The organism is Leptotrichia hongkongensis, from assembly GCF_007990635.1.
In the GTDB taxonomy this organism is placed as follows: Bacteria; Fusobacteriota; Fusobacteriia; order Fusobacteriales; family Leptotrichiaceae; genus Leptotrichia; species Leptotrichia hongkongensis.
This window is the reverse complement of record NZ_AP019846.1, coordinates 980,415-1,211,100: the sequence shown is the minus strand read 5'-3', so window position 1 is coordinate 1,211,100 and position 230,686 is coordinate 980,415. Positions and strand designations below refer to the sequence as shown.

Here is a 230,686-nt window from a genome sequence, read left to right as displayed (position 1 = left end):
AAACCATCAGTTTTCCAACTGAAATGTCAACTCCGTTAGTTCCCCAGTCACCAATTCCAAGGATTCCTTCTGCATCAGTAACAACAATTAAACGGATTTTTCTGTTGTCAGCAGCATTTCTTAAAATAGTTTCTATGTTTTCGGGCTCTTTTACTGACAAATAAGCCGCATTTTGAGGATTTACAAATAATTCACTGTAATTTTCTATGCTTTCTGCAATTACAGGATCATAAACAATTGGCATAAATTCAACTACGTGTTTGCTAAATAAATAATAAAATAATGTTCTGTTTGTATTAAAAATTTCCATTAAGAAATGTCTTTTTTCAATTAACTTGTCTTTTTTCAGAAATTGTCCATAAGTCTGTTTTGCCTGTTCATCTATAGTTTGAATATACGGTGGTAAAAGTCCTAATAATCCATATTCTTCTCTTTCCTTTTTTGTAAAAGCTGTACCTTTGTTAAGGAATGGATTGTTTAAAATTTCATAACCTAATTTCATAAATAATCACCTCTAAATAATATTTCAAATTTATTTTTGTAATAATCAGATAATCCAAGTATAACACTGAAATATTCGGAAATCAATTTGTTTATCCTGTTATTTAAATTATTTTTCTTGTCTGTTGTAAAATAATGTTAAGAATATATTGTAACAAATTAAAAAATTATGACAATTATGTATTAAAATATTAGTAAGGATAGAATATTAATGAAAAAATATTATAAAAATTGCATTGAATATGTCTTAAGAATTTTTGTTAAATGTCCGAAATCTATAATTTTGTGTCTTTAAGATTACATTTACCCTTTAGTTTATTTTTTATTTAAATCTAGTATGATTTTTAGTTTGGTATAAACTTAACAGTATATTTGCTAAATAAATACTAGAACAAAATTCTGTTTATAAACACATTCCGCTATTAATATATTCTGAATTATATTATAGTAAAACTTCTTTAAAAGCGAATTCAAAAGCTATGACTACTTAACTCAACTTCTCAATTTATATAATTTTAGCAGTTTCATTTTAAATAGGTTTGGGTGTATATTAAATTTTATTTTTTAAAGTATTTTTTTCAGTTTATTTTAAGGTTCGTATGATAGAATCAATTTGTAAATCAAAATTAGAGTAGGAGAGTGGAAAGTTATGAAAAAATTAATTCTAGTATCAATGTTGGCAATAGGAATGTCTGTATTTGCAGAAAAATTTACACCTTCAAATAAAACATTGGAAATTTCATTGAAGGAGGTGTTGGAAGGAGCAACTCCTAACGGTTATTACTGGATGGATGGAAGTTTTGATAACAACAAATATCCTGAAAGATATTCATTTTTTATAATGGAGGATAATAAAGGGAAAATAGATGAATTAGTCCAAGGCTATGAAATTGGTAAAAAAACAGGTGGAGAAATACAAGAAAAAATCTATGACGATATTGATGATGACAGTACAGTATACGGATCATATAAAATTTATTCAGCAGGGAAAAAAGGTGTATATTATGTAAATAATTACGTAGCCATGGATGGAAAAAAACACGCAAGATTGTATTTCGGATTTGATAAAAAACACAATACAGTAGTTGTACTTGATAAAAACTTAAATGTAATCGAAGTTCTACAAAGAGTAGCCGTAAATTAAAATCTTAAAATATAAAGTAAAAATTAGAGAGCAGTTCAATATAAAATTGCTCTTTTTTAATTTATTTACTAGTCTTGCCTGATTTTATATATTGTGTTATACTAATATTATTTATTGTATAGCAAGTTATTGAATTTTAAATGAATAATGAGTTGTTTGCTTGTGAAATAAAGCAAAAATTTAAAGTTGTAATAAATTTTATTACAAATATGCCTAAATAAAAAAGTATAAAAATGAAAGAAAAATAAAACTTAAACTAAAAATCAAAAACTGTCAAAAATAGAAGGAGTAACAGGAATTTATGAATAGAGAAAATATAGTGGAAAGAAGAAAGAAAGTGGTACTAGGAATGTCTGGCGGAGTTGATTCTTCCGTTGCAGCAATTTTACTTAAAGAACAGGGTTACGATGTAATCGGAGTTTTTATGAAGAATTGGGAAGAGAAGGATGAAAATGGAGTATGTATGGCAGAAGAAGATTATAAGGATGTGATTGCTGTGGCAGAGCAGCTCGAGATACCTTATTATTCGGTGAATTTTGTGAAGGAATATTGGGATAAGGTTTTTACGTATTTTTTAGATGAGTATAAAAAAGGAAGAACACCCAATCCAGATGTGATGTGTAATAAGGAAATCAAATTCCGTGCATTTCTGGACTATGCAATGAAACTTGGGGCTGATTATGTGGCGACAGGGCATTATGCGAGAATTATTCACGAAGAAAAAGATGGAAAAATCAAATCGACTATGTTAAGAGGAATTGATGATAATAAAGATCAGACATATTTTCTTTGTCAGTTAAGTCAGGAGCAGCTGGAAAAAGTTCTGTTTCCATTAGGAGAGTACGCAAAGCCACAGATTCGTGAAATAGCTGAAAAATATAACTTGGCAACAGCGAAGAAAAAAGACAGCACAGGAATCTGCTTTATTGGAGAACGTGATTTTAATAAATTTTTATCCCAATACTTGCCAGCAAAGGGTGGAAATATTGTAAATACTCAAGGAAAGGTATTAGGGCATCATAATGGACTTATGTATTACACAATCGGACAGAGAAAAGGAATTGGGATTGGAAATACAAAGGAAGGGACTGGGGAGCCTTGGTTTGTTGTGGATAAGGATTTACAAAAAAATGAATTGATAGTAACACAAGGTGATAATTCGGTACTTTATTCAAAAGGGTTAATTGCAACAGATTTTAATTTTATAAACGAAGTGCAGTTTCCGTTAGAATGTACTGTAAAATTTAGATATAGACAAAAGGATACAAAAGTTGTGATTAACAAACTTAATGAAAATGAATATGAAGTGATTTTTGATGAGCCGCAAAAGGCTGTAACGCTAGGACAAATTGTGGTTGCTTATGATGGTGAAGTCTGCCTTGGTGGAGGAATTATTGACAAAATTATAAAATAGTTTTTGACTTATAAAAAATATAAAAATTAAGAGGTGAATAAAATATGGCACTTGATGATGTTATGTGGACGTTTAGTAAGAAAATTTATGAAAGTACAGAAGAATTTAATAAGGATATAAAGGCATATTATGATCAAATGCGGGAATATATTGACAGAGAATGGAATCCTGATGAAGTAGCTGTTAACCATCCAGAAATTTATGTTGACTATGAGGCATGGATAAAAGGGAAAGAAGACTTGATGGAAAATGAAACGGCTGATGAAGAAGAATTATCGGAAGAATATGCAGATGATGGTTATTTTCAAGTTGATGTAAGAGCATTGTTAAAGGCTGATAATGGAAAATATTTTACAAATCTTGAATTAATAACAAAAGTTCATAATCAGCAGGCGAATAAAGAATTAGGAGATCATGTGTTTTTTGAAGGTATGGATTCGGATAATGATATAGATGGAATTCCTGTATTTTATGTAGCGTGTGGAAGTTAAGGAGGAAAATGGAAGAATTAATATTTTGCTTAAATGCGACAATGCCTGTCTTTTTACTTATGATACTTGGGTATGTCTTTAGGAAAATAGGTATTATAGATTTAGAATTTGCAGATAAGATGAACAAATTCGTATTTTTGGCACTTTTGCCTGTACTTTTGTTTAAAGAATTGTCGGTATCTGATTTTTCAGCAATCTGGGATTTCAAATATTTGATGTTCTGCTTTTTTGCAACATTTTTTTCAATAACGATAATGTGTATTATCTCACTTTTTCTGAAGGATAAGTCAATTCGCGGGGAATTTATTCAAGCTGGATTCAGAAGCAGTGCTGCCTTACTTGCTTATGCCTTTGTGCAGAATGTGTATGGAGAGGCTAAAATTGTGGCTCTTATGGTAATTGGAGCTGTCCCTTTGTACAATGTTGCTTCAGTTGTAATTTTGATGTTACTTAGTCCAGAACAGGGAAAATTAAATAGAGTAGTTTTAAAAAATACGTTAAAGGGAGTTATGAAGAATCCTTTAATACTTGGAATTTTGGCTGGAATGATTTGGGCATTGTTAAAAATTCCACAGCCAGTAATTATGAAAAAATCAATTTCAACATTTGCCTCAGCCGCAACTCCGCTTGGACTATTAGTATTAGGAGCAAGTTTTGATGTAAAGGAAGTTTTTTCAAAAATAAAGATTGTATTAGTTTCGTCTTCATTTAAGCTACTGATTCTTACAGCAATATTTTTACCAATAGCAATAAAATTTGGATTTAAGGACGAAAAATTAGTTGCAGTACTTGGAATGCTTGGAAGCCCAACGACACCAACTTCGTTTACGATGGCAAGAGGAATGGGTCATAATGGTGCTGTAACTTCGGGAACCGTTATGATCACTACAATTATGAGTATTTTTACATTAACAGGGTGGCTTTACATATTGAAGATTGCAGGATTAGTATAAATTTGTTAAATAAATAAAAATTTGGTATAATAATAGAGTATTGTAAAAATTATAAATTTTAAAAAATAAAACATTCTGGAGGAAAAATAATGAAACTGAAAAAATATGCAGTGATTGGAATAATGGCATTGCTAGTTATTGTGGGATGTGATAACAAGGGCAATGACAAAAATAATAAGGATAAAGTAAAAGTAACAAATGTGAAAAGGGATATTTCAACAGAGGAAATTGCAAAATATAATGAATATTCAAAATTAAGCGATGTACCAAATTCTGAAGAATGGAATACATTTTTTACGGAGATAAAAAAAGAGGAATTTCTTAATGAAACTGGAAATATAAAAAATATTTCGGAAGTGCCGACATTTACTGAAAATTTGGATAGTTCAATTAACCTGATTGGTGAATATATAAAAGAAATTACTGATGTAATGCAAAAAAGTCCCAAAATGGAAGCTATTGATAAAAATGCTGAAAATCTGATAAATTCATTGGTAGAGGAACAAAAGGTACTGACAGAAATTAACGATTATTTTGAAAAAGGTGATTATAAAGCTGATAAGCTGGCAAAAGTAGGAGAATTGAATGACAAGTATAAAGTTGTATTGCAAAATAGACAGGAAAATCACAAAATTTTTGCTAATTCATTACATGAAATTGCTCAAATAATCAATCAAAAAATGGAGAGCCAATTACAAAAAGATGGTAAAACAGCAAAATTAAATATTTTAAAATTTGTAAATTCAGTAAATGAATTTGGAAAAACAGCATTTGGAAAAAATAATCTAAACTTTGATGAAAATGAAATAAAAACACTAGAAGAAGCTAATAATAATGTGCAAAACACATATAAGGCAGTATCTGAAATAACATTAGAAAATGCTAAGAAAGAAAATATAAGTGAGGCAGATTTCAAAAAAATAAAGGAAAGTTCAAAAACGTTATCAGAAAACATGCAAAAAATGGTAATAGGCGTAAAAAATCAAAATATTCAGGATGTAGTAATGAGTGCAAGTAATATTTTGAGTGCAAAGACAGATTTAGAAAATGTGTTTAATGTTTTAATGGTACAAAAATAGAATTTATACTAAATTTAATTTAAATAATAAAACTGTTATTAGATAAAATAAGCTAATATTTAAATGAAAAAAATGTGGATAATTATAAAATAGGTGGGTATAATCGCTCACCTTGTATTTTTTATTCTGATTTTTTAGTATTTAACCATAAATGAAATATATTGAAATATATAAAAGTTATATATTATAATTATTGACAAAATATCGAAAAAAATGTTATTATTATAATATATTTAGAAATTAATTTGTAAATTTTAGTATATAAATGAAAGCAGGAGGCGGTAGAAATGAAAAAAATAATGTTGCTTATGATTTTTGCATTAAGTGTATTAATGTGCAGTGTTCAGAAGGATGAAAAAGAAGAAAAAGCCAATGCTAACGGTATTCCTAAGAAAATAGTGATTGGGCTTGATGATTCATTTGTTCCGATGGGATTTAAGAATGAAAAAGGAGAGATTGTGGGGTTTGATATTGATTTGGCTAGAGCGGTTGCTCAAAAGCTAGGTGCTGAAGTTGAATTTAAACCAATAAACTGGGATTCAAAGATACTAGATTTGAATGGTGGAAATATTGATTTAATTTGGAATGGACTTACTATAACAGAGGAAAGAAAAAAAGAGACTGAAATGTCAAAACCTTATTTTACAAGTCATCAGCTTATAGTGGTTAAAAAGGATTCAAGCATTAATGCAAAAGCTGATTTAACAGGAAAAAATGTTGGAAGCCAAACTGAAAGCAGCGGAGAAGAAGCTGTGAAAAAATCAGGTGAGGATAAAAAATTTAAGGAATTTAAAACTTATGCTCAATATGATCAGGCATTTATGGATCTTGATGCAGGAAGAGTTGATGCAATTGTAGCAGATGAAGTGTTGGCAAAATATACTAAAAAGACAAAAGAAACACAGGCTAAAAAAGATCTCTATAAAATTTTAAGAGAGAACTATGGAGAAGAAGAATATGGAATTGCCGCTAAAAAAGGAAACACAAAATTAATTGAAGCTATAAATAAAGCTATTGAAGAATTGAAAACAGACGGGACTTATCAAAAAATTTATTCAAAGTGGTTTAAAGATTAATAATGAATCAATCATTGTCAATATTTGTAGAATTATTAAAAACATTACCTAATGTTGCAATATTATATGTGTTTACAATCCTATTTTCCGTCCCGTTAGGAATTTTAGGAGCATTAGCATATACAGGGAAAAATAAGACAGTAAAATTTTTTATTTCAGTTTACACTTGGATATTTAGAGGAACTCCTTTAATGCTTCAGTTAATGGTGGTTTATTATGGAATACCGCTTATGAAAATTGGCGGATATAAAGTTGTGTTAGAGCCATATACGGCAGCAACTATCACTTTTATTATAAATTATGCGGCATATCTTGTGGAAATTATGAGAAGTGGAATAGAAAGTATCGATAAAGGACAGCATGAGGCTGCAAAAGTCCTTGGTTACAGTTACTGGCAAAAAATAATATATATTATTTTGCCACAGGCAATAAGAAGAGTACTGCCAACATTGGGAAATGAAGCAATTACGCTTATAAAGGATACTTCATTAATCTATGTTCTCGCTGTAACTGAAGTTATGAAGCGTACAAAGGAATTAGCAAACATTTACTATAATATTACGCCATATATTTGTGCAATTATCATTTATCTTGTATTAAGTTTTGCAGTTGATAGATTGTTTAAAAATATTGAGAAAAGAAATAAAGTCAGAATTTAAGAAATTTTAAAATTAAAGTGGACTAGGAGATAAAGAGTGAAAAATGAAAAAATAGTAGAAGTAAAAAATTTAAAAAAACAATATGGTGATAATATAATTTTAAAAGATATTAATTTATATATCAATAGAGGAGAAGTTGTCTCATTAATAGGGCCTTCTGGAAGTGGAAAATCGACAATTTTACGTTGTATTGTAGATTTAGAGTCGATAACATCAGGAGAGATTTTAATTGAGGGGAATAATCTGACAGATAAAAATGTAGATAAAAAAATTAAAAAGGAAATCCTGCTAAAAACAGGAATGGTTTTTCAAACTTTTAATTTATTTCCTCATCTGTCAGTTAGAAATAATATAGTAAAGACTTTAAAGCTAGTAAAAAAAATTGATACATCAGAAGCAGAAACTATTACAAAAAAAATGCTTGATTTAGTAGGATTATCAGATAAGATGAACAGTTTTCCAAATGAACTTTCAGGAGGTCAGAAACAGCGCGTGGCAATTGCAAGAGCATTAGCATTGCAGCCAGACATACTACTTTTTGATGAGCCAACCTCAGCACTTGATCCAGAACTTGTAAAAGAGGTACTGGATATAATTAGAAAATTGAAAGAGCAAAAGATAACGATGCTGATTGTAAGTCATGAAATGAACTTTGTTCGTGAAATTTCAGATAGGGTAGTAGTTATGGAAAAAGGTAAAATACTGGAAACAGGTACCTCGCAACAAATTTTTGAAAATCCATCTTCTCAAAGAGTAAAGGAATTTTTAAATACAAATAGTTAATCTAGGTTAATTTAAGGGTATCATAAGCATACCCTTTTATAATTTTATAAAATTTTTTGTAAATCCTAAATTTTTACTTGTATATACAATATAAAGATGATATAATATGAAAAAGTATTTAAAATAGTTAGTTGACTTTTAAAGGAATAAATAATATAATCTTTTTAACTATAGTAAAGTAAGAATAAGGTAAAACAAATGAAAAAGAGGTGAAATATGGACGGTTTTATTAAGATAAGGAATTTGGTAAAAAAATATAAACTTAATAATGGACAAGAATTGCTAGCTGTAAACGACGTAAGTCTTGACATTGAGCAAGGCGATATATATGGAATTATGGGGCTTAGTGGAGCTGGTAAGTCTACTCTTATAAGGCTTCTTAATAGGCTGGAAGAACCTACTTCTGGAGAAATTTTAGTAAGACATGAAATTATTGACAGAAAAAAGAAAAAAAGCCTTGGATATGAATATAAAAATATTCTAAAATTTAATACAAGACTTTTGAGAGAATATAGAAAAAAAACTGGTATGATTTTTCAGCATTTCAATTTGCTAAATTCAAAAAATGTTGCTGACAATATAGCTTTTCCGTTGCAAATTTCAGGATGGAAAAAAAGAGATATTAAAAAAAGAGTGGATGAACTGCTTGAAATTGTGGGGCTTTCAGATAAAAAGCTAAATTATCCCGAACAACTTTCAGGAGGACAGAAGCAACGTGTGGCGATAGCTAGGGCATTAGCAAACAATCCGCAATTACTGCTTTCAGATGAAGCAACATCAGCACTTGACCCAAGAACGACTAATTCTATTCTGGAACTGTTAAAGGATATAAATAAAAAGTTTGGAATAACTATAATTTTGATTACTCACCAAATGGAAGTTATAAAGAAGATTTGTAATAAAGCTGCAATTATGTCAGACGGACAAATTATTGAAAAAGGCGAGACAAAAGAGATTTTCCTAAATCCAAAAACAGAACTGGCAAAAGAATTTGTACAAAATATTTCACACGAAGAATTTAGAACAGAAGAAGAGATAAAGAGCCGTGAAGAAAATAATGGAAAATTGCGTCTAAGTCTTAAATATAACGAAGAACAGGTAAACGAATCATATATTACAAAAATTATTCGTAAATATGATGTTGAAATAAATATTCTAAGCGGATTTATTGATAAAGTAGGGGGTATTATTGTTGGAAATTTATTAATAGAAATTTCAGCAAATGAAGAGAAAGCAAAAGATATTATTGAATGGCTGAAAGAAAATAAAATAGATTCGGAGGTGGTATAATGGGAGTAAGATTTGACTGGATTAAATTTTTACAATTTCAAAATATGGCTGAACCCCTTTGGGAAACAATTTATATGGTATTTATTTCGACAATTATAGCATTAATTATCGGACTTCCAATTGGAATTCTACTTGTTACATCTGATGAAAAAGGTGTAAAGCCCAATAAAACAATTCATAAAATATTAGATATGATTATTGTAAATATTACAAGATCAATTCCATTTATAATCTTAATGGTTTTATTAATACCGCTTTCAAGGATGCTTGTTCATAAATCTTATGGAAGTGTTGCATTTATTGTTCCCCTTTCGCTAGGTTCTGCTCCATTTGTAGCAAGAATCATAGAAGGAGCGTTAAAGGAAGTAGATGATGGCCTTATTGAAGCTTCGAAATCTATGGGGGCAACAGTTTCTGAAATTATTTTTAAAGTGATGATACCAGAAGCACTTCCTGCACTTGTTCATGGCTTGACGTTAACATTAATCAGTCTGATTGGATATTCTGCGATGGCTGGGACAATCGGTGGTGGTGGACTTGGAAATGCTGCTGTAATTGACGGTTATCAAAGATCTAAGCCAGAAGTAATGTGGCAGGCGACAATTGTTATAATCGTACTTGTACAAATTATACAGTTTGTTGGTAACAGTATTGTAAAAGCTCTTATGAATAAGAGAAAAAGAACATAACATAATAAATTAAAATAATAATTTTGTAGGTTATACAAAAAGGGAGATGATTATATGAAAAAAATTTTGTTAGTTTTAGTAACAGCATTATTTTTAATAGCTTGTGGAAATTCAGAAAAATCTTCAAAAGATTCTGGAAAAATTGAAAAATTAAAAGTTGCTGCTACACCAATTCCTGCTGGAGAAATCTTAAAATTTGTAAAGGATGACTTAAAAAAGGAAGGAATAGAGCTTGAAATAGTAGAGTTTAATGACTATGTTCAACCAAATAAAGTGCTACAGTCAAAAGAAGTAGATGCTAATTTATTCCAGCATACTCCATATATGGAAAATTTTGGAAAGAAAAATGGATTTGAGATGACGGCAGTTGGAAAAATATATTTACCTACACTTGCACTTTATTCTAAAAAAATAAAAAATATTAACGAATTAAAAAATGGCGATACAATATTGTTGCCAAATGATCCGACAAATTTGGCTCGTTCATTAATTCTGCTTGATAAAGCTGGAATTATAAAATTAAATAATAACAAGAATGTGGATGCAACACTAAAAGATATTGTAAGCAATCCAAAAAATATAAAATTTGAAGAGCTTTCGGCAGAACAGCTTCCGCCAAGATTGCCTGAAGTTGCTGCTTCAATTGTAAATAGCAGTTTTGCATTAAATGCAGGATTGTCATATAAAGAAGATGGACTTGTAAAAGAAGATAAAGATTCACCTTATGCAAATGTTCTTGCAACATTGAAAGGAAATGAAAATGATCCTAGAATTCAGAAACTGTTAAAGGCATTACAAAGTGAAAAAGTAAAAAAATATATGGAAGAAAAATATAAAGATGTTATTATTCCGGTATTTTAGTAAAAGTTTGTAAAATAAATTATAAATAAAAAATTTTTGGAGGTATTTATGAAAAAAATATTATCATTATTATTAGCAACAGCACTATTTTTAGTAGCTTGCGGAAGTAAAGGAACAGAATCAAAAGGAGGAGCTCCATCAGGAAAAACTGAAAAATTAATTGTAGGTGCGACACCAGTTCCTCACGCTGAATTATTGAATTTGGTAAAGGATGACCTGAAAAAAGAAGGGATTGAACTTGAAATAGTTAAATTTAATGACTATGTTCAGCCAAATAAGGCACTTGCAGACAAAAGTATAGATGCAAACTTCTTCCAACATGTTCCATATATGAATGATTTTGGAAAGAAAAATAATATTGGATTGTCAGCAGTTGGAAATATTCATTTGGAGCCAATGGCATTATATTCTAAAAAAATAAAAAATATTAACGACTTAAAAAATGGAGATACTTTAATTATTCCTAATGATCCAACAAATGGAGGACGTTCATTAATTCTACTTGATAAAGCTGGAATTATAAAATTAAAAGATAATACAAAATTAGATGCTACACCAGCTGATATTGTTCAAAATCCAAAAAATATCAAAATTGAAACATTATCAAACGAACAAATTGCACCAAGATTATCAGAAGTTGCAGGAGCAATCATAAATTCAAACTTTGCAATTGATGCTGGAGTTACAAAAAATGAAATTATCTTGATTGAAGGTAAAGACTCGCCTTATGTAAACATTGTTACAGTATTAAAAGGAAATGAAAATGACGAGAGAGTTAAAAAATTAGTAAAAGCACTGCAAAGTGAAAAAGTTAAGAAATATATTGAAGAAAAATATGAAGGTAGAGTAATTCCTGCTTTCTAATATAAAAAATATTTTTGATAAAGATAGCCTTAGATTGTGTTTTAGGGCTATTTTTTATTATTGAATTTAAAAAAATAAAAAATATTGATTTTTTTATATAAATTTGTTGAAATAAATATGAGAAAAATGTATAATAGTACGCGACATTTTCAAAAATTTAGAAATATACTTAGACCTTTTAAAAATCGAACTGATAACTTAGGTTTAAGAGAAAAAGTCATAATTTTGGAGTTCGATTTTAAAATAATTTTAGTGTATACGAAAATGAAAGGAGAAATTTTCTTTTTATAAAGAAATGAAGAAAAATGAAAAAGTTACTTACAGTTTCGCTATTTTTAGCAAGTGTTAATTTAATTTATGCAGAGAATGAGCAAAATGCTGATACTAGAGAAATATCAGAAAAAATAATTCAAAATACTAAACCGGCAGCACAACCTGCACAAAAACAAGCAGGATTTTGGGATTTTTATGAAAAACAGCAGGCAAAGCTTTTGAAGGAAAACGATAAGGCATTATTTGATGAACTCAGCACGACTGTTAGAGCACAGGATGATTTTTATAGTTATGTAAATGAAAATTGGGAGAAAAAAACAAAAATTCCTTCGACAAAGCCAGCTTGGGGATCTTTTTATGAACTTAATGAAAAAAATCAAGATTTTTTACGTAATTTAATAAAGGAGCTAAAAAATAAAACATCACTTACTCCTGATGAAAAAAAGGTTGTAACCCTTTACGACAGTTTCTCTAATATGAAAAAAAGAAACGAGGAAGGATTAGCCCCTATTAAAAAAGATTTAGAAAAGATAAATGCAATACAAAATATTGAAGATTTGAAGAAATACAATGTAGAAGTTACAAAATTTGGAGGTTCTGAATTTTATGGATGGGGAGTAGGAACAGACCTTAATGATTCTAAAAATAATGCAATTTATTTAGGAAGTGCTGGACTAGGTTTGTCAAGAGATTATTATCAAAAAGATACTAAAGAAAATAAAGCGGTATTAGAAGAATATACTAAATATGTTAGTGATATGTTAAAATATTTAGGAGAAAGCAATACTCTTGAAAAAGCAAAAAAAATAGTTGCTTTTGAAAAAGAAATAGCAGGAACCTTGATGACAAATGAAGAACGTCATGACGTAAAAAAATACAATAATCCTTTAAAGGTAACGGATTTAGCTACTTTATCTAAAAATGTAGATTTAGCACAATATTTGAAGCAGCTTAATGTAAAAACTGATAAAGTAATAATAACAGAACTGAATTATTTTAAAAATTTGGATAAATTTGTAAATAATGAAAATATTAATGTAATTAAGGATTACATGAAATATAATTTAATTAGTTCTTCAGCTGGACTTTTAAATGATGCAATTAGTTTGAGAAATTTTGAATTTTTTGGTAAATATTTAAATGGACAAAAGGAAAGAGAAACACTTGAAAAAAGGGCATTAAACTTTACAAATGAAACTTTAGAAGAAATAATTGGTAAAATTTATATTCAAAGAAATTTCTCTCCAGAAGCTAAGAAAAATACTCAGCAAATGGTTGAATATATTAAAAAAGCTATGAAAAATAGAATTGAAAAACTAGATTGGATGAGTGCAGCAACTAAGAAAAAAGCGCTTGAAAAATTATCGAAAGTTACTGTCAAAATCGGATATCCTGACAAATGGAAAGATTATAGTAAAATGACAATCTCAAGCGAGGATTCTTTGTATGACCAAATGAAAAAAATTAGTGAATGGGGATATAATGAAGAAATGGCTAAAGTTGGTAAACCAGTAGATAAAACGGAATGGCATATGTCTCCGCAAACAATAAATGCTTATTATTCGCCAACAAGTAATGAAATAGTATTTCCAGCAGGAATATTACAGTATCCATTTTATGATTACAGTAGATTAGAAATGGCCAGCAATTTTGGAGCAATAGGATCAATTATTGGACACGAATTAACACATGCATTTGACGTATCAGGAGCAGAATATGATGGAGACGGGAATATAAAAAACTGGTGGACGACTGAAGATAAAATGAAGTTTGATATGGCTACGAAAAAACTGGAAAATCAATTTTCAAAATATACAGTTGGAGATGGAGTCTATGTTAATGGAAAATATACATTAACAGAAAATATTGCAGACTTAGGAGGATTAAACCTTGCTTATGATGCATTCCAATTATACCTTAAAGATCATCCAAATTCTACAAAAGCTTATTCAGACACTGTAAATAAATTATTCTTTTTAAGTTTTGCAAGAATGTGGAGACAAAAATCAACACTAGAATATTCAAAAAATCTAGCAAAAACTGATTCACATTCGCCAAATATTTTCCGTGTAAATGGGACTTTAGAAAATGTGGATGCCTTCCATAAAGTATTTGAAACAAAACCAGGAGATAAAATGTACAAAACACCGCAAGACAGAATAAAAATTTGGTAAAATGATATAATAATAAAACAAAAAACTATCTTGAATTTATCATCAGGATAGTTTTTTTCTTATAAAATTGTCAGAATAAACCATAGTTTACTATATTTTTAGATTTTTATTTAAAGGTATGATATGCTTATATTTTTAGGTTTTTAAAAGAGATTTATTTAATTATACATTTTTGAAAATATTAATTTATTTTAACACAACTATGTATTATCGGACGTATAATTTTATACAAGAATATAAAAATTATAGTAATTTTTGTTATATACTCGAACCTATTTAAAATTAAACTGATAGAAATTATATAATTTAGGGTTTAAGTAAAATAGTCATAATTTTTGAGTTCTGTTTTAAACTAGTTTTACTATATATTTGATAAATTTAGATATAGAATAAGCAATACGTAAATAAGATATTTATAAATTTACAAAATAATAAAAGGAAAAATATTTAAATTTGTGATATAATATTTACTGAAAAGAAAAATATTCTATAAATAACAAAACTAGATATAAATTAAAATTCTAGGAAATGGAGGAAATTGGAAAATGAAAAGAAAAACTATAAAAAATATTATTGAAATATCAGGAATTGGACTTCATAAGGGAGAAGAAATAAAATTAACTTTGAAACCTAGTGAAAATAATGATGAAAGAGGAATTATTTTTAAAAGAATAGATGTTAGTGGGAAAAATAATGTTATAAAGGTTGATTATAGAAATTTATTTGATTTGGAAAGAGGAACAAACATCAGGAATGAAGATGATGTGAAAGTTCATACAATTGAGCATTTTTTATCATCACTTTCAATCATAGGAGTAACAGATATTTTAGTTGAAATCTCAGGGAATGAATTACCTATTTTGGATGGAAGTTCAATTGGATTTGTTGAAAAATTGCTAGAAGCTGGAATTGTAGAGCTAAATGAGGAAATAGAGCCTGTTGTGATTACAGAACCTGTTATATTTTCAGATGAAAAGACGGGAAAATATGTGATGGCATTGCCTTATGATGGATTTAAAATATCTTATACGATTGATTTTAATCATAGTTTTTTGAAATCACAGTATTATGAGCTTGAAGTAAATTTAGAAAATTATATAGAAAATATTGCAAAATGTAGAACTTTTGCATTTGATTATGAAATAGATTTTCTTAAAAAGAATAACTTAGCACTAGGAGGAAGTTTGGAAAATGCTGTGGTAGTAGGTGCAGATGGTCCATTAAATCCAGAAGGATTGAGATATTCTGATGAGTTTGTAAGACATAAAATTCTTGATATAATTGGAGATTTATATGTTTTGGGAACGCCTATAAAGGCTCACATTATTGCAATAAAAGCTGGACACTATGTAAATTCGAGATTAACTGAGATGATTGCAAAAAAATATTTATAAAAAACATAAAAAACACTTGTAATTTCGATAAAAATCAAATATAATGTATATGTAAAATTTTATTGAAAATATTGAAATTAAATCAAATAAATTAAAAGCTTTAATAAAAATACTAAAAATTAATGATTTTTAGAATATTTGCTGGTTTGATTTTAAATAGAAATTTTGAAATAAATAAAAATATAAATTGGAGGAATAGAAAATATGGCATCAAATGAAACAATTATGAATATAGAGGATATTATGAAAATATTACCACATAGATATCCATTTTTACTCGTAGACAGAGTTATTGAAAAAAATGGTACAGATTCTTTGGTGGCAATAAAGAATGTTACAATGAATGAAGAGTTTTTCCAAGGACACTTTCCAGGAAAGCCAGTAATGCCGGGAGTTTTACAAATAGAAGCATTGGCACAGGCTGTAGGACTGTTAATGTTGGAACCGGGGAAAATACCTTTATTTATGTCAATTGACAAATGTAAATTTAGAAGAGCGGTTGTTCCAGGAGATCAATTAAGACTGGAAGTAGAAAAAATAAAAGTTAAAAGTAATGTAATAGTTGCACGTGGAAGATGTGTTGTTGACGGTACAGTTGTAAGTGAAGCTGACTTGAAATTTTCAGTACAGGATTTATAATTAGATAATACTCAAACTACTTTAAAATTAGATTTTTTAAATGAAACAAAACTGTTGTTTGGGTAGCATGAAAGTTATTTAGTTCGATTTTTTATAAGTTCTGTTTAATTTTAAAATTCGGATTTTAAGTAATTCAAAATAAAAGAATGAGGTATAATAATTATGAGTTTAAATATACATCCAACGGCAATTGTTGATCCAAATGCTAAACTTGGAGAAAATGTAAAGATAGGTCCTTATTCGATTATAGGGCCAGAAGTAATAATCGGAAATGGAACTATTGTAGAATCGCATGTTGTAATTGAAGGAGAAACGATAATTGGTGAAAATAATTATATTTTTTCTTTTGCTTCAATAGGTAAAGATCCGCAAGATTTGAAGTTTGGTGGAGAAAAAACTAGAGTTGTTATTGGAAATAACAATAAAATTCGTGAATTTGTTACAATTCACCGTGGAACTACTGATAAATATGAAACAAGAATTGGAAATAATACGCTTGTAATGGCCTATGTTCATATTGCTCACGATTGTATAATTGGAGATAACTGTGTACTGGCAAATGCTGCGACTTTTGCTGGACATGTTGAAGTGGAAGACTATGCGGTGGTAGGTGGACTTACTGCTGTGCATCAGTTTACAAGAGTTGGGCGGCACGCCATGATAGGTGGATGTTCGGCTGTAAATCAGGATGTTGTTCCATATATGCTATCTGAAGGGAATAAGGCAAGAGCTGTATATATCAATATTGTAGGACTTCAACGTAGAGGTTTTTCAGAAGAGCAGATAAAAAGGTTAAGAGAGTTGTATAAAATTATATTTAAGAAAAAGTTGAAACTGGAAGAAGCGCTTCAAATTGTTGAACGTGATTACGGACAATACGAAGAAGCACAAAATCTTGTTAATTTTATAAGAAAAAGTAAAAGAGGTATAACAAGATAAAAAATAAAAACTTAAAATGTAAAATTTCTCAAAATAATCTATATTTTATTTTGAGTTAATTTTTTAATATAGATATTTTTTAAGAGGAAAAAGTGATAATGGAAAAAGTAGGTTTGATTGCTGGAAATGGGAAATTACCTGAATTATTTTTGAATCAATGTATTTTGAAAGGGATTGAACCATTTTCAGTTTATCTATTTGAAAGTGTGGAAGAAAGTGTAAAAGAGCATAAAAATTCTGTGAAATACAGCGTTGCTCAAGTTGGGAAAATAATCTCATATTTTAAGAAAAACGGCATAAAGCATTTAATAATGCTTGGAAAAGTTGAAAAAAATTTGATATTTTCAAATTTAAAGTTTGACTTGACAGCAACTAAGATATTATTATCTACAAAAAATAAAAAAGATAAAAATATTTTAAAGGCAATAATTGATTACATTGAATCAGAAAATATCGAAGTTCTGCCTCAAAATTATCTAATGGACGAGTATATTGCAGGAAATGAAACATATACAAAAGTTTTACCAAGTAAAAATGAGGAAAAAACAATAGAAATCGGAATTGAAGCGGCAAGGATGCTTACCGACATTGATGCAGGACAAACAGTTGTTGTAAAAGATGAGTCGGTCATTGCTCTTGAAGGAGTGGAAGGTACTGATAAGGCAATTTTACGTGGTGGAGAACTAGCTGGAAAAAATTGTATTGTAGTGAAAATGGCAAGGCATCATCAGGATTATCGTATAGATATTCCAACAATTGGTCTGGAAACGATAAAAAAAGTTGTAGAAATTAATGGACGTGGTATTGTAATTGAAGCTGATAAAATGCTGTTTATTGATAAAGAGGAAGTTATAAAATTTGCAAACAAAAATAAAATTTTTATAAAAGGAATTAAGATTTAAAAGTTTCTTTGTAAAACTATTTTTTAAAATTAAACTCAAAAAAATTATAAATACTGGTATTTTATTTAGTTTTTATTGTTAAAATCTATTCAAATATCTATATTGTTGTCTGCAAAATATATAAAATAAATGTTTGAAAAATTTGTAAAGCAGTTTTAAGTAAGTAAATTAAAGAATATAAAAAAGGCTAAAAATGATAAATAATAAAAATGATATAATAAAAGAAAAAAACAATGATTTATCAATAGTAAAATCTCAAAAAAAGAAAAAAATCTTTATTTCCTGCGGTGAAATGTCTGGAGATTTACACGCTTCATACATTGTGGAAGAAATGCGAAAAAAAGATAAAAATGTTGAGTTTTTTGGTGTGGTTGGAGATAAATCGATAGAGGCTGGAGTTAAGGCAGTAAATCATATTAAAAATAATGATGTTATGGGATTTGTAGAGGCTTTGAAAAAGTACAGTTATTTTACGGAAAAAGCCCATGAATATTTAGAATTTATCAAAGAAAATGGAATAGAAACTGTTATTTTTGTTGATTTTGGAGGATTTAACCTGAAATTTTTGAGTTATTGAAAAAGAAAATTTTAGAAAAAGAACTGCAGAATTTGAGAATGGTTTATTATATTCCGCCTAAAGTATGGGCTTGGGGGAAAAAACGGATTGAAAAATTAAAGAAATTTGATGATGTTATTGTAATTTTTCCTTTTGAAAAGGCATATTATGATAATACTTTGAAAAAGAATGAATCAAAAGGACTCAAAGTAGAGTATTTTGGTAATCCATTTGTTGACAAATATGAATTTTCTGATAAGCTGGGAGAAAAAATATTGCTTCTTCCAGGAAGCAGACGACAGGAAATTGAGAAATTTTTGCCAGTAATTATGGAACTGGTTAGAAATGAAAAAGTTAAAAATGAGAAATTTTTGATGAAGCTGGCAAGCAAGAATCATATAAAATATATACGTGACTTTGAGAAAAAATACAAAATTGATGTTCATAAAATTCCAAATTTGGAAATAACTTTTGATGAAATAAAAAACATTCGTAAAGATTGTAAATATGCAATAGCGACTTCGGGAACAGTAACTTTTGAAGTATCACTTATGGGACTGCCTGTGATTGTAGTTTACAAAACATCTAAAATTAATGCTTTTATTGCAAGAAAGATAATCAAGATAAAATATATAACGCTTACTAATCTAAATGCAAACAAAGAGATTTTTAAAGAATTGCTACAGGAAGATTTTTCGGTGGAAAAGTTGCTTGAAGAAATGGAAATTACGGAAAAAAATAAGGAAAATGTTGTTTTAGAATTGAAAAAAGAGAGAGAAAAACTAGGTAATTTTGGAGTTTTGGAAAAAATTGCTGATTATTTGTTAGAAAATAGAGATTAACTTTACAAAAAGGAAAAAATATGGAAAAAAAACGTGAAGAACTGTTAAAAGGTTCTATTTTGAAATTATTTGTAAAATATTTCATACCAACACTTATTGGATCTGCGGCAGTTGTTTTGTATAATATTGTTGACAGGTTCTTTGTTGGAAAGATTAGTGAAAAAGCACTTGCTGGTGCGGGAATTGCTTTTTATATTGTTATGCTGATTATTGCCTTTTCAATGTTCATAGGAGTTGGAGCTGGAACTATCATTTCAATTCGGCTTGGACAGGGAAAAAAAGGGGAAGCTAAAAAAATATTGGGAAATGCAGTAACATTATTTACTATTTTAGGACTTGCACTGTATGTACTTTTAATATTGAATATTAACACAGTTTTACGATATTCAGGTGCTAATAATGAGACATTGCCATATGCAAGGGCTTATCTGGAAATAATATTACTAGCAATCTTGCCTTTGTTTTATTCATTTGGATTGACAAATGTGTTAAATGCGGCTGGAGCACCACGAGTTGCGATGTTTTCAATGCTGATTGGTGCAGTTGTAAATATTGCTTTGGATTATGTGGCTGTAATGATTATGCATACTGGAATTGAAGGAACTGCTTATGCAACATTGATTGGAAATGTGTTATCTGCGATATTTGTACTTTGGTTTCTGATTGCCGGGAAATTACCATTTAAAATTGATATGTTTGGATTTAAGCTGGAAGAAGAAAGTATTATTACAATAAAATTTTCAAAAATGAAATTAGATTCAAAAATAATAAAGGATATTTTTTCAATAGGAATGTCACCATTTTTGTTACAAGCTGCAAGTTCAGGAGTAGGACTTGTAACAAATAAAATTGTAGACACTTATGGCGGGACTTACGGTGTAGCAGTTATGACAATTATAAATTCATATTTACCAATTATGACGATGAGTGTTTATTCAGTTTCGCAGGCTGTTCAGCCAATAATTGGATTTAATTATGGTGCCCAAAATTTTACAAGAGTGAAAAAATCATTAATGACAGCTATAAATGCAGGAGTTATATTATCTTTTATATTTTGGGTAATTGTAATGCTTTTACCTAAAGAGCTAATTTTGTTCTTTAATGAAAAAAGTACGCCTGAAGCTTTGAGAGAGGGAGTAAAAGCCATTAGAATATATTTTTCACTTGTAGTAATTTCATCTTTTGGAATAACTGTACCAAACTATTTTCAAGCAACGGGACGTTCAAAATATTCAGTTATATTGAATTTACTAAGACAAGTTGTTATATTTCTGTTAGTTGTCATAATTTTTTCAAATATTTGGAAGTTAGACGGTGTATGGCTTGCACAGCCATTTACTGATTTGCTGTTTTTCTTGATATTGTTAATTTTCTTGTATAAGGAGAAAAAATTTTTTGATAAAATGATAGAAAATCAAAACCATCTACTGGAATATAAGGAAACAGATGAAGATGGAAATAGCGATAAATAATAAAATTTATTGAAATAAAGAGGGATTAAAAATGATTACGATTTTATTAATGGCACTGGCATATATTTTAGGAAGTGTGCCAAATGCACTTTGGATAGGAAAAGTGTTTAAAGGGATAGATATTCGTGAGCATGGGAGCAGGAATACCGGCTCAACAAATGCTGCACGTGTTTTGGGAGCGAAATTAGGTATTTTGACATTAATTTTAGATGTTTCTAAAGGATTAGTTCCAACATTGATAGCAATCTTATTAAAAGTTGATTTTTTTGAAAATTTGACAAAAATTTCAAATTTTGATTATGTACTAGTTGGAATCTGTGCAATTTTAGGTCATGTTTTTTCTATTTTTATGAATTTTAAAGGTGGGAAGGCTGTTGCAACGACACTTGGAGTATTTCTGATTTTAGTGCCAAAAGCGATATTGTTTGCTGCAATTGTATTTTTTGTGGTTTTTGCAATTTCAAAATACGTTTCATTATCTTCTATTTTAGCGGCTATATCACTTCCAATTTTTATATATTTTTTGTATCAGGAAATAATATATATTATTTTAGGAATTTTGATAGCAATCTTAATTGTAGTGAAACATAGAACTAATATCGAAAGATTAAAAAATGGTACAGAATCTAAATTTAGCCTAAAAAAATAAGAAGTAGGAAAGGAAGGGATAATAATGAAAAACATATTAGTCATTGGTGGTGGAAGCTGGGGGACATGTCTTTCAAAATTATTAGTAGAAAATGGACATAAAGTCTATTTATGGGAGCATAATGAAGAAGTAAGAAAAGTAATTCGTGATACAAAGGAAAATCCAAAATTTTTACCCAATATAAAATTACCAGACAGTCTTAATGTTGTGGATGATTATGCAGATGTTCTTGAAAATTCTCAAAAATATGGAAAAATTGACATTCTTTTATTAGCAACTCCTACGCAATTTTTAAGAAACATTTTAAAAAGATTGAAAAATTTCTTAAATTATAATATAATATTGGTAAATGTTGCAAAAGGGCTAGAAATTGCTACTAAAAAAAGAATTTCTGAAATAATAGATGAGGAGCTTGGAAACAAGCCGTATAATTATGTTCTGCTGGCAGGACCGACACACGCTGAAGAAGTGGCTCAAAAATTGCCATCTGCCATACTTTCTGTATCTGAAAATGAAGAAGCTGCCAAAACAGTACAAACTACATTTAGTAATCTTTATTTCAGAGTTTATACAGGAACAGACCTTATGGGTGCTGAACTTGCCGGAGCATTAAAGAACTGTCTTGCAATCGCAGCGGGAATTGCTGATGGAATGGGTTATGGAGATAATACGAAGGCTGCTCTAATAACTCGTGGAATTAATGAAATGTTTGAAATTGCAAAATATTACAAAGCCAATCCTAAAACATTTATGGGATTATCAGGGCTTGGAGATATTATTGTAACTTGTACAAGTAAACACAGTAGAAATAGATTTGTGGGAGAAAAACTGGGACAAGGTGAAAAAATTGAAGATATAGTTTCTCACATGAATATGGTGTCAGAAGGTGCAGAAACAATAAAGGCTCTTTATAAAATTATAAAGGAAAATAACCTGAAAGCACCAATTTTTACAGCACTTTATGAAGTAATATACGATGGGAAGCCAGTTTCAGAATTGGAATCTACATTTATGAGCAGAGATTTAAAATCAGAATTTTCAAATTAAAAAATTATATAAAAAATAAAACTGGAGTGAGGTAATGGAAGATAACAACTTAAACTTAATGTCGTTATATTTAAGTGATATTCAAAAATTTGATTTACTCTCAAAGGAGGAAGAATATGAACTGTTAAAACGAATTAGGGAAGATAATGACGAACAGGCAAGGCAATTGTTAATTTTATCAAATTTAAGACTGGTAATAAGTACAGCTAAAAAATCTCTTGGAAATGGGCTTCCTCTGATTGATTTAATTAGTGAAGGTAATATTGGACTAATAAAGGCTATAAATAAGTTTGATTATGAAAAAGGTCATAGGTTCAGCACATATGCAGTATGGTGGATAAAACAGTCGATAAAAAAGGCTATCATTAATATAGGACGTGATATAAGAATACCATCTTATAAGTACGAGCAATTGTCAAAAGTAAATAGAGTCATAAAAGATTATACTGCCATTCATGGTGAAGCTCCATCGACAGAATATATTGCGAAGGAAGTTGATTTGAAGGAAAGTAAGGTTATCTTGCTTTTAGGTGAATTTCAGGATATAATGTCATTAAATGAAACAATAGGAGATAACATTTATTTGGAAGATATCATTGGGAAAAATGATGATGTTGAGGATAAAATAATAAAAGAAGATCAGCTTATCGAAATGAAAGATTTACTTGAAAAAGTTTTGAATAAGCGTGAAAGAATGATTCTTGAATATCGTTATGGACTGTATGACAACAAGATTCATACATTAAAGGAAATTGGAGAACAAATGGGAATTACTCGTGAAAGAGTTAGACAAATAGAAAAAAAGGCTATAACAAAATTAAAAGAACATTTGGAAGAATATAAGGATATACTGTAAAGGAGAGTTAAGAGTATGTTACATATAATTGTAGATAGAAAATCATTATTAAAAGCTATAACTATAGTTGAAAATGCAGTAACTGAAAATAAGATAAGAGAAGTCCTTTCTGGAATTTATATTGAAACACACGAAGGAAAGGCAATTTTACGTGGAACAGATTTAGAGTTATCTATAAATACTGAAATAGAAGCTCAAATTGAAGAAGAAGGAAAAATTGTTATAAAACACAAATTAATCGAAGAATTTTTGAAACAAATTTCTGATGAAAAATTACATTGATTGAAGAAAACGGAAAATTAGTAATTAAAGCAAGTTCAACAAACACTGAATTTTCTTTATATGATTCAGAAAATTTCCCAGTTCAGTCAAAACTGGAAAATGGAGTTGAATATGTCTTTGAAAAAGAAAAGTTATTAAATGATATTGAAAATGTAAAAATTTCGGCTTCTCCAAACCCAGAAAATCTTGCTGTAAACTGTATTAGAATGGAAATAGAGGAAGACAAGTTAAAACTCATCTCATCTGATACATACAGATTGACATATATTGAGGAAAATTTGGATGATGCTCAGAAAGGGAAGGAAAATCTTAGTTTAAGTATTCCATTAAAAACAATAGATGGATTAATAAAAATTATGAAACTTATTGATGAGGAAAATATTACAGTGAAATCAGATGGTTCAAAAGTATTTTTCCAATTTTCAAATGTAGAAATATTAACTCGTACAATTGATTTACAATTTCCAGATTACAAATCAATTTTAAATAACTCACAACATAATAAAAAAATATTGCTAAATACAAAGGATTTTTTATCGGTGCTAAGAAGAACAGCTATATTTGTTAGGGATAACAAAGAAGCTAAAAATGGCGGAATATTTAATTTTGCCAATAACAAGCTATTGCTTACTGGAACAAGTGAAAATGCACAGATAAAAGAAGAAATTGTAACAATTCAGGAAGGTGGAGATTTAAAGATTTCATTAAACGTAAGATTTTTACTTGATTATATTTCCACAATTGAAGGGAAAGTAACTGTGCTGGAACTGTTAAATAATAAAAGTTCAGTAATTGTAAAAGATGAAGATAATGATAAGTCGCTGTACTTCACAATGCCATTGGCGCTTAGGGAAAGCTAGTTTCTTATTAACTAATGGAGGGTGGATTATGGATAAACAGTTGACTGCAACAGAAAAATTCAGTTGGTTATTAATTTCATTATTACCAGAATTATCTATAATTGTTTATTTAAAATTAAAAATGCAAGATGAAATTTTTAGCAATGTGATAACAGGATTAATTATTTTTGTTGTAATCACAATATTTAATATTCTTATATATATTGTCTTAAAAGTAGCATTAATGACTTACAGTTATTTAAAATTGAAAAAAATAAAAGAGGAAATACCTGATGAAGTGAAACAAAAAGATGTGCGGAATATCTTTTTGATAAAAATACTGTTAATGAATATTGTATTATTTTTTATTTATAATATCTATAGAATATTTGAATATAAGTGCTTTGTTATAAATAAACTAAAAAGAAAGGAGAATATGCAATGCCTATAAAAATACCAAATAACTTGCCGGCTGTAGATATTTTAGCAAAGGAGAACATCTTTGTAATGGATGAAAATAGAGCATTGTCGCAAGATATTCGTCCTTTAAAATTTATAATAATAAATTTAATGCCTACAAAAATAGAAACAGAAACACAATTACTAAGATTACTTAGTAATACCCCTTTACAAATGGAAGTTACATTCTTAAAAATGGCCTCTTATGTTTCAAAGAACGTATCGAAGGAACATATGTCAAATTTTTATAAAACTTTTAAGGATATAAAGAACGATTATTTTGATGGGTTGATTATAACAGGAGCACCAGTAGAAAATTTATCTTTTGAAGAAGTTATTTATTGGAAAGAATTGGCAGAAGTGATGGAATGGAGCAAGACACATGTATATTCAACAATGTGTATCTGTTGGGGAGCACAGGCAGCTCTTTATTATCATTATGGAATAAAGAAATATCCATTAAAAGAAAAACTTTTTGGGATTTACCCTTTGAAAATTGATATTCGTCATACAATGTTGCTGCGTGGATTTGATGAAGTGTTTAATATGCCACAGTCAAGACATACTGAAGTTCGTGCAGAAGATATAAAAAAAGTTGATGAATTGGAAATTATTGCATATTCTAAAGAGGCTGGGATTAGTATTGTCTGTAGTAGAGATAAGCGAAATATTTTTATTATGGGACATCTAGAATATGATAGAATGACACTTGCAAAAGAGTATGAAAGAGATATAAGATTAGGAAAAGATATAAAAATACCATTTAATTATTATCCAGATAATGATGTAAGTAAAAAACCAGTTTTTGTGTGGCGGGCTCATGCAAATTTATTGTTTTCTAATTGGATAAATCATCACGTTTATCAGGGAACACCTTATGATCTTACAACACTGAGAAATACATCTGACTCACAGATTTAATAAAAAATTATATAATAAAAAGCTGTTTAGTAAAGTTTGTTCTAATTTTTTAAAATAAGAGAGGCTTTACAAAACAGCTTTTTCATTTCCAGTTAATTAAATAATAGATTTAATACTAAACTCCGCTTAAATAAAGAAATAAATTTTTAAACAATACTAAAAAAATTAATAAAGTGAAACATTTTCAAGCAAATCTGAATCCATTATATCAAATGGCATAACCCAACCGCCACCATTGGAATCAAGATTAACTTCACGTCCAGTCTTTTCGCCAGCTTTTTTAAAGACTAAATATACAAACTGTGAACAATAGAGTCTTTTATCAAAATTTTTATGGAATGTTAATCCATAAGGTTTTGTTATAGTTTCATTTATTTCTTTGAATAGAACGGATTTAAATTTGTCGTCAATTCCTTTTAATCTAAAAATAGCCACTTTTCTATTTATATTTTGCCAGGCATATATTGGACTTTCACTATAGCCAGCAGAATATGATGGAAACTCAACAATTTTTTTGTGTTCATTTAAGACAGCCGCATGCCCCCACATTGAACGTAAAGTAGGTCTTTTTGATAATATGAGAATATCTCCAGGCTGTAATTTGTCAGCATTCGATATAACTTCCCGTGGAGAGTACCAGATATACTTATCTTCTGGTTTTGTTTTACATATAAGAGCAAGAGTAAATATTAAAAATAATAATAGTCTTTTTATATTTTCTTTTAAACAAATATTCATAAATTATAATCATTCCTTTCTATGTAATCAAATCTATACATTTAAAATTCTTTAAAACATGACTAAAATAATCCTGTAATTTAAAATAATATTCATGTCTAGTAATTAGCCTAATAGAAATTAATTTTCGTAAAAAAGGCTTATTTTAAAGATAGCTTACCTATATTATATAAAAAAAAAGAGAATTAGTCCAGTCTATTTTTTCAATAAAAAATATTTTTACATGATTTATTTATTGTAACAAAAAAATTAATTTTTTTTGAAAAAAATGTAAAAAATTGCTTGTATTTTTTCTAAGTTTATGATTTAATTAAAGCAGGGAAGTTAAATAAAATTATAATATTTTTAGAATAGGAGGAATGAATGCAAACTAATCCAGCTTTAGCTGAACGAAAGCAAAGGATTGATTCCAATATGTCCAAAATTAAGCATAAAATAGTAGTGATGAGTGGAAAGGGTGGAGTTGGAAAAACAACGACTGCTGTCAACTTAGCTTATGGATTATCATTACGAGGATATAAAGTTGGTATTCTAGATGCTGATTTACATGGACCCAATATTCCTATTATGTTCGGAAAAGAAGGAGTAAAGCTTTCAAAAATTTCTGAACCATTGGAAGTAATGGAGAATTTACATATATCGTCATTAAGTTTTTTTGTACCCGATAATTCTCCAGTTGTGTGGAAAGGTCCGCAAAAAATTACAGCGATAATGGAAATGCTGGAAGGAATTAAATGGGGAGAAATCGATTTTTTAATAGTTGATTTACCGCCTGGAACTGGTGATGAAACATTAGGGATTGCACAAAATATAGGGACAGACTCAAAAGCAATCATTGTTACAACACCACAAAAAGTTTCTTTGCTGGATTCTACAAGAGCAATAAATTTTGCAAAATTGATTAACTTGAATGTACTCGGTGTAATCGAAAATATGAGTGGTTTTATTTGCCCTGACTGTCAAAAGGAAGTGAATATCTTTAAAAAAGGCGGAGCCGAAAAAATGGCACAAGAGAAAAAAACAGACTTTCTAGGCTCAATACCATTAGATAGAAATATTGTGGAATCTAGTGATAATGGGTTACCATTTATTTCAAACGATTCTTTAGCGTCAAGAAAAATGAACGATATAATTACTAAAGTAATTAAAAAATTGGAACAAGAAGATGAAAAGTAAGAAAATAAATGTGAAAGGAGAAGTATTTTAAATATATTGTCATATTTCAATATATTTATTATGCGATAAAAAAATGAAAGTATTAGTATTTAATAAAAATGAAAAAACCAGAATGGTTGTAGGACAATTATTAAAAGAATTAAGTTTTAATGTCATATTGGCAGAAAATGAGGAACAAATGTTGGATGCCTTGAAGACAGAATCTCTTGATATTTCTTTTTTAGATATTACCTCAATTGAAGATTTTCCATTAGCAATAGAAAGAATAATAAGATATAAAAGACAAAGTTATATTCTAATGGCAATCGAACAAGATGACAGATACGCAAAAACAGAGGCCCTGTTAAAAGGAATAGATGACTACATATATAATGATTTCAGACTGGAAGAACTTTCAGCAAAATTCAGGGCAATAGTAAGAATCCTTAATAAACGTCTTACTGAAGATGAAATGGGAATATTAACAGCTTATGACTTGACATTAAATCCTGCAAACAGGGAAGTTAAACGTGATGGAAAAGAAATAGAATTGACAAATAAAGAGTTTCTATTACTGGAATATTTCCTTAGAAATAAAAATAGAGTGCTTACAAGAACAATGATTTCTGAAAAAATATGGGATATAGACTTTGTTTCAGAAAGTAATATTGTAGATGTGTATGTTAATTTTTTAAGATCAAAAATAGATAAAGGACACGAACAGAAGATTATTAAGACTGTAAGAAGTGTAGGATATATCATAAAAGAATAGTTATTTTAAATTGAATTTGTAAATTATTCTATTTTAATCTTTAAATTACTGAGTTTATTAAATAATTTTGAAAAAAATTATAAATTCTCAGTTTACATAAAATAGTGAAAAAATTAATTAACTAGTTCATAATTGTAATAATAACAAATTCATAAAAAATATAAATTTTTATTGATTTTATAAAAATAATGTGCTAAAATGTATCATAAAAATAGATTAGGAGTGATAAAAATGTTTAAACAAATAGAATTAACTTACAATTTTGACGCATTAGAGCCAAATATTGATGCAAAAACTATGGAAATACATTATGGAAAGCACCATGCAGCGTATACTAATAATTTAAATGATACATTGAAAAATAATGCACCACAATTTTTGGAAAAACCAATTGAGGAAATCTTAGCAAATTTAGATGTATTACCAGAAGAAATAAGAGGAGCTGTTAGAAATAATGGAGGTGGATATTATAACCATAACCTTTATTTTGAAATAATGGCACCTAATGCAGGTGGAGCACCTACTGGAGAATTAGCAGAAAAAATTAATGAAGCATTTGGAAGTTTTGAAGCATTTAAAGAAAAATTTGCACAAGCTGCAGCAACTAGATTTGGATCAGGATGGGCTTGGCTTGTTGTAAATAAAGATGGAAAATTAAAAGTAACTTCAACTGCAAATCAAGACAATCCATTAATGCCAGGAGCAACTCCTTGCGGATGTTCACAAGGAACTCCAATCTTAGGAATAGATGTATGGGAACATGCATATTATCTAAATTATCAAAATAGACGTCCAGATTATATTTCAGCATTTTTCAATGTTATAAACTGGGATGAAGTATCTAAAAAATACGAAGCTTTAAAATAAGCTAAAGTAATAAGTAAAGTTATAGATTGAATTGGAAATGTTGGTTATAATAATTCTAGTTCAATCTTTTTCTTATCTAAAAACCTTAAATAACAATAATTCTAATAAAAAAAGAGAGTAAGATTAAGTTATAGATTAGGCAATTTACTAATTTTTACTTTAATTTTTAAATCTCTTGACTATAATTTGGACAAGAGATATTTGTTTATAAAAGTTGACTGAAATTATTTAATCTGCTATACTTAACAAGGATAGATAAATATTAAAATAAAATTTTAAATAGGAGGAGATAATTATGGAAAGAGTAACAAAAGATATGAATATAATGGAAGCAGTTGAAAAATATCCAATTATTGCACAAGTACTTATGAGATATGGACTTGGATGTGTTGGGTGTATTATTTCAAGTGCAGAAACTTTGGGAGAAGGAATCGCTGTTCATGGATTAAATCCAGATATGATTATTGAAGAAGTAAATATGGTTCTTGAAAAACAAGAAGGATAACGAAGGTAAATAAAAATAGGTAATATATTAGTAAAAATACTATAAATTACCTATTTTTTTATTCTGTACTAAATTTTAAATTTTTTATTAAACTAATCTAATCAATTAAATTTGAAAAAATTTCTAATCTTTTACTTTAACATTAAAGAAATTTTCGTATAAAATTATATTATTAATATAAAACCATAAATAATATTTGTTAACAAAATTATTCCAACTAAAAATCTATTTATAAATTTAAAAATACTTTGGCTTCCAAAAGTGAAACTTAATGCTAGATTCAAAAGTGAATAAAATAAAAGCACTGTTGAAAAATTTGTTAAAAATAAAAATTTTTGAGTTTTTAATAACATTAAGGCTGGAGGTAATAAGTAACGGAATGAAGTAAAAAAGCTATATAATAATATCGTTAGTACTTCAAAAAGTAGTACAAGTACGGTTATTCTTTCTGCAAATTGCACTCGCTTCCCGTTTAGGAATAACAGAGATACAAGTGAATAAATTCGTACAAAAAGTAATAGTAATGTTAAAAATGTAAAGGCATTTATCATATCTAATTCTCCATATTTCATAGTTTTTATACATTTTATCATATTTAAGATAAATTCTCAAGATAAAATGAAAGAGTTAACTTTAGTTATTTTGTAATGTATTATAAATGTCATTAAAATCAAACTAAAAAACTATAATAAATGTTGTTCTCTTGCCATTTTTTCAAGTTCTCTTATTCTATCATCAGTAGAAGGGTGTGTGCTAAATAAATTTTTAAGATTTCCAAGGCCTGAAAATGGATTTATTATGAACATATGGGCTGTTGTAGGATCTTGTCTATTCATGGCGATATTGTGACTGTAACTCTCCAATTTTTGCAGTGCGTTACGTAAATATAATGGATTTCCTGAATATTCAGCTCCAGCTCTGTCTGCCATGTATTCTCTTTTTCTTGAAATAGACATTTGAATTATAGAAGCTGCTATTGGAGCTAAAAAAGAAAGAAGCATTGCAGTTCCAACATTATTTCTTCTTCTATTCCCATCTCTATTATTTCCGCTTGAAACATAAGGTAAAAATCTTGCAATATTGGCAATAGCTCCGGCAAAAGTGGCAGCAATTGTACTAACCAAAATATCACGATGCTTTATATGACCTAATTCGTGAGCCATAACTCCAGCCAGTTCATTGTCATCCATCATTTCTAGTAATCCAGCAGTACAGGCAACTGCGGCATTTTGAGGATTTCTTCCGGTTGCAAAGGCGTTTGGCTGACGTTCTGGAATTATATAAATTTTTGGCATTGGTAAATTGGCGTTTTTAGCTAATCTTTGTATCAATTGATACAATCTTGGATTATTTTCAGGAGTAACTTCCTGTCCATTATAAGCTCTTATAACCATTTTATCACTAAACCAGTAGCTATAAAAACTCATTCCCCCAGCAATCAGAAGTCCAATCAATGCCCCTTGCTGATTTCCCAATATACCACCAATTGCTACAAAGAGAAAAACTAATCCAAACATTAAAAAACCTGTTTTCATAGTATTTATAAACATAAGTATCTTTTTTCCTTTCTTTTAATTTATGCAAAAGTATTATATTATAAATTAATATTTTTTTCAATAATTATATTTATTTTATAAATATTTAATACAAATGGTGTATTTAAACAACGAATATATTAAAATTTTTTTCAACAAAGAATTAAAAATTAGTATTTCCAAATAATTGAAATATAATTTTTTTATCTTAATAAACTGGGGAAGTTTTTATTTGTCAGGATAAATCTTTCATGCAAGATAAGAATTTACGGCAATGAGCAATCCTGCAAAAAATAGTAAAACAGAAATTGTATTAGGGTTAAATATACAATTCAAAAATTTATAAAACATTTATTACTTAATCCAGGATTCATAGTATAAGAATAGAGTAAATTAAAGGTGTCAAATAAAAACTTTATAATAAAAAAATTTATATTCTCGCTATTTACATTTTCTAGATTTATGATATAATATGAGAAAATTTTAGATAGAGAAAAGAAAAATGGATATTGAAAGGGGAAATAATTTAAAAATGAGTGATAAAAATCAGACATTTGCTAGGTTTTCTATGATGGTTGGGGAAGAAGGGATTGAGAAATTGGGAAAATCTAGAGTTATAATTTTTGGAGTTGGCGGGGTTGGCTCTTATACTGTGGAGGCTTTGGTACGTGCAGGAGTTGGGCAAATTACTATGGTTGATTTTGATGAGATTTCGGAGTCGAATATTAATAGACAGCTGCATTCGCTTAGAAGCACAATCGGTAAGTCTAAGATTGATGTTATGAAAGACAGAATTTTGGACATTAATCCAGATTGTAAGGTTGAACTTGTAAAAAGATTAGTTTATGACGATGTAGATGAAGTTTTGGGAAATAACAAATATGATTTTGTTGTGGATGCTATCGATGTCATCGGGAGTAAAATTAATCTGATTGAATATTGTGTGAAAAATAACATAAATATTATTTCTTCAATGGGATTTGGGAACAAGATGCACCCTGAAATGATAGAAATTGCAAAAATAAAAAATACCTCTGTTTGTCCAATGGCAAGAACTATCAGAAGTATTTTGAAAAAGAAAGGGATTATAAATGTTCCAGTTGCATTTTCAAAAGAAATACCTGTACATCCAAATAAGTCAGAACTATTTAAGGAAGAAATGCCAACTGAATTTAGGGAAAATAATAAAATTCCGAGAAAAACTACGCCTGGAAGTAATTCGTTTGTCCCAGGAGCAGCTGGTCTTGTACTAGCTTCTTATGTAGTGAGAAAGTTATTGGAGTGGGATTAAATATAGGTAATGTTAAATATCTTAATTATTTAAATTATTTAACAACTTAGTTTTAATATTATAACTTTTAAAATAAATTATTAAGCAAGTTTGTACCTCTTAATAAATGTTTGAAAACAATTGAAATAGAAAAAGGAGTGAAATTGATTGGAAGAAAGAAAAGAAGCTGTATTAACAGTAAATGAAGAAAAAAAAATGAAGAAAAATGATTCTCCTAAATGGGAATCAGATAGCAAGAACCTATTGGTTAAAATATTAATTGTAATTGGATTGATTTTATGTATTTTTGGAATAATGGATAAAATCTTTGAACATACGATTTTTAACTTTTTTAAAAATTTAACAATGCCGTACTTGGAAAAAACTTATGAAGAATCTAAAAAGATGTTTTTAACATTGTCGCTTTTGAAAGGAACTACGGATATTATTGAAGGTAGTACGGTTAATGTCAGTATGATTGTCGGAATGGAAATTGAGATTGGAGACATTATTCAGCCTATTTACGATATGATAAATATTTTATGGAAAGTGTCACTTGCGAGCGTTGTTATACTGAAGCTGGAAACTATTTATTATGAAATTTTTAAAGTAAAATTAGCTACAATTTTGACGTTTATTTCATTAATCACAATTTTTCCATATACTATTTATAAAAACAAAGTTACAAGAATTTTTAGAAAGATTTCTAAATATTCGTTTTTCATATTACTTTATATTTACATAGTTTTACCAAGTGCGATATTTGTAAACTCGACAATTTCGAGCTATTTTGAAAAAGAATATAAAGAGCCTGCAATTGTTGAGCTAAATCAGGATTTAGGAAAGCTAAATAAAGTGAAAGACGAAATGCTTTCATTAGATCAATCAAAGAGTATTTTTAATATTCCAGGACAAATTGACAGTGCAAAAGTCAAGATTGATAATTTCTCAAAAGAAATAAATGTTATATCAAAAGACTTAGTTGAAAATACGCCAGTTATTATTGGAATAATTTTATTGACATCAATTGTATTGCCGTTATTAATAGCGATTTTGCTTTATGTAGTGACAAAGTCAATTGTTTTTGAGAAGATTGGTGGAGGTAGAAAGAATTGAAAGGAAATGCAATATTAAAAATTTTGATTGCACTTTTGTAGTAAAAAGGGTATAATTTAATTATTAAATAGTAGTTAAGGAGATGGTAATATGGAAAAAATAATAAATGTTGCTCAGTATATTTTCAATGAATATAAAAGAGTAACAGAAGAAATTATTGATGAAATGAAATTGCAAAAATTATTATATTTTTCACAGAGAGAAACATTTGCTATTTTAAATCAGCCTCTTTTTAACGAAGTATTTGAGGGGTGGAAGTATGGACCTGTTTCTAGGGAGGTTAGAACAGTTTTTACTGAAGATGGTATAAATGCACAAACAGAAGATATAAAAAGCGAAAGTAAATACATAATAAATAACATAATTCAAGAATACGGGGCATTAGCCTCGTGGAAATTAAGTGCATTGACACATAAAGAAACTTCATGGCTTAACTCACGAAAAGGACTTAAAAAGGAAGAAAATGGAAATGTGAAAATTAAAATGGAAGATATAAGAGAAGATGCAAAAAAAGTAAGACCTTATGATTATATGTGGGATATGTATTATGATGAATTTGAAGATTATAAAGTGATGGTTTAATGATAGGTAAAATAGTCAAATGTTTAACCCAATATTATGATATGAGATTACAAAGAAATTCCATTAAATCAAGACCTGCATTAGTACTAAAAAGTCCTGTTAATGATGATTATGTAGTCCTTCCTATCTCAAGTATTTCAAATAGAGCAAACGTAAATCCGATATACGATATAGAAATAGATCCAGTAAAATTTCCTAAAATAAATTTGACAAGATTGTCCTATGTTAGAACACACAGAATAGTTTCAATACCAAGACAGCAAATAGATACAAGTGTTATAATAGGAGATTTGAAATTAGATTACGAAGAGCCATTTTTAGAAATAGTGGAAAAAGTGGAGCAATTTCACAATGAAATTATGGAAGGACTTTTAGAATAGTGAAAGTATTTTAAGAATAAGAATCACAGTTATTAAGTTAGCTGTGATTTTTTTGTTGATTTATTTAAAATAACTTTACTAAAGTTAATAATTTTATAAATTTTTGTAGATATGGACAAAAAGTGTCCAACTTATTATGATATAATTCATTATAAATTGGAAAAGTCTTTTTTTGAGGTATAATTCTAAGGATATACAAATTATAAATAAAATGAAAATATTGATTCGCTAAATTTTATGGAAAGGTGAAAGATGGAAAAGTCAGTAAAAACAGAGAAGTTATTTAGGTTTATAGAAATTAAGGAAAAACTGGAAAAAGGGGAAATTTTAAAAAAGAAAAAATTGTCTGAGAAATATGGAGTTAGTGAAAAGAGTATTCAGCGTGATTTTGATACATTAAACAGTTATTATGCTGAAAAAAACCAAAGCAAGGTCGTATATAATTGGCAAAAAGAGGGCTATGAGCTGCAAAAAGATGTGAATATAAATGTATTTACTAATGAAGAAATATTGGCAATTAGTAAAATACTGCTGGAAAGTAGAGCATTTTGCAAGGAAGAATTAGAGATTCTTTTAAGGAAAATAGCAAATCAGGCAGCCAGTAACGACAGCTATAAGAGAATTGAAAAAATTATAAAAAATGAGAGATTTAACTATGTTCAATTACAACATGGAAAGCCTCTCCTTAAATCAATTTGGGATTTATCTAAATACATTACCGACAGAAAAATTATAGAAATTGAATATACATCTAACATTGGAAAAAAGAAATTTCATGCAGTAAAGCCACTTTCAATAATGTTTTCAGAATTTTACTTTTATCTAATTGTATTTATGGTAAATAAAGACGATGAGATACCAATTGTCTTTAGGATTGACAGAATAACGGAAGTTAGAAATACAAATAAAAAATTTGATATTCCATATAGTTCAAGATTTGAAGATGGGGAATTTAGAAAAAGAATACAATTTATGTATTCAGGAAAATTACATAGAGTAAAATTTGAATATACAGGGTTGAAAGAAGTAGTTCTGGATAGGTTGCCGACGGCAGAAATAAAGAAAGAGGAAAATTTGGGAAATAATATGAAAAAATATACGATTTGGGCTGAAATTTACGGAGAAGAAGGAATTAAAATGTGGCTTAGAAGCCAAGGAGATAGAGTTAAAATATTGGAAGATTAAATTTTAACAAGTATTTTGAATACACATTAGGTAAGGGAGATAGAAAAATGGTTAGTAAAACAATAACTTTTAATTACCGCTACGGAATAGACATATATTTTGCTAAAGAGGTTATGCAAAAAGCACGAGAATTTGAAAGTAAAATTGTAATTGAGTATGGTGGAAAAAAAATAAAAAACAAATCTCCATTGATGTTAAGCGGTTTTGGAATTAAAATGGGTTCAGAAATCACTATTTATGCAGATGGAGCTGACGAGGAAGAAGCATTGGAAATAGTATCAAATCTTTTAGGAATTATAGCTGAAGAAGATATATGCAAGCAGGAAATGGCAATTGTGGATGAACAGGAAGAACTGGAAAAAAACAAAAACAAAATTCCAAAAGAAATAGAAAAGGAATTAGAAAAAATTGTTGAAGAAGCCGCATCTAACAAAGATAATCTTACAATTGGAAAGAGAATAATGTGTAGCCGTAGAAATAATCGACCAGGTATTGGGGGATATATTATTCATCCATTTGATTTGATGGCAGGGCCTGACTTTGATATTAAAACTTCAATTGAAAGAATTTGGGATGTTATGGTTTATCGAATTGACAAGAAATTTAGAATTAATAATTCGATGTGGACAATAGTTCCTGCTATAAAAAAGAGAATTAAAGATATTATAGAAGAAGATGTGAAAAAAAATAATTTGGAAGAAAAATTAGCAGAATCAATGATTCCGTATGTGTATTTTAATGTTCCAGGTTCGATAATGTCTGAAGTAACAAGAAAACTTGGAAATGCATATATAGTTTCATTAAAGAATACACTTAAATATGAGGATTCTAGAAAAATAATTGTTCCTACGTATAAAGAGTTTTTGATGGAATTTGATAAAAATTTTAAAATGCCGAAGATAGAGTGGTGGTGATAATAAAAATTGGATTTTAAATAAAAAGTTTGTGATATTATTTAAAAATAAAAAACATAAATAACTATGAATCTGAATTTTTATTGAAACAAGTTAATAAAAAATTTGAAAAATATTTGAAATTAAGATATAATTGTGAATGTGTAAAAATTTTGAAAGAAATTAGTTGTTTAGTAGTCAGGAGGAAAAATAAAATGAAATTATTTTTAAAAGTTTAAAAATATCTAATAAAAGTAATAATCCAATATTCCAAGCGGAAGAACATTTAAAAGAAGTTATTTTGAAATTTTAAAATTCTTTGTTGGAAAATATAATAGAAATGATTATTTTAGTATGGAATATTTAAAATTATTAAGAAGTGAATTAACTAATAAAAGAATAAGAGTAAAAAGAAATTTTAGTAAACTAGAAATAAAAGATAAAATTAACAAACTTCACAAGTACCAAAATTATTTATTATGTGATATATATTGTATTTGTATGTTAACAAATTACAAATTTGAATTAGCAAAAGACTTACATTTCTATTTTAGAGAAAATAAATTAGAAAATTTTAAAAAATATTGTTTAGATACGAAATCTATTGAAAAAAGATTTAAATAAATTTAAAAATAGTAAAGAATATGTAGAAGAATTTATTAGAAACAAAGATTAACGAGTTAGCTAAAAAGAAAAAAGAAGTATTATTAACAGCAACGATGAGTGCGGGAAAATCAACACTTATAAATGCTTTAATAGGAAAAAAGGTAAGTAAGGTTACTAATGAAGCATGCACGGCTAAAATTCATTATTTTTATGATAAACCTTTTGAGGATAATAAAAATTATAAATATGACAAATCATTGAATTTAAATGCAACAGAAAATGAATTATTAGAAAATAATATAAAAAATCGAAAAAAATATTTATGTATCAACTTATTTTAGAATGTTAAAGAATGATGATTATAGTTATTGCTTAATTGATACTCCTGGTGTTAATTCTTCATTAAGAAGTAATGATAAGTCTATAACAGAAAAAAAAATAAAAGAAGAAGATTATGATATTTTATTATATGTATTAAATGCTGAAAATATGAGTAGTACAGATAATTTTAATCATCTGAATTATATTTTACAAAATAAAAAGAGTAATAATATTATTTTTGTAATTAATAAATTAGATAGCTTTAGGAAAGGAGAAGATTCCATTGAAGACAGTATTAAAAATGTTAAAAAGGAGTTATTAAAAGTAGGATTTGAGAATCCGATAATTTGTCCAATCTCCGCACATGCTGGTTTTTTAGCTAAACAGCATTTATATAGTGGAATTCAAGATGAAGATATGCTAGATGAATTATTAGAGTTAGAAAGAAAATTTAAAAAAGAATACTGGAATTTGTCAAAATATTATGATAATAACATAACTGAATTACAAAATAATAAATACGAAACCTTATTAATAAATTCAGGAATTAGATTATTAGAACAGAAAATATTGGAAATGTAGGTTTAAATTTTTAAAGAAAGGAAAGATAAATGGAAATAGCATTAGATATTTTTAGGAATTCTCAAATAATGCAGCGAAATTTAATATTTAGATATGAAAATAAAAGCAAAAGTCAGCAGATAATAGAAAATATAAAGAAGTTAATTTTTAAAACTACATACTCAAAAGAAAGTTTTGAATTTAGAAATATGTATTACAAAACATTGGAATACTTTAAAAATAAATATTCTACAGATATTTTTCAGAGAAAATCTTAGAAATGTATAAAATAAAATTATTAAAAAACAACGAGGATGAAAAAGAAATAGACATAACTAAATCATTTAGAAACAAAAGTTTTATGAAATTTAAATATTTCTTGTTATGTGATTGCTTGTATATCAATTCTTTTTATGAAAAAGAGAAGGCGCATGAAATTATTAAAGAGTTTGAAGAATTATATAAATTTCCTCAAAAATTTATGGATTTATATAACATTTTATATGAAAATGGAGAAATTATCCAAGAATTTAATGGGTTAAAAGATTATATAAAACTTTGGAAAGAAAATAATAATTTTAATAATCAAAAGAGAAAAAAGTATTAATTACAGCAACAATGAGTGCGGGAAAATCAACGCTTATAAATGCTTTAATAGGGAAAAAGATTAGTAAGGTAACAAATGAAGCTTGTACTGAAAAATTGCATTATATTTATAATAAACCTTATGAAGATGGAAATATTTATGAATTTGATAATGAACTTTCTTTAAATGCAACACAAGAAACATTATTAGAAAATGACAAGAATAATACCCAAGATAAAATACTGGTATCAAGTTATTTTAGAGGCTTTGATAAAAATAAAGTATGTTTTATAGATACTCCTGGAATAAATTCTTCATTGAGAAGCGATGATAAATCTATAACAGAAAAAAATTAAAAGAAAAAGATTATGATGTTTTATTATATGTGCTTAATGCTGAAAATATAAGCAGTACAGATAATTTTAATTATTTGAATTATATTTTTAGAAATAAGAAAGATAACAAAATTATTTTTGTAATCAATAAATTAGATAGTTTTAGGAAAGGAGAAGATTCTATTGAAGATACCATAATGAATGTGAATAAAGAATTAAAAAAAATAGGATTTAAAGATCCGATAGTTTGTCCAATTTCTGCACATGCTGGTTTTCTTGCAAAGCAAAAAATATTTGATGAAATACATAATGAAGATATGCTGGAAGATGTGGATGAATTAGCAAGAAAATTTAAAAAAGAATATTGGAATTTATCTAAATATTATAATTGTAAAATATCTGATGAAAAGATAGAAAATAATAAATATGAGATGCTGTTGAAAAATTCAGGTATAAAATTATTAGAAAGAAAAATATTAGAAATGTAAAAGTTTTTTAGAGAAAGGAAAAAGAAAAAAATGAAAAAGGTATACATCAAATATAACCCATATAAAGTAGAAACAGAAGTTATGTTGGAGGGGAAAGAATTAAAAGTATTAGATTTAACTGATAAAAGATTACAAGAATGGATTGAGGATTTTCCGAGAATTTTGTTTGAAGAATGTAATACGTTGGAAGAGGAATTTGAAATTACATTTAAAGGAACTAGTTTAGATTATGAAGATGTAGAGTTTGTTGTTGAAAATGCTAGAAGAGAAGGAATAGAAACAGAGAATGGAAAAGTGTTTCCAGAAAATGTGAGAATGCATGTAATACATGAAGCCGTACAGGAATTAGGCGATAAAGAAAAAGCAATTGAAGAAATATTTTATGATATTCAAAATGGACCTTTTCAAGAATTAAATGACAAATCTTTGAAGCATTCTTTTGAAATGGCATTAAGTGAAAAATTCCCAGTAAATGTAATAGCAACAATGAGTGCTGGAAAATCAACTTTAATAAATGCCTTATTAAGAAAAAAATTAATGCCTGCAAAACAGGAAGCGTGTACTGCAATAGTAACTGAAATTACAGATAAAGATAAAGATATATTTGAAGCTAGTATTTTTGATAAAAATAATATTCGTATTGAGAGCAATCCAAATTTAAAACTAGAGGATATGGAAAGATTTAATTCAGATTCAAGTGTTTCACGAATAGAAATAAATGGCGATATACCTTTTGTATCTTCGGATGATACTTCATTAGTATTAGTAGATACTCCAGGTCCAAATAATTCAAGAGATGCTGAACATCAGAGAATGACAATGAGAAATTTAAATGAAACATCAAAAACATTGGTATTATATGTCTTGAATGCAACTCAATTGGCAGTAAACGATGACAGCAATTTATTAGAAATGGTTGCTGACAGTATGAAAGTTGGTGGTAAACAATCTAAAGATAGATATATATTTGTTGTAAATAAATTGGATAACTTTAGAAAAGGAGAAGATGATGTTGAAAGTTCTATAGAAAAAGTAAAGAAATATCTTGAAGATAAGGGGATAAAAAATCCTAATGTTTATCCAGCTTCGGCTTTAACGGCATTAGATATAAGAACAATTTTAAAAAATCATAGAGTTGTAGGATATTCTGAAGATGAACTAGATGAATTGGATGATAATGTAAGAGATGTAATTAATAAAGTAAAAAAAATGAATAAAAATATAGAATTTCATTTAGAAAAATATGCACCAGCAACTCCTAGTATGAGAAACAAACTTAATAAACAAATAGAAGAAGCCAAAGAATTGAGTTCTAGTGAAGATAAAGAAGAAAAATCAGAAGGAATGAAGCGGGAAGCATTAATACATTCTGGGATAGTTTCTATTGAAGAAGCAATAAAACTTTATGTTGAAAAATATTCTAAAACAGCTAAAATAAAAAATATTTATGAAACATTTCATTCAAGACTGGAAAGTGCAAAGTCATTTGAAAATGTAAAACAAGAAATCTTATCAAATAGAGAAAAACAAGCTGAAATAACTAAAGCTATTGATGAGATACAGAATAAATTAAAAGATGCTGAAGGTGGTAAAAAATTCTTGGAAGAGGTAGAAAGTTTAAATGGTAATGAAATAAAAGAAAGTATCAGACCTATTTTTGAAAATGTTCAACAAGAAATTCAAAAAATAATATATGGACAACAAGGACAAGAATTTAGAGATTATCAAATTGAGTCAAAAACTAATGAATTTGAAACAAAAACTAAAAATTTAGACAATAAAGTACAAATAAAATTAGAAGAAACGGTAGAACAAAAAGTAAAAAATATGTATGATAAGTTAGTTAAAAGCTATAAAGATAAGTTAAAATCTTTATCAGAAGATATTAAAATTGCAAATATTGAAATAGATCCATTGGATTTCATTTCAGGAGATATAGATTCTATGAATGCAAATTTAATATTTGAAAGTATTGCTGAAGAAAAGAGTGTTGCTACTGGAAGAACTAAGACAGTAAAAAATCAGAAAAAGAGCGGTTTTTTTGGTTGGATTAAATTTTGGGAGCCTAGTTATGTTGAAGAAGAAATTTATGAAGAAATAAGATATGTTAAAGGCGAGGAATTTGCTAAAAGATATTTCAGTTCGCCAATTAATCATTTTTTTGAAATTTCAGAAGAAACAGAAAAATATATAGATGATACAATTACAAAGATTAAAAGAAACTTTAGAAAAGAAGCAGATAAATTAGATAGTAAATTAAATGAAAAATTAGAGGAATTAAAAGGATTTGCAAGCGAAAATAATAATTTGGAAAATATAATTAATGAAAATAATAGTAAGTTAGCTTGGTTAGAAAATATTCAAAATAGAGTAAATGGAATTTTAGAAATATAATAAGAAGGAGTGATAAAAATGATGTTGAGTTCAGAATTTTTAAAGGCAGTTAGTGAAAGAAATATTAATGGAGTAAGAACACAGATTTATACAAGTTTTACAGTATCGCCTAAATCAAATGAAGGTGAAGAAATGGTTAAATATGCAGAAGAAAATATAGGAAATGCTCTATATAAAGAACAGGATAATCAGAAATTAGATTTGAATGTAGCAAATTGGACAGAAGAATACTATAAACAACTTCTGAAAGACTTGATGTTCAATTTTTCAAGAGAAAGAATGAATTTGTTAAGAAAAGTTAGAAAGCATTTATTTGCTGGGAAAACGACAAATTCAGATAGAAGTAAAGCAAATAATGGAAATACTACTAATAAATCTTCCGTAAGATTCCAGAAAACAACTAATAATAGAAATAATTCAATAAATTATAAACAGACAGGTATGGTCGTAGCTGGAGTTGGAGGAGTATTATTATTAAGCGGACTTGTGGCAAAATCATTTGTTGTGGGTGCTGTTGGTGGTGCTGTATTGGTAGCAGGTGGAATAATTCTATTTAATGATAATAATTAAGGAGTGTAAAAAATGTATGACGATAAATTGCAAACAATAGCTAAAAATAATTATATACCTGAACAAAAATCTATTCAGGAGAATTTTAATAATGCCATTAAAATTGTAGATGATGTATTGTTAAAAAATTATCTGACAAAATTGGAAGATTTAGAAGTAGTTCCGTTTTCTTCCGAAAATGAAGATTTATTTGATACTATAAGATTTTTTAAAATTACTGAAATGATATATGAAAAAGACGAATATTCAACTTATAAGTTTGCAAGTGTGTATAATTCATTGATTTCTATGAAATGTGCTATATTCATTATAATAGATAGTGATGGAGAAAAAACTGATTTTTATATGGGAGTTAAATCATTAAATTCAAATTTCACTATAAATTCTTTAAGAGATACTTTAAAAAATGCGTTAAATGGGCAATTTCCTGGTATAAAGACAGAAAATTACACAAATAATAAAATGCAGAATGTTTTAGATAAAATTAAAATCAATAACATTTCTGCTGTTTCGTGTGTTGCAAATGATAAAATAGATGAAAAAAATAACGTTTCATTTGTGCAAGGACTAGAAAAATTGGCATTATCAATGCAAAATCAAAAATATACAGGAATAATAATTGCAAATGGAGTAGAACAAGGACAACTTGCAGAAATAAGAAAGAACTATGAAAATATCTATACCCAATTAATACCATTTTCAAAATCTCAAGTAAATTATTCTGTAAACGAGTCAATAAATGTTGCTAATGCTTTTACAACAGGAAAATCAGAAAGTAAAAGTTATACTACAAATTCATCTGAGACTTACGGAAAGACAACTTCGCAGAGTACATCAAAATCAGAAAGTTATACTGAAAAAGATGCTATTGGTAAAATTTCAGGCGTAACTTCAATGGCAGTAAGTACAGCAGGTTTATTGTTAGCTCCTATGACAGGAGGAGCTAGCTTGATAGGAGCTGGTGTACTTTCTATGGGAATAAATAGTTTAGGTGCTGGATTTGGAAAGACGCATACTAAAGGAACAACTACAACAGAATCTACTTCAGAAAATCATTCTTATACTTCTGGAACCAGTATGGGCGATACTTATGGAACGAATCAAAGTAATACTGAAACAAAAGGAATGCAACGAGGAAATTCTCAAAATATAACAATGAATATTGAAAATAAAAGTATTTCCAACATATTAGAAAAATTAGATATTCAATTTGAAAGAATAAAAGAATTTGAAAGTTTAGGATTATGGGAATGTGCGGCATATTTTGTTTCTGAAAATTCATATACTTCAGAAATTGCAGCTTCTACTTATAAGGCATTAATGAGTGGAACAAATACAGGAGTAGAAGTTTCTGCTGTAAATTCATGGAGTGATAAGGAAAAAGTTAATGAAATAAGAAAATATATAAAAAACTTTTATCATCCATTATTTTTATATAACAATATTTCCCAAATCGCAATACCAGTAACTCCAACTGTAACAGTTAGTGGTAATGAATTAGCTTTACATATTGGTTTCCCGAGAAAATCTGTTCCTGGATTTCCTGTTATTGAACATGTAGATTTTGCTAAAGAAGTTATGACATCAAATAATGAAAAAGTTTTTGGAAGTATAAATTTAGGAAATATTTACAATATGGGTACAGAAACAAAGACTAAGGTTAGATTAAATAGAGAAAGCCTTGCAATGCATACTTTCATCACAGGTTCAACAGGATCTGGTAAAAGTAATACAATATATGAAATATTGGATCAATTAGATATAGTTGGTATAAAATTTATGATAATTGAGCCAGCTAAAGGGGAATACAAAAATGTTTTTGGGAATAAAAATAACGTAACTGTATTGGGAACTAATCCTAATTTTAGTGAATTATTAAGAATTAATCCATTTAAATTTCCAAAATCTGTTCATGTATTAGAGCATGTGGATAGATTAATAGAAATATTTAATGTGTGCTGGCCAATGTATGCGGCAATGCCTGCTGTATTAAAAGATGCAGTTTTAAGTGCTTATGAAGATTGTGGATGGGATTTAGTGGAATCTGTAAATAGAATTTCGGATGAGTTATTCCCGACGTTTGCTGATTTAGAAAAAGAATTGTGGACTGTTATTGAAAATTCAGCATATTCTGAGGAATTAAAGGGGAATTACATCGGTTCATTAGTAACTAGAATTAAATCTTTAACTAATGGATTAAATGGTCAAATTTTTGCTTCGGATGAGATAGATAATAAAATATTATTTGATGAAAATGTTATAATTGATTTAAGCCGAATTGGTTCTTTAGAAACAAAATCACTTATTATGGGAATACTTGTGATGAGATTGAATGAATACAGAATGTCAGAAGCAACAGAAATGAATTCAAAACTAAAACATGTTACTGTTTTAGAAGAAGCTCACAATATACTAAAAAGAGTTTCAACTGAACAAAATTCAGAAAGTTCCAATGTTTCAGGAAAATCAGTAGAAATGCTATCAAATGCAATAGCGGAGATGCGAACTTATGGAGAAGGATTTATTATAGCTGATCAATCTCCTAATGCAGTTGATGTTTCAGCAATCAGAAATACAAATACAAAGATTATTATGAGATTACCTGATGAGGTTGATAGAAGATTGGCTGGTAAAGCTGCAGCCTTAAAAGATGAACAGTTAGATGAAATTGCAAAATTACCTAAAGGAGTTGCTGTAGTTTATCAAAATGATTGGATAGAGCCTGTATTGTGTAAAGTTAATAAATTTGAAGGAAAAGAAGAACTGTATAATTATACTCGAGAATATACAGAAAAGATTGATGAATGTAAATTAAAACAAGAATTATTGAAATTATTATTAAAAACTAAAGTTAATCAGGAAATTACGCCTAATATTGAGTATATAGACAACACTTTAACTAAGTCTAAATTATCAACAATACAGAAAATAGAGGTTTTAGAACTTTTAGATGAATACAGAAAAACTGAAAAATTAAAAATATGGAAAAACAATAATTTTGAAAAATTATCTAAAATGGTTACTAATTTAATTGTTGATAAGAATAATTTAAAAAATTAATTATTACAAGAAGTAATTTTGAAGATTTAAATAGGGAATTAGTAAATTTAATTGAAAGAAGTGTAAAAATCGAAGATAATGAATTAAAATTAGCTATTTCTCAAAGTTTAATGAAAGAATTTTCTTTAGAAGGTAAAGATGCCCTTGAAATATATTCTGTATGGAGAGAATTTGTTGTTACAGGAGGTAATATAAAATGATAGAATCTATGGTATTAAAATTGTCAGAAGCAGGGATTGAAAAGTCTTCTCTGGCAGAAATTGCAAAATCTGTAGAAAATAAAAATATGAATACGAGTGAATTGGATGAACCTATAGTTAAGGAAATAGGATTATCTAATGAAGAGAAAAATATTCTGAAAGAAAATGGTATGTCTGATTCTTTAATAGAAAATGCTATTAAAGATAAAAATGGAACAATTCAGTTAAAAACTTTAAATTCATGGCTTGAAGGAATAAAACATGACACTACACTAGTAGCCTATAACAAAAAAAGTATAGAAGTAGGTGGACTTAAAGTTGAAGGTGTTTTCCCAGAGTTTGAATCAGTATTTGATACTAAGTTGTCCAAAGAAAATTACAATGCAACAGATAAGAATCAATTTAAAGAGTGTAATTCAAAATTAAAAGAAACAGTTCAAAATGATGAAATATTAAGAAAAAACTTTAATGAACAACAACTTGAAATGATAGAAAATGGGGAAACACCAAGAGGATATACATGGCATCATAATGAAAAAATTGGAGAAATGCAACTAGTAAAAACAGATGTACATAATAAGACTGCACATACAGGTGGTAAAGCTATATGGGGTGGAGGACAAGAAAATAGATAAGGAGAGATTGAATATGAATAATATAAATTGGAAATATGTAATTCCCTTAGAAAATAAAGAGGAAATACAAGAAATAGAAAAAAAATACAGTGTTTTATTACCAAATGATTTGAAAGGATGTATAGAAAATAACAATGCTGGTTATCCTAATAAAAATATTTTTGATACTGAAGTATCGAAGGAGAAAATTTTTAAAGATTTAATATCATACAATAGAGAGGATGAAGAAAATATTTATCAATTTGAAGAGTTATTTCGTATGAATTTAATTCCTTTTGGTTTGGATCCATCAGGAAATGTTTTATGTTTAGATGATGATAAAAAAGTTATCCTATATTTACATGAAACACAAGAAAAAGAATTTGTAGCTGATAATTTTTCTGAATTTTTAAATAAATTATATTAACATGAAAAAATATTTTATTAAATTTCATTCTTGAAATACCTCTTTTAATCTGCTAAAATACATCTATAAACAAAAAATAATTTCAAAATTAAATATTTTCAATAGAAGGGAGATTTTGCAATACTTTGTATTTGCAATAGTGGGATTAGTATGAAGGATAAAATGAGTGTAAAAGTTATTGGAATTGGTGGGATGGGGATAAATTTTGTTAATTTTATGATAGCTTCAGGAGTAAGAAAGGTTGAATATATAACAATTGATACAGATAGTAAGAATTATGAGCGAAGTCATGCTGAAAAAAAGATTTTTTTAGATACCGGGGTTAAGGAATGCAGCAGAGAGCAGGCCGAGAGAGTGGCACTTCAATGTGAAAATCAATTTCGGGAATTGCTTAAGGGAACAGATATTCTATTTTTGACTGCAGGAGTTGGAGGGGCAACTGGAAGTGGAATAATGCCTGTTATTCTTGAAGTTGCAAAAAAATTGAGAATTTTTACTGTCAGTATTATCGCACGTCCATTTTATCTAGAAGGATTCGAGAATTTAAAGATTGCAAATACAGGTATTAAGAAGATTGAAAAACTTGCAGATAGCATGATTGTTGTTATGAATGAAAAGCTGTATAATTATGTTGGCAAAAATTCTCTTGAAACAGCCTATAAAAAAGCTAACTTTATTATAAAGGAAGGTATTGAGAGCATTGTAAATATTCTGACGGAAATTGGATTTATGAATATTGACTTTTTGGATGTAAAATCAGTTCTTCAAGATTCAAAGGATACCATTATTCGTGTTGGAGAAGCAAAAGGCGACAATGCTGTTGATAAGATAATTGAACAGATAAAGAAAAATAATTTATTTGAAGGGAAATTAGAGGATGCTAAAAGAGTTCTTATAAATTTTATTGCAGCAGAAGATGTTTCATTAGAATATATTAGGCAGATAACAGAAAGAATTTCAAATATTATAGAAGATAAAAATGTTAATTTGATATGGGGAGTTATATTTAATCAAAATTATAGAGATGTTGGGAAAATAAAGATAGTAGTGATATCAAGTGTATAATTGTTTTGTTTATAATCGTGAAATCATAATCTTTTATTAAATTTCTTGTAAGGAAATTAAGAATGATTATAATTTTTTTGAGAAACTATATAATTTATGGCACTAAACTCTATTTAATATCATTTCTATTTTCAAAAAATCTTAGTCTTAATTTAAAGAATAAAGAAAACTAATATAAAAATTAGGAAAAGCAGATATTAATTTTTAGCTTTTCCTATTATAATGTAAAATTCTATTTTTTAGTATGAATTGTAGTAAGAAGAATTATTTAAAACCCCCGATATAAATGCAGCGATGATAAATCCGTAAACAACAATACATATAACAATACTGACAATTATAAAGATAATGTATAATTTCAAGGCTTTAGATTGCTCATTAAAGTATTGTTTTAATTTGTTTTCATCTTTCATAAGTAGAGCTTCTTCTAAAGCATTTGCTGATTTAAGGAATTTTAGTGATATTATAATTGTTAGGATTCCAATAAAGAATGCAAATATTTGGAAAACTCCCACAATAATTCCTAATACTGAGAAAACTTTTATAACTGTTGCCATAAATTTCATATTTTTAGTAGTTAGTGCATCCAAAGTTAGTGTAATTGAATCATTTGTATTGCTGGAATTTGATTCAAAATTATTTGATCTGTTTTGTTCAATGCTTGAATTACCAATTACTTCATTTCTTATTTTATTTAATGACTCAACGTTATTAAAATGCCGTTCATTTTTTTCATTTTCAGATTTTTTTTCTTCGGCTAAGAAATCCTCGTCACTTTTTTTATTTTCTAAATCCATAAAAACCTCCATATTTTATATATTTTTTACATTCTAAGATACATTATAGCACAATATAATTCTTTTTCAAAATTAAAAAAAGTAATGACTTTTTCTTTATTATACATATTAATACATTTTGATGCAATAGTGACTAAGGAGTTAAATTGTAAAAAAATATATTAAACTTATTATTTTCTAATATTAAAATATATTAAATCAAAATAAATTGGAAATAAAAATAAGTGAAAAAATTTGAATTTATTACAAATAATAGCTATGATATTAAAGAACTAAATATAAAAAGTATGTAAATGTAATAATTTTAAATTTAATTAAAAAAAGTTAATAAAAAAGAAAGGAGAGTATGATATTTTATATAGTTAATTATATATTTATCATACAAGGTAAAAAGATGACAAATAATCTTAGAAATTTGCAAAAAGATTTACGTGCATTTGCAAAAAAAACAAAAGATTTTAAATACACAGATTCTGCATTGGTCACATTTTTAATGACAGGGGTAGTATCGATTACAAGTAATTTGTTTTCGCAAACTACAGATAAAAGCACAGAAAATCAAAAACAGGAGATTTCATCTTCAATAAAAAGTATACATCAAAAGGTTAAAGAAACACGAAGAGAGAATAGTAAATTATTAAAAAGTACGAATCTTGAACTGATTCAATTAATGGAGCAAGGAGATCATGTTGTTAAATCTCCTTGGAGCAGCTGGCAATATGGAATTAATTATTTTAATAATAATTGGAATGGAACTTACAAAGGAAGAGGAGATAAAAAAGAAAAATACCCTTATGAAGGTATATTTGAAAGAAGTTCTAATATTTATGAAAGGGCAATATCACCAGACAGTAGTAACTATGGTCTATTAGACAAAAATAGAAAAGCAAATTCTGCTTCAGGTTCAGCAAAAGGATATGGTATAGCCAGTGTAAAATCGGTAAAAGAGCCAATTATACCTTTTGAAGTACGTGCAGGAATACGTCCAAGAAATGTAAATAAATCACCAATTGTAATAGCGGCAAAAAGTGTGGTTACACCAACATTACCAGAAACAATTAGCTTTACACCACCAAAACCAGTTATTGGGTTGCCAGAATTGCCAGAATTACCAGCACCACCGACTTTTAATATACAGCTAGGTTCTTACTGTAATTATATGGCAGATTGTGGAAGTAGCGTAAATGGTGGAGCTTATAATTATGATTTTGATCTTAATGCTTTTTCGGTTTTAGCTAATGCTCCAGGTACTAAAGGAAGACTTAGAGATGGTTATCCGTCATTAAGACATTCTTGGAATAATACAGGAAGTGTTTTATTAAAATCATACTTTGATACAGAAACAAATTACAATTTAACAACTAATTTAACAGTTAATTCAGAAAATCCACTTAATGAAACTCAAAAACAATCTGAAAGAAATGCGGGAAGAGGATATAATGCACAAAATTTTTTAGTTGGTGGTTCTCGGGCAGCTACAATGGATAATGCACCAGCAAATACAGATGTTAAACTTGATAACAAAGCAACAGTTAATTTGGTTGGACCTTTGACAGTGGGATTTGAAGTTCAAACAGATACATATTACGGGCCAAATGGAAGTAAAAGAGAAATAGTTAATACAGGAACAATAACAGATGCTTCTGAAACGACGCTTGCAACTATTGGTGGATTAGCCAAAGGAGCTTCTGCACCGTTAACTCTTGCACCGTTACTAGGTGGGACAACTGTTGATATAAATAGAACTGCTGCTGGGTATACAGGATATAAAATTGGTATGATATTAACTTTTGAGAATGACGATAGAAGAGTTAATAGTAAATATGTTTTAACAAATAATGGAACAATTGATTTTGGTGGTGAAAAATCAATAGGAATTCAAATTTATGCTCCTGATTCACCTTCGCTTGTAGAAGTTACAAATGCAAATAAGATGAATATAGGCGGTACAGCGAGCTATGGTATGAAATGGTCTTCACGTGTAGCACCTAATAGTACGATGGAAAATACTGGAATACTTAATGTAAGTGGGGATGCAGGAGTTGATTCCAAGAATAATCCAGTAAATTCATTGTCATCAGGAATAGCAGTTATAGAAGATTCTAATTATAGCAATGCTACTTCAATAAGAGCATATCAAGGAAGAGTAAAAAATAATGGAATAATAAATGTTTCTGGTGGTAAAGGTAATACCGGTATGGTTTTGATTGCGAATGCTGCTGATGATATAACAAATGATGCAGCTGGAACAATTAATGTCAGCAGTACTGAAAAAAGACAAAATATAGCTATGAGAGTAGGTAAAGGGTCAGTATCAACAGATGCACCTGGAACACCTAAAGCAATAAATAATGGAACAATCACTTTAGATGGCGATTCATCAATAGGAATGGTTGGGGTAAATGCGGATGTTGTAAATAATGCAGGTAAAACAATAAGCGGTAATACGATTATCAATGGAATTGGAATGGCAACTAGTGGTGGACAGCTTAATAACTCAGGAAAAATTGAGTTGAAGGGAACAGGAACAGCAACTAATGTTGGTGTATATATGACTAAAGGAACTGGTAACCCATCGGGAACACTTGCTTCAACAAGTGATATTAGTGTAAAAGGTGATAATTCAACAGGTGTGTTGATTACAAATGGTACATTAAATTATGGTGGAACTACTACAGCTGAAGGAAATGGAGTTACAGGATTAGTTATTGGAGATAATTCAACTAATACTGCTGATGTAACAACGACATCCACAGGAACTGTAAAAGTAAATGATGGTGCAGGTGGTTCTGCTGGAGTGTATGAATATTTAGATGGCTCAGGAAATAAAGTTAAAAAGGGTTCTTATGGTATTGTTGCCGGTAAAAATTCAAAACTTTTAAGCAGCGGTACAAACAGTATAAATGTGGACGCTAATGTAAAAGAAGCAGAATCAATTGGGGTATATTCAGGTGAAAATGCCACACTGGAAGTTGGAGACCACACTGTAAAAGCATATGAGGGAGCAGTAAACTATGATGCTGATAAAGGTAAGATTACATTAAAAGGAACAGGAACAGCAACTACAGGGCAAAAATCATTACTATTCTATCTTGGTGAAGATGGTTCAGGAAAAGTTGCTATAGATGGAAAGATGAATGCGACTATTGAAGGTGGAACTACTCCTAATACCAGAGGAAATGCCTTTTATTATGTAGGAAATGGCGGTAACTTTGGAAAAACTCAAATTGAAGGATGGGCAAAAAATAATTTTGGAGATGGAACAAATACAACTTTAGGGAATCTTACGCTAGATATGAAGCAGGGGTCAAGACTATTTATTGCTCAAAATGTTGGAATGGACTTGTCTGATACAACAGGAGATGCTGTCTCAAAAGCTACAGGAGCACATATAAATGGAACTGACTATAAGACATTTATGCTATACTTAAGTAACCTTACAATTAATCAGGATGTAAACTTGGATGATGCCAACGATGCATTCAATCAGCTTGAAATTTCAAATTCGTCAATAACGAATGCAAATACTAAGACTATTACAGGAACACAGGCTAATCAGGTTGCAATGGCTCAGGAAAATAACAAGAGTCTGTATGCAAGAAATAAGGTTACATTATCAAATGAAGGAACAATTAATTTAAGTGGTGCAGGTTCTACTGGAATGTATGCTAAGTTTGGAGAACTATACAACAAAGCAACAGGAGTTATGACAATTGGTGATAAGTCAACAGCTATCTATGGAACTGAGGATTCATTGATTGAAAATGCAGGTAAAATTACAATAGGTTCTAATTCAACAGGATTGTATTCAGAAGGTTCTACAACACAGGCAATAAACAATCCAGGATTAATAGAATCAGCAGGAAATGATTCGGTTGCAATTTCTTACAAACCAGATGCGGCACTTTCTCCAGGGGTAATACTGGAAAATACAGGAAAAATCACTATGACAGGTGATAGAAATACAGCAATATATGCAACTGGAACACCAGGATATACAGCCAAGAACAGTGGAACAATAACATTGGGAGATTCAGCTTCAATTACTAGCCCTAACGTTGGACTTTACACTGAGCACAATACTGTAACACTTGAAAATACTGGAACAATAGATTCTGGAAATAATACAATTGGGATTTATGGATATAATGCAGAAAATTCAGGTAACTTGAAAATAGGAAATGCAGCAATTGGAATATATTCTCAAAGTGGAAATGTAAATTTGACAGGTGGAACAATAACAACAGGAACAGATGAAGCAGTTGGGGTTTACACAGTAGGAAGCGGACAGACTGTTACAAATAGTGGAACTGCATTTAATATAGGAAACAATTCATTTGGATTTGTAAATGTTGGGACAGGAAATGCAATAGATTCTAAAATTTCAAATGTAGGACTAGGAGATAAGAATGTATACGTTTATTCAAGTGATACATCAGGAACAGTAACAAATTCTACAAATATAACTTCTACAGGAGGACAAAATTACGGTATTTATTCAGCTGGAACAGTAACAAATAATGGAAATATTGATTTTTCAAATGGTTCGGGAAATGTGGCAGTTTACAGTATTAAAGGCGGAACTGCAACAAACAACGGAACAATCACAGTAGGAGAATCAGATATTTCAGCTGTTGACAGTAGCGGTAATCTGGCTCCTCTGTACTCAATAGGTATGGGTGCAGGATATGAAACAACTGATACAGGTAACATAATAAATAAAGGAACAATTAATGTAAACGGGAAACATAGTATCGGTATGTATGCAAGTGGTGCGGGAAGTACAGCGACAAATGACGGAAATATCGTGTTGAACGCAAGTAACACAACAGGTATCTATGCTGATAATGGAGCAACTGCAATAAACAATAACTCAATTACAACAGGTTCAGGGACTTACACAAATACAGTTGGAGTATATCTTGGAAAAAATTCAAAATTGATAAATAATAAAGGTGCGACTATCGACATAAATGCGAAAAACGGTGTGGGAGTTTACTTAAAAGGTGGAACAGTGGAAAACTATGGAACTATAAAAGTAAATGGAAGCACAAAAGATGAAGATACAATTTATGAATATACAGTGCCTGCAACAGGAAAGGGAGTAGGAGGAGTAAAAATTGATGCACCTGCGGGAGTCCCAACTGCTACAATTACTGTGAATGGAGTACCTCAAACACCAGTAGTTGTAAATACAATGGCAAAAAATCCAATATCTGTATCAGCTTCTAGCATTGGATTATATATAAATACTTCAGGGGTTAACTATACAAAATCAATAGACGGATTGCAAAATTTGACAAGTGAAGCAGATTTAATTATTGGATCTGAAGCTGCAGAATCAACAATTAGCAAATACATTTTAGTAAATGATCCTAACATAATAAATCCATATAGAATAGCAATGTTAAACAATCCAAATATCAAGTGGAATGTGTATTCGGGCTCAATAGGATGGATAGCGACTCCAACATTGGATTCAAACGGAGTAATAACAAGTCTATATATGGCTAAAATTCCGTACACAGAATGGACAGGAAGAGAGGAGTCACCAGTAAATAGCACTGATACATTTAACTTTGCTGACGGACTGGAACAAAGATATGGTGTGGAAGCCTTAGGTTCAAGAGAAAATCAATTATTCCAAAAATTAAATGGAATAGGAAATAACGAAGAAGTGTTGTTATATCAAGCTTTTGATGAAATGATGGGACACCAATACGGAAACCTTCAACAAAGAATTAACGCTACAGGAAACTTACTAGATAAAGAGTTAAATCACCTTCAAAGAGACTGGAGAAATCCATCTAAACAAAATAACAAAATCAAAGTATTTGGTATGAGAGATGAATACAGCACAGATACTGCAGGAATTATTGACTATACAAGTAATGTTACTGGAGTGGCTTATGTTCACGAAGATGAAAAAATTAAGATGGGTAACTCTGACGGATGGTATGCAGGGGTTGTAAATAACAGATTCAAATTCAAAGATATTGGTAAATCAAAAGAAAACCAAACTATGATTAAATTAGGGGTATTCAAAAAGATGTCACCTAGCAGCGATCATAACGGATCATTACAATGGACAATTGGTGGAGACGTGTTTGCAGGTATAAACGAAATGAAACGTAGATACCTTGTTGTAGACGATATATTTGAAGCTAAATCTAACTACAATTCTTATGGAGCGGCTTTAAAAACAGACTTAGGATATGACATAAGATTAAGCGAAAGAACACATTTCCGTCCTTATGGAGCATTGAAGATGGAATACGGAAGATTTAACAGCATCAAGGAAGACAGAGGGGAAATGAGACTAGAAGTTAAAGGAAACGATTACTTCTCTGTTAAACCAGAAGTAGGAATGGAATTCAAATTTATTCAACCACTAGCAGTAAGAACTAACTTATCAGTAGGATTGACTGCAGCTTATGAGAATGAACTAGGAAAAGTTGGAGATGTAAACAACAAAGGAAGAGTTAGATATACTTCAGCAGACTGGTTCGGAATCAGAGGAGAAAAAGACGATAGAAAAGGAAACGGTAAGTTTGACCTGAATATCGGAGTGGACAACACAAGATTCGGAGTAACAGTAAATGGAGGATATGACACTAAAGGTAAGAATGTAAGAGCAGGAATAGGATTCAGAGCTATTTACTAGGCCTATGTAATTTTGAAAAAATAATAGTTTTAGGTATAAAATACCCTAAAAAATTAAGAACAGCAGAATTTCGGTTTTGCTGTTTTTTTATTTAACTAAAGTTTAAACTAAATAAGTTATAATTTAAATAAAAGATTTATATAATGTTTTCATAAAAAAAGTTGTATTTTTTTAATTATCTGATATAATAGTACAGATATAAAATTTGATTAAAATATAATCGCAATTATAATAAATTTATAAAAAACAGATGTAATTTAATATTACATCTGAATTAAATAGATAAACTAAAATTAAAGAATTACGGCGATTTTATAATAACTATTTTAACTAAATATTTTTTGTTAGGAAGTAAATGCATAAAATTAATAAGAATATATTGTATAAAAATTACTGATTTCATAGAATTTCCTATAAAAATGATTTATTAACAAAAAAAGGAGAATAAAATGACTAATAATTTGAGAAAAATCAAACAAGATTTATGTTCTTTTGCTAAAAGGCACAAAGATTTTAAATACACAGATTCTGCACTATTTGTATTTTTACTCACAGGTCTTATTTCGGTTAAAAATATTTCATTTGCAAAATCAAAAGATTCAGAATTAGAATCTCAAAAAGGTAAAGTTTTAGATTTTACCAAAGAAATGAAGAAAAAAGTTAGTAAAACAAGAGAAGAAAATGATAAATTGTTAAAAAGCAGTAATTTAGAATTAATTCAACTAATGGAACAAGGAGATCATGTGATTAAATCACCTTGGAGCTCTTGGCAATATGGAATTAATTATTATTATGACAACTGGAGAGGTTCTTTTAAAGGTCTCGGAGATAAAAAAAAGAAATATCCTTATGAAGGAAAATTAAATAGAGGAAACTGGTGGGTAAATAATGTTTCACCAAATAGCAAGTCTTATTCTAGATTACCGATAAATTCAGGTAATGAAGATGCTGATCCGTCTTCATCGCTTAGCAATAGAAGGAATGGACTTGATTATGGACTAGTTGGGACAGTACCTGTACCAGATAGAGGACAACCTTTAATAATTGATCCATCAATAAATATAAATGCACCAACTTTGCCCAATTTAAATGTAAATCCTGCTACGGTAGCACCTCATATTAATTTTTCAATCCCACCTGTCACTACTGTAACATTTAAAGAAAAATCTTTGTCAAATATAAATCCTAACGTATTCAACCCTCCAGCGTTGAATGAAGTAGCAACAGGATTTGCTCAAGATATGCAAGGAGTCTCGTTTTTTTCTGAACCTAATACAATAATAAATAATGCAAATGCTGATGCAAATGCAAGCGGAACTACTGTATCTATTGTAGATGATGGTTTTAGTGTTAATAATTCATTTACATATAGTGGGCAAAAAGTAAATCAAGGAAGAAGTACGACTGCAACTGGAACGGTAGCAGGTACTTGGACATTTGATCAGTCTAATCCCAATCCTGCAATAACAAGTTATTCTGACGCAAGAGCAGGAAGTGTGGTAACCAATGCTCCTGCAGTCTACACTCAATATGGAGGTCTTACTTCGTATAGAACAGGGACTGCTTCATCTCCACAGACAGTATTTAGTTTTACTCAATATCAGCAAACTAATTCGGGAGCTTCAATAAAGCCAGGAGAGGCTTTAGAATCAACAGTATCTGGAAATTGGACTCTAATGAATAATACACAAAATCCGAGAAATAGAGGAGCAGGAGCAGCCTACAAACCTTTTACAAATACTATAAGATTTATGAGTATTAATGGAACCCATGTTGCTTCAAGTTATGATCCTATGATTGTAAATTTTAATGGTAATTTGAATTTATACGGAAGGTCAGCGGCAGATACTCTTTCTACAGGGAAACCTCATCTGACAATTGGAGTGGAAATGCAAGCTGCAAGTGCAAAAGAATCTATTTTCAATAATAATGGAGTATTTAATTTGGAAAGATCTTCTTCTAGACCAGCCGTAAATACTTCTGATGATGCATTGGGAGTTTATCTTATAGGTATGTCCGCAATGGTTGAAGATTATGCTCAATATCAGCCTATTAATTCGAATATAATATCAAATAGATATGCAGAGGTCACGTATAGACCTTGGGCTTCTGAAATGAATAATAAAGGTACAATAAATGTAAAAAGTGTTGACAGTATAGGGATAGATTTTTCAGAGTTTAATTTTGAACCTACTGCTGGAAGAATAAATGGAGGGGCGCTTAATACAGCAAAACAAGCTTCTTGGGGGAATAAAGGGTCGTTGAACACGTATGTTAGGGTAGGAGATATTAATGTTACAAGTGTAGACCCTGGGACTCCTAATGTAGTAAGAGGAAGCTATGGAATAAGAATTCCTAACATTTTTAATGGAGAAACTCCAGGGAAAACAGTAGACACTGATGCAATATATTATGATGAAACGATAATAAATGGAGATGGTGGAAAAATAACGCTTGAAGGAAGTCACAATGCCGGAATATCAATTTCAAAAATTATAGGTGGATCGGGATTTGGAACAGATACATATTCTGAACACACAATGAATCCTTCAACAGGACCATTTGCTTCGACGACTTATACTATAGGTACAGGAAATATGAGTGTTTATAACTATCAAACTGGTATAGGTTCTAATAATCCGTCTGCAATGGGTCAAGGTGGAGCTGGAACTGTACATGGAGTAACGGTTGCTAAAACATTAGATAATACAAATAGAACCGGAGATGATTTAATAGGTAATATATACAATTTAAACATATTGGTAGATGGAAAAGAAAATGTTGGTTTTCTAAGAAAATCAGATTATATGAAAGGAAGCTATTCAACAAGCGCTATTACTAAAGGAGAAGCAGACTTTAATATAAGAGATACCCATATTAACAGTATTGACTTTGCAAATACAGCAGATGGAGGTGTACTATTTAGGACAGATAGATACGGGATAAATGTTATTAGAAACCTTAATGTAAATCCTGGAAATGCATATATTGGAGATCCTGATCCTTTAGCACCAACAGATATTACAAAAAATACAAATAAAAGATTTAATATAGTAATGCTTGCAAATGGAACTATAAATCATACAGATGCTATTGTTCCAAAAGTAAAAAATACAGGAGATATAACTGTAAGTTCTGGAGGACAGAATGTTATTGGGCTTATGGCCTATAATGGCGGAAAAGCTGAAAGTGCTGGAAAAATAACAGTTACAAATTCTAATGATTCGATAGGAATAGCAATAAATGGTAAGAATAACAGCAATAAAATAAGTTATGGAACAAGTTCCAGCGATATAAGATTAAAAGGAACAAGAGTTGTAGGTATTTATAATAATGGTGCTAAATATGATATGACAGGTGGTAGCATTGCAGTGGAAGGTAAAGATTCAATGGGAATTTATGCTTCATCTGAGGGTACAACAAATGCAATAACTAAATTAAAAAATGGTTCGGTTTCCGTTGACGGAGATGGTGCAGTTGCACTTTATGCAAAAGGTGGTTCTGATATTGAACTAGATAATGCAACATTGAACGTAGCGGATAAAGGTTTATTATTTTATGGATCTGGAACTTCAAGCGATAAATCGCAACTTATTATGAGTGGTGCAAATAGCACAGCAACAATAGCCAATGGCGGAACTGCTTTTTATGTGAAAAATGCTTCTGGTAGCCCATTATCACAAATTATATCTTCTGCATCAACAAAAACTCTTAATTTAAATATGCAAAACGGCTCAACTCTTATAGTTGCAGAAGGAAATGGAGGAAATGTTGGCGGAGAGCTAGTGTCAAATCTTACATCAATAGGAACAGGTTCAATAACAGGATTGAATGTAATAGGTGCTTCTGGAACATATACTCCATATAAAGCAACTAGAGTTCCGTTAACAGTAGATATTAATTCTAATTTGGATAATGTCAATGATGCTTACTTAACATCAGAATTTTCTTCTTCAAGTATAACAAATAATTCTGTGATATCAGGAAGTGGAGCAATAACAGCTCCTGCTTCATTACGAGATAAAGCAAAATTAGGAATTGCACAGAAAAATAATACAGGATATCCTAGAAATGATGTAATCCTTACAAATAATGGAACAATAAATTTGACTGGTACAGGAATGGTAGGTATTGTTGGGGAATATGCTGAAATATATAATAATGGAACAATAAAAACTACAGGAACAGATTCAGTAGGTATTTTAGGTTCTAACGGAGCATTAGCGCAAAATAATTCTAGCGGAATAGTTGAAATTGGAAATGGTGGAACAGGAATTGCAGGAATTAATTATTTAGGAAGTACAGTTCCAGCAACAGGGACGAAAGAAATAGAAATTGTGAACAACGGAATTATAAAGTCTACGGGGACAAGTTCGGCTATAGGAATATTAGCTATTGATGACCAGGCCTTATCAGGCGCAGGGATACATAGAATAACGTTAGGAAATGGTTCAAATATTGATGTTTCAACATCTTCTGGACTAAGTGCATCAGACATTGGAGTCGGAGTATATTCTAAAATATCAAATAGTGCAGGAAGTGTAACTAAAGTTGGAACAATTATAGATAATGGCGCGGTAATTACATTAAACAAAAATGGTGTAGGATTTTATTCTGATGGTTCGGATATAACTGCGAATGGTGGTAGCATATCTACTATTAATGGACAAACAGGAAAAGGTATATTTACAAATAAAAATGTAAATACGTCAAAAACAATATTGCTATTAGGAGATAAATCAATAGGAATACACTCATATAGTACAATTTCTAATCCCAATAATATCATTAATAGCGGAAATATAACAGTTGGAGATTCAAGTGACAGAAATGATCCTAGTATGGCAATATATGCTCCTAATGCAGGAGTTATAAATCATCTAGGAAATATTAATGCTGGTACAAAATCTTTAGGAATATATTCTGAAAACGGAAATGTAACTTCTTTGGGGAATATAACAGTTGGAAATGAAGGCCTAGGAATATATAAGAAAAATGGAAATCTAAATATAACAGGAAATATAGTAACTGGAAACGATGCAGTTGGAGTTTATGGGGACAATAACGTAATAATTAATAATTCAGGAAATATAACGGTTGGAGACAGATCATTTGGGTTTGCGATACTAGATAATGGAGTAAACAATTTTACAGGTACATCAACATCGACTGCAAATATAGGATCTAAAAGTGTTTATGTGTATAAAGCAGGCCCTTTAGGAACTGTAACGAGTGAAACTTCAATTTTTTCTTCTGGATTTAATAGTACAGCATTTTACGCTGTTGATAATGCAGTTATAAATAATAATGGAGTTGTAGACTTTGGAAATAGCGTAGGAAGTGCAGGAGCATTTGCTTCAAATAATGGAATTGTTTATAATAATGGAACAATAACAGTAGGTAAATCTGAAATAACTTCCTCAAATCCTGCAAATAGATATTATGCATTAGGAATGGCTGCAAAAAATGGCGGGAAAATATATAATTATGGCACAATAAATGTAACAGGGGACTATGGGATAGGAATGTTTGCAGAAGATGCTGGCTCAAGAGCTGAAAATCACGGTACAATAAACTTGACTGCTTCAGGAGATCTAAAGGGTGCTTATGGAATGTATTTGAAAAATGGTGCTTATGGACTAAATACAGGTACTATTATTTCTGGAAGATATAATAATGATACAAATAAAGAATCTATAATTGGTGTTGCTGTTTTGGATGGCGCAACGCTTGAAAATAGAGGAACAATTGATATTGATGTAAAAAATTCTTATGGAGTTTATATAAGAAATGGTATTATTAAAAACTATGGAACAATTAGAATATCAGGTACAGGATCTACTGGAATAAGAAGTAAAAATGGTACATATACTGGTGCAGGAACTATGGAGGATGCTGCTAATGCTTCTGTAACAGCAACTAATGGAGCAGTAGGATATGTGGCAGAAAATTCTGCAACATTTGAGCCAACTTCGGCAGGAAGCACTCATATTGTATCTCCAAACAAAGTTTATATAGATGGAAGATTAGTAGATATTCATGATTTTACCCCAGGACCTGATCCTGAATTAGTAAACTATGCTTTTTCTAATGTAGGAATTTATGTAGATACTTTAGGTAGAACTAGACCTATTGACTGGATAGATGGATTTGATCCTACTGTAAGCAATGATTTGATAATAGGAACAGAAATAGCTGAAAAAACAAATAGTAAAGCAATAAAAGTTGGGAAAAATATATTATCTGGATTTATGCCTAAATACAATCAGCTCATAACTGCTGCAGGAGCATCGTATAATTTGGAAACTATTTCAGCTTCATTAACATGGCATGCTAATCGTGTTTTAGAAGATAACGGAGACGGAATAAAAGAAGTTATTCTTGCAAAAATTCCATATACAGATTTTGTTCTTAAAACAGAAAATGCATGGAACTTTACTGATGGTCTTGAACAAAGATACGGTGTAGAAGGTGTTGATACAAAAGAAAAACGTTTATTTAATAAATTAAACAGTATAGGTAAAAATGAACAAGCGTTATTAACTCAAGCTTTTGATGAAATGATGGGACATCAATATGGAAACACTCAGCAAAGAATCAATTCGACAGGAAATATGCTAGACAAGGAATTCAACTATCTGAAAAAAGAGTGGAGAAATCCGTCTAAACAGAATAACAAGATTAAAGTATTTGGCATGAGAGATGAATACAACACAGATACTGCAGGAATTATTAACTATACAAGCAATTCTTATGGATTCGCATATGTTCATGAAGATGAAGCAATCAAGCTTGGCAACAGTTCAGGATGGTATGCAGGTGCTGTGACTAACAGATTCAAGTTCAAGGATATTGGAAAATCAAGTGAAAATCAGACAATGATTAAAGCCGGAGTGTTCAAGAAAATGTCACCTAAGAAAGACTATAACGGAGCATTGCAATGGACAATAGGTGGAGATGTATTTGTACCTGAAATGAGACGTAGATATCTTGTAGTAGATGAGATATTCGAGGCGAAATCTGACTATCATTCTTATGGAGCGGCAGTTAAGACAGACTTAGGTTACGATATAAGAATGAGCGAGAGAACGCATTTGCGTCCTTACGGAGCATTAAAGATGGAATATGGAAGATTCAACAACATTAAGGAAGATACAGGGGAAATGAGGCTGGAAGTAAAAGGAAACGATTATTTTTCAGTAAAACCGGAAGTTGGTGTTGAATTTAAATATGTGCAGCCACTAGCAGTAAGAACAAATTTATCAGTAGGATTGACAGCATCTTATGAGAATGAACTAGGGAAAGTTGGAGAAGTGAACAATAAAGGAAGAGTAAGATATACGACGGCAGACTGGTTTAACATAAGGGGAGAAAAGGATGACAGACGAGGGAATGGTAAATTTGACTTGAATATTGGAGTAGACAATACAAGATTTGGAGTGACAGTAAATGGAGGATATGACACTAAAGGCAAGAATGTAAGAGGTGGAATAGGATTTAGAGCTATTTACTAAGTTTGATAAAAAAATTTAAACAAGAAGTTTAAATATAATTTTATAAAAATAATTTTAATTTATTTCTGTAATTTAAATAAGCAATAGTATTTCTATATTTTAAATATATTATAAGAAATATGTTTGATTATGAAATAAAAAATAAAAATATTTTTAAAATTGTATTGATTTATCTTATTGTTTTTGATAGAATAAAAAAAAGAGCATATTATTTTATATATGTAACATATAAGAAGTACAAAAAAAATAATAAATTTAATCTAAATATTAATTTTTTGAATTAATTTTTTAGTCACTAGGTACATTAAAATATAAAAAGAAAGGAATAAAAAAATGACAAATAATTTACGAAAAGTTAAGCAGGATTTATGTTCATTAGCAAAAAGAACAAAAGATTTTAAATATACAGATTCTGCACTGTTTATGTTTTTACTGACAGGACTTGTTATGGTAAGAAATAACTTGTTTTCGACAACAGCAAATAAAGAGATTAAAACTCAAAAAGAAGAAATATCTACATCAATTAAAAATATACATCAGAAATTCAAAGAAACAAGAAGAGAAAATGATAAATTGTTAAAAGATGCGAATTTAGAATTAATTCAATTGATGGAGCAAGGAGACCATGTGGTAAAATCTCCATGGAGTTCATGGCAGTATGGGATGAACTACTTTAATAATAATTGGAATGGAACATATAAAGGACGTGGAGATAAGAAAGAAAAATATCCTTATGAAGGCATATTCCAGAGAAGTGAAGATGCATTTGAAAGATATACTTCACCTTTAAGTTCAAAATATAAAGAGCTGCCAACTTCAACAAATCCATATTCTGCATCTTCAAATGCAAGATTGGGATTATCAAACAAAGGATATGGAATTTCAAGTACTTCACCTAGACAGGAGCCATTATCTACATTAAACGTAGACGCTTCAATAAGACCAAAAGATGTGTCTAGAGATCCTGTGGAAGCACCAAGAGTATCTGTACCTGTACCGCAATTAAGTGCGATTGGTGTGCCAAACTTATTGCCGCCTTCATTGAATATACCAACACCTGCTACACCGACAATAAGTCTAAACTTACCCACACCAAATACAAATCCATTTACGGATTTCTGTTTTACATGTGGAACTCAAAATGGAGTTCATCAAGTTGATAACACTAAGTCTTTTAATGATGCACGGCATAACAGTTCTGATGGAAATGATCCTGATAAAACGCCTAACTGGACGGATGGAGGCAATAATAAATTTTGGACAGGATATAATCCAGTTACAGGTAAATTAACTCCAAATTCTGGAATAAACGGAAATATAAGAAATTTTTCCTATTCAAGTGGAGGAAGAACTAACTGGACACCAAGAACTGCAGCGACACTGTATTTTAATAAGTCTTATGATACAAGAGCAAGAGCTAATACAGCTCAAGGGTTATCAGCTGCAAATATGAAAAAACCAAAACCTGATCCAGTAGGATTTGAAGCAAGAAATGTTGAAGTGTATGTTGCCGGAAATGTATCAGACAATGCTGGAAATAACGCAGGGAAAACTAGTGGAAATCATGATGGAGCAATAGGAATACATACAGTTTGGGATGGAACACTTTCAAATATTAAAGGGCATCTATATGGAAGAGCAAATTTCCTTTCAATAGAAACTTGGCATTCAGGTAGGCTACAATTTAATAATGTATTGGTAAATATTGAAAGAGACGACAGCAAAGGAATAAAAGCGAATGAGAACACTTTATTCTATATCTACCCAGCAACTTATGATACGATAGCTTCTCATAACTACTGGGCAGGAGCGCCAAAGCAACGTGGAGGATTTATTGGAAAAGTTGATGCAAAAATTACGTCAAATAAAAACATTGTATACTCTGTACTTGGAGCTCAAGGTTCATTTGAAATAACTAGTACAGGTAAATACGAGTTAGAAGGAGCAGATAATATTGTTTATTCTGGATTGGGATATTCTCCTAACTTTAATAATTTAAAAGGTAGTGGAATAATTCAAGATTTATACAATACTGGTTTGACTCCTTCATTAAAACTTGATAAAGCTCCAGAATCTTATGGTGATGGAAACGTTGTAATGTTATTCAATAATAGAATTAGTTTAGCTGGAAAAGCATTCTATGATTCTCCTACTAACAGTTCAAATCAATATATATCAAACGATGGAAATGGACCTATTAGAAAAGCTAATTGGGAAAAATCAGGAGTTGGAATATATCAAGGAGAAATAAGAGCAAAAGCAATTATTGGTAATCAATTAAATATGGCAAATTCTGGAACTCAAACAGCAGCAGGAAATACAACTACTATAAGAAATGGTGGTATTGAAACAGAAAGAACAGGTGATGCCAACTATGTTGAAAATAATATAGGAATATACGCAAGATCTGGTCAAAGAGGAAAAGAAACAATTAATGGACAGGTAGCTGAAATTAAGCCTTCACAAGATTTAGGAGCTATAGATGCTGCAAGAGGTACTGACTTTAATAGAGATGAAGTTCATTCCTTACAAGTTAATGATATTGATATTAGTTTTGGTAAATATGCTAAAAATGGTATTATGATGGTTTCAGAAAATGGAACTGTTTTAGATGCAGCTATGAGTACTAATAAACATGAGGGTAGCGATACAACAACTGTACCTATAATGACAGGAGATATTAAAGATTACGGAACAGCAAATCTTAATGGAAAAATTTCATATAATGATGCTAGTAACGAGGCTGCAACTGGAACAATAATAGCTTATTCAGATGGAAAATGGCAAAATAGCGTTCACGGAATGATTTCGAATGAAGCTAAAAGATTTGAAGGAAAACCTAGTGAAATTAATATAGGACGTAATGTTGTTCTAACTGGGAGATATAAAAAGTTTGCTGATGGAACAGAGTCTACTCCAGTAGCTTATGTAGCGAAAAACGGCGGAGAAATTACTGCTCATGAAAAAACTTCAGCAAAAGGTTTTGGAGGATTATTAGCTTATGCTGAAGCAGGAGGTAAAGTTACATTAAAGAAAGAAGCTGACTCAGTAAGTGAATGGGCTAAGAAAGACCAGGAAACAAAGCCTTATCTGTATGAAAATATTGGAGGATATGCTAAAGGTTCAGGTTCGACTGTTACTTTTGAAGACAATCTGAAAATTAATGGTATGGCAGGTTTTGCTGATGGAACTGGAGCAGTTGTAAACTTGAATAAAAATGCAAATAAAGTGCAGACAGGTAAAAGTGGAGCGTTAGTAGCTCTTAATGGAGGATTGGTTAATTTTGGCGGTGGAGATATCTACCATGAAACTGAGGTAACAACTAACAGTGTTGGAACAGCTAATCAAGGTGATAATGCAGGAAATCATGCACAATCAACACCATTTTTTGCTGGAGCTAACTCAAAAGTAAACTTCACAGGCGCTACAACAATAAACATGTCAGATGGTATTTTAAAAGCTGGAGAAACTTCTGATTATACTGCAACAGCAGGAACAGCTACTAAATATAACGGTATGCAGAATGTTAGTGTTAAACTTACTGGAGACAATGTAGTTTTAGCTGCATATGATGGAAATACAACAAACTGGACTGGATCATCAGCAGGATCATCACAGGTTATGACTGAAATGAAAATAAATCCTTCCAATTTTAATTCTAACGGGAAAAAGTATAAAATATTCTATATTAATGGAATATTCAATTTAAATACTAACCTAGATTTAGATGATGCAACTAATGAATTTAACAAGAGTCTTGGTTTATCAAATGAAAAATTTAATATAGCAAATGGAATGACAGTAAGCTCTCTTACAGGTAAAGGGCTTGTTATGGGATCAAATACCAGTGCAACTGATAATACAAGCAACATGTATAACAATGAAGGAACTGTTGATATAAAAGGCGGAAATGTAGCGTCAACAACTGCGTTAAATGTAAGTTATGGAACAATTCATAATAAAAATCTGATAAATGTTGACAAAGGTATTGGTGCATATGGAATAAATGGAAGTAAACTGATAAATGATCAGAATGCCAATATAAATATAACTGGCGAAGGTGTAGGAATGGCAGCCTTTACTTCAGGAACTTCTTTACAGGATTATGGAACAGATAAAAATATTGCTAACGGTACATTAGGTACAGCAAAAACATTAGAAATATTAAATAAAGGAACGCTTACTGTAAACGGAGATACTTCTGTAGGAATTTATGGTAAAACTGATAAGTTAGCAGGTGCTCATGCAAGCACAAATATAACTAGAGCAAACGGGCTTATCAGTAACGAAGGAAAAATTATTATGACGGGAAATAAAGCTGTTGGAATTGTATCTAACGGATTAGGTAATACTGTCACATTGAATGGAACAGGAAGTTCTGACATAGTAATTCAAGGTACAGAAGGAATTGGAGTATATGCTGAAAATTCAGATGTTAACTTACTGACAAATTACGGAATAGAAGTTAAAGATAAAGGAACAGGAATATTTATAAAAGATGGAAGTAACGTTAGTGCAGGAACACTTGAACTGAAATATAGCGGATCAAATACTGAAACAGGAGTAGGATTGTTTTATGACAATGCATCTGGAGGAGTTAAGACAAATAATACAAATGTAAATCTTGTCGATACAGTTGGAACAACAGGAGGCGTTGTAGGACTATATGTAAAAGGAAATGGCGTACTTCTGACAAATAATGGAAACGTATCAGGACACAGGGGTTATGGATTAATTACAGAAGGAACAGAACTTGTAAATGCGGGTATAATTACATTGAATAACCCTGTTGATGCAGCAACCAAGAAACCAAGTGTAGGAATTTATACAAAAGCAACTGATAAAATAACAAATAACGGAATAATAACAGTGGGAGATAATTCAGTTGGGATATATGGACATGCAGTTGATAATAACGGAACAATAAATACTGGTGCAGGTGGTACAGGTATATATAGTTCAGGTGGAGATGTAAATCTTAATTCTGGAAGCATAAATGTAGGTACTGAAAAAGCTGCGGCAGTCTATACAAATGGAAGCGGTCAAACTGTAAGAGCACATTCTGGAAGCAATTTATCAATAGGAGATAATTCGTTTGGATTTATCAACGAATCAAAAACAAGTGGAACAGGAAATAAAATTATAAGTGATATTTCAAGTATAAGTAATCTTGGCAATGAAACAGTTTACATATATTCAGCAGATGCTAGAGCAGGTGCAGAAGTAATTAATAATACAAACTTAACTTCTACAGGTTCATATAACTATGGATTGTATTCAGCTGGAAAAGTAACAAACAATGCAGATATAAACTTTGGAAGCGGATTTGGAAATGTTGGAATATATAGTACTCATGGAGGAGAAGCAACAAATGCTGCAGGAAAGAATATTACAGTAGGCGCTTCGTTTATAGATGATAACAATCCATTGAATAATAGATATGCAGTTGGAATGGCTGCAGGATTTACTCCAACACAAAGTGAAATTGCTGCAGGTAAAAGAGCTTATACAGGAAATATTATAAATAATGGGACTATTAACGTGACAGGTCCATCTAGTATAGGGATGTATGGAACAGGTCAAGGAACAAAAGTAATTAATGCAGCAGGAGCAACGATAAATCTAAATGCAAGTAATACTACAGGAATGTATTTAGATAACGGAGCATACGGATACAACTACGGAACAATCAGATCAAATGGAACTGGACTTGAAAAAGTGGTTGGAGTGGTTGTTAAGAATGGTTCAACAATTGAAAATCATGGAGACATAATTTTAGATGCAAAATCTGCAGTTGGAATACTTGCTAAAGGAGATATTGCAGGAAATAACCTTGGAATAATCAAAAACTATAAAACGATGATTATACAAGGTGAAGGTTCTATAGATGAAAAAGCAGATGGAAATCAAAGCAGCCTTGGAAAAGGATTGATGGGAGTATCAATAGAAGTACCTAAGGGTTCAAGTGTAGGAACAATAACAGTAAACGGAAATCCTGTAGTGCCTACGATTGCTACTTCATCAGCTGAAGAATATAAGGCAATGCAGACTTCTACAATAGGAATGTATATAGATACTTCAAGTAAGAGATTTACTAATCCTATTCAAGGATTAAGCACATTAAGCGGCTTAACTAAAGCGGATCTTATTATAGGTGCCGAAGCAGCAGAAAATACTACAAGTAAATATATTCAACTAGATAAGAAAATACTAGACCCATACAATGAAATGATAAAACAAAATCCTCAAATAAAAGACTGGAATATCTATTCAGGATCATTGACTTGGATGGCAACAGTTGCACAAAATCAAACAGATGGAACAATAGAAAATGCGTATATGGCTAAAATTCCTTATACTTTCTGGGCTGGAAAAGAACCTAATCCTGTAGAAGTTACAGATACATATAACTTCTTAGATGGACTTGAACAAAGGTACGGTGTAGAAGGACTTGGAACAAGAGAAAAAACTTTATTTGATAAAATAAGCGGTATAGGAAATAATGAACAGGTTCTATTCTTCCAGGCAATAGATGAAATGATGGGACATCAATATGGAAACACTCAGCAAAGAATCAATTCGACAGGAAATATGCTAGACAAGGAATTCAACTATCTGAAAAAAGAGTGGAGAAATCCGTCTAAACAGAATAACAAGATTAAAGTATTTGGCATGAGAGATGAATACAACACAGATACTGCAGGAATTATTAACTATACAAGCAATTCTTATGGATTCGCATATGTTCATGAAGATGAAGCAATCAAGCTTGGCAACAGTTCAGGATGGTATGCAGGTGCTGTGACTAACAGATTCAAGTTCAAGGATATTGGAAAATCAAGTGAAAATCAGACAATGATTAAAGCCGGAGTGTTCAAGAAAATGTCACCTAAGAAAGACTATAACGGAGCATTGCAATGGACAATAGGTGGAGATGTATTTGCGGGCCTTAATGAAATGAGACGTAGATATCTTGTAGTAGATGAGATATTCGAGGCGAAATCTGACTATCATTCTTATGGAGCGGCAGTTAAGACAGACTTAGGTTACGATATAAGAATGAGCGAGAGAACGCATTTGCGTCCTTACGGAGCATTAAAGATGGAATATGGAAGATTCAACAACATTAAGGAAGATACAGGGGAAATGAGGCTGGAAGTAAAAGGAAACGATTATTTTTCAGTAAAACCGGAAGTTGGTGTTGAATTTAAATATGTGCAGCCACTAGCAGTAAGAACAAATTTATCAGTAGGATTGACAGCATCTTATGAGAATGAACTAGGGAAAGTTGGAGAAGTGAACAATAAAGGAAGAGTAAGATATACGACGGCAGACTGGTTTAACATAAGGGGAGAAAAGGATGACAGACGAGGGAATGGTAAATTTGACTTGAATATTGGAGTAGACAATACAAGATTTGGAGTGACAGTAAATGGAGGATATGACACTAAAGGCAAGAATGTAAGAGGTGGAATAGGATTTAGAGCTATTTACTAGAATTTAAATAAGATATGTCTAAATAATAAAAAAATCAGGAGTTAATCTTTTTTAGATTTTCTTCTGATTTTTTTCTAGGGATTGTTTATTAATTTAAATATTTTATAGTAAAACTGCTTTAAAATTAAACTCAAAAGGCTATGACTATTTTACTCAAATCCTAAATTTATATAATTTTTAGTAGTTTAATTTTAAATAGGTTTGAGTATATATTTAATTTTTTTAATAAATTTTGTATTTTATCAAAAATTATGTAAAAACTAGAAACAAAAATCGGAAGTAAATCTAATATGAATAACTTCCGATTACTATTTTATTATTTATTTTTAAAATATCTCTAATTTCAGCCAATAATGTTTCTTCTTTTGTTGGAACAGCTTCAATAACTTCTTCTGCAGTTTTGGCGGCAGGTTTTCTTAATTTATTCACAAATTTTACCATTAAGAAAATAACAAATGCCATAATTAAAAAATTAACTATATTTTGAATAAATAATCCATATTTTACTGCAGCTTCTGGAGTTGTTCCAGTAGCAGGAGTAATAACTATTTTTAAATTTGAAAAATCAATTTTTCCTAAAATAATTCCAATAATAGGCATAATTATATCGTCAACTAACGAAGTTACTATTTTTCCAAAAGCAGCACCAATGATAACTCCAACTGCTAAATCCATTACATTACCTTTTGAGATAAATTCCTTGAATTCTTTAAACATTAAAGCAATTCTCCTTTCAAAATTTTATACCGTTTATTATAATGTATTTTTTTTAAAATTGCAACTATTTTATTTAGAAAATATCTAAAATTTTGAAAATTTTATTTATTAAATAGTTGGAGTTCAAAAAACAGAAGATTCATAAAATTATTAAAATTAATTTGTGCTATATAAATAGGAAATAGTATTAAGCTTCTTTTATATTTAATTTTTTCTGTTTTGCATTTTTTCTTATATCCAAAGCACGGAAAAATACTTTGTTAAGTGATATTAAAAGTTTTTTTCTGTCTTCATCTCTTAGAATACCGTTATTGTTATATACAAAGCTATCAGAAATTAGGCATTTAATATACTGGAATGTTTCTGACTTATTTAGTAAAGCTACTCGTTTATCATTAGACAAATTATATTTTTGAGCTTCCTTGCTTAACTTGTCAATACTATATTTTTTTATTTCTTTTAGATATTCTAATTTATCCTTTTTGAAATCAAAATTACCGTTTTCATCTATAACTGCAGAAATAGGACCTTTAACTAATGTCATTTTTCTTATCCTCCTTTATTTTATTATTTAAATTTTCAAGATATTCTTTTGCTCCGTCAACAAATGAGACTGTATCAGTTTCAGAATCTAAAGTCGATAAAATGGGTATTTTAATTCCATTTATCTCTATATATTCAAATTTTTCCTCTTGATTTTTATTAGACATCTTTATACCTCCATTTTATTTTTACCATTGATTTTCTACAAAAGTTCTGATTACTCTGCCTTTACAATATAATAATTCTGTATTTAAAACAATAATATCATCATAACCAGGATTAAATGAACGTAATCTGATAATTCCCTGTTTGTCTATTATTAATTGTTTTATATATGTCTCATCATTATATTCAAAAACGCAAACTTTACCGTTTAAGCTTATTGGATTACTGCAAAGTTCAGGATCAATAATGGCAATAGCACCATCAGGAATACTTTTATCAAGACCAGTCATACTTTCACCAGAAACTTTAATTGCAAAAATTCCTTTTCTATAAATGTTTTGTGGTACTGGATAACTGCCTATCTCTTCTGAAAGGTTTATATAGCCTGTACCAGCACTTGCCTTTCCATACATCGGGATCTCCAATATTTCGATAGGAGTTAAAGGCTCTGGAGCTGGATTTTTTATATCTGTAATTCCAGCTAAATAATTTAAGTCAATATTAAAAAATTTTGCATAAGCTGTAATAAACTTGCTGCTTGGCTCAGATAAATTATTTTCCCAACGTGAAATCATACTTTTAGTTATGTTAAGATTATATTCCCTATTTAATTTTTCAACAAGGGAATCCATTGATAAAGAATTTTCCTTTCGTAAATCCTTTAACCGTTTACCAATATTCATATTAATTCCTCCACATCTATATTTTTATTATAACATATTTGTTCCTAAAATGCAACAAAATATAAAAATTATATTTGAAATCATTATTTTTATAAAATTAGTTGCTTAATAGGAATTATAATAGTAAAATTTTTTATAAAAATTTAAATTTTCTTTGCTTAATTTCTAAAAACATAGTACAATTAATTGTATAAAATATTGATTCAAGAAAGGAAACATAGATATGAAAAGCTTGAAGGATATAAAGGAAATGCTTTCAAAATCAGGGTCATTAATTTTAGGAACAAAAAAAGAAGTTAAAGAGCTGACAAATATTATTAATGATGATGAGATTATTACTTATGCGACTTCAGGAGTGTATGATGGGCATACGTGGCTTGTCGTTTCAACTAATAAGAGAATTATTTTTTTGGATAAAGGAATGCTTTTTGGGGTTAATCAAATTGAGATTCCTCTTAGCAAAGTAAATGCTGTCAAATACAAAAAAGGTTTATTTATAGGCGAGATAGAAATATGGGATGGAGCTTCTATGTTTAGAGTAAAAAGTGTATTGAAAAAAACACTTATTCCATTTATAAACGCTGTAAATAATTCGATAGAAGAAATGAAAAAAACACAAAATTCTCCAAAATTATCTGTAGCTGATGAAATTATGAAATTTAAAAGATTACTTGATGAGGGGGGAATAACACAAGAAGAATTTGATAAGAAAAAGAAAGAACTCTTGTAATAGTAAATGTTGAGAATTGTAATAATTTTTCAAAAAATTTATTACAATTATTTACTAAATTATGATATAATTAGACATATTGATAAATTAGAGATGTGGAAGGACGTAGATAAAATGAAAAAACTAATATTTTCACTTATATTTTTAGTTGGGGCGCAAGGATTTAGTGATACGTGCAGTTTTGCTCCTAATCCTGATACTTTTTTAGAAAGAGTTATAAAAAAGATACAATCTGAAAAAAGAACAAATGATATTTTTTGCGATAGAGATAAAGTAAAAATGGCATATTACACAATTGAAGATGAGGATTATAATGCAAATGTCGGAGTTGCCATAAAAGTGGCTCCAACAACTACCAATGATGATTTTAAAAAAGAATTTTATAAAAAATTTAATGATTATAAAGATTTTTTTGCAAAAATTGATACCAAAAATCTTGGAAAAACTCCATTGCCAGATAAAGAAATAGTGCGTTTCTACGTACAATTTCCAGATGAAAAAAGTATCATTATAATTGGAAAATATGAATATAATTTAAAGACAAAAGAACGTCAATTAGTAGCTAATTTAAAAGCAAAAGATTATTTTGAAAAATTAAATTTATTCCAGCCATTGGCAGTAAAAGTTACATATTCTGATGATGGACATATATTTTAATAAAAAAATAATAAAAGTAATGTTGAAAAATATTTAGGAGGGAAATTATGAGCATCAAAAGGATAAGAAAAGCTGTTATACCTGCAGCAGGACTTGGAACTAGAGTTTTACCAGCAACCAAAGCACAGCCTAAAGAAATGCTTGTAATAGTTGACAAACCTGCATTACAGTATCTTGTAGAAGAACTTGTATCTGCTGGGATTGAAGAAATTCTTATTATTACTGGAAGAAATAAGGGATCAATAGAAAATCATTTTGATTATTCTTATGAACTGGAAAAAACATTAGAAGAAAAAGGGAAAAAAGATTTATTGAAAATAGTAAACAATATTTCTGAAATGTCAAATATTTATTATGTTCGTCAAAAAAGACCATTAGGTTTAGGGCATGCAATAAGCTGTGCAGAAGCATTTGTAGGAGATGAGCCATTTGTTGTGCTTTTAGGAGACGATATTATCTATACTGATAAAGATAAAGGGCAAAGTCCTGTTACAAAACAGCTTGTAGAAAAATATAATGAACTACAAGGCGGTACAATTTTAGGAGTACAGGAAGTTCCTCACGAAAATGTCTCAAAATATGGGATAATAAAGCCATTAAAGAAAATTGACGAAAAAACAGTGGCAGTAGAAGATTTTATTGAGAAACCATCAATTGCTGAAGCTCCGAGTAATCTTGCGGCATTAGGGCGATATGTGTTAGAGCCTGAAATCTTTTCATATTTAAAAAGGACAAAACCTGGAAAAGGTGGAGAAATTCAGTTGACAGATGCAATTTTGGCAATGAAGAACGATGGTGAAAAATTGTATGCGTATAATTTTGATGGATTAAGATACGATACTGGAGATAAATTTGGGATGTTTGTTGCAAACGTTGAATTTGGATTAAGACATGAAGAATTAAAAGATAAAGTAAAAGATTACTTGAAAGATCTAGTAGAAAAACTATAATTTAAAAATGTGGTATTCGTCCTTTATAATAAAATTATAAGATAAATCAAAAAAAAAAAAAAAATAGTAACTATGATAAAATTATAGCAAATATATAATTTAGTAAGGATAAAATAATACAAAGGAGTGAACGCTATGAAAAATGTATTTAGAATTCTGGCTGTAATTTTGTTGGGACTAAGTGTAGCAAGCTGTGAACTGTTTAGTCCGAGTTATTGGAACAGAGTAAATAAAAGATGGGAAGAAAGAGGCGTACAATGTTACAAAAAATACAATGGAAATGTCTATTGTGAGGATAAGTATGGAAATCGTTTTTAATTTGTAAGTTTATCTAAATAGATTGTTATGCTTGGAAGTAGAATTTTTATGATTCTGCTTCTTTTTTTGAGAAAAATTTAGAAATATTAAAATTTATCATGTTATTTTGTATTGTTTGTAATTTAAAAAACAAAAATTACTGAACTCAAAAGTTATGACTATTTACTCAAACCCTTAGTTATACTATTCCCTATTAAAACAATGTAGTTTTTATAATTCCGTTTAGCAAGGGGTCAAGACCCCTTGTCAGAAAGTGAAATAGGAAATCATTTCTTTTTTCAAATGGGGTTTAGTATTGATATAATTTTTAATAGTTTAATTTTAAATGGATTCGAGTATATATTAAAAATACTAGGTTTTATACTCTGTCAAATAAGTTTGTAATAAATTTCTTATTTAGGCGGAGTTTAGTATTAACACTATTTATTTTTAAGATTTTATATGTTAAAATATACACAAACTTTAAATAGAAATGAGGTAGATTCAATTGTATAAAATAAAGATTAATAACATGAAATTTCATTCATATATAGGTGTTTATGAAGAAGAAAAAAAAATTGGACAAAATATTGAAATTGATTTAATCATTTCACTTTCAAAGGAAATCATTAAAAATGATGACATAAATAGTACATTGAGTTATGGAGATTGTTATAGAAAAATAGAGGAAATTGTTAAAGCAAGCAGAGTAGATTTGCTGGAAACATTGGCTTTGGATATTATAGAAGAGATGAAAAAAATGAATGAAAAAATTGAATATGTGCAAGTAAATATACGAAAATTAGCAGTTCCAATTAATGGAATTTTTGACAGTGTTGAAATTCAGATAAAAGATTAGGCGGAGCAAGGAAAGGGATAAAATAAAAATGGCTAAAAATAGAGTTTATTTAAGTTTGGGTAGTAATATTGGAAAAAGAGAAGAATATATTCAAAAAGCTATTGAAGCAATTGAAAAAATTGAAGGAATTGAAGTATTGAAAAAATCAGGATTATACGAAACAACTCCTGTTGGATATTTAGAGCAAGATTTGTTTTTAAATGCAGTAATTAAGATTGAAACTGATTTTTCAGCAAGAGAAATCTTAAAAATCATAAATAAAATTGAAGCTGAACTAGATAGAAAAAGGGAAATTAGATGGGGACCAAGAACGATTGATATTGATATTTTGATTTTTTCAGATAAAAAAATTAACGAACCTGATTTGATAGTTCCACATAAGGAAATGCTGAATAGATTATTTGTACTAGTTCCATTGAGTGAAATTTATGATGGAGAGTATTTTTACAAAGAAGAAATTGCAGAAAAATAAATGAGTTAGTTAAAGCAGGGGATCAAAAATTGAAAAATTTGAAAAACCAATAATTATAAAATTAATAGATCAAATTAAAATATTGTATACAATAAAAAGAATTATCATAATTCTTATATTTTTGAATTTTTAAATTAAATTATCGGACGTTTAATTATTATTTTATTTAGAATAATATATTGCTACAAACTAAAAAATGTAAAAACTCATTTAACAATTATTAATGTAATTGAATAAATTTAGAAATATAATTAAATAACTATTATTTATAAAGGAGTTCATCTTCTTTACTAAAGATGAATAATGTTAAGTTAGTAATTATTTATTATTACGAAGATAAAATCATGTAATAAATATAGACTAAATATATAAATATGAGAATAAAATTTACCAAGATGAATTGAGGAGTAGCATTTGTTATAGAAATAAAAAGAAAGGTTAAGAAAATGAAAAAAAACAAAAACATAGATAAAGAAACGAGATTAAAAAATATTGAAAACGCAGTACGTGAAATTTTAATAAATATTGGGGAAGATGCCGATAGAGAAGGGCTTATTGAGACTCCTAAAAGAGTTGCAAAAATGTATGAAGAGATTCTGAGTACAAAAAGTGTAGATGATTTTGAAAATTATAAATTATTTGATGTAGATTTAGGCGATTCGCAGGAAATGGTGCTTGTAAAGGAAATACCTTTTTTTTCAATGTGTGAGCATCATATGCTACCATTTTTTGGAAAAGTGCATGTTGCATATATTCCGAGAGAGAATAAAGTTATTGGACTTAGCAAGATACCAAGACTTGTGGAATTTATTTCAAGAAAATTAAGTGTTCAGGAAGAAATTACTGTAAATATTGCAAAAAAATTGATAAAAATACTAAATCCACTGGGAGTTGCTGTAGTGGTTGAGGCACGACACATGTGCATTGAAATGAGAGGAGTTAATAAAATTGGTTCTGTGACTAGAACTTCTTTTTATAGTGGTGAATTTAAGGAGAATGTGGATAGGAAGAAGGAGTTTTTGGATGGGATAAAATAAAATTTTAAGGATATTTTTTTAGTTTGGAGAAAAAATATGATAGAGTTAATAACTAAGGAAAAATTTTATAAATTAATGAAAGAATATTCTGAATATATCTTTTGGCGAAAATACGAGGATATATCTGAAAACTTATTACAAATATTGAAAGAAGATATTTACAAGAATGAAAATTCATACGACATATTGACACCTTTTAAAGAAGGGGGAAAAGATTGGTTATTGAAATATGTATACAAATATCAGCCTAGAACTGGAAAAATTTTAAAGGAAAACTCTAAACTTTTTGGTGGAGTAGATTTAGATACAAAATTAGAATATACAAAAGAAGGAGAACTTGGTAATACGTTTTTAGGATTAGAATGTAGTAATACAATAATTGAGATTGAAAGAGATTTTTATGGAAATAACTTATGTGATAAAGAGGAAAATAAAACTATATCTAAAGAAATAAACAGGTATTATTCTCTTCCAGAAAAAATAAAGATGGCTTATTTTTATAAGTTTAGTGGATTTGGAACTAGTGGAATCGGATCTGTATTACCTTGTAACAGCTGGGATAGTTTTGATGGATATATGGACTCGTATAAAATTCCTAAAGGGAAACAAAAGAAATGGTATAAATGGATGGAACAATTTATGCCGAAATTTGATTTGAAATCATTGGGCGGAACATGTACGGATTTTATGAGTTTTTTGGATACAAGATATGAAGGAAATGAAAATGAAATTGAAACAACGCTATTTGTGAAGACACATTTAAAAGATGGAATTGTATATGCAATACAAAATGGCGATATAGAAAATATAAAGATACTTAGCAACCCGGTTGAAGCGATAGATAGATATTGTGAATATGTTTTGACAATGCATAAGACGGATTTTGATTTTACTCCATATTTTGAAGCACTAGAAAAACTGGATGTAAAAGGAGCAACTAATATTTCTATGGAAGAGGAAGATTTGTATATGGTGGAAATAAGGGTGGCATATATAAAAGGTAAATATATAGGTAACAAAGAAAAGGAGTTAAAATGGTATGAACAGATGAAATGGTATTTAGATTTTCATTCATTTGAAAATAATTATGTAAAATTAAGAACAGATGATGGTTGGCTAAATCAAAATAATTCATTAAAATATTTAGATACATCAACAGATAAAAGAATAAAAGAAATGATAGAAAAAAATGAAGTTGAAGAAATACAAATTTTTCGATTTTAGATAGAGGAAAACCAACTGGTGAAAGTGATGCTGTTGTTTTTATAACATTTAATAAAAAAGAAGGATTAACTACTTTTCACGTATGGGATGATTATACGGAAGAAACGGATATGAATGAAAAAATAAATGAAATGAAATTGTTAATAGAACCAGAAATAGAGGAAATATTCGACTGGAAATGCAAAAATAAATTTCCTTATGATTATGTAAAATTTGGAAAAAAAGGATTAATCTCTGAAGCGAAAATAGATAGAATTTATAAGAAAACAACGAAGTGAGCAATAAAAAATGTGTAAAAGAACTAATTATTATATAAGACAAATAAATGGCAATAAAGTAGATTTAGAAGAAGCATTAGAAATGTTTGAAATAAAATATAAAAAGTTACTAAAATTTAAATATGTTTCACAAGTAGCAGGGTTAGATTTGATTGATGTAGTAGAAAATAATCATTATATATCTAAAAGTTTAAGCATAAAAATACTAAATGGAAAAATTTTTTGGAAGTATTTGATGAAGATGAGGAAGAAGATTATGAATATTATTATTATATAAATCCAAATGCACCGATAGCATTGACATATTATCCAAATTATCCAGATTTAATAGATAATAATCTGCATAAAGTTCCTTTAAATATGTTCATAGAAGATAAAGAATTTGTTTGTGAAGCTATAAAAGATTTTTTTGATAAAGGAAATACTGAAAAAATAAAAGAAAATTATATTAAGAATAAGTGGATAATGGATAAATACAAATAATAAAATTAATTTTTTAGAGTATTTATGAGAGGATGAACAAATGTTAAGAGATTTTAAAAAAGAAAAAGAAATGCCAAAAGAAATTATTGAAAAATATAAAGGGCAAGTGCCAGATGAGATTATAGAAATTTGTAAAAATTATGGATTGGGAAGTTTTTTGAATGGGTATTTAAGAGTGATAAATCCAGATGACTACAAGGAATTGGTAGAAGAGACTTATTTTAGTGGGAAAGAATCAATACCTTTGTTTACAACAGCTTTTGCTGATGTGATAACTTGGGAAAATAATAAATATATAGGAATAATTTTTTACAGGGAAGAAGATTTTGATATAATGGCATCAGGGATAAAATATTTTTTTTGTGATATATATAATGAGAGAGAATTTACTGATGATTATTTTGATTTAAAGTTGTATGAAAAAGCTGTAAAAAGATATGGAGAATTAGAATATAATCAAAGTTTTTGTTTTGTTCCGTTGTTAGGATTAGGTGGGAAGAAAAGCATTGATAATTTAGATAAAGGGGATACTTTGACACATATTTACTTGATTACGGAGCTTGTGGGGAAAGTGGGAATAGATGATTAAAATATCACAATTTAGTTGGAGAGAAAGGAGATAAATTATGAAAAAAGAATGGCAAGAAGAATTTTTTGAAAGACAAAATGAGTTAATAAGTGCACTAACACAGCAAATAAATGATACAATACCAGATGAATGGAAGGAATTTTATTTTCATGCAGATATAAATGATGATTTTAGTGGAGGAGTATATTTTTTCTTTAACACAAAAGAAAGTACAGATTATATTTATTCTGAGGATATACCTGAAATATATAATGTGAATGAAGATGAATATTATGAAAGATGGGACAAATTATATAAATTATCAAAATCTTTAAAACAGTTATTTATAGAATATGAACAAGTACTTTGGCAAGCAATAACAATAATAGTGGATGAAAAAAGGACTTTAAAAATGGATTATGATTATACAGAATGCTTAGGCAGTTCATCTGGTCATAATGAAATGATAGACTATTTTGAATATAAATATTTAGGTAAAGTTCCTGGAGATAAAGAAGAAGAAGAATTGTTTAAGAAAATGGAGGAATATCAGAGTAAATTTAATAAATAGTGAGGAAGCGAAATGTTAAGAGATTTTAAAAAAGAGAAAGATATGCCAGAAGAAGTTATAGAAAGATACAGAGACTTAGTCCCTAAAGAAATGATAGAAATATGGAAAAAGTATGGCTTAGGAAGTTTTTTGAATGGGTATCTAAGAGTAATAAATCCAGATGATTATAAAGAATTAGTAGAAGAAACTTACTTTAGAGGAAAAGAGTCAATACCTTTGTTTACAACAGCTTTTGCAGATGTAATAACATGGCAAGAAAATGGATTTATAGATATAGTTCAGTATAGATATGAGGATTTTGAGATAATGTTAAAAAATATGGGATATTTTTTAAAATTTATATATACTGAAAAAACATTTACTGATGATTATTTTGATTTAAAATTATATGAAAAGGCTGTAAAAAGATATGGAGAATTAGAATATAATCAAAGTTTTTGTTTTGTTCCATTGTTAGGGTTAGGTGGGAAGAAAAGTGTTGATAATTTAGATAAAGGAGATACTTTGACACATATTTACTTGATTACGGAGCTTGTGGGGAAAGTAGGAATAGATGATTAGAATTAAGTTGGAATATCAAAATAAACTTAACAAATGATAATTTTTACAAAAATAGGAGAAAAAAGTGATGAAAGAATCATTATATGGGGAAAAGAAAAGAGTAAAATTGCTTGCAGAAATTTTGGACAAAATGAATAATCCAGCGAGCGATGTTCAGGTCATTCATGTTAGCGGGACGAATGGGAAAGGTTCGACTTGTTATATGATTAATAGCATTTTGTGTGAAATGGGATATAAAGTTGGATTATTTACGAGTCCTCAAATAAGGACAATTTATGAATTGATTAAGGTTAATGGGATTGAAATTATAGAATTGGAATTTAAAGAGTGTAAAAATAAGTTAAGACAGGTTTTGAATGAACTAGATTTGGATTTGGAAAATGATTTATCGTATTTTGAAATGGTGTTTTTGATTGCGATGATACATTTTAAAAATAAGGATGTGAATGTTCTGATTTTGGAATGTGGGCTTGGAGGGGAACTGGATGCAACGAACGCAGTTTCAAAAATTGATTATACTATTTTTACAAAGATTGGGATTGATCATAAAAATATTTTGGGAAATACGATTGAGGAAATTTGTCAAACAAAATCAAAAATTATAAGAAAACAGAGCAATGTTATAATTGCTCCAAATCAGATAGATGTAGTTTATGAAATTTTGGAAAAAGAAGCAAAATATAAAAATTGTGATATTTTTTTAGCTGAAAAAAATATAAAAATTGAAAAAATGGAAAATATAGAAGAGAATAGCCAAAATATTTACGAAAAAGAAGATTTAAAATCTGCAAACGATTTAGAATTTCAAAATAAAATTAAAGCTGAAATGATTGGAAATTATGATTTTGGGAAAAATTTTAAAAATAATGAGTATTTTTTAAATTTGGACTAAAAGGAGAGCAACAACTAGAGAATTTGGCAACAGTTTTGATGTGGTATTTTAGATTTTGTGATGATTCTAAAAATAGTGTAGAAAATACAGAGGAAATCTTGGACAGAACTTTGGGAACATTGCAAATTGAAGGAAGAATGGAAAAAGTTGAGAAAATTAAAAATGTGTATTTGGATGTGGCACATAATGAGGATAGTGTCGAGGCATTTGTAGATTATGTTAAAAAGAATTTTGATAATAAGAAAAAGATTTTTGTAGTTGGATTTTTGAAGGATAAGGAAGTTGAGAAATGTGTGAATCTTTTAAAAATAGCTGGAGATAATTTTATACTTACAGAGCCGAATAATGAAGAAAGAAAATTGGATTCAGAGATTTTGAAAAAATATTTTGAAGATAAAAAAATTGAAAATCCTAAAAATATTATAATTTCTGAAAAGAATATTGAGAAGGCTTTTTTGAAAGCATTGGAATTGAGGGAGAATGAAGATGAGTGTATTTTTGTAGTGGGATCATTTTACTTGTTAGGAGAAGTAAAAAAAGTTATTGAAAAATGTTTTTAATTTAATCAGAATAAATATTAAAACAAAAAAACAGGCATACCATTCAAGAAGGGAAAGAAATAAAAAAATGATTAAAATTAATGAAATTAAGAATAAGGATTCAAAAAATATTGTTATTGAATTTAATGGAAATAAAGAAGAATTACGTAAATTTGAGAATTTTTGAAGAAAAGAATATTTTTTCATTTAATAAAAATGAAGGGATTACAGCTATTTTTAAATATTCAGAATTAAAACAACTGATTGAGATTTTGAAAATGGAAAATAGTTTTGAATTTGAAAATGGAATTGAAAAATTGGAAGAGATTTTACAAGAAAATAGACTGATTTGGAACGGGAATAGGTTTGAGTTTGATTTGACAACTGAATCAGTTATTTATTCAATTTTGAATATTACGCCAGATTCATTTTATGATGGTGGGATAAATTCGAGTCTAGATAAGGTTTTGAAGCGGATTGAGGAAGATATTAGGAATGGGGCTAAAATATTTGAATTTGGGGGGAAATCATCGAAGCCTAATTTTGATGATATTTCGGCAGAAGAAGAATGGAATCGGATTGAAAAATATATTAAGGCTGTGAAAAAGGAGTTTCCAGATATTGTGCTGGCTTTAGATAGTGATACTGAGGAAGTTATTGAAAAAGGACTGGATTCGGGTATTGATATTATTAATGATTTCAATGGATTCACTTCGGAAGGAAAATTGAAATTAGTTGAAAAATATAAACCTGCGTTGGTTGTTATGAATAATGGTCGATTTGATGAAATTCCAAACTTGAAAAATTATTTGGAAAATTATTTTGATGAGCGGATAAAAGAAATTTTAGAAACTGGAATTGAGAAAGAAAAAATTTCGATAGATCCGGGAGTTGGGTATTCTTCAAATAACAGCATGAATACGCCTGAAGATATAGAAAGAATTAAGTCGATAAAATATTTACGTAATATGAGATTACCAATAATGATTGCAATTTCAAGAAAAAGTTTTAATGAAAAAATATTTGGACTGTCGTTAGAAGAAAGACTTATGGGAACATTGATGTTTGAGAGTCTAATGGTGCAAGATGGCGGAAGGATTTTGAGAGTTCATGATGTAAAGGAAACTAGGGATATTTTGAATATGCTGGAAGTTTATAATAAAATTTAATTTTATACTCGAACCCGTTTAAAATTAAACTATTAAAAATTATACAAACTTAGGGTTTGAGTAAATAGTCATAGCCTTTGAGTTTTGTTTTAAAGTGGTTTTACTATAAAATTAAAGAAAATATCCAAAAGGAGAAAATTTTGAAAATAGAAAATATAAATTTTTTGAAAAAACATTTACAAAATTTAGCAGAATACGAGCCTGAATTGAAAACAAAAATAGGAAAAATTTCGGAAATATTATCACAAACGAAAATAGAGGATTTGACAAACAGAAAATCAAAAGTTCATTTATCAGCAAGTGCAGTTATTTTTAATAAAAATAAATGCTATTTTATAAAACATCCGTATTTAAAAACTATTTTACTGCCAGCAGGACATGTAGAAAATGGTGAAATGCCTATAGATACTGCTATTCGTGAATTTGTAGAAGAAACTGGTTTTTTTGCAAAAATTGATAAAAATATGCAAAATATGGGATTAATAGATGTTAATGTGATTGATATTCCTGAAAATCCTTTAAAAAGTGAAGGGAAGCATATTCATATTGATTTTCGGTATAAACTTGTTTTGGATGAAGAGAGAGAAGGGCAAAAGGCTGAGTTGGAGTGGTTTTTGCTAGGAGAAAATGAAGCTGATGATGAATTTAAGGGATATTATAAGTATTTAGAGTGTTAAAATTTTTAGAAAATTTAGGCATATAATTTCAAAGTTGAAATAAAAGTACGAATATTTTGAAATGTTAAATTAGGAGAAAGATTATGAAAGAATTTATAATTGATAATTATTTAGAAGATATAAGAAAGAAAATACCTGCGTATGACTTAATGATTGAAATATTATTTAATTCTGTTTTAAAAGTTAAAGATAAAATTTTGGAAATAAAGGATATTTTATCAATAGGTGGACAAAGTTTAGAAATCAAAAATTTATCAGATATTTACAAAGATTCAAAAATAACAGTAGTAGAACCTAGCGAGACTATGATAAATATTGTAAAAAATGAATGTAATAATTTGAAAAATTTAGAGTATATTTGTGATAAATTTGAAAATTATACAAATAATAAAAATTTTCAGTTATGTTTGTGTCTTTTGGTTTTGCAATTTGTTGATAATCCAAAAAAATTTTTGGAAAAAATTTATAAGAGTCTTGATAAAGATGGAATATTCATAATAAGTATTTTTTCAAATAGACAACTGAATTATTGGAAAGAATTTGCATTGGCAAGAGGAGCAAGGAAGGAGCAAGTTGAGAAAATATTTGGTTGTCAATCTGAAGTAATGAATGTTTTATCTGCTGATTATGTTGAAAAATTATTAAAAGAGACTGGATTTTCTAAAATTGAGAAGGTTTGTGAAGTGCTTTCTGTGAGTATGTGGGTTTTAAAGAAATGACATTTTTAAATTTAAAAATTTTTCTATTCAAGAATAAAAATTATAAAATATAAAAAGTTTTTGAATAGAAAACAAAAAATTGACTATTTTTCTTTTTTGATATACTTTATGATAGTTAAAAGAAGTGAGTTCTTAAAAAGGAATATAAAATAAATTTATTTCTCGAAATAATAAAATATCATAAAATAATTTTAGATATTACGCATATTTCAATATAAACTTTTATATATTTCAAAGATTAAATAAATAGCAAATAAACTTCCATGTGTTTTAATAAAGTAAGTATTTATTAAATGTGGAGGTTTTTATGAAAAAAAGAAGAGATATAATTATTGGAATGGGAATTTTAGGGTTAGTTTTTTGTATAAATGCCTGTTCAAAAAAATCTGACAACAAGAATAATAATACTCAAATAAATCAAAATTTAAAAGCTGGTAATGATGAAATATTAGTACCAGGGTATGCTTTAGGAGAAATTCCAGTTATTTCGCTACCCGAAATGCCTAATCTTTCTGTAACAGAAAATCCAGGAGCAAAAATTACTTTGAATATGACGAAAAAGATTTCTTCAGTTCCAGGAATTACAATTACACCTGTCAAGGTCGAAAATAGTAATATAATTGGTGGGAATTATTCAATGCAGATTGGTCAAAATGGAGCTGGGCAATTTAGCGATGAGAATAAAGTTGTTCAAACTGATGGAAATGGAGCAGGACAATATACTGATGAAAAAGTAACCATTCAAAGAGATGAAACAGGAGCAGGACAATATACAAATAATGTTACAGAAGTTAATCTTCAAGTAGACAATAATGGAGCAGGACAATACGTTGACAATAAAAATAAAATTTCTTTACAAGTTGATGCTAATGGTTTGGGAATGTATAAAGATGAAAATAATGAAATAAGTATAGTTGTAAGTGATGAAGATACTATTTATAATAGTCCAAATTTAATAATAGAAAATAATAATGATGGTAGCGGAAAATATCATGACAAATCTAAAAACCTTTTAATTGAAAATGATGGAAAAGGAAAAGCAACAATAACATATAATGGAAAAACGACTGAAGTGGCAGCAAAACCTGTTGGAAAACCAGCAAGATTTCAAAAATTAAAAATGGTTCCAGCTGTTCCTAGCATAGAAGCTAATAGCCTTTTAATAACTTTAGATTCTGGAGTCTTTTTTGATGTAGACAAATACAATCTTCGTCCTAAAGCAGAAGAAATTCTTAAAAACCTTGCAGTTATATTAAAGGAAGCAAATATAAAATCTTTTGAAGTAGATGGGCATACAGACTCTGATGCAAGTGACGAACATAATAAAGTACTTTCAGAAAATCGTGCTAACTCTGTTAAAGCCTTTTTAGCTTCTCAAGGGGTAAACGCAAATATTACAACGCATGGATACGGTGAAAGTAAGCCGATAGCTTCAAATAATACGCCAGAGGGCAAACAAAAAAATCGTCGTGTTGAAATTATAATTCCTACAATATAGTCTAGTTGAAATTAATCCAACACTATTAATTTAATAAATTAAAAAATATATAAATTAGTTGTTTAAATAAATCTAGTATAAATAAAGATCAAGGAGTTGAATTAATGAATAAAATAAATTTAAAAAAAAATGGAAGAGGCCTTGTAACCGTAATTGCACTAATTCTTTCTACAGCAACTTTAAGTACAGCAAGCAGCATTTACGAAAACTTATATTCTTTCAAGCCAAAGCAGAAAATTGAAAATCCTGATCCAGATTTTGAATTAAAGCAAAAAGTCAAAGATAGGATAAAAGATGTTTCTACAAGAGCAGAAGCTGAGTCAAGACTAGTTTGGGTGGAAGTTCCTGTCTGGAGATTAAAAGACGGGAAAAAGGTGTCTGATACAGAAAGATTTCAGATTTTGGACGTACTTGCTAATGATGTAAAGGAAATTTTTCATGAAATACATAAAGGAAAAGAGAAATTTCCAATAAAAAACTTAATTGGCTATTCATGGAGAGGAAGTTTTAAAAGTTTGCACAGCACAGGGCGGGCGATAGACTTAAATCCTGAAGAAAATCCACAGGTAAACAGCAACGGAAAGGCTATTGTCGGAAAAAGCTGGCAACCAGGAAGTAACCCATATTCTATAAAACCTGATGGCGATGTAGTGAGAGCATTTACAAAAAGAGGCTGGATATGGGGAGCGAACTTTAGAACACGAGATTATATGCATTTTGGCTTTGCAGAAATGTAATTTAAATAAATACAGAATAAAAAGAGGCGAGAAAAATGTTGCTTGGTGGAAATGAAACTACGAGAAAGATTGATAATTTTGCTATAAATAATTTGAAAATTCCAAGTATCGTGCTTATGGAAAATGCTGCAATTTCATTTGTAAAACATATTGATGAAAATGAAGATAATTTTCTTATTATTTGTGGTAAAGGCAATAATGGCGGAGATGGTTATGCAATTGCACGCCAGTTATTTTCAAAGGGAAAAATGTTAAAATTTTTGTATTAGCAATGAAAATATGAGTAATGATTGTATGATAAATTATGAAATTTGTAAGAATATGGGAATTAAGATATTTTATAAAATAGAAGAATTGGATAAATTGTTTTTTGAATGTAATGTTGTTATTGAAGGAATTTTTGGAACAGGATTAAATTCAGAAATAAAAGGAATTTATCAGGAAATCATTCAAAAAATCAATACAGCAAGCAATAATAAAAAAGTTTATTCAATTGATATTCCCTCTGGAATTAATGGCGATACTGGTGAAATTATGGGAATTTCAGTCAAAGCAGATATTACAATTTCATTTGTCACTTACAAAAAAGGATTTTTAAATTCAAAAATAAAAGATTTTTTAGGAAAAATCATTATTGAAAATATTGGATTGAACGAAACTAGTATTAATCATTTAGTCAAAGAGTATTATTTAACACCTGACATAATAAAGAGTTTTCGTATAAAAAGAAATGAAGATTCCCATAAGGGAGATTTTGGAAAAGTATTGATTTTTGCTGGAAGCAGTGGATTTTATGGTGCAGGAAATATAGTTGCAAAATCGTGTGTGAGAACAGGAGCAGGACTAACTACTGTAATTACTGATAAAAATAACTTTTCATTAAATGTATTTGTGCCAGAAGCTATGAGTTTTCCAATTAATTTTGATAATATAAATGAAAATCTCGAAAAATTAGAAAATGAAATCTTAAACAGCGATGTAATTGCAATTGGGCCAGGAATTGGAAAAAGTGAGCAAGCATTTTTAATTTTTGAAAAATTGATCAGTATTAAGAAAAACAATAAAGGGAATACAATAAAACTGATATTAGATGCAGACGCTTTAAATTTGCTGTCAGAAAACAGGGAACTTTTTGAAAAAATAAGAAATAGAAGCATTTTGACACCACATTTGGTTGAATTTTCACGACTGACAGGATTTTCGACAGATGAAATTAATAAAAATCGATTTGAAATAACAAAAAATTTTGCAAAAAAATACGAGATAATTTTGCTATTAAAAGGTAAAAATACCATTATTACAAATGGAGAAGAGCTTTTTGCAAATAGTACAGGAAATTCACATATGGCAAATGGTGGAATGGGAGATTGCTTAACAGGAATTATCTGTTCGCTTGCGGGACAAAAATACGATTTAATAAAGTCTGCTGGAATTGGAGCATATTTACATGGTAAAATTGCAGATGAATTGGTGAAAAATCAGTATATTGTTAATGCTTCACATATTATTGAAAATATTTCAAAATGTATTTTAAATATTTTTCAAAATTAATTAAATAGAAAATCTAGCTATAGAACGATTATTATATTTTAAGTTTTGAAAAATAATATTAAAAAAATATTTGAAAAATTAGATAAAATGTAGTACAATAACATTATAAAGAATCTATTTATAATTTTATAATACAAAAATTTAATATTTTTTTAAGAAAGGAATCAAAAATGGCACTATTTTCTAGCAACAATGATAAAAAGTCGAGAGAAAGAAGAGAAAGCGAAGACAGACTTAGCAGACAATTTTCTGCAAACAATGACGAAAACGTAAATGGTATCAGCACAATTTCAATGGAGACAACTATAACAGGTACTATCGAATCAAATTCTGTATTTAAAATGGAAGGAGTTTTAAATGGAGATATTAAAGGAAATAAACTTGTTCACGTTGGAAAGACAGGGCAGGTAAAAGGAAACATTACTGCCGAAACAGTAGTTGTAGATGGAGAAGTTTCTGGAGAAATTATAGCAGATAAAGTTGAAATAGGAGGTACAGGTAAGGTTTATGCTACAATAACTTCAGCTGTATTTGTAATACAAGAAGGTGGAATATTCGAAGGAAGAAAAAAAATTAAAATAGCTCTTATAAAAGAAGAAGATGCTAAAGCAAAAAAAGAAAAAGAAGAAAAGAAGCCTAAAGAGCCAGAAATAAAAGCAAATGAAAATAAAGAAAATATTCAATTATAAAGATTTGTAATTTAAATACAAGTTTAGTCATAAATTCGTTTAACATATGAGTTTATGGCTATTTTTATGTGTTTTTTCTGTTATATAATTTTCAAGTTAAACAATTTTTCCATTTATACTATACATTAAAATAAAATTGTGATAAAATCTAATAAGCAGAGATAAATTAAATAAAAAAGGAATGAAGTTTGATGAAATTCATTGTAGAGAATTCAGCGGAAATAAAGGATATTATCGAATATCATAATGATATAGAGATTCCTGATTATAGTAAAAATCTTAAAGAAATAAAACAAAATAAAAATATTGTAATTTTGGGAAATTTTGACGGTGTTCACAAGGGGCATCAGATAATTTTAAAAAAATCTGTAAATAAAGCTAAAGAAGAGAATTTAAAATCAATTGTCTATACATTTAATGAATATCCGAAAAATAAACAGACTAAAATAACAACTTGTTCTGAAAAAGCATATTTATTGAATGAAAATGGAATTGATTATCTTTATCTGGAGCAATTTGAAAAAGTTAGGAATTATACACCGAAAGAGTTTGTAGAAAAAGTACTTGTGGATACTTTAAATGCTAAAGAAGTTTATTGTGGGTTTAACTTTACTTTCGGAAAAGAAAAATCTGGAGATGTAAGTACACTTGAAAAACTTCTAAAAGAAAAAAATATAAAGCTTAATGTTCAGGAACCTGTGCGAGATGAGAATAAAGAAATAATAAGCAGTACAAGAGTTAGGAATTATATTAAAGAAGGAAATTTTGAAAAAGTTAGAGAACTTCTTGGACATAATTTTATTATTCTTGGAGAAGTTGTTTATGGTAAACAGCTGGGACGTGTGCTGGGCTTTCCTACAGCAAATTTACGATTTGAGAACAAAATTTATCCAGAATTTGGAGTCTATGGAGTAAAAGTTCATATTGAAGACGATGAGAAAATTTATAATGGGGTAATGAATATTGGTAGAAACCCAACGGTAGATATTGGTATATTAAGCGTTGAAACAAATATTTTTGATTTTTCAAAGGACATATATGGGAAAATAATTCTCATTGAAGTTTTGGAAAATATTAGAAGTGAGAAAAAGTTTAATTCTGTAGATGAATTAAAAGAACAGATTGGAAATGATGTAGATTACTGGAAAAATAAAATCTCGTATTGGCGTAAAAAATATCAAAAAGAAAAATAGGTAAAATATGGAAAATATAATACAAATTAAGATTGATAATTTTGAAGGTCCTTTAGATTTACTTATTCATTTAATTGAAAAAAAGAAAATGGACATTAATGAAATAAATATTTCACAAATAATAGATGATTATTTAGGATATATTCATGCTCAAAAAGAGTTAAATCTAAAAATAAAAGTTGAATTTTTGATAATGGCGACTGATTTAATCGAAATTAAGGCTTATTCAGTATTAAATAGGGACAAAAAATTAGAAAAAATTGAAAATTTAGAGAAAAAAATAATAGAATATCAATTATTCAAAGAGATTTCAGAATTATTTTCAAAACATGAAAATGAATACAATATTCCATATACAAGAACAGGTACTGAAAGTATGGGAAATGAAATAATAGAATATGATATCTCAAGCCTAAATTTAGATAATTTATTTAAAAGTTTAAAAAACTTGGTCAATACAAGGCTAAGAGAAAAAAATGATTCTCAAAATAGAATGATTTTAAATTTGGAAGAAGACAGTTATTCAGCAGAAGATGCTTATAATGAAGTTTCTGATATTATAAAAAATGATAAAAAAGTGCAGTTTAATCAACTGTTAAGGAATAAATTTTCAAAATCTAGAATAGTAACCTTATTTCTTTGTATTCTAGATATGTTTAAAAATGGAGAAATTGACATAATTGTCGAAGAAAAAAACTTTTTTATTAAGTCAATGCAAAATTCAAGAAAGGAAATTAATTAATGTTTAAATCTAGTTTTATAGTAATGATTATAAATATGCTAAGCCGTATTTTAGGACTTGTTCGTGAAATGATTATCGGAAGCGTGTTTGGTGCAACAGGAATGACAGATGCATATTTTAGTGCCACAAAGATCCCAAATTTCTTTACAACATTATTTGGTGAAGGATCTCTTGGTACAGTTTTTATCCCAATTTATAATCGTGGGATTGAAGAACAAGGAAAAGAGAGGACGGATGAATTTGTCTTTTCAGTATTAAATTTAATAGTTGCATTTACATCAACAATGTCAATATTAATGATTTTGTTTTCAAGACAAATTTTAAAAATAACAACAGGATTTGCAGATCCTGAACGATTTGAAACAGCTAATATGCTTTTAAAAATAGTTGCTTTTTATTTTTTATTTATTGCACTTTCTGGAGTAGTATCATCGTTATTAAATAATTATAAAAAGTTTGCAGTAGCAGCATCAATGGGAATTGTTTTTAATCTAACAATTATAATTGGAACACTTCTTTTAAAAAATAAGATGGGAATTTATGGATTAGGGATAGCTTATTTACTGTCAGGAGTTTTTCAGCTTGCTATGATGCTTCCGCAATTTTTTCAAATAATGAAAACGTATAAATTTACATTTAACTTAAAAGATGAATATGTTATAGAAATGTTTAAATTAATGATTCCAACATTAATAGGTATTTTTGGATATCAAATAAACGAAATTATAGACAACCGTTTTGCCACAATGTTGCCTGCAGGAACAGCCAGTGCCTTAAATTATGCAAGCCGGCTATATTTATTGCCAATAGGAGTTTTTGCTATTTCGTTGGCAGTAGTGATATTTCCTACATTATCAAAGGCTGTAGTAAAAAATAATATAAAAACAGTAAGAAGAGTAGTTCATCAGGGATTATATATGTTAGCATTCTTAATTGTTCCTTCTTCAGTTGTACTATTTGGTTATGCACAGGAAATTGTGACATTAATTTACAAAAGAGGGCATTTTAGTGAAAAAAGTGTAGTAATAACATCTGAAACATTGCAATTTTATGCAATCGGGCTATTATTTTTCTCAACAATACACCTTCTTACAAGAAGCCATTATGTGTTCAAGGATAGAACTTTGCCAGTAATTTCTTCATTTACAGGAATTGGAATTAATATTCTTTTAGACTGGCTGCTATATAAACAATACCGACATGTTGGACTTACGTTTGCAACATCATTTGCAGCAATGGTAAATTTCCTTATACTATATACATCATTAACAAGACGATACGTGAAGTTACGAACATTTAAATATTTTGTAATACTTATAGTTACATTTGCTACATCAGGCGTTTCATTTTATGTTTCTAAAATGATAAGACTGAACATAATAGGAAGATTTAGCATTGCAATTAATTTAACAGCATTTGCTGTAATTTATCTTCTAATATGGTCTATCTTGATTTCAATTTTTAGAAAAGATTTAATCGAAAAAATGCTAAAAAGAGTTTTAAATAGAGGATAAGTATGATACAGGAAAAAATTAGATATACAAAGACAGGTAAACGAATAGAAGTTTACGAATTTAAAGCTAAATTGCATCAAAAAGTAGTGATGAGCAAAAATCAGTTTGAAGAACATATTTTTCCAAAACATCCTGAAATCTCACTGGAAATAATAAAAGAAGTACTTGGAAATCCAGATTTTGTAACAAAACAGTCAAAATCTCGAAAAGAGCATTTTTATCAAAAAAAAATTGAAAAATTGAATTATTTTGTAGTAATTTCCCAACATAAAAATGTAAAAAATTTAAGGTTTGTATTAACGGCCTTTATGGCAAAAGATATAAATTTTTGAAAGAAAAAATATACATTACAGATATAAAAATAAAAATATCAACTTATGAAAAATTATTATGCTTAACCGTTTTTAAAATGAAAGGCATTTATGCAATTACTTGCAAATAAAAAATTCATAATAAATTCGTTATTTAAACAGGATTTAGTATAATCAGAAAATTGAATACAATGTAAGAAAAAATCATCGCAATAGAGAGCGTATAAGAGCCTAAAATTAAGTTAGCCATACTTTTTATTGTCGATGATTTTTTATTGCTTAAAATCGCTTATTTAGCTTTTTCAGATTTTCTATTTATGTAAATCATAAATAGAATTTTTGTTATAATACACTATAAAATATGTAACATATGATATTTTATAAATTTATAAAGTTCTATAAAAGTTCTATTTTTTAAATAAATTTTTGAAATTATTTGTTCAATTTTTCCATTAACTGAATGTTCGCATCCTTATATAAATGAGAATATGTATTTATAGTAGTTTGCAAATTATCGTGTCCTAGTCGTTTGCTGATAGCAGTAATGTCGGCTTGGATAAATAATAAATACGAAGCGTGAGAATGCCTAAAGTCGTGAAGGCGTATTTTTGGCAAATTTGCTTGTAAACTGTATTTCTCTAGAATGTATCTAAGTTGCGAACTTTTTAAATTAAAAATTCTAGCATATTATCGTCATTACGAAACATAAGTTTCAAGTTTCAGAAAAATATAATTGTAAATCTGAAATAAGAGTTTCTGGCAACAAAACTTTTCTTATAGAGCCTAGAGTTTTTGGAGTAGTGATATAATCCTTTTTATTTATACGTGAAAAAGTTTTATTCACGTCAATAAATTTTTCTTCCAAATTAACATCATTTTTAGAAAGAGCCAAAAGTTCACCAATTCTAAGTCCGGTCCAAAACAAAATTTTAAACATAATAATAGAATCAGAATATTTTCCATTTTTCTCTTTATTTTTTAACTCTAAAACTTCGACAAACTTTTCAAAATCGTTTAAAGACCAAATTTTCATTTCCGAACGATTTTTTTTGCTTCCAAAAGATCCCATATTTTTACAAGGATTTTCATCTAGTCCTTGATATTTCCTAGCCCAGTTAAACATGCTTTTCAATGCTGCATAAATATTAGATTTAGAATTTTCGCTAAACAGTTGTCCGTTTTTGTATTTCTTTTCTAACATCTCATTCTGCCATTCTCTAATCATAAAAGGAGTAATCTTATTTATTTCAATTTTATCAAAAAATGGTAAAATATGCAAACGAAAATATGCTTCTATAGTATTTACTGCAGTAGACTTGTGTCTTTTACTATAATCTTCAAAATAAAGTTCATATAATGATTGAAACGACATATTCATAGACTTGGCAATCTTTTTCTTAAATTCATATTCGTAATCCTGAGCCTCTTTTTTCTTCTTAAACCCAGTCTTTTTATACTTTTTATTTACACCTTTATAGTCTTTAGCATAAAACATCGCATACCAAGTCTTTCTATCCGCATTGTAATAAACTGGCACTTCAAAGTTCTCCTTACTTTTATGATTTTCAATATAATTATATCACATTTTCACATTTTTATAATAAATAAAGTTTTTTTATTAGTATTTTTAGGATATTAGATATAGTAATATGTATAACTATAAAACAAGAAAATTTTATATAGCAAGAGTAAGAGTATAAAATACTAGAAGAATCAAAAATATAATCTAATGAATATAACAAGGCTTTGTAATTTATCATTAAAATTACATAACATACATTATCGGACTAGAATAATTATTTCAAAATATAATATGATTTCTTAATAATTAAATTAATTAATACGTCCGATAAAATACTTTATATTAATTATTGTATTAATATTATTTTCCAAGTATTATCATTTCATTATAATATATATTATATATTATATATTATATATTATATAATATATATTATATAATATATATCATACGTATCTTCTTTTTAACTTAAATTATACAATTCATAAATTAATTCTTGTGGTATTTTTTCATCTAACTTCCATAAAATTCTCATTGGTTTATCTCCATAGCTTTTATAATAATTGGCTTTTCCTAGATAAATAAATGGGTTTGTTTTATTATTATTCATGAATGCATATTTCCTTATAAATATGTGGACATTATACCCTAATTCACTATGGTTTGTAAACATTTTCCCGACACTTGAGTTATGGGCTGTTTTAGGTTGGCTTATCCATTGAATTATGTTGTCAGCAAATAAAGAATTATCGTATTTTAAGTTTTCTTGTAAAATATGGGTCTTGTCAATTGTTGCAAAAAGGCAAATATCCTTGTCTGTATTTGCATAACCTGCTCTCCAGCTGCCTTTTGGCACTTTGGAATCAAGCAAAATTTGGAGTTCTATTCTTTTATATTTTTTGTATGGAATCAGAATATTCTCATTAAATATCGATAAATTATTACTTTTCTTAAATTCTGACAATCCTAAATATAGTAATTCTTTTAGACAAATCTTGAAATTATAATTTGAATTTTGAGAATTATCTAAATTTATAAGTTTTAGGTTTATTTTATTGTTATTATTAATTTTATCTATATTTTGAAATATTTTTCTGTAATTTTCAGAGATGTTAAATAAATTATTATTTTTTGAATTTTGTTCTAAAATTTTATCTTCAACTAATTCTCTAAAAATACGGTTTATAACATATTCTTTTTCAAAATTATTTTTTATATTAAAATAATTTTTATATTCATTAATAGTAATTTCTGAAGTTATAAACTCATTATTTATCAAATAATTTATAATTAAATACGTAAATGGCTCTACAAGCGTCAATTTTTTTCTAAATATGCCAAAATTCAATTTCTTCTGAATTTAAAGATATTTTATTCATTTTTAGAATTTCAGGATTTTCAAATTGTAATTGTGCATTATAAAATGAGCCTAATTTTAAGGATAATTCTTGAAATAATTCGATATTTGTATCAAAATTACTTACTTTTAAAATTTCATTTTCAGATTTGCCAATTTCTTCTTTATAATCTAAATACAAGTCTTTTAAAATATTTTTAGAACTGAAGTTGATTTTTTCGATTTTTTCAATAATACGATTTTGACAAACTCTATCTAGTTCTACATAGCATGATTTTGGAATATTTGAAAATTGATTTTTTATTTCGTTTATTATTTTTCTTTTTAGTAAATAAAGTATCCTTGTTGTCAACTTCGTTTGAAAAATAATCTATTAGCAAATAATCTTTCTTATGATTTCCAATAAAATCAATAATTGTAACAAAATCTTTATTTTCAGCCTTTCTTAATCCTCTTCCAATTTGCTGTATAAAAATTGTTGAGGACATTGTAGGACGTAAAAATAGCAGTAAATTAATTGTTGGAATGTCAATTCCTTCGTTTAAAATATCTACTACACATAAAATTTCAATTTTTTTATTTTTAAATTTATCTAAAATTTCTGCTCTATCATTTGAACTTGTATTTGCTGTGATTACAGCGGATTTATAGCCTTTGTTTGTAAATTCTTCTTTCATGAAAAAAGCATGCTCTATATTTTGGCAAAATGCGATAGCACTTAATTTATCACCATCAAAACCAAACTTATTTATTTTTTCAACAATATAATCGGTACGTGTGTTCAGTAATAAATTTTCTAATAATACTTTTTCATTATATTTCCCATTTTTGTAAGGAATGTTATCATAATTAATCATGTAATCATTTACACCAAAATAATGAAAAGGCACAATCAAATCCTCTTCCAAAGCCTCTTTTATTCCAATTTCATCAACAACATTATAGTCACAAAGTGACAGAATATCTTTGCCATCCATACGTTTCGGAGTTGCTGTCAAACCTAGCAAAAATTTACTCTGAAAATACGATAGTGTATTTAAATAACTGTCTGACATTGAATGATGAAATTCGTCAACTATGATATAATCAAAAAAATCAAGTTTAAATTCATTGTAATAATTTCTTAATGATTGAATCGAAGCAAAAATCATACTTTTATTAATTTCTTTTAAGCCACCGTAAATTCTTCCAAATTCATTTTTATCAATTTTGAGAATTCTCGAAAAGACATTTATTGCATTTTCCAGCAATTCTTCACGATGGGCGATAAATAAAAATTTTATATTTAAAATTTTGGACTTGCCATCATTTGTTTCAAACAATTTATTTTTATTGTTAGAATTAATTTCAAAAAATTGTTTTATATCCATTGCAGCAAGATAAGTTTTCCCTGTACCAGTTGCAGAAATCACGAGTCCTTTTTTATTGCCATTTTCTCTTGTTTCCTCCAACTTTTCCAAAACTCTTTTTTGCATGCTATTTGGAACAAATTCATCTTTTTGTGTTATTTTTGTTTTTCTATAATCAAATGTATTTTGTGTATTTATAGATTTTTTATATTTTTCATATTCATCAATAAAATCTTCTGTCAATTCTATTGCTTCATTACTGTGCCACAATTTTTCAAATTGGTTTAATGATTTTTCATAAATATTAAAAAAACTGCTGTCTGTCAGTTTCACATTCCATTCTTCAGCCGAATATAAAGCACTTTGGCTAATATTAGATGATCCGATTATAACACTATGATATTTTTCCTTTTCAAATAAATATGCTTTTGTATGAAAACTCTCGCTTGAATTATTGTAAATCTTTACTTTTATATTTTTATACGACAAAAGTTTTCGCAACGCCTTTGAGTCTGTGATATTTAGATAGACAGATGTTATAATTTCCCCTTGAATGCCTTGTTTTTCAAGTTCATCTAAAGTACTTATTAAAAGCTGTATACCTGAGTATTTTATAAAACTTACTATAAAATAGAATTTTTACAGTTTAATAATTCCTGTTTTAAATAAATAAAAAAATTACGAAACTTTACTTTTTCGTTTATAATTAATTCATTTATATTCCCGATTATATCGCTATTTTTTCGTTTTAATGGTAACTCAAAGTGAAAATCAGTATTTTGAGTTTTTATTTTTTCTGATTTATCTGTAAATGCCTGATTTAATAAATACAACTGTTTTTCGGTAAATTCAATAACTTTTTGATAATCATTTTTTCCAATAAAATCAGAAATTTTTTCTGAAAATGTTTCCAGAACTTCAAATTCCAAATTTTCCTTGTATTCGGTTATTTCTAAAAAATTATCATTTTTTTCTTCTGTATTTATTAAATTATTTGGCTCAGATTTTTTGACTAAAATACTCATTTTCACTCCATTTATTTTAATTTAATTCTATTTTTTGACTTTACGTAAATATTTTTTCAGAAATTATTCTTTTTCTAGAAATTCTAAGATCCGCTTATTTCCAATCTTATGCTTCATCATCTTGAAGAAAATTCTAAACATTATAAGAACATCGTAATAACTGCCGTGCAGCTGGCTTTCTTCAAATGGGATATTATAATAATTGGCACATTCCATAAGTTTTGGCCATTTGTAATTTCCGTACGAAGAACCGTTTACTTTGACGATGTCTATATTTGTTAGCATTGTATCAAATTGATTTTGCAAAGGAAAATCTACGAAGCTTCTGTCAAATTTTATGTTATGGGCGACAAAATGGCTTGTGTCCTGACAGAATAAAAAGAAATTATCCATATCTTCCTTAAAAGTCAAAGGATATTCAATTCCTGTATTTTGAATAATATTTTTTCTTTCACTTAAAATTACATCGTCTGTCAAGCCATTTACACTAACTGCCCCTTCATTTAACTCTTCGCCTTCATTTCTGAAATAAAACCTGTTAAATTCAGATACTTTTTTCCATTTATTTCTTTCTTCTCCAGTATTTTCAGAATTATAATTCACTTTTATTGCAGACATTGACAAAACTGAACTTCCCTGAAATCCATTTGTTTCCACATCAAAAAATATTATATTCTTATTTATTTTTTTTTCTTTGTTCACTTTTTTCTCTTTTCCTTATATTTTTACACAAGATATAAAAAATTAATCATTTAGTTTTAATACTGATAAAAACGCCTCTTGCGGTATTTCTACATTTCCGATTGCCTTCATACGTTTTTTACCTTCTTTTTGTTTTTCTAATAATTTTTTCTTACGTGTAATATCTCCACCATAACATTTTGCAAGTACGTTCTTTCTAAGTGCCTTAATTGTTTCCCTTGCGATTATTTTTGTACCCAATGCAGCCTGTAATGGTATTTCAAACTGCTGTCTTGGAATTACATCTTTTAATTTTTCAACGATTGCACGTCCTCTGTAATAGGCATTATCTTTATGAGCAATGAATGAAAAGGCATCTACTGGATTTCCACTTACCAAAATATCCACTTTTACCAAGTCTGATTCCTTATATCCAATCATTTCATATTCAAATGAAGCATATCCTTTTGTACGTGATTTCAATTTATCATAAAAATCAATTACTATTTCTGCAAGCGGCAAATCGTAGCTTATCATTGTACGAGTTTCATCAAGGTAATTCATATTAAGGAAAGTTCCTCTTTTTTCCTGACAAAGTTCCATTACATTTCCAACATAATCTTTTGGAACTATGATTGTCCCTTTTACATAAGGCTCTTCAATGTACTTTTTCCCTTCTGGAAATTCTGCAGGGTTGTCAATTACAATCATTTCCCCTTGTTCAGGTGTTACGTTATATTTAACTGACGGTGCTGTTGAAATCAAGTCAATGTTAAATTCACGACGCAATCTTTCTACAACTATTTCCATGTGCAAAAGCCCTAAGAATCCACATCTGAATCCAAATCCCAACGCAAGTGAAGTCTCTGGAGCATAAGATAATGAAGCATCATTCAACTGTAATTTTTCCAATGCTTCCCTTAAATCTTCATAATCATCTGTTGAAACTGGATAAATTCCTGCAAAAACCATACTTAATGCAGGACGGTATCCTTCAAGAGCTGTATCTGTCGGATTTTTCACATGCGTAATTGTATCCCCAACTTGTGTATCCTTGATAGATTTAATTCCCGTAATAATATATCCAACTGATCCAACTGTCAATTCATCAACTTCCTTCATTTTAGGCGAGAAAATTCCAACTTCCAATACGTCAAACTCCTTTTCAGTAGACATAATCTTAATTCTGTCTCCTTTTGCAATTTTCCCTTCAATTATTCTAATGTACGTTATAACTCCTCTAAAATCATCATAATGCGAGTCAAAAATTAATGCCTTCAAAGGATTGTTAATTTCTCCTTTAGGTGCGGGAATATGCTCAATAATTGATTCCAGCAAATCTTCAATTCCAAATCCAGTTTTTCCAGAAACAAGAACAGCATCGTCTGCAGGAAGCCCAATAACTTCCTCTATTTCCAGCTTAACCTTGTCAGGATCAGCTGAAGGCAAGTCAATCTTGTTTATAACAGGCAATATTTCCAAATCGTTTTCCAAAGCCAAATACACATTTGCCAATGTTTGTGCTTCAATTCCCTGTGCAGCGTCAACTACAAGCAAGGCTCCATCACAAGCGGCAAGCGATCTTGATACTTCGTAAATAAAATCGACGTGTCCCGGCGTATCAATTAAATTTAACTCATAAGTCTCCCCGTTTCGAGCCTTATACTTCAATGTAACTGCCTGTGCCTTAATAGTTATCCCTTTTTCCCTTTCTAAATCCATACTATCCAACAGCTGATCTACCATTTCTCTTTGCGTTACAGTTCCTGTCTGTTCCAAAAGCCTATCCGCAATAGTGGATTTTCCATGATCAATATGTGCTATTATCGAAAAATTTCTTTTATTTTTTTGATCCAACATTTATATTGTTTCCTCCGTTTACTCGTTTATTATCTTCTTTGTTATATTTTTAAAATGAGTAACTGTTCTATCCGAATCTAGTTACTCAGCAATATGTATATTATATAATAATTTTGCATTTTTTCATAGTCTTTGTGAAAAATATTTTATCAAAATTCAGTTATTTTTTATATTATATTCCAAATTTTCGTGAAATTATAGCAAAACCACTTTAAAACTGAAATTAAAGACTTTGACTATTTTATTCAAACCCAGAGTTTATATAATTTTTAACAGTCTAGTACACTTTAAAATTGGAAATAAAAATTATATTTGTATCACTTAAATTATAAATTTATTTAATTTTTAACTGATTTCCAGATTGAAAAATAAAATAATTTACATTTGACAAAAATTCCCTAAAATATGATTTTGGTATGGAAATAAGCGGTGTTTTAGCAGGAAGTCCGTAAATTTCATAATTTTCATTGTTAAATCCAACTTTTCTAGCAATATTTTTAGAACGGAAAATATGATAATCATTCGTTACAATCAATACTTTAATTTTTCGATTTTTTTCATTATTATTTAGAACATTTTTACTATTTTCAATATTTTTTATCTTCTCAAGGCCAAATCTAAAATTCTCAACAGTATTCTTGGATTTATCTTCTAAAACGATTCTATCTGCACTAATTCCATTTTTCAAAAGTTCCCTTTTTATCGCCAATCCTTCTGCAACACCTTCATTTTTCCCTTGTCCTCCAGTTGCAATAACCTTAACTTCTGGATTTTTCTTTAAATACTCTGTTGCAGCCTTTATCCTTTCCATAAGTGATTTAGTCGGTTTTTCTCCTTTTACTCTTGCTCCAAGTATTATTACATAATCTACTTTTTTATTCTCGTTTACGGCTTTTCTATCAGTTATATATTCATTTATTATGAAATATTGCACAAAGCAAAATAAAAAAATAAATATGATGATAGAAATTTTTATTAATGTTATAATTGTATTCTTCATAAATTTTCGATTTTAAAAGTATCCTTTCTTAAAATAAAGGCTGTTCCATTTCTGAAACAACCACTATAAAATAATTATTCTTTCACGATAGCTGTAAAATCACTATAGTCCTGAATTTTAAAAACTCTTTTAAATATTTTATTATATTTTACCATAATTGTCAATTTTTGTTTTTATTTTTTTATTGATGTTTTATATAAAAATACTATAATAAATTATATAAAAACTATTGAAATATTTAAGAAAGTAAAAAAGGAAAAGATGAAAATGAGAATCAAAAAAATAAAAGATAATTTTTATGAAGAGTTAGGGATGAGTAAATATGTTTTTTTAATAATTTAGTAAATGAAATAGGAAATTTTGCTTTTTTAATTTCTGAAATTTATAAAAGTGGAGAAGTTAAAACAAGTATTATTGAAAATTATGGTTATTATATTAGTAATGAAAGTTCTTTGTACATAGCAGAACTAAATGAAGCTAAGGAAATCAGAGTATCTTATTCGTATGAGGAGTTATTTTATAGTTTTTATTTATATTATCTAAAAAATATGGCAGATTATAGTGATTTTATGCTTTTTATTGAACAAGAATTGTATAATTATATACAATATACAGATAATTTGAAAAAGTATAAGATAAAGTTTGATTTAAACGATTTTTTTAATAGAGATAAATTAAGAAATTTTCTGATTGAATATAACAAAAAAGAAAATATTTATAATTATAATTTCATAAACTTTAATAGGAAATATATCAATTATTGGGATATCAATATATTAAAAAATTTTATTCATTTTTATTAAAAGAAGGAAAATTAAAAGAAATTTTGAATAAAAAGAAAAAAGTACATATTGTCTAAAACGAACTTAGAAAAATTTATTATAAATATTTTGAAAAATAAAATTGAATTAGAATATAAAAATATTGAATTAGAATATCATGATAGTAGAGGTGTAGTAGGTTTTCAATACAAAGAAAAACTTGAAAAAAGTGATGTTGCATTATTGAAATATAAAAATATTAATGATTTAAAAGAAGAAAGATTCAGAAACTCTAGAGACGAAATGAATGTTGAGATAATTTCTAAAGAAATTTTTTTGAAAGAACTTGAAGTTATTGTTAATGCTTATGAAGATATTTATAATGATAATGAAGTTCAGAAAATGTTTGAAACCTTTAAAGAAAATTTTTAAATAAAAATACATTATCTTGCAAAAAAGGATAGATGGCATTCTCAGATGAAAAGTGGAAAAGGGCAAGTTCATGATTTAATCGAGGTCGATGATGAATAAATTATGGACTGATGATGGCTGGGCAGATTATTTATATTGACAATCTCAAGATAAAAAAAACTTTAAAAAGGATTAATGAACTCATAAAAGATATTGAAAGAAATGGAGCATTGAATGGAATAGGTAAATCTGAAGCTTTGAAATATAGAAAAGGATTTAGTCGAAGGATTGACGAAAGTAATAGGCTTGTCTATGCTATTGATGAAAATGGAGTTTTATGGATAATTTCCTGTAGAGGACATTATTAAAATTAATTTTTTACAATTAAAAAGAGTGGATAGTACCACTCTTTTATTTTTTATATTATTCTTACGTATTTTAGCAAATATTTGAACTTCATGAATATTGCTCTTTTAACACAATTAAAATTAAATCATTTAATTTACTGATTTTCAAATCCGCCTGTATAAAGCTGGTAATAAGTTCCTTTTTGTGCAATCAGTTCATCGTGATTTCCACGTTCGATAATTTTTCCTTGATCAAGTACCATTATCACATCGGAATTTTTGATAGTTGAAAGCCTGTGGGCGATTACAAAGACTGTTCTTCCCACCATCAACTTATCCATTCCTTCCTGCACGATTTTTTCTGTTCTTGTATCAATGCTTGAAGTTGCTTCATCCAGAATTAAAACTGGCGGATCGGCGATTGCTGCTCTTGCTATTGACAATAATTGCCGCTGTCCTTGTGAAAGGCTCGAACCATCACCGCTTAAATAAGTGTTGTAGCCTTGTGGCAAGTGTTTTATAAAATGATCGGCATTGGCAAGTTTTGCGGCTGCATACACTTCTTCATCTGTTGCATCAAGTTTTCCATATCTGATGTTGTCGGCAACTGTTCCAGAAAATAAGTGTATGTCCTGTAGTACAATTCCAAGAGATTCTCTTAAATCCTGTTTTTTTATTTTTTCAATGTTAATTCCATCATATCGGATTTTTCCAGAGTTAATATCGTAAAATCTGTTAATTAAGTTTGTAATTGTAGTTTTTCCAGCTCCTGTTGCACCCACAAATGCAATTTTTTCTCCTGGCTTTGCATAAAGATTGATATTATGAAGTATTATCTTTTCATCATTGTATCCAAATGTTACATCTTCAAAAACAACATCTCCCATCAGTCTTTCATAAGAAATTGTTCCGTCAGAATGTGGATATTTCCAAGCCCACGCACCTGTGTGCTTTTCAGTTTCTGTAATGTTTCCATTTTCATCAATATTTGCGTTTACAAGAGTTACATAGCCCTCATCTTGTTCAGGTGTCTGATCTAGCAGGTTAAATACTCTTTGGGCTCCAGCCGATGCCAATATTACTGATGTTAATTGCTGTGCAATTTGCGAAACAGGCTGGTTTATTACTTTTATAAACTGCAAGAACGATACAAGTCCTCCAATTGTAAAGCCTGCAATATTATTAAACACAATTATTGAACCAAGAACTGCTGTAAGTACAAAGTTTATATTTCCAAGATTTCCGACAGCAGGTCCTAGAATATTTGCAAATTTCATCGCATTGTTCGCCCTGTTAAATAATGCCGTATTCAGTCTGTTAAAACGTTCATCAGCTTTTTTCTCGTATGAAAACACTTTTACAACTTTCAGTCCTTCTATCATTTCTTCAACATATCCATTTACAATACCAATATTTTTTTGCTGTGCAGTATAGTTTTTCGAACTTTTTGAAGAAATAGTTTTTGTTGTAACAATCATAATAATAATCATTATTACTACGAAAAGTGCTAATGGAATATTTAATACAAACATTGAAATAAGGACACTTATAATTGTAATAATTGAAGATATTACCTGTGACAAACTTTCAACCATCATATTTCGTAAAGCGTCAATATCGCTTGAATAAACACTCATTATATCTCCATGTGCATTTGTATCAAAATATTTTATAGGAAGCGATTCCATATGTATAAACACATCATCTCTTAATCTTTTCAATGTTCCCTGTGCAACGTAAATCATAAATATTTCATAAATATATGTACAAATTACAGCTCCGCCATATATGACTGCCATTTTTAAAATTAGGCTCACAAGCTCTTTGATAAAGTTAGGATTATTTTTACCAATGTTAGGAATAATGATTCCATCAATCAATTCTTTTGAATACATTGTTCCAATAACCATTCCAAATGAACTCAAACAAATAAATACAATAACAAATAGTGTCTGTATTTTATAATGCTTAAACATGTATCTTAATAATCGGATTAATCCTTTTAACTGATTTCGTGATTGCGAATTTTCAGTTTTTTTATTTTTATTCATTACTTATCACTCCCTTCTGTCTGGGATTCATAAACTTCATGATATACCTTGCTTGTTTTAAGCAATTCATCGTGTGTCCCTGCCGCTGTGATAATTCCATCTTCCAGAACTAATATTTTATCAGAATCTTTTATTGATGACACTCTTTGACCGATAATAATTTTTGTAATGTGTGGTAATTCATTTTTGAAGGCTTCTCTTATTAGTTTGTCTGTCTTTGTGTCAACTGCACTTGTAGAATCATCTAAAATTAATATTTTGGGAGATTTCAGCAAGGCTCTGGCTATACACAGCCTTTGTCTTTGACCTCCAGATACATTCGCTCCACCACGTTCAATGCGAGTGTCGTATTTTTTAGGAAATTTTTGAATAAACTCATCGGCTTGTGCCAATTTGCAGGCATGTTCCATTTCCTCATCAGTTGCATTTTCATTTCCCCAACGTAAATTATCCTTTATAGTTCCTGAAAACAGTACATTTTTTTGAAGAACCATCGCTACATTGTCCCTAAGCGTCTTTATATCATAATCCTTTACATTTACTCCACCAACTAGAAGTTCCCCATCTAGAACATCATACAATCTTGGAATTAACTGAACAAGAGCTGATTTTGCACTTCCAGTTCCCCCAATAATTCCAATAGTTTCTCCAGACTTTATTTCCAGATTTATTTTTGTCAAATTCAGCACCTCAGGATTATTGCTGTAACTGAAGTCCACGTTTTTAAATACTATTGAACCATCTTTTACCTCTGTTATCCCATTATCAGGATTTTTAATGCTTGGCTCTTCATCTAGAACCATCACAATTCTATCTCCAGATGCTCTTGAAAACACGATATTTACAAGCATCATTGCAAGCATAAGAAGGCTCATAAGAATATTGGTTGTATAAGCAAAAAGACTTGTAAGCTGCCCAGTTGTCAGCTCATTTACAACAATCATCTTTGCTCCAAACCACGAAAGCAGTAAAATACATCCAAATACTGTTATCTGCATTACAGGAGGCACAAATATTATAATCTTTTCCCCTTTTAAAATCATATTTTTCAAACTTTCAGTTGCCTTCTTAAATTTATTAGTTTCATATTTTTCACGAATATATGCTTTTACAACACGAATACCATTAATGTTTTCCTGAAGGCTAGAATTTATGTCATCATACTTTTTAATTGCAGCTGTAAAAATTGGATGTACCTTAAAAATAACAAAGACTAAAAAACTTCCTAAAAACAAAACTGCAACAATAAATATCATTGACAACTTTGGACTTATCATAAACGACATAAATATTGCTACGCACATCATAAGTGGAGCCCTTACAAATCCTCTGATTAACAACTGAAATGAATTCTGAATGTTATTAACATCTGTTGTAAATCTTGTAATCAGTCCAGCTGTAGAAAATTTATCAATATTAGTGAATGAAAAGGACTGTATCTTAGAAAATAAATCCTTTCTCAAGTTTTTAGCAAATCCAGCCGAAGCATAAGAAGCGTATTTACTGGCCTGTATTCCACATAACAACGACAACATAGCCACTCCAAATGTTGCAAGTCCCATTATAACAATAAACTTCATATCTCCCTTGCCATCATTTCCATTCAGTCCGTTGTCAATAATTACAGCCATAAGTGTTGGAATAAGCATTTCAAAAATAACTTCTATTCCAATAAATATTGGCGAAATTAACGCACTTCTTTTATACTCCCCAAGACGGGAAAATAGTTTTTTTAACATATAAATAAACACCTCTCTTTTCTTAATTATAAAAATTTAAAAGCACGAAACTTATTGAAGAAATAAAAACTCATTTTCATTAATAAATTTCAGTGCTTTCTATTTGTTATTAAAATCAAATAATTATGCTTAAATATCTAAATGTTCTATAAAATATCTTATCTGCAATTTCCACCAATACCAGTCATGAGCCACATCGTGTCCCCAGAAGTCCGTCCATGCTGGAACTTGCTTTTCATAAAGAATATGAGCCAGTTCTCTGTTACTTGGCAATAATTCTTCTTCCCATGCTCCTTGTCCAATACATATAATAATATTTCTCTTTCTATATATATCTAAATAAGGATGATCCCACGGCATATTTTTCAGAAAGTCAACAACAGAGTTGTTATAAACCAAATCATCTTTGTAATCTCCAAAAAACATCGAAGCATCAAACATTCCACTTAGTGAAATTAATGTTTCAAATAATTCAGGTCTACGGAAAAATAAAATTCCTGCATGTGCTCCTCCCATACTGCACCCTGTAACAATAATATCACTTCTCCAAGAGATATCCTGTATTCTAGGCACGAATTCATTTGCAATAAAATTATACCATTTTTCCTGCATTTCTATTCTGTATCTTGGATTTCCATTGATATCTGACCAGCTTTCCTTGTCAACACTTCCTACACAGAATAATTGCAACCTTCCTTGTTCAATATAGTCTGACAGCACATCTACCATCCCAAATTCTTCGTACTGGTTACAATCTCCATCTTGTGAAGGAAATACCAGCACCGGCTTCCCAGCATGTCCATATCTCTTATATTCCACTTCCCGACCAAGATGATAGCTATATTCTTTTTTATATTCTATTTGCATTCTTTCTCCTTGCGATTTTATTTATTTTTATTCTTCTATTTTTTTATGTACGAAATCTATAAATTCTTCCATTTCCTCTTTTGTTTTAAATTTTGCTGTATACATATAATTTCCCATTGCTCCTGAAAAAATATCTGGCATTCTTTCATCCATCACAATCGCATTTCCATATTTCTGCTTAATTTCATCATGAGAATGAATATAATTTCTATTATCACGACGACTTGCATAAACACAGTAGTTTTTTTCTATATCTTCATTCAATTTAGCCTTTTCGATTTTATCAAATGCAATCATATCAGCCCAGATTTGATAAACATCAGTATTGTTGGCGTAATTGTACATATCAGGTGTATATCCGCCTGCAGGACGCATATTTGCTTCTAGTCCTACATAATCCCCTTTTTTACCAAGTCCTTTTTTATCTTTATTTAGTTTAAAAAATTCCAGATGCACAAATCTGCTTTTTACTCCAAAGCCTTTCACAGCTCGTCTTCCTGCATCCATTAATTTTTCAGGCATTTTCTTTTCTACATAATAAAATACATCTAGTTTTTCATTTACAATATCCATAACAGCAGGCTCAACAATTCCTGTTTCAAAAATAGGATTTCCGTTAGAATCAATAACTGCGTCATAAGATACTAAATCTCCGTCAACATATTCTTCCATAATATATTTTACATTTTCATTACGAGTTTCAAAAAATTCCTTCAATTCTTTTTCATTATTAATTTTACGAGTATCGCTTGCACCAACACCATTATCAGGCTTAACAACTACTGGATATCCTACTTTATCAATAAATTTCTTCGCTTTTGCAAATGTTGCAACTAATGAAAAGTCCGCAGCTGGTATATCTCCTTTTTTATATGCCTTTTTCATTTTAGATTTTTCTTTTATATTTGCAATTTTGTCAGACTTTATTCCAGTTGTAATATTAAAATCTGAACGAAGTCTTGAATCCTGTACAAGCCAGTATTCATTATTAGACTCAAGCCAGTCGATTTTCCCATATTTATGCGTAAAAAAAGCCACTGCCCTTAAAACTTCATCATAATTTTCAAGGCTAGAAACTTTATAGTATTCTGTTAAACTGTCCTTTAATTTTTGATCCAATTGATCATACTCTATATCTGCAATCCCTAATACATTTACTCCATTTTGTTTTAATCTATCGCAAAATTCACAGTTAGTTTTTGGAAATTGTGGTGAAATATAAACAAAATTCATAATACTCATCTCCTTCGACTGTTAAAATAATTTAATTTCATAAACTTCTGTAATCCGCTTCTTTAGTGATTTGTATTATTATAGCATAATTTTTGAAAAAATGTAAATACTATTCTTTTGTCTTTTTTCTTATACTTAAAATAACAAATTTGCTTTTTAAATTATAAATAATAAAAAACTACACCTTTTATTTTGTTTTAGGTGCAGTTAACTTTTTATTTATTATTTTCCTTTATTATATTCTTCTAATGCTTTTTTTAACACTTTCATTCCATTTTCAATTTCAATCAGGTTATGTGTACAGAAAGAAAATCTTGCTTCTTTCGTACCTTTTCCTGGCGTTGTATAAAATCCAGGGCCTGGTGCAAATGATAGTGTCTGATTTTCATATCTGAATTCTGTCAATAGCCAAATTGCAAATTTTTCAATATCATCTACTGGTAATTCAGCAATCAGATATAACGCACTACTTGGTTTGTATGTTACAACTCCTGGTATTTTTATGATATTGTTATAAATCATATCACGTCTTACTTTATATTCTAATTTCGTATTATCAATGTAAGTATCCAAAGTATTTATAAGGTTTGTACTTGCATATTGCTCGATTGTTGAAACTGATAGTCTTGCTTGGCAGAATTTAAGAGCTTGTGATAAAAAGTCTGTATTTTTTGAGGCAATTACTCCAATTCTTGCTCCACATGCACTATAATGCTTTGAAATACTGTCAACTAAAATTACTCTATCTTCAATTTCAGGAATCGACATAAATGACTGATAACTTTTTTCGATTTCTTCATCATAAATAAATTGTCTGTATACTTCGTCAGTAATAATATACAAATCATGTTTTATTGCAATATCTCTTATTAAATCCATTTCTTCTTTTCTAAATACAATTCCAGTCGGATTGCTCGGATTTGAAAACATTATAGCCTTTGTTTTTGGAGTAATTAATTTTTCAATTTCTTCTCTTTTTGGCAAGTGATAATGATTTTCAATTGAAGTTTCAATCGGAACTAATTTTGCATCAGCAATTCTCAAAAAACTATCATAATTTGTATAATATGGCTCAGGGACTAAAACTTCATCTCCCGGATTACAAATAGTTTGCAATGTAATCTGAATTGCCTCACTTCCACCTTGAGTAATCAAAATGTCCTCAGGTAAAATATCAATTCCTACTTTTGCATAAGATTTTGAAAATGATTCTCTCAATTCCATTATCCCAGCCGAATTCGTATATTTAACAATTTTTTCCTTATAATTATTAAGTCCTTCAAAAAATGTATCTGGTGTTTCTACATCAGGTTGTCCTATATGCAGCTGATATACCTTCACGCCAGATCTTATAGCTTCATCAATATATGGAACTAATTTTCTGATTGGTGAATAATGCATATTTATAACTCTGTTTGAAAATTTTTTCATTTTTAATGTTCCTTTCTTATGTAATTAGATTATTTATTATTATATCTCTCATTCAATGCTTTTAAAATTGCAAATGTTTCTAAATCAAGTTTTCCATCGTAGTTTGACGGTCTAAAATGATACTGAAAAACTTTTATTACATTTTTTGTCTGCTCATCCCATCTTCCAGTAGAGCTAATTGTATATCCAAATTTAGAAAATTCAGCCTGTATTGTCGATGCTGGTAAAGTATTCCAAGTATCTGCATATTCAGACTCGTATGCTAATTTTCTTGCATTGTCATACCACATTCCTATATTGTATTTTTTGTATAATTCTTCCCAAGGGAATAATGGACCTGGATCAGGCTTTCTTTGTGGGGCAATGTCTGAATGTCCTAAAATATTCGTTGCAGGAATTTCATATTTATCCGCCAAATATTTTACAAGCACTGCTACTTCCTTAATTTGAAAATCTTTAAATGGCTCAAAACTTCCGCTTACATTTCCACTGTTAACAATTTCTATTCCAACTGAACTGTCATTTAAATTTTTACTTGTTTTCCATTCACTTACTCCAGCATGCCATGCTCTTTTGTTTTCATCTACCAAATAAAATACAGGATCACTTTTTTGGTCAGATATTAAATAATGAGCACTTACCTCATTGTTTGTCAAAGCTCTTAAAGAACCATCTCTATTCATTGCAGTATAATGCAAAATTATGAATCTTTGTCTATAATTTTGACCTGTTGAAGTATATGAAGAGTCTACTGTTATTGAACCTGCTGTATTTTTAATTGTGTCAATTCCTCCTCTTGAAACATTTGTAGGATTCGTTTTCGGTTTATTATTCTCATTTCCGTTAGATTGATTTTTTGTCACATTTCCATTATCATCAACTTTTATTTCTATTGGCTTTTGAACATCTTTTGAGACATTTTGATTATGTGCATTCAAAATATTTCCAACAGATAGTATTGATGCTAAAAATAACAATTTTGTTATATTTTTTTTCATTTTACTTATCTCCTCCTGCTTAAAAATTATTTTAATCAAATTTATTTTGTAACCTTTTCTTTGTAATGACTATCATTATTATCTTTTAAAAGCAAGTAATAAATAATAGCCAAAATAGCAATAACAATTCTCATAATTGCAGTAACATTTCCGTCAAAATCAAGCCATATCATTATAGAAACTATAAAATTTATAACTGATACAATTATCAAAAATATATTTCTTCTGCTTGCAGCAATAAAACCAAATACTATTGATGAAAAAATAAACAAGACTCTCGTTCCACCAACAAGCCAAACATAAGAGTTTACAGTTGAAACTGTATCATTAATATATGGCGAACTTTGCAAGATTACACGTGAAATATCTACACAAATTAAACTTATTATGAATATTGAAAAACAGATTATCAAATCTCTTATATCTTTTTTTACTTCTTTTTCTGCTATTTCTTTTTTATCATCAAATTTAATATCTTTATTTTCTAGATAAAAAACAGAATAAAATAGCATAATCCAAAAAATCACTTCCATTACACCAAGCCAAGTTGATATTTGAAAAAGCTTGTCATTTGTGTATTCATTGAAAACAGAATTATAAAAACTGTGATTTGCAAGTATATAGAAAAAAGATACTATTATTGCTACTACTTTTTTATAATAGAAAAACATAATTTATTCTCCTGAAAATTTGTTTATCCAGCTCAAATAATTTGAATCTGTAATGTTTAAAGCCTCTATATTTGCTTGAAAATTAACATCATCATCATATATTTTAAATATAATTGGTGCGAGTATTTTTAACGTCTGTGTCTCAAAAATACCATGAATATTCATACTATAAATAAGAGGTTTCTGAAATTTTAATAATTGACTGTTAGTCTGTTTTATTTCGTATAAAAGTGCTAATAAATTGATTTTCTTTAAATCATTGTTTCTATCTTCAAGCACTACATCAATTTGATCTGAAAGCAGTTTTTTATATCGCCAAGATTGATGCTCCTTGTGAGCCTTGCTTTGTATCAAGAATTTCATTTTAGGCGAAAATAAAATCAAATTATCCAAATTTTTTTCATATTTTATTGAAAAATCTCTTTCAAAGAAAGTGCTGACAGCTTTTAATAAATCATTTTGAACACTATAAATATTATTTCCATCATAAATTTTATTAATCAAAATAGATTTTTGTTCATTAAATGTGTCATAAAGGTATATTTCAATCTCATATTTTTCTACACTTGGCATTTTTAAAATATTTCCTGCCAAAACAAAATTCAAATTATTATTCTGCTTTCTTATAAGTTTCATATAATCTGTACTATATCGTTTTTTAGATATAAACAAACTTTCTTTATTGTAAGCAATTGCTAACTGATAATTTAAATTTGTTTTATAATGCAGATTTTCATTTAAATGTAAAGGCAATGAAACTGCTAAATTTTCAGCCAGTTCTGATTTCTCACCTATTGATGTAAATGTCAGAATAAGAATATTGGGCTTCACACGTCTACTTTGATTTAGCATAAATTCAGGATGATTAAACTCATAATACCAGATAGGCTTGTTTGTTGAAAAAAAGTGAGTTACAGTATTTTCTTCTGTATTCCAAGTTTCAGCCTTTATTTTTAATTTCCAAAAATAATCTTCATAATACATAAACTTTTTATAGTGTTCAATCCAAGGGAATTTAGATGTAAATTTACAAAGCTCCAGTCCTTCCTTATACATATCTTTTATTTTATAATATTTCAAAACATTTAAAGCAGTATAAGCATTGTGTTTTTCTGGGTTATAATATGCCAGTACATACTGCTTGAACTCATCATAAAGTTCATTTAAAATATAAATACTTGATGTAATATACATTACTTCAGCATTATAACCAGATTCTTTCAAAGCATTTATCAAAAAATAATTTCCACTTTCCTTATTACCTTTTTTAAAGTAAACTATGGCCTGCTTCATTTTTGCACGCCAATTTCCTGATATTTCAGAAAGTTTTTCAAGTTTGTTCTCATATTCTTCATTACTTCTATTTTTTACAATATCAAAATATTTTTTAAATGCTATTGATGAATTTGGGTTAATTTCAATTGCTTCATAATATTTTTTTTCTGCTTCAGCTGACTTGCCACAAAGCTCTAATGCTTCAGCATAGGCTACACAAAGTCCTTCAGTCAAATTATTGATATTTAGATTTTTTTCATATAGTTCGACAGCATTCTGGCATGATCCTGTCTTTATATGATAAGTTCCAAGTAAAATCAGTTTTCTCTCAAAATTTTCATCAGTTGCATAAAATCTTAATACTGCTTCTTTTACCTCTGGATAAACCCCTTTTGAAAATGCATCTTGAATTATTGGATATAATCCATCCATATTACTCCAATTTTTCCTTATAGCTGGATATGATTTTTTTTCAATCCAGTCTTTTTTGGGCATTTTAAATTCTTTTCCGAACTCATCATAGTAGGAAATATCTTTAAAGTCATCTGAGTAATTACCACTTTCAATCATTTCGGATTCATTATTTACAATATCATAGATTGGTCTTCTAATCTGCTGATTATTGACGTTATTATTTATATTAACTTCTTGATTTACTGTCTTTTTATTTCTTTTTTATCAGAAGATTTAAAAAATTAAAAATCCCCATACATCCTCCTATCTAAAAAGTAATCTTTATAACTTATTTTATTATAGTTATAAAATTGTCACAGTAATAGTATAGCATAATTTACTTATTTTTGTTATATTTTTTAAAATTTTTCTATTCAATTTTAAAATAATCCAAAAGATACTTATTATATTTTAAATCTAACTTTAAAAATTAAGTAAAGCTCAAATTTTGTTAGAAAAACAATCTCTTTCAGATTTAATTTTACAGTAAAACTAGTTTAAAACAGAACTCAAAAATTATGACTATTTTATTCAAACCCTAAATTCTATAATTTCTATCAGTTCAAATTTAAGTGGGTTCGAGTATATAATAAAAATAAAAAGTGAGATTATTAAAAATCTCACAATTAAAAAGTTTTTATTTTTCATTATTTTCATCTAAAAATTATTAGAGATTTGACTATTTCTCAAATCAATTTCTTCTTTATCTTTAAAATTATATTTGCTGTCTTTTCCTTCGTTTTTTAAATAGTTATTTTCAACATTCAAAAATACTACAATATTAAAAATTTCCATATATACTATGACAATAGCAGCAATAATTGTAAAAAGAAAGAAAAATCCTAATATAATAAATCCATTTCTTTGATTGCTCAAAATAAATACTGCTGATACGATTCCAATTAAAGATGGTATTCCTACAATTAAATTAGGTACGATTACTTTATATCTATTTCCTTTGGATAGTTCCAAGCTATAATTAGCAGAGTCTTTAAGCCCAAGATTACGAATATAGTATGCTTCAAAAAAATATAATAAAGCCCATATAGTTACAATGCTTCCTATAAATGAAGATATTTTTTCGGCAAATATAGAAATCACGCTTAAAACTAATACTACTCCTAATAATTTTAAAACTTTTATGTAAAGTTTCCCTAAATTTAAATTATTTGTATTATTTTCTAATTTAAAAGCTACTTTTCTAAAAAAATATCCTTTAAAAAAAGGTGATCCTATATTAAAAATTAAATACACAATACTCATAAATGCAAGAATCAGTTTAGTTACAATATCATAATATTCATATATTTCTGCTTCTCCAATAATTTGTTCTCCAATTACTATAACGCCGGATACTACTCCAATCAATGTAATTAAGAATGAAAAAAACATCAATAGTTTATTCTCTTTCAAAAGTATCTTAAATACACTAAATGCTACCCTAAAATATTCTGAAATATCAAGTTTTACCCCTAATATTTCTTTTCTTACATTTTCTAAATCCATAAGTCTATCTTCCTTTCTCTAATTAAAATTTTCTAATTTCTCTTTCTCTTCAGCCTGTCTTTTCAAATAATCATACTCCACATTTAAAAATATTACCGTATTCATTATTATTCCTGCAATTCCTAATATACTTGAAATAAATCCGCATACTACAGCAATTAGAAATACAACATACGATGGCATAAAAACAAATAACTTAGTTGAAAATGGCAATACGAACACAAGATTTATCGCTGTAATAATAAGTGTCGGTATCAATATTCTCAATCTATTTTTTTTAGATAATGCCAAATTATATTTAAAAGCTTCTAAAACTTTTATATTTCTTATATATAAAGTTTGCATGAAATAAAGAATATTTAGAGCTACAACTATCACTATTATAAAATACATTCCAAGCATAATATATTCAAGAAATCTTGAATTAAAATTTTTTGTAATTGAAGAAAAAATTATTACCATCACTATCATAATCGCTATTATGACTCCAATTACAATACAAAACAATAAATATATCCCAATAAATGTTAAATATTTAAAAAATACATTCCTAAATTTATACTCATTTTCCCGACCTTCAATTTTATAAGCTGCTTTTGTATAAATTACACCTATCAATAAGCCTAAACAAAGGGATACCAAAAGAATACCTGAAAATATCAAAAGTGCTGAAACAACTGCTTCTAAAATAGCCTCCCTATCCTCAACTTGACCTGCAATTTGCATTTTTATAAGAATATTTTGCACTGTAGCATTAGAAAAAAATGTCCATATATTTCCAATAGCAAGCAAACTAGCACATAATTTATTTTCTTTTAAAAATATTTTCAAAATTTCAAATGTTTTTTTGAAATATTCTACCATTTTTAATTTTTTATCAAATAATTCTCTTTGTAAATTTTCAAAATCCATAATTTTAATTCTCCTTTCAAAATTTATTGTAAATTTTTATCCTGTTTTTTCAAATAATTATATTCCACATTCAAAAATACTATAACTGCTATTGTTATCATAAAGATAAGTAAAAAACTTGAAATGATACCAAAGATTACTGATAGCGGATATGCTACAAATAATGGCAGTTCAAAAATTTCTAGTGAAAATATTGTAAAAGGCATTAGCAAAAAATAATTTAAAATTCCAAATAAATCTGATAAAAATGGAATTTTTACAATAAAATCTAAAATTGCAAGAATAATAACAGGAGTTAAAATTCTTAACTTATTATTTTTAGATATTTGTAAATTATACTGAAATGCTTTAGAAAATGACATATTTCTTATGTAGTATGCTTGAATAAAATATGCCACTTTCGATAAAAGAAATAATATTAATAACGTTAACGGTATTATCAAAATTCCCTTTATTACAAGCAGTATTGTTATTGCAGCTGTATCACTAATACCCCCTCCTGAACCAATCATCCATATAAGGATAAAATTAGCCCAGCCTAAAACAATTAATATTCTAAAGAAAATAGCTAAAATTGCAGTACATATTCCAAATATAATCAAATATTTAGTAACTATATTTTTTAAATCGTATTCTTTAGTATTTTCAATTCTTTGTGCAACTTTTGTAATCAGAACTGCATAAAACAATCCAATATAAACTACAATCAAAAACATCATTATTAGTACCAAAAAATTGTCATTTGAAATTGCTCTTATAACAATACTATTAAGAAATAACAGAAAAATATTTGCAACTAAAAAGAATATCGTCCATAGTTTATTTTCCTTCACAAATACTTTCAAAACATCAAATGCTATTCTAAAATATTCTCCCATTTGCAATTTTCTTTTGGATAATTCATTTTGTAAATTCTGTATCTTCATTTTTAATTACTCCTTTATTATTTTTTAGATTTATTACAATCCCTGCTTTTCCAAGTAATCGTATTCTACATTCAAAAAAATTATAACTCCCATTACTAATATAAATATTCCTAAAAAGCTTGAAATAATTCCAGCTATTGCAGATATCGGGAAAATTATAATTAGTGGTATCTTGTCAAAAAGACGTAAAAAAAATGGTACTCTAAGGATAGCATTTAATAATACAAAAACAATAATCGGAATAATTGCTCTCATTCTATTTCCCTTAGATATTTCTAAATTATACTGGAGCACATCAAATATCATCATTTTTCGAATACAGTAAATTTGTATAAAATAAAGAAACATTATTACCACAAAGACAATTATGGCGATTATTATGATTCCAGCTATTACTATTCCTACAAGACTGGCTTTAGAATACAGCAATATAATTGCGGCTGGAAGAATTAAAAAGCCACCTAACATACTAACTATAAAATACACTAAAGTAAGCATCAAAAATTTGAGAAATAGTTTCTTAAATGTAAATTCATCTTCTCTATTCTCAATTTTAAATCCCATCTTCATAATCACTGCCGTATAAAATAAATTGCTGTAAACTGGTGCGACTGTATTTAACATTGAAATTAAATATCTAAAAGAATTATACAGTCTCACATAACTTTCTGAAGTTAATTTTTTCTCAAATGCTGCGCAAAACAGCATCCAAATGTTTGCAATTATAAAAAATATTGTCCATAGCTTATTTTCTTTTAAAAATACTTTTACGACATCTTTTGATTTTTTTAAATATTCTGTTAGATTTAACTTTTTCTCTATCAATTCATCTTGCAAATTTTGAAAATCCATATTTCCCCTCCATAATCAATCAAAAATAATATTAACTGTTGTTAAAATCTATATATTCTAAGTTCAAATAAACAAGGTTACTCACCATTGTTCCTAAAACTGTATAAAGAAGTCCTGCTATTCCTCCAAAAACAGCATTAACAGTCATTAGCGTAACCTGATTTTTTATTGTAGCTTCAAATAACCAGCCTAAAAAATAATTAATACCTACAAATACAGTAAAAATTGTTAATAATACAGTCAGCATCCGTATTCTGTTCCCTTTGCTTATATAAAAGTTATATTTGAATGCTTCGATTATATTTATTTTTCTTAGATAGTACGCCTCCTCGAAATATAAAAGATTTAGCTGTAAAATAATCCATAAGATTAAAAATGAAAGTGTCGATCTTGTAAATACTGTAATTATAATTCCCAATATTATCAAAAATACTTGTAATACTATGTTTACAAATGTTATAGTTAAAAATTTTACAATAGTTTCACCTATACTAAACTCATTTTCCCGCTCTTCAACTTCCAAGCCCATTTTTTTTCTTATAACAGCCGAAATAAATCGAATAATTAAATAGACTATAATAAAGCATAATATAAACAGCATCACTTCAGACGTTAGCTCATTAAATTCTTTACTTTTTACAAACTCATTAGAATTAATTTTTGCACTTCCATATTTTTTTACAATTTTATCCATTACCACCATTATTTCTGCCCCTTGAAATATTACAACAACTCCAAGAAAAAATGAAAACAGGAAATGAAAAAATAGCAGTATTGGATGTTTTTTTGAAAACACTTTCAAAGCATTAAAACCATTGCTAAAATATTCCCATGTAGAAAAATATCTGTTTTTTAAATCATTTCTTAATTTATTAAAATCCATCAGGACTCCTCTCTTTTCTATTTTTATATCAAAAATTATAGCATACTTTATTTATTTTTAAAAACTTTTTTTACAGTAAAACTATTCTAAAATTTATAAGTATTCCCCTAAAATTCTAATTTGTCTTAATTTTTTATATCACTATTATAATTTAGAATTTTCTAAAAAAAATAATTATTTCTCTAAGAAAAATATAATTATTTTTTGTTATAATAAAATTAGTGCTTAAAGTTTAAAAAGGAGGAAAAATTATTATGTTAAAATCATTAAAAAAATCAACAATCATTCTATTTTCATGTATATCTCTAACTTCATTAGCAGCTGCAATTCCAAACGTTTCTGCAAAAAGAAGCAGTGAATATTCTGCTCAGTCTTCACATGCGTTAAGTTCGCCATATAGCACTGTTGCTGATGTCGCTATTTCTGGAAACATTGCGACTGTAAAAGAAAGTGGACAGCCATTTACTGGAATTTATGTTGAATTTGGCGAAATTGGAAATGCTCAAGTTGTTAGAAATTATCAAAATGGTACATTAAACGGGCCTATGTTCATGTATTATCAAAATGGAAATTTACAAAAAGTTGTAAATTATACAAATGGTATAAGAGAAGGTGAAGATATTGACTTTTATGGAAATGGAAATTCTAAAACTATACGGAATTACAAAAATGGTATGTTAAACGGAAACAGTTTTGACTTTGATGAATTTGGACGTTTAACATCATCTCTTGAATATGTGAATAATACTAAAAATGGAAAAGAGATAAAAATTTCAAACGGAATTGTTACAAACGAAAATAATTACGTAAACGGACAATTAAACGGTGAAGCAAAATCATATTATTCTAACGGTACTGTTCGTTCAAACGGAAATTACTCGCGTAATTTTAGAAATGGACAATGGACTTGGAACTATGATAATGGTAAGAAAAAATTAATTGAGAATTATCAAAATGGTATAATTACAGAGATTCTTGGATATTCAAGAAATGGATCAAAAGAACGTGAAATGAAACTTGTAAATGGAAATGGAAATTTCACGCAGTATTACGACAACGGAAAAATCAAGGTTCAAGGTTCTTTAAGAAATTACAAGGCTTATGGAAACTGGAATTTCTATAATAAAGATGGATATTTAACTGATACACAAGGATTTTATTAAAAAGACTTGATTTATTTTGATTTTAAAGGTATAATATTTATGTAACAGGTGTTTTAAAGGAGAATAAAAGAAAAAAATTTACTTAGAAAAGTGGTGTTAATTATGAAAAAACTATTATTCGCTTTAATGCTTTTTGTAAATATTTTAGGATTTTCAGCATTAAAAAATGGTATTTATTCTGTTGAAAAAAGATATGACGGTAACTGGACTTCATTCGTAAAAATAACAGTTAAGGATGGAAAAATAATCGGTGCCCAATACGACAGAAAAAATCAAAGAGGTGAATTGTTTTCAATGAGCCAAAATTCTTTTAGAGATGTAGCTTTTGAAATTTCAAGAAATCTTATAAATTCTCAAAATGTAAGTTCTGTAACAGGAAAAGATGCAAAAGCAGTATCAGAATTTAAAGAAATGTCAAACTTTTTAATTAATAAAGCCAATAATGGTGAAACTGGAAATTTTAAAATGTAGTAAATATTTACAATTAGAATCTTAATTTTTCAAAATTAAAAAGCTAATATAACAAAAAAGGAGTTATCCTCATTAATCTGTGAGACTACTCCTTTTTTCTTAATTATTTTCTTCTAAAAATTTTAAAAATTTCCGTATTTTTCTGTCTTTTTCATCTTCCACTAATTTTACTTCAAGAAATTTTCCAATATTTTTATAATCTATAGCTTCTTTTTCAAATTCTTTTGAATAATCAACTTTTTTCAAATACAATATCTGTCTTTCTGGAACATAAAAGTATTTTCTATTATATGGCAATATAAAAATATAAAATACATCTTTACTGCCTATTTTCCATTTCCATCCGATTAAATGTCTTTTAAAGTTAAAACGATATAGCCTAACTGTCTCATTAAGTGAAAATCCATAATTCATTGCGTAAAGTTTTCTTTTGAAATCAAAATCCTGAACAAACCAGAAATTATATTTTCGATTTTCTTTTACAAGCCTAATTCTCTCATCTTTTAGAAAATAAATTAAACTTCCTGCATAAATTGAAATTATAAAAATAAAAATACTTATAACTATACTTTTTCTTTTCCTGTAGTAAGCTCTTACTTTCCAAAATAACTCTTCTAAAAATCTAATATATCGTATATCATTTTTCTCACCTAAATGCAGTTTTAACTATTCCACATCATAAATAAATGAATAGTTTTGTTTCACATCTTTACTTAAACTTCTGCCAACTACACACATTTCTTCTACTGATTTTTCAGCTTTTTCTCTTACTTCCTGACTGTATTCCTTTTTTAGATGAAATGCAATATTGATTTCTGTAACTTTAAAAGTTGTTAAATCGACTTTTTTCGCAACTTCTGCATAGCAATTTTGAAAATTCTGGTTATTAGACTCTAATTTTATTGATAAAACTGTCATAGCACATGAAGCTACAGATGCAGCGAGAAGTTCTGACGGAGAAAGCATTTCGCCATTACGGTCTGTCAAAATAATCTCGCTATTTCTGTTATTTTCTATTTTCATTCTGAAATTTTTGTCGTATTTTACTATCATTTTATCCATTTTTATCCTTCAATTATCTTAAATTCTATTTTAAAGCATTTAATCCTGCTAAATTCAAGAAGTTCCAAGGCTTGTTATAGTGAGGCTGGAAGAAGAAGTCTACAAATGCCAATTCTTCTACAGTCATTTTATTTTGAATGCATACTGACAATGTATTAATTGATTGTGTTAAATCAATTTTAGAAGTTAACTGTGCTCCTAAAATTCTTCTGCTATTTTTTTCAAATACCACTTTTAATGTTACTTTTTCATAAGTTGGCATAAATTCAGGACGATAGTTGTCAACTGCAATTACGCTTTCAACCTCTACTCCTTCCTGTTTTGCAATTTCCTCTGTTAATCCAGTTGCAGCCATATTGTTTTCGTAAATTTTAATTCCTGAAGTACCCTGTGTCCCAAGATGTCTAACTTTATTTTCAAGCAAGTTTATAGCTGCTAATGTTCCCATTCTTACAGCATTAGTTGCAAGCGGAATATATCTTTCTCTTTGTAGCGGATTATAGAATACTGAACAGCAGTCTCCTGCAGCCATAACATCTTTATTACTTGTTCTCATATATTCGTCAACTTTAATCGCTCCATTTGGAAGCATTTCAAGCTGTCCTTTAAACAATGAAGTGCTTGGCAGGAATCCAACGCACATAATTACCATATCAGCTTCATATTCATTTTTATCAGTAATTACTTTTGTTACATTTCCATTGCTTCCTTCAAATTTAACAACTTTTTCTCCAGTTGCAATTACAATTCCTCTATGTTTAAACGATTCTTCGGCAACATCTGTAAATTCCTTGTCAAAATATTTGCTCAAAACTCTTTCTTCTGCATCTACTAGCACAACTTCTTTTCCATTATCCCTAAATGCTTCAACAAGTTCCACTCCAATGTATCCTGCTCCAACAACAATAATTTTTTGTGAATGTTTTGCTCTTTCAATAATTTCATTTGAATGATTGTAATTTTTACAAAGCAAGATATTATTTAAATCAATTCCTTCGATTGGTGGAATAATAGGCCAAGAACCAGATGTAATGATTAATTTGTCAAAAGTTTCATTAAATTCAATTCCAGTTTCCAAATTCACAACTCTTATTTTTTTACCTTCAATATCGACATTCTTCACTTCATGTCTCATTCTAGTGTCAACGTTTAATTCTCTTAATTTTTCAGGTGAACAGTAAAACAGCCCTTGGGGATCTTTTACAACTCCTCCTACATATAAAGCAATCCCGCAAGACAAGAATGAAATATTGTCATTTCTTTCAAATACTGTTATCTCCGCATCAGGATTTGTCTTTCTTAAATTTAAAATTGCCGCTGTACCAGCGTGTGTACATCCAATTACAACTACTTTCATCTATTTCCTCTCCTTCATAATATTCATATTTTAATTTTTAAATAAATTTATAATAATCACTAATTCAAATTATTTTTTTCTCAATCTATTTAATTATACTACATTTTAAAAAAAAATCAATAGTGTTTTGAAATTTTTACAAATTTATATTTAAATAAACTGTTATAAGCAAAAAAGGATGTTTCAGAATTTATTTTCCAAAACACCCCATTTTACAAATGTAATTTACTATTAAAAATCTACTACAAATTTATAATTAATCAAAAGCAGTTTGTATTTAATTACAATTTTAGTCATATAATTTATATTTATACTGTAAATCTAAAGTATATCGAATTTAAAATATTTTTTACAATATTCCTTGATATTTTATACCTTTCCAGTACACATTATTTACAATTACAGCTTCTTCTGGAAGATTAACATCTTTTAATGCCCATTTTTTAAATTCTTCAAAACCTGTTCTGTCAACAATGTAACCAATATGTTCTTTTGGAAGACTTCTATCGATGTATTTATCAACATATTCGTAAGTATTTTTTATTATTTTTATTATTGATTCCTCATCTGCCCAGAATAACCAGTCTTCTGCCAATCTTGGATTTTGTTTTCCACTTCTTCCCATTATTGCAAGTTTATAATACTTTTTAGGAGATCTTGTCCATGCTCCTGTTGGGCAGTTCAGTACACATTCTCCACAACCAATACATCTTTGGTGATCTCTTACAGGTTTATAGTTTTTATATGAAATTGCTCCTGTTGAAAGCTTTTTACACTTTCTTTCACACATTCCGCAGGAAACACATTTAGATTCGTCAAGTTCAGGTTTTGCCATTCCAATTATTCCAAAATCATGCATCCTAACTTTTTGACAATCATTTGGACAACCTGTTAATGCTACTTTAAAGTGAAAATCATGTGGGAATATTGCTTTTTCGATTTTTTTTGCAAATTCTGTCGTATTATAGGCAGCTTTTGGACACACTTTGTTTCCAATACAAGCGGCAATATTTCTCGTACCAGCTGCAGCATATCCTTTATCCTTATCCTTATAATTAATTTCCAGTTTTTCCATAATTGGCTGCACCATCTTGTTTACTTTTTCAATATCATTCCAAGAAATTCCTAACACTTCAAAACCTTGACGAGTTGTAATATGAACATTTCCATCTCCATAAGTATTAGCTATTTTTGCAACCATTTCCATTATTTCCCCAGTAATTGCTCCTCCTGGCACTCTCACACGCAATGCGGTTTTAGATCTATCCTTTGTTACCCTGAATGCGTTTTTGGTAACAATTTTTCTATTTATATCCATGCTCATTGTTTTTACCTCTTCTTTTGTTTTTTCTTAAAATTCATTCTTAATCAAGTAATTTTTTTGCAAAATCATATCTAAATACTGGCCCCTCAAGACAAATATACGTTTCATCAATTTTACAATGCCCGCATTTCCCAACGGCACAGGACATCTTTCTTTCAAAGGAAACCCATATTTTTTCAGTTGGAATACCTGTTTTTAGGATTTCAAGACAAGAGAAATGCATCATTACTGGAGGGCCTACAACAATGTATTCAACTTCATCCATATTTTCAGGAATTTTTAAATCAGGAATATATTTGGTAACCATTCCTTCATGAATTTCGTCTTCTGTCTTTCCAATATTTCTTGCTGTTTCTACATTATCCAATGTTACAAGTATTTCAATATTTTCTCTCCAACGTGAAAATTCCTCTTCAAAAATAACACTTTCATAATTTTTATATCCAACAATGATTTTAAAGGACTTCATTTCATCAGGATGCTTTGTAAAATATTCGATAATTGGGCGAACTGGAGCAATTCCACTTCCTCCAACAACCATTACAATATGCTTATTTTTGTATTGTTCAATTGGAAAGCCGTGTCCATAAGGTCCTCTCAAAAAAATTCTATCTCCTGCTTTCAGTTCAAAAATTTTGTCTGTAACTTTTCCAACTTTTCTAATCAGAAAATCAAGATAACCTTCCTCCAAGTCAAAATTCGCAATAGAAATAGGGGCTTCTCCAACTCCTGGTAATGAAACCTGCATAAACTGTCCAGCTTCTACATTTCCCTTTTTATATTCCACCCGAAACAGCCATTCCAGTTCGGTAACTTTCTCGATGAACAAAAGTTTATGAACAGTCGGCAAATATACATTCATGTCCATTATAGCTTGTTCATCCATATTTATTGTATTTAATGTGTTAATTGTACTCATTCTGATTCTTCACCTCTTTTTTCAGCCGAAATTCTTTTTAGTTCGGCACTTAACTTGTTTATGCAATTTGAGAATGAAATATATTCAGGACATGCATCATCACATCTTCCACACCCTGTACACATCTGATATCCAAATCTCTTTTTAAAATCAGATATTTTGTGCATTACCTTAAATCTCATTCTATCTCCATGTCTTTGTCTGAATGAATGACCTCCAGCCATATCCGTAAAGCCGTTCACATGACATGAAGCCCACACACGTCTTCTTTCTCCATTGTTTTCATTTTCGCTGTAAAAAACATCTTGTGTAGTCGTGCAGGTACAAGTTGGACAAACAAAATTACATTTTCCGCAGGCTATGCAACGGCTGTCGTATTCACGCCATAAATCCAAATTTATTATATCTTCAAGCTCAATATTGTCAGGAATATCCACATGAATTTCATTATCTTCTACAAATTCCATTTCAAATTCAACATTTTCCTTTATTTTATTGCTATTATTTTCAGCAATTATTTCTTCAAGATATTTTTTCATTTTTTCATCTTTTACATCCAAGTACATTTCATTTATTTTATGTTCATCATTACTTCCATTGTTTTTCTCAGCGATAAGTTCTTTAAAATAAACCTTCAGCTCATCATCTTTTATATCAGCAAATATTTCCTCTTCTGTAACTTTTATTCCAATATTATATTCATCAGTCTTGTTAGTTCCCATATCTACACAAAAACAGTTCTCAAATGAATTTGGACATCCAAACACTACAAATTTAACTTTATCTCTAACCCTCTTGTAGTAAATATCCAAAAATTTATTATTCAAGTAAATATCATCAACTCTTTTGACACCATGTAAATCACAGCTTCTAAGAAATATAAGATATTTTTGTTCCTGTTCTTTGGGCATCTTGCATCCTTCTTCTGTAAAATAAAACATTGTTTGTGTTATTGGCAACATTATTTCTTTTGCTGAAAAATGAGATTTTTTGTCAAAACATATTTCATCAATTTTTTCAATTTCAGAATATCTGATTACAGAAGTATCTGAAAATGTACCACGAAATGGTATCTCAATTGGAGCATATATCTTGTATTCTTTTTTCAGCTTTTCAAGTGCCAGATTAAAATTTTCACGATTTAAACTGATTTTCATTTTCCCTCCTAAATTTTACTTTATCTCTCCATTTAAAAATTATTTTTTATTTAAATTATTATTTATCCTTTTTTGCTAAATAATAGCAAGCAAAACCAACAAATGCTCCACCAACAATATTCCCCAATGTTACAAATAATAAATTATAAAAATAACCATTTAATGTTATTTCTTTTGCTCCATTGTATATTATTCCCATCATTAAAAGAGTCATATTAGCAACACTGTGCTCAAATCCAGCAGTTATAAATGCAAATAAACACCAGAATACCATTATTAGCTTAGCAGTTTCCTCTTTTAACTTTATTCCAGCCAGAACCGCAAGACACACAAGAATATTACATAAAATTCCTTTAAAAAACAGTTCGTGAGGCAATGCAGTAATCTTTGCCTTTGAAACTTTCACAATAAATTCTACAACAGGTTTTGAAGCAGAATTTGAAAATACGTATACTATTGCAAGCAGAATTGATCCTACAATATTTCCAAGATAAGATGCTATCCACATAAAAATCATATCTTTAAAGCATATACCCTTGTTCAGAAGCCCTGCTACCCCTATCATATTATTCCCTGTAAAAAGTTCTGTTCCAAATACAACTACAAGGCTAAGCGCTATTCCAAAACTAATTCCCATAAGAATTTTGTTAGTTGGTAAGCCGCTGCTAACTCCACCAACCGTAAATGTCAATAAAATTCCAATTCCAATAAACATTCCAGCCAAAAATGCAGATAAAAAATATTTCCCGCTATGCTCTTTTAAAAATCTAACCTTATCCTTTGCAGCATTTGAGACTTTTTCCAAAGTTTTATTATTTCTCATTTTCTTATAGCAACAAAATTAATTTTATTACATTCTCCTTCCTAACAATTTTCTATTTTTATCTTGTGAAAAATTTCTTGTTTGTGTACTAAATTATCACATAAAAAAGTGAAAAAGTCCACTATAAAAAATATTTTTTTTATATTCGTAAATATAATATTTTGATTGACTAATCAAAAATAATTTGTAAAAAAAAATTGCTGTATTTAAAACAACAATTTTTTTATTAATACTAAATTTCCGTTTATTTAAAAATTTTCAATTTTTTCGAGTAACTCCCTTAATGTTTCAGAATCTGATTTTGGCTCATTAATAGCCCTTTTCCAAGCTTTACTGCCTCGTATGTTATGAAACAACCCATGCGTGTGCATAAGGAATAAATGTGGACGCAATTGCTGTCTTTCCATATTTTCAACATAATAAATCATTTTTTCTATGATTTCTTTACGAGTAATATTTATGTCTTTCCCGTAATATTTTCCAAATTCAGTCAAAATCATAGGATTATCATAAATTTCACGTCCTAGCATTACAGAATCAACATAATTCAAATGTTCATCAATTTCCTTAACACTTTTAATTCCACCATTAATTTCTATATGCAAATCAGGATATTCTTTTTTTACACGGTAAACTTCATCATATCTAAGAGGGGGAATACTTCTGTTCTGCTTCGGATCAAGTCCTGCAAGTATTGCTATCCGTGCATGGATAATATATTTATTTACCCCTGTTTCTTTATTAGTATTAATAAAATTTACCATGTCTTCGTATTTGTCTAATAGTGTTCGTTCGAAAGAAGATGGCAATATATTTTTTCCATCAATCCCTATTCTATGCTTTATCGAAATTGGCTTACCTGTTGCTTCCTTCATTGCTTTCACTATATTTGCCACTTTTTTTGGAAATGCCATAAGATAAGCGCCCATCATATTTCCAGACACTCTGTCTGATGGACACCCGACATTTAGATTAATCTCATCATAATTGTACTTCTCAGCAATTTTTACAGCTTTATATGCTTCTTCTGGATTTGTTGCTGCAATTTGCAGAACAATTGGATGCTCCACTTCATCAAATCCCAGAATATAGTCTAAATCTCCATTAAGAATAGCCTGTGCCGTTATCATCTCTGTATACAGTAAAACGTCTTTATTTATCATTCTTACAAAATTTCTAAAATTTCTATCCGTTCTGTCTACCATCGGAGCGATACTTATCTTATTATTCACAACATTTCCTTTCATACTTTTTTTGATTATTTTTCCTATCAAAATTTTATTCAATACAGGAATAAAAAATATGGTAATTTATATCATCAATTTATCTTGCTTTATAATATTTCATTGCTTCAGGTAAGAATTTTCTAGCTGCTTCAATTCTATTTTTTCCAGATGGATGTGTTGATAGAATTTCAGCTCCTTTTCCTGAACCTATTGAATTCATTCTCTCAAGTGCCGTAATTGCTTCAGATGGATTATATCCAGCCATTGCCATAAATATCATTCCATATTTATCCGCTTCATATTCCTGTGTTCTATTAAATTTCAGAAGTGTAATGGATAGTCCGCTTGAAACAAGAGAAGATACAGCATTTCCTCCTGTTACAGCATCTGTTACAGTCGCAGCAATTCCTGCAAGTGCCTTGTTACTTGAAGCTTCCGCATGGTGTCCTCCGATAACATGTCCAATTTCATGCCCCATTACAAATGCGACTCCTGCGTCACTATTAAGAACTGGCATTATTCCAGTATAAAAGGCTATTTTCCCACCTGGCATTGCAAACGCATTTATTTCGTTAGTTTTTATTAAATTAAACTCCCATTGTAAATTTCCTAACTTCTTTGATAATCCATTTTCATTTAAATATTGCTCAACTGCTGTCGAAATTCTTCCACCAATTCTTCTCAATCTTTGCCCATCAGCTGTATCATTTGCAATCAGTCCTTTAGCACTAGCCTGCTGAATAAGCTGCCTATAAGCAGAAACTGAACTTGAGGCAACACTTTCATCACTCACCAGTTTTAATTGTCTTCTCCCTGTAAGAGGTGCCACTGTACAGCTTGAAATCATAGTTACTGATGTTATTAAAAATAAGATTTTTGAATATTTTTTCATTTTTAAACTCCTTTTCCTTTTTTAGATATATTTGTTTAATTTTACAATTTTTTTTTACAATTTTCAATATTATTTTTTAAAGCATATTATTTTTCCTTGAATTTTTCATACAAAAATAATATTAATGCAATCGGAATTATCCAACCTGCAACTGATAAAAATACCGAAAATGCCAATTTTAGAAAAGCAATTACTGCCACTATTCCAACCGCTATTACCAGACATCTTATAAGTATTTCAAAATTGCTTTTTGGCGTAACATCTCTCATTTTTCTACCTTCTTTCTTTAATTTAAAATATTTAAATTAAAATTAATAAGTTTATTTTTTTATTTTAAAATTCTAAATATATTTTTTCACAAGAATTCGTTCTTTTCCCTTTTTTGTTTCTCCTTTATCCAAAAATAACTTATACTTTCCAAATCCTCTTACTGTAATTAGACTACCAATCTCAAGCATTTTTGACTTGTCCTTTTCTTCCACATAATCTACCAGCACTTTTCCTTTTTCAATCGGATCAATTACTTTTGTACGGGATAAATTGGTAATTGTTGAAACTATACTATCTAGACGTTTTGATGGAACAGTTACTAACTTATCATCATACTTGTATTTTGGAAGACTATTTTTATTTTTGGTTTCAATAATTTCAATTTCACAAGGCGCTTTTCCAATTTGTTTTAATTCTGAAATAATGTAATCTGCAATTTTTTCAGAAACTGGAATGTATCCCAAAACCTGTTTATTTTCACTTTCAATAATCAAATCCCCCATAAGTTCTCTTTTTATATTAAGACCCATAAGGCTTCCCAAAAAATCTTTGTGTAAATATTCACGGAATCTTGAATCTATCGATATTTTTAACAATTTATTCGGAAATTCAAAACTATTTTTACTAAAATTTTCTTCAAATTCTCCATAACTTTTTATTTTTCATCATCAATATCAAAATTTTCACTATTCCTATCAATATCATTACAAAAATTTTCAAAATTATCATTTCCATTTATAAAAATTTCAGGTACAAACGCAATTTGCCGTCTATCGCTATCACTAAAAACTCCATCACAGGCAATATTCACTCCGCCCATCTTTTTTCCAAGCTTCTTCCAAAAATTTGGTGTATAAAATTCCTCAGTAAAACTTATAATTTCATAGTTTCGTGCAATTTCATATGAATTATATAATTTACTCGCCAGATACTCCATTTCTTTCGGAAACTGCTTCAAAAAATTTTCTTTTTTCATATTTCTCCATTTCTAATCTTCATTTACAACTCTTAGATTATCCCAATCTACATTCCTATCTTTGTCTTCTCTTTTCTTCTGTATCTCAAATTTTTCATATTCAGAAATTAAATTCCCTAATTTTGAAATAACATAAGTTACAATCCCAATATCATCGCCAAATCCAATAATGGGTAAAATATCAGGCACCGCATCAATTGTTGAAATCACATAAACAATTGCTCCAATGATTTTTACCTTATCCATCGCCGGAATCTTAAATTCTCCTCTTCTACCTGCCTGCAGCATTCTAACAAGAAGCCCAAATTTTGTGGCAACTGCCCCTAGATGATTTTTCAATTTTCCTGCCTTTTTCAAATCTTCTACTGTAACTTTTGTTTTTTTATATTTTTCATACAATTTTTTTGCTCTTTTTAACATAATTTTCCCCTTTCATAAACTTAATCTTCTTAATTATACTAAAAAAATCTTTTTAATTCAATTATATTAACTTAAAATTACCAAAGTAGAATATTTTTTCAAAAAAATTTTAAAACTTCACAAAAAAGACACAAATTTTACATAATTTTGTCAAAATTTATTGATATTATATCCTTGTCGATAAGGAACGATGCAAAAAATAAAAATAAATAAACGGAGGAACTACTATGAAAAAAATAGGTAAGAAAAAAATTTTAGGAATCGCTTTATTAACTTCATTATCAGTATTCGCAGGAACAACTGTTGCGACAAATAATTCTAGCAGAACTACTACTGCAAATAGCATGGCTAATGATGAATGCAAACCACCACACAGACTGCAAAAAGACAGTAATGGAAATCTTGTGGATGAAAGCGAAAATATTATAAAAAAACCTGATTCAGCTAGAATCGAAGAATTGAAAACCAAATTAAATAATGGAAAAATTACAAAAGATGAAGGGGCAGAAATTGCAAAAATGCTGGAAAGAAAAGGTCCACACAGTAAAGCAAATGATAAATGCAGGCCAAAAGACGCACCAAAAAGATTAACTGACACAGAAATTCAGTCTCTTACAAAATCTTTAAATAGCGGAAAAGTCTCAAAAGATGAGGCAAACAAACTAATAGAAATGTTAAATCACAAACCTAGAAGGTCTAAACCTAATAACATGCCTTTAAACCAATAAAATAGTCATACTAATAATAATGCTAACAAATATATTTTTAATAATTCATATCTTGAATAGTGAATTTTATAATACTCTCTCCATATTCACTATTTAAGAAAAAAATGACAGTGATAAAAATTGATATACTGTCATTTTTTGTTTTTATTTTTTTATCATTCCATTTTTAATCAAATATTCCTTTGCCACATCATAAGCCTTTTTTCCATTGACTCCCACTTCAAAGTTCATTTTACGCATTTCGTCATCTGTGACTTTATTATGTAATTTATTCAAAATTTGCTCTAATTTTGGATATTTTTTCAGAGTTTCGCTTCGCATTAAAGGTGCCCCTTGATATGGCGGAAATAAATTTTTATCATCTTCAAGCACAGTCATATGATACTGCTCTAGTTCACTATCCGTAGAATAAGCGTCAATCACATTTATATCTCCACTTTGTACTGCTACATAACGTAGTTTTGGCTCAAATTCCTTCACACTTGAAAATTCGAAGCTATATAATTTCTTCATTCCTTTGTATCCGTCTTCCCTGTCAACGAATTCTCTTGTGAAACCAACTTTTGCTTTATCTTTTACTCGTGCCAAATCCGATATTTTTGTAAGATTATTTTCACTTGCAAATTTTTGTGTCACTCCAACTGCATAAGTATTATTGTATGCCATCGGCTTCAATAGTACCATGTCGTATTTTTTCAAGATTCCATTTCTAGCCTGCTCATAAACTTGCTCTTTTATATTGCTTACTGGCGTTTCGTTAAGGAATGTGAATACTACAGTTCCTGTAAATTCAGGATAAATATCAACATCTCCTGATTTCAAGGCATTAAAGTTAAATGATGTATTTCCAAATCCTGCTTTTAGTTCCACATCCACGTTCATTTCCGCTTCAATCAGAAGTTTATACATATTTATCAATATTTCAGGCTCTGTTCCCAATTTCCCCGAAATTACAATTTTATCTTTTTTGCTTTGCTTATTCATTACTGAATTTCCAGCAAAAAATATTATAAATAGACTTATAAATGAAATTACAATTACTTTCCAATTTTTATTTTCCAGTTTTTTAAGCACAAAATCAAATAAAATTGCTAACAATGCTGACGGAATTGCTCCAAGCAAAATTAAGTTCATATTGTTTCTATCAAGTCCAAGCAGAATCAGTTTTCCAAGCCCTCCTGCACCAATTAACGAAGCAAGTGTCGCCGTTCCAATGATAAGCACTGTTGCTGTACGGATTCCTGCCATAATTACAGGCATTGCAAGTGGCAATTGAATTTTAAAAAGCTGCTGTGCCTTATTCATTCCCATAGCCCTTGAAGCTACCATATATACTGGATCTACCCCATTTATTCCTGTATATGTGTTTCGTAAAATTGGAAGCAAGGCATAAATTACAAGTGCTGTAATTGCTGGTTTTCTACCAATTCCCATAATTGGAATCAATAATCCAAGTAATGCTAGTGAAGGTATAGTTTGCATTATTGCTGTAAGTCCGATAATTATTTCTGCTATTTTCTTCTTATATGTCAAATAAATTCCAAGCGGAATTGCAATAATTAAAGCAATTACAAGTGCATAAAATGAAATCTGCATATGCTCAATAATAGCCTTGAAAAACTCCTCTTTACGCTCATAAAATACTTGAAAAAAGTTATTATTCATTATTTTTCTCCTTTTATTTCTAAAATTTTCTCATTTAAAGTTAAATCAGGGAGTATCTAAAAAATTCAAAATCTATGTTGTTTTTGGTTTATGAATTGTTATAAAACCTATACTGTTATTTTTAATTTAAAAAAATTATTATTTTAATAGTTTTCAGTATACCTAATTATAACTGATTATTTTGAATTTAATCTAAATCTTGTGAATTATTTTTTATATATTCTGCATATTTTTTTGCACTTTCAACAATCTTTTCATCGCTTAAATCAGGCATTGCCCCATATAATGAATAAATTGGCAGTTCAATTCCTTCGACATAAGCTATGCTTAATAAAAATGGTTTTAACACTTCTTTTATTGTCAATCCATTTGTTCCATCATATCTTGATGCAATTCCTCCAGTTGTCACTGCAACTCCAATTTTTTTACCTTTAAGCACTTTATTTTCCCCATAATGAGCTGCCATAAATACAGTATCTATCCATTCTTTAAGTAAAGACGGACAATTAAACCAAAATAAAGGAAACTGCAATATTAAAGTCCCTGTTTCAGATAATAATTTCAGTTCTTTTTCAACATCAATCTTTCCATCAGGATATTTTTCATAAATATTGTATAACTCTACATTTGATAATTTTTCTGTTTCTTCTTTAAAGGCTTTATTTGCTCTTGAATTTTCCATATCAGGATGTGCCAAAACCACTAATGTTTTTTTCATTTTTATTTTCCTTCTTTCTTTCAAATTGTTTTTCTTAGTTTTATTAATAATTTATTTTCAAAAATTATTAAAATTACTTCTTTATTAGGATATTTCTGAAAACTATTAAAATAATAATCTTTTAAAAATTTTTTTCATTTTTATTTTATATTTTTTTTATTTCCAGAAGAAATTTCTCATATTCTCCATTTTCCTTTAATTTCTCAATAATTTTTTTATCAATTTCATTTTCAATATTCTTATTTTGCTCCAAACTGATAAATTCCCTTACAAATTCATCTTTCGGATTATTAATTAATTCGGATTTCGTCCCAGATTGAAGAATTTCCCCATCCTTAATTATAAAAATCTTGTCTCCCAGATAAAAGGCTTCTTCAATATCATGCGTTACAAAAACAATCGTTTTATTAATTTTCTGCTGCAATTCCTTTATGTCTTTCTGTAAACTTTTCCTTGTAATTGGATCTAATGCGCTAAAAGGCTCATCCATAAGTATAATTTCAGGATTCCCTACTAATGCCCTTGCAATTCCGATTCTCTGTGCTTCCCCGCCAGACAGTTCAGACGGCATTCTTTTCAAATATTTCTCGCTTTCTAGCCCAATCATTTCCAGAAGTTCTTCTGTCCTTGCCTTAATCTCCTCTTTCTTCCACCCTTTCAGTTCAGGCACGATACTTATATTTTCTTCTACTGTCAAATGGGGAAACAAAGCAACTTGCTGTAAGACATAACCCATATTCCAACGCATTTTATGAATATTATATTCAAAAATATTTTTCCCTTTTATTTCTATTTTTCCAGAAGTCGCATCCTCCAGCCTATTTATCATTTTTAAAGCTGTAGTTTTTCCGCTTCCCGAAGTTCCGATAAACACAATAAATTCTCCTTCATTTATCGAAAAATTTATATCTTTTACAGCTTCATTTCCATTCGGATACACTTTATTCACATTCTGAAATTCTATAATTTTTTTCATATTCTCTCCTTCCTATCATTTTTTACATATTTCCTTTTCAACTTTTTCTAAATTTTGTGAAATTCTTTTAAAAAACTCTTCACACATCTCAATTTCCTCTTGAGAAAACCCTTCATAAACATAATTTGTCATAGTTTCAGAAATTTCTTCATATTCTTTTTTAAAGCCTTGTGCGTATCCCGTAAGTTTTATAAGCACTTTCCGTCTATCATCAGGATGTGGTGCTCTTTCTATCAGACCAGCCTTTTCAATCCTATCCAGCATTGGTGTAAGCGTATTTATTGCAAGCCCGGTTTTTTCCGACAATTCCTTGCACGTTATATTATCTTTTTTCCAGAGTATATGCAGGATTTTCCCACGTTCGCCATTAAAAATGGTAATTTCTCTTTTTGAAAGAATGTAATTTAAAATTCTATCATGTATCTGCTTAATTTTGCTTACATATATTCCCAAATTTACTTTTTTATTCATTTTATCTCCTAATCTAAACAAAATTATTTTATTAATTTTATTTCTATATAGTATAATACTATAAAGAATTATTTTTGTCAATTTAAAAATTTTTTGTATATAAATATTTTGAGTCAAATTATACTATCCAAAAACTTATATTAATAGAAAAATAATATTTTATTCTAAAATGCACTCAAAGCTATCTAAAATTAAACTACAAAAATTATATAAATTAACAAATAGTCATAACTTTTGAATTCCTTTTTAAATAACTTTTACTATAATTTAATATTTATATGAAAATCTATTCATTTGACAAATAATTTTTTTAATATATAATCAAAAATGTTTGCGAATGATTTGCAAATTTGCAAAATAAAAACGTTTTTTATTATTAGGAGATGTTATTATGAAATTAACTAAGAAAAGGCAGCAAATACTTAATCTTATACAGTCTTCAGACACTCCAATAAATGCCAAATTTTTAAAATCAAAAGTGGATTTTGACTTATCGACAGTTTATCGGGCTTTGGAATTTTTAGAGAAAAATAATTATATTTTTTCATTCGACTTTGAAAATGAAAAATATTACTTTAAGGAAGAAAATGCCAATTTTTTTATTTGTGATTCTTGCAAGCATATTGAAACCGTGCATGAATTTTCAAATGAAGAAACAGAAAAAGAAAAAAGCGAATTAAAAAAACGAGGCTTTTCACTATTGTCACATCTTTCGATTTTTAAAGGAAAATGCAACGATTGTGATTAAATCTATGATTTATACTAGACTCTGTTTGAGAAATGAAATTATATTTTAATTATTTAAAAATATTAAGTTTTTATCTTTTTCTAGAAAAGTTTTTAATTAATTCATTATTTTATTACAAAAAATACATATAGGAGGAATTAAAATGAAAAAATTATTATCATTATTTTTATTATCAGCTCTGTTTATTTTTTCTTGTGGAAATAAATCAGAAACTAAAAAAGAGCAAGGAACTACTGCAGGAGCAAAGGAAAAAATTGTAACAAGCGTACCACCTTTAAGATGGCTTACTCAAAAAATTGCAGGAGATGATTTTGAAGTTATTTCAATTGTACAGCCAAATATGAATCATGAACTATTTGAGCCAAAACCTTCAGATTTGAAAACTCTGGAAAATTCAAAAGTATTTTTCACTTACAATATGTTAGGATTTGAAGAAACTATTTCTAACAGCCTAAGCGATAAAAATAAAATTGTTAATGTTTTGGATGGTGTTGATAAAAATTTATTTATCAAAGGAGATCATGATCACGAACATGAGCATGAGCATGAACATGCAGATAAAAAGGAAGAAGAACACGAACATCATCACGAGCATGAAGGACACGGTGGAATTGATCCGCATGTATGGTTCTCGCTTGATATGATGCCTAAAGTTGCTGAAAATATAAAAAATGAATTGTCAAAACTTTATCCAGAAAAAAAAGAAACTTTTGAAAAAAATTACAATGCTTTCATCACAGAACTTAATCAAGTAAAAGCAGAACTTTCGCAAAAAATGGCTTCAAAAACTAAAAAATCATTTATGATTTATCACCCTGCATTAAACTATTTCCTAAAAAATTATGCTATTGAAGAAATTTCAATCGAACAGGAAGGAAAAGAGCCATCAGCACAACAAATAAAAGAAATTATCGACGAAGCAAAAGAACATAACATAACAACAATCCTAGTTCAGCCTCAATTTCCAAAACAAAGTGCTGAAGCCATTTCAAAAGAAATTCCTAACTCAAAAGTTGCTGAATTTAATGTTGACAAAGAAAATGTCTTTGAAAATCTAAAACAGTTTGTAGATTATTTAAATTAAAAATTTTTATTCAAAAAAGAACGAGAAGAAAACGAAAGGATAAAAATTTGATGACTAACGGACAGAATAAAAAACTTGTGAGCGTGCAAAACCTTAATTTTAAATACAACAATGATTATATTTTGAACGATATAAACTTAGATATTTTTAAAGGAAAAAATGTTGCAATTCTGGGAAGAAATGGTGGCGGAAAATCTACTTTAGTAAAGGTTATGCTTGGATTTTTGAGAAAAAATTCTGGCAGTATTGAATTTTTTACAAGTGAAAACAAAATTGGGTATTTACCACAAATAAGGGAATTTGACACTTCCTTTCCCATTAACATTTTTGACTTGGTAATATCGGGATTGACTAATAAAAATAACCTTTTTAGAAGATTTAACAATGAAGAAAAAAAACGTGCTGAAATACTCTTGGAGGAATTTGATATTTTTCATTTAAAAAATAAATTAATAAATGAAGTATCTGGAGGACAGCTTCAAAGGGCATTAATTGCACGTGCCTTAATTTCTTCACCAGAACTGATTTTTCTTGATGAGCCAGAGTCATTTCTGGATAAGGAATTTGAATTTAAACTTTTTGAAAAAATAAAGGAACTGTCAGACTCGACAATCGTTGTAATTTCTCACGAACTGGAAAAAATTTACGACTACATCGACTCCATTTTTGTTGTGGAAGGCAATATTCGAGTTTATGAGAAAAAGGAAGATTACGTGTGCAGCAATCCTTACTTACATTCACACAAATAAAATTTACAAAATTAAAGATAAATTATTAAAGATTGGGGAATTATGGAATTTATAAAAATTTTTGAATACGCTTTTATGAGAAACGCCCTTATTGTAGGGCTTCTTTCTAGTATATGCTGTGGAATAATAGGAACTTATATTGTAAATAAAAAAATGGTCTTTATTTCATCAAGTATTAGCCATGCGTCTTACGGCGGTATCGGAATAGGAATCTACCTAATTTACTTCTTTAACTTGCCAATAAAAGATCCATTATTTTTTGGACTGATTTTCTCAATATTGTCAGGTGTACTGATTTTGGTTTTAAAAGACACTCTGCACGTTGACGGTGATTTAGGAATAGGTATCGTTATGTCAATGGGAATGGCTATCGGAATTATTTTTGCCTTCCTGACACCAGGCTATCAATCAGATATGTCAACTTATTTATTCGGAAATATCCTTTTATCCAACACCCTAAACATAATTTTACTGTTAATACTGGACATAATCACAATCACATTTTTCATCATCTTCTACAAAAGTATCGTCTACACCAGTTTTGATGAAAACTTCTACAAAATCCACAGCGTCCCAGTAACCTTCATAAACTACTTTATGATAATCCTAATATCCTCCGTCATAATAATAAACATAAAAACAATAGGAATCATCCTAATAATTTCAATCCTGACAATCCCACAGGCAATCGCAGCCTCACTTGCAAGAAAATACTCAGCAATCATAATTCTATCCATAATTTTCTCATTTATCGGAATACTGTCAGGACTATATTTTTCCTACACGCTAAATATTCCGTCAGGCCCTTCTATTATTGTGTTGCTTACAATCTTGTTGGCGTTAGTTAAGGTTGGGGGATTTGTGAAGGGGAAATTTTTGAATTAATTTTTATTATAAGCATAAATAAAAATAGAGAGTATATATCTAAAACTCTCTGTTTTTTTAATTATTTAATTATTAAAAATGCAGATATAATTATAATCTACCAGATTTTCAATTTCTGTCTTATACGGTGTTCGTTCTGAAAATTTTAATAAAAATTTTCTTTTTTCCTCAGATATTTTTTTATCTCTTGTCACAGTTTTATCTTTTGAAAACCCTAAAACTTTCAATAATAAAAAATAAAGATTAATTTATTCATATATCTTCCCTTCATAACTTTATAAAAGACCAAAATCTGACACTTATTTTTTTATTCCCCTTTTTATCACTCTTTCACATAAACATATTTTCTCTCATCCGACATATCCTCATCAAAAACATACCCATTTAAAGTAATATTTCTCAATTTTTTTACATCACTAACCTTGTTTTTCACAATATAATTCAAAGTAAAACCTCTCATTTTCTTCGAGTTTGTACTCACTTGCTTTAATTTCCCATTTGAGTCTTCCCAAAACTCAAAATCAATCAATTTATCAGGGTTTATAAGTTTAGAATATTCCTTTGAAGCAAGATTTAAAATAATGTCTTCGTGTTCAAAATATTCATTCACGCTAGTTTTCCAAACCTCATAAAGCGATTTACTTTCAAAAATTGAATTTGTCATATCAAGACGATACTCCTTCACATTTGTATAAGGGGTCAAAATCCCATACAAAGCAGACAAGATAACCAAATGCGATTCCAAATATTCAAAATCACTTTTATCAAGTGTTTCAATCTTTATAGCCTTATACGCAACACCAGTATAACTTACCAAAGCATTTCCGCTTTTCTCGTTTTCATAATTTTTATAAAATTCCAATAACTTTTGTGCCTTTTGATTTTTTAATTTAAACTTTTTCTCAATTTCTTCTACAGAAAAGGTTTTTATTCTTTCAATAATTTCCTTCGTTATTTCCAAATAAACAGCCTCTTTTTGAGTCAAAGAGCCACTATCTTTTATTGGCAAATTGTTAATTTTTTTAGTTTTACTTGGTGATATTATAATTTTCATAGATTAAATCTCCAAATCTAATTCATCATTATTAAATTTAAAATCATCATCATGCAAATGCACCACTTCCAGTGCTTTTTCATAATTCGTAGATTTTTTCGAGAAGAAATCGTGCTGTGTTGTTTCCACATTTAATCCATTTAACACAATTGGATTTACATTTTTCACTTCAAATTCTTCTTCAAATCCTAGATTCATCAAGGCTTTGTTCGCATTGTAACGGATGTATTCCTTCACATCGCCTGTAAGTCCCAAATCACCATAAATTTCATCAGTATATCTTGTTTCATTTTCATATAAATCGTACATCAATTTTTTCAGTTCAGCTCTCATATCAGCTTTTTCTTCTTCACTGAAAGAATTGTATAATTCTTGAAATAATAGTCCGACAAAAACTCCGTGAATCGATTCATCAGCTATGATTTTCTTGATTATATCGCAACTTGCAACCATTTCTCCCTGTCCTGCAAGCCAAAGCGGTAAAAAGAATCCGCTGTAAAATAAATATGTTTCCAAATAAACCGAAGCCGCCAGAGCCATCGCTATTTCTCTTTTTGAAGCCTCAGGATTATTCATTTTCTGATAATATCCGTCAATTTTATTGGCTTTATACTGCAAGTGCGGATTTTCCTGAACCCATCTGAACGTTTCGTTAATCTCCCTTGTAGACGCAACCGTTGTAAATATTGTCGAATAAGACTTTGCGTGAATCGTTTCCATCATACACATATATGAAAGCACCGAACGATTTTGCAGCGACTCAATATGATCAATAATCTTCGGCATCCCCGTATGGCTCTGCAACGTATCTAACAGTGTCAATCCTCCCAACACGTGCAAATACGCCAACTTCATCGCAGGCTCAAGCGAATTCCAGCTATCAATATCCTTCGACGGAATATACTCCGTATCAATCCAAAACTGCTTCAAATTCTGCTCCCAAAACATCTCTACATAATCATTTTCAGGTGTGTTCCAGTTTACTGCTTCGTATATTTTTTTCTTCATTTTTTCATTTTCCCTTCTAAAAAACTTTATTTTTTTATTTATTAATCCAAGTTCAAATCACTCATTTTTTATCTTAAATTACATAGTTAATGGATTTTTTAATTCTTGAACAATATTTACTACAAAAGGTTCACTTTTTCCATAGCATATTCCGTTTTTTACTAAATAAGCCTCTACATAATGTTTACCTATATAGGCTGTTTTTTCCCTTCTAATTTTTTTGCCTTTTTCAATATGAGAGTTATAAAAATCTCCTCTTAAACAATTTGCTTCTTGAGCTTCATTACCTGTATTCGTTACTTGCCAATATATTTCATATTTTTCTGTATTATTTAAATTAATCTCAAATTTTAATCTAGCATTTTTATTTATCGGCGTATTACTTTCTATTTTTCTTTCTCTAAATCCTCTTATCTCATATTTTACAATAATTTTTATTTCTTTTTCATTAACCATTTTCCATTCAGGTTTTTTATGATGACTTATTTCTTTTACTAATTTTTCATTATCGTAAATACTTTTTTCAATTTTTAAACTTTCTCCTACTCCCATTAATACATTTTCTTGTAAATAAAAATCTTTGTTTATTTTTTCTATCCATCTATTAAATTCATTAAAATATTTAACATCATCTTCCCATTTCAATGATAAATTTTCTTTTTCATTTACAGGATTTAAAATACAGGGATTGCCATTTTCATTTTTATTTATATGATATTTCAATTTTTTTACAATTTCTATCAATAATTCATCAAAATTTCTAATTTTTTTTTCTTTAATTAAATTATCATAAGTTTTAGCTACTAAAGTCGTTATAATTATTGATGAAGGCTTATACTCCATGTTATTACTAAATTCTATTTCTGCATGTCTTTTTAAAATTTGAATAATTTGCTGTAACGGTGTTTTTATTTTATAATCTGGAATTTCTTCTATGTTTAATTTTACGTTTTCAGCAAATGCTTTTTATATTTTTCATTTTCAGAAATTTTAATAAACCAATTGTAATAATCTCTAGGAACACTTATTTCCCAGTTGTTGGTAATTATATTATATTCTTTATTTCTTTTATCTGTTAAAGCAACGATATTATTACTATTTTGATTATTAGGAATACATGGCATAATATCAATATGAAAATTATCTTTATCAATATAAGTCATTGTCCAGCAACGCTTTCCATTTTTAGGTTTATTCTTCATATTATTTTTTTTAGAATAATTTATTATTTCTTTACCAAGTTGATTTTTAAATCTCTTTGTGTTATTTCATTTTTAGAAAGTTTTTCAAAACAACAAACAATATCAATGTCATAACTTCCTTCTTCTGTTATCGGTTTTATAGCTGTTCCTAACTTAATTGACCCTTGAATAAATATATCTGGATTAAATTTTTTAATTCCGAATTACAAATATATTCTGAAATATTTTTATATCTATTTTCCGCTTTTTCGTAATTACTTTCAGAAACTTCTATCTCTTCCAAAATTTTAATTATTTTTTTGAATACTCCATTATTCTCCCTAGTTTTGTTATAAAATATATTTTGAGTGTTCGCTTATTTTTTCAGTTTTATTTAATAAGTCAAAAGTCTCTTTTTTATTTCATTTCCTTTAGCTAAACATAAATAATCAGATCTTTTTAAATACTCTAATATTTTATTTTCTGATTCTTTATCTAATTCTATTTGAATAATATCAAATATTTTTAATTCCTTTCTTTCAAAATGTTTTGAATACTTTATTCCCAAATCTATAGTTCTTATAAAATCAAAATTAATTTTAACATTTTCAGGTAAAATATCTTTCTTTATAATTTCTTCTTCAAATTCTCTTTTATAATCACATTCTCTATTTTTTTTACTATTAAACCATTTTTTAAACTCAGAAATATATTTTCGTTTTATTATTATCCTAATATCATTTTTTTCATAAAAATTTTCTGTTTCCTCTTCTCTTGCTTCCCATTCATTCATTTTTGATTTAAAACTATTTTTATATTTGTAAACTCCACCTATTGGTTGATATTGAGAAATTTTATTTCCTTTTACCAATAAATATTTATTTTCTATTTTTATTCTAAATAAATAGGCTGCTGAAACTCTAATCTCTTCATTTTTAAATAAGATCTCTTTCATTTTATCCAATATTTTTTCTATTTTTTTCGAAAAATCTATAATGCTATATATTATATTTATTACTTTTCCTAAACTGAACATGAAATACACTCCTCAATAGTCGCCTTCCTAGTCCGAGTATAATAAAGCGACTTCAACCCCAGCCTATGTGCATAAATATAAAGTCTAGCCAAATCTCTTGTGCTGTCTGTACTCTTTGTATACAAAATAGTCGAAATACCTTGATCTACGTGTCTTTGAATTACAGAAATTAGTTTCAAGATATTTTTTTGATCCATATCGTATGCTGACTTATAGAAGAAGTAGTTGTCGTTTGTCAGGTATGGCATTGGGTAGAAAGTTGTGCTGTCTCCGTATTCTCTTACTTCGATTGTGTCAACTACTGGCATTACTGAGGCTGTGGAGTTCATTATGTAGGATGTTGACTGGTTTGGAGCGATTGCCATTCGATAGGCGTTGTAGACTCCGTGTTTCATTACTTGCTCTTTTAGGTTTGCCCAGTCTTCTTTTGTTGGGATATAGATTCCTTCAAATAGCTGTTTTATTTTTTCTGTTTGTGGCATGTATTCTTTTGTAATGTATTTGTCAAAATAGTTTCCATTGGCGTATTCAGATTTTTCAAAGTCCTTGAAAGTTTCGCCTTTTTCTTTTGCAATTTCCATTGAACGTTCCAATGAATAGAAGTTTACCATCATGAAGAATACGTTACAGAAGTCAAGTGCTTCCTTGCTTTCATACATAATAAAGTTTTTAGCCAAGTATCCGTGCAGGTTCATTGCTCCCAGTCCTACTGAGTGTAGCTCGTCGTTTGCTTTTTTTATTGACGGAACAATATCAATGTTTGTCAAGTCTGATACCATTGTAAGTGAATCAATTGCCGCTTTTGTAGCTTCTTTTATTCTCTTATTTTCCATTACAGTTGCAATATTTAATGAACCTAAATTACATGAAATTCCACGTCTTATCGTATCTTCTTCATAGTAAGCATTAATGTCTGAAACTTCTGATAATTGCATAATTTCAGTACACAAATTTGAGAACTTAACTGTTCCGATTTCTTTTAATGCGTGTTCCTTATTTGCATTATCTTTAAAGAATAAATAAGGGTACCCGCTTTCCTTTTGCGTTTGAGAAATTTTTACAAGAAGTTCCCTTGCATTTATTTTTTTCTTTTTAACATTTGGATTATCAACCAGTTTTTCATACATTTCGTTCATATCCATTTCATCCAGATATTGTCCATATTCTAGAAATACTGTGTGTGGATTAAACGTGTAGCAAACTTCATCTTCCATTGCCAGCTGCATAAATTTATCTGGAACAATAACTCCGATTGACAATGATTTTATCCTGATTTTTTCATCTACATTTATCTTTTTACTATCCAAAAATTCATTAATATCAGAATGGAAGACATTTAAATAAACCGCTCCAGCCCCAGCTCTTTGTCCTAACTGATTTGCATACGAAAAAATATCCTCCAAAATTTTCATAATCGGCAAAACTCCAGAAGCTCTGCCTTCCACTCCTTTTATTGATTCACCTCTTGCTCTTATTTTAGAAAGATTCATCGAAACTCCTCCACCAATTGAAGACAATTTCATAGCCGAGTCAAAACTGTATCCAATCCCGCTCAAATTATCTCCCATTTCATCAAGAAAACAAGAAACAAGCTCTCCAGAACGTTTTTTACCAGAATTTAAAAAAGTCGGTGTAGCTGGCTGATACTCCTGATTTATCAACATCAAAGCATACTCTTTTGCCTTTTCAACATTTCCCTGTGCCAAATAAAGCGAAACTGTAGCAATCCTGTCTTCGTATCTTTCCAAGAACTTTTCTCCAGAATCATCCATCAAAGCATAGCTTTGGTAAAACTTAGATGCACTCATAAACGAAGCAAATCTAAACTTCTTATCATAAACCAGCTTAAATACTCCTTTTATCTCATCATGATTATACATCTCATAAAAATCAATATAATAATCATTTTTTATCAAATATCTCATCTTTTCCTCAAGATTGTGAAAAAACACCGTATTTTTGTTCACATAATCTACAAAATACGAATAAACAGCCTCCTTATCTTTCTCCAGCTGAAAATCCTCCCCTTGTTTTACCATTATTTCATTATTTAGGTATATCCATTTTTTTGCTCTTTTATCTACCATAATCTTCTCCTATTTTTTTATTTTATAATTTTTACATAACTTTTACTAATCCAATTAAATTATTTTTATTAATAATTATTATTTCTTTTTATATTATTTTTAGTTTTTTTAACGTAAGGGCATCAGACGTCATGCCCTTTTTCGCAATAACAGTTACTTTAACATATTTAACTGATTACTACTTAGAGATAATAGCGAAATGTTCTACGAACCACCCCGCTCAACACAAAACTTTCTTATAAACTTTTTTAATAAAGGATATAAACCTAATATTTTCAAGTAATTATAAGATATAATTTTTATTTTTCAAACAAAGTCTAGTATAAACTAATCCGTCGGAGCATTTTTCTGTGCTGGCAAAACTGTCTGAGCGTAGCGAGTTTTTTGTCAGTGCAGAAAAATGTCGTAGACTAGCCATAGGTTATTGCGTAGCAATCTTGCCATAATTTTAATTATTAGGATAAATCTTTATTGCAAGGTAAGGTTTTGCAGCAATGAGCAATCCTACAAAAATAAAGTTAGTTATTTTCCAAATACTCAATATAATTTTCCACTTCCGTACTTGTTCCTGATAACTCAAATTTCATTAATACTGGAATTTTGTATTTTTGCTGAATTTTATCAGCTGCTAGTGCGAAAAATTGCCCCCAGTTTCTGTTTCCGCTGGAACTTACTGATTTTAATAGTTTGCTGTTGTTTTCATTTTGCAGAAATTCATTTGTTGTTACTGGAATTTCTCCAATTTTTGTTGTAAATGTCAGAAAATGTCCTTCATTTTTGATTACCATAGTTGGATTTATCTTTATAAAATGCCAGTCTGGACGTTTGGCTTGCATTTTTTTTATGAATCGTTCAACATTTCCTGTTTTTGAATCGTAATATATATACATCGATTTCACCTTGCTTTTTAATATTTGTTTCACTTTTTCGTGAAAAAGCTGCTAATTTTTATTTCACAAATATTTTTTTAAACCAAAAATCCTTAATTATGCTAACTCATTTAATTTTATACAACTTTAAATTTCAAGCAATTTTAAATATATAGTAAAATTTCTTTAAAACCAAGTTCAAAAACTATAACTATTATTCTCAAACCCTAAATTTGTATAACTCTAAAGAGTATAATTTTAAATTGGTTCGATTACATTTCCGAATTTTTGGCATAAAATATACCCAAAACTAAATATTTTAATAAAATTTGTTTTGAGTATTATTATTACTTTAAATTGTATTTTCAAATTGTTCTAAAGTTACATCATTGAGATAATTTCATTGATTTCTTCTGGCTTAAATCCAATTGTTCTTTTTATTTCTTCGTTTTCTTCAAACAAAATTACTGTTGGAACACTTCTTATTTTATATTTTACAGCAATCTCTGGATTGTCAAATGGATTTATTCTTTCATATTCTATTCCTTTTTTATCTAATAAGTCAGATACCATTGCACATGGATTACAATCATTTTTTTCAAATTTTATAATTTTTCTCATTTCTACATCTTCTCCTTTATTATTAACAAAACACAATATATTGTGTTTATTTTTAAATTTATATCGTATATGTAGTGTATCTCATTTTTGAAATTTTTTCAATAAGATTATATTTAATTTTTGATTAAAGAGTTTTCTAAGTTGATGGATAAAGGGGTTTTGTAAATTATATATTTTATATATCAAAATTTTCTTATTTATTATTATTTAAAAAACTTCTGAAAAAATAATAGTTTTTGTAATATTATTTTTTTATTTAACTATTAATATAAAAAATTTTCTAAAATTATTACAAATATAATTAAATTTATTTTTAAATAATATTAAAAAATTTGTGATTATTTTTAAATATTTATATAAATTGTTTCTGATAAGTAAAAATATACTAGAAAAATATTATATTTCTATATACACATACACTTTTTTATGATAAAATAATAAAATGTAATTTGAAAATAGGAGCTGAAAAAATGAAAGAAAACAAATACAAAAATTCTTACAATTTATTGCAAAATGATTTAAAAAACAAAATATTACTGCTGGATGGAGCGATGGGGACTATGATTCAGCAAGAACATTTAACTGCCAATGACTTTGGTGGCGAAAAATATGAAGGATGTAATGATTATCTTGTTCTACAAAGACCTGACATTATTAAAAATATTCATAAAGGATATCTGGAGGCTGGGAGTGATATTATTGAAACAAACAGTTTTGGGGCTTTGGATATTGTCTTGAAGGATTATGACTTGGAAGATAAAGCTTTTGAAATGAATAAAGCTGCAGCGGAACTTGTAAATGAAGCTATTGCTGAATATAGAAGCGAGCATCCTGAAGTTACGAGAAATCTTTATGTTGCAGGGGCATTAGGGCCTTCTAACAAATCTATCAGCGTTACTGGAGGTGTTACTTTCGAGGAACTTATCCATAGTTATTATACGGCTGTTTCTGGACTTATGGCTGGCGGTGTGGATTTGATTCTATTTGAAACAATTCAGGATACCAGAAACTTGAAGGCTGCATATTTAGGACTTAAAAAGGCAATGGAAGAAAATTATACTGTACCGTTGATGCTATCGTTTACAATCGAAAGTACAGGGACTACACTTGCTGGACAGTCAGCAGACGCTTTTTATTACGCTGTAAATCATATGAATCCATTTTCTGTGGGATTGAACTGTGCAACAGGGCCTGAATTTATGACACAATTTTTAAAGACACTAAATAATATTTCAAATACATATATTTCAGTTTATCCAAATGCTGGACTGCCCAACGAAGATGGAGAATACGAGGAAACTCCAGATACATTATCTGCAAAAATTGAGCCGTTTTTCCAAAATAATTATTTAAATATTGTTGGAGGGTGCTGCGGAACTACGCCTGAACATATTCAGAAAATTAAGGAAAAAAGTGTAAACTATTCTCCAAGAGTTATTGATGAAAACAAAGATTTTAACGATGTATCAGGACTAATTACTTTAGAAACTCCAAAAAACCGTCCAATTTACGTGGGGGAACGTACAAATGTAATTGGTTCACGTATTTTTAAAAACTTAATTGCAAGCGAAAAATTTGACGAGGCAACAGAAGTTGCCAGACTTCAGATTAAGGGGCGTGCAGATGTAATTGATATTTGTCTTGCAAATCCAGACAGGGATGAAGTGGCAGACATGAAAGCATTCTTAGATAAAGTGGCAAAATTTGCAAAAGTTCCTCTTATGATTGACTCAACTGATATAAATGTTATCAAGGAAGGTCTTACTTACTTGCAAGGAAAAGGAATTATAAATTCAATTAACCTTGAAGATGGGGAAAAGAAATTTGCTGATATGGCAAAAGTTATTAAGGATTTTGGGGCTTCTGTCGTTGTAGGACTGATTGATGAGGAAGGAATGGCTGTTTCAGTTGAGAAAAAATTGAAAGTTGCTAGAAGAAGTTACGAACTTCTTACGAAAAAATACGGAATTGATGAAAGAGATATAATCTTTGACACATTAGTTTTCCCAGTTGCTACAGGAGATCAGAAGTATATTGGCTCTGCCACAGCAACAATTGAGGCAATTAGACAAATTAAAGCTGAAATGCCAAATGTAAAGACAATTTTAGGGGTAAGTAATGTTTCATTCGGATTGCCTGTCGCAGGAAGAGAAGTTTTGAATACTTACTATATGCAAAAAGCCTACGAAGCCGGACTTGACTATGCAATAGTAAATACTGAAAAAGTTATGCCAATGGACGAAATTTCAGATGAAGAAAAGGAATTGGCAGAAAATCTATTATTCCATACAAACGATGAAAATGTATCAAAATTTGCAAATTTCTATCGTGAGAAAAAAGCTATCCAAAAAGTGGTCGATACAAGCAACTTAACTACCGAAGAAAAAGTCTCAAATTTAGTTGTTGAAGGAAGTAAAAAAGATTTAATTGTCTATCTTGATGAATTACTTCAGAAATATTCTCCAATTGACATAATAAACGGTCCTCTGATGACTGGAATGGATGAAGTTGGAAGACTGTTTAACAACAATGATTTAATTGTTGCCGAAGTGTTGCAAAGTGCAGAAGTTATGAAAGCCTCTGTTTCACATCTGGAACAGTTTATGGAAAAAGATGAATCATCTGTAAAAGGAAAAGTAATTATGGCAACAGTAAAAGGGGATGTTCATGACATTGGAAAAAATCTGGTTGGAATAATCATTGGGAATAACGGTTACGAAGTAATTGACTTAGGAATAAATACTCCTGCTGAAAAAATCCGTGAAGCAATTATTGAACACAAAGCAGACTTCTTGGGACTTTCTGGACTTCTTGTAAAATCTGCCACAGAAATGGTAAATACTATGGGCGTTCTGCATGAAGCTGGTATTGATATTCCAATATTTGTAGGAGGTGCGGCACTTACGGAAAAATTCACTGTAAATAAAATTGAGCCTGCCTACAAAAATAATATCGTAATTTACTCAAGAGATGCAATGACAGCTCTTGCTGACTTAAACAAAATGATTGATGAGAAAAAATTTGAAGAATTTAAGGAATACTTGCAAAAACGTAGAGAACTCGTAACAATTAAAGATGCAAAAAAACTTGAGCAGCTGAAAGTTAAACCAACAGTAAGTGACATTAAAGATGCTGACGGAACATTTGATTTTTCAAAAGTTGAACTTCCAAAATACGACTTTGAAAAAATTTATAAGCCGCAAACATTAAATAAACAAATTATAACAAACATAAAAGCAAAAGATGTATTCCCATTCATAAATTTACAAATGCTAATTGGAAAACATCTTGGAATGAAATGGATTGTAAATAATCTAATTGAAAAGCAAGACCCTAGAACAATAAAATTATACAATGAAATTTTGGATATTATCGAAAATGGTGATGAATATTTTGATATAAAAGCTATCTACAAGTTTTTCCCTGTACGTCGAAAAGCTGGAGAAAGAAAGGAAGATTTCAAAATCGAAGTTTTATCAGATGACTTGTCAACTGTTTTAGAAACATTTGATTTCCCAAGACAAAAATACGGACAGTATTTATCATTAAATGATTATGTAAGCCCAGATGGAATCGACTACATCGGATTCTTTGTTGCAACTGCAGGAGAAAAATCAAGACTTGTTTCAAACGAACTTAAAGAAAAAGGTGAATTTTACAGAGGGCATATTGTAAACTCTGTAGGACTTGAACTGGCTGAAGCAACATCAGAATACATTCACAAAATGATGCGTCAGGATGTAGGAATTATCGACAAGGACATTGCTTTAAACGAAATTCTAAGTGCCCAGTATCAAGGAAACCGTTACTCTTTCGGATACCCTGCCTGCCCAGATTTAAGTGACCAGAGAAAATTATTTAATCTTTTAAAACCAGAAAGATACGGAATCTCTCTAACAGAAGAATTTATGATGTACCCAGAAGCTACAGTAAGTGCGATTGTATTCTCACAGCCGTTCTGTAAATATTTTAATATGTAGTTTTTTGAATTTTTTGTAAGTGAAGTGTATTATTTTAACTTATATAATGCACTTTTCTTATGAAAGGAGAAACAAAATGTATCAAATAATAAAAATGATTTTATTAAGTTCAATTTTTATGGATTATATTGATATTCAAAAATTGGATAAAAGCGTATTTACAATACATATTATTGAAATAATGCTTGTTTTGTCACTAATTAATGGAATTATAAATTTATATGACGAGAAAAAATTTTTATAATTGAATTTCTTATGATTATTTTATTTCATCTGGCTGGAAACAAGATTATTCTAGAAAATTTTTCATTTTTTGGCAATTAATAAAACTAATCGGCGTTTATATTCTTCATCTTCTCATTACAACTGATGTAGGAATGGATGACAATAATACTAGACCTTTTTCAAAACTTGAGTGGATAATTATTTTAAGTATTCTCTTAATATTTATATCTTTAATGTTTATTTTTAAAAAGGAAATACATAGTTCTCTCATTTGGAACATTTATTATACTGTTTTATTTTGTTCAAAAAATATTTTTAAAAATATTAAAGAATATATTGAAAATCAAAAAAGAATAGAAAAGGAAAATAAAAACAAATGGCAAAAATAATAATTCGTGATAAATTAAAATTTAGGATATTCCCAAAAATACTTTGGATTGATAATGAAAAGATAAAATTAACACCAAATTCTGAAACTATTTTTGAAACTGATGAAAAGTATGTAATCCTTTCAGAAAACAGGGCTAAAAATAAAAGATTAGGAATAAATCTTGAAGATAAAAAGAAATTTTAATAGAAATAAAATATGATTTTTTTAGATTAATTACTGTATTTTTAATAATTCCAATATTTACAGGTATTGTAAAATTATTTTTACTTTCAAATGTTGAATCCAATCACTTAGTCACTTTTGCTGGGTTTCTTATTATTATTCTGTGGAAAAGATTCAGAAGTGGTTGATATTTAAGATTATTGACTTTTAAAATTTTATATTGTATAATTATAATGTAAAAACAGAAAACAAATTACCTTTAATACAAATGGTAATTGTAAGGAGTGATAAAATTGAATATTTCGAAAAAAATTACTGTACTTTTATTTTTAATGTTGTTAGTATTTTCTTGCGGAGATAATGACAGCGAAAATGAGAACGCTGATAATACTACTTCTACAAAACAAAAAAATAATTCTGGCAATACAGATACAGAAACTAAAAATAAAGCTGAAAACACAGTACAAGGTATCAGATACGGAAGTGATACTGTTGGTTATGTAACAAAACCTGAGAATTGGCTTGAATTTACAGATCCAAATTCATCTCCAACTGCAGTTCAGTTAAGTATTGACCCTGTAAACATCGTAACTTTAGACCTACTTTCTAAAGATGGGAAAGCAAATTCAGAAAAAGCTGCCTATGTACTTATGCAAAAATATCTTAATGAAGGAATTCCTAAAGAAAATATTACTTTAGATCCTGTTGATATAAATGGATATCAAGGTACAAGTTTAACAATAAAGTATAATGATGGCACTATAATGATTGTAAATTGTATTGATCATGAGGGTAAAGTATATTTTATCTCTATGGAAGGTCTTCAAAATAGACAAACATTAGTGGAAATGGCAAAAGTTATTGAAACTTGGAAACCAACTAAATAAAATTTATAACTAAAAAAATTGGAAGAAAATCTAAAATATAGACAACTTCCAATTTTTTATTACTTTTAACTAATCACATTATCATAAAAAATAATTTTTTTATAATTTATTTTCTTTTTCCTGCTTTTTTTACTTCTTTCTTCTCTACAAAAACAATCTTTTTCACATCATCATAAGTTTTAGCAAAGTAGAATTTCATCTGGTCTGCAATTTCCTTTGGCAATTCCTCTGTATCAACTTTATTGTCATAAGGAAGCACTACATCTCTTATTCCAACCCAATTATATAAAAGTTATTATAAGATAGATACCTTATTTTTTAGCGTTTATTTTAGATTATAATACAATATTTTACGTAAAATGCCCTATTCAAATTTATATTGTCTCCAAATTGCCCCCATAACAACATCAATTTTTAATTATTTTTCTTTGTCATTTCTATTTAAATTTAATCCATTTTCTTTTTCACTTATACTATTTCTATTTTTCATCTCTGTTTCAATTAGTTTATTTACCTCACTTAATCGTTGTCGTTTTTCCGTTAGTAATGTTGCTTGTTCAAATGGTTTCTGAACTTCCTTTTTTGATTTCTCTAGTTCATCTTTAAATCTATTTAAATTTTTCTTTTGATTATCCAGTCTTTTAGAAATTTCATCCAAAGCATTATCCATTCTCGTAATATTTCCTAATTCACTTGTTCCAAAATCCAAATAATGTTTAGTTTCATTTTGTAAAAATCCTTTAAACTCTTTTGCATAACTATCAAAATATGAGTAAATATCAAATCCTCTGTATTTTCCAATCCTTTCAGAAACATCTGTCATACTAGATTTTATTGACTTTAAAAGTATTTCCCCAGCCTCTTTTTTATCTATAATCTGTTTATTTCCTATTGTTATTCCTACAAAGTTTTCTTTATCCTTCGGATTTTCTTTTGATTTTTGTATATCTTTTTCTAAGTTGATAATCTCTTTTTCAGTATTTTCAATAACTTTTGGATAGTATTTTAAAATTTTATCTTCCAAGTGATACAAATTACTCTTATAATTCGATTCTAACAATGTTAGTTTACTAACTTCCATATCTAAATCCATTTTCTCTTTAATTAACGGATTTCCAGTTGCTAGAGCTTTAATTTCTGCGTAATTTAATGTACTCTCATCAATATCTTCCGCAACTCTAACTGGAGTTTTGGAAGTCATAATTTGGCTTATAAACTTTTGTTTATTTTCGATAGTCTGCCACAAATACGAATCGAACGTATTCTCAGTAACATATCTATAAATCTCTACTTTTTTATTTTCGTTCCCTTGTCTGACTATTCTTCCTGCCCGCTGTTCCAAGTCTGAAGGACGCCACGGCACATCTAAATCGTGTAATGCTATTAGTTTATTTTGAACATTTGTTCCTGCTCCCATTTTTTGAGTAGAACCAAAAAGTATTCTAATATCTCCACTGCGAACTTTTGCAAATAGTTCATCTTTTTGTTTTTCATTATTTGCATCGTGTATAAATGCAATTTCATTTTCAGGTATTCCTTTTTCAATTAATTTTGATTTCATATCGTCATAAATATTAAAACTTTTGTCACTTTTCGGTGTTGACATATCTGAAAACACAAGCTGTGTCGAACGATTTTCTTTGCTATTTTCCCAAATATCAAAAATATTTTGTACACAGTTATTTACTTTACTATTTGGATCATCAGGTAGCATTTCATTTATCAGACGCTGATCTAATGCTAATTTTTTACCGTCGTTTGTTATTTTTAGCATATTATCTTCAGTTGATTCTACTTTTTGATTTCTAACTGCCTCTGCTCTTTCGGAAAAACTTTCCAATATTTTTTTCTGATGCTCCGTTGGTTTTGTCAGAATTTTTTTATATTCTACTTCAGGTGTTGGCAAATTTAGCATATCTGCAGTTTGAATATCTGCAAATTGTTTAATGTTTGTCATTAACTCAGGCAAATTATAGAATTTAGAAAATCTAGTTTTTGATTGATATCCATTACCTTCAGGTGATAATTCTATAGCTGTAACGGTTTCTCCAAATGTACTTGCCCATGAATCAAAATTATTTTCTCCACGACTTTTTAATTCTTCATATTGTAAATATCGTTGCATTGTATAAAGTTCTGACATTGAGTTACTGACTGGTGTTCCTGTTGCAAAAACAATTCCTTTTCCACCTGTTATTTCATCCATGTATTGACATTTCATAAACATATCTGAAGATCTTAATGCTTCAGTCTGTCCAATTCCTGCAACATTTCTCATTTTTGTATAAATATATAAATTTTTAAATGCATGTGCCTCGTCCACATACAATTTATCAATGCCTAATTCTTCAAAAGTTATAACATCATCCTTTTTAAAGTCATCATTTAACTTTTGTAATCTTGTTTCCAACTTTTTCTTAGTTGTTTCAAGTTGTTTTACTGTAAAATTTTGGTTATTTTCTTCCTTTAATTTTAGAATATTTTTTACAATTTCATTAATTTCATCTTGTATATGTTTTTGCTGATAATCCTTGCTCATAGGAATTTTTTCATATTGTGAATGTCCTATTATTACAGCATCGTATTCTCCAGTTGCAATTCTTCCAATAAACTTTTTTCTATTTTTAGTTTCAAAATCTTTTTTAGTTGCAACCAAAATATTTGCTCCTGGGTACAGTTCCATAAATTCACGTCCCATTTGTTCAGTTAAATGATTAGGCACTACAAAGAGCGATTTTGAAGACATCCCAAGTTTTTTAGACTCCATACAGCTTGCTACCATTTCAAATGTTTTTCCTGCTCCAACCACATGAGCCAATAACGTATTTCCACCATATAAAGTTCTAGCAACCGCATTTAACTGATGTTTTCGCAATTTAATTTCAGGATTAATTCCATCAAAAGTTAGATTGCTTCCATCAAATTCACGAAGCCTAATTGAATTGAATTTTTCGTTGTATATTTTTGTTAATTCTTCTCTTCTTACAGGGTTTTCAAATACCCAGTCCTTAAATTTCTGTTTTAATATATCTTGTTTTTGCTGCACTAACAAAGTTTCTTTTTTATTCAATACAGCCTTCTTTTTTCCATCTCCGTCAGTAACATAATCAAAAATTTTTGTATCTTTTAAATTCAAGGCATCTTCAATCAATTTGAAGGCATTAGCCCTTGAAGTTCCGTATGTCATATTCACTAACGGATTACTTTTATCTAGATTTTTATTACTTATATGCCATTCAGACGTAAAATCCGAATACTCTACTTTCATATCTATAACCCAAAGATTTGTCTGTAAAGTTTCAGATATAAATTTTTCTATATGTTTTGCTGGTATCCAAGTTGCTCCGATTCTTATATTTATTTCACTTGCTTCAAGTGGTTTAGGCATTACTTCCTGCAATTTTTCTTTCTGATACTTTAATTCGTCAATACCAATATCTAATTTCAAATCATATTCTGTATTTTGTTCTTTATAGTTTAAAAATTTGTCAACTAATGTAATTTTCTCTCGTATATTCCCACTTAAATATTCATCCTGTGGCACGTATTCAAATTTTTTTAAATCATAAAATATTTGTCCTTTTAAATATTTCTTTAATTCTTTTTCAGAAATATTTGATAATTTTTCCATATATTCAAAATCTACTTTTCCCTTTTGTGAAATTGATAAAATCAAGGCTTCTTCAGGTTTATCGACTTTTTCAATCGCTTTTGAATATTTAATTGTCCTTTTGAAAAATATTACTTTTTCCAATAAAATTTTTCTCTTCATCTAATAATTCTACTGAAGCTAGTAATGGATAAGTTGAATCCTCTCCTAAAATTTTAGCATTCTGTTTGCTATTCAAATAACCAAATTTTTCAGTAAAATCATTATAAATCCTATCCAAAATCGCCTGTCTTTGTTTCAGTTCTTCGTCCGTACAGTTCTCTTTTTGAACTTGAATTACATCTCTTAATTTCTTAGATAAATCAATATATTTTAAAACTCTATTTTTATCTTTTTCAGAAAAGTCTTTTGAAATTAATTCATTATTTTCTTTAAAAAATACTTCATTCTCTCTTTTTACAAAGGAAAAATTTCTCTCAACATTTTCAATTTCATTAAGTATTGTTTCTTTTTCCCCTTCGGTTTTCTCATAACTTCCTTTAATATTTTGAATAGCATTATCCAAACTTATTTTAAGGTCATTATCACTATCATAAATACAGGCTACAGTCTTTCCAAATCTTCCTGATATTTCTTTCATTTCTCCTATTATCATTTGTGGATTGTCTACAAAATATTTATTGTATGTTAAGCCATTTTTATCTTTTGATAACTCATACCAATCCTGATTTTCCTGTTTCAATTCAGTTCTTTTTTTTAAAAAAATTATATCTGAAGTTACTTCTGTTCCTGCAATCCCCTTAAAAATATTGTTAGGAAGTCTTATTGCTCCGAGAAATTCAGTTCTTTCACCAATATATTTTCTTACAGAAGCATCTTTTTTATCCAATGTTCCTGAAGATGTTACAAAAGCAATAATACCACCACTTTTTACTTTATCAATAGATTTAGCAAAAAAATAGTCGTGTATCATAAAATTATTTCTATTATAATCTCTGTCTATAACTTTAAAATCTCCAAAAGGTACATTTCCTATTGCTATGTCGAAACTATTATTGGAAAAAACAGTTTTTTCAAACCCTTTTATTTGTATATTGCTTTCAGGATAAAGTTTTTTTGCAATATTACCACTTAAACTGTCCAGTTCAACTCCATAAACTTTTGAATTAGAAAATTCTTCTGGCAAATTTCCAATAAAATTCCCAATCCCACAACTTGGCTCTAAAATATTTCCTTTTTCAAATCCTAGATTTTTAAGACCCTTATACATTGTATCAATTACAATTTTTGGAGTATAAAAAGCAGTTAATGTACTTTCACGAGCATTACTGTATTCTTCAGATGTTAAAACTTCTTTTAAATAATTCCTAGCATTTTCCCACTGCCCTTTTTTATTTTCATCAAAAACATCCGCTAATCCACCCCATCCCACATATTTTGACAATATTTCTTTTTCCTGCTCATTTGCCTGATTTTCATTAAGATTTTTTAAGACTCGGATTGCATTGATATTGTTTTCCAATCTTTGATTAGGCGTTAATTTTTCTAATTGATTTTCCTTTTTTATCCTAAAATTCAAAAAAGGAGTTTGCAATGCTCCTTTTTCGTTTTGATTTATACTTCTATGAATTGTTTCTGAATTATTTCTCTCATCGAAGAGCGAAGGTTGTTGTAAAGCCCTACCCATTCCATTTGATCTTTTCTTTTCAGTTCTTCTGTTATTCCCCAAACTTCCATCATTTTTGGCATTTCTTTCTCCTTGAACTCTTCTATTTGTTCCTGTATTTCCATTAAGTGTCTCATCAATTGGTTGCTGTTCATCAAGTTTTCCAATTCCATCGGATTCTCTTCCTCCAAATAACGAAGTCTTGCTCTCCCCCAAGTGTCGAGTTTCCCTCTGTCTATCTCCTCTGGAGTTTCCAAGTTCGGCACTAATATCTCGAACTGATTGTTTATCATCTCCACTTTGTAAGTTCCCCCTGCTTCCTCGTATGGTGTTTCTTTCACTATCGGAATATAAATCCCGTTCTCTACCCAATATTCCTTGTCGCTGATTATCTCTTTCGTTTTCATTGCCAATCTCCTTATTATCGTCGTTTTCGCCTTCTGTTTCTCTACTATCAATATACCGTACATTGAAAGGTTTTTCAAGTGAAAATTTTTTAATTTCCCTATTAATTTCAGTTAATATATTTTTTGTGCAGATTGATATTTCATTTGATATTTTATTAAAGTAATCTTTATCAAAAATATCTTTTAACACTTCTTTTTCATTTTCAGAAAACTCAAGGTTTTCGGATATTCCAAGTCTTTCATTTATAGCTATCGTTATTGATTTTTCAATGAAATTTCTTAAAACTCCTTTATTATCAATATCATATTTTTTCAAATATAAATTTTTAGAAAAATCCTTTACAACTTGATTTTTTCCTTTATCAAATTCAGATATTCCTGATAATTTTTGAAAAATCTCTCTATGCTCCGTTTCAAATTTCCACAGTCTGAACTTATCCTTTTCAGAAACCTGTTTTGTTTGCGACACATCAAAAACGTATGTCAATACTCTTTTACCTTTTTCTTGAATATACAAAGGAATTCCTTTTTCTTTATACTTGACAACTCTACCTATTTTATCTTTCCAAAAACTAAATTCAGCACAGGCTTTTGCATTCGGATTTATACAATATATGTTAAGCTGAGCTGAAACAGAATACTTATAGTTATTTCCCATTACTTTTAAAAATTTTTTATATTCTTCAATACTGTTTTTTACTTTTTCATTTCCAGTTTTTATTATCCAGTCAATTTTATGTTTTTCCATAATTACCACCTATCTTTTATCTTTAAACAACTTTAATTCTTACTACTTTTTCTTTCTATTTACAAAATCCCCTTTTTCCAAATTTCCATAATCTCCATTTATTTTCATTGTGAAATATGCCTCGTATTCCTTTCCTTCCTTATTTTTTAATTTTAATGGTACTTTATCACCTTTTATTAATTTTTTTGCACTTGATTTACTAATTTTCAATTTCTGATTAAAATATTTACTTTCTTTCCATATACTAAATTTACACGCATTTTTATATTCTGAACAATAAAATGCTTTTTTTCCTTCAATAATATTTCCAATCCCACATTTAGGACACTTACATAAAACTTCGTATTTCCCAATAATTTCTGAATTTTCAATTTTTTTATACTTTTCTTCCATTATTTTTATCGTTTGATGTAGAACAAAATCAGTTAATTTTTCTTTCTCAGATTTACCTTCTTTTATTTCTTCCTGCATAGACCACCATAATGCAGTCATATCAGCACTTTTTAAATTTTCTGGAAGCGTTGATAAATACTCTCTTGCCAATTCTGTAGATATTATTGTTTTTCCTTTTCTTTCCAGGTATTTTCTCTTAAATAATCCTTCTATTATAGAAGCCCTCGTTGCTGGTGTTCCTATGCTCCCATTTTCTCCTTTTTTTTCTTTATCTTTCTCTTTTAAGATTAATCTTATTTTTTCATTTTTAACATATTTAGATATACTTGTCATATCTGAAATTAAAGCTGATTCTGTATATGGTTTTTTAGCTTTTGTTTCTTTTTCTTCAATTTCTAAATTTTTATTTTTTAAAATTATCCTGTACTCACCATTTGGAATATTCTGTAAGCTTTCAGAATAACTATCCTTACTTTTTTCACTATTATCTCCATTATCTTCTATATAAAAATTTTTATATCCTTTTTCTAAAACTTTAATAGAAGATGTTCTAAAAATCTCATTTGATACAGTTAAAATTGCTTCTGTCTTTTCTATTTTCTCATCATCCATAAACTGGATGAGGTATCTTTTTGCTATAAGTTCGTATATATTTTTTTCCTCTATGCTAAATTTCGAAATATCTCCACTTAGAGTTGGAATTATACCGTGATGAGCAGAAGAATCTGTTATGTTATTATTAAAACATCTAGGTTTATTTTCCTTAACAATGTTAATCTTAAGCTCTGATAATCCTAATTTTTTAATTATTACAGGAATCAAGTCAGGAGCTTCATTAAAATGTTCATCTGACAAATACTCACAATCAGATCTGTTATATGTTATTGCAGAATGTTTATCTCTTAAAATTTGTGTTATATCTTGCGTCTTTTGTGCTGAATATCCAAATTTACTGCTAGCTTCTGTTTGTAATTTTGCCAAATTAAAAGGTAACGGAGCTGAAATATACCCCTCTTTCCTCCTAACTGTAAAGATTCCTTCTTCATTATTTAATTTATTTATTATGCTTTCTATTTTACTTCTATCTTTAATTATTTTTTCTTCAAAATTTTTAGGAACAATATATTTCATCCGTACAATACTATTTTTGATTTCCATATTAAAATATAATTCATAATATTTTTCCTTTATGTGATTCTTTATCTCATAATCTCTATTTACTACTAATGCAAGAGTTGGTGTCTGAACTCTTCCTATTGTCAAGGCTTCTCTTGCATTATTGTACAAAGTAAAGAATCTACTTAAATTGAAACCTACTATCATATCTGAAATAGCTCTCGCTTCTGCAGCTTTTCCCAGATTTACATATTTATGATTATGTTCTATTTTTTCAAAAGATTTTTTAACTGCTTCCATACTGTTATTATTTATTAAAAGTCTTTTTACTGTTCCTTTGTAATTACAGTATTCTAATATCTCATCAATCAAATATTGTCCTTCATCATCTGGATCTCCTGCATGAATAACTTCTTCAGTTTCTTCAAGTAGCAGCTTTATATTTTTTAATATTTCTTCTTTTCCTTTTATAGGAACTTTTGGCCATTTTCTAAAAAAAATAGGCAAATCTTCAATATTCCATTTTCTGTACTTTTCATCAATTTCTTCAGGTTTTTTATGTCTTAAAATATGCCCTACTGCCCAAGTAATTATATAATTTCCAATCATTATATTATTTCTTCCATCTTTTCTGTTTCCAGGAATAATTGCCGCAATTGCTCTAGCTAATTCGGGTTTTTCTGCTATTATTAATTTTTTCATATTTCCTCCTATGTTCAATAATTTTTCATATTATCTTTTCTTATAATACTGATACTGCCCATCTAAATTTTTCTTGATAAAATCCACTAAAATCAGAAACAGTTACTTTTTTACTTTTTGAGCTGGCATGTATAAACTGTCTATTTCCAATATACATCCCCACATGTGAAATTCTGCCCTTTTCCAAAGTTTCAAAAAATAGCAAGTCCCCCTTCTTAATATTATTATGCAATTTTGGCTTAAATACTGACTGTTCTGCCGAAACACGTGGAATTGTAATTCCCAATGTTTTTTTGAACACATACTGTACAAAGCTGGAACAGTCAAAACTGCTATTTCCAGTCGCACCATACACATAAGGCTTCCCAATTTGAGTTTTTGCAAATTCCACAATTTTATATCTTATTTTTTCTTCTCTGTCCTTATTACTCTTAATTGCATTATTTTCAAATGTTTCTATCTTTTTACTATTTTCATTTATTAATTGTTTCTGAAAATTAATTTCCCCTTTTGAAAAAGATAACGAAGAAATAACTGATATTCCTATTAAAATTTTTGCAGTATTATTAAACATTTTTCACTCCTCCTTCAAATCTTGTTCCATAATTCTTATTATTTTCACTGCTCAGCGTTTTTTTTCAAAACTTTTGTAATGAAAAAAATCCACTGACCTAATTTTGATTTTCTCACGTGTGAGAAAATATAGTTACAAGTTTATTATTTTATTGTATTTCTGAATTACTTTTGGTATATATTCCCTTGTTTCCTTTATCCCTTTCCAAGCATTATTTGCTAATCTTCCACAGCCAGCGTTATAGCAGACCAGCATTTTTGAAACACTCCCAGTTTTTTCATAATCTCTTTTTAAATGCAGCACACCTCCCTTTATATTTCCTGATATGCTGTTATTCACTCCAAATTCCTTAAAATTAAAAGGCATTAACTGCATAAGTCCTCTTGCTCCAGCACTTGATACTGTTGAATGATTAAAATGGCTTTCAGTATTCATAACTGCTAAAACTAAATATGGATTAAAGTTATATTCCTTGCTATATTTGAAAACATAGCCAAGTATATTTCGTATTTCATTTTCATTCAGTCTGCTGTTCTGTGTTTTAATATATTCAATAAGTTTTCTACTCCCAATATTTTTTTTAATATGAGAAGCATTATTAACATTTGTTACAGCCTTATCATCATAAAATAATCTGTTGCTTTGCGATTGAATATTACTTGTATCTTCTTTAGGCGAATCGTTTAATTCTTTATTTTTGTCAGCCTCATTATCCTTTTGTGTTTTTAATTTCTCAATTCTTTCCTGCTCAACTTTTTCCTTCTGTTTCTGAAAACTTATCTCTCCCCCAGAAAAGGAAATTTTTGAAACTATCATAAGAAACAATATACATTTTTTCATTTATAACCATCTCCTTTGCTATCTTTCAATTTCAATGTCCTTGCTTTTTATTTTCGGATTTGTATAATTTATCTTTATTTCCTCATAATCACTCTTTCTATCCAAATCAGTATCTTTTGAATAAGGATTTGTTCCATACACAAATTTTTCTTCCCTATCTGTCAGCCCATCAAAATCACTGTCCTTGTATTTTTCCTTAATTTCCTCTATTTCCTGTTTAATATTTTCATCTCCATAACTTAGAGCGTCTTCATTTCTTTTTAAAACTTCCGTTACGACATCTTCATCCTTTTGCATTTCAGAACTTGCATATTGATAGGAATTAGGGTAGTTTTTTACAGATTCCATCACTATTTCCTTATCATTTTTTAATTCCTCGCTTGCAAATTGTAAAGCACGTCCATCCTGTTTTACTGCTTCCAAAACTAAATCCCTGTTATTTTTAAGCCTTTCACTTGCATATTCAAGATTTTTCCCATTTTCTTTGACTTTTTTCATAACATATTTTTCATCATCTCTTATTTTTTCTGAAGAATAATATTTAAATGTATTTTTACCTGCATATATTGAGGCTTCATACCATTTTTCCATTTTATCAGCCTTATTTCTAAGTTCATTCATTTTGTTTTCCTCAATGTATTTTTCCAATTTTTCATTAGTAATTGATTTTATTTCCTTTTTATCCTTTAACATCAAATATTCTCGAAGATACTCGTTATTTTTATCTTTTTCAAGCATATTCCTGATTTTTTCCATTGTTTTGCTGTCATATCCACTTTTTACATACAGCTCAACATCCTCTTCAGATAATCCTTTTTCAAATCCTTTCCTTATTTCCTTCATCTGATTTACATCCAGTTTTTTCATTACAAGTTTTTCCCATTTGCTATCATCCAAGTTATTTTCAGCTCTTTTTTGCAATATTTCCTCATTAAGTACAGGTGTTACACATAATTTAAACTGTTCAAGAGTCAAATTTGATTTTATCATTTTCTTTATTTCCTGTTTTTCATCTTTAGAAAATTTTACTCCTATCCTTTTTAAATAGTCTTTTTTCTCATTTTTTTGAAATACACTCAGCAACATTATTCTACCCTTTCTTATTAATTAAATTTTTATCTCTTTCTTGTTTCCTGCCCCTTTAAAATTTTTTTGTAATCTATTATTAAATTATTCATTTTTATCAGTTCATTCACTCCTCCAATAATATTTTTAAAAACAGTGTCGTATTCTATTCTGCTCAGTATCTTTATTCTTTTATTTTTCAATTTTCTTAGTATCAACACAGCTTCTAACTTGTTTCTGTATATAAAGTCGTTTTCACTTAGATATTCTTTAAATCCCAACTTTCTATCTATTTCTTCACTCAACTTTTTTAATTCATTTTCTTTTTCAACTACTTTTTCATCCAATTTCTGCATTTCCGCTTCAATTTCATTTTCTCTAATTTTTAGAGCATCTTCTGCTTCATATAGTTTTTCTCTCCTATCTCGATAAATTTTTTTCTGCTGCTGCTCCAACTGATAAATTTTTTCATCGTATTCACTCTCAATTATCCTCTTTTCCTGATTATATTTCCTTTCCTCGTCGTGTCTGAACTGCTTAAGTTCCTCAGAAAGTTCATCTTTTATTTCTGACTTTTCTAATTTTACTCTTTCTTTTAATTTATCATCTTGAAGTTCTGTTAATTTATCAGTCTCTTCTCGCTCTATTTCTTCGAAATCATCACTTTCTAAAGGAGAAAATCCTTCATTTTTCATCATTTCTTTCAAATTATCTAAACTCATCTTTTTTCTCCAATCTTCGTTTCAACATCTTTTTCTTTTCTTCTCTCATCTGAAACTCTTCACCACCCATAATTTTACAGTCTTTAATTTCATCTTTACTTAAAAACTGAAACTTCATAAAATATCCCAGCAACGTTGCCTTATCTTCATTTAAAATATCCGCAATTTCAAGCAAAACTCCCATTTCAATAAGTTTTCTTGTCCTTTGCTTCCATTTCTCATTTTTTTCTGATGTGTTTAACCTTCTTGCATCATTTGCTATTTCTCGCCTGATTTCCCTTATTTTTTCATCCGTCTTGACTATTTTCTTATGTATTTCAAGTTTCTTTTTTTCATTTGATTTCAGCTTAATCATCTTATTTTCATATTCTAAACTCATATATCAACCTTGCTTTTTTCTCTATTCTTGACTTCTTTATTGCACCGTAATATCTTCCATCAAACGTCCCCCTGATTTTAGATAATGTCAAAACTTCATCTTCCTTTACTTTCCCATTGAAATTAGACGATATTTTAGGAAATATTTCTCCATAATCTTCATCATTTACATATATCCGATTATCTTTTATCTCAACTTTATCCTCATAAAATGCCGCAACAGGTTTTACTGATTTAAACATTGTCCCTTTTATACTTGTCAAATTTTTATATTTATCATCCACCTCATAAACAACTAAATCCCCCTTTTTCAATACTCCATCAAATTTTTCCAGTTTATATATTCCTAATGGAATTGACGGTGTTACATTTATTACATAAATTTTTGACAACAGATGTAGTCCTGTAAATGTTATGGCAAGAAATATTGATACAGAAAGCATTATCAAGTTAAACTTTTTAGTTCGTATATCCATAATTTCCTCCCTCTTTTTAATTTCCTTTGGCAAGTGTTGTTGTTATCTTATCTGCTTCATTCATTACAAAAGCCATTACCATTCCTACTGTGATAAACAAAAATATAGTTTCATATTTCAATTCCTTAAAAGTAACTTCCCCAAATCCTGCCGCATCCAAGTTTTTAAATACTATTCCTCCCAGTGCCATTATTACAACTATTTTAGTTCCTGTGAGAAACAGTGTTGTCAATGATTTATTTCCTAAGTCCCTTTTTGTAATCGAATTTACATCAAAAGGCAAAAATATCCAGGATAATCCCAATGCCATTCTAAACTGCAATACTGCCATCATCATTTCAAATATTATTCTTACCACGAAATAATATACAAGAATAATAACCCCTATTAACAATAACATTTTCCCAAGTTCTTCAAAAAATAGCCTTGAATCAGTAACAATATTGAAAAAATTAAAGTTTGATTCATTAATAATCTTTAAGATTTTCCCTATTTCCCTTCCAGCTATTGCCCATATGCTGTTTAAAGTTACAGTTCCTCCACTGTTTCCCATAAAATATGAGCCAATTCCAGAAAATATTCCATATCCCATATCAATTAATGAAATTGCGTTAGGTATAACATATGCCAGTATTGAAAATCTTATCATTATTCTGAGTAAGGACATCCATAAATTTTCCAATACATTTTTTACTATATAGCCATATAGAATCCACATTATTTCAAGAACTGTGAGTACACTTAACAGAACTAATAATCCAGGAGCAAGTTTACTGATTCCATCATTTATCATTCCTGCAATTTCTGACTGAACCGCATCCCAATCTACCATCAATGAAGAATTTGCTGAAGCTGTTTTAATATTATTTCCTGATACTGTTCCTCCTGTTCCAGCAGGAAATTGTGTCATATCAAGTGGAGATAGCCCTGCGGTGCTTGCAATCTTATTTCCATAAGCAGGAACTTTTTTAATATAGTTTGTTGTTTCACTGACATTTTTCCATCTGCCTGACTTAAAACATCCTGGTCCACAGTTATATGCGGCCGCCAAATCAGATAAATTTTTTATTCCATAATGCGAAGCATTTTTTCTCATCCAGTCAAAATATTTTACACCACACTCAATGTTGTATTCAATATTGTATAAATTTCCTGTACATCCCACTTGTGCAGCTGAAGTACCTGGAGTTACCTGCATTACGCCACGTGCATCTGCCCTATTTGCAGGTAAATTTCTAAAATTAGATTCCGCTTCAATAATTCCATATATATATGCTGGAGGGAAATTATACTGAGAAGATACCCGATTTACTGTATTCACTATTTTCTGAGCATCGCTTCTACTTGTTTTTCCACCTGAAGACTTTATTATGTAGTTTATCATTGCCTCATTATTTGCAGAAAAAGTTAAAAAAGACAGAAGAAAAAGTAAAATTATCACTATTTTTTTCATCCTAATCATCACTTTCTACTTAAATTTTTGGTAATTATTATAAATGATATTTAATTTATCATCTACATCAACCATTGTCTTGTACTTTATATCCCAAGCTGTATAATATACCTTTTGTGGATAAGCCCTTTTATTATAATAATCCACTCTGAAAACTCCATTTTTTAATTTTACTAATTTTGCCAATAATTTAGGGGTATCCCAATTATGATAAAGATACAGTTCCCCATTTTTCCATTTTATTTCAAGCATACCTTTATATTCACCTATAAGTTCCTTTTCATGAAATTTTCCATCAGTATGAAGTTTTTCTGAAAATCCCAATATCCCAAAAACAAATATCATTACTAAAATTATTTTCTTCATAAATTTTACCTCCATTAAATTTTAATTTCTTGCAAGAGTTATTACTATATCATCAACTTTATTCATTACAAAAGCCATTACCATTCCTACTGTTATATAAAGAAATATTGACTGAAATTCAAGTTCCTTAAAAGTTATTTCCCCAAAACTTGTTGTATCTAGATTCTTAAATATTATTCCTGACATTGCCATTACTACGACAATTTTAGTTCCTGCAAGAAAAAATGTTGTTAAAGCCTTATTTCCTAAATCCCTTTTTGTAATCGAATTTACATCAAAAGGCAAAAATATCCACGATAGCCCTAATGCCATTCTAAATTGCAATACTGCCATTAACATATGAAACAGTATTCTAATTACAAAATAGTATATTAACAATATTATTCCAAATAGCAGTACTATTTTAGCCAGTTCTTCAAAGAATAATTGTTGATTAGTAACCAAATTCCAAAAATTAAAATTTGATTCTCCTATAATTTTTAAAACTTTCGCAGCCTCTCTCCCTGCTACCGCCCATATACTGTTTAAAGTTACAGTTCCGCTATTTCCCATAAAATATGAGCCAATTCCTGAAAATATTTCATATCCCATATTAATTAACTTAATTGCATTTGGTATAAAATATGCTAATACAGAGAATCTTATAGCGATTCTTATTAATGACAGCCATACATTTTCTATTGAATTTTTAGCTATATAGCCATACAAAACCCACATTATTTCAAGTACTGTCAATACACTTAAAAGAACTAGCAATCCAGGAGTCAATTTTCCCAACCCTTCATCTATCATTTGTACAAAATCATTTTGAATTGTATCCCAGTCCACCATTAAAGACGATTTTGTAGCGGCAGACGAAATATTATTTCCTGAATATCCTGCACCTGCTCCTACTGCTGAACCAGCTGGAGGTATTGCAACTGTACCATCTGAATTTACTGGTGTATATCCATTATTTATTAATACCTGTTCAGCACTTGTTGCACCAATATATCTTTTTGCCCAATATCCTGAACCACTCAAATCAATAATATCTACAACTGTTCCTCTGCTACTGGAGGCATGTGCCATTTTAAATTTTCCATTTCCTAAATTTTCAATTATATATCCTACATGCCCCATACCTTTAGCACCACGTGGTGCAAAATTCAAAGTATCTCCTGATTTTAATTTGTCAAACGAAATTTTAGAAACAGAGCCTGAAGCTCTTATCGTAGCTGTAGTTCCAGAACTTCCAGATTTTCCATCTACTCCTCCTTTCATTCCTGCTGAAACTGCTCCCCTGTTAATATAACTTGAACAGTCAAACCATCCATTATTCATTCTACGATCATTGCTATAAGGTCTTCCTAAATTAGACATCGCATAATTTACAACATCTTGTCTATACTTTGTTACATCATATGTTCCTTTATTAGCAAATATTAAGGTTCCAACTAGCAAGAATATTGAAAATATAAATTTTTTCATAATTCTCCTTTCAAAAATTGCAAAAAAAAAAAGAACTAGAATATTTTTCTAGCCCTTATATATTTTACAATTTAGTTACAAGTATTATTGTGCAAACAATCTACATGCCTTTTTTCTCTTTTTATTATATTTAAGTTTTTATCGACTGTAACAAGCGTTTTATATTTTGTATCCCACGCAATATAAATATTACTAGCTTTATTATATTTATCACTTGGATTAAAATATAAAACTCCAGGTTTAAATCTATATAACTTATAATCTGGTTCATCATAAGATAAAATATACCAGCCTTTTGGAGTATTCGAAATAGTTGCTTGTATCGAATCCCAGTTACCTTTCAATTTATCTAAATTATCTTTTCCATTCGTCGTTAATTTTTCAGAAAAAGCAATCATACTAGACAATAACATTAATAAAAAAATAGATTTTTTCATTTCGCCATCACCTTGTTTTCCTTATATTCAATATCTCTTTTACTTCTTGTCTAAATATTTTCATTATTACCACTCCTTATATCGTTCATATTTAAAATTTATTTATCTTTCCATTTCTTTATTCTTTTCAGAATTTAATTCCAAATTTTTATTTTTAGAATAATTGATAACTAAATTTTCAATCTTATCATATGTTTCTAAAACTATTTCTTCTGAATTTTTTGAAATATCCTTTAATTCATTTTTTTCAAATTCTTCCTTTAATAAATATGATAAGGTATCCAAATTTTTATAATCCATACGCTCTTTAAAGTCTAACAGCATATCTTTTGTAAATTTTTCAGGCTGTTTTTTCAAAAAATAGGACAAATCATAAAAATCTCTTATTTTATCCCTATCATTAAATGCTCTTATTTTCATCTTTAAAATTTCATCTAATGAATAGACATTAACTCCTGCAATATTTTTATAATCATAAATTTTAGATTGTAAAAATTTTTTATTTCGGGAAGAAATTTCAATTTTTAAAGGATAATCTCCATAGTTATTCGTTGCTCCGTAATCAACCATTACTCTAAAAACTGTTCCTGTATCTTTTTTTATGCTCATATTCCATTTATTCTGTCCAATAGTTTTTAATTTATTCAGTATATTCATATTTCCACTAATTGAATCCAAATCAACATCTTCTGAAAAACGATCTAATCCGTAATATAATAATAAAGCTGTTCCACCTTTTAAAACATAATTTTCACCTAATTTTGGTAAAATTTTTTTTATTATATCAATTCTGTCCTTCTGCCACTCTTTCATCATAAAGCTCCTTATCATTAAAATATCTTACAGTAAATTCATATTTAAGAAACTCATCCACTCTTGGATTATCCTTTATACTTCTCAGATACTGATAAAGCTGTTCCGTTTCATCTTCATTTAAAAAATCACTGCAGCAGTTATGAAGCGAAGGTAACTGATAATCCTTCATTGTTAATACCAAATCTGCAATCGCTCTTGGAAAATTAGCAATATATACTTCCCTTTTACTTGGATAATCTATTGTTCTTTTCTTTATTCCAGAATTTCCTAAAATATTTGTCGTGTTATACAGATTTATTGCCTTGTCTTTATCATAAGAAAATAAATAAGTTCTTGGATGCCAATCAGCAGTATTTCTATTTTCATCAGGAATATTCAATGCTTCCCATCCGGATATATAACTTGTTGAAGAAGTTTTTGGTATTATTCTTTCATATAATTCCATCTTCCCACCTCATTTAAATTTTTTAAACTTTTTCTAAAAAAATGTCCTTCATATCTTTGATTTAAAACAGTTTTTATGTAATGTTTGAAGTTTTATACCAAAAAAAATCAAATTGCGTATATGGAACTCTTAACCGCTTTAAAATTGATTTTATAATTTTAGTATTATTTTGAACAAATTTTTAGTTATTTCTCTAATGTAAGTATACCATATTTAAGATTTTTTTCAAATTTTATTTAAAATTCTTTCTCTAAAGACTAGATTAATATTCTATTGTCATTGTCCTTACATATTTTATTCCTCGCTGTCCTTTTCTCTCCTCATTTCAGATTCTGCAAAAGTCTCGCTGTTACTATTCTTAGTTTCTTTTGTTTTTGTATTTTCTGAATGTTTTTGCGTGTCTTTATTTCTCTCATTTGTCTGTTTTTGAGAATCCTTATTCGAAGCTGTCTTGCTGTTATCACTTCTCATCTTTTCTTCAGCCTCTTTTGTATCGGCTGTTCTATCCGCATTTCCTGATTTATTTTCTTCATTTACTTTATTTGCATTTTGAGAATTTTGATTTTTACTGTTTGTATTTTCTGTTTCTTGTGATTTATTTTCTCCGGTATCCTTCTTGTCATCTTTTTTATTGCCCATAAATTTTTTAATTCCATCGCTGGCCATATTTTTTACTTTTCTGCCTGAAGCAATCGGATCAAAGTCCATTGTCATTACTTTTATTGCTTTTCCTGCATTTTCAGCAGCCGAAGCAGTCAGATTTCCAGGATATTTTCCTATTTTAGAGCCTATCTTTGCTCCTGTCTTCATACCTGCCAATGCTCCTGCTCCTCCAGTAGACACCCCACCAACAACTGCACCAACTGCGGCACCTAGTCCACCAACTGCCGCACTTCCTAATAAAGATGTAACTCCTCCTACAGCCGAGCCTCCTGCACTAACAACATTTCCAGTAAAATTACCAAACTGTGAGCCATTTAATCCGCCTTGTCCATATAAAATTAGGGAAGCTATGCTCTGATAGTTCTTTATTAAAAATGAAATTGCTATGAATACTGCAAGCCACATAATTATCGTATGAGGCTCGTTATTTTCTGCCCCTATGTTTTCAGGAATAGGATAAGATTTTAATATTTTTATTCCCATAGATGAAAGTGCAACCGCAACCATCAGCTGAGTACCTGAACCAACTATTGCTCCTAAAGTTTTTCTACCTATATCGCTCAAAGCGTCAAGCGGTAGACAAGCAAGATATATTATTGCCAATTTTCCAACTACATGGAACTGTATTATCGCTATTGTTATTGTGGATATTATAAACACTAAAAATATGAATCCAATAATAAAGAGAATAAAATACAGAATAGCCCAAAAATCTTGAAACTTTAAGCCTATACTTAAAAACTTGCTTAATTCCTCCCATAACTTATCCCAAATGCCCTGCACTTTTAACGGACTTCCAAGCCCTTCTCCAAATAAATTTCCTATGTCAGAAAATAGTTTGTATGCCATATCCAGCAGTTCCTTATACATTTTTATAAGCCCAAAAGTAAGTGCATATCTTACAAGTTTTTTTATAGTTTCAACAAGTGTATTGCCTATGTTCTCCGACCAGTTAAAGAAGGCTGTAAATGATAAATCCAGCACAGCAAATGATGAGGCAAGTGTCAATATTACAACCATTAAAGTTATCATTCCTGTATCAAGCATACTGATTATTGGTTCAATCAGTGCCGTATCAAATTGAAAATTTGCCGCCGCCAATTATTTCTCCTCCTTATTTCTTATGTTTCTTCACTTCATTTTCCATTGCCTTTATATGATTGTTTAAACTGTTTTTTGTATATTCGCTTCTTTTTTGAGCTTCCCTCCTTGCCTGCACTTCTTCAGCCGCCTTTAATGCGTCAAGTCTGTTTGTAGTTGAAATCATATCGGCTATTGCATTCATCTGTACTGACAGGTTGGCACTCCATTGTGATAGCACTTCCAATACTTGCTGTGGATTTTTTGCTTCGTGAGTTTTTCTTATAAGTATCCTTGCATTATCCGATGTTTTTTTCATTGCCACTTCATTCATAGAGCCTGACTTCATTGCATCCCTTGAAAGACTGTCAAGCGTGTTTGTAAATCTGTCAAGAAGAGCCATATACTGTCTGTTATTAGCATCGGCATAAACATCTTTAAACCATAGTTCAGCTCTTTTTGCGTCCCTTAATGTTGATTTTGTGGTATTTGTTATTCTAACTAATGTCTTTATCGTGTCATCATATTGGCTTATATATTTTTTTAGATAGGCTTCAGGCAGTTTCTTTGAAAGCTCAATCTGTCTTTCTATCTCCTTTAACTGTGCATTCAGGCTTTTTAGTGTCTGTGCATTGATTGCCACACTTTCAAAATATGTTTTCATCTGCCAGTAATCAGAAGCCCCGCTGCCTCCTCCAAGTATTCCTGAAAACGAATTTACCGATATAACTGTTATTGCCATTAAGAAGAATATTATTTTTTTCATTTTAGTTACCTCCCTTTATAATTTCCTTACATCTTCTAAATTCCTGACTATTTCTACCCAATTTGTATTCTAGCCATTTTAAGTTAATTTCCTTTAAATCATTTGTTTCTGCACATATTTCCTGTATTTTCATCTGATCTGTTGAACTTGCCGAGCCTACATAAGCCAGTTCAATTTTACCTAAGTCCATTTCAAACTCCCTTGCTCCAAGCTCACTTTTGTAAAAGTATTGTTTCTGCATTTGTCCACGTGCAACTCTTTCAATTTCTATTGCATTTAATCCAAATTTTGAATAAAGTTCCTTCCAGTAATTCTGTGCTTGTGGAGAAGGAAGAAGTATTTTTGTCTTGCATCCGTCAACTATTGCAGGTGTTATTTCAGATTTTGAAATTTCATCAAGCGACTGTGTCGCAAAGGTTATAAAGGCATTCAGTTTTGCAAGAGTTCTAAGCCAGTCATTGAATTTAAGCCTGAAACTTTCGTTTTCCATTGCAAACCAAGCCTCATCAACTACGATTGCAGTTAGATAGTCCTTTGTTAATTTTTCCACTTCTATTCTATGAAACAGATAGCTTAATATCGGAGCTGTTGCTTTTGGATCTTCTATTATTCTTCCCATTTCAAATACCTGCCAGTTTGAGTCTGAAAAATTATCCTCATTATTATCGAAATATTTTCCATATGAACCTGTATTTGTGTATGGCTCAAGTGCCTGCTGAATTTCCTTGTTCATAACTGTAAATGCAAAATTTGTCATTGTTCTCCTGTTAGGCGGATCATTTGCAAGAGTCGTAAGCGTTTCCCAGATTGTGCTTTTCATATCAGGTGTTACAATTACATTTTCCTGCTGAAGAAGGGAAATTATCCAGTTGCTTGCAAATGCTCTTTCTGTTTCGATATGAATATTTGCTAGTGGCTGAAATGCCAAATCATTATCTCCACCTTTTCCCAAGTCATAAAATTTTCCACCCATACAGGCAGTTAAAACACGTATTGAGCCACCTTTATCAAAAAAGAATACCTGTGCATTAGGATATTTTTTAAGTTCAGCCACCAGCATTCCCAATAATACTGATTTTCCTGACCTTGTTGGACCCGCTATAAGCGTATGTGCCGCATCCTTTATATGAAGATTAAAGTAAAATATATCGTTCAAATCTGTTTTAGTCATCATAAGCGGAACACCTGTAATATTTTTCTTATCCCTAAAAAATTCATTTACTTCCTCTCCACGATACAGCGATGAAGTAGGGAAAAGACAGCTTAAAAGCATTGAGTTTATTGGATATTTTCTTATATTCGCCTTCACATTTCCTGGAATAGCCCCTAAATATGAAGGGAAAATATTGTACTTGTCAATCGAGCAAGTAAAATCCTGCTCATCAAATATTGTTACTATTTTAAGTGCATTATCTTCAAGCCTTTTTATATCTTCATCAGCAAGTATTATGGTAAATGTGTAATATCCATAACTCATTCCGCCTTCCTTAAATTCATTTAAAGCCATTTTGGCTTCTTCTGTTTTTGCCAATTCCAGCTCATCAATGTTAAATGAAGGCTTTTTAGTTATAGCTTCCGTTATATACTGTCCAAAATTCTTCTGCTTTCCCTGATGAAAAATAAAGAAGTTTTTTAACATCTTTTTTGATTCATTTTGTGAAAGTATAATGTATCTTGCCGACATTCTAAATTCAAAGTCCAGGCTTTCAAGTTTTTTCAAAACTCTTGACTCTATCTCATCAGGAAACAGATTAACCGAGATTGTCCTTAAATGCTTTGCCTTTGTCAGTCTTTGTATTTTCGTGTCTTTTCCATTTTCAAAACTTGAGTTTGACAAATATTGATCAATTGGATATAGAGGAGATGTAGGCATTTTCTTCTTTTCAGGAAATTCAGCATTCACTGTGGAATACATATATGCCATAAGTTCATCTCCCTGCAAGACTTCAATGCTTGTTGTAGCATATTTTAATAACGCAATAAATGAAGCTACTTTTTGTCTAAATATTTTTAATTCCCTTTCTGCTTCCTCAGCCATTTTTTCTTCTGAATCATCTTCCTTTTTACTAGCCAGCAATGAGTTTATCTTATTTTCAGCATCTTCTGCTATTAAATATGTCAATGTTATATAGTAGTCACATTTAAAATATTCCCCTTTTGAAAATAAATCCTTTCTTTCATTTTCTATAAGAACTGTCGGTATAAAGTCATCATTAATTTCTGTTTCAATATATCCTCTTGACTTCTTTCTTTGAACTTCATAATGAACAATAAAATTGTCAGGCAATTTTTTTATCGCATTGTTATACTGCAATATTTTCAAGTTCACTTCTTCCTCAGTAAAAAAATCCAAGTCGTGATTTCTCACTTTGAGAGTTACCTGAAACCCCATATTTTTATTAACAAGAATAAAGTCATTGAGAAGGAAATCCCAAGGAATATGATAGATAAATGAATTTTTGTAGTTATCAAGTGTTTTTCCCATTCTATCTTTCCTTTTCTTTATTTTTAATATTTTCCTTAATTTCTTCTCTTTTTAGAACTTTACTTAAAATGTCTCCTCTATCTATTAATACGAATTTTTCTTCGTTGCTTTTAGATATTTTTGTCATAAATAACACTTTATTTGATGATAATTCTTTTTGTGCGGCTACAAAGTCTTTAAATTCTAGTCCTGTTTTTTCTCTAACTGATTTTGAGTCAAGATAAACTAAGTTTCCTACATTTTCTTTGTATGTATTGTAAATTAATTTTGCATTATCTGATAATGTTGAAAGCTTTTCTCCCTTCACTTTTTCTGTTTCTTTTATTTTATCTGCTATTTCTTCCAATTTTTTTTCATAGTTATTTTTAAATTCAATTGATTTATCTTTATTGGTAAAATATTTTATTTTATTTACTTCAAATATAGAACCATCATAATTTATTTTTTCTTCTGATGAATTATGAAAGAATACTTTATTATCTTGTACTAACTCCTTAAATGCTTCATTAAACTTTTCTTCCTCTTTTATTCCCAGTTTTTCCATTATCTGATTTCTGCTTAATGTAGTATATCCAACTTCATTTTTTGTTCTTTCTTCTAAAAAATTCATAATTTTTTCTTTCATTTCAATTATTCCCCTTTCAATATTTTTTCTTTTCGCTTCCATTTTTAATATTCGCTTAAGGATTTAAATATCTTTCAGTCTTGTAATGCTCTATTATCAGTTCCAACGTCATCGGATCCTTTACTGACATAACTGCACATAGAATATATATTGCCCCTGCCGGTATAAAAATTACCCAGTGCCTGAATATTAAAAATATGATTCCTGTTAATAATACTAGCGATATAAAAACCTTATATGGCAACCCCATTACCATCTTCACATCCAGCAAAGATTTATACACTTTTAATTTCATTATCCTACCTCCTCAATTTCATATTCCTTTGTCTTTTTGTTAAAGCCATTTACTTTGATTATCTTATTCACTTTTCTTACAGTTTTACCATTTTCAGTTGTCCTTATGATATTTACAATCACATCAACTGAACGTCCTATAAGTGGCTGTCTTGGATTTCTGTCAACTTCCATTAATAGTTCTTCCAGTCTTTCCAAAGTTTCTTCCGCCCCATCTGAATGGACTGTTGTAAATCCTCCACTATGCCCAGTATTCCAGTTTTTAAGTATTTCCACTGCTTCCGCACCATATCTGAGTTCTCCCTGAATAATTCTGTCTGGCCTGTGTCTAAGTGCATCCTTTGATAATTCCAGTGCAGAAACATCCTCAGTTACAAAAACTCTTAACACGTTTTCCTTATTGCAAATAATTTCCTCAACTTCCTCAATAATGTATATTCTTTCAACAGTATTCCTGATTCTGTCCACTTCCTTTAAATAATCAACAAGAGCATTAGTAAATGTTGTCTTTCCTGTACCAGTTCCACCCGACACAACTATATTCTTCTTATTTAAAATGGCTTCTGTAAGAAAATTTTTCTGAAATTCTGTAATTGAACCCATTGCTAAATAATCATCGAGTGTAAATATTTTTTTAGGCCTTTTCCTTATTGTAAATACTGGAATCCCTTTAGTAATTCCTTTTGCGGCTCCTTGAAATCTGTCAGAATTTGGCAAATTTCCAGAAAGTCTTGGATTTTTTTCAGAAATTATCTTTGAGTTATATGAAGCAAGCACCTGAATAATTTTGTATCCTTCCATTTCATTCAGGTATGTATTTGTCTTATACATTCCCCTTTCATATGATTCCACCCATACATACCCATCAGGATTTAGCATTATTTCCGTAATGTCGTCATCTTCGATATATTCCTTCAATGCTGACAGCCTTTCATTTACAAAATCTATTTGTGCCTGCTTCTGAAGTTCATATTTTTCACTTTCCGTCATAATATTTCTGCCAGTTCCTTCATTTTTTTAGCAATTTCATCATTGCTTGGACTTTCAATTATGATTTTTAAAAGTTTGTTTCCGACACCAGATTTTTCTAAAATCTCTTTTAAAATGTCTGCATTTTCCTGTTCAACCTTTTCAATTTCCTTTTGGGAATCAGCCATTATTTTCTCAAGTTTGGCAATCTTTTCTTTATTTCTTTTTATTCTTTCAGTATAATTTTTTTCTCTAGCTTTTCTCTTTTTCTTTACTATTTCATCTGAACCATTAATTGTCTCTTCAATATTTTCCATATATCTCCCTATCCTATTTTTTCTGATTTATACTTTTTTCTTACCTTTTCAATAATTTTTTCATATTTTATATCATCATAAAAATCTTCCTCTTTCATCTTAAATGTATGCTTGTATTCATACATTCCCTTCATTGCTTCAAATATTACATATCCATCCTTAAAGAATACTGGCTGGTGCTGTGTCCTTTTTAGCAGTTCAGGATATTCGTAGTAATAGAGCTTATCTAATAATAAAGGTTTTTTATATCCTGTAATTACAACTGCCTTTCTGTCAGGCAGCAGTCTTGTTTCTGAAGGACTTAATAAATCCTTTCCCTGCTCTGAAACATTTCCTCCCCCTTTTAGCCCAATATTTCTACTTTTTACCCTGATTGTTTCTTTACCAAGCGTCTTTGAAATGTAGTCAGGTGCAGCCTCATCGTTTGGTCTACCAAATATTTGAATCTGGCATCCATTTAAAACCTCTTTCCCCTGTTTATCGTATGTCGAATTTAACTGATCAAGCCCTTGAAATATTCCAACCATCTTTATTCCAAATCCTGCATAGTACCCAAGCCCTTTTACAAGAGCCTTCATCTTGCCATAAGCATTTAGTTCATCCATTAAAAATGTTATGTTAAAATTTTTCTTGCTTAAACTTTCCATTAATAAATTTGTCAGCTGAATATACATTATCCTTACTAACGGAGCTAACAAATCTATATCTTTTGGTTTTATTACAAAGTATAAATCTACAGGATTATCTCCATTAACCAAGTCCATTGCCCTAAAATCAGACTTTTCTATATTTTTTACAACTGAAGGAATTTCAAATACCTGCAATTTAGTCTTTGCCGTTGAAGTAATAGACTTGAACGTATTTTCTCCTGTATTTTGCAATAAATATCCGAACTGTTTTGCAACAAAGGGGTGCAATCCTTTGTTTAATGCTTTAATTGATTCTTCATCAGTATATATTTTTCTAAGCCTTTCAATTGTTTTTTCCTTCAAAATAAAATCTTTTGGCATTTCATCCTCGTATTCATCTTCTTCCATAGGCTTTCCAAGATATTTTGCAAACATTCTGTACAAAGAATTTTCAGTATTAGTGATTATTGATATTACATCGTTTAGTGAAACTCTAACATCCGTTATATCAGGATCTTCTTCAGGACGGCTGCTTACTTCCCTGTAATGAACATAGCCAGTTAAAGTGGAAATTGTATCTTTTGCACTGTCTCCCCAGAACGGATCCTTGCTTTCATCTTCCCCAACAATCATTGTTCCAATTATTCTGCAATCTTCAATCTCGTAATTTGTTCCATACCGTACTTCCGATAAAAAGTTATAGCCGTTTGAAAGTTCACTCATTGGCTCAAACTTTAATATCCTGTGCTTCAATATCTTTGCTCTGTACCAGCTCGTAAGCTCATAGTTTTCCTTCTTTATGTCAGAAATAAAGGTTGATATTCTTTTCAGTCCTGATATAAGGCTTGGAATAATATATCCCACACCTTTTCCTCCTCTTGTTGGCAAGAACAGGGCAATATGTATCATTGACGTATCATAGAGTAATTTTAATTTTCCTGATAAAGTTTTTACATATCCAATAACAAAACCATTTTCATTGCCGCTTAAAAAGTCTACATCTGACGGCTTTTTCTTATCTTTCTTTAAATCATCATATGTTCCAAATTCAGCATCTCCGTGTGATTTCAGTTTCTTTTTTTTCCAGTACGGCATTGTTAAAATAATTAACGAGCTAACAAATATAAAGCACATACCTAATTGAAACTGCGAAGTTAATTTAGGAGTCTTTTCCATTACCATTTCCCAGTTTTCAGATGGAAAATACATATACTGATTCTTTTTACCAATAATTACAGGTTTTATTAATCTACGTATTTTTGCAAAAGTAGTATAATTATTAACTTTTTCCAATTCTTCCATATAGTTTGTTGATACTATCATTAAACCTGTTATATTTACTGAAATAAACATTATTATTGCAAAAATCCATTTTACAGGCTTCGTATTTCTGAGCGGCTTATATTTCTTGTCCATAATTATTTCCTATATGGAGATAAAATTATATCCCTGCTTACAAAGATATTAAATTTTTTACCTCTTTTTATCTCAATCGTAGGCTGTCTATTCAAATCCTTTTCAACCAGTCTTTCCCCAATGCTTCTAATATTCTGTGCCGCATCTGAAGCTCCTGTACCAATATTCACTCTTGACCTGCTTCCAGCTTCAATATTTACATCAAGACTTTCAAGCGAACCTGAAGCCATATTTATGGCGGAAGATAACAGCACACTTCTCATAAGTTTCCAGAAATGGTTGTTGGTTTTTCCTTTTAAGCCAGCATTCCCCAATAAATCCACTCCCTGCATATTGTCAAGCACAAGAGTTGATCCGTTTGGAAATACCAGTCTTTGCCATATCAACAAAACCCTGTTCTGTCCATACGTTATACTGCTGTCATATTTTCCAACTATTTTTGTACCCATAGGAATTAAAATATACTTTCCAGTACGGTAGTCATAGACATTTTCTCTAACCTGAGCAATCACATCTCCCGGCAAATCAGAGTTGATTGCCGTTACAAGAACAGCTGGAATAAAGCTCCCTGTCTTCAACTCATATTTCCCTATCGCAGGATTTTTTAAATTAGTCGAATAGAAGCTGTCCTGCTTTTGCTTCAGGAATAAGGACTTTGACTTCTGTTTATTCTGATCTGTGTCATTTTCATTTTGCTGTTGCACATTCTGAGGAACTTGTTGCTGTTGTTGTTCCTGATACTGTTCTGTTGTTTGCGGAATTTGTGCTGAAACTCCCTTATTAAATCCTATTGCAGATTTTCTCCACTCCTTGCTTTTTTCTTCCGAGACTGTTGAACTATTGGAATTTTTATCTTCTGAAATATCTGAAAACGATGATGAGCTTGAACCATAATTTGAATCAAGATTGTCGTTATTGTATTCTGAACCTAGCTGAGAATCATACTGTGATAAGTTAGGCGTTCCAGTTCCATCAGTAGTCGTATTTATATTGGCCACTCCATCCTGCGTTACACCTTCAGGAGTTTGGGCATTTTGATTTTGAGTATCTACTGCATCCTTTATATCCAGTCCTGTTCCAGTTGATATTGATTCCATTTTTTCTTGTTCCTTCGGCTTCTCATTCTTTTTAGCCTGATTTGCAAAATATATGCTTACAAAAATTAAAGCCGAAATTATGCAGACTAGGATAGCAACTTTTTTCTTATCAAAAAATTCTTCTATTTTTATCTTTGAATTTTTTATCGTTCCTGTCCCCTCATCCTCAAGCGATATTTCCTCTTCCTTCTGTTCCGTAAAATCATCTTCAGAAGTTTCAAAATAGTCATTCTTATTTACCAATTAAGACACCCCCCTTTTCTATTTTTTCTGGTTATATATCTTCAATGTATTTTTTCCAAGCGTCATATATATTTCCTTTACAACATTGTTAATCATAACATTGCGTCCTTCAATTTTTGTATTAACTAAGGATAATTGGTTATCCAAACCTTTTACATAAAAAGCTGGCATTTCCTGCAAATTTGACTTTAATACTATGAATGTCTTTTCTCCGTTGTCAAACACTTGAACTGGAGAAAGTTTTGAGTTCTTGTTCCACGAATATCTGTAATTCAGTTTCATTAAGTCCGTTGTACCAATACTTTCCGTATTAGCCTCATATTCATCCATTAATATTTTTCTCTCATTTGGATATTGCCACTCAACTAAAGGATTGTATTCTCCATTTGTGGATTCAATATTAATAAAGTAACTATGCTTGTCTGTAACTATATTTATGTTAGTTTTTATATCTTCTTCAAGTGGCTTTATGTATATGTATGTTCTGTTCTCTTTTCCACCTGTCGCCTCTTCAATCATCCAACGTTCTGTATCTCCGCCAGCCTTAAATACCACTTTTTCATTTGGAGCAAGCCTTAAAGTCGTTAAATAGTCTGGCTTGGAATAAACTTCATATATGCTGTTTTCCGCATAATTAAATATAACGGCTGTCTTTTTTATTGCATCCTTTTTTCCACTTAATATTCCGTCATCATCAAATATTTTCTGACTATTCTTTACTACGTCTACTCTAATATTGTCTTTTGTATTTCCATCATTTGCAAAAACATTAACCGACATCAATATCAAAAGTAGCATTGATAATATTTTTCTATTAAATTTTGTTAACTTGTTCTTTGTCATACATCTCCCTCATTTTTCTAATTATTTTCCCTCGAAATTGTAAAATCCTTTATTATTATCCCTAATGGATTTTTAGCTAACAGTTCCTCATTTTTTTCATTTACATATTCCACAGTAAATACTCCAAGATAACTTGTATCCTGCATTTCCATCCCTGTTTCAGAAAACTGCTTTTCCTTCCATCTGACTTGATAAGTATTTGAAGTATTTGTAAGTTTGTTAGCTGAAACTATATTTACATTCGTTGTAATTTTATCTGCAAGCATTTGTATCGTTCCTGTTTCCTGAATCATCGCATCCAATTTTTTTTGTGAATTTTGTGTTAAGAAAAAGGCATTTTCCTTTAACTTGTTATCATAATATGTCGTGTCCTTTGGAAGAGTTCTTACATCCAAAATGAATTTTGATATAAAATATTTTGTTTCCTTCTCCCCAACTTTTAAATTGGATTTTGTCAACACATTCACCTCCATTGGAGCTCCTGTCGTTTTATCAACCTGAACAAGAAATACCTTTATATTCGTTCTCAAAACAAAGAATATTAATGCTAAAATTAATATATGGTTGATAACTATGCTTATTCCTAATCCCTTTTTTAACTTTGCATTCGTTTCTGCAAGTTCAAACAAAGTTTGAGCCCTTTTTTCAAAACTTGCCTTTTCCCTTTTGACATCAGTCCTTAATTTAAAAATATCTCTTTTTCTACTTATTCTTTTTAAATCCAAGTCTATACCCCTTTCAAAAGAGCTGTATCAATCATAGTTCCACCAAGTCCTTTTACTATATCCTCTGAACCAAAAATAAGTGCAAGTGCCAAAGCCACTCCTATTAACAAAGTTATTATTGCTGTCATGTTTGGATCAGTCAACATCTTAAATACTCCAAATCCTATGCACCCAATAGCACCAAGTGAAAAAACTATTTTCAGTCCATTATTCATATTTGTAAGAAAAGTTACAAGCGTTGCAAATATTCCTGCATTTCCACTTGTAGTTGCCTGACTTATCACAGTTGTTGTCAAAAACAAAATCATCAGGCACAACATTTGAAATTTTTTATTTAACAATACATTCTTAATTTTTATTTTTTTCATTATTTATCATCCTTTCATTCTGTTATTTTTAATATTCATTTTCTTCTTTTGATTTACTTAAGGACTTCTATTATTTAAACTTAATTTCATACTTTCCTCCTAAATTTTTGAAAAAAAGAGCTAGTACAATATCTCAGAAATGTTTTTTCCGATAATACTGTACCTAGCTCTAATGGCTTATGATATTTAATTTTTTATTTTATTAAATTTTCTTTTATTATTTTAAAATGAGTTGAAGTAAAATCACCTTTGTTAAACTGTCCATCCACCTCCATAACTGGACTCTCATTTTTTACGCTGTTTTATTCTTATACTAATATTACTTCAATTTTTTCAAAAAGTCAAGTTCTTTTTTAAAATTTTTTCCCCATAAACTTTCCTAAATTTTTCTAAATTTTGGAAAGCACGCTTACCAGTTTCTCAAATTTAAAAATTTTTAGAAACTTACCGTGATTTTTTTGCCACAAAAAATTGTGAAAAAATGGCTTTCGTTTACACTCAAAAACTCACTTCGTTCGTGTTTAATTTCTAAGAAATTAATAATATTTATACCTTCAAAAACTTATTTTTAAAAAAAAGGACAGTTTTTTACTGCCCCTAAATTTATTTATATTTACTCTCATTAACAGTTTTTACAAAAGTTTTTATCAGGTATAATACAAGCCAGCCTTTTACTAAAAATCCCATAGTAATCTTTCCAGAAGGATTAAATAACCTGTATATTAAAAAAATTAATGTTAAGTCTATTGCAATTTTAAAAATTGAATACATCAGTATAATAACTCCTATTATAGATTTTATTATATCTTGAGGTTCTGGCATTGGATTTCTTGGATCCTTTATCATAATTAATCACTTCCATTCATTCTTTATTTTAATTATACCACAAAAATTTTTAAATATATAATTTTTTTATCTTTCCAGCTCATCTAAAACTTCCATATCTTCCATTCTAAAATCACCACTTATACCTCCTAAATTTTTATCATAATTTGCACCGTTTAAATTTTTACTTTTCTTTTTCCTGTTACATTTTTATACTTACTTGTCGTTTTTCAGACAATCTTTTTTCTTATCCAATACTTTTATGGCTTCTATATTCTTGATAATTTTTTTAACTTTTTCCCTTTCCTGAACTTTGGAATTACCATTTTTTAAAAGTTCATCCTGCAATTTTTTTTGAATTTTTATTTCAATATTTTCTTTTCTTGCCTCATAATCTTCCTTTATTTTTACTTCTCTTTTTAACCAGTCCAAGTAATATTTTTGTTCACTTATATCCAAATTTTTGTTAAGTTCTTTTTGCAGTCCTTCTATTTTAATCTTACTCTCCGCAATATTTTTCTCCAATTTTGAAAATTCATAATTTGAATATTTATCTTTTATCAAAGTTTCCTGACTGACTATTTCCTCATTTTTATCTAACTCTTTTACTAATTTTTTTAGTTCTTTTTCAATTCTATTTATCTCTTTCAGTCCATTTTTTTCATAAATAAATTGCAAATGATTTATATTATACAGTCCATTTTTTTCATTATTGTATTTAATGTTTTTCTCTTTTAAATTTTCATATATCGTGTCTTTTTCATCTTCAAAATTTGCAATTTTCCTTAAATATTTTTCCCTAATATTTCCAACTCTTTTATCAAAAATATACTTCTTTTTCCAGTCGTTCTGAATTTCATTTCTTAAACTTTCTAAATTTTTTAAATTCTTTTCTTTTGTAATTTTTAAATATTTTATTCTATTTTTATCTTTTATATTTTTTAGTTCCTTGTCAATTTTTTTGTTCTCATTCAGAAATTTATAGTACTTTTTATCCGTCATCAAGTTGTACACAGTATTCTCAATTTTATCTTTTGACATCTTCTTTTTTATATCTCTTATACTCTCTTCTAACCCCCTCAGTTTTTCCAAATTTTCTAAATCTCCTATTTTATCTCTTTTTAAATCTTCATATTCCCTTTCCAGTTTTTTCAATTTTTCAAGCAGTTTTTTCATTAAATCTGTTCCAGCTTTTAAAATTCTGCTTTTAATAAATATTCTCTTCTTAACTTTTTCCTTATCACTTAGCTCACTTTCTTTTCTATACAAAATCTTTCCATCAATATTTATTGCTTCACGATTTAACTCATAAACTTTCTTATAGTCATTATTATTTTCCGCATCCCTTTTCTGATCCTTTAACGATTTTGCACTTACTTTCTCTATTCCTTTTTTTTCAAGTTCAAAATTTAAAAATGTTTCCCACTCTTTTCTTATATTTTTTAACGTGCTTCTTTCTCTCCATTTTTTATCCTTTTCCCATCCGCCTTTTTCTATATTTTTAGTATTATATCTCTTAAAATACTTATCCTTATCCCTTTTAATATCATCAATTTTTCTTTCAAAAAACATTATATGCACGTGTGGCTGCATATCTCCATCAAAACTTTTTGGATTGTGAATTGCATAGTTATACACATATTCTTTTCCAAAAAGATTTTCACAAAAATTATCCACCATCTTTTTATTTTCTTCAGGAGTAAACTCTCTCGGTAATGAAATTTCAAGTTCCCTGTACAGATTAGAGTTTTTTCTCTCATAGGTTTCTGCACATTTCCAAAAATCTTTAATATCGCTAAACTCTTCAGGAAGATTCCTTACTTCCTTAAAAAGTAAGTCCTCTTTTTTACCATATTTTTCATCTCTGTTTATATAATCCAAATGTGCAGCAGGCGGAATATAGCTACTTCCTCTTTTACTTTTTTTCATTCTAAGATGAAATATTGCCACGATTATACCCCCGTATTATTTTTTATAATCACATATTTTATATATCTATCATTTATAAAAAAATTTCTGTCTAATAAAATATCACAATCTTTAAAGTTTATATCAACATCTGAAGTATTTTCAATTTTATAAAACCATATCTCATTATTTTTATATAATTTCATACTGTATCCTCCCATTTTATTATCGCTTATTTTTGCCATTTTCATAATTTTAATAAATTTCTTTTCACTTATGTATTCCTTTATTTTTGTATCATCTATCTTTTTATTTTCTAATAATTTTACATTTTGTGCAAAAATTTTTGTTGATTCTCTTACTTTTCCTTTAAGTAACGTTTTATAAAAAAATTTTATATGTTTTTTTCCTGTTGTTGTTTTCAATAATCTTATATCGTATATTTTCATATTTTCCTCCAAAATAATTTAAAAATATTCATACTCTTCTTCTACAAAATCCATTAATTTAAACTCTTTAACTATACATTTAGGTATTATTCTTTTTCCATTCTCATCTTCATACTCTTGTAATTCTAGATAACCATTTACAATTATTTTTGCTCCCTTTTTTACATACTGATGTATTAATGTTGCTACATTACCAAAAGCAACACATAATAAAAATTGTGTTTCTTCCTTAAATTTCTTTTTTGCGGCTATTCTAAAATTACAAACATTTTTTTCTGAAATTGAAATCATTTCAGGATTAAATGTTACTCTTCCACTAAAAATAAGTGTATTCATTTTTCCTCCTAACGACAAAAACTAATCATAAATGTATTTAAATTTATGATTAGTTTTATTTTATTTTACTTTATACTTCTAAAAAAACTCTGTTCAACACCTTCTAAATTTAAAATACCTTTTTTTCTGATTAAGGCTTCAAATGCTTTACTTCTAGCCTCTTCACTTTCAAAATAAATCTTGTATACTCCTTTTATTGTTTCAATACATAAAAAATTTCTATTCTCTTCCTTCCTCTCTGATACATATAATATCGTATTTATATTTATTGCCACACCTTGTTTTGATTTTTTATCCACTAGCCTTACAAACATTTTTTACTCCTGTTTAATTATATTTGTTTTTTCAATTTCTATTATTTTACCAATCTACAAGACCTTAAAAGCCCTTCCTGACTATTTACATTACTTCTTAAATTTACTACTGGCCATGAAAATTGTTTTTCCTTAGCAATAGCTCCTGCTTTATATTCTTCAAACATTTTTAAAAAAACATCTACATATTCAACATAATCTTCTCGTGCTTTTGCACAAGATTCCTCATAACCTGTTTTTGGATCTAATTTTACACTACTGTATTTATTTTTAAATTTCTCATTTAACTTTTTTATATTTTCAACATCAACTATTTTTAGTTCCTCCAAATATTGATTTTCTGTTTTTGCTGCCAATTTACCTACGGATATGCTTGATAGACCATTATAAATAGGCTCTACCACTTTAATCGTTTTCTTCTCTTCATTTACAATTTTTTCCATATCATTTGTCATTTCTTTATAATTATTCTTATCACATGACAATAAAGCAACTGCCACTATCATAACTAAAATTTTTTTCATATCACTCACATCCTCTTATTCTATTATATTTTTTCTTGATTCAAATATTTCTCTTAACTGATTAAAATCATATTGAGCATATTGTTCATTTGCCATTTCTAAAATAACAGTACCTCCACCTTTCAAAAATAATTCTATTTTTATATCATATGCTCCTTTTATTCCATGATACATCACTAATTTTAATCCTTTTCTTAATTCTTCTATTCGCCTTATACCTATCAGTTCATTGGAAAGAATTATTAAATTTTTTAAATATATATTTCCATTTATATACTTCAACCTTTCTTTTCTTAGTTTTCCTGAAAAATCAAATCCAGCTTCTGTTATAAATTTTTCATAATTTTTATGCATTTCAGCAAGCGATTTAAAATTTTTCTGAATCACTTCTCCTGTTTTCAATTTTATATTTAATCTAAATTCCTTAAATGAAAATGGCTTTCTTTCCACTTTTTCAATATCATTTATATCTATTGTCCTTTCATCAATCTGAATCTGAATTTTATTATTTAATACATCATTTATTATATTCATATATTTATACTGCTCTCCTTTTAATTTTGAATTTTATCGCGTGTAATAAAAATTATACTTTTGATAATTATATTTATTTACAATATTCTCCAATTGCATAATTTCCCAATTTATCTTCATCAACTTTATAAATATTTTTATTCTCAAGAACAACATAAAAATTTTCACCATCATTTTGACTATATATCTTCATAACTTTATTTGTTCTGCATATATCTAAGATTTCCTGTTGCCGCTTTTCCTGAACATCTTTATTTTCTTTTGTTTTATTTTTTAAATTATTTTCTTGAAATTTTATTATACCCATAACAATTATGAATGTTCCTAAAATCATCGATACTTTAACAAAATGTTTCATTTTTCCTCCTAACGATTTCTTTTTGTAAATTATAAACGTCATTATTTATAATCAATTTCTTCTATTGTCTTAAATCCCATTATTTATAAAAATAAGGAACATTAAACAGATTAACCATAAATTTGACTTATCATTTTTTTTCTGTGATTCTATATTTATTTGTATTCTCCTTTTTTCTTTATTTTCAAAATTTTAATGATTATTAATATGATTATTGATATAAACGATATTATAAGAAGAATGCCAAAATAAACAATTCCTAATAACCCTGCAAACAAAAAAGTCATTTCTAATGAAGACATTGTTGATATTGGTTTCAATCTTTCAAAAAAAATTTTCCAAGAAAATATTAATAAAATTACTTTCATTAATCTGTCTTTAAACTCTGTAAGCACCTCTTTAAAACTTCTACTTTTCATAATTAATTTCTCTCTCCATTTTTTTTTAATATTTTTCATCTTCTGACTTATTCTCCTCTTCTATTTCTTTAAAAAATTTTTTTAATTCTTTTTCTTTCATATTCTGTTTTTTATCCTCCCTTAAATAATTTTGATTTTCTCACGCGTGAGAAAAACCATTTAAATCAATTTATATTCATCAAAATAACATCCCCAGTAATTAATAATCGACTTTTGTCATCAATCTTTATTGAATGTATTTTACTTTTATCAATCTTCTTCAAAATCATCATTCCTACCTTTCAGTTTATTAATTTCCATCTCCCATTTTTCAATATTTTTATATGCTTTCTCAATTTTCTCATTTAATTTCTTTATTTTTTCATCAAAGCCAATTTCTGCTTCTTTCTTGCCTTTTTTCTCTATTTCCTTAATCTTTTTAGCCGCTTCAACTGGATCTTCAAGAATTTCTACAATCTCTGCTTCTTCGAGTTTATTATTGTTTTTCTTTATATATTCCAATGTCCTAACACTTGCTTCCGCAATTGCAGGATTTCTGTATTTTTCAAACTGTTCCCACCTGTTAATTTCACGATAAACCATATTTTTATCAAGCCCTAATGAAGTAAACCAGGCTACAAATGTTCCTGTTCCGTGACTTGATAAAATTTCTTGGACTCTTTTCAACTTTCTTCCCATTTCAAGAGCCTTTTTTGCCATAAACTTTCCAATCTGCTGTATATCTTCTTCAGTCTGAGTTACTTCCCTTATTACACTTTCATCAGTTATCTCATATTTATAAAAATCAAAATTGCTATGATAACTTTCAACTTCCATTTTTCTGTCCTTATTAATACTTAACAATTCTTGTCTATCCATAATACCTCCTACTAAAAAATTATAGACAATTAAATAACTGTGTAAAAATTGAATCACAGTTATTTAATTGTCATTGTCTTTTTAATTTTCCCACGCGTGAGAAAAACTATTTTTATCTTTAATTTTCAATTTATTTTTTTAATGCTTTAAAACATTTTGAAAAAAATAATAAATGTACATATATCATTGTTATCATTATTTCAACTGTTATTAATATAGCAATTAATATTATAAATATTACTAATATAATTGCAGCAATACTTAAAATCATAATATATAATAAATCCGTTCAATTTTTTTATTTGCAATATTCACCAACTATGTAATATCCAAATTTATCCTTATCAACCTTATAAATCTGATTGTTTTCAAGTGTTACATAAAACTCTGTCCCATTATCTGCTGTATATGTTTTTAAAACTTTATTTGTTTTGCATAAATTCAATATTTCTTGCTGTTCTTTTTCTTTTCTTTTTGACTCTTGGTGAAAAAAAATCATTAAAATTGAGTATAGTAACATAAGTATACACATCATTAATGCGGCTCCTAGCAAACCAAATCTTTCAAAAAAATCATCCATTTTTCAACCCCTTCCTGTATCAGTTATTTTGATATTTTTTCTTTTTCTAATTTCTTTTATGATGTATTCTTTTTGTTTCTCGTTAACTATTAAAGTTTCATAACAGCGAATATCCAATTTAATCTTCTTATCTTTTTTCATTCGGATATATTTCATTGTACAAAAATTCATTCACTAAATTTTTATAATCAATAGCCGCATTACTGCTCTTCTTAAAACTAAATATATCCTTATGCTTTTCCATTGAATTTAATATATTTGAATCTTCTCTCACATAAATATCTGAATACATTTCTTTTAAAATATTCTTCATTTCCATATGTGCTTTTTTAAAAACTTTTGTATTTTCCTTTACTTGTACAAAAAATATTTTATAAAGTTTAATTTTCGGATTGTCAACTTTTGCAATTTCCATCATTTCAAGCAAATCCCTAAGTCCATTAGTGTCTATAAATGAAACTTTTGACGGTGCAAAGATATAATCCGTCACATTTAAAATTCCTCTGACTGTATTGTTTACAGTACCTTCCGTATCAATGACTACAAAGTCATATTCACTAAAGTTTTCAAAAAAATCCTTAAATATTTTCAGTTGCTCCTGTCCGCTTTCATCTCCTTCCTTTTTGAAAAATTCATCAATCTGATTAAAATAAATATTGCTGATTATTATATCCACTCCATTTTTTTCGTTTATATATTTTTCCTTATCTACCATTCCCAAATTATCATAGCATTCTTTTAATGCTTCAAAAATAGTGTTTTCATTTCTTATATCAAGATAAGAAGCTATTGCCCCTCTCGGATCTGTATCAATCAATAAAACTTTTTTTCCTTTATTTTTTAAGGCATAAGCAATATTTATTCCTGTTACTGTTTTTCCTGCTCCACCTTTTGGATTAATTACACTAATTATTTTCATTACCATTCCCCCCTAAATTATTTAAATCTTCTTGTTGCAAATCTTGCTGAGCCAAATTCTCTTTTTACTCTCCGTAAACTAATTAAACTCATTAAATTATTCTTATGGTATTTTTTATTACCAATTCTTTTACTCACTTGTTCATTTTTTATTATTGTTTTCTTTTTTCTTTCAAAAAAATCAAAAATATATTCATTTGTATAAGTTTTATCTAAAGTTTTTAATCTGACACTTCTATTTTCTTTATCAGTCACAGTAATATTTTTCTCTGAAAATTTAATATTATATCCATTTTTAAGAAAGTTTTCTTTAAATTCTTCAATTGAATTTGCAACTTCAATATGCTCTTTTGTTATCTTTCTTAAATTTTCATACCATTTTTTTGTTTTCCCTGTTGTTTTTGCTTTTTTTTCTTTTATCATTTTATCCTCCAAATAATTTTCTATAATTTTTTTCATTTTTTCCTTGATTTTATTCAAGATTACTGGTATACTACATTTAAAATAATTTTCTATAATTTGTTGTTGTCTCTATGATAACAACTTTTTTTATTATTAAATACTCTTTTTCAAAACAATCTATTGACATTAGATAACTTAATATTCTTAAAACTACAATCAAATCTATAAATCCACATATAATCTTTATTGCAACTTCATAATTATACGCATCCAATTGCTTCAAGGTAATCGACATTAAGGCAAGTATCCAATAAATTAATTTTCTCATTTTCATTCCTACCACTTCCTTTTATTTTATAGTTCTTCCAAGTTCTCAAGTACTATTCTAAGTTCATCACACGTAATTTCTTCATCTTCCAATGCAATTTCCGCTTCCTCTATCTCATCCTCATATCCTCCTATATTTCTAAGTTCCTCTATTCTTTCTTTTATTCTTTCATTTAATGAAATAACTTCACTGTATGCTGTTCCCATATTTTCCTCCTCACAAATTGCTTTTTCTATAGCATCTCTTAAACTTTCACTCATTGCTATTCTTTTCCTTTCTAACTTTATTCTTTAAATTGTTTTCAGAGTAATTTTAAGGGGGTAATTTTACTCTCAAATCAATTTTTGGCATAAATGGTTGCCTATTACATAAAATTCTCTTAAAATCAAAATTTAAGCGTTTTAGATGTATTTTCATTTTTTACCCTCTCTTCTGAATAATCGTAAATTTTTTCTAATACTGCTTTTTCTGGTATTCTTCCCTTTATAAATCTAAATCCTCTTTCTAATAGTTCTTTTTTTATTACTGAATGAATTTCTTTGGCTTCCCATTCTTTTATTTTAAATTTTTTCTCCAAATCATTAATTGTTAAAAATTTTTCATCATAATATCTTTCTCTAAAAAATTTTCTCCAAATTTTTGCACGAAAAATAATATAACTCTTTTTCTCTTTTTTATTAATTTCTTCAAGTTCCTGATTTAACTCTTTTATAATTTTATACGCTGTCTGTAATGATATTCTCGCAACTACAATTAAATCTTCAGGAGAAAAAACTACATCTGAATATGTTGTTTTATGCATTTTTATCATCTCTCATTCCAAAATTCTCTAAATAATTTCTTTCCTATTTCCTTTCTTCTGCTATCCCACACAAATTCCAAAGTATCTAGTCTCTCACGAAATCTGTCCAGCAATGCATCATTTCCCTGTGTGTCCATAAAATCAGCAATTTCTTCCTTATTTAAATTTGTTGATATAATAATACATTTTTCTTTTTCATAGAAAAAATTAAATATTGAATATAACTTTGATTTTCCCCAAGTTTCAGATATATTTTCTTTTCCTAAATCATCTAATATTATTAAATCTGCTTCAAGCAGGTCCTTAAAAACTTGTTCTTCGGTTAAATTGTTAAAATTACTAAACGTTGATTGAATCTTTTGATAAATTCCATTTAAAGTCGTTCTGTATACTTTATAGTTATTTTTTAGCAACTCATTGAAAACACATAAACTATAAAAACTTTTTCCAGTTCCTATCTCTCCGCATAAATACAAACCTAGTCCCTTATCTTTAGCTTCTTTAAAATGTTCACAATAATACTCAAGTTTCTTTTTAATTAGATTTTCTTCTCTAAATAATATTTCAGAATTTTCAAAAGTATACTCTTCCCATCTTACTGGCAAACTTGAAATATTAAGAAAATATTCAATTTTTTTCTGTAATTCTTGTTGTCTAAGTTGTCGAGTAGCTTCTCTTGCCTCTTTTAACTTATTATCAGAATCCGTACTCTTTTTTTGCTCCTGCTGATTTTTGTCTTGCAATTCTTTTATCCTGTTTTCTGCCAGTTGGCTTAACTTCATCATAATAAGCTCCTTCTAATATTTTTATAAATTTCTCTTCATTCAGAAAATCATCAAACGATATTTTCCAATTTGATTTGTCAGTTCTTCCAAGCAAAAAATTTATATTCTTTATTTTAAACATCGTTTCTAAAATTTCCTCTTGAGTATATTTCCCAAGTAATTCAGACAATTTTTTCTTTCTGTTCTCCGTAAAAGATTTAATTAAACTTAATTCACATTCTTTTGCTAATTCATTCCACTTTTCCATAAAGAGATAATAAGTATTTAATAACTTAGTATTTAATTTTTTAGTACTTAATGTATTAGTATTTAATTGTGGTTGATTTTCAACACTTTGGTTTTCAACATCTTCATTTTCAAGATGTTGATTTTCAACACCTTGATTTTTGCTATCTTGCTTTTTTTGCCTTTTTTCAACACTAATAGGAACTTCGTATATATTGTATTCATATTCTATTTTTTTTCTGTCTGAATCTGGATAAAGTTTTTCTATTCTCAAATATCCAAATTCTTTTAATTCATCCAAAGTATTCCTAATAGCCAACCTGTTTTCAACACAAATAGAAATTAATCCTTTAATTGAATAATCCCAATCTTCTGGTAAACTTAACATTAGTGTCAATAATCCTTTTGCTTTTAAAGACATTTTCCTTTCTTTTAGATGAATGTTTGAAATAACTGTAAAATTTTTATTTTTATTTATTCTAAATGTAGACATCTATCCACCTTTCTTTATTGTATTAATTAAAATACTATAAACAATAATTTTGAACTTATAAAGTGCTTTTCAAATCAAAAAAACATACAATTTCATCATTTGAAAGATTATAATAATCTGCAATTTTTTTATCTCATTTGCCTTAAATTTACTACTTTTTTATCTTTTCTGATAATGTTTTCGAGTGGATTTTTAATTCTTTTGATAGTTTTTTAATAGTATCATTATTTTTATACATTATTATTTCTAATTCACTTTTATTCTTCATAATTTTCCTCCATAGAACTTTTTAAGTTACACATATTATACCACATTTTTGTAACTTGTCAAGTGCTTTTTTCATCTTATTGTACTTTTTGTTAATATATGGTATAATTTATTAATTTAAAGGAGCTTCGTTATGAATAAAAAAATATTGGAGAAAGAATATTAAGTTTAAGACTTAAATTTAATATAACACAAGAAGAACTGGCTAAAAAATTAAATATTAAAAGACAAACCATACATAAGTATGAAAATAATATTATTAAAAATATAAAATATGAAACTATCGTAAAATTAGCTAAAATTTTTAATACTACTCCTGAATATCTTTTAGGTTTAGATGATAATGATAATGAAAATGAAGATATTGTCATTTCTCAAGAGAAACTAACTAAACACAATATGGCTTTCTTCAAAGCCAAAGATATTAGTGATGAGGATAAGAAGAAAATGATTGAATCAATACAAGAATTTTATTATAAACAAAAATATGAGAAAGATGATGAATAATTCTTTAATAGGAATATATTTATTTTTTATTTAAATGGTATAATATATAAATTAAATAATAAATATATGTCCGATAAGTTAAAGAAACTAATTGGATAAAGAAAGTTTACTAAGGAGGCATAATTTTATGGCAAAAGAAAATGTAGGAAAATGTCCTAAATGTGGTGCAGATGTTTACATAGGATATAGCTATTATTGCAGTGCATACCAACAAGGATGTAATTTTAATTTGAAAAAAGAACATAATTATTTTGGACAATCTTTATCTATTGGGAAAGAATATGCTCAAAAGTTGATTAATGGAGAATCTGTAAACTTTAAAATAAAAAATAAAGAAGGAAAGCCTTATAATGCAGCTTTTGAACTTAATATTCAAGAAAAGGAAGTATCTCTTAAAAAAATTCCCAATAAAAAAACAGTATTCAATTCATCACAAAAATACTATATTCAAAAAAAATATGCGATAGATTTAAACAATATTAATGCAGATATTCATATAGGAAAAGGAACTAAAAGATTTATTCTTGAAAAACTAAAAAATATAGAAATTCATTCTTTTAAAGCCTCTTCGCCTTATGTTAATATAGAAAGTATCATAAAAAATTTAGAATTACACAGCAATGTCGAAAAAATTTTTGTGATTTCTTCCGATGAAGTTTCTGGTGAAGATAGTAAAATTAGAAAAAAAAGGAATAGAGATTTCTTAGAAGGAATAACTTATTATAGCAAAATTACATATGGAAACGGCCACGAGAAAAGAGAACAGCATTTTGAAGATAATTTGATGATTTATCCTTTTAAGTACAAAACAAATCCTGAAGATGAAAACGAAAATTCACCAAATTATTTTAATTTACATTCAAAATTTTACTTAATAAATAATCAATATGCCTTTATTGGCTCCGCAAACTTAACAGAAAAAGGACTTAGTAGTAATTTTGAAACTTTATTTTTATTGATAAAAATAAAAGTGAAAACAATCGGAAATTAATTGAAGAACTTATTGAATTCTTTGAAAAAATTTCCAAAGAAAAATATTGAAAAAGAATCTGAAATATTTAAATTATTGGAAGATGATATAAAAGAATCTTTGGAAACTCCTGATTCAAGTATTAATTCCCATAATTCAAATGATAATAGTCAAATCAATAATAAACCTAAATTTGAAGATTTTTGATAAATAAAATCAAATCTTTTTAAACTTTAATATAAATATTTATATAAGTAAAAACTATATGAAATAAAAATAAACTATTGTATTATTCTATTTATGGAAAACTACATAAAAGAACAAATAAAAATTTTAATGCTTCTTCATAATACAAAAGATATTTATTTTTATGTGAATACTATAAAATTCATATACTATATAATAATTTTATTTTAAAAGGCTTTTTTCATTGATAAAAACAACACGAATTTTATTTTTTTGAAAAAAGGACTTTCTTCTCAAGAAGAAATTGATATTTTAATACATGAGTTTGGACATTTTATATTGCATAGACAATATTTATTAAATCGGAGAGGCTGATAAATATAATCACTTAATGGAAAAAGAAGCTAAATTATTTGTAAAATATTTTAAAAATTATAAATTAAAATAATAAAATTTGATTTTCTCACGCGTGAGAAAAAATCACAACATCATAATGAGGTGTTAAAAATGGGAGTTTATAAAGATACTGAACGAGGTACTTGGTTTGTGGAATTAAGATACAAGAATGTTTATGGAGAATCTAAAAAGAAAAAAAAGAGAGGTTTTAAAAAACAATCAGATGCAAAAAAATGGGAAGTCAAATTTTTAAATTCTCTATATTCTGATCCTGAAATAACTTTCGAAAATTTATATGTGAAATATCACGAAGATCTTAAAACAAGATGTAAATTAAATACACTTATAAGAAGGGAGAGTGTCTTTAAAAATAATATTCTCCCATATTTTAGTGATATAAAAATAAAAAATATTACTCCTCTAATGATTAGAAATTGGCAAAATAAAATGATTGAAAAAAAATTTTCTCAATCTTATTTGTCTATTTTACATCGTAATCTATCGTCTTTTTTAATTTTGCTAAAAATTTTATCATTTAAAAGAAAATCCTTGTTATATTGCAGGAAGCATAGGCAATAGAAAACCACAAAAAGAAATGAAAATATGGAGTCTTGAAGATTTTAAAAATTTTATTACTTTCATAAAAAAACCTATGCCTAAATTAGTCTTTGAAATCCTATTTTTTACTGGAATTAGAATAGGGGAATTATTTGCCTTAACGTTTAGTGATATTGATTTTGAAAAAAAAATTATAAAGATAACAAAATCCTATCAAAAGATAAATGGGAAAGAAATAATAACCTCTCCTAAGACTCCAAACTCTGTAAGAAATATTGATTGTCCAGACTTTCTAATAAATGATTTAAAGTTATACATAGAAGAGAATTTATATTATTTTGATAAAAATCAGAAAATTATTACTATTGGAAGACATGGTTTATCTAGATATATAAAAAATTATTATCTTAAAGCAGGAGTAGAAAAAATAAGACTACACGATATTAGGCATTCTCATACTTCTTATCTACTTTATAAAAATGTAAATATTGTTGCTATTTCAAAACGTTTAGGACATGAAAATATAAAAACAACTTTAAATACGTATTCTCATTTACTACCTGAATCTCAAAATTTTTTAGTTAATATTTTAAACAGTATTGATGTATAAAGTTTTGTCTCCAAATTGTCCCCAAAATAAAAAAGACTGAAAATTATAAGTCGCAGTCTTTTTTTATTTTTTTGCTTTTTAAATTACTTCTCAATTTCTTTTTCTTGTTTTTTAATAACTTTTTTTACAGTTTTTCTATCTCTTGAAACTGGCTTTTCATCAGTAAAAACAATCTTTTTCACATCATCGTAAGTTTTCGCAAAATAGAATTTCATCTGGTCTGCAATTTCCTTTGGCAGTTCCTCTGTATCAACTTTATTGTCATAAGGAAGTACAACATCTCTTATTCCAACCCTATGAGCTCCAATTACCTTCTCCTTGATTCCGCCAACTGCTAAAACCTCTCCAGTAATTGTAATCTCTCCAGTCATTGCGACATCCTGTCTAACTTCTTTATCCGTCAATACTGAAATAATTGCTGTTGTAATTGTGATACCTGCTGATGGCCCGTCTTTCGGTACTGCTCCTTCTGGGAAGTGTAAATGAACATCTGTTGTTTCGTTAAATTTTTCCTTGATACCAAGTTCATTTTTTATATGTCTTACATACGAATAAGCCACTCTAGCTGATTCCTGCATTACGTCTCCTAGTTTTCCTGTAAGCTGCAATACACCTTTTCCTTCCATTTTTACTGCCTGCACTTCTAAAGTTGTCCCTCCGACTGCTGTCCATGCAAGTCCATTGACAACACCAATTTTTCCTTCTTTTTCCTTGACTTTATCTGCTCTGAATTTTGCATTTCCTAAATATTTCTTGATTTTTGTTTCAGAAACAGAGATTTTTTTACTCTTAGATTTTGATACAAGTATTTCTTTTGCTATTTTTCTGAATAATTTACTGATTTCTCTTCGTAAATTTCTTACCCCAGCTTCTCTTGTGTATTCATTTATAATCTTCATGATTGCTTTATCAGAAAACGAAACTTTATAATCCTTTAATCCATTTTCTTCTTGTGTTTGAGGTATTAAATATTTTTTTGCAATATTTAATTTTTCAAATTCTGTGTACGATTCAATTGAAATAATTTCCATTCTGTCACGAAGCGGTCCTGGAATTCCGCCCAAATCATTTGCTGTACAAATGAAGAATACGTTTGACAAGTCAAAAGTATGGTCAATATAATGATCTTCAAATGAGTTGTTTTGTGCGGGATCTAAAACTTCCAGCATTGCTGAAGCGGGATCTCCTCTAAAGTCAGAAGCCATTTTATCAATTTCATCAAACAGCATTACTGGATTATTTACACCAACTTGTTTCAACGAATTTATAATTCTTCCTGGCATTGCTCCCACATAAGTTCTTCTGTGCCCACGAATTTCAGCTTCATCTCTTACTCCACCAAGTGAGATTCTTGTGAATTTTCTGTTCATTGAACGTGCTACCGAATGTGCAAGCGATGTTTTCCCTACACCTGGAGGTCCTACAAGACAGATAATTGAACCTTTTAATGTGTTATTCAATTTTTTAATTGCCAAGAATTCTAATATTCTTTCCTTAACTTCTTCCAATCCATAATGATCTTCATTCAGAATTTTTTCAGCTTTTTCAATATTAATTTCATCATTAGTTGAAACTTCCCACGGTAATTCAAGTACAGTTTCAAGATACGTTCTAATTACTGAAGACTCAGCAGAAAAATCTGGCATTTTCTTCATTCTTGAAAGCTCTTTTGCCAGTTTATCTTTTAGTTCCTGAGGAATTTTTGCATCTCTAACTCTTTGGTCAAGTTCCTCCAGTTCCTCGTCAGAATCAGTTACTTCTCCCATTTCTTCACGCATTACCTTAATTTTTTCACGTAAATAATAGTTTTTTTGAACTTCTGCCATTTGTTCCTTCACACGATTTTCAATCTCACGTTCAAGCATAAAAATCTCAATTTCTCTCTCAAGAATACTCAAAATTTTATATGCTCTTGCTTCTACATCCAATATTTCCAATAATTCTTGTTTTGTTTCAACTGCTACCATCAGATTTGTACAAATCAAATCAAATACCTTGTCAATATTGCTAATCTCTTTTATATTATAAATAATGTCAGGCAATACTTTATTAGTTTTCTGTGCATAATTTGAAAATTCATCAATTACTCTACGTTTCAAGGCTTCAGCTTTACTTTCGTCGATAGGCTTTGAAAAAATTTCTTCATATTCAGCATAAACAACACCGTTATCATCTTTTGGAAATTGGTTGATTAAAACTCTATGTTTAGCTTCAACTAGTACCTTTACATTTCCATTTGGCATTTTTACCGTCTGTATAACGTGAACTAAAACTCCTGTTTCATAAATATCTTCTGGAAATTTGGGCTCTTCTACATTTGCATCTTTTTGTGCCGAAAGAATTAGTTTGCTGTCAAATCTTGCTATTGCTTCTTCAAGACTTTTCAGACTTGACTGCCTACCGATAAAAATCGGAGTTACAACACCTGGAAATACAACTAATTCTCTTGTTGCTATAAATGGTTTATTTTGCATAATTTCTCCTTTCATACTTTAAAATCTGCTCTTTAATACAATAAAATTGCTTTAAAATCAGACTTAAGAACTAAAATTCCATTATTATTTAATAATTTTCAAGTTTATTATAAATAATTTTAAATCTCGATTACTCTATAACCACTTTTTCTTTATCTGTAACCGCTTCTTTTGTAATTATCACTTTCTTAACATTTTCCTTCGATGGAATTTCATACATCAAATCAGTCATAACACTTTCAATAATTGAACGAAGCCCCCTCGCTCCAATTTTTCGTTTAAGTGCCAGCTGTGCAATTTCAACAATCGCATCCTTATCAAATTCCAAGTCAACATTTTCCATCTCAAAATACTTTTTATATTGCTTAACAAGCGAATTTTTAGGCTCTGTCAGTATCTTAATCATAGCCTCTTCATCAAGTCCATGAAGTGCGGTAATTACTGGTAACCGCCCAATTAATTCAGGAATCAGTCCAAATTTTATTAAATCTTCAGGCAATACATTTTCAAATAAAGTCAAATCATCAAGTTTTGTATTTTTTGTTTCAAGCCCAAATCCAACTCTTTTTTCATTAACTCTATCCTTAACTTTCGCTTCCAGTCCTTCAAATGCTCCGCCAACGATAAATAAAATATCCTTTGTGTTAATTTCAATCATTTCCTGATTTGGATGCTTTCTTCCACCTTGTGGAGGCACACTCGCAACAGTCCCTTCAATAATCTTAAGTAACGCCTGCTGTACTCCTTCTCCAGAAACATCCCTTGTAATTGACATATTTTCCGATTTTCTAGCGATTTTATCAATTTCATCAATATAAATTATTCCATGCTCTGCTGCTTCAATATCATAATCAGCCGCTTTTATCAATTTTAAAAGTACATTCTCTACATCATCCCCAACATATCCAGCTTCTGTCAATGTTGTTGCATCTGCAATCGCCAAAGGTACATTCAATGTTTTCGCTAGTGTCTGTGCAAGTAAAGTTTTTCCGCTTCCAGTAGGCCCTACTAACAGTACATTTGATTTTTGAAGCTCCACATCATTATCTACATTTTTCTGTTTGTGCATTATTCTCTTAAAATGATTATAAACCGCCACAGATAATACCTTTTTAGGCTGTTCCTGTCCGATAATATATTCATCAAGTTTTGCCTTTATCTCTTTAGGCTTTAACAATGTAATTTCCCTGTTATGTTCATTTTCGTCATATTCCCTAAAACTGTCCAGTAATTCAGCACTGTCTTCTATACATTCATTACAAATAAACACATCATCCTCTTCAGGACTCTGTATTAACCGTTCCACTTCATGCTCTTCCCTGCCACAGAATGAACAGTAATTTTTTTTCTTATTTGCCAATATTTTTCACCTCGTTTTTTCTTTATATAATTCTTATTTATATATTTTTATTATTAATTTCTATTTTATTATTTTACTTATTATTTTTTTAACGCAGAGGTATCAAACGCCATACCTCTGCACTCCCGCTTTACGCAAAACTTTCTTATAAAAGAAAAATAGAACTCGCTTTTAAATATAAATTATTTCAACACAAATAATTTTATATCAATTTAAAATTTATTTTAAAAGCTCAGACAGCTATTTTTCTTTTAACGAAATTTTGCTTAATACTTATTTTAATTAAATAAAGGTTTAGATAATTAAAAATGAAACTATCATAAATAAAATTTTCTATAATTTTAAAAATATATTTTAAATAAAGTTTTTATAAAATTTTATCAATTAATCCGTAATTTACAGCTTCTTCTGGTGACATAAAGTTGTCTCTTTCAGTATCTGCATAGATTTCTTCTACTGATTTTCCAGTTGCTTCTGATAAAATTTTGCTTGTAATTTCCTTCATTCTTTCAATTTCTTTTGCCTGAATCTGAATGTCTGTTGCTTGACCTCTTGCTCCGCCCAGTGGCTGATGAATCATGATTCTTGAGTTTGGCAACGAGTATCTTTTACCTTTTGCTCCAGCCGCCAATAACACTGCTCCCATACTTGCTGCCTGCCCTACACATACTGTAGAAACATCGCTTTTTATGTGCCGCATTGTGTCGTAAATCGCAAGCCCGGCGGTAATTACTCCTCCTGGACTGTTTATATACATAACTATATCTTTTTCATTATCCTGTGCATCTAAAAATAATAATTGAGCGACAATTGCATTTGCCATTCCATCTTCAACTTCTCCACTTACAAAAATTATTCTATCCTTTAAAAGTCTTGAATAAATATCATAGCTTCTTTCCCCACGCCCATCATTTTCAATAACTACTGGACTATATGCTGACATATTATTTCCTCCTGTTTCCGTCAATTTTCTTTCATTTTTTATTTTCTCTCATTATTACAAAATTGTTTTAACATTTTGCAATTTAAATATAGAGAAAAAAGAATTTCGCAATAAACTATTTTATCACAAAATTCTTCTAAAATCAAAATATTCTTTTTATTTAGCAATTTTCTCAAAATTACTATTTAACTTTTGCTTCTTTTACTAATAAATCAATTGTTTTTTGATTTACTAATCTATAGTTTGTTTCATCAATGAATCTTTCATAATTTCCATTTTTTCTTACATCAGCGATTAATGCATCTTTTTCAAGTCCATACATTGCAGCTAATGTTTCGATTTCTTTTGATACTTCTTCATCAGTTGCTTTAATTCCTTCAGCTTTTGCGATTTCAGATAGTACTAATTCTGTTTTTACTGCTTTTTCAGCATTTTCTTTTGAACTTTCTCTCATTGCTTCCATTGTTTGCCCTGTCATTTGGAAGTATTGGTTAAGATTAATTCCTTGCATTTGCAATTGTTGTGCAAATCTGTTGATTTGATAGTCAATTTCTCTTTGAACTAATGCTTCTGGAACTTCAACTTCTGTTCCGTTTACTACAGCATCTATAACTTTGTTCTTAAATTCATTTTCAGCTCTTGCTTCTTCTCTTTTTGTAATATTTTCTCTAGTTTTAGCTGTCATATCTTCAACAGAATCAAATCCTAATTCTTTTGCTAAATCATCATTTAATTCAGCTTCTTCTTTTCTCTTGATTGAGTTTACTTTTACTTTGAATAAAGCTGGTTTTCCTTTTAGGCTTTCAGCGTGATATTCTTCAGGGAATGTAACATTTACGTCAAATTCATCACCTTTTTTATGTCCTACGATTTGATCTTCGAAAGTGTCAATAAAGCTGTGAGAACCTAATGTCAAGTCGTATCCTTCAGCTTTTCCTCCATCAAATGCTTTACCATCTATAAATCCTTCAAAGTTGATATTTACAACGTCATCATTTTTAGCTTCTTCATTTTCTGCAACTTCTTTTAATTTTGCAGCATTTTCTCTTAATCTTTCGATTTCTTCGTTTACTTTTTCATCAGTAATTTCTACTTTTTCCTTTTCTACTTCCACACCTTTATATTGTCCTAATTCGAATGCAGGCAATACAGGTATTGTAAATACTACTTCAACTTTGTCATCATTAAGCTCATATTTTTCAAGTTTAATATCAGCAATTGGTTTTAATTCATTTTCTGCAACTGCTTTTCTGTATTCATCAGAAATAATATGGTTTAATATTTCTCCTTCAATTTCTTTCTTGAATTTTTCTTCAATCACTTTTGCAGGTACGTGTCCTGGACGGAATCCATCAACTTTTGCATCTTTAAAGTGTACTAAAACATGCTCTTTTAAGTGTTTTAACTCTTCTCCTTCTCTAACTGCTGATACTTCGTAAGTTGATTCATTTAATTTTTTTACTGCCATCTTTTTAATTCCTCCTAAAATTTTTTATTATATATAATTTTTTAATTAATTTATTTTTATTTAAAATCCTTTATTTTCAATTCGATAAATAAATCTGAATGTCCAGACTTAAATATCGGAGTATAAACTATTTTAAATTTTTCTTATAAAAATTATTTGCTTTCAATTTATGTCCCAAATTATATCCAATTACTGAAATAATACGGTTATTTTTTCTGACAAATCCTTTAAAATGTCTATTATTTATCCCAAATCTCGTTAAATTTAGAAAATTAATGTCTGAATCCATAAAGTTCGGTTCCTGATTATCTAGTCCGAAAGGCGACAGCCTATTTATTTCATGTAATTTTCTTTTGTTTAGATACTCAATGTTCAGCCATGCGTCAACATACAAAGTTTTCTGCACATTTTCCCTATTTTTTCTTGCAAGTCTTTGCCGCAGATGTTTTTCAATTTCGCCTAAATATTTTTCTGAAACAAGAAATCCTGCTGCCAAGTCATGTCCTCCAAATCGCTCCAATTTATCTGACACACTTTTTAAAATATCAAAAATGTTAATTCCTTCGATACTTCTGCATGATGCTTTTCCATATCCATTTTTTATTGAAATAAGAATTACTGGAATATTGTATTTTATTGAGATTCTTGAGCAAACTACCCCAATTACGCCAGAATGCCATTTTCTGCTTTTCATAAAAATATATTTTGGACGTTCCAGACGCTGTATTTTTTCTTCCAGCTCATTATAAATCTCATTTTCTAAATAACGTCTGATTTTATTAGCTCGTTTCATTTCCTCAATAATTGAGAAAAGTTTAAAGTCATCTTCCTGAATAAAGAAATTTACAACAATTTTTGAATTATCAATTCTTCCAAGTGCATTAAAAATTGGTGCAATGAAAAATCCAATATCGCTGGTTGTTATATTTCTAGGATTTATCTTCAAATAGTTAATAATATACTTTAAACCTTTTATTTTGGTTTTTTTTAAATTATTTAGTCCTTTTTTTATGATAAACCTGTTTTCATCAGTCATTGGTACAACATCTGCAACTGTTCCGATCATTATAATATCCATATAATCATATAGTATTTTTTTATTTGCACCATATCTTTCATAAATAGCATCAGCAAGTTTAAAGGCAACTCCTGAACCTGACAGAGATTTATTTGGATAAGTTTTACTAGTCTTTGGATTTATTGTAAGAATCCCCAATTCTTTTTCCTGATTCTTATCTTCCAGAACTCCAATCTGCCTATGATGATCTGTTATAATTATATCGATACCGCTATTTTTTAACATTAATATCTCTTCATGGTTATTTATTGAAATATCAACTGTTATAAATAATTTTGCATCCCGTTTTTTCAAAAAATTTAAAAGGTTTTTATTTATACCTATCCCTTCGTGAACACGATTTGGAATATAATAATCAACATTAAGTCCCAATTTTCGTAGCATTATTACTAGATATGCTACTCCAGATATACCATCAACGTCATAATCTCCATAAATTACAATTTTTTCTTTATTTTTCCCAGCCTTTTTTATTCTTTCTACAACTTTTTCCATATTTTCAAATAAAAATGGATTATGAATATCTTTTTTATCTGAATTTAAAAACTTAGAAACTTTTTCCTTTGTGTCAATTCCTCGATTCAAAAGCAGCCTTGAAATTAATCTGCTTTCACCAAATTCAGAACTTTTTGTTGTCAAATAATCTTCATTATAGCTTTTTAATTCCCATTTCATTACAAGATTAATCGCTTCCTTTTTTGTTTAGTTGAAGGACTGCTTCAAAATCAAACTAGTTCTATATTTTTAAAGCAGACCCATGTTTTATTCAATATTGTGATCATCCTTTTTTATTTCGTTCAATATCGAAGCAATTTTTACTCCATATTCAACGCTGTCATCCAAATGAATTCTCACTTCTGGAACAAATCTTATCGACAGCTGTGAACCTATTTTTTTTCTAAAAAAACCTTTTAACTTATTCAAATCTTCGGCGATTTTTTCTTTATTTACCTTATCTTTCAAATCTAGTACCGAAAATGTTAAATCAAGGTATCGTCCATCTTTTGTCAGCTCAACCTTGTGAATTGATACAAGATTTTTTATTTTGTCATTTTTTATTTCTGTTAAAAGTGCCATTCCGATAATTCTTGATATTTCCTTTTCCAGTCCTCTTTTTCTTCTATCATTCATACAATTATCACCTATCTATTCGTTATCTTGGGATTTCTTCCATAATATACGATTCAATAATATCTCCAGCTTTAATATCATTAAAGTCTTGAATACCAATTCCACATTCTTGTCCCATTACAACTTCCTTAACATCGTCTTTAAATCGTTTCAATGAACCTAATTCACCATCAAAAATGATAATTCCATCACGAATTACACGTATTTTCGAGTCTTTTGTAACTTTTCCGTCAACAACGATTGCTCCAGCGATATTTCCAACATTTGATACTTTAAACACTTGCTTAACTTCTATTCTTCCATAGTAAACTTCTTTAAATTCAGGATCAAGCATTCCTTTCATTGCTTTCTCAATTTCTTCAGTTGCATGGTAAATTACGTTATAATTTCTAATTTCTACTCCAATTTTTTCAGAAATGATTCTAGCTGGTGTTGTTGGCCGTACATTAAATGCAATTATAATCGCATTTGATGCTTCTGCAAGTTTTACGTCTCCTTCAGTTACAGCTCCTGCACTTCCTTGAATTACATTAATTACAACTTTTTCAGTATTAAGTTTTTCAAGTGATTCTCTTAATGCTTCAACAGACCCTTTTGAGTCGGCTCTTATAATACATTTCAATTCTTTTAATTCTTGTTCTTCTAATTCTTGAGACAAGCTTTCTAGTGAAATATGTTTTTTCTTGTTCTGCTCGTTTACTTTTTTCTCTCTAATAAAGTCTTCTACAATTTTTTTAGCTTGCTTATCGCTTTCTACACCGTATAAAACATCACCTGCATTTGGCACAACATTAAATCCTGTAATTTCTACTGGCTGTGAAACAATGGCTTTATTTATTTTTTTACCTCTGTCATCAAGCATTGAACGGACTCTACCATGAGCTTCCCCTGCTACGAACACATCTCCAATTTTAAGTGTCCCTTCCTGTACAAGCACATCGGCAACTGCTCCCATTTTTGGATCCAGTCTTGACTCTACTACAACTGCTTTTGGACGTTTATTTGGATTGGCCTTCAATTCTTCAAGTTCTGCTGTAATTAGTATTGTTTCAAGAAGTTCTTCCAAATTAATTTTCTGTTTTGCAGAAATTTCAACAAATTCAGTAGTTCCTCCCCATTCAGGTGACATCAGTCCATATTCAGTCAATTCAGTTCTAACCTTCATAGGATCTGCACCTGGCTTATCAATTTTGTTAATTGCAACGATTATTGGGACTCCTGCTTCCTTAGCATGAGAAATTGCCTCTACAGTTTGAGGTTTTACTCCATCATCAGCTGCTACAATTAGAATTGAAATATCTGTAATGTTCGCTCCTCTTGCCCTCATTTCAGTAAACGCCTCATGTCCTGGAGTATCAATAAATGTAATTCTTTGACCTTTCCAGTTTACTTGATAAGCTCCTATTTTTTGCGTGATTCCTCCAGCTTCGTCACCCATTACATTTGTGTGTCTAAGTGCATCTAATAATGATGTCTTACCGTGGTCAACGTGTCCCATTATTGTAATAACAGGTGCTCTTGTTACAAGTTCTTCATCTGTATCTTCCTGCTCAAGATGGTATTTTTCACCATAACTAACTTCTTCAACTACTTCTTTTTCTACAATTACTTCATATTCAAGAGCCACTTCTTCGGCTTCTTCAAATGATAAAATTGCATTTGCAGTAAGAAGTTTTCCTTCCATAAAGAATTTTTTAATTATATCAGAAACATTGATTCCTAGTTTTTCAGCTAAATCTTTAATAACAATTTCTTCTCCAATTGTTATCATTCCTATGCTCTCTCCTTCAATTCTGACAATTTCATCCTTGACAACTTTTTCCTGTTTCTTGTTTTTCTTTTTCTTTTTGTCATCTTTTCTAAAGTCTGAACGAAGTTCTTTTTCTTGATGTTCTCTGTCTCTTCTGTTTTTTTCGTATTTTTTCTTCTCAAATTTTCCTTTTCCTTTTCCACCAGCTTTCCCTTTTTCAGCTACTGTTGCTGCAGGAATTTCAGATGCTGGCTCCTTTTTAGCATTAGAAAAACTTCGGCTGTCTCTTCTAAAGTCATCTCTGTCCTTATTAAATCCGCCTTTATCAGAAAATCCTCTATTGTCCTGTCTATCTCTAAAGTTTCTTGAACCACTTTGATTATCTCTATCTCGATTTTGGAAACTTCGGTTATCACGGCCATCTCTTGATTGAGTATTTCCATCTCTATTAAAGCCTCGGTTATCTTTTCTGAAACTGTCTCTTCCTTCTCTTCTAAATCCATCCTTGTTTCTGTCTTCTCTGTTTCGGTTGTCTCGATTTTGGAAGTTTCTTCCTCCATTTTCCCTATTGTCTTGATTATCTTTATTTTGGAAACTTCGGTTATCACGGCCATCTCTTGATTGAAAATTTCCATCTCTGTTAAAGTTTCTATTATCTTTTCTGAAATTATCTCTTCCTTCTCTTCTAAATCCGTCTTTGTTTCTATCTTCTCTATTTCGGTTGTCTCGATTTTGGAAGTTTCTTCCTCCATTTTCTCTGTTCTCTCTATTTTGAAAATTCTGCTTATCTTTATTTACTTCATTCATTTTATTACTCTGACTACTCAAATTAACTTTCATCTCCATTTTCTTTTTATTTTCTTTTTTATCAAATTTATGATTTTTATTATTATCTAAATCTTTTACATTATTCAGATCATTTTTATTACTATTATCTGATTTATTTTCTGCATTTAGTTTAATATTTTTTTCCAATGGCTGTTTTGATTTCTCATAATTTTTATTAATGTTTTCTTGTTCATTAATTTTATTATGTTCAATACTATTGTTTTTTTGATTGTCTGAATGGCTATTTACTGTTTTTGCAATATTTTCATTTGTTTTAATTTCTTTTTTATTCAGATTCTCCGTTTTACCGTTATTTTGATTATTTTGGACACCTTTTTGAAGTTTTTTCCTTATAAGGCTTACTTCTTCATCACTTAGTACATTCATGTGGTGTTTTTTATCTACCCCAAATTTTCTGATTTCCTCCATAAATTTTGTTGCCGTAAAACCATTTTCCTTTGCTAATTCATGCACTTTCATCCATTCATCACCTCCACTTTGCTTAATATTCCTTTTATTACTTTTTTGTTAAAAATACCTATGACATTTACATCCCTTGAAAAAAGTCTTATTAATTCTTCTTTCTTTTCAATAAATATAATTTCAAAATTAAATTTTTTCTTCATTTTTTCAAATTCTTCAATATATTTTGCCTTTATATCTGACGGAATAATTACAAGTTTTATCTTATCACGTTTTATTCCATCAAAAACTTCATCTATTCCAAACACAAAATATTCGGAATTTTTCATTGGCCTTAAAATGTCGATTATGCTTTTCTTTTCATTCTTTACTTGTTCCAGCATTTTTACTAGCTGTTCAATTTCAATGTTATATTTTTTATGTTTTGAAAGTCTTTCAATGCATTCGTTCGTTTTACAGACATAAAATCCTCTTGCCTGAACTTTCATTTCCTTATCAAAAATATATTTTCCATCCTGCTCAGTTATCCGAAAAAATTCATTTTTTTGACCTTTTCTTCTGCAGCATATACACATTCTTTCAGGCTTATTTATTTCTTTTACATTTTTATTCAATGTATCCAAACTATCCGTTCATCTCCTTGTTTGATACAATTTAATTTAAAATTGCTCTTTTTTATTCACCATCTTCGTTAAGTACCGCAAACGCACTTTCTTCAACTTCATAATCATCTTGCAGATTATCAGATTTTTCAATGCTTTCTATTTCATCTAACGAATCCCCGAAAGCACTTTTTTCTTCAAATTCTCTATTTTCCTCTACCTCAGATGGCTCTGTATGAATATCAATTTTCACACCGCACAGTCTTGCTGCAAGCCTTGAATTTTGACCTTTTTTACCAATTGCAAGTGATAATTGATTTTCTGCTACAAGCACTCTTGCAACTTTCATATTTTCTTCGCCTTCTTCAATGATTTCCACTGACAGAACTTCTGCAGGATTCAAGGCATTTTTTACAAATTCTGTTATATCCTCATTCCAAAGAACAATGTCGATTTTTTCTCCACAAAGTTCATCGATGATGTTTTGGATTCTCATCCCATTACGTCCAATACATGCACCTTTAACGTCCAGATTCTCATCATTTGAGTAAACAGCCACTTTAGAACGGCTTCCCGCTTCCCTTGCGATGTTTCTGATTTCAATAATTTCCTCATAAATTTCAGGAACTTCTAATTCAAGCAGTCCGCGAAGTAATTCTTCAGATTTTCTTGAAACAAAAGTTTTTGTAAATTTTGTAGATTCTTCCACAGCGCCGATATAAATTTTAATTCTATCTCCTTGTCTGAATATATCTACTGGCGATAATTCCTTTGCTGGCACAATTGCTTCAAGTCCATTTATATCCACATACAAATTTCCTTTTTCATCAGTTTTTCTAACATTTGCAGAAACAATTGAATTTTCAATTTCCTTAAATTTATTAAAGATATTTCTTTTTTCACACTCTCTGACTTTTTGTACAACAATCTGTTTTGCATTCTGAATAGCATTTCTCTTAAAACTTTCCGCATTAATTTCCAAATCCAGAATATCTCCCAGCTTAGCACGCTTTTTAACAGAAATTGCATCTTGCAGACTAATTTCCTCTTCAGGATTTTCTACGTTTTCTACAATCAGTCTTTGTGAATAAACCTTTACATCTCCACTATTTCTATTAATTGTTACCTTTACATTGTCCTTTTCACCATAATTTTTTTTGTATGCCGCAAGCAATGCGGTTTCTATTGTTTCCAGCAATTCTTCCTTTAAAATTCCCTTTTCTTTTTCAAGTTCATCAAGTGCTTCCAAAAATATTTTTTGATCTCGCCCTTTCATCATTCCTCCTCACTATTTAATATGCCATTTGGTAATTCATATATTAAATTTGCTTTCTTTAATTTAGAAAGTGGTATCTCCACTATTTTTTCCAATTTATCATCTAAAAGAAAAACCGTATCATTCTCAAATTTTTCCAATTTTCCTAAAAACCTCTTCACCCCATCAATGTTACTCTTAGCCTGAACGTTAATTCTCTCTCCCAAAAATCTCACAAAATCCTTAGGCTTTCTCAATCTACGCTCAACTCCAGGTGTCGAAACCTCTAGAAAAAATTTCTCCTCAATCAATTCATCCGCAATCCCATCAATCTCACGGCTAAAATCAATACAATCATCAAGTGTAGTAGTTCCATCTAGTTTCTCCACATATACTCTCAAATAATTATATCCCCCATCCCTCACATATTCCAAATCTGCCAATTCCAGATTCAGATTCTTTAAATGCGGTTCGATTTTCTTCTCAAACTCATCTAAAATCTGTTCCATAAAATTACACCTCATATCTAAAACTAAAGAGTGGGCTAACCCACTCTCTACCTAAAATTATTTTCTATAACTATAATAACACATTTTCGCTTTTTTTTCAACCCCTCTATTTTTCTTTATTGAAAATAAATATTCCAAGAGTAAATTCCGAAATTCAGCCTCTTTGTTTAAATTAACTTTCAACAACCTTATTTCATAGATGAAAATATTTTATTCAAGGCTTCTTCAGCCTTTTTTGAAAGATTACTTTCTGGAAATTCTTTTACTGTATAAGTACGTCTTTCAGTCAAGCCCTTTTGTGACATTCCTTTATTTATTTTTGCTAATTCGCCTTTTTTTACAATTATAGCCATAATAATTTCTCCATTTTCACTAAATATTTAACTTTTTTATAAAATCTGTATCTGCTGTTATTAATTGTAATATTTCATTTTCTTTTAAATTTTTGTCAAGTTCATAATATGTGCTTGGCTCCCTTATAAATTCGTTATCTTCTTCAGAAATTAATAAATACCCTTCCAAAGCATCTTTTGCCATATATAATGCTTCTTCCATATTATCTCCACATGAAAAACAACCTGGTAAATCAGGATAATAAATGCTGTATTTCCCATCTTTTTCTTTTTCAAATACTGCATAATAATTATATTTCATAGATTTATCACTCCTTTTAACCCATTTTAGTGGAACAAACTGGCTATTTCAAGCCAGCCTGTTTCAAGATACTGTTTACTGTTCCTGTCGTCAAATCCTTTTTAGGATGAGGAACAGTAACTTTACCAATTTTGTTAGGATGTTTGAAATGATGATGGCTACCAACTATTTTTCTTAATACCCAGCCATCTTTTTCCAACATTTTAATAATTTCCTTTGAAGACATTTATCCTCCTAACAAAATTATTTTAGCACACATCTTTAAATATGTAAATAAACTTTGAAAAATTAATTTTTTATAAAATCAATAAACCTCCGCACCCTTCAAATTGATTTTCTTTTTTTCGATAGTCCAGTTATCTGATAATTCTGCAAGTTCTTTTTTCATATTTTCCAAAAATTCATCATTGTCGTAATTTAACGAAATCAATGTAGGCCCTGCACCGCTTATATATTCTCCCAATGCACCGTGTTTTTTAGAGGCTTCAAAGATTTTTTCTGAATCGTTTATTAATGCGAATCTATAAGGCTGGTGGATTTTATCGCCTAAAAGAAAACGTAAGTTGTCATACTCACCTTTGTTAAAGGCGTTTACAAGTAAACCTAGTTTTGAGATGTTATTTATTGCATCAGAAACTAGATATGTTTTTGGCAGGACACTTCTTGCTTTTTCTGTCGATAATTTAAAATCTGGAATCATTACGTAGAAACATAAGTCATCAGAATTTATTAATGAACTGTATACAAGATTTTCCTTATCATGTGCAGTAAGTACCATTCCGCCAAAGATTGCGGGTACCACATTATCAGGATGTCCTTCCATTTCTACAGCCAGTCTTGCCACCTCATTAATATCCAGCACATCACCAGCAAATTTATTTGCAATCATAATCCCAGCAACAATGGCCGATGAACTGCTTCCTAGCTCACGTGAAATTGGAATATCATTTTTCACAATATTTACCTTATAGCTTGGAATATTTTTTACCAAATGCTTTTCCGTATATTTTATCGCTTCAAAAATTAAATTTTCCTCAATCGGAATCGAAAACGGCTCCCCATTTTCCAAAAATTCAATTTTATCACTTTCCTCAACTTCCAGCTCCAAAAAGTAATCCAGCGCAACTCCCAGACAATCATAACCTACACCAATATTAGCCGATGTTCCCGGCACTTTTACTCTAAATTTTAAACCCATATCTATTCCTTTCATTTTATCATAATAATTTCTACAAGAAGAACCATGTTGCAAGACTTAATCTAAAAATACAGCAAAATACCAACAAAAAATATACCAATTTATAATTTTTATTTTCTTTCACAAAATACAGTACAACTAATAAAATAATTACAAAATCAATAAATGTCGGTAAAAATATTGTATTTACAAAAATAAATAATAAACCTATAAAATAATCTATTCCTATTAATGAAAATCCTGTATAAAATACGTCTTCAAATAAACAGAAATATAAGACTATTATGCAAACATAAGATTTATATGCCCTGCTCTTCTTTCTTATAAATATATATAGCAAGCCAAATAGTATCAAAAACAGAAGTTCGCCGTTTAAATACCTTGCATTTAATATAATTTTTGAAAAATATTCAATGTCAAACAATTTTATTCCCATTAATAATGTCTGTCTATTCAAATAAAATAAAGTAAAACATTGAAAAATGAAAATTTCAAAATCAAAACTAAACTTATTTTCAGAGTTACTATTTTCTTTTCTTACAAAAGAATTTAAAACAGAAAATATCAAAGCTGCATTTGTTATAAAAAATAAATTATTTTTAGATAATACAATTGATACTGCTACAAAAATTATTTTTAAATAACCTAAAAAATCTATTTTCTTTATTAAATTTTTCAATTTCTTAGAATATTCATTGACACTCATCTACAATTTATCAACTTTCACAAAACACTATATTGTCAAATCCAAATAATGAGCCCATTTTATCTGACTCAGTTCCCTAAGTTCCTTCAATGATTTCTTACCAACTTCACTGTCAACTGTAAGCAGCATAATTGCACTGTTTTCACGTCTACCTACGTTCATTGTGGCAATATTTATATTTTCTTTTCCTAAAGTTGCCCCCACAGCTCCGATAACTCCTGGCACATCTTCATTTCCTAAGTAAATCATATTGTCAGAAATTGCCATATCCACATCGTGATTCTTTATGCTGATAATTCTTTCCTCGTTATTCATTCCAATTGTTCCGACTACATATATTTTCTTGCCTTCTTCATTTGTTATTACAAATTCTATTGCTGAAGAATAATTTTTATATTTATGTTCCTTTTTATTTATTGAAATATTAATCCCTCTTTTTTCAGCAAGAGGCTTTGAGTTAATATAATTAACTTCTTCTTTTAAAACTGGCTCCAGAATCCCTTTTATTGCTGTCGAATCTACAAGTGCAGTTTCCTGTTCGGCAATTTCTCCGTAATAATTAAGTACAACATTTGTAATTGGAGTTTTCTCAATTTGGAAATAAATTTTTCCTAATTTTTCAGCGAGATTTATAAATGGTTTTACAATTAAAAATTCTTCTCTTCCAATTGCAGGCAGATTCACAGCCGTTTCAACTATTTCCCCACGAAGTCCATTTAATACCTGTTTTACAACCTGAGTCCCTACATTTCGCTGTGCTTCATAAGTAGTCGCCCCAATATGTGGCGTTGTAATTACATTTTCAAATTCATAGAGAATACATTCAGAACGTGGCTCAACCGTGTGAACATCATATCCAAAACTCGCAATTTTCCCGCTTCTTAATCCTTCAGCCACAGCCTCCTCGTTAAATAATCCTCCACGTGCCGCATTTACAAGCCTTACACCGTCTTTTAACTTATGAATATTTTCAGCATTTATCATATCCACAGTTTCTTTAGTCTTAGGTGTATGAATAGTTATCACATCTGCTTTTTCCAGCAGTTCATCCAATGTTTTAACCTTTTCACAGCCATATCTCTTAAAACGCTCATCTGAAATATACGGATCATAAGCAACAAGCTTCATTCCAAACGCTTTCATTCTCGTAGCAACCAAACCACCAATTCTTCCAAGTCCGATAATACCCAATGTTTTTTCAAACATCTCGCTTCCTACAAATATTTCTCTTTCCCATTTTCCACTTTTTATAAAATTATTTGCCGCAACAATATTTCTCGCAGAAGCAAGCATTAGCCCAATTGCAATTTCACAAGCCGAAACCGTATTGCTATCAGGAGTATTCGCTACAATTACCCCATGTGCAGTCGCTTCAGGAATATTGATATTATCTGTACCGTTTCCCGCACGTCCAACTATTTTCAGATTTTTTGCCTTATCCAGCAGTTCCTTATCTACTTTTATAACACTTCTCACAATAAGAGCGTCATATTCACCAATTATATCCAAAATTTCTTCACGTGAAATCCCAACTTTCACATCAACTTTCACATCTCTAGCTTCCTGCAGTCCCGCAATTGCCTCATCATCAATATATTCCCCAACTAATACTTTATACATTTATTTCTCCTCCTCAATTCTAATCAACATATTTATTTAATTAATATATTACCATAATTTCCAGTACAATTCAACAACATCACTTTTTTACATCAAAATAAATTAATTTTACATTATTCCCCGTTTAAATAGCGAATGTTTAATAAATTTTGAATTATATAATATATTTAGTAAATAATTAAAACTTTTATCCTTGATATAGTTTCTATTTTATAATGAGATTTAGTATTAGATTATTTTATTTAATATTAGTTTTTTTCTTTTTTGTAGGATTGCTCATTGCCGCAAATCCTTATCTTGCAATAAAGATTTATCCTAAGAATCAAAATGTATGGCAAGATTGCTACGCAACACCTATGGCTAGACTACGACTTTTATTTGCCCAACTCCGAAACTCCTCCTTTCAGTCGTCAAACAGTCGTAGCTGAACAAATAAAAGCTCCGTCAGTTTATTAAATTACACTTTAATTATTTTGAAATACCAAATTTTTATCCTTTGATTTGAAAAGTCGTAATTAATTCATTATTTAAATAGGACTTAGTATTAAACTATTTTTTACACAAATAAAAATAATCGCTGTAGTTCACAACGATTATCTAATCCTGAATTTAGTTTAAAAATGAAATTTAGTACAAAAAACATTTTATTTCAAATAATTTATTCAAATTTACCGTCAACACAATTATGAGTAAATCCATTTTTTCTTTAATTTTTTTTATTATCTTCCCATGCCACAATTATTTTTAAAACCATTTTCGTCAGACACTCTAAAAAATAAAGAATAAGACTTGTCATTATCTAGACTTATATCTGATCTAAGTACATAATATTTTTTATTAAAATATTTAACTCTATAGTTCCTATAATATCCTTCACATTTATCTAAACTATATATTCTTAATGGAAGTCCATATCCTGTTTTTTCATCTATAAATGTTTCACTTTTTAGATTAACGCCTTCAGGTACTTTTAATTCTAAATCTTCAAAGATAATTTTACTTGATGATTTTCTTTTTTCTATATCAATTAATACATTCTCTATGTCATTCCTATATTTGGGATTATTAATAGCATCAATTTTATCTTTTTCCTGCAACGTTTTAGCTATTGATCGTTCATTTGCTTCAAATGTCATTTGATCATAAGCATACTTAAAATAACCGCATGAATTTAGAAACAATAAAAAGATAAATGCCATAATAAAATACTTTGTCTTTCTCATATTAATTACCTACTCTTCCTTTTAATTTTTTAAAACATCTTCAATTTCTCTAGTTCTCTTTAATCTTTTTCTGTACATGTTATACCTGCTTTCACTTTTATTTATATAACAAATTTTAGAATGTTTTAACATACATTAAAAAAAAATACAACTAATTGGAAAAAATTACAGATTTACAATTTGCTGTATTTATTATATAATAATCTATAAAATGATAAATTCAATAAATAAAAAAGGAGTAGATTATATGGCAAGTTACAAAAATTTTGACTTTAAAAAATTATATTTTCTCGTTTATATTGCTTTAATTCTGCTAGTCGTATTTTTAGCATTTAAACTTGGGATATTTTTGTTTCCATTTACGATAGCGTTGTTTTTTTCAATATTGACAAGGCCGTTTACACGATTTTTGCAAAAAAGGTTAAAGCTTTCAAAAAAGCTGTCTACAATAATTTCTATTGTAACATTTTTATTGATATTCTTTGGAATTATCGGCTGGGGATCATTAAAATTAATAAGTGAAATTTATAAATTATCGCAAAATCTTAACAGTTATAGCGAAATAACACAAAAATTATGGACTGACAGCATGGCAAAAGTTTATACTTATCTTGGAAATTTTCCGTCAGGATTCACAAAGCAGGTAAATGATACGATAAACAGTTTTATTTCCTCAGGCTCTTCAAAACTTGGAGGATTTATAAAAGGGCTGATAAGTTTTATTACATCTATTCCGACTGTAATTCTATATATCTGTATAACGATTCTTGCAACTTTCTTTATAAGTCTTGACAGGGATGAAATTGTATCTTTTCTGGAGCAGCAGCTTCCAAAGTCTTGGCTAGATAAGGTTTTCAATATAAAAACTGACATGTTTACAGTTCTTGGCTCTTATATCAAGGCACAGATTATTTTAATGACAATATGTTTTTTTGAACTTCTAGTATGTTTAAATCTACTATCATTTTTAGGGCTAAATGTACCATATCCCCTATTAATGTCAATCATAATCTGTATAATCGATGCACTCCCAATATTAGGAGCAGGAACAATCTTGATTCCATGGGCAGTAATTTCTTTTGCACTATCTGACATAACATTAGGTATTGCCTTAATAATAATTTACCTATTTGTCCTTTCTGTAAGGCAAATGTTAGAACCAAAGCTGGTAAGCCAAAATTTAGGAGTCCATCCATTAATCACACTAATCTCAATGTACTCAGGATTCAAAATTTTTGGTGTAATGGGATTCCTGATTGGGCCTGTTGTAATGATTATTTTGAAAAATGTATTTTCAAGAGAACTGGAAGTTGGATTTTTTAGGGATATTTTCGGCGATGTTCCCGATAACCATAAACCAGAATCTAAATCCGATTTAAAAAATCAAAAATAAGAACTAATTAAAAAATATAATTTTATACTGCATTTTAAATCTAACATATGATTAAAGTGCAGTTTTTTATTTATACTAATACTAAAATCTGATTTAAAAATCTTTATAATAAAGTTATTTAATAGCTAATTCATAATCATTCAATTAAAGCATTTTTATTATTTTTTAGATATCTTGATAATAAATATTTTTTCATATTATTATGTTTTTTCTTTTTTTGAATAAAGTCTAGTATAAATAATCCGTCGGAGCATTTTTCTGTGCTGGCAAAACTGTTTGAGCGTAGCGAGTTTTTTGTCAGTGCAGAAAAATGTATAGACTAGCCATAGGTGTTGCGTAGCAATCTTGCCATATATTTTGATTCTCAGAATAAACCTTTATTGCAAGATAAGGATTTGCGGCAATGAGCAATCCTACGGAAATAAAAATAAAAAAATATTTATTAATCAAAATATCTAAAAAATTATTCCTATTTTTAAACAGGATTTAGTATTAAAATAAAGATTTTTGGATAACGAACAAGATTACAAAATAAATTAAAAGGACTAATTCCTGTTTTATTACAGAAATTAATCCATCAATTAGTTTAATATTATTTAGATTTAAAAATATTTTATTTATTCAAAATATTATTTATTCTAGCCAATGTTCTTTCTTTTCCAATAACTGCAATTACTGTGTATAAATCCGCTCCTCTGGCTTTTCCTGTAATAACTGCTCTAAGTGGCATTAATACTGCTGCTGGACCTTCTCCTATTTCATCTTGCAGTTCGTGCAGGATTTGCTTTGCTTCATTTTCTGAAATTTCTTCATTTAATTTATTGATTTTTTCAATAAACATTTGGATAGATTTTTTACCAGTTTCTGTTTCAAGTGAAGAAGTCAGTTTTTCGATTGATTTTCTTTCTTTTTTATTCATTCCTTCTTCAATTACTGGCAATTCAAATTCATCTTCAAAGTAAATTGAAGCATTTACTGGCAATTCCTTTAATGTTTGTGAACCTTCCCTTGTAATTTCCACAATTCTTTTTAATTTTGAAAATTCTTCATCTGACAAGTTTTCATTTTCATAGTAACCAGCTTGCACAAAATATGGAATAGCCAATTTTGTCAATTCATCCAGATCCTTTAATCTCATGTGATGATTGTTTACCCACCCCAATTTAACTAGGTCAAATACAGGCCCTCCAAGAGAAATTTTATCAAATGAGAAATTTTGTATCATTTCATCAATAGTAAAAATTTCCTTGTTCTCTCCAAAGCTCCATCCCATAAGTGCAAGGAAGTTTAGTAATCCTTCTTTTAAGTAACCTTCTTCTTTGTAGTAGTTCAATGAAACTGGATTTTTTCTTTTTGAAATTTTAGTTTTGTCAGCATTTCTTAAAAGTGGCATGTGATACCATTTTGGCTCATCCCATCCAAATGCTTTGTATAATTGAATATGCTTAGGTGTAGAAGAAATCCACTCTTCCGCTCTTATAACGTGAGTTATCCCCATCAAATGATCATCAACAATATTTGCCAAATGATAAGTTGGGAATCCATCAGATTTTAAAAGTACCTGATCGTCAATTTTACTGTTTTCAAATCTAATTTCTCCTCTTAATCCATCATTTACAACAGTTTCACCTTCATAAGGCATTTTCAATCTAATAACATAAGGCTCTCCAGCCGCTAATTTTGCTTCCACTTCTTCTTTTGACAAGTTTCTGCAATGCCCGTCATATCCTGGTGCTTGTTTCATAGCCGCCTGTCTTTCTCTTAATTTCTGCAATCTTTCAGCAGTACAAAAACAATAATATGCTTCCCCTTTTTCCACCAGTTGTTCAGCATAATCCTTATAAATCGAAAATCTTTCCGACTGTCTATAAGGCCCTGCTTCTCCCCCAACGTCTGGACCTTCATCATAATTTAACCCAAGCCATTTCATCGCATCAAAAATTTGCTGTTCTGAATCTCCTGAAAATCTCGTTCTATCCGTATCTTCTATTCTTAAAATAAAATCTCCGCCATTATGTTTTGCAAACGCATAATTAAATAGTCCAATGTAGGCAGTTCCTACGTGTGGATCTCCAGTTGGAGAGGGTGCTATTCTAACTCTTACTTTTTTTTCTGACATTTTTACTTTCATTCTCCTATTCTATTCTTTTTTATTTGCTTATATTATATAATAAAATTTAACTTACTGCAACTTGCTGTAAAAAATTATTGATTTTTATATTCTTTGTCTGGTACCACATCCTCATCTAAATATTTACCAACTTCTTCCAATTTTTTCTTTACTTCATCTGCAGTTATTCCATATTTTTTAGATACTTCCACTATGTGATCTTCCATCAGCTTCATCTCTTCCTCAACCGTCATATCAGAGGCTTTTTCCGAATCTTTAGCTATCAAGTCGCCATTATCCTTATTTTCTTTATTTTTCTCGCAAGAAAATATAGATAACAGCAATATTCCAATTATAAAGGTTTTTTTCATTAAAAACCTCCTTCTTATCTTCCTCTATGTTTATCGACTTTTGGAGTGTCCCCCAAAATTTAGACTATTTTTAAGCAATTTCTTTGTTTCCTTTTTATGCTTTCTTCGTATTCATTCGGACTTATAAATCCAATTTTACTGTGTATTCTGCCGTGCAAATCCATTATACTTGATAAATAGCACCACTCGTCCTTTCTTGTCCAAATATATGTTATATCACTTACCCATTTTTCATTTAATTTTTCTGTATCAAAATTTCTTTTTAAAATATTTCTTGCTGTTTCTTTCATATCATCTGATTTGTTATAATTTTAAATTTTTTATGAATTATTGAATAGCTATCAAAAAAATTAATAAATTATTTATCCGAAATTGAGGTACATTCCACTTTTTACCAATCTTTTATTAATTCTAAGAAGAATTGTTTGTTGATATTATATCCTAATTTTGTACTTATAACAATAAAAATATTATCATCAATTTTTTTTATAATTTGATCTAATTTAACTTTTTTATTATGGTCTTCAAACTTGTTAAAATATGTATTTTCACTTATTTTCACTAAATTTTCTTTTTTTGAAAATGCTCCAAAATTTTCAGTATAAATATACATTGGTAAGGGGACTTCTTCTCCTTCGTAATAAATATAAAAATTTAGTGGTTTAGAAAATTGTAAGGAATCATTAAATAGAGAAACTGGACTTTCTCTTAAATAAAGATTTTCTGGTACTAAGATTTCTTTATCAGTATTTTTAATTCTTATTTTTTTCTTGTTTTCACTAAAAATTACTGAATTTATTTTTTTATTATTTCCATGGTAAGTATTATATTGAGGTTTAGGAGGAGGTAATAAACCATCCCCCTGCATTGAACCTATGATTGCAGCTGTTGTAAGACAGGAATTTAAACAGAAAATACTTACCAAAATCAATAATATAAACTTCAACTTTTTCATCTTAATTACCTACTCTTTCTCTCAATTTTTTTAACTGTTCATTTATATTTTGAGATTTTTCTCTATTTATTTGAGGTTTTAGCATATTTAAACCTTCATCAGGATTGATATTCTTATATGGATTATTTCTTGGAAAATCTTTGTTCAGCTGTTCTGTTAAGGCATTATCTCTCGCATTAAACAAATCCTTATCCATATCTTTTCCATAGTCCGGATTTACTCTTGGAACATTCATAATCATATCCTTTACATTTTCCTTTCTTTGGTCAATTAATCTTTTTTGTTCTCTCAAAGCATTTTCATATTTTTCTCTGCTATCTTTTTCCTTATGGTTTTTCAAACTTTCTATTTTAATCTCTTCCTGTTTCATAATATCAACAGCAATACCTACATCTTTATTAAAATACAGTTTATGATGCTCTGAAATATAATTATTGAATGCTTTATACATTTTAGGATAATTATAATATAAATCCTGTATCGACTTGACATTTTCTAACCCTTCAAAACCTTTTAAACCTTGAGTTTTTACTGTTTTCTTGACTTCATCGATATTAAAATCTCCTTGTATCGTTTTTCCTTTTTCAATTCTATAAAGTTCTGGCAAACCTACTAAGGCATATTCCTGATGTGTCTGTAATGCCCCTCCTGTAATTGGAGTCTTTGAAATCTTATTTTTAGGTGGATTTTTCTCATATTCAGCAACAGCTTTGTTAAAATCTTCTGTCATTCTTAAAGGAGACATTTCAGAAATTAATCCTTTTACTGTTCCTGCTACTTCACTTGTAACCATATCCTTTATATTAGAAGCCGAACCAATATTTACAACACTTCCTTCTTTAGCTCCTGCTTTTTTTGCTAAATCACCAAATACCATATCTGCCTTTGGACTTCCTGAATGTGATAATTCTAATCTGTTATTACCAATAAATGCAAACTTTTCACCTTTATTTATCATATCATTTAATGCTCCTTCAAGATTTTGGGTACACTCCAAATATTTTCTATTTTAAAATTTTGTAGCCCTCTTATATTTAGAAAAGCCTTCTCTCAGTGCATCTTTATATTCTTTATCTTCATACTGAATTTCCAAAAGGTGAGAATGGTATGCAGACTGACTAATCTTTTTATTTTGAACTTTGTCATAGAATTCAACAAAAATAACTTTAAATTCCATTCCTTTATTTTTACACCATTCACCAATAGTATCAATAATATCAGGTCTCTCAAGAGCAACTTCCTTTGCAGTCTCTTCTTTGTTTTTTCCATCTTTAATAACTTCTATTATGTAAAATCTGCCATCTTTTGTTGCAGCTGTCAACCCTATTCTCTTAAATTTTTCACGTAATACATCCTTTATTTCCTTTACCTCTTCTTCAGTCAGTTGCTTAGAATCATTAGTTTGGGACTTATTGAATTCTGGTATTTTTAATTCCATTAATTCCTTTTCATATTTTGCTTCTATCTTTTCCAGTTTTTTTAAATATTCTTCCTGTTCTTTTTTACTAAGTTTATCAAAATCAGTTTTTTCCTCTTGTTGATTTTGTTTCACTTGCTCAGTAGTAGTTGTATTTTTTTCAATTTTTTTATTCTTGTCTATGTTATTTTTATTTCCACATGAGAATGCCATTACTAAAGACATAATTAAAAAAATTTTTTTCATAAAAATCCTCTTTCTTCCAATAAATTAATTTGAGTATATTCAAAATTAAAGTATTCGAAAACTACTAAACAACCTCATAAACTTCCGAAAGTTCTCTTCTAGTTTTTGGGGTAATATCTTCATCTCTATACCCAAAACTTACAAAATATGAAATTCCATATTCCTTCAAATTAAACACACCTTTTTCAGAAAAGTATTTTTCAGCCATTTCTTTATTAAATCCTTCAATTGCACAGCTGTCAATCCCAAGAGCTGCAGCCATATTCATCATATTTACCATTGCAATGTAAGTCTGTTTTGAAGCCCAGTCAAATAATGCTCTTTCACTTTCCAGCAGCTTAAAATGCTCTTTTTGAAATTTTGTAAAGAATTCTTTTCTAATCTTCAAATTTTCATCAGAAATATTTTTTATTTCCTTCCCAATTCTCTCAAAATACTCGCTATCACCAGTAACACCTTTTCTAGCCAGCACCATAACAATATGGCTCGCTCCATTCAAACTGTTAATCGCTCCCCAAGCAAACTCTCTCATATCATTCAGCATTTCCTCATTTTTCACAAGAATAAATTTCCAAGGCTCAAGCCCAAATGAACTGGGAGAAATTCTACCTGCCTCAATAATTGTCATAAAATCTTCATCTGAAACAACTTTTGTCTTATCGTATTTTTTGCACGCATATCTTCTGTTAAATATTTCAAACATTTCTTTTTTTGTTAATTCTTTATCTTTTAGCATTTTTATCACTTCTTTCCAAAAAATTATTGATTTTTTATCTTTTCTAACACATTTTCATCAAACTTGCCAGCTCGCAGCATTTCAATCTCAAATTTATATGGCGGAACTTTCTTAGCTTTTTTATCATCACTCAAAGCCACATAAGGTGTTTCTAGAATTTTTGGCAAATGAGAAAATTTTTCAAAATGTGCAATTTTATTTAGCACTTCAAATCCAATTTTTCCAAATCCTATATTTTCATGCCTATCTTTATGTGCACCACACACATTCTTACTATCATTCAAGTGAATTACTGAAATTCTGTCAATTCCAACAATTTTATCAAACTGCTCAATAACTCCTTCAAAATTATTTACAATATCATATCCAGCGTCGTGAACGTGGCAAGTATCAAAACATACTGTCAGTTTATCCTTTAATTTTACACCGTCAATAATTTTTGCAATTTCTTCAAAACTTCTTCCACATTCTGTACCTTTTCCAGCCATCGTCTCAAGTGCCACAGTCGTTTTCTGATCTTTCGTCAAAACTTCATTCAGTCCTTCAATAATCTTATTAATCCCAACTTCTTCACCTTCTCCAACGTGAGCACCTGGATGAAGAACAATTCTTTTCGCTCCAATGGCATCTGTCCTTTCAATCTCCGTTCTCAAAAACTGCACTGCAATTTCAAAAGTTTCAGGCTTTACAGCATTCCCAAGATTAATTATATAAGGAGCATGCACAACAATATCATCAATATCAATATTATTCTCCTTCATAAGTTTAAGCCCAGCCTCGATATTCAGCTCATCAATCGGCTTTCTCCGTGTATTCTGTGGTGCTCCAGTATATATCATAAAAGTATTCGATCCATAAGAAACCGCTTCCTTAACCGATCCCAAAAGCATATCTTTTCCACTCATTCCCACATGTGATCCAATTTTAAAAATTTCTTTTTTCGACATTTCTATTTTACCTTTCTATTATTTCTTTTTTTTCTTCAAAACAGGAAGTTCATCATACATCGCTTCAAATAAATTCTTCAAAAACTCTTTATTTTCAACATCATCAACAAGCAACATTTCCTTTGCTCCTTCATAAGGAATTTCATGCAAAGCATTCGGCATAAGTTCTTTCGCCGATTTTACAGCCTTCACAAGAAACCTGTCATCATAAATCCCACCGATAACTTTTTCCCTATAATAAAGAATATATTCCCCCATCATTGCTCTATATCTAATATTTTCCACTTCCGACAACTGTTCCAATACAAAATTTAAATATTCTTTACTTGAAGCCATATTTAATTCACTCCTTGCTTTTTTCTTCATCCTTAGAATTTTTAACTATATCAGGAATATCTTTTACTACATCTTCAATTAATTTAGAAAAATCTACTGCATTTTTAGTTGTAATAACAGATCTTCCAGTATCTGCTTCAATCTCTTTTCTAGTATTTCCTGCTATTGTTCCACCTCGTTTTGCAACTTTTTTATTTTCTTCCAAGCCATTTGGATTATGAATATTAGTTAATTCTGTTGTTGTAGCTTCTGCAAGCATATTAAGTACAAGTTCCAAAGTTGACATATTATCCCTTGAATTCTCTTTTTTTAATCCTTTTAAATCTTTATATTCTCTAGTTGCCATCCCAGACCATGCCTTTGAAATTTCATCTGTAAGAATTACATATTCTATTCCCTTTTTTACTCCATGCTCTTGCCAAGCATCTGTCAATTCCTTTCTAACTTGAATTGCCTGTAATCTCTGATTTATCCATTCTTTTGAATATCCTTTTTTCAAATATGTTTCCAATGCCCTGTCAATAGTTAGTTCTGGATCTGTAATTTCATCTATTCTGTCTTTTCCCACTTGTGCCAGCCACATTTTAAATGGCTCTGCCTTAGGAGACGGAATTGACTGAATAATTCGGAAAATTCCTTGTATATCAGCAACATCTGTTAATCTCATTTTTCCATCAGGTGCTTTTAACTTCAACTGTCGACAAATTGTCGACAATTCACTTTTTTCCTCATCTGTCATTCTTTTTTTCATTTTATACCAATAATCTCTAGCATTTACACTATCCGTTAATGCTCCTACAACATCGACAACAGAAAAATACCATTCTTCTTTTTCATTATCCCAAACAGACCTAATTTTTTTACCTTCAAATATTTGTATATTATTCTCCATTATTTCCCACCCTTTATGTAGTTTTTCGAACTTTATTAATATTTATATTATTTTGCATAATCACAAAATTTCACTCGTATTATTATCTCCACAATTTTTATAATCCTTGTAATTTCTCCCTCATTTTATAAAGAAAAATCCCTGTCGCCACACTCACATTCAATGATTCTATATTCCCATAAATCGGAATAATTGCCTTTATATCAGAATTTTCTATCAGATAATCAGATACTCCGCCACCTTCATGACCAAAAATAAACGCATTATTTTCCCGCAATTCAATTTTTTCATAAGAAATGGAATCTTCGTGTAGAGCTGTTGCTATCTTCAAATAATTTTTTTTATTCAAAAATTTTACAATATTTTCAGGTGTTTCGTAAATTATATTTAATTTGAAAATTCCACTCATTGTGGCACGTACTGTCTTTGGATTATAGACATCTACGGAGCCTTTTGTCAGAATTAAATTTTGGAAATTTGCAGCAATCATTGTTCTGATAATTGTTCCAGCGTTTCCTGGATCCTGAATATCATCCAGAATTACCACATCTCCCTTTATATCCTCAATTGTATTCAAATTCTTAGAATACAAAAAAATTATCCCTTGACTATTTTCCTGCGTTGAAACCTCATCAAATAGATTATCTTTCAAAATCGTTAAATTATCATGCTTAGAAATTTCATATCTTTCATCAAAATATTCAAATTTTGATTCTTTCACAATAATTTTATTAAAATTGATATTCTCATTCAGAAACTTTTCCCCTTCAGCCTTAAAAATACTGTTTTCATCACGATACTTCTTTTTATCCAGTTTTTTTAACAATTTATAAAATTTGTTATCTGGACTTGCTATTACATCTCTCATTTTTTATTTTTTCACTTTCTAAATTTACTTCTTTAATTATTCACAATCATTTTCATAAGTTCTATTTTTATCCTTAACTACAACTCCCTCATCTTCCAGAACGACAGTAAAACTTGGCACATCCACCCCTTTAAATTCCTTATATCCACAATAAACTCTATTCTTATCTTTGGAATATCCATATCCAAATGCTTTAAATGTTGGCATATCAACTCCTTCAAGTTTAATAAAGGCATTTTGGATGTCCTTCGATTCCGAATTTAACAATTTACCGTAATCAAGATAATAAATTCCATTTTTATCTTTAAAATAATTACTTGTATCCTTATTTGCTATATCAAATGAAGCACTGTCAAAATTTAAAGGTATTATTTCATAATCTACTGTCCCAGTTTCATCTTTCCAAAAATATACGCCATTTTTATTTTTAAAAATATCTGGACCAACAAATTTTAATCCTTCTGAACTGATATTTCTAACTTGTTTCCCAAGATAATAGAAACTTCTATTATCTTTTGCAAAATCATTTTCCATTTCAGTAAAACTATTTCTGTCCGCACCTTCAACTTTTATAAGTTCTTTTTTATTAATATCATAATAAAAAACACTATCTTTATCCCTATAATAACTTCCTGTATATGATTTAATCAGTTCAAAGCTCGGAGCATCCACTTTTACATTTGTTATAACAGCCAATTCTGGCTTTTTCAAATTATATTCTTCATCGTCAAATTTATAAATAAATTTATATAAATTTTTACTGTCTGTCAATAGTGCAAATGTTACAGAATCCCCAGAATTAACAGCTAAATCAACAATTTTAAATCCTTTTGGACTTATTCCATCTATCTTTTTTCCATAAAAATAAACACTGTTCTTATCATACGAAAAGCCATGTTCTCCGATAGTAAAACTGTCTTTATCTACATCTTTCATTTGCACAACATCAGAATACGTAAAATAAATATTATTTTTATCTCGTGAATATGCGCCAATTTCCATTATTTCAAAAGAGTCTATGTCGGCATCTTTTATTACTTTACTACGAATTTTTTGTCCATTTCCTATAATTACGTGTATATTTTTGTTGTTTTTTCCATAAATTATATTTGGATTATTGTAATAATCATTTTTTATTATTTTAAAATTTTCTGGATTTTCTATATCAAGCCTATTTCCATTAGCATAAATTCTGTTTCCATTTTTTATAATATCAAGTACTCCAGCACTCATATTTTCTAAATTATCTCTAATTTCATCAATTTTTTTCCCAGAATAATACAAATACTTTTTATCCTTTGAATAAGTTGGTTTTTCTTTTATAATTTCGAAAGTTTTAGGATCTGCTCCTTCTATAATGTATGTTTCCAAATAAACATTATTCTTATCTTTTGAATAATGATTAAAAGATTCTTCTGAAATTACCTGAAAAGTTTTCACATCAGCTTTTTTTATTTTTTCTCCCATTAAATACACATTGTTTTTATCTTTTCCGTAGTATTCTCCTAATGTTTCAAAAGACTTAACATCTGCATTTTTAAGTGTATTACTAAAAGAAAAATCCGAAAAAACAGTTTTATCGTCTTTTATATATGCAATATTCAAAACTTTTATTGTTTTTGGATTTGCCCTTTTAATCTTTTTATGTCCTGCATATACGCTATTTTTATCTTTAGCGTAGTAATTTGGCATTATTATCTGAAAAGTATCCATATCCACATCAGACAAAATTACTCCACCATAATAAATATTATGTTTATCTTTTGAATATTCATCATCCAGTACTTCAAAAGTATCTACATCCTCAATTTCATTAAGTTCATCTAATCCTTTTAAATCATATATTTTACCATTATTTCTAAAATATACTATTTTATCCTTATTTTTATAAAATTTAAAATCTTTTGGATTTATTTTTACTTTTTGGCTATACCAATAAAAGTTATCTTTATCTCTTCCAATATTTTCCCCAACTGCCTGAAATGTTTTAAAATCTGCATTTTCTAGTTTTCCGTCTCCATAAAAAACATTTTTATTATCTTTCCCATAAATCCTATTCAGCTCTACAAATGTCTTAAAATCGGCATCATTTACCTTTTTCTCATCTGTCTGCCATATTTCATCCTTATAGTAAACAGCATTATCTTTTTTATATATTCAGCCATTCCTAGATTTGCCACAAGAAAAATGAATATCACAATTTTAGAAAGTCTACTTTTCATGCACTTCCTCCATAGTTTTAGAAAATTTGACTGTTTCTATTTCAATGTAACTGGTAATTTTTCTCCACCTAAAATATGGTAATGAATATGATAAACTTCCTGTCCGCCATTGTCCCCAATATTAGTTATAACTCTATATCCATCTTTATCCAATTCCAGAATTCTAGCCACTTTTGCCACAGTTAACTGCAATTTACCAAGCAGTAAAGCATCTTCCTCAGTCGCCGCATCCAAATTTTTAATTTCCTTTTTTGGAATTACAAGCACATGAACTTTTGCCGCTGGATTTATATCATGAAAAGCCAGAAACTCCTCGTCTTCATATACAATATTTGCTGGTATTTCCTTATCTATTATCTTTTTAAAAATTGTTGACATAAAAATCACTCCTTTATTTTATAATAATATTTATTTTGCTAAGCCTTAGTAATTTCGAAAAAAGTCTAACAAATATTTAACGATAAAATTTTAATTAGAATCTTTATAATATATTTTCTAAATTATAATTCTATTTTTCCGACTCTTTTAGCATGTCTGCCACCTTCAAACTCTGTATTTACAAATGCTTCAACACATGCTAATCCCAAATCTTCTCCTAAAACTCTAGCTCCTAATGCTATTATATTTGCGTTATTGTGAAGCCTTGAAAGTTTTGCTGTATACTCGTTGTGGCAAAGAGCCGCACGAATTCCTTTTATTTTATTTGCAGCAATAGAAATACCTATTCCAGTCCCACAAATCAAAATTCC

General features: G+C 28.9%; 231 protein-coding genes and 3 pseudogenes (2 of these 234 only partly in view). 99 read left to right on the top strand and 135 right to left on the bottom strand.

Going from position 1 to position 230,686, the window contains the following annotated elements; genetic code table 11:
• Positions 1 to 502, bottom strand: the beginning of a protein-coding gene (locus FVE75_RS05775; protein ID WP_147005635.1) for a malolactic enzyme. The gene continues 1,133 nt to the left of window position 1, outside the view; 502 of the gene's 1,635 nt are visible here — the first part of the coding sequence; its start codon is at positions 500 to 502; the stop codon falls past the left edge of the window.
• A 648-nt stretch (positions 503 to 1,150) separates the two neighbouring features.
• Between FVE75_RS05775 and FVE75_RS05770 the strand changes: the two genes are divergently transcribed.
• The 26 genes and pseudogenes from FVE75_RS05770 (at position 1,151) to metA (ending at position 26,048) form a co-directional block, all read left to right on the top strand.
• A complete protein-coding gene (locus FVE75_RS05770; protein WP_147005634.1) occupies positions 1,151 to 1,645 on the top strand; it encodes a hypothetical protein in 495 nt (164 codons plus the stop codon).
• A gap of 301 nt (positions 1,646 to 1,946) precedes the next feature.
• Positions 1,947 to 3,059 (top strand): tRNA 2-thiouridine(34) synthase MnmA, encoded by a 1,113-nt coding sequence (mnmA, locus tag FVE75_RS05765; RefSeq protein ID WP_147005633.1) that lies wholly within the window; start codon positions 1,947 to 1,949, stop codon positions 3,057 to 3,059.
• A gap of 44 nt (positions 3,060 to 3,103) precedes the next feature.
• Positions 3,104 to 3,550, top strand: a complete 447-nt coding sequence (locus FVE75_RS05760; RefSeq protein ID WP_147005632.1) for a hypothetical protein — start codon at positions 3,104 to 3,106, stop codon at positions 3,548 to 3,550.
• Positions 3,551 to 3,558: 8 nt separating this feature from the next.
• Entirely contained in the window at positions 3,559 to 4,503 is a 945-nt protein-coding gene (locus FVE75_RS05755; RefSeq protein WP_147005631.1) for an AEC family transporter, read from the top strand.
• Between the two features lie 89 nt (positions 4,504 to 4,592).
• Positions 4,593 to 5,582, top strand: a complete 990-nt coding sequence (locus FVE75_RS05750) for a DUF3829 domain-containing protein (RefSeq protein WP_147005630.1) — start codon at positions 4,593 to 4,595, stop codon at positions 5,580 to 5,582.
• Between the two features lie 287 nt (positions 5,583 to 5,869).
• Positions 5,870 to 6,658: an amino acid ABC transporter substrate-binding protein gene (locus FVE75_RS05745; protein WP_147005629.1), complete on the top strand. Its 789-nt coding sequence runs from the start codon at positions 5,870 to 5,872 to the stop codon at positions 6,656 to 6,658.
• Positions 6,659 to 6,660: 2 nt separating this feature from the next.
• On the top strand, positions 6,661 to 7,317 hold the full coding sequence (locus FVE75_RS05740) for an amino acid ABC transporter permease (protein WP_021744911.1): 657 nt from the start codon (positions 6,661 to 6,663) through the stop codon (positions 7,315 to 7,317).
• 51 nt (positions 7,318 to 7,368) lie between these two features.
• Complete coding sequence (locus tag FVE75_RS05735; RefSeq protein ID WP_172618836.1) at positions 7,369 to 8,100, top strand: amino acid ABC transporter ATP-binding protein; 732 nt, start codon at positions 7,369 to 7,371, stop codon at positions 8,098 to 8,100.
• Positions 8,101 to 8,316: 216 nt separating this feature from the next.
• A complete protein-coding gene (locus FVE75_RS05730; protein WP_147005627.1) occupies positions 8,317 to 9,390 on the top strand; it encodes a methionine ABC transporter ATP-binding protein in 1,074 nt (357 codons plus the stop codon).
• 44 nt (positions 9,391 to 9,434) lie between these two features.
• Positions 9,435 to 10,079: a methionine ABC transporter permease gene (locus tag FVE75_RS05725; protein WP_197735206.1), complete on the top strand. Its 645-nt coding sequence runs from the start codon at positions 9,435 to 9,437 to the stop codon at positions 10,077 to 10,079.
• Between the two features lie 54 nt (positions 10,080 to 10,133).
• Positions 10,134 to 10,940 (top strand): MetQ/NlpA family ABC transporter substrate-binding protein, encoded by an 807-nt coding sequence (locus FVE75_RS05720; RefSeq protein WP_147005625.1) that lies wholly within the window; start codon positions 10,134 to 10,136, stop codon positions 10,938 to 10,940.
• 48 nt (positions 10,941 to 10,988) lie between these two features.
• Positions 10,989 to 11,804, top strand: coding sequence for a MetQ/NlpA family ABC transporter substrate-binding protein (locus tag FVE75_RS05715; RefSeq protein WP_147005624.1), 816 nt, complete (start codon positions 10,989 to 10,991; stop codon positions 11,802 to 11,804).
• A gap of 305 nt (positions 11,805 to 12,109) precedes the next feature.
• Positions 12,110 to 14,251 (top strand): M13 family metallopeptidase, encoded by a 2,142-nt coding sequence (locus FVE75_RS05710; protein WP_147005623.1) that lies wholly within the window; start codon positions 12,110 to 12,112, stop codon positions 14,249 to 14,251.
• Positions 14,252 to 14,796: 545 nt separating this feature from the next.
• Complete coding sequence (lpxC, locus tag FVE75_RS05705; RefSeq protein ID WP_147005622.1) at positions 14,797 to 15,645, top strand: UDP-3-O-acyl-N-acetylglucosamine deacetylase; 849 nt, start codon at positions 14,797 to 14,799, stop codon at positions 15,643 to 15,645.
• A 204-nt stretch (positions 15,646 to 15,849) separates the two neighbouring features.
• Positions 15,850 to 16,284 carry a 3-hydroxyacyl-ACP dehydratase FabZ gene (gene fabZ / locus FVE75_RS05700; protein ID WP_006804216.1) on the top strand — a complete coding sequence of 145 codons (435 nt, stop codon included), beginning with the start codon at positions 15,850 to 15,852 and terminating at the stop codon, positions 16,282 to 16,284.
• 162 nt (positions 16,285 to 16,446) lie between these two features.
• Positions 16,447 to 17,223, top strand: a complete 777-nt coding sequence (gene lpxA, locus FVE75_RS05695) for an acyl-ACP--UDP-N-acetylglucosamine O-acyltransferase (protein ID WP_147005621.1) — start codon at positions 16,447 to 16,449, stop codon at positions 17,221 to 17,223.
• Between the two features lie 98 nt (positions 17,224 to 17,321).
• Positions 17,322 to 18,125 (top strand): LpxI family protein, encoded by an 804-nt coding sequence (locus FVE75_RS05690; RefSeq protein WP_147005620.1) that lies wholly within the window; start codon positions 17,322 to 17,324, stop codon positions 18,123 to 18,125.
• Positions 18,126 to 18,417: 292 nt separating this feature from the next.
• Positions 18,418 to 19,523, top strand: a pseudogene (locus tag FVE75_RS05685) (lipid-A-disaccharide synthase).
• 20 nt (positions 19,524 to 19,543) lie between these two features.
• Positions 19,544 to 20,995, top strand: a complete 1,452-nt coding sequence (locus FVE75_RS05680) for an MATE family efflux transporter (RefSeq protein ID WP_147005619.1) — start codon at positions 19,544 to 19,546, stop codon at positions 20,993 to 20,995.
• 31 nt (positions 20,996 to 21,026) lie between these two features.
• The gene (gene plsY, locus FVE75_RS05675; RefSeq protein ID WP_147005618.1) at positions 21,027 to 21,644 is read left to right on the top strand and encodes a glycerol-3-phosphate 1-O-acyltransferase PlsY; all 618 of its coding nucleotides are present in this window, start codon (positions 21,027 to 21,029) and stop codon (positions 21,642 to 21,644) included.
• A gap of 24 nt (positions 21,645 to 21,668) precedes the next feature.
• Positions 21,669 to 22,691, top strand: coding sequence for an NAD(P)H-dependent glycerol-3-phosphate dehydrogenase (locus FVE75_RS05670; RefSeq protein ID WP_147005617.1), 1,023 nt, complete (start codon positions 21,669 to 21,671; stop codon positions 22,689 to 22,691).
• 34 nt (positions 22,692 to 22,725) lie between these two features.
• Positions 22,726 to 23,547 (top strand): sigma-70 family RNA polymerase sigma factor, encoded by an 822-nt coding sequence (locus FVE75_RS05665; RefSeq protein WP_147005616.1) that lies wholly within the window; start codon positions 22,726 to 22,728, stop codon positions 23,545 to 23,547.
• A gap of 15 nt (positions 23,548 to 23,562) precedes the next feature.
• A complete protein-coding gene (locus tag FVE75_RS11400) occupies positions 23,563 to 23,829 on the top strand; it encodes a DNA polymerase III subunit beta family protein (protein ID WP_232052460.1) in 267 nt (88 codons plus the stop codon).
• The gene (locus FVE75_RS05660; protein WP_232052459.1) at positions 23,826 to 24,689 is read left to right on the top strand and encodes a DNA polymerase III subunit beta; all 864 of its coding nucleotides are present in this window, start codon (positions 23,826 to 23,828) and stop codon (positions 24,687 to 24,689) included. The genes FVE75_RS11400 and FVE75_RS05660 overlap by 4 nt, the downstream gene beginning before the upstream one ends.
• 28 nt (positions 24,690 to 24,717) lie before the next feature.
• Complete coding sequence (locus FVE75_RS05655; RefSeq protein ID WP_147005615.1) at positions 24,718 to 25,119, top strand: hypothetical protein; 402 nt, start codon at positions 24,718 to 24,720, stop codon at positions 25,117 to 25,119.
• Entirely contained in the window at positions 25,110 to 26,048 is a 939-nt protein-coding gene (gene metA, locus FVE75_RS05650; RefSeq protein ID WP_147005614.1) for a homoserine O-acetyltransferase MetA, read from the top strand. The genes FVE75_RS05655 and metA overlap by 10 nt, the downstream gene beginning before the upstream one ends.
• Positions 26,049 to 26,213: 165 nt before the next feature.
• Here metA and FVE75_RS05645 read toward each other — a convergent pair whose 3' ends face one another.
• A complete protein-coding gene (locus tag FVE75_RS05645) occupies positions 26,214 to 26,786 on the bottom strand; it encodes a YiiX/YebB-like N1pC/P60 family cysteine hydrolase (RefSeq protein WP_147005613.1) in 573 nt (190 codons plus the stop codon).
• 363 nt (positions 26,787 to 27,149) lie between these two features.
• Here FVE75_RS05645 and FVE75_RS05640 point away from each other — a divergent pair, with 363 nt between their 5' ends.
• The 4 genes from FVE75_RS05640 (at position 27,150) to FVE75_RS05625 (ending at position 30,085) form a co-directional block, all read left to right on the top strand.
• On the top strand, positions 27,150 to 27,962 hold the full coding sequence (locus FVE75_RS05640) for an Mrp/NBP35 family ATP-binding protein (protein WP_147005612.1): 813 nt from the start codon (positions 27,150 to 27,152) through the stop codon (positions 27,960 to 27,962).
• A 73-nt stretch (positions 27,963 to 28,035) separates the two neighbouring features.
• Complete coding sequence (locus FVE75_RS05635; protein ID WP_147005611.1) at positions 28,036 to 28,713, top strand: response regulator transcription factor; 678 nt, start codon at positions 28,036 to 28,038, stop codon at positions 28,711 to 28,713.
• A gap of 231 nt (positions 28,714 to 28,944) precedes the next feature.
• Positions 28,945 to 29,580: a superoxide dismutase gene (locus FVE75_RS05630; RefSeq protein ID WP_147005610.1), complete on the top strand. Its 636-nt coding sequence runs from the start codon at positions 28,945 to 28,947 to the stop codon at positions 29,578 to 29,580.
• Positions 29,581 to 29,875: 295 nt separating this feature from the next.
• Complete coding sequence (locus FVE75_RS05625; RefSeq protein WP_021744967.1) at positions 29,876 to 30,085, top strand: DUF1858 domain-containing protein; 210 nt, start codon at positions 29,876 to 29,878, stop codon at positions 30,083 to 30,085.
• Positions 30,086 to 30,768: 683 nt separating this feature from the next.
• Here FVE75_RS05625 and htpX read toward each other — a convergent pair.
• Positions 30,769 to 31,635: a zinc metalloprotease HtpX gene (gene htpX, locus FVE75_RS05615; RefSeq protein WP_147005609.1), complete on the bottom strand. Its 867-nt coding sequence runs from the start codon at positions 31,633 to 31,635 to the stop codon at positions 30,769 to 30,771.
• A 517-nt stretch (positions 31,636 to 32,152) separates the two neighbouring features.
• On the opposite strand from htpX, the gene FVE75_RS05610 reads away from it, so the two are divergent.
• The 18 genes from FVE75_RS05610 (at position 32,153) to FVE75_RS05525 (ending at position 48,273) form a co-directional block, all read left to right on the top strand.
• On the top strand, positions 32,153 to 32,911 hold the full coding sequence (locus FVE75_RS05610) for a tRNA threonylcarbamoyladenosine dehydratase (RefSeq protein WP_147006452.1): 759 nt from the start codon (positions 32,153 to 32,155) through the stop codon (positions 32,909 to 32,911).
• Positions 32,912 to 33,058: 147 nt separating this feature from the next.
• A complete protein-coding gene (locus tag FVE75_RS05605; RefSeq protein WP_232052458.1) occupies positions 33,059 to 34,006 on the top strand; it encodes a hypothetical protein in 948 nt (315 codons plus the stop codon).
• Between the two features lie 90 nt (positions 34,007 to 34,096).
• A complete protein-coding gene (locus FVE75_RS05600) occupies positions 34,097 to 34,588 on the top strand; it encodes a Panacea domain-containing protein (RefSeq protein ID WP_147005608.1) in 492 nt (163 codons plus the stop codon).
• Positions 34,588 to 34,968 carry a type II toxin-antitoxin system PemK/MazF family toxin gene (locus FVE75_RS05595; protein ID WP_147005607.1) on the top strand — a complete coding sequence of 127 codons (381 nt, stop codon included), beginning with the start codon at positions 34,588 to 34,590 and terminating at the stop codon, positions 34,966 to 34,968. Before FVE75_RS05600 ends, FVE75_RS05595 begins: the two co-directional genes overlap by 1 nt.
• 252 nt (positions 34,969 to 35,220) lie before the next feature.
• On the top strand, positions 35,221 to 36,153 hold the full coding sequence (locus FVE75_RS05590) for a helix-turn-helix transcriptional regulator (protein ID WP_147005606.1): 933 nt from the start codon (positions 35,221 to 35,223) through the stop codon (positions 36,151 to 36,153).
• A 47-nt stretch (positions 36,154 to 36,200) separates the two neighbouring features.
• Positions 36,201 to 37,067: an HPr family phosphocarrier protein gene (locus FVE75_RS05585; protein ID WP_147005605.1), complete on the top strand. Its 867-nt coding sequence runs from the start codon at positions 36,201 to 36,203 to the stop codon at positions 37,065 to 37,067.
• A gap of 698 nt (positions 37,068 to 37,765) precedes the next feature.
• Positions 37,766 to 37,993 (top strand): dynamin family protein, encoded by a 228-nt coding sequence (locus FVE75_RS11690; RefSeq protein WP_147005604.1) that lies wholly within the window; start codon positions 37,766 to 37,768, stop codon positions 37,991 to 37,993.
• A 1-nt stretch (position 37,994) separates the two neighbouring features.
• Positions 37,995 to 38,555 (top strand): dynamin family protein, encoded by a 561-nt coding sequence (locus tag FVE75_RS05575; protein ID WP_147005603.1) that lies wholly within the window; start codon positions 37,995 to 37,997, stop codon positions 38,553 to 38,555.
• Between the two features lie 29 nt (positions 38,556 to 38,584).
• A complete protein-coding gene (locus tag FVE75_RS05570; RefSeq protein ID WP_147005602.1) occupies positions 38,585 to 38,812 on the top strand; it encodes a hypothetical protein in 228 nt (75 codons plus the stop codon).
• Positions 38,813 to 38,814: 2 nt separating this feature from the next.
• Positions 38,815 to 39,141 (top strand): hypothetical protein, encoded by a 327-nt coding sequence (locus FVE75_RS05565; protein ID WP_172618788.1) that lies wholly within the window; start codon positions 38,815 to 38,817, stop codon positions 39,139 to 39,141.
• Positions 39,142 to 39,152: 11 nt separating this feature from the next.
• A complete protein-coding gene (locus FVE75_RS05560) occupies positions 39,153 to 39,476 on the top strand; it encodes a dynamin family protein (protein WP_147005600.1) in 324 nt (107 codons plus the stop codon).
• A gap of 29 nt (positions 39,477 to 39,505) precedes the next feature.
• Positions 39,506 to 39,943, top strand: coding sequence for a P-loop NTPase family protein (locus tag FVE75_RS05555; protein WP_147005599.1), 438 nt, complete (start codon positions 39,506 to 39,508; stop codon positions 39,941 to 39,943).
• Positions 39,944 to 39,973: 30 nt separating this feature from the next.
• A complete protein-coding gene (locus FVE75_RS05550) occupies positions 39,974 to 42,337 on the top strand; it encodes a dynamin family protein (RefSeq protein ID WP_147005598.1) in 2,364 nt (787 codons plus the stop codon).
• 18 nt (positions 42,338 to 42,355) lie between these two features.
• Positions 42,356 to 42,907: a hypothetical protein gene (locus FVE75_RS05545; RefSeq protein ID WP_147005597.1), complete on the top strand. Its 552-nt coding sequence runs from the start codon at positions 42,356 to 42,358 to the stop codon at positions 42,905 to 42,907.
• 12 nt (positions 42,908 to 42,919) lie between these two features.
• On the top strand, positions 42,920 to 45,967 hold the full coding sequence (locus FVE75_RS05540) for an ATP-binding protein (protein ID WP_147005596.1): 3,048 nt from the start codon (positions 42,920 to 42,922) through the stop codon (positions 45,965 to 45,967).
• A gap of 196 nt (positions 45,968 to 46,163) precedes the next feature.
• The gene (locus FVE75_RS05535) at positions 46,164 to 46,802 is read left to right on the top strand and encodes an HNH endonuclease (RefSeq protein ID WP_147005595.1); all 639 of its coding nucleotides are present in this window, start codon (positions 46,164 to 46,166) and stop codon (positions 46,800 to 46,802) included.
• Positions 46,803 to 46,815: 13 nt separating this feature from the next.
• Entirely contained in the window at positions 46,816 to 47,208 is a 393-nt protein-coding gene (locus tag FVE75_RS05530; RefSeq protein WP_172618787.1) for an SMI1/KNR4 family protein, read from the top strand.
• 162 nt (positions 47,209 to 47,370) lie between these two features.
• Complete coding sequence (locus FVE75_RS05525; RefSeq protein WP_232052457.1) at positions 47,371 to 48,273, top strand: cell division protein FtsZ; 903 nt, start codon at positions 47,371 to 47,373, stop codon at positions 48,271 to 48,273.
• A 239-nt stretch (positions 48,274 to 48,512) separates the two neighbouring features.
• On the opposite strand, the gene FVE75_RS05520 is transcribed toward FVE75_RS05525, so the two are convergent.
• Positions 48,513 to 49,070 carry a DUF5362 family protein gene (locus FVE75_RS05520; RefSeq protein ID WP_147005592.1) on the bottom strand — a complete coding sequence of 186 codons (558 nt, stop codon included), beginning with the start codon at positions 49,068 to 49,070 and terminating at the stop codon, positions 48,513 to 48,515.
• A gap of 394 nt (positions 49,071 to 49,464) precedes the next feature.
• Here FVE75_RS05520 and FVE75_RS05515 point away from each other — a divergent pair, with 394 nt between their 5' ends.
• From FVE75_RS05515 to FVE75_RS05505, 3 genes are all read left to right on the top strand, one after another.
• Positions 49,465 to 55,734, top strand: coding sequence for an autotransporter-associated N-terminal domain-containing protein (locus FVE75_RS05515; RefSeq protein ID WP_172618786.1), 6,270 nt, complete (start codon positions 49,465 to 49,467; stop codon positions 55,732 to 55,734).
• A 449-nt stretch (positions 55,735 to 56,183) separates the two neighbouring features.
• Positions 56,184 to 63,248 carry an autotransporter-associated N-terminal domain-containing protein gene (locus FVE75_RS05510; protein WP_147005590.1) on the top strand — a complete coding sequence of 2,355 codons (7,065 nt, stop codon included), beginning with the start codon at positions 56,184 to 56,186 and terminating at the stop codon, positions 63,246 to 63,248.
• A 333-nt stretch (positions 63,249 to 63,581) separates the two neighbouring features.
• Positions 63,582 to 70,745, top strand: a complete 7,164-nt coding sequence (locus FVE75_RS05505) for an autotransporter-associated N-terminal domain-containing protein (RefSeq protein ID WP_147005589.1) — start codon at positions 63,582 to 63,584, stop codon at positions 70,743 to 70,745.
• A gap of 285 nt (positions 70,746 to 71,030) precedes the next feature.
• Here FVE75_RS05505 and mscL read toward each other — a convergent pair whose 3' ends face one another.
• From mscL to FVE75_RS05485, 4 genes are all read right to left on the bottom strand, one after another.
• A complete protein-coding gene (gene mscL / locus FVE75_RS05500) occupies positions 71,031 to 71,462 on the bottom strand; it encodes a large-conductance mechanosensitive channel protein MscL (protein WP_147005588.1) in 432 nt (143 codons plus the stop codon).
• 187 nt (positions 71,463 to 71,649) lie between these two features.
• Positions 71,650 to 72,006, bottom strand: a complete 357-nt coding sequence (locus FVE75_RS05495) for a hypothetical protein (RefSeq protein WP_147005587.1) — start codon at positions 72,004 to 72,006, stop codon at positions 71,650 to 71,652.
• Entirely contained in the window at positions 71,993 to 72,172 is a 180-nt protein-coding gene (locus FVE75_RS05490; RefSeq protein WP_147005586.1) for a hypothetical protein, read from the bottom strand. The genes FVE75_RS05495 and FVE75_RS05490 overlap by 14 nt, the downstream gene beginning before the upstream one ends.
• A 21-nt stretch (positions 72,173 to 72,193) precedes the next feature.
• Positions 72,194 to 72,853, bottom strand: coding sequence for an XRE family transcriptional regulator (locus FVE75_RS05485; RefSeq protein ID WP_147005585.1), 660 nt, complete (start codon positions 72,851 to 72,853; stop codon positions 72,194 to 72,196).
• Positions 72,854 to 73,076: 223 nt separating this feature from the next.
• Here FVE75_RS05485 and FVE75_RS05480 point away from each other — a divergent pair, with 223 nt between their 5' ends.
• The 28 genes from FVE75_RS05480 (at position 73,077) to FVE75_RS05360 (ending at position 93,792) form a co-directional block, all read left to right on the top strand.
• Positions 73,077 to 73,583, top strand: coding sequence for a PH domain-containing protein (locus FVE75_RS05480; RefSeq protein WP_147005584.1), 507 nt, complete (start codon positions 73,077 to 73,079; stop codon positions 73,581 to 73,583).
• Between the two features lie 114 nt (positions 73,584 to 73,697).
• Positions 73,698 to 74,240 carry a hypothetical protein gene (locus FVE75_RS05475; RefSeq protein WP_039901638.1) on the top strand — a complete coding sequence of 181 codons (543 nt, stop codon included), beginning with the start codon at positions 73,698 to 73,700 and terminating at the stop codon, positions 74,238 to 74,240.
• Positions 74,241 to 74,287: 47 nt separating this feature from the next.
• Positions 74,288 to 75,190, top strand: a complete 903-nt coding sequence (gene galU, locus FVE75_RS05470) for a UTP--glucose-1-phosphate uridylyltransferase GalU (protein WP_147005583.1) — start codon at positions 74,288 to 74,290, stop codon at positions 75,188 to 75,190.
• 135 nt (positions 75,191 to 75,325) lie between these two features.
• Positions 75,326 to 75,508 carry a hypothetical protein gene (locus FVE75_RS05465; RefSeq protein ID WP_071124966.1) on the top strand — a complete coding sequence of 61 codons (183 nt, stop codon included), beginning with the start codon at positions 75,326 to 75,328 and terminating at the stop codon, positions 75,506 to 75,508.
• Positions 75,509 to 75,995: 487 nt separating this feature from the next.
• Complete coding sequence (folB, locus tag FVE75_RS05460) at positions 75,996 to 76,346, top strand: dihydroneopterin aldolase (protein WP_071124965.1); 351 nt, start codon at positions 75,996 to 75,998, stop codon at positions 76,344 to 76,346.
• Positions 76,347 to 76,374: 28 nt separating this feature from the next.
• Entirely contained in the window at positions 76,375 to 76,818 is a 444-nt protein-coding gene (folK, locus tag FVE75_RS05455) for a 2-amino-4-hydroxy-6-hydroxymethyldihydropteridine diphosphokinase (protein ID WP_172618785.1), read from the top strand.
• Positions 76,819 to 77,264: 446 nt separating this feature from the next.
• Positions 77,265 to 77,855 (top strand): GTP cyclohydrolase I FolE, encoded by a 591-nt coding sequence (gene folE / locus FVE75_RS05450; RefSeq protein WP_147005582.1) that lies wholly within the window; start codon positions 77,265 to 77,267, stop codon positions 77,853 to 77,855.
• Between the two features lie 36 nt (positions 77,856 to 77,891).
• Positions 77,892 to 79,079 carry a hypothetical protein gene (locus tag FVE75_RS05445; RefSeq protein ID WP_232052456.1) on the top strand — a complete coding sequence of 396 codons (1,188 nt, stop codon included), beginning with the start codon at positions 77,892 to 77,894 and terminating at the stop codon, positions 79,077 to 79,079.
• 110 nt (positions 79,080 to 79,189) lie between these two features.
• Complete coding sequence (locus FVE75_RS11395; RefSeq protein ID WP_232052455.1) at positions 79,190 to 79,357, top strand: hypothetical protein; 168 nt, start codon at positions 79,190 to 79,192, stop codon at positions 79,355 to 79,357.
• 222 nt (positions 79,358 to 79,579) lie between these two features.
• A complete protein-coding gene (locus tag FVE75_RS05435; protein WP_147005580.1) occupies positions 79,580 to 79,840 on the top strand; it encodes a hypothetical protein in 261 nt (86 codons plus the stop codon).
• A 40-nt stretch (positions 79,841 to 79,880) separates the two neighbouring features.
• Positions 79,881 to 80,429: a T6SS immunity protein Tdi1 domain-containing protein gene (locus FVE75_RS05430; protein WP_147005579.1), complete on the top strand. Its 549-nt coding sequence runs from the start codon at positions 79,881 to 79,883 to the stop codon at positions 80,427 to 80,429.
• Between the two features lie 37 nt (positions 80,430 to 80,466).
• The gene (locus FVE75_RS05425; protein WP_147005578.1) at positions 80,467 to 80,979 is read left to right on the top strand and encodes an immunity protein YezG family protein; all 513 of its coding nucleotides are present in this window, start codon (positions 80,467 to 80,469) and stop codon (positions 80,977 to 80,979) included.
• 12 nt (positions 80,980 to 80,991) lie between these two features.
• Positions 80,992 to 81,540: a T6SS immunity protein Tdi1 domain-containing protein gene (locus tag FVE75_RS05420; protein ID WP_147005577.1), complete on the top strand. Its 549-nt coding sequence runs from the start codon at positions 80,992 to 80,994 to the stop codon at positions 81,538 to 81,540.
• A 67-nt stretch (positions 81,541 to 81,607) separates the two neighbouring features.
• Positions 81,608 to 82,432: a Mur ligase family protein gene (locus tag FVE75_RS11390; protein ID WP_232052659.1), complete on the top strand. Its 825-nt coding sequence runs from the start codon at positions 81,608 to 81,610 to the stop codon at positions 82,430 to 82,432.
• Between the two features lie 23 nt (positions 82,433 to 82,455).
• Entirely contained in the window at positions 82,456 to 82,992 is a 537-nt protein-coding gene (locus FVE75_RS11385; RefSeq protein ID WP_232052658.1) for a glutamate ligase domain-containing protein, read from the top strand.
• Positions 82,976 to 83,158 carry a hypothetical protein gene (locus FVE75_RS11380; protein ID WP_232052684.1) on the top strand — a complete coding sequence of 61 codons (183 nt, stop codon included), beginning with the start codon at positions 82,976 to 82,978 and terminating at the stop codon, positions 83,156 to 83,158. The genes FVE75_RS11385 and FVE75_RS11380 overlap by 17 nt, the downstream gene beginning before the upstream one ends.
• Complete coding sequence (gene folP, locus FVE75_RS05410) at positions 83,145 to 84,140, top strand: dihydropteroate synthase (protein ID WP_232052657.1); 996 nt, start codon at positions 83,145 to 83,147, stop codon at positions 84,138 to 84,140. Before FVE75_RS11380 ends, folP begins: the two co-directional genes overlap by 14 nt.
• Before the next feature lie 140 nt (positions 84,141 to 84,280).
• Positions 84,281 to 84,817, top strand: a complete 537-nt coding sequence (locus FVE75_RS05405; RefSeq protein WP_172618784.1) for an NUDIX domain-containing protein — start codon at positions 84,281 to 84,283, stop codon at positions 84,815 to 84,817.
• A gap of 83 nt (positions 84,818 to 84,900) precedes the next feature.
• Positions 84,901 to 85,536, top strand: coding sequence for a methyltransferase domain-containing protein (locus FVE75_RS05400; protein WP_147005575.1), 636 nt, complete (start codon positions 84,901 to 84,903; stop codon positions 85,534 to 85,536).
• 307 nt (positions 85,537 to 85,843) lie between these two features.
• Positions 85,844 to 87,034, top strand: coding sequence for an OmpA family protein (locus FVE75_RS05395; RefSeq protein WP_147005574.1), 1,191 nt, complete (start codon positions 85,844 to 85,846; stop codon positions 87,032 to 87,034).
• 104 nt (positions 87,035 to 87,138) lie between these two features.
• A complete protein-coding gene (locus tag FVE75_RS05390; RefSeq protein WP_147005573.1) occupies positions 87,139 to 87,771 on the top strand; it encodes a M15 family metallopeptidase in 633 nt (210 codons plus the stop codon).
• Between the two features lie 35 nt (positions 87,772 to 87,806).
• Positions 87,807 to 88,040, top strand: a complete 234-nt coding sequence (locus FVE75_RS11685) for an NAD(P)H-hydrate epimerase (protein ID WP_269472169.1) — start codon at positions 87,807 to 87,809, stop codon at positions 88,038 to 88,040.
• Between the two features lie 25 nt (positions 88,041 to 88,065).
• Complete coding sequence (locus tag FVE75_RS05385; protein WP_269472168.1) at positions 88,066 to 89,322, top strand: NAD(P)H-hydrate dehydratase; 1,257 nt, start codon at positions 88,066 to 88,068, stop codon at positions 89,320 to 89,322.
• A 170-nt stretch (positions 89,323 to 89,492) separates the two neighbouring features.
• Positions 89,493 to 90,011: a bactofilin family protein gene (locus FVE75_RS05380; protein WP_147005572.1), complete on the top strand. Its 519-nt coding sequence runs from the start codon at positions 89,493 to 89,495 to the stop codon at positions 90,009 to 90,011.
• A gap of 191 nt (positions 90,012 to 90,202) precedes the next feature.
• On the top strand, positions 90,203 to 91,204 hold the full coding sequence (locus FVE75_RS05375) for a bifunctional riboflavin kinase/FAD synthetase (RefSeq protein ID WP_147005571.1): 1,002 nt from the start codon (positions 90,203 to 90,205) through the stop codon (positions 91,202 to 91,204).
• 7 nt (positions 91,205 to 91,211) lie between these two features.
• A complete protein-coding gene (locus tag FVE75_RS05370; RefSeq protein ID WP_147005570.1) occupies positions 91,212 to 91,946 on the top strand; it encodes a segregation and condensation protein A in 735 nt (244 codons plus the stop codon).
• A complete protein-coding gene (murJ, locus tag FVE75_RS05365; RefSeq protein ID WP_147005569.1) occupies positions 91,946 to 93,460 on the top strand; it encodes a murein biosynthesis integral membrane protein MurJ in 1,515 nt (504 codons plus the stop codon). Before FVE75_RS05370 ends, murJ begins: the two co-directional genes overlap by 1 nt.
• A 2-nt stretch (positions 93,461 to 93,462) precedes the next feature.
• Positions 93,463 to 93,792: a PBECR3 domain-containing polyvalent protein gene (locus FVE75_RS05360; protein WP_232052656.1), complete on the top strand. Its 330-nt coding sequence runs from the start codon at positions 93,463 to 93,465 to the stop codon at positions 93,790 to 93,792.
• 411 nt (positions 93,793 to 94,203) lie between these two features.
• Here FVE75_RS05360 and FVE75_RS11680 read toward each other — a convergent pair whose 3' ends face one another.
• From FVE75_RS11680 to FVE75_RS05335, 8 genes are all read right to left on the bottom strand, one after another.
• Positions 94,204 to 94,386, bottom strand: a complete 183-nt coding sequence (locus FVE75_RS11680) for a tyrosine-type recombinase/integrase (RefSeq protein ID WP_269472167.1) — start codon at positions 94,384 to 94,386, stop codon at positions 94,204 to 94,206.
• A 97-nt stretch (positions 94,387 to 94,483) separates the two neighbouring features.
• Positions 94,484 to 95,308, bottom strand: a complete 825-nt coding sequence (locus tag FVE75_RS05355; protein ID WP_269472166.1) for a tyrosine-type recombinase/integrase — start codon at positions 95,306 to 95,308, stop codon at positions 94,484 to 94,486.
• A 448-nt stretch (positions 95,309 to 95,756) separates the two neighbouring features.
• Positions 95,757 to 96,641 (bottom strand): DUF3427 domain-containing protein, encoded by an 885-nt coding sequence (locus tag FVE75_RS11370; RefSeq protein ID WP_232052655.1) that lies wholly within the window; start codon positions 96,639 to 96,641, stop codon positions 95,757 to 95,759.
• Positions 96,642 to 96,901: 260 nt separating this feature from the next.
• Entirely contained in the window at positions 96,902 to 98,539 is a 1,638-nt protein-coding gene (locus FVE75_RS11365) for a DEAD/DEAH box helicase family protein (RefSeq protein ID WP_232052671.1), read from the bottom strand.
• An 83-nt stretch (positions 98,540 to 98,622) separates the two neighbouring features.
• Positions 98,623 to 99,024 carry a hypothetical protein gene (locus tag FVE75_RS11360; RefSeq protein WP_232052654.1) on the bottom strand — a complete coding sequence of 134 codons (402 nt, stop codon included), beginning with the start codon at positions 99,022 to 99,024 and terminating at the stop codon, positions 98,623 to 98,625.
• 63 nt (positions 99,025 to 99,087) lie between these two features.
• Positions 99,088 to 99,726: a 3'-5' exonuclease gene (locus FVE75_RS05345; RefSeq protein WP_147005568.1), complete on the bottom strand. Its 639-nt coding sequence runs from the start codon at positions 99,724 to 99,726 to the stop codon at positions 99,088 to 99,090.
• 42 nt (positions 99,727 to 99,768) lie between these two features.
• Positions 99,769 to 101,565 (bottom strand): translation elongation factor 4, encoded by a 1,797-nt coding sequence (gene lepA / locus FVE75_RS05340; protein WP_021768582.1) that lies wholly within the window; start codon positions 101,563 to 101,565, stop codon positions 99,769 to 99,771.
• A gap of 334 nt (positions 101,566 to 101,899) precedes the next feature.
• On the bottom strand, positions 101,900 to 102,565 hold the full coding sequence (locus FVE75_RS05335) for a YdcF family protein (protein WP_147005567.1): 666 nt from the start codon (positions 102,563 to 102,565) through the stop codon (positions 101,900 to 101,902).
• Between the two features lie 851 nt (positions 102,566 to 103,416).
• Between FVE75_RS05335 and FVE75_RS11355 the strand changes: the two genes are divergently transcribed.
• Entirely contained in the window at positions 103,417 to 103,758 is a 342-nt protein-coding gene (locus tag FVE75_RS11355) for a hypothetical protein (protein ID WP_172618783.1), read from the top strand.
• A gap of 113 nt (positions 103,759 to 103,871) precedes the next feature.
• Positions 103,872 to 104,105: a type II toxin-antitoxin system YoeB family toxin gene (locus FVE75_RS05325; RefSeq protein WP_408610439.1), complete on the top strand. Its 234-nt coding sequence runs from the start codon at positions 103,872 to 103,874 to the stop codon at positions 104,103 to 104,105.
• Between the two features lie 134 nt (positions 104,106 to 104,239).
• Here the strand turns inward: FVE75_RS05325 and FVE75_RS05320 are convergent, their stop codons facing one another.
• The 13 genes from FVE75_RS05320 to FVE75_RS05260 all read right to left on the bottom strand — a co-directional run bounded on the left by FVE75_RS05320 (position 104,240) and on the right by FVE75_RS05260 (position 119,881).
• Positions 104,240 to 106,135, bottom strand: coding sequence for an ABC transporter ATP-binding protein (locus FVE75_RS05320; RefSeq protein WP_147005566.1), 1,896 nt, complete (start codon positions 106,133 to 106,135; stop codon positions 104,240 to 104,242).
• Positions 106,135 to 107,874: an ABC transporter ATP-binding protein gene (locus FVE75_RS05315; RefSeq protein ID WP_147005565.1), complete on the bottom strand. Its 1,740-nt coding sequence runs from the start codon at positions 107,872 to 107,874 to the stop codon at positions 106,135 to 106,137. Before FVE75_RS05315 ends, FVE75_RS05320 begins: the two co-directional genes overlap by 1 nt.
• A gap of 129 nt (positions 107,875 to 108,003) precedes the next feature.
• The gene (locus tag FVE75_RS05310; protein ID WP_147005564.1) at positions 108,004 to 108,741 is read right to left on the bottom strand and encodes an esterase family protein; all 738 of its coding nucleotides are present in this window, start codon (positions 108,739 to 108,741) and stop codon (positions 108,004 to 108,006) included.
• 27 nt (positions 108,742 to 108,768) lie between these two features.
• Positions 108,769 to 109,974, bottom strand: a complete 1,206-nt coding sequence (locus FVE75_RS05305) for an ATP-grasp domain-containing protein (RefSeq protein WP_147005563.1) — start codon at positions 109,972 to 109,974, stop codon at positions 108,769 to 108,771.
• 222 nt (positions 109,975 to 110,196) lie between these two features.
• Positions 110,197 to 111,405, bottom strand: coding sequence for a pyridoxal phosphate-dependent aminotransferase (locus FVE75_RS05300; RefSeq protein ID WP_147005562.1), 1,209 nt, complete (start codon positions 111,403 to 111,405; stop codon positions 110,197 to 110,199).
• A gap of 29 nt (positions 111,406 to 111,434) precedes the next feature.
• Positions 111,435 to 112,403, bottom strand: a complete 969-nt coding sequence (locus FVE75_RS05295) for an N-acetylmuramoyl-L-alanine amidase (protein ID WP_147005561.1) — start codon at positions 112,401 to 112,403, stop codon at positions 111,435 to 111,437.
• 41 nt (positions 112,404 to 112,444) lie between these two features.
• A complete protein-coding gene (locus FVE75_RS05290) occupies positions 112,445 to 113,074 on the bottom strand; it encodes a hypothetical protein (protein ID WP_147005560.1) in 630 nt (209 codons plus the stop codon).
• 3 nt (positions 113,075 to 113,077) lie between these two features.
• Positions 113,078 to 114,919, bottom strand: a complete 1,842-nt coding sequence (locus FVE75_RS05285; RefSeq protein WP_232052653.1) for a tetratricopeptide repeat protein — start codon at positions 114,917 to 114,919, stop codon at positions 113,078 to 113,080.
• Positions 114,920 to 115,459: 540 nt separating this feature from the next.
• Positions 115,460 to 116,308, bottom strand: a complete 849-nt coding sequence (locus FVE75_RS05280; RefSeq protein WP_147005559.1) for a hypothetical protein — start codon at positions 116,306 to 116,308, stop codon at positions 115,460 to 115,462.
• Between the two features lie 18 nt (positions 116,309 to 116,326).
• Positions 116,327 to 117,220 carry a PEX28-32 family peroxisomal membrane protein gene (locus FVE75_RS05275; protein WP_147005558.1) on the bottom strand — a complete coding sequence of 298 codons (894 nt, stop codon included), beginning with the start codon at positions 117,218 to 117,220 and terminating at the stop codon, positions 116,327 to 116,329.
• 23 nt (positions 117,221 to 117,243) lie between these two features.
• A complete protein-coding gene (locus FVE75_RS05270) occupies positions 117,244 to 118,146 on the bottom strand; it encodes a hypothetical protein (RefSeq protein ID WP_147005557.1) in 903 nt (300 codons plus the stop codon).
• A 33-nt stretch (positions 118,147 to 118,179) separates the two neighbouring features.
• Positions 118,180 to 118,998 carry a hypothetical protein gene (locus tag FVE75_RS05265; RefSeq protein ID WP_147005556.1) on the bottom strand — a complete coding sequence of 273 codons (819 nt, stop codon included), beginning with the start codon at positions 118,996 to 118,998 and terminating at the stop codon, positions 118,180 to 118,182.
• A gap of 31 nt (positions 118,999 to 119,029) precedes the next feature.
• Positions 119,030 to 119,881, bottom strand: coding sequence for a hypothetical protein (locus FVE75_RS05260; protein ID WP_147005555.1), 852 nt, complete (start codon positions 119,879 to 119,881; stop codon positions 119,030 to 119,032).
• Positions 119,882 to 120,135: 254 nt separating this feature from the next.
• On the opposite strand from FVE75_RS05260, the gene FVE75_RS05255 reads away from it, so the two are divergent.
• Both FVE75_RS05255 and FVE75_RS05250 read left to right on the top strand, forming a co-directional pair.
• Positions 120,136 to 121,044 carry a toxin-antitoxin system YwqK family antitoxin gene (locus tag FVE75_RS05255; RefSeq protein ID WP_147005554.1) on the top strand — a complete coding sequence of 303 codons (909 nt, stop codon included), beginning with the start codon at positions 120,136 to 120,138 and terminating at the stop codon, positions 121,042 to 121,044.
• A gap of 102 nt (positions 121,045 to 121,146) precedes the next feature.
• Positions 121,147 to 121,515 (top strand): pheromone cAD1 o protein, encoded by a 369-nt coding sequence (locus tag FVE75_RS05250; protein WP_147005553.1) that lies wholly within the window; start codon positions 121,147 to 121,149, stop codon positions 121,513 to 121,515.
• A gap of 99 nt (positions 121,516 to 121,614) precedes the next feature.
• On the opposite strand, the gene FVE75_RS11350 is transcribed toward FVE75_RS05250, so the two are convergent.
• The 13 genes from FVE75_RS11350 to FVE75_RS05190 all read right to left on the bottom strand — a co-directional run bounded on the left by FVE75_RS11350 (position 121,615) and on the right by FVE75_RS05190 (position 131,941).
• Entirely contained in the window at positions 121,615 to 121,929 is a 315-nt protein-coding gene (locus FVE75_RS11350; protein ID WP_232052652.1) for a hypothetical protein, read from the bottom strand.
• Between the two features lie 252 nt (positions 121,930 to 122,181).
• Positions 122,182 to 122,577, bottom strand: a complete 396-nt coding sequence (locus FVE75_RS05240; protein ID WP_147005552.1) for an OsmC family protein — start codon at positions 122,575 to 122,577, stop codon at positions 122,182 to 122,184.
• Between the two features lie 25 nt (positions 122,578 to 122,602).
• The gene (locus tag FVE75_RS05235) at positions 122,603 to 123,934 is read right to left on the bottom strand and encodes an FAD-dependent oxidoreductase (protein WP_147005551.1); all 1,332 of its coding nucleotides are present in this window, start codon (positions 123,932 to 123,934) and stop codon (positions 122,603 to 122,605) included.
• A gap of 349 nt (positions 123,935 to 124,283) precedes the next feature.
• Positions 124,284 to 125,258 carry a sulfite reductase subunit C gene (gene asrC / locus FVE75_RS05230; RefSeq protein WP_039901675.1) on the bottom strand — a complete coding sequence of 325 codons (975 nt, stop codon included), beginning with the start codon at positions 125,256 to 125,258 and terminating at the stop codon, positions 124,284 to 124,286.
• 40 nt (positions 125,259 to 125,298) lie between these two features.
• Positions 125,299 to 126,177 (bottom strand): anaerobic sulfite reductase subunit AsrB, encoded by an 879-nt coding sequence (gene asrB / locus FVE75_RS05225; protein ID WP_147005550.1) that lies wholly within the window; start codon positions 126,175 to 126,177, stop codon positions 125,299 to 125,301.
• Complete coding sequence (locus FVE75_RS05220) at positions 126,174 to 127,334, bottom strand: 4Fe-4S dicluster domain-containing protein (RefSeq protein WP_147005549.1); 1,161 nt, start codon at positions 127,332 to 127,334, stop codon at positions 126,174 to 126,176. The genes asrB and FVE75_RS05220 overlap by 4 nt, the downstream gene beginning before the upstream one ends.
• A 58-nt stretch (positions 127,335 to 127,392) precedes the next feature.
• Complete coding sequence (locus FVE75_RS05215; RefSeq protein ID WP_147005548.1) at positions 127,393 to 128,157, bottom strand: formate/nitrite transporter family protein; 765 nt, start codon at positions 128,155 to 128,157, stop codon at positions 127,393 to 127,395.
• 248 nt (positions 128,158 to 128,405) lie between these two features.
• Positions 128,406 to 129,404: a tRNA dihydrouridine(20/20a) synthase DusA gene (dusA, locus tag FVE75_RS05210; RefSeq protein ID WP_147005547.1), complete on the bottom strand. Its 999-nt coding sequence runs from the start codon at positions 129,402 to 129,404 to the stop codon at positions 128,406 to 128,408.
• Positions 129,405 to 129,480: 76 nt separating this feature from the next.
• A complete protein-coding gene (locus tag FVE75_RS05205; protein ID WP_147005546.1) occupies positions 129,481 to 130,275 on the bottom strand; it encodes a M48 family metallopeptidase in 795 nt (264 codons plus the stop codon).
• An 86-nt stretch (positions 130,276 to 130,361) separates the two neighbouring features.
• Positions 130,362 to 130,544, bottom strand: coding sequence for a hypothetical protein (locus tag FVE75_RS05200; protein WP_147005545.1), 183 nt, complete (start codon positions 130,542 to 130,544; stop codon positions 130,362 to 130,364).
• A gap of 72 nt (positions 130,545 to 130,616) precedes the next feature.
• Positions 130,617 to 131,141 (bottom strand): YlmH/Sll1252 family protein, encoded by a 525-nt coding sequence (locus tag FVE75_RS11345; protein WP_232052651.1) that lies wholly within the window; start codon positions 131,139 to 131,141, stop codon positions 130,617 to 130,619.
• Positions 131,142 to 131,200: 59 nt separating this feature from the next.
• Positions 131,201 to 131,521, bottom strand: coding sequence for a hypothetical protein (locus FVE75_RS11340; RefSeq protein WP_232052650.1), 321 nt, complete (start codon positions 131,519 to 131,521; stop codon positions 131,201 to 131,203).
• Between the two features lie 12 nt (positions 131,522 to 131,533).
• Complete coding sequence (locus tag FVE75_RS05190) at positions 131,534 to 131,941, bottom strand: YkvA family protein (RefSeq protein ID WP_147005544.1); 408 nt, start codon at positions 131,939 to 131,941, stop codon at positions 131,534 to 131,536.
• A gap of 227 nt (positions 131,942 to 132,168) precedes the next feature.
• Here FVE75_RS05190 and FVE75_RS05185 point away from each other — a divergent pair, with 227 nt between their 5' ends.
• The gene (locus FVE75_RS05185) at positions 132,169 to 132,669 is read left to right on the top strand and encodes a hypothetical protein (RefSeq protein ID WP_147005543.1); all 501 of its coding nucleotides are present in this window, start codon (positions 132,169 to 132,171) and stop codon (positions 132,667 to 132,669) included.
• A gap of 144 nt (positions 132,670 to 132,813) precedes the next feature.
• Here FVE75_RS05185 and FVE75_RS05180 read toward each other — a convergent pair whose 3' ends face one another.
• From FVE75_RS05180 to FVE75_RS05165, 4 genes are all read right to left on the bottom strand, one after another.
• Positions 132,814 to 134,334, bottom strand: a complete 1,521-nt coding sequence (locus FVE75_RS05180) for an ABC transporter permease/substrate-binding protein (protein WP_147005542.1) — start codon at positions 134,332 to 134,334, stop codon at positions 132,814 to 132,816.
• A gap of 187 nt (positions 134,335 to 134,521) precedes the next feature.
• Positions 134,522 to 135,052: an NAD(P)H-dependent oxidoreductase gene (locus FVE75_RS05175; protein ID WP_147005541.1), complete on the bottom strand. Its 531-nt coding sequence runs from the start codon at positions 135,050 to 135,052 to the stop codon at positions 134,522 to 134,524.
• A gap of 145 nt (positions 135,053 to 135,197) precedes the next feature.
• Complete coding sequence (locus FVE75_RS05170) at positions 135,198 to 136,028, bottom strand: ABC transporter ATP-binding protein (RefSeq protein ID WP_147005540.1); 831 nt, start codon at positions 136,026 to 136,028, stop codon at positions 135,198 to 135,200.
• A gap of 15 nt (positions 136,029 to 136,043) precedes the next feature.
• Positions 136,044 to 136,499 carry a MarR family winged helix-turn-helix transcriptional regulator gene (locus FVE75_RS05165; RefSeq protein ID WP_147005539.1) on the bottom strand — a complete coding sequence of 152 codons (456 nt, stop codon included), beginning with the start codon at positions 136,497 to 136,499 and terminating at the stop codon, positions 136,044 to 136,046.
• Between the two features lie 391 nt (positions 136,500 to 136,890).
• Between FVE75_RS05165 and FVE75_RS05160 the strand changes: the two genes are divergently transcribed.
• From FVE75_RS05160 to FVE75_RS05145, 4 genes are all read left to right on the top strand, one after another.
• Positions 136,891 to 137,247 carry a Fur family transcriptional regulator gene (locus FVE75_RS05160; protein ID WP_147005538.1) on the top strand — a complete coding sequence of 119 codons (357 nt, stop codon included), beginning with the start codon at positions 136,891 to 136,893 and terminating at the stop codon, positions 137,245 to 137,247.
• A gap of 142 nt (positions 137,248 to 137,389) precedes the next feature.
• Entirely contained in the window at positions 137,390 to 138,331 is a 942-nt protein-coding gene (locus FVE75_RS05155; RefSeq protein ID WP_147005537.1) for a metal ABC transporter substrate-binding protein, read from the top strand.
• A gap of 50 nt (positions 138,332 to 138,381) precedes the next feature.
• On the top strand, positions 138,382 to 139,080 hold the full coding sequence (locus FVE75_RS05150) for a metal ABC transporter ATP-binding protein (protein WP_147005536.1): 699 nt from the start codon (positions 138,382 to 138,384) through the stop codon (positions 139,078 to 139,080).
• Positions 139,081 to 139,122: 42 nt separating this feature from the next.
• Positions 139,123 to 139,965, top strand: a complete 843-nt coding sequence (locus FVE75_RS05145) for a metal ABC transporter permease (RefSeq protein ID WP_021769158.1) — start codon at positions 139,123 to 139,125, stop codon at positions 139,963 to 139,965.
• A 322-nt stretch (positions 139,966 to 140,287) separates the two neighbouring features.
• On the opposite strand, the gene FVE75_RS05140 is transcribed toward FVE75_RS05145, so the two are convergent.
• From FVE75_RS05140 to FVE75_RS05105, 9 genes are all read right to left on the bottom strand, one after another.
• Positions 140,288 to 141,019 (bottom strand): YaaA family protein, encoded by a 732-nt coding sequence (locus FVE75_RS05140; protein WP_147005535.1) that lies wholly within the window; start codon positions 141,017 to 141,019, stop codon positions 140,288 to 140,290.
• A 3-nt stretch (positions 141,020 to 141,022) separates the two neighbouring features.
• Positions 141,023 to 142,027, bottom strand: coding sequence for a class 1b ribonucleoside-diphosphate reductase subunit beta (gene nrdF, locus FVE75_RS05135; protein ID WP_147005534.1), 1,005 nt, complete (start codon positions 142,025 to 142,027; stop codon positions 141,023 to 141,025).
• Between the two features lie 78 nt (positions 142,028 to 142,105).
• Positions 142,106 to 142,870 carry a nucleotide-binding domain-containing protein gene (locus FVE75_RS05130; RefSeq protein WP_147005533.1) on the bottom strand — a complete coding sequence of 255 codons (765 nt, stop codon included), beginning with the start codon at positions 142,868 to 142,870 and terminating at the stop codon, positions 142,106 to 142,108.
• 101 nt (positions 142,871 to 142,971) lie between these two features.
• On the bottom strand, positions 142,972 to 143,229 hold the full coding sequence (locus FVE75_RS05125) for a nucleotidyltransferase family protein (protein ID WP_147005532.1): 258 nt from the start codon (positions 143,227 to 143,229) through the stop codon (positions 142,972 to 142,974).
• A gap of 23 nt (positions 143,230 to 143,252) precedes the next feature.
• The gene (locus FVE75_RS11860; protein WP_408610445.1) at positions 143,253 to 143,399 is read right to left on the bottom strand and encodes a cyclic GMP-AMP synthase DncV-like nucleotidyltransferase; all 147 of its coding nucleotides are present in this window, start codon (positions 143,397 to 143,399) and stop codon (positions 143,253 to 143,255) included.
• A 203-nt stretch (positions 143,400 to 143,602) separates the two neighbouring features.
• Complete coding sequence (locus FVE75_RS05120; protein ID WP_147005531.1) at positions 143,603 to 144,163, bottom strand: SMODS-associated NUDIX domain-containing protein; 561 nt, start codon at positions 144,161 to 144,163, stop codon at positions 143,603 to 143,605.
• A 68-nt stretch (positions 144,164 to 144,231) separates the two neighbouring features.
• Positions 144,232 to 146,331 (bottom strand): class 1b ribonucleoside-diphosphate reductase subunit alpha, encoded by a 2,100-nt coding sequence (gene nrdE, locus FVE75_RS05115; protein ID WP_147005530.1) that lies wholly within the window; start codon positions 146,329 to 146,331, stop codon positions 144,232 to 144,234.
• Positions 146,332 to 146,849: 518 nt separating this feature from the next.
• Entirely contained in the window at positions 146,850 to 147,221 is a 372-nt protein-coding gene (gene nrdI / locus FVE75_RS05110; RefSeq protein WP_147005529.1) for a class Ib ribonucleoside-diphosphate reductase assembly flavoprotein NrdI, read from the bottom strand.
• Positions 147,222 to 147,581: 360 nt separating this feature from the next.
• Complete coding sequence (locus FVE75_RS05105) at positions 147,582 to 147,821, bottom strand: thioredoxin domain-containing protein (protein ID WP_147005528.1); 240 nt, start codon at positions 147,819 to 147,821, stop codon at positions 147,582 to 147,584.
• 470 nt (positions 147,822 to 148,291) lie between these two features.
• Between FVE75_RS05105 and metH the strand changes: the two genes are divergently transcribed.
• From metH to FVE75_RS05085, 4 genes are all read left to right on the top strand, one after another.
• The gene (gene metH / locus FVE75_RS05100; RefSeq protein WP_147005527.1) at positions 148,292 to 151,801 is read left to right on the top strand and encodes a methionine synthase; all 3,510 of its coding nucleotides are present in this window, start codon (positions 148,292 to 148,294) and stop codon (positions 151,799 to 151,801) included.
• Positions 151,802 to 151,877: 76 nt separating this feature from the next.
• Positions 151,878 to 152,045 carry a hypothetical protein gene (locus FVE75_RS11335; protein ID WP_232052649.1) on the top strand — a complete coding sequence of 56 codons (168 nt, stop codon included), beginning with the start codon at positions 151,878 to 151,880 and terminating at the stop codon, positions 152,043 to 152,045.
• A 357-nt stretch (positions 152,046 to 152,402) separates the two neighbouring features.
• Positions 152,403 to 152,600 (top strand): hypothetical protein, encoded by a 198-nt coding sequence (locus FVE75_RS11330; protein WP_232052648.1) that lies wholly within the window; start codon positions 152,403 to 152,405, stop codon positions 152,598 to 152,600.
• A gap of 272 nt (positions 152,601 to 152,872) precedes the next feature.
• Positions 152,873 to 153,466 carry a hypothetical protein gene (locus FVE75_RS05085; protein WP_147005526.1) on the top strand — a complete coding sequence of 198 codons (594 nt, stop codon included), beginning with the start codon at positions 152,873 to 152,875 and terminating at the stop codon, positions 153,464 to 153,466.
• A gap of 106 nt (positions 153,467 to 153,572) precedes the next feature.
• On the opposite strand, the pseudogene FVE75_RS05080 reads toward FVE75_RS05085, so the two are convergent.
• From FVE75_RS05080 to FVE75_RS04860, 47 genes and pseudogenes are all read right to left on the bottom strand, one after another.
• Positions 153,573 to 153,740: pseudogene (locus FVE75_RS05080) on the bottom strand (S16 family serine protease); the annotation flags it as partial.
• Positions 153,741 to 153,884: 144 nt separating this feature from the next.
• The gene (locus FVE75_RS11325) at positions 153,885 to 157,238 is read right to left on the bottom strand and encodes a helicase-related protein (RefSeq protein WP_232052646.1); all 3,354 of its coding nucleotides are present in this window, start codon (positions 157,236 to 157,238) and stop codon (positions 153,885 to 153,887) included.
• Positions 157,186 to 158,763, bottom strand: coding sequence for an Eco57I restriction-modification methylase domain-containing protein (locus tag FVE75_RS11915; RefSeq protein WP_456298528.1), 1,578 nt, complete (start codon positions 158,761 to 158,763; stop codon positions 157,186 to 157,188). The genes FVE75_RS11325 and FVE75_RS11915 overlap by 53 nt, the downstream gene beginning before the upstream one ends.
• Positions 158,691 to 159,035 (bottom strand): TnpV protein, encoded by a 345-nt coding sequence (locus tag FVE75_RS11855; protein ID WP_408610444.1) that lies wholly within the window; start codon positions 159,033 to 159,035, stop codon positions 158,691 to 158,693. The genes FVE75_RS11915 and FVE75_RS11855 overlap by 73 nt, the downstream gene beginning before the upstream one ends.
• 904 nt (positions 159,036 to 159,939) lie before the next feature.
• Positions 159,940 to 162,108, bottom strand: a complete 2,169-nt coding sequence (locus tag FVE75_RS05070) for a DNA topoisomerase (RefSeq protein WP_147005524.1) — start codon at positions 162,106 to 162,108, stop codon at positions 159,940 to 159,942.
• A 40-nt stretch (positions 162,109 to 162,148) separates the two neighbouring features.
• The gene (locus FVE75_RS05065; RefSeq protein WP_147005523.1) at positions 162,149 to 162,682 is read right to left on the bottom strand and encodes a C40 family peptidase; all 534 of its coding nucleotides are present in this window, start codon (positions 162,680 to 162,682) and stop codon (positions 162,149 to 162,151) included.
• Positions 162,683 to 162,814: 132 nt separating this feature from the next.
• Complete coding sequence (locus FVE75_RS05060; RefSeq protein ID WP_147005522.1) at positions 162,815 to 163,522, bottom strand: transglycosylase SLT domain-containing protein; 708 nt, start codon at positions 163,520 to 163,522, stop codon at positions 162,815 to 162,817.
• Between the two features lie 18 nt (positions 163,523 to 163,540).
• Positions 163,541 to 164,608: a DUF4116 domain-containing protein gene (locus FVE75_RS05055; protein ID WP_147005521.1), complete on the bottom strand. Its 1,068-nt coding sequence runs from the start codon at positions 164,606 to 164,608 to the stop codon at positions 163,541 to 163,543.
• A 29-nt stretch (positions 164,609 to 164,637) separates the two neighbouring features.
• A complete protein-coding gene (locus FVE75_RS05050; protein WP_147005520.1) occupies positions 164,638 to 165,309 on the bottom strand; it encodes a hypothetical protein in 672 nt (223 codons plus the stop codon).
• On the bottom strand, positions 165,296 to 165,688 hold the full coding sequence (gene traD / locus FVE75_RS05045) for a conjugal transfer protein TraD (RefSeq protein ID WP_147005519.1): 393 nt from the start codon (positions 165,686 to 165,688) through the stop codon (positions 165,296 to 165,298). The genes FVE75_RS05050 and traD overlap by 14 nt, the downstream gene beginning before the upstream one ends.
• Positions 165,672 to 166,163 carry a S26 family signal peptidase gene (locus FVE75_RS05040; RefSeq protein ID WP_147005518.1) on the bottom strand — a complete coding sequence of 164 codons (492 nt, stop codon included), beginning with the start codon at positions 166,161 to 166,163 and terminating at the stop codon, positions 165,672 to 165,674. Before FVE75_RS05040 ends, traD begins: the two co-directional genes overlap by 17 nt.
• A 16-nt stretch (positions 166,164 to 166,179) precedes the next feature.
• Complete coding sequence (locus tag FVE75_RS05035) at positions 166,180 to 167,616, bottom strand: lytic transglycosylase domain-containing protein (RefSeq protein ID WP_172618782.1); 1,437 nt, start codon at positions 167,614 to 167,616, stop codon at positions 166,180 to 166,182.
• A gap of 15 nt (positions 167,617 to 167,631) precedes the next feature.
• Complete coding sequence (locus FVE75_RS05030; RefSeq protein ID WP_147005516.1) at positions 167,632 to 167,982, bottom strand: hypothetical protein; 351 nt, start codon at positions 167,980 to 167,982, stop codon at positions 167,632 to 167,634.
• Between the two features lie 21 nt (positions 167,983 to 168,003).
• Positions 168,004 to 169,452: a type IV secretion system protein gene (locus FVE75_RS05025; RefSeq protein WP_147005515.1), complete on the bottom strand. Its 1,449-nt coding sequence runs from the start codon at positions 169,450 to 169,452 to the stop codon at positions 168,004 to 168,006.
• Between the two features lie 71 nt (positions 169,453 to 169,523).
• A complete protein-coding gene (locus tag FVE75_RS05020; protein ID WP_172618781.1) occupies positions 169,524 to 169,889 on the bottom strand; it encodes a hypothetical protein in 366 nt (121 codons plus the stop codon).
• 102 nt (positions 169,890 to 169,991) lie between these two features.
• Positions 169,992 to 170,702, bottom strand: coding sequence for a nucleotidyl transferase AbiEii/AbiGii toxin family protein (locus FVE75_RS05015; protein ID WP_172618780.1), 711 nt, complete (start codon positions 170,700 to 170,702; stop codon positions 169,992 to 169,994).
• Positions 170,674 to 171,150: a hypothetical protein gene (locus FVE75_RS11075; RefSeq protein ID WP_197735204.1), complete on the bottom strand. Its 477-nt coding sequence runs from the start codon at positions 171,148 to 171,150 to the stop codon at positions 170,674 to 170,676. Before FVE75_RS11075 ends, FVE75_RS05015 begins: the two co-directional genes overlap by 29 nt.
• Positions 171,151 to 171,444: 294 nt before the next feature.
• Positions 171,445 to 172,914, bottom strand: coding sequence for a type IV secretion system protein (locus FVE75_RS05005; RefSeq protein WP_147005512.1), 1,470 nt, complete (start codon positions 172,912 to 172,914; stop codon positions 171,445 to 171,447).
• 13 nt (positions 172,915 to 172,927) lie between these two features.
• Positions 172,928 to 173,659, bottom strand: a complete 732-nt coding sequence (locus FVE75_RS05000) for a hypothetical protein (RefSeq protein ID WP_147005511.1) — start codon at positions 173,657 to 173,659, stop codon at positions 172,928 to 172,930.
• Position 173,660: 1 nt separating this feature from the next.
• Complete coding sequence (locus tag FVE75_RS04995) at positions 173,661 to 176,144, bottom strand: VirB4 family type IV secretion/conjugal transfer ATPase (protein ID WP_147005510.1); 2,484 nt, start codon at positions 176,142 to 176,144, stop codon at positions 173,661 to 173,663.
• 1 nt (position 176,145) lies between these two features.
• Positions 176,146 to 176,769 (bottom strand): hypothetical protein, encoded by a 624-nt coding sequence (locus FVE75_RS04990; RefSeq protein ID WP_147005509.1) that lies wholly within the window; start codon positions 176,767 to 176,769, stop codon positions 176,146 to 176,148.
• Between the two features lie 55 nt (positions 176,770 to 176,824).
• Positions 176,825 to 177,064: a VirB3 family type IV secretion system protein gene (locus FVE75_RS04985; RefSeq protein ID WP_021744870.1), complete on the bottom strand. Its 240-nt coding sequence runs from the start codon at positions 177,062 to 177,064 to the stop codon at positions 176,825 to 176,827.
• Positions 177,064 to 178,053, bottom strand: coding sequence for an ATPase, T2SS/T4P/T4SS family (locus FVE75_RS04980; RefSeq protein WP_147005508.1), 990 nt, complete (start codon positions 178,051 to 178,053; stop codon positions 177,064 to 177,066). Before FVE75_RS04980 ends, FVE75_RS04985 begins: the two co-directional genes overlap by 1 nt.
• Positions 178,050 to 178,349: a hypothetical protein gene (locus FVE75_RS04975; RefSeq protein ID WP_146996626.1), complete on the bottom strand. Its 300-nt coding sequence runs from the start codon at positions 178,347 to 178,349 to the stop codon at positions 178,050 to 178,052. Before FVE75_RS04975 ends, FVE75_RS04980 begins: the two co-directional genes overlap by 4 nt.
• An 8-nt stretch (positions 178,350 to 178,357) precedes the next feature.
• Entirely contained in the window at positions 178,358 to 180,394 is a 2,037-nt protein-coding gene (locus tag FVE75_RS04970; protein ID WP_147005507.1) for a type IV secretory system conjugative DNA transfer family protein, read from the bottom strand.
• 2 nt (positions 180,395 to 180,396) lie between these two features.
• A complete protein-coding gene (locus FVE75_RS04965) occupies positions 180,397 to 181,734 on the bottom strand; it encodes a TrbI/VirB10 family protein (protein WP_147005506.1) in 1,338 nt (445 codons plus the stop codon).
• Between the two features lie 18 nt (positions 181,735 to 181,752).
• Complete coding sequence (locus FVE75_RS04960; protein WP_147005505.1) at positions 181,753 to 182,577, bottom strand: TrbG/VirB9 family P-type conjugative transfer protein; 825 nt, start codon at positions 182,575 to 182,577, stop codon at positions 181,753 to 181,755.
• Between the two features lie 17 nt (positions 182,578 to 182,594).
• The gene (locus FVE75_RS04955) at positions 182,595 to 183,302 is read right to left on the bottom strand and encodes a type IV secretion system protein (RefSeq protein WP_172618779.1); all 708 of its coding nucleotides are present in this window, start codon (positions 183,300 to 183,302) and stop codon (positions 182,595 to 182,597) included.
• 2 nt (positions 183,303 to 183,304) lie between these two features.
• Entirely contained in the window at positions 183,305 to 183,670 is a 366-nt protein-coding gene (locus FVE75_RS04950; protein ID WP_147005503.1) for a hypothetical protein, read from the bottom strand.
• Positions 183,671 to 184,273: 603 nt separating this feature from the next.
• Complete coding sequence (locus FVE75_RS04945) at positions 184,274 to 184,516, bottom strand: hypothetical protein (protein ID WP_026748781.1); 243 nt, start codon at positions 184,514 to 184,516, stop codon at positions 184,274 to 184,276.
• A 195-nt stretch (positions 184,517 to 184,711) separates the two neighbouring features.
• Positions 184,712 to 186,445 carry a MobA/MobL family protein gene (locus FVE75_RS04940; protein ID WP_172618778.1) on the bottom strand — a complete coding sequence of 578 codons (1,734 nt, stop codon included), beginning with the start codon at positions 186,443 to 186,445 and terminating at the stop codon, positions 184,712 to 184,714.
• A gap of 2 nt (positions 186,446 to 186,447) precedes the next feature.
• Entirely contained in the window at positions 186,448 to 186,852 is a 405-nt protein-coding gene (locus tag FVE75_RS04935; protein WP_147005501.1) for a hypothetical protein, read from the bottom strand.
• Positions 186,853 to 186,870: 18 nt separating this feature from the next.
• A complete protein-coding gene (locus FVE75_RS04930) occupies positions 186,871 to 187,188 on the bottom strand; it encodes a single-stranded DNA-binding protein (RefSeq protein ID WP_051354428.1) in 318 nt (105 codons plus the stop codon).
• A 65-nt stretch (positions 187,189 to 187,253) separates the two neighbouring features.
• Complete coding sequence (locus tag FVE75_RS04925) at positions 187,254 to 187,502, bottom strand: hypothetical protein (RefSeq protein WP_026748784.1); 249 nt, start codon at positions 187,500 to 187,502, stop codon at positions 187,254 to 187,256.
• Between the two features lie 41 nt (positions 187,503 to 187,543).
• Positions 187,544 to 188,026 carry a hypothetical protein gene (locus FVE75_RS04920; protein ID WP_147005500.1) on the bottom strand — a complete coding sequence of 161 codons (483 nt, stop codon included), beginning with the start codon at positions 188,024 to 188,026 and terminating at the stop codon, positions 187,544 to 187,546.
• Positions 188,027 to 188,041: 15 nt separating this feature from the next.
• Entirely contained in the window at positions 188,042 to 188,560 is a 519-nt protein-coding gene (locus tag FVE75_RS04915) for a hypothetical protein (protein ID WP_147005499.1), read from the bottom strand.
• 73 nt (positions 188,561 to 188,633) lie between these two features.
• On the bottom strand, positions 188,634 to 188,918 hold the full coding sequence (locus tag FVE75_RS04910; RefSeq protein WP_147005498.1) for a hypothetical protein: 285 nt from the start codon (positions 188,916 to 188,918) through the stop codon (positions 188,634 to 188,636).
• Positions 188,919 to 189,073: 155 nt separating this feature from the next.
• A complete protein-coding gene (locus FVE75_RS04905; protein ID WP_147005497.1) occupies positions 189,074 to 189,376 on the bottom strand; it encodes a hypothetical protein in 303 nt (100 codons plus the stop codon).
• Between the two features lie 210 nt (positions 189,377 to 189,586).
• Entirely contained in the window at positions 189,587 to 190,195 is a 609-nt protein-coding gene (locus FVE75_RS04900; RefSeq protein ID WP_147005496.1) for a hypothetical protein, read from the bottom strand.
• 298 nt (positions 190,196 to 190,493) lie between these two features.
• Positions 190,494 to 190,775 (bottom strand): SH2 domain-containing protein, encoded by a 282-nt coding sequence (locus FVE75_RS04895; RefSeq protein WP_147005495.1) that lies wholly within the window; start codon positions 190,773 to 190,775, stop codon positions 190,494 to 190,496.
• A gap of 127 nt (positions 190,776 to 190,902) precedes the next feature.
• Entirely contained in the window at positions 190,903 to 191,694 is a 792-nt protein-coding gene (locus tag FVE75_RS04890; RefSeq protein ID WP_172618777.1) for a ParA family protein, read from the bottom strand.
• Between the two features lie 17 nt (positions 191,695 to 191,711).
• A complete protein-coding gene (locus FVE75_RS04885) occupies positions 191,712 to 192,116 on the bottom strand; it encodes a relaxase/mobilization nuclease domain-containing protein (protein WP_172618776.1) in 405 nt (134 codons plus the stop codon).
• Positions 192,117 to 192,192: 76 nt separating this feature from the next.
• Positions 192,193 to 192,429 carry a hypothetical protein gene (locus FVE75_RS04880; protein ID WP_172618775.1) on the bottom strand — a complete coding sequence of 79 codons (237 nt, stop codon included), beginning with the start codon at positions 192,427 to 192,429 and terminating at the stop codon, positions 192,193 to 192,195.
• Between the two features lie 20 nt (positions 192,430 to 192,449).
• On the bottom strand, positions 192,450 to 192,683 hold the full coding sequence (locus FVE75_RS04875; RefSeq protein ID WP_147005491.1) for a hypothetical protein: 234 nt from the start codon (positions 192,681 to 192,683) through the stop codon (positions 192,450 to 192,452).
• 125 nt (positions 192,684 to 192,808) lie between these two features.
• Positions 192,809 to 193,225 (bottom strand): hypothetical protein, encoded by a 417-nt coding sequence (locus tag FVE75_RS04870; RefSeq protein WP_147005490.1) that lies wholly within the window; start codon positions 193,223 to 193,225, stop codon positions 192,809 to 192,811.
• A 5-nt stretch (positions 193,226 to 193,230) separates the two neighbouring features.
• Positions 193,231 to 194,007, bottom strand: coding sequence for an ATP-binding protein (locus tag FVE75_RS04865; protein WP_172618774.1), 777 nt, complete (start codon positions 194,005 to 194,007; stop codon positions 193,231 to 193,233).
• Positions 193,922 to 194,728, bottom strand: a complete 807-nt coding sequence (locus FVE75_RS04860; protein ID WP_147005488.1) for a hypothetical protein — start codon at positions 194,726 to 194,728, stop codon at positions 193,922 to 193,924. The genes FVE75_RS04865 and FVE75_RS04860 overlap by 86 nt, the downstream gene beginning before the upstream one ends.
• A 414-nt stretch (positions 194,729 to 195,142) precedes the next feature.
• Here FVE75_RS04860 and FVE75_RS11850 point away from each other — a divergent pair, with 414 nt between their 5' ends.
• The 6 genes from FVE75_RS11850 to FVE75_RS04835 all read left to right on the top strand — a co-directional run bounded on the left by FVE75_RS11850 (position 195,143) and on the right by FVE75_RS04835 (position 198,222).
• On the top strand, positions 195,143 to 195,502 hold the full coding sequence (locus FVE75_RS11850) for a helix-turn-helix domain-containing protein (RefSeq protein ID WP_147006450.1): 360 nt from the start codon (positions 195,143 to 195,145) through the stop codon (positions 195,500 to 195,502).
• Positions 195,503 to 195,629: 127 nt separating this feature from the next.
• On the top strand, positions 195,630 to 196,493 hold the full coding sequence (locus FVE75_RS04850) for a phospholipase D-like domain-containing protein (protein ID WP_147005487.1): 864 nt from the start codon (positions 195,630 to 195,632) through the stop codon (positions 196,491 to 196,493).
• Positions 196,494 to 196,679, top strand: a complete 186-nt coding sequence (locus FVE75_RS10925) for a hypothetical protein (protein WP_172618773.1) — start codon at positions 196,494 to 196,496, stop codon at positions 196,677 to 196,679.
• A gap of 222 nt (positions 196,680 to 196,901) precedes the next feature.
• Positions 196,902 to 197,033 (top strand): ImmA/IrrE family metallo-endopeptidase, encoded by a 132-nt coding sequence (locus FVE75_RS11845; RefSeq protein WP_147006449.1) that lies wholly within the window; start codon positions 196,902 to 196,904, stop codon positions 197,031 to 197,033.
• A 132-nt stretch (positions 197,034 to 197,165) separates the two neighbouring features.
• Positions 197,166 to 197,633, top strand: coding sequence for an N-terminal phage integrase SAM-like domain-containing protein (locus FVE75_RS04840; protein ID WP_147005486.1), 468 nt, complete (start codon positions 197,166 to 197,168; stop codon positions 197,631 to 197,633).
• A 16-nt stretch (positions 197,634 to 197,649) separates the two neighbouring features.
• On the top strand, positions 197,650 to 198,222 hold the full coding sequence (locus FVE75_RS04835; protein ID WP_147005485.1) for a site-specific integrase: 573 nt from the start codon (positions 197,650 to 197,652) through the stop codon (positions 198,220 to 198,222).
• Positions 198,223 to 198,305: 83 nt separating this feature from the next.
• On the opposite strand, the gene lon is transcribed toward FVE75_RS04835, so the two are convergent.
• The 17 genes from lon to FVE75_RS04755 all read right to left on the bottom strand — a co-directional run bounded on the left by lon (position 198,306) and on the right by FVE75_RS04755 (position 217,444).
• Positions 198,306 to 200,696: an endopeptidase La gene (gene lon, locus FVE75_RS04830; protein ID WP_147005484.1), complete on the bottom strand. Its 2,391-nt coding sequence runs from the start codon at positions 200,694 to 200,696 to the stop codon at positions 198,306 to 198,308.
• 130 nt (positions 200,697 to 200,826) lie between these two features.
• Positions 200,827 to 202,056 carry an ATP-dependent Clp protease ATP-binding subunit ClpX gene (gene clpX / locus FVE75_RS04825; RefSeq protein ID WP_021745019.1) on the bottom strand — a complete coding sequence of 410 codons (1,230 nt, stop codon included), beginning with the start codon at positions 202,054 to 202,056 and terminating at the stop codon, positions 200,827 to 200,829.
• 367 nt (positions 202,057 to 202,423) lie between these two features.
• Positions 202,424 to 202,999, bottom strand: a complete 576-nt coding sequence (clpP, locus tag FVE75_RS04820; protein ID WP_026746415.1) for an ATP-dependent Clp endopeptidase proteolytic subunit ClpP — start codon at positions 202,997 to 202,999, stop codon at positions 202,424 to 202,426.
• A 181-nt stretch (positions 203,000 to 203,180) separates the two neighbouring features.
• Positions 203,181 to 204,467 carry a trigger factor gene (tig, locus tag FVE75_RS04815; RefSeq protein ID WP_147005483.1) on the bottom strand — a complete coding sequence of 429 codons (1,287 nt, stop codon included), beginning with the start codon at positions 204,465 to 204,467 and terminating at the stop codon, positions 203,181 to 203,183.
• Positions 204,468 to 204,594: 127 nt separating this feature from the next.
• Entirely contained in the window at positions 204,595 to 206,220 is a 1,626-nt protein-coding gene (recJ, locus tag FVE75_RS04810) for a single-stranded-DNA-specific exonuclease RecJ (protein WP_232052644.1), read from the bottom strand.
• An 87-nt stretch (positions 206,221 to 206,307) separates the two neighbouring features.
• Positions 206,308 to 206,676 (bottom strand): 30S ribosome-binding factor RbfA, encoded by a 369-nt coding sequence (gene rbfA / locus FVE75_RS04805; RefSeq protein ID WP_147005482.1) that lies wholly within the window; start codon positions 206,674 to 206,676, stop codon positions 206,308 to 206,310.
• A 22-nt stretch (positions 206,677 to 206,698) separates the two neighbouring features.
• Complete coding sequence (infB, locus tag FVE75_RS04800; RefSeq protein WP_147005481.1) at positions 206,699 to 209,734, bottom strand: translation initiation factor IF-2; 3,036 nt, start codon at positions 209,732 to 209,734, stop codon at positions 206,699 to 206,701.
• On the bottom strand, positions 209,731 to 210,300 hold the full coding sequence (locus FVE75_RS04795; RefSeq protein WP_232052643.1) for a DUF448 domain-containing protein: 570 nt from the start codon (positions 210,298 to 210,300) through the stop codon (positions 209,731 to 209,733). The genes infB and FVE75_RS04795 overlap by 4 nt, the downstream gene beginning before the upstream one ends.
• A gap of 52 nt (positions 210,301 to 210,352) precedes the next feature.
• The gene (nusA, locus tag FVE75_RS04790) at positions 210,353 to 211,555 is read right to left on the bottom strand and encodes a transcription termination factor NusA (RefSeq protein WP_147005480.1); all 1,203 of its coding nucleotides are present in this window, start codon (positions 211,553 to 211,555) and stop codon (positions 210,353 to 210,355) included.
• Positions 211,555 to 212,043, bottom strand: coding sequence for a ribosome maturation factor RimP (locus tag FVE75_RS04785; RefSeq protein WP_147005479.1), 489 nt, complete (start codon positions 212,041 to 212,043; stop codon positions 211,555 to 211,557). The genes nusA and FVE75_RS04785 overlap by 1 nt, the downstream gene beginning before the upstream one ends.
• 188 nt (positions 212,044 to 212,231) lie before the next feature.
• Positions 212,232 to 212,396, bottom strand: a complete 165-nt coding sequence (locus tag FVE75_RS10920; protein WP_172618771.1) for a hypothetical protein — start codon at positions 212,394 to 212,396, stop codon at positions 212,232 to 212,234.
• 19 nt (positions 212,397 to 212,415) lie between these two features.
• Complete coding sequence (locus FVE75_RS04780; protein WP_036087903.1) at positions 212,416 to 212,697, bottom strand: type II toxin-antitoxin system HicB family antitoxin; 282 nt, start codon at positions 212,695 to 212,697, stop codon at positions 212,416 to 212,418.
• 43 nt (positions 212,698 to 212,740) lie between these two features.
• The gene (locus FVE75_RS04775; RefSeq protein ID WP_147005478.1) at positions 212,741 to 212,923 is read right to left on the bottom strand and encodes a type II toxin-antitoxin system HicA family toxin; all 183 of its coding nucleotides are present in this window, start codon (positions 212,921 to 212,923) and stop codon (positions 212,741 to 212,743) included.
• Positions 212,924 to 213,001: 78 nt separating this feature from the next.
• Positions 213,002 to 213,895, bottom strand: a complete 894-nt coding sequence (thrB, locus tag FVE75_RS04770) for a homoserine kinase (protein WP_147005477.1) — start codon at positions 213,893 to 213,895, stop codon at positions 213,002 to 213,004.
• 31 nt (positions 213,896 to 213,926) lie between these two features.
• Positions 213,927 to 214,601, bottom strand: coding sequence for a hypothetical protein (locus FVE75_RS04765; protein WP_147005476.1), 675 nt, complete (start codon positions 214,599 to 214,601; stop codon positions 213,927 to 213,929).
• 27 nt (positions 214,602 to 214,628) lie between these two features.
• On the bottom strand, positions 214,629 to 216,221 hold the full coding sequence (serA, locus tag FVE75_RS04760) for a phosphoglycerate dehydrogenase (RefSeq protein WP_147005475.1): 1,593 nt from the start codon (positions 216,219 to 216,221) through the stop codon (positions 214,629 to 214,631).
• A 719-nt stretch (positions 216,222 to 216,940) separates the two neighbouring features.
• Positions 216,941 to 217,444 (bottom strand): hypothetical protein, encoded by a 504-nt coding sequence (locus FVE75_RS04755; RefSeq protein WP_147005474.1) that lies wholly within the window; start codon positions 217,442 to 217,444, stop codon positions 216,941 to 216,943.
• A gap of 247 nt (positions 217,445 to 217,691) precedes the next feature.
• Here FVE75_RS04755 and ytvI point away from each other — a divergent pair, with 247 nt between their 5' ends.
• Positions 217,692 to 218,837: a sporulation integral membrane protein YtvI gene (ytvI, locus tag FVE75_RS04750; protein WP_147005473.1), complete on the top strand. Its 1,146-nt coding sequence runs from the start codon at positions 217,692 to 217,694 to the stop codon at positions 218,835 to 218,837.
• 613 nt (positions 218,838 to 219,450) lie between these two features.
• Here ytvI and gltX read toward each other — a convergent pair.
• The 16 genes and pseudogenes from gltX to rpiB all read right to left on the bottom strand — a co-directional run.
• Complete coding sequence (gene gltX, locus FVE75_RS04740) at positions 219,451 to 220,956, bottom strand: glutamate--tRNA ligase (RefSeq protein ID WP_147005472.1); 1,506 nt, start codon at positions 220,954 to 220,956, stop codon at positions 219,451 to 219,453.
• A gap of 86 nt (positions 220,957 to 221,042) precedes the next feature.
• A complete protein-coding gene (locus FVE75_RS04735) occupies positions 221,043 to 221,318 on the bottom strand; it encodes a hypothetical protein (RefSeq protein ID WP_147005471.1) in 276 nt (91 codons plus the stop codon).
• 59 nt (positions 221,319 to 221,377) lie between these two features.
• Positions 221,378 to 221,608, bottom strand: coding sequence for a hypothetical protein (locus FVE75_RS11840; RefSeq protein WP_147005470.1), 231 nt, complete (start codon positions 221,606 to 221,608; stop codon positions 221,378 to 221,380).
• A 101-nt stretch (positions 221,609 to 221,709) separates the two neighbouring features.
• Positions 221,710 to 222,273: a hypothetical protein gene (locus tag FVE75_RS04725; protein ID WP_147005469.1), complete on the bottom strand. Its 564-nt coding sequence runs from the start codon at positions 222,271 to 222,273 to the stop codon at positions 221,710 to 221,712.
• A gap of 1 nt (position 222,274) precedes the next feature.
• The gene (locus FVE75_RS04720) at positions 222,275 to 223,231 is read right to left on the bottom strand and encodes a hypothetical protein (protein WP_147005468.1); all 957 of its coding nucleotides are present in this window, start codon (positions 223,229 to 223,231) and stop codon (positions 222,275 to 222,277) included.
• A 51-nt stretch (positions 223,232 to 223,282) separates the two neighbouring features.
• Positions 223,283 to 223,936, bottom strand: a complete 654-nt coding sequence (locus FVE75_RS04715) for a hypothetical protein (protein WP_147005467.1) — start codon at positions 223,934 to 223,936, stop codon at positions 223,283 to 223,285.
• Between the two features lie 64 nt (positions 223,937 to 224,000).
• Complete coding sequence (locus FVE75_RS04710; protein WP_147005466.1) at positions 224,001 to 224,672, bottom strand: NAD(P)H-dependent oxidoreductase; 672 nt, start codon at positions 224,670 to 224,672, stop codon at positions 224,001 to 224,003.
• A 23-nt stretch (positions 224,673 to 224,695) separates the two neighbouring features.
• Positions 224,696 to 225,619, bottom strand: coding sequence for a deoxyribonuclease IV (locus tag FVE75_RS04705; protein WP_147005465.1), 924 nt, complete (start codon positions 225,617 to 225,619; stop codon positions 224,696 to 224,698).
• An 18-nt stretch (positions 225,620 to 225,637) separates the two neighbouring features.
• Positions 225,638 to 225,955 carry a TfoX/Sxy family protein gene (locus tag FVE75_RS04700; RefSeq protein ID WP_147005464.1) on the bottom strand — a complete coding sequence of 106 codons (318 nt, stop codon included), beginning with the start codon at positions 225,953 to 225,955 and terminating at the stop codon, positions 225,638 to 225,640.
• Between the two features lie 7 nt (positions 225,956 to 225,962).
• Positions 225,963 to 226,847 carry a BRO-N domain-containing protein gene (locus tag FVE75_RS04695; RefSeq protein ID WP_147005463.1) on the bottom strand — a complete coding sequence of 295 codons (885 nt, stop codon included), beginning with the start codon at positions 226,845 to 226,847 and terminating at the stop codon, positions 225,963 to 225,965.
• A 97-nt stretch (positions 226,848 to 226,944) separates the two neighbouring features.
• Entirely contained in the window at positions 226,945 to 227,715 is a 771-nt protein-coding gene (locus tag FVE75_RS04690) for a TrmH family RNA methyltransferase (RefSeq protein ID WP_147005462.1), read from the bottom strand.
• A gap of 36 nt (positions 227,716 to 227,751) precedes the next feature.
• On the bottom strand, positions 227,752 to 229,434 hold the full coding sequence (locus tag FVE75_RS04685; protein WP_408610443.1) for a DKNYY domain-containing protein: 1,683 nt from the start codon (positions 229,432 to 229,434) through the stop codon (positions 227,752 to 227,754).
• Positions 229,435 to 229,467: 33 nt separating this feature from the next.
• Positions 229,468 to 229,833 (bottom strand): annotated as a pseudogene (locus FVE75_RS11835) (DKNYY domain-containing protein); the annotation flags it as partial.
• A complete protein-coding gene (locus tag FVE75_RS11675) occupies positions 229,806 to 229,937 on the bottom strand; it encodes a hypothetical protein (protein ID WP_269472165.1) in 132 nt (43 codons plus the stop codon). The pseudogene FVE75_RS11835 and the gene FVE75_RS11675, both read right to left, overlap by 28 nt.
• A 36-nt stretch (positions 229,938 to 229,973) precedes the next feature.
• On the bottom strand, positions 229,974 to 230,315 hold the full coding sequence (locus tag FVE75_RS04680; RefSeq protein ID WP_021744537.1) for a histidine triad nucleotide-binding protein: 342 nt from the start codon (positions 230,313 to 230,315) through the stop codon (positions 229,974 to 229,976).
• Positions 230,316 to 230,437: 122 nt separating this feature from the next.
• Positions 230,438 to 230,686: the 3' portion of a ribose 5-phosphate isomerase B gene (gene rpiB, locus FVE75_RS04675; RefSeq protein WP_147005461.1), read on the bottom strand. The gene runs 180 nt beyond the window's last position; only the last 249 of its 429 coding nucleotides appear in the window; the start codon falls outside the window, past its right edge; its stop codon occupies positions 230,438 to 230,440.

Bases quoted from the DNA above. Each gene is read 5' to 3' on its own strand.
- FVE75_RS05715 (WP_147005624.1), top strand. From the start codon at position 10,989: ATGAAAAAAATATTATCATTATTATTAGCAACAGCACTATTTTTAGTA.
- FVE75_RS05180 (WP_147005542.1), bottom strand. From the start codon at position 134,334: ATGAATAATAACTTTTTTCAAGTATTTTATGAGCGTAAAGAGGAGTTT.
- FVE75_RS11395 (WP_232052455.1), top strand. From the start codon at position 79,190: ATGAATGAAAAAATAAATGAAATGAAATTGTTAATAGAACCAGAAATA.
- FVE75_RS05635 (WP_147005611.1), top strand. From the start codon at position 28,036: ATGAAAGTATTAGTATTTAATAAAAATGAAAAAACCAGAATGGTTGTA.
- FVE75_RS04985 (WP_021744870.1), bottom strand. From the start codon at position 177,064: ATGAAATTAAAAGTGTATAAATCTTTGCTGGATGTGAAGATGGTAATG.
- FVE75_RS05190 (WP_147005544.1), bottom strand. From the start codon at position 131,941: ATGTTAAAAAGAGCAAAAAAATTGTATGAAAAATATAAAAAAACAAAA.
- thrB (WP_147005477.1), bottom strand. From the start codon at position 213,895: ATGGGTTTAAAATTTAGAGTAAAAGTGCCGGGAACATCGGCTAATATT.
- dusA (WP_147005547.1), bottom strand. From the start codon at position 129,404: ATGAAAGGAAATGTTGTGAATAATAAGATAAGTATCGCTCCGATGGTA.
- FVE75_RS05015 (WP_172618780.1), bottom strand. From the start codon at position 170,702: ATGAAAGAGTGGCAGAAGGACAGAATTGATATAATAAAAAAAATTTTA.
- FVE75_RS04900 (WP_147005496.1), bottom strand. From the start codon at position 190,195: ATGGATAGACAAGAATTGTTAAGTATTAATAAGGACAGAAAAATGGAA.
- fabZ (WP_006804216.1), top strand. From the start codon at position 15,850: ATGGCATCAAATGAAACAATTATGAATATAGAGGATATTATGAAAATA.
- plsY (WP_147005618.1), top strand. From the start codon at position 21,027: ATGATTACGATTTTATTAATGGCACTGGCATATATTTTAGGAAGTGTG.
- FVE75_RS04885 (WP_172618776.1), bottom strand. From the start codon at position 192,116: ATGATAAAAGAAAAAAAAGCAAAAACAACAGGGAAAACAAAAAAATGG.
- FVE75_RS05595 (WP_147005607.1), top strand. From the start codon at position 34,588: ATGATAGGTAAAATAGTCAAATGTTTAACCCAATATTATGATATGAGA.
- FVE75_RS05640 (WP_147005612.1), top strand. From the start codon at position 27,150: ATGCAAACTAATCCAGCTTTAGCTGAACGAAAGCAAAGGATTGATTCC.
- FVE75_RS05490 (WP_147005586.1), bottom strand. From the start codon at position 72,172: ATGTCTAATAAAAATCAAGAGGAAAAATTTGAATATATAGAGATAAAT.
- FVE75_RS04700 (WP_147005464.1), bottom strand. From the start codon at position 225,955: ATGGCTTCAAGTAAAGAATATTTAAATTTTGTATTGGAACAGTTGTCG.
- FVE75_RS04980 (WP_147005508.1), bottom strand. From the start codon at position 178,053: ATGACGGAAAGTGAAAAATATGAACTTCAGAAGCAGGCACAAATAGAT.
- FVE75_RS05165 (WP_147005539.1), bottom strand. From the start codon at position 136,499: ATGAATAAAAAAGTAAATTTGGGAATATATGTAAGCAAAATTAAGCAG.
- FVE75_RS04695 (WP_147005463.1), bottom strand. From the start codon at position 226,847: ATGGAGAATAATATACAAATATTTGAAGGTAAAAAAATTAGGTCTGTT.
- FVE75_RS05155 (WP_147005537.1), top strand. From the start codon at position 137,390: ATGAAAAAATTATTATCATTATTTTTATTATCAGCTCTGTTTATTTTT.
- FVE75_RS05610 (WP_147006452.1), top strand. From the start codon at position 32,153: ATGAGTGATAAAAATCAGACATTTGCTAGGTTTTCTATGATGGTTGGG.
- FVE75_RS05305 (WP_147005563.1), bottom strand. From the start codon at position 109,974: ATGAATTTTGTTTATATTTCACCACAATTTCCAAAAACTAACTGTGAA.
- FVE75_RS05395 (WP_147005574.1), top strand. From the start codon at position 85,844: ATGAAAAAAAGAAGAGATATAATTATTGGAATGGGAATTTTAGGGTTA.
- folK (WP_172618785.1), top strand. From the start codon at position 76,375: ATGGCTAAAAATAGAGTTTATTTAAGTTTGGGTAGTAATATTGGAAAA.
- rbfA (WP_147005482.1), bottom strand. From the start codon at position 206,676: ATGAATGATAGAAGAAAAAGAGGACTGGAAAAGGAAATATCAAGAATT.
- FVE75_RS05220 (WP_147005549.1), bottom strand. From the start codon at position 127,334: ATGAAAATCAGTTTAAATCGTGAAAATTTTAATCTGGCACTTGAAAAG.
- FVE75_RS05495 (WP_147005587.1), bottom strand. From the start codon at position 72,006: ATGACATTAGTTAAAGGTCCTATTTCTGCAGTTATAGATGAAAACGGT.
- FVE75_RS05475 (WP_039901638.1), top strand. From the start codon at position 73,698: ATGAAAAAACTAATATTTTCACTTATATTTTTAGTTGGGGCGCAAGGA.
- FVE75_RS05055 (WP_147005521.1), bottom strand. From the start codon at position 164,608: ATGTTGCTGAGTGTATTTCAAAAAAATGAGAAAAAAGACTATTTAAAA.
- FVE75_RS05280 (WP_147005559.1), bottom strand. From the start codon at position 116,308: ATGGATTTAGAAAATGTAAGAAAAGAAATATTAGGGGTAAAACTTGAT.
- FVE75_RS05690 (WP_147005620.1), top strand. From the start codon at position 17,322: ATGGAAAAAGTAGGTTTGATTGCTGGAAATGGGAAATTACCTGAATTA.
- FVE75_RS05320 (WP_147005566.1), bottom strand. From the start codon at position 106,135: ATGAATAAAAATAAAAAAACTGAAAATTCGCAATCACGAAATCAGTTA.
- FVE75_RS05145 (WP_021769158.1), top strand. From the start codon at position 139,123: ATGGAATTTATAAAAATTTTTGAATACGCTTTTATGAGAAACGCCCTT.
- FVE75_RS05140 (WP_147005535.1), bottom strand. From the start codon at position 141,019: ATGAAAATTATAATATCACCAAGTAAAACTAAAAAAATTAACAATTTG.
- lepA (WP_021768582.1), bottom strand. From the start codon at position 101,565: ATGTTGGATCAAAAAAATAAAAGAAATTTTTCGATAATAGCACATATT.
- FVE75_RS05600 (WP_147005608.1), top strand. From the start codon at position 34,097: ATGGAAAAAATAATAAATGTTGCTCAGTATATTTTCAATGAATATAAA.
- FVE75_RS05750 (WP_147005630.1), top strand. From the start codon at position 4,593: ATGAAACTGAAAAAATATGCAGTGATTGGAATAATGGCATTGCTAGTT.
- FVE75_RS05380 (WP_147005572.1), top strand. From the start codon at position 89,493: ATGGCACTATTTTCTAGCAACAATGATAAAAAGTCGAGAGAAAGAAGA.
- mscL (WP_147005588.1), bottom strand. From the start codon at position 71,462: ATGTTTAAAGAATTCAAGGAATTTATCTCAAAAGGTAATGTAATGGAT.
- FVE75_RS05570 (WP_147005602.1), top strand. From the start codon at position 38,585: ATGGAAATAGCATTAGATATTTTTAGGAATTCTCAAATAATGCAGCGA.
- FVE75_RS05200 (WP_147005545.1), bottom strand. From the start codon at position 130,544: ATGAGAGATGTTACGCCAAAAAGCAATTTTGAAATACTTATAAGATGT.
- FVE75_RS05295 (WP_147005561.1), bottom strand. From the start codon at position 112,403: ATGAAAAAAAATATAACAAAATTGTTATTTTTAGCATCAATACTATCT.
- FVE75_RS05625 (WP_021744967.1), top strand. From the start codon at position 29,876: ATGGAAAGAGTAACAAAAGATATGAATATAATGGAAGCAGTTGAAAAA.
- FVE75_RS04875 (WP_147005491.1), bottom strand. From the start codon at position 192,683: ATGAGTGAAAGTTTAAGAGATGCTATAGAAAAAGCAATTTGTGAGGAG.
- FVE75_RS05120 (WP_147005531.1), bottom strand. From the start codon at position 144,163: ATGAAAGAGATCTTATTTAAAAATGAAGAGATTAGAGTTTCAGCAGCC.
- metH (WP_147005527.1), top strand. From the start codon at position 148,292: ATGAAAGAAAACAAATACAAAAATTCTTACAATTTATTGCAAAATGAT.
- FVE75_RS04970 (WP_147005507.1), bottom strand. From the start codon at position 180,394: ATGGACAAGAAATATAAGCCGCTCAGAAATACGAAGCCTGTAAAATGG.
- FVE75_RS11390 (WP_232052659.1), top strand. From the start codon at position 81,608: ATGAAAGAATCATTATATGGGGAAAAGAAAAGAGTAAAATTGCTTGCA.
- folE (WP_147005582.1), top strand. From the start codon at position 77,265: ATGAAAAAAAACAAAAACATAGATAAAGAAACGAGATTAAAAAATATT.
- infB (WP_147005481.1), bottom strand. From the start codon at position 209,734: ATGAAAGTGCATGAATTAGCAAAGGAAAATGGTTTTACGGCAACAAAA.
- FVE75_RS05520 (WP_147005592.1), bottom strand. From the start codon at position 49,070: ATGGATTTAGAAAATAAAAAAAGTGACGAGGATTTCTTAGCCGAAGAA.
- FVE75_RS05760 (WP_147005632.1), top strand. From the start codon at position 3,104: ATGGCACTTGATGATGTTATGTGGACGTTTAGTAAGAAAATTTATGAA.
- FVE75_RS05215 (WP_147005548.1), bottom strand. From the start codon at position 128,157: ATGAGAAATAATAAAACTTTGGAAAAAGTCTCAAATGCTGCAAAGGAT.
- FVE75_RS05530 (WP_172618787.1), top strand. From the start codon at position 46,816: ATGAATAATATAAATTGGAAATATGTAATTCCCTTAGAAAATAAAGAG.
- nrdE (WP_147005530.1), bottom strand. From the start codon at position 146,331: ATGGTAGATAAAAGAGCAAAAAAATGGATATACCTAAATAATGAAATA.
- FVE75_RS05125 (WP_147005532.1), bottom strand. From the start codon at position 143,229: ATGAAGAATAAACCTAAAAATGGAAAGCGTTGCTGGACAATGACTTAT.
- clpP (WP_026746415.1), bottom strand. From the start codon at position 202,999: ATGTCAGCATATAGTCCAGTAGTTATTGAAAATGATGGGCGTGGGGAA.
- FVE75_RS04895 (WP_147005495.1), bottom strand. From the start codon at position 190,775: ATGGATGATTTTTTTGAAAGATTTGGTTTGCTAGGAGCCGCATTAATG.
- FVE75_RS05755 (WP_147005631.1), top strand. From the start codon at position 3,559: ATGGAAGAATTAATATTTTGCTTAAATGCGACAATGCCTGTCTTTTTA.
- FVE75_RS05035 (WP_172618782.1), bottom strand. From the start codon at position 167,616: ATGAAAAAAATAGTGATAATTTTACTTTTTCTTCTGTCTTTTTTAACT.
- FVE75_RS05630 (WP_147005610.1), top strand. From the start codon at position 28,945: ATGTTTAAACAAATAGAATTAACTTACAATTTTGACGCATTAGAGCCA.
- FVE75_RS05160 (WP_147005538.1), top strand. From the start codon at position 136,891: ATGAAATTAACTAAGAAAAGGCAGCAAATACTTAATCTTATACAGTCT.
- FVE75_RS05325 (WP_408610439.1), top strand. From the start codon at position 103,872: ATGGCTGGGCAGATTATTTATATTGACAATCTCAAGATAAAAAAAACT.
- nrdF (WP_147005534.1), bottom strand. From the start codon at position 142,027: ATGAAGAAAAAAATATACGAAGCAGTAAACTGGAACACACCTGAAAAT.
- FVE75_RS11855 (WP_408610444.1), bottom strand. From the start codon at position 159,035: ATGATAAACAATCAGTTCGAGATATTAGTGCCGAACTTGGAAACTCCA.
- FVE75_RS05730 (WP_147005627.1), top strand. From the start codon at position 8,317: ATGGACGGTTTTATTAAGATAAGGAATTTGGTAAAAAAATATAAACTT.
- nrdI (WP_147005529.1), bottom strand. From the start codon at position 147,221: ATGTATATATATTACGATTCAAAAACAGGAAATGTTGAACGATTCATA.
- FVE75_RS05130 (WP_147005533.1), bottom strand. From the start codon at position 142,870: ATGGAGTATAAGCCTTCATCAATAATTATAACGACTTTAGTAGCTAAA.
- FVE75_RS05465 (WP_071124966.1), top strand. From the start codon at position 75,326: ATGAAAAATGTATTTAGAATTCTGGCTGTAATTTTGTTGGGACTAAGT.
- FVE75_RS04925 (WP_026748784.1), bottom strand. From the start codon at position 187,502: ATGTTTGTAAGGCTAGTGGATAAAAAATCAAAACAAGGTGTGGCAATA.
- ytvI (WP_147005473.1), top strand. From the start codon at position 217,692: ATGGCAAGTTACAAAAATTTTGACTTTAAAAAATTATATTTTCTCGTT.
- FVE75_RS04780 (WP_036087903.1), bottom strand. From the start codon at position 212,697: ATGAAATATAATTATTATGCAGTATTTGAAAAAGAAAAAGATGGGAAA.
- FVE75_RS05515 (WP_172618786.1), top strand. From the start codon at position 49,465: ATGACAAATAATCTTAGAAATTTGCAAAAAGATTTACGTGCATTTGCA.
- FVE75_RS05445 (WP_232052456.1), top strand. From the start codon at position 77,892: ATGATAGAGTTAATAACTAAGGAAAAATTTTATAAATTAATGAAAGAA.
- FVE75_RS04930 (WP_051354428.1), bottom strand. From the start codon at position 187,188: ATGAATACACTTATTTTTAGTGGAAGAGTAACATTTAATCCTGAAATG.
- FVE75_RS05535 (WP_147005595.1), top strand. From the start codon at position 46,164: ATGATAGAATCTATGGTATTAAAATTGTCAGAAGCAGGGATTGAAAAG.
- FVE75_RS05050 (WP_147005520.1), bottom strand. From the start codon at position 165,309: ATGAGTTTAGATAATTTGAAAGAAATGATGAAAAATGAAGGATTTTCT.
- FVE75_RS11690 (WP_147005604.1), top strand. From the start codon at position 37,766: ATGAGTGCGGGAAAATCAACACTTATAAATGCTTTAATAGGAAAAAAG.
- FVE75_RS05175 (WP_147005541.1), bottom strand. From the start codon at position 135,052: ATGAAAAAAACATTAGTGGTTTTGGCACATCCTGATATGGAAAATTCA.
- FVE75_RS05040 (WP_147005518.1), bottom strand. From the start codon at position 166,163: ATGGATATACGAACTAAAAAGTTTAACTTGATAATGCTTTCTGTATCA.
- FVE75_RS05290 (WP_147005560.1), bottom strand. From the start codon at position 113,074: ATGTTTTTCTATTATAAAAAAGTAGTAGCAATAATAGTATCTTTTTTC.
- FVE75_RS04975 (WP_146996626.1), bottom strand. From the start codon at position 178,349: ATGGAAAATATTGAAGAGACAATTAATGGTTCAGATGAAATAGTAAAG.
- FVE75_RS04950 (WP_147005503.1), bottom strand. From the start codon at position 183,670: ATGAAAAAAATAAAAATTAAGAATGTATTGTTAAATAAAAAATTTCAA.
- gltX (WP_147005472.1), bottom strand. From the start codon at position 220,956: ATGTCAGAAAAAAAAGTAAGAGTTAGAATAGCACCCTCTCCAACTGGA.
- FVE75_RS11915 (WP_456298528.1), bottom strand. From the start codon at position 158,763: ATGGGTAGGGCTTTACAACAACCTTCGCTCTTCGATGAGAGAAATAAT.
- FVE75_RS05370 (WP_147005570.1), top strand. From the start codon at position 91,212: ATGGAAAATATAATACAAATTAAGATTGATAATTTTGAAGGTCCTTTA.
- FVE75_RS05480 (WP_147005584.1), top strand. From the start codon at position 73,077: ATGAAAAGCTTGAAGGATATAAAGGAAATGCTTTCAAAATCAGGGTCA.
- FVE75_RS04755 (WP_147005474.1), bottom strand. From the start codon at position 217,444: ATGAGAAAGACAAAGTATTTTATTATGGCATTTATCTTTTTATTGTTT.
- FVE75_RS11335 (WP_232052649.1), top strand. From the start codon at position 151,878: ATGTATCAAATAATAAAAATGATTTTATTAAGTTCAATTTTTATGGAT.
- FVE75_RS05670 (WP_147005617.1), top strand. From the start codon at position 21,669: ATGAAAAACATATTAGTCATTGGTGGTGGAAGCTGGGGGACATGTCTT.
- FVE75_RS05425 (WP_147005578.1), top strand. From the start codon at position 80,467: ATGAAAAAAGAATGGCAAGAAGAATTTTTTGAAAGACAAAATGAGTTA.
- FVE75_RS05400 (WP_147005575.1), top strand. From the start codon at position 84,901: ATGAAAGAATTTATAATTGATAATTATTTAGAAGATATAAGAAAGAAA.
- FVE75_RS05205 (WP_147005546.1), bottom strand. From the start codon at position 130,275: ATGAAAAAATATTCAAAAATCTTATTTTTAATAACATCAGTAACTATG.
- FVE75_RS05025 (WP_147005515.1), bottom strand. From the start codon at position 169,452: ATGAAAAAATTTATATTTTCAATATTCTTGCTAGTTGGAACCTTAATA.
- FVE75_RS04835 (WP_147005485.1), top strand. From the start codon at position 197,650: ATGAAAATATGGAGTCTTGAAGATTTTAAAAATTTTATTACTTTCATA.
- FVE75_RS04960 (WP_147005505.1), bottom strand. From the start codon at position 182,577: ATGACAAAGAACAAGTTAACAAAATTTAATAGAAAAATATTATCAATG.
- FVE75_RS05390 (WP_147005573.1), top strand. From the start codon at position 87,139: ATGAATAAAATAAATTTAAAAAAAAATGGAAGAGGCCTTGTAACCGTA.
- FVE75_RS04785 (WP_147005479.1), bottom strand. From the start codon at position 212,043: ATGGAACAGATTTTAGATGAGTTTGAGAAGAAAATCGAACCGCATTTA.
- FVE75_RS05590 (WP_147005606.1), top strand. From the start codon at position 35,221: ATGGAAAAGTCAGTAAAAACAGAGAAGTTATTTAGGTTTATAGAAATT.
- FVE75_RS05250 (WP_147005553.1), top strand. From the start codon at position 121,147: ATGAAAAAACTATTATTCGCTTTAATGCTTTTTGTAAATATTTTAGGA.
- asrB (WP_147005550.1), bottom strand. From the start codon at position 126,177: ATGAGTACAATTAACACATTAAATACAATAAATATGGATGAACAAGCT.
- metA (WP_147005614.1), top strand. From the start codon at position 25,110: ATGCCTATAAAAATACCAAATAACTTGCCGGCTGTAGATATTTTAGCA.
- FVE75_RS04990 (WP_147005509.1), bottom strand. From the start codon at position 176,769: ATGAAAGAAAAAATTATGAATTTTTTAGAAGAAAGAACAAAAAATGAA.
- FVE75_RS05030 (WP_147005516.1), bottom strand. From the start codon at position 167,982: ATGAAGAAAATAATTTTAGTAATGATATTTGTTTTTGGGATATTGGGA.
- FVE75_RS05560 (WP_147005600.1), top strand. From the start codon at position 39,153: ATGAGTGCGGGAAAATCAACGCTTATAAATGCTTTAATAGGGAAAAAG.
- FVE75_RS11685 (WP_269472169.1), top strand. From the start codon at position 87,807: ATGTTGCTTGGTGGAAATGAAACTACGAGAAAGATTGATAATTTTGCT.
- FVE75_RS04680 (WP_021744537.1), bottom strand. From the start codon at position 230,315: ATGTCAACAATTTTTAAAAAGATAATAGATAAGGAAATACCAGCAAAT.
- FVE75_RS05565 (WP_172618788.1), top strand. From the start codon at position 38,815: ATGTATAAAATAAAATTATTAAAAAACAACGAGGATGAAAAAGAAATA.
- FVE75_RS11400 (WP_232052460.1), top strand. From the start codon at position 23,563: ATGTTACATATAATTGTAGATAGAAAATCATTATTAAAAGCTATAACT.
- FVE75_RS05430 (WP_147005579.1), top strand. From the start codon at position 79,881: ATGTTAAGAGATTTTAAAAAAGAAAAAGAAATGCCAAAAGAAATTATT.
- FVE75_RS05300 (WP_147005562.1), bottom strand. From the start codon at position 111,405: ATGAAAAAATTTTCAAACAGAGTTATAAATATGCATTATTCACCAATC.
- FVE75_RS05375 (WP_147005571.1), top strand. From the start codon at position 90,203: ATGAAATTCATTGTAGAGAATTCAGCGGAAATAAAGGATATTATCGAA.
- FVE75_RS05485 (WP_147005585.1), bottom strand. From the start codon at position 72,853: ATGAATATTGGTAAACGGTTAAAGGATTTACGAAAGGAAAATTCTTTA.
- FVE75_RS05315 (WP_147005565.1), bottom strand. From the start codon at position 107,874: ATGTTAAAAAAACTATTTTCCCGTCTTGGGGAGTATAAAAGAAGTGCG.
- FVE75_RS05360 (WP_232052656.1), top strand. From the start codon at position 93,463: ATGATACAGGAAAAAATTAGATATACAAAGACAGGTAAACGAATAGAA.
- FVE75_RS05270 (WP_147005557.1), bottom strand. From the start codon at position 118,146: ATGAAGATACAGAATTTACAAAATGAATTATCCAAAAGAAAATTGCAA.
- FVE75_RS05745 (WP_147005629.1), top strand. From the start codon at position 5,870: ATGAAAAAAATAATGTTGCTTATGATTTTTGCATTAAGTGTATTAATG.
- FVE75_RS05170 (WP_147005540.1), bottom strand. From the start codon at position 136,028: ATGAAAAAAATTATAGAATTTCAGAATGTGAATAAAGTGTATCCGAAT.
- FVE75_RS05545 (WP_147005597.1), top strand. From the start codon at position 42,356: ATGATGTTGAGTTCAGAATTTTTAAAGGCAGTTAGTGAAAGAAATATT.
- lpxC (WP_147005622.1), top strand. From the start codon at position 14,797: ATGAAAAGAAAAACTATAAAAAATATTATTGAAATATCAGGAATTGGA.
- tig (WP_147005483.1), bottom strand. From the start codon at position 204,467: ATGGCAGTAAAAAAATTAAATGAATCAACTTACGAAGTATCAGCAGTT.
- FVE75_RS05680 (WP_147005619.1), top strand. From the start codon at position 19,544: ATGGAAAAAAAACGTGAAGAACTGTTAAAAGGTTCTATTTTGAAATTA.
- FVE75_RS05240 (WP_147005552.1), bottom strand. From the start codon at position 122,577: ATGGATAAAATGATAGTAAAATACGACAAAAATTTCAGAATGAAAATA.
- FVE75_RS05505 (WP_147005589.1), top strand. From the start codon at position 63,582: ATGACAAATAATTTACGAAAAGTTAAGCAGGATTTATGTTCATTAGCA.
- FVE75_RS04870 (WP_147005490.1), bottom strand. From the start codon at position 193,225: ATGCATAAAACAACATATTCAGATGTAGTTTTTTCTCCTGAAGATTTA.
- asrC (WP_039901675.1), bottom strand. From the start codon at position 125,258: ATGAGCATGGATATAAATAGAAAAATTGTTACCAAAAACGCATTCAGG.
- murJ (WP_147005569.1), top strand. From the start codon at position 91,946: ATGTTTAAATCTAGTTTTATAGTAATGATTATAAATATGCTAAGCCGT.
- FVE75_RS05710 (WP_147005623.1), top strand. From the start codon at position 12,110: ATGAAAAAGTTACTTACAGTTTCGCTATTTTTAGCAAGTGTTAATTTA.
- FVE75_RS04850 (WP_147005487.1), top strand. From the start codon at position 195,630: ATGGCAAAAGAAAATGTAGGAAAATGTCCTAAATGTGGTGCAGATGTT.
- FVE75_RS05585 (WP_147005605.1), top strand. From the start codon at position 36,201: ATGGTTAGTAAAACAATAACTTTTAATTACCGCTACGGAATAGACATA.
- FVE75_RS05260 (WP_147005555.1), bottom strand. From the start codon at position 119,881: ATGGATTTTAATAAATTAAGAAATGATTTAAAAAACAGATATTTTTCT.
- serA (WP_147005475.1), bottom strand. From the start codon at position 216,221: ATGTATAAAGTATTAGTTGGGGAATATATTGATGATGAGGCAATTGCG.
- FVE75_RS04910 (WP_147005498.1), bottom strand. From the start codon at position 188,918: ATGAAACATTTTGTTAAAGTATCGATGATTTTAGGAACATTCATAATT.
- FVE75_RS05385 (WP_269472168.1), top strand. From the start codon at position 88,066: ATGATAAATTATGAAATTTGTAAGAATATGGGAATTAAGATATTTTAT.
- FVE75_RS05525 (WP_232052457.1), top strand. From the start codon at position 47,371: ATGAGTGTAAAAGTTATTGGAATTGGTGGGATGGGGATAAATTTTGTT.
- FVE75_RS05275 (WP_147005558.1), bottom strand. From the start codon at position 117,220: ATGGATTTTGAAAATTTACAAAGAGAATTATTTGATAAAAAATTAAAA.
- lpxA (WP_147005621.1), top strand. From the start codon at position 16,447: ATGAGTTTAAATATACATCCAACGGCAATTGTTGATCCAAATGCTAAA.
- FVE75_RS05575 (WP_147005603.1), top strand. From the start codon at position 37,995: ATGTTAAAGAATGATGATTATAGTTATTGCTTAATTGATACTCCTGGT.
- mnmA (WP_147005633.1), top strand. From the start codon at position 1,947: ATGAATAGAGAAAATATAGTGGAAAGAAGAAAGAAAGTGGTACTAGGA.
- FVE75_RS05740 (WP_021744911.1), top strand. From the start codon at position 6,661: ATGAATCAATCATTGTCAATATTTGTAGAATTATTAAAAACATTACCT.
- FVE75_RS04920 (WP_147005500.1), bottom strand. From the start codon at position 188,026: ATGAAAAAAATTTTAGTTATGATAGTGGCAGTTGCTTTATTGTCATGT.
- FVE75_RS05105 (WP_147005528.1), bottom strand. From the start codon at position 147,821: ATGAGAAAAATTATAAAATTTGAAAAAAATGATTGTAATCCATGTGCA.
- FVE75_RS04725 (WP_147005469.1), bottom strand. From the start codon at position 222,273: ATGAAAAAGTTGAAGTTTATATTATTGATTTTGGTAAGTATTTTCTGT.
- FVE75_RS04860 (WP_147005488.1), bottom strand. From the start codon at position 194,728: ATGTCTACATTTAGAATAAATAAAAATAAAAATTTTACAGTTATTTCA.
- FVE75_RS05655 (WP_147005615.1), top strand. From the start codon at position 24,718: ATGGATAAACAGTTGACTGCAACAGAAAAATTCAGTTGGTTATTAATT.
- FVE75_RS05420 (WP_147005577.1), top strand. From the start codon at position 80,992: ATGTTAAGAGATTTTAAAAAAGAGAAAGATATGCCAGAAGAAGTTATA.
- FVE75_RS05720 (WP_147005625.1), top strand. From the start codon at position 10,134: ATGAAAAAAATTTTGTTAGTTTTAGTAACAGCATTATTTTTAATAGCT.
- FVE75_RS05150 (WP_147005536.1), top strand. From the start codon at position 138,382: ATGACTAACGGACAGAATAAAAAACTTGTGAGCGTGCAAAACCTTAAT.
- FVE75_RS04735 (WP_147005471.1), bottom strand. From the start codon at position 221,318: ATGAAAAAAACCTTTATAATTGGAATATTGCTGTTATCTATATTTTCT.
- FVE75_RS05725 (WP_197735206.1), top strand. From the start codon at position 9,435: ATGGCTGAACCCCTTTGGGAAACAATTTATATGGTATTTATTTCGACA.
- FVE75_RS04705 (WP_147005465.1), bottom strand. From the start codon at position 225,619: ATGTCGAAAAAAGAAATTTTTAAAATTGGATCACATGTGGGAATGAGT.
- FVE75_RS05770 (WP_147005634.1), top strand. From the start codon at position 1,151: ATGAAAAAATTAATTCTAGTATCAATGTTGGCAATAGGAATGTCTGTA.
- lon (WP_147005484.1), bottom strand. From the start codon at position 200,696: ATGCAAAATAAACCATTTATAGCAACAAGAGAATTAGTTGTATTTCCA.
- FVE75_RS05285 (WP_232052653.1), bottom strand. From the start codon at position 114,919: ATGATTGAAAGTGGTAATTACTCAGATGACTTTAAAGATATTTCCTAC.
- FVE75_RS05665 (WP_147005616.1), top strand. From the start codon at position 22,726: ATGGAAGATAACAACTTAAACTTAATGTCGTTATATTTAAGTGATATT.
- FVE75_RS04880 (WP_172618775.1), bottom strand. From the start codon at position 192,429: ATGAAAATGAGAAAATTAATTTATTGGATACTTGCCTTAATGTCGATT.
- FVE75_RS05265 (WP_147005556.1), bottom strand. From the start codon at position 118,998: ATGGATTTTCAAAATTTGCAAGATGAATTGATAGAGAAAAAGTTAAAT.
- FVE75_RS04775 (WP_147005478.1), bottom strand. From the start codon at position 212,923: ATGTCTTCAAAGGAAATTATTAAAATGTTGGAAAAAGATGGCTGGGTA.
- FVE75_RS10920 (WP_172618771.1), bottom strand. From the start codon at position 212,396: ATGGCTATAATTGTAAAAAAAGGCGAATTAGCAAAAATAAATAAAGGA.
- FVE75_RS04905 (WP_147005497.1), bottom strand. From the start codon at position 189,376: ATGAAAAATATTAAAAAAAAATGGAGAGAGAAATTAATTATGAAAAGT.
- FVE75_RS04765 (WP_147005476.1), bottom strand. From the start codon at position 214,601: ATGAGTGTCAATGAATATTCTAAGAAATTGAAAAATTTAATAAAGAAA.
- traD (WP_147005519.1), bottom strand. From the start codon at position 165,688: ATGAGTTTAGAATATGAAAATAAGATGATTAAGCTGAAATCAAATGAA.
- FVE75_RS04890 (WP_172618777.1), bottom strand. From the start codon at position 191,694: ATGAAAATAATTAGTGTAATTAATCCAAAAGGTGGAGCAGGAAAAACA.
- FVE75_RS04995 (WP_147005510.1), bottom strand. From the start codon at position 176,144: ATGGGAAAAACACTTGATAACTACAAAAATTCATTTATCTATCATATT.
- FVE75_RS05020 (WP_172618781.1), bottom strand. From the start codon at position 169,889: ATGAAAAAATCTATTTTTTTATTAATGTTATTGTCTAGTATGATTGCT.
- FVE75_RS05070 (WP_147005524.1), bottom strand. From the start codon at position 162,108: ATGAAAAAATTAATAATAGCAGAAAAACCCGAATTAGCTAGAGCAATT.
- FVE75_RS05000 (WP_147005511.1), bottom strand. From the start codon at position 173,659: ATGAAAAAAATAATATTCTTCTTAATGGCAATAACAGTTATATCGGTA.
- FVE75_RS05540 (WP_147005596.1), top strand. From the start codon at position 42,920: ATGTATGACGATAAATTGCAAACAATAGCTAAAAATAATTATATACCT.
- FVE75_RS11075 (WP_197735204.1), bottom strand. From the start codon at position 171,150: ATGGAATTATATGAAAGAATAATACCAAAAACTTCTTCAACAAGTTAT.
- FVE75_RS04945 (WP_026748781.1), bottom strand. From the start codon at position 184,516: ATGATAAAGGATCCAAGAAATCCAATGCCAGAACCTCAAGATATAATA.
- galU (WP_147005583.1), top strand. From the start codon at position 74,288: ATGAGCATCAAAAGGATAAGAAAAGCTGTTATACCTGCAGCAGGACTT.
- FVE75_RS04690 (WP_147005462.1), bottom strand. From the start codon at position 227,715: ATGAGAGATGTAATAGCAAGTCCAGATAACAAATTTTATAAATTGTTA.
- htpX (WP_147005609.1), bottom strand. From the start codon at position 31,635: ATGTTTATAAATACTATGAAAACAGGTTTTTTAATGTTTGGATTAGTT.
- FVE75_RS11360 (WP_232052654.1), bottom strand. From the start codon at position 99,024: ATGAGTATTTTAGTCAAAAAATCTGAGCCAAATAATTTAATAAATACA.
- FVE75_RS04865 (WP_172618774.1), bottom strand. From the start codon at position 194,007: ATGAAGTTAAGCCAACTGGCAGAAAACAGGATAAAAGAATTGCAAGAC.
- FVE75_RS11325 (WP_232052646.1), bottom strand. From the start codon at position 157,238: ATGAAGAGAAAAATTTTATTGGAAAAAGTAATATTTTTCAAAAGGACA.
- FVE75_RS05550 (WP_147005598.1), top strand. From the start codon at position 39,974: ATGAAAAAGGTATACATCAAATATAACCCATATAAAGTAGAAACAGAA.
- FVE75_RS05255 (WP_147005554.1), top strand. From the start codon at position 120,136: ATGTTAAAATCATTAAAAAAATCAACAATCATTCTATTTTCATGTATA.
- FVE75_RS05065 (WP_147005523.1), bottom strand. From the start codon at position 162,682: ATGTTTAATAATACTGCAAAAATTTTAATAGGAATATCAGTTATTTCT.
- FVE75_RS04720 (WP_147005468.1), bottom strand. From the start codon at position 223,231: ATGATAAATAAAGGTGAAAAGTTTGCATTTATTGGTAATAACAGATTA.
- nusA (WP_147005480.1), bottom strand. From the start codon at position 211,555: ATGAAAGGGCGAGATCAAAAAATATTTTTGGAAGCACTTGATGAACTT.
- FVE75_RS05310 (WP_147005564.1), bottom strand. From the start codon at position 108,741: ATGCAAATAGAATATAAAAAAGAATATAGCTATCATCTTGGTCGGGAA.
- FVE75_RS04840 (WP_147005486.1), top strand. From the start codon at position 197,166: ATGGGAGTTTATAAAGATACTGAACGAGGTACTTGGTTTGTGGAATTA.
- FVE75_RS11330 (WP_232052648.1), top strand. From the start codon at position 152,403: ATGGCAAAAATAATAATTCGTGATAAATTAAAATTTAGGATATTCCCA.
- FVE75_RS05645 (WP_147005613.1), bottom strand. From the start codon at position 26,786: ATGAATATTTGTTTAAAAGAAAATATAAAAAGACTATTATTATTTTTA.
- FVE75_RS04715 (WP_147005467.1), bottom strand. From the start codon at position 223,936: ATGAAAAAAATTTTTTTAATTATGTCTTTAGTAATGGCATTCTCATGT.
- FVE75_RS04935 (WP_147005501.1), bottom strand. From the start codon at position 186,852: ATGAAAATATACGATATAAGATTATTGAAAACAACAACAGGAAAAAAA.
- FVE75_RS05235 (WP_147005551.1), bottom strand. From the start codon at position 123,934: ATGAAAGTAGTTGTAATTGGATGTACACACGCTGGTACAGCGGCAATT.
- FVE75_RS11840 (WP_147005470.1), bottom strand. From the start codon at position 221,608: ATGAAAGAAACAGCAAGAAATATTTTAAAAAGAAATTTTGATACAGAA.
- FVE75_RS05510 (WP_147005590.1), top strand. From the start codon at position 56,184: ATGACTAATAATTTGAGAAAAATCAAACAAGATTTATGTTCTTTTGCT.
- FVE75_RS05335 (WP_147005567.1), bottom strand. From the start codon at position 102,565: ATGAAGAATACAATTATAACATTAATAAAAATTTCTATCATCATATTT.
- FVE75_RS11350 (WP_232052652.1), bottom strand. From the start codon at position 121,929: ATGAATTATGGATTTTCACTTAATGAGACAGTTAGGCTATATCGTTTT.
- recJ (WP_232052644.1), bottom strand. From the start codon at position 206,220: ATGAAATGGGAATTAAAAAGCTATAATGAAGATTATTTGACAACAAAA.
- FVE75_RS04710 (WP_147005466.1), bottom strand. From the start codon at position 224,672: ATGCTAAAAGATAAAGAATTAACAAAAAAAGAAATGTTTGAAATATTT.
- FVE75_RS04915 (WP_147005499.1), bottom strand. From the start codon at position 188,560: ATGAATATAATAAATGATGTATTAAATAATAAAATTCAGATTCAGATT.
- FVE75_RS05185 (WP_147005543.1), top strand. From the start codon at position 132,169: ATGAAAAAAATAGGTAAGAAAAAAATTTTAGGAATCGCTTTATTAACT.
- FVE75_RS05060 (WP_147005522.1), bottom strand. From the start codon at position 163,522: ATGAAAAAATGTATATTGTTTCTTATGATAGTTTCAAAAATTTCCTTT.
- FVE75_RS11675 (WP_269472165.1), bottom strand. From the start codon at position 229,937: ATGAAAAGTAGACTTTCTAAAATTGTGATATTCATTTTTCTTGTGGCA.
- FVE75_RS11340 (WP_232052650.1), bottom strand. From the start codon at position 131,521: ATGAAAAAAGAAAATTTTTTGAAGCAGTTTCCGAAAGAAATGGAGTAT.